The 185,155-nt window shown below is 27.2% G+C and carries 174 protein-coding genes, 7 tRNA genes, 1 rRNA gene and 2 riboswitches (1 of these 184 only partly in view); of the genes, 156 read left to right on the top strand and 26 right to left on the bottom strand.

The window, feature by feature from the left end; translation table 11 throughout:
• The 9 genes from AC4FQ1_RS07970 to AC4FQ1_RS07930 form a co-directional block, all read left to right on the top strand.
• Positions 1 to 81: ribosomal RNA gene (locus AC4FQ1_RS07970) — 23S ribosomal RNA — on the top strand; the annotation flags it as partial.
• A 52-nt stretch (positions 82 to 133) separates the two neighbouring features.
• Positions 134 to 208 (top strand) — tRNA-Asn (locus AC4FQ1_RS07965).
• A gap of 207 nt (positions 209 to 415) precedes the next feature.
• Positions 416 to 1,390, top strand: coding sequence for a polysaccharide deacetylase family protein (locus AC4FQ1_RS07960; RefSeq protein ID WP_491169414.1), 975 nt, complete (start codon positions 416 to 418; stop codon positions 1,388 to 1,390).
• A 128-nt stretch (positions 1,391 to 1,518) separates the two neighbouring features.
• Positions 1,519 to 2,202 carry a response regulator transcription factor gene (locus AC4FQ1_RS07955; protein WP_303129744.1) on the top strand — a complete coding sequence of 228 codons (684 nt, stop codon included), beginning with the start codon at positions 1,519 to 1,521 and terminating at the stop codon, positions 2,200 to 2,202.
• A gap of 3 nt (positions 2,203 to 2,205) precedes the next feature.
• Entirely contained in the window at positions 2,206 to 3,615 is a 1,410-nt protein-coding gene (locus AC4FQ1_RS07950) for a sensor histidine kinase (protein ID WP_303129747.1), read from the top strand.
• On the top strand, positions 3,605 to 5,104 hold the full coding sequence (locus AC4FQ1_RS07945) for a hypothetical protein (protein WP_303129750.1): 1,500 nt from the start codon (positions 3,605 to 3,607) through the stop codon (positions 5,102 to 5,104). The genes AC4FQ1_RS07950 and AC4FQ1_RS07945 overlap by 11 nt, the downstream gene beginning before the upstream one ends.
• Positions 5,105 to 5,150: 46 nt before the next feature.
• On the top strand, positions 5,151 to 6,536 hold the full coding sequence (locus AC4FQ1_RS07940; protein ID WP_491169413.1) for a TldD/PmbA family protein: 1,386 nt from the start codon (positions 5,151 to 5,153) through the stop codon (positions 6,534 to 6,536).
• Between the two features lie 12 nt (positions 6,537 to 6,548).
• Positions 6,549 to 7,892, top strand: coding sequence for a TldD/PmbA family protein (locus AC4FQ1_RS07935; protein ID WP_303129755.1), 1,344 nt, complete (start codon positions 6,549 to 6,551; stop codon positions 7,890 to 7,892).
• Between the two features lie 107 nt (positions 7,893 to 7,999).
• Complete coding sequence (locus tag AC4FQ1_RS07930; protein ID WP_491169412.1) at positions 8,000 to 8,596, top strand: DedA family protein; 597 nt, start codon at positions 8,000 to 8,002, stop codon at positions 8,594 to 8,596.
• 45 nt (positions 8,597 to 8,641) lie between these two features.
• Here AC4FQ1_RS07930 and AC4FQ1_RS07925 read toward each other — a convergent pair whose 3' ends face one another.
• Positions 8,642 to 10,498: an LTA synthase family protein gene (locus tag AC4FQ1_RS07925; RefSeq protein WP_303129761.1), complete on the bottom strand. Its 1,857-nt coding sequence runs from the start codon at positions 10,496 to 10,498 to the stop codon at positions 8,642 to 8,644.
• 165 nt (positions 10,499 to 10,663) lie between these two features.
• Between AC4FQ1_RS07925 and yedF the strand changes: the two genes are divergently transcribed.
• From yedF to AC4FQ1_RS07910, 3 genes are read left to right on the top strand one after another with little or no spacing between them, the layout of a single operon-like run.
• A complete protein-coding gene (yedF, locus tag AC4FQ1_RS07920; protein WP_491169411.1) occupies positions 10,664 to 11,233 on the top strand; it encodes a sulfurtransferase-like selenium metabolism protein YedF in 570 nt (189 codons plus the stop codon).
• A 25-nt stretch (positions 11,234 to 11,258) separates the two neighbouring features.
• Positions 11,259 to 12,146, top strand: coding sequence for a diacylglycerol/lipid kinase family protein (locus AC4FQ1_RS07915; RefSeq protein ID WP_303129765.1), 888 nt, complete (start codon positions 11,259 to 11,261; stop codon positions 12,144 to 12,146).
• A gap of 27 nt (positions 12,147 to 12,173) precedes the next feature.
• The gene (locus AC4FQ1_RS07910) at positions 12,174 to 13,133 is read left to right on the top strand and encodes an NAD(P)/FAD-dependent oxidoreductase (protein WP_491169410.1); all 960 of its coding nucleotides are present in this window, start codon (positions 12,174 to 12,176) and stop codon (positions 13,131 to 13,133) included.
• Here AC4FQ1_RS07910 and AC4FQ1_RS07905 read toward each other — a convergent pair.
• A complete protein-coding gene (locus AC4FQ1_RS07905) occupies positions 13,104 to 13,682 on the bottom strand; it encodes a GDSL-type esterase/lipase family protein (RefSeq protein ID WP_491148110.1) in 579 nt (192 codons plus the stop codon). The genes AC4FQ1_RS07910 and AC4FQ1_RS07905 overlap by 30 nt on opposite strands.
• Before the next feature lie 14 nt (positions 13,683 to 13,696).
• A complete protein-coding gene (locus AC4FQ1_RS07900) occupies positions 13,697 to 14,320 on the bottom strand; it encodes a RusA family crossover junction endodeoxyribonuclease (protein ID WP_491169409.1) in 624 nt (207 codons plus the stop codon).
• 195 nt (positions 14,321 to 14,515) lie between these two features.
• On the opposite strand from AC4FQ1_RS07900, the gene tsaD reads away from it, so the two are divergent.
• The 7 genes from tsaD (at position 14,516) to AC4FQ1_RS07865 (ending at position 22,547) form a co-directional block, all read left to right on the top strand.
• Positions 14,516 to 15,526 carry a tRNA (adenosine(37)-N6)-threonylcarbamoyltransferase complex transferase subunit TsaD gene (tsaD, locus tag AC4FQ1_RS07895; RefSeq protein ID WP_303129773.1) on the top strand — a complete coding sequence of 337 codons (1,011 nt, stop codon included), beginning with the start codon at positions 14,516 to 14,518 and terminating at the stop codon, positions 15,524 to 15,526.
• A gap of 27 nt (positions 15,527 to 15,553) precedes the next feature.
• On the top strand, positions 15,554 to 16,573 hold the full coding sequence (locus tag AC4FQ1_RS07890; protein WP_491169408.1) for an alpha/beta fold hydrolase: 1,020 nt from the start codon (positions 15,554 to 15,556) through the stop codon (positions 16,571 to 16,573).
• A gap of 162 nt (positions 16,574 to 16,735) precedes the next feature.
• Positions 16,736 to 17,851, top strand: a complete 1,116-nt coding sequence (locus tag AC4FQ1_RS07885; RefSeq protein ID WP_491148106.1) for a S1C family serine protease — start codon at positions 16,736 to 16,738, stop codon at positions 17,849 to 17,851.
• 199 nt (positions 17,852 to 18,050) lie between these two features.
• A complete protein-coding gene (locus tag AC4FQ1_RS07880; RefSeq protein ID WP_491148104.1) occupies positions 18,051 to 18,917 on the top strand; it encodes a DegV family protein in 867 nt (288 codons plus the stop codon).
• A gap of 19 nt (positions 18,918 to 18,936) precedes the next feature.
• Complete coding sequence (locus tag AC4FQ1_RS07875; protein WP_303129780.1) at positions 18,937 to 20,298, top strand: MATE family efflux transporter; 1,362 nt, start codon at positions 18,937 to 18,939, stop codon at positions 20,296 to 20,298.
• A 17-nt stretch (positions 20,299 to 20,315) separates the two neighbouring features.
• On the top strand, positions 20,316 to 21,392 hold the full coding sequence (eutH, locus tag AC4FQ1_RS07870) for an ethanolamine utilization protein EutH (RefSeq protein WP_491169407.1): 1,077 nt from the start codon (positions 20,316 to 20,318) through the stop codon (positions 21,390 to 21,392).
• A gap of 18 nt (positions 21,393 to 21,410) precedes the next feature.
• The gene (locus AC4FQ1_RS07865) at positions 21,411 to 22,547 is read left to right on the top strand and encodes an ABC transporter substrate-binding protein (protein WP_491169406.1); all 1,137 of its coding nucleotides are present in this window, start codon (positions 21,411 to 21,413) and stop codon (positions 22,545 to 22,547) included.
• On the opposite strand, the gene AC4FQ1_RS07860 is transcribed toward AC4FQ1_RS07865, so the two are convergent.
• A complete protein-coding gene (locus AC4FQ1_RS07860) occupies positions 22,539 to 23,666 on the bottom strand; it encodes a glycosyltransferase family 4 protein (RefSeq protein WP_491169405.1) in 1,128 nt (375 codons plus the stop codon). The genes AC4FQ1_RS07865 and AC4FQ1_RS07860 overlap by 9 nt on opposite strands.
• Positions 23,667 to 23,788: 122 nt before the next feature.
• Here AC4FQ1_RS07860 and AC4FQ1_RS07855 point away from each other — a divergent pair, with 122 nt between their 5' ends.
• Genes AC4FQ1_RS07855 through AC4FQ1_RS07845 form a run of 3 tightly spaced genes read left to right on the top strand, consistent with a single transcriptional unit; the run spans position 23,789 to position 26,535 of the window.
• The gene (locus AC4FQ1_RS07855; protein ID WP_303129791.1) at positions 23,789 to 24,784 is read left to right on the top strand and encodes a CotS family spore coat protein; all 996 of its coding nucleotides are present in this window, start codon (positions 23,789 to 23,791) and stop codon (positions 24,782 to 24,784) included.
• 12 nt (positions 24,785 to 24,796) lie between these two features.
• Positions 24,797 to 25,474 carry a hypothetical protein gene (locus AC4FQ1_RS07850; RefSeq protein ID WP_303129793.1) on the top strand — a complete coding sequence of 226 codons (678 nt, stop codon included), beginning with the start codon at positions 24,797 to 24,799 and terminating at the stop codon, positions 25,472 to 25,474.
• An 11-nt stretch (positions 25,475 to 25,485) separates the two neighbouring features.
• Positions 25,486 to 26,535, top strand: coding sequence for a CotS family spore coat protein (locus AC4FQ1_RS07845; RefSeq protein ID WP_491169404.1), 1,050 nt, complete (start codon positions 25,486 to 25,488; stop codon positions 26,533 to 26,535).
• A gap of 23 nt (positions 26,536 to 26,558) precedes the next feature.
• Here the strand turns inward: AC4FQ1_RS07845 and AC4FQ1_RS07840 are convergent, their stop codons facing one another.
• Entirely contained in the window at positions 26,559 to 27,680 is a 1,122-nt protein-coding gene (locus AC4FQ1_RS07840; RefSeq protein WP_303129796.1) for a glycosyltransferase family 4 protein, read from the bottom strand.
• 106 nt (positions 27,681 to 27,786) lie between these two features.
• Here AC4FQ1_RS07840 and AC4FQ1_RS07835 point away from each other — a divergent pair, with 106 nt between their 5' ends.
• The 4 genes from AC4FQ1_RS07835 (at position 27,787) to AC4FQ1_RS07820 (ending at position 32,097) form a co-directional block, all read left to right on the top strand.
• Positions 27,787 to 28,788, top strand: a complete 1,002-nt coding sequence (locus tag AC4FQ1_RS07835) for a CotS family spore coat protein (protein WP_303129797.1) — start codon at positions 27,787 to 27,789, stop codon at positions 28,786 to 28,788.
• Positions 28,789 to 28,884: 96 nt separating this feature from the next.
• Positions 28,885 to 29,766: a sporulation peptidase YabG gene (yabG, locus tag AC4FQ1_RS07830; protein WP_303129799.1), complete on the top strand. Its 882-nt coding sequence runs from the start codon at positions 28,885 to 28,887 to the stop codon at positions 29,764 to 29,766.
• Positions 29,767 to 29,966: 200 nt separating this feature from the next.
• Positions 29,967 to 30,203, top strand: a complete 237-nt coding sequence (locus AC4FQ1_RS07825) for a Veg family protein (RefSeq protein WP_303129802.1) — start codon at positions 29,967 to 29,969, stop codon at positions 30,201 to 30,203.
• 331 nt (positions 30,204 to 30,534) lie between these two features.
• Positions 30,535 to 32,097 (top strand): DUF3794 and LysM peptidoglycan-binding domain-containing protein, encoded by a 1,563-nt coding sequence (locus AC4FQ1_RS07820; protein ID WP_491169403.1) that lies wholly within the window; start codon positions 30,535 to 30,537, stop codon positions 32,095 to 32,097.
• Between the two features lie 58 nt (positions 32,098 to 32,155).
• Here the strand turns inward: AC4FQ1_RS07820 and AC4FQ1_RS07815 are convergent, their stop codons facing one another.
• The 5 genes from AC4FQ1_RS07815 to AC4FQ1_RS07795 all read right to left on the bottom strand — a co-directional run bounded on the left by AC4FQ1_RS07815 (position 32,156) and on the right by AC4FQ1_RS07795 (position 37,787).
• A complete protein-coding gene (locus tag AC4FQ1_RS07815) occupies positions 32,156 to 33,154 on the bottom strand; it encodes an ABC transporter ATP-binding protein (protein ID WP_491169402.1) in 999 nt (332 codons plus the stop codon).
• Positions 33,155 to 33,158: 4 nt separating this feature from the next.
• Positions 33,159 to 34,118, bottom strand: a complete 960-nt coding sequence (locus tag AC4FQ1_RS07810; protein ID WP_491169401.1) for an ABC transporter ATP-binding protein — start codon at positions 34,116 to 34,118, stop codon at positions 33,159 to 33,161.
• A 13-nt stretch (positions 34,119 to 34,131) separates the two neighbouring features.
• On the bottom strand, positions 34,132 to 35,019 hold the full coding sequence (gene opp4C, locus AC4FQ1_RS07805) for an oligopeptide ABC transporter permease (RefSeq protein ID WP_303130492.1): 888 nt from the start codon (positions 35,017 to 35,019) through the stop codon (positions 34,132 to 34,134).
• Between the two features lie 20 nt (positions 35,020 to 35,039).
• Entirely contained in the window at positions 35,040 to 36,005 is a 966-nt protein-coding gene (locus AC4FQ1_RS07800; protein WP_491148089.1) for an ABC transporter permease, read from the bottom strand.
• Between the two features lie 114 nt (positions 36,006 to 36,119).
• Positions 36,120 to 37,787, bottom strand: a complete 1,668-nt coding sequence (locus tag AC4FQ1_RS07795) for an ABC transporter substrate-binding protein (RefSeq protein WP_491169400.1) — start codon at positions 37,785 to 37,787, stop codon at positions 36,120 to 36,122.
• Positions 37,788 to 38,100: 313 nt separating this feature from the next.
• Between AC4FQ1_RS07795 and AC4FQ1_RS07790 the strand changes: the two genes are divergently transcribed.
• The 9 genes from AC4FQ1_RS07790 (at position 38,101) to rho (ending at position 48,755) form a co-directional block, all read left to right on the top strand.
• A complete protein-coding gene (locus AC4FQ1_RS07790; protein WP_491169399.1) occupies positions 38,101 to 38,946 on the top strand; it encodes a cyanophycinase in 846 nt (281 codons plus the stop codon).
• Positions 38,918 to 41,530 (top strand): cyanophycin synthetase, encoded by a 2,613-nt coding sequence (gene cphA / locus AC4FQ1_RS07785; protein ID WP_491169398.1) that lies wholly within the window; start codon positions 38,918 to 38,920, stop codon positions 41,528 to 41,530. The genes AC4FQ1_RS07790 and cphA overlap by 29 nt, the downstream gene beginning before the upstream one ends.
• Positions 41,531 to 41,664: 134 nt before the next feature.
• Positions 41,665 to 42,507, top strand: a complete 843-nt coding sequence (gene ispE / locus AC4FQ1_RS07780; RefSeq protein ID WP_491169397.1) for a 4-(cytidine 5'-diphospho)-2-C-methyl-D-erythritol kinase — start codon at positions 41,665 to 41,667, stop codon at positions 42,505 to 42,507.
• Positions 42,508 to 42,567: 60 nt separating this feature from the next.
• Positions 42,568 to 43,200, top strand: coding sequence for a stage II sporulation protein R (gene spoIIR / locus AC4FQ1_RS07775; protein WP_491169396.1), 633 nt, complete (start codon positions 42,568 to 42,570; stop codon positions 43,198 to 43,200).
• Between the two features lie 123 nt (positions 43,201 to 43,323).
• Positions 43,324 to 44,313 (top strand): tRNA 4-thiouridine(8) synthase ThiI, encoded by a 990-nt coding sequence (locus AC4FQ1_RS07770; RefSeq protein WP_303130482.1) that lies wholly within the window; start codon positions 43,324 to 43,326, stop codon positions 44,311 to 44,313.
• Between the two features lie 12 nt (positions 44,314 to 44,325).
• Positions 44,326 to 44,739, top strand: a complete 414-nt coding sequence (locus AC4FQ1_RS07765; protein WP_303130481.1) for a YwiB family protein — start codon at positions 44,326 to 44,328, stop codon at positions 44,737 to 44,739.
• Positions 44,740 to 44,840: 101 nt separating this feature from the next.
• Positions 44,841 to 45,134, top strand: coding sequence for a hypothetical protein (locus AC4FQ1_RS07760; RefSeq protein WP_491148080.1), 294 nt, complete (start codon positions 44,841 to 44,843; stop codon positions 45,132 to 45,134).
• A 187-nt stretch (positions 45,135 to 45,321) separates the two neighbouring features.
• Positions 45,322 to 46,932 carry a CTP synthase gene (pyrG, locus tag AC4FQ1_RS07755; protein ID WP_491169395.1) on the top strand — a complete coding sequence of 537 codons (1,611 nt, stop codon included), beginning with the start codon at positions 45,322 to 45,324 and terminating at the stop codon, positions 46,930 to 46,932.
• A gap of 422 nt (positions 46,933 to 47,354) precedes the next feature.
• Complete coding sequence (rho, locus tag AC4FQ1_RS07750) at positions 47,355 to 48,755, top strand: transcription termination factor Rho (protein ID WP_491169394.1); 1,401 nt, start codon at positions 47,355 to 47,357, stop codon at positions 48,753 to 48,755.
• Between the two features lie 20 nt (positions 48,756 to 48,775).
• Here rho and AC4FQ1_RS07745 read toward each other — a convergent pair whose 3' ends face one another.
• Together AC4FQ1_RS07745 and rpmE are read right to left on the bottom strand one after the other, a co-directional pair.
• Positions 48,776 to 49,891, bottom strand: coding sequence for an MGDG synthase family glycosyltransferase (locus tag AC4FQ1_RS07745; RefSeq protein ID WP_491169393.1), 1,116 nt, complete (start codon positions 49,889 to 49,891; stop codon positions 48,776 to 48,778).
• 129 nt (positions 49,892 to 50,020) lie between these two features.
• Positions 50,021 to 50,224: a 50S ribosomal protein L31 gene (gene rpmE, locus AC4FQ1_RS07740; RefSeq protein WP_303129960.1), complete on the bottom strand. Its 204-nt coding sequence runs from the start codon at positions 50,222 to 50,224 to the stop codon at positions 50,021 to 50,023.
• 173 nt (positions 50,225 to 50,397) lie between these two features.
• On the opposite strand from rpmE, the gene AC4FQ1_RS07735 reads away from it, so the two are divergent.
• The 8 genes from AC4FQ1_RS07735 to upp all read left to right on the top strand — a co-directional run bounded on the left by AC4FQ1_RS07735 (position 50,398) and on the right by upp (position 57,249).
• Positions 50,398 to 50,985 carry a thymidine kinase gene (locus tag AC4FQ1_RS07735; RefSeq protein ID WP_303129957.1) on the top strand — a complete coding sequence of 196 codons (588 nt, stop codon included), beginning with the start codon at positions 50,398 to 50,400 and terminating at the stop codon, positions 50,983 to 50,985.
• An 11-nt stretch (positions 50,986 to 50,996) separates the two neighbouring features.
• Entirely contained in the window at positions 50,997 to 52,769 is a 1,773-nt protein-coding gene (prmC, locus tag AC4FQ1_RS07730; RefSeq protein ID WP_303129955.1) for a peptide chain release factor N(5)-glutamine methyltransferase, read from the top strand.
• A gap of 52 nt (positions 52,770 to 52,821) precedes the next feature.
• Positions 52,822 to 53,904: a peptide chain release factor 1 gene (gene prfA, locus AC4FQ1_RS07725; protein ID WP_491169392.1), complete on the top strand. Its 1,083-nt coding sequence runs from the start codon at positions 52,822 to 52,824 to the stop codon at positions 53,902 to 53,904.
• 59 nt (positions 53,905 to 53,963) lie between these two features.
• Positions 53,964 to 54,551, top strand: coding sequence for a hypothetical protein (locus tag AC4FQ1_RS07720; RefSeq protein WP_491169391.1), 588 nt, complete (start codon positions 53,964 to 53,966; stop codon positions 54,549 to 54,551).
• Positions 54,552 to 54,568: 17 nt separating this feature from the next.
• The gene (locus tag AC4FQ1_RS07715) at positions 54,569 to 55,615 is read left to right on the top strand and encodes an L-threonylcarbamoyladenylate synthase (RefSeq protein WP_491169390.1); all 1,047 of its coding nucleotides are present in this window, start codon (positions 54,569 to 54,571) and stop codon (positions 55,613 to 55,615) included.
• Between the two features lie 18 nt (positions 55,616 to 55,633).
• Complete coding sequence (locus AC4FQ1_RS07710; RefSeq protein WP_303129947.1) at positions 55,634 to 56,086, top strand: low molecular weight protein arginine phosphatase; 453 nt, start codon at positions 55,634 to 55,636, stop codon at positions 56,084 to 56,086.
• A gap of 64 nt (positions 56,087 to 56,150) precedes the next feature.
• Positions 56,151 to 56,600, top strand: a complete 450-nt coding sequence (gene rpiB / locus AC4FQ1_RS07705; protein ID WP_303129945.1) for a ribose 5-phosphate isomerase B — start codon at positions 56,151 to 56,153, stop codon at positions 56,598 to 56,600.
• A gap of 19 nt (positions 56,601 to 56,619) precedes the next feature.
• On the top strand, positions 56,620 to 57,249 hold the full coding sequence (gene upp / locus AC4FQ1_RS07700) for a uracil phosphoribosyltransferase (RefSeq protein WP_303129943.1): 630 nt from the start codon (positions 56,620 to 56,622) through the stop codon (positions 57,247 to 57,249).
• A gap of 56 nt (positions 57,250 to 57,305) precedes the next feature.
• On the opposite strand, the gene AC4FQ1_RS07695 is transcribed toward upp, so the two are convergent.
• Positions 57,306 to 57,800 (bottom strand): deoxycytidylate deaminase, encoded by a 495-nt coding sequence (locus AC4FQ1_RS07695; RefSeq protein ID WP_303129942.1) that lies wholly within the window; start codon positions 57,798 to 57,800, stop codon positions 57,306 to 57,308.
• 259 nt (positions 57,801 to 58,059) lie between these two features.
• Between AC4FQ1_RS07695 and AC4FQ1_RS07690 the strand changes: the two genes are divergently transcribed.
• The 16 genes from AC4FQ1_RS07690 (at position 58,060) to mreB (ending at position 72,057) form a co-directional block, all read left to right on the top strand.
• Positions 58,060 to 59,238 (top strand): acetyl-CoA C-acetyltransferase, encoded by a 1,179-nt coding sequence (locus tag AC4FQ1_RS07690; RefSeq protein ID WP_303129941.1) that lies wholly within the window; start codon positions 58,060 to 58,062, stop codon positions 59,236 to 59,238.
• A 569-nt stretch (positions 59,239 to 59,807) separates the two neighbouring features.
• Positions 59,808 to 60,170 (top strand): ATP synthase subunit I, encoded by a 363-nt coding sequence (locus AC4FQ1_RS07685; protein WP_303129940.1) that lies wholly within the window; start codon positions 59,808 to 59,810, stop codon positions 60,168 to 60,170.
• Between the two features lie 4 nt (positions 60,171 to 60,174).
• Positions 60,175 to 60,825 (top strand): F0F1 ATP synthase subunit A, encoded by a 651-nt coding sequence (locus tag AC4FQ1_RS07680; RefSeq protein ID WP_303129939.1) that lies wholly within the window; start codon positions 60,175 to 60,177, stop codon positions 60,823 to 60,825.
• Positions 60,826 to 60,888: 63 nt separating this feature from the next.
• On the top strand, positions 60,889 to 61,134 hold the full coding sequence (gene atpE / locus AC4FQ1_RS07675) for an ATP synthase F0 subunit C (protein ID WP_303129937.1): 246 nt from the start codon (positions 60,889 to 60,891) through the stop codon (positions 61,132 to 61,134).
• A gap of 55 nt (positions 61,135 to 61,189) precedes the next feature.
• Positions 61,190 to 61,681, top strand: coding sequence for a F0F1 ATP synthase subunit B (locus AC4FQ1_RS07670; protein ID WP_303129935.1), 492 nt, complete (start codon positions 61,190 to 61,192; stop codon positions 61,679 to 61,681).
• Between the two features lie 2 nt (positions 61,682 to 61,683).
• A complete protein-coding gene (locus AC4FQ1_RS07665; protein WP_303129934.1) occupies positions 61,684 to 62,223 on the top strand; it encodes a F0F1 ATP synthase subunit delta in 540 nt (179 codons plus the stop codon).
• A gap of 10 nt (positions 62,224 to 62,233) precedes the next feature.
• A complete protein-coding gene (gene atpA, locus AC4FQ1_RS07660) occupies positions 62,234 to 63,742 on the top strand; it encodes a F0F1 ATP synthase subunit alpha (RefSeq protein ID WP_303129933.1) in 1,509 nt (502 codons plus the stop codon).
• Between the two features lie 45 nt (positions 63,743 to 63,787).
• Positions 63,788 to 64,642, top strand: coding sequence for an ATP synthase F1 subunit gamma (atpG, locus tag AC4FQ1_RS07655; RefSeq protein ID WP_303129931.1), 855 nt, complete (start codon positions 63,788 to 63,790; stop codon positions 64,640 to 64,642).
• Positions 64,643 to 64,659: 17 nt separating this feature from the next.
• Complete coding sequence (gene atpD / locus AC4FQ1_RS07650; RefSeq protein WP_303129929.1) at positions 64,660 to 66,057, top strand: F0F1 ATP synthase subunit beta; 1,398 nt, start codon at positions 64,660 to 64,662, stop codon at positions 66,055 to 66,057.
• A 14-nt stretch (positions 66,058 to 66,071) separates the two neighbouring features.
• Positions 66,072 to 66,470 carry an ATP synthase delta/epsilon chain alpha-helix domain-containing protein gene (locus AC4FQ1_RS07645; protein WP_491169389.1) on the top strand — a complete coding sequence of 133 codons (399 nt, stop codon included), beginning with the start codon at positions 66,072 to 66,074 and terminating at the stop codon, positions 66,468 to 66,470.
• 163 nt (positions 66,471 to 66,633) lie between these two features.
• Positions 66,634 to 67,254, top strand: a complete 621-nt coding sequence (locus AC4FQ1_RS07640) for a hypothetical protein (protein WP_491169388.1) — start codon at positions 66,634 to 66,636, stop codon at positions 67,252 to 67,254.
• Between the two features lie 21 nt (positions 67,255 to 67,275).
• The gene (murA, locus tag AC4FQ1_RS07635) at positions 67,276 to 68,535 is read left to right on the top strand and encodes a UDP-N-acetylglucosamine 1-carboxyvinyltransferase (RefSeq protein ID WP_491148060.1); all 1,260 of its coding nucleotides are present in this window, start codon (positions 67,276 to 67,278) and stop codon (positions 68,533 to 68,535) included.
• Positions 68,536 to 68,649: 114 nt separating this feature from the next.
• Positions 68,650 to 69,675: a stage II sporulation protein D gene (gene spoIID, locus AC4FQ1_RS07630; protein ID WP_491169387.1), complete on the top strand. Its 1,026-nt coding sequence runs from the start codon at positions 68,650 to 68,652 to the stop codon at positions 69,673 to 69,675.
• Positions 69,676 to 69,799: 124 nt separating this feature from the next.
• Entirely contained in the window at positions 69,800 to 70,576 is a 777-nt protein-coding gene (locus AC4FQ1_RS07625; protein ID WP_491169386.1) for a peptidoglycan DD-metalloendopeptidase family protein, read from the top strand.
• Positions 70,577 to 70,644: 68 nt separating this feature from the next.
• Positions 70,645 to 70,896 carry a sporulation transcriptional regulator SpoIIID gene (gene spoIIID, locus AC4FQ1_RS07620; protein ID WP_303129917.1) on the top strand — a complete coding sequence of 84 codons (252 nt, stop codon included), beginning with the start codon at positions 70,645 to 70,647 and terminating at the stop codon, positions 70,894 to 70,896.
• Between the two features lie 126 nt (positions 70,897 to 71,022).
• The gene (mreB, locus tag AC4FQ1_RS07615; RefSeq protein ID WP_491169385.1) at positions 71,023 to 72,057 is read left to right on the top strand and encodes a rod shape-determining protein MreB; all 1,035 of its coding nucleotides are present in this window, start codon (positions 71,023 to 71,025) and stop codon (positions 72,055 to 72,057) included.
• Positions 72,058 to 72,086: 29 nt separating this feature from the next.
• On the opposite strand, the gene yyaC is transcribed toward mreB, so the two are convergent.
• On the bottom strand, positions 72,087 to 72,626 hold the full coding sequence (yyaC, locus tag AC4FQ1_RS07610) for a spore protease YyaC (RefSeq protein WP_303129913.1): 540 nt from the start codon (positions 72,624 to 72,626) through the stop codon (positions 72,087 to 72,089).
• A 106-nt stretch (positions 72,627 to 72,732) separates the two neighbouring features.
• Here yyaC and AC4FQ1_RS07605 point away from each other — a divergent pair, with 106 nt between their 5' ends.
• The 8 genes from AC4FQ1_RS07605 (at position 72,733) to metK (ending at position 76,537) form a co-directional block, all read left to right on the top strand.
• On the top strand, positions 72,733 to 73,341 hold the full coding sequence (locus AC4FQ1_RS07605) for a hypothetical protein (RefSeq protein ID WP_491169384.1): 609 nt from the start codon (positions 72,733 to 72,735) through the stop codon (positions 73,339 to 73,341).
• 164 nt (positions 73,342 to 73,505) lie between these two features.
• Positions 73,506 to 73,591: transfer RNA gene (locus tag AC4FQ1_RS07600), tRNA-Tyr, on the top strand.
• Between the two features lie 9 nt (positions 73,592 to 73,600).
• A tRNA-Val gene (locus AC4FQ1_RS07595) sits at positions 73,601 to 73,676 on the top strand.
• A gap of 27 nt (positions 73,677 to 73,703) precedes the next feature.
• Positions 73,704 to 73,779 (top strand) — tRNA-Thr (locus tag AC4FQ1_RS07590).
• A gap of 5 nt (positions 73,780 to 73,784) precedes the next feature.
• Positions 73,785 to 73,870: transfer RNA gene (locus tag AC4FQ1_RS07585), tRNA-Tyr, on the top strand.
• Positions 73,871 to 73,990: 120 nt separating this feature from the next.
• On the top strand, positions 73,991 to 74,725 hold the full coding sequence (locus tag AC4FQ1_RS07580) for a hypothetical protein (RefSeq protein ID WP_491169383.1): 735 nt from the start codon (positions 73,991 to 73,993) through the stop codon (positions 74,723 to 74,725).
• Positions 74,726 to 75,049 (top strand): PadR family transcriptional regulator, encoded by a 324-nt coding sequence (locus AC4FQ1_RS07575; protein ID WP_491169382.1) that lies wholly within the window; start codon positions 74,726 to 74,728, stop codon positions 75,047 to 75,049. It begins immediately after the preceding gene.
• A gap of 126 nt (positions 75,050 to 75,175) precedes the next feature.
• Positions 75,176 to 75,285: riboswitch (SAM riboswitch) on the top strand.
• Positions 75,286 to 75,361: 76 nt separating this feature from the next.
• Positions 75,362 to 76,537 carry a methionine adenosyltransferase gene (gene metK / locus AC4FQ1_RS07570; RefSeq protein ID WP_303129732.1) on the top strand — a complete coding sequence of 392 codons (1,176 nt, stop codon included), beginning with the start codon at positions 75,362 to 75,364 and terminating at the stop codon, positions 76,535 to 76,537.
• A gap of 32 nt (positions 76,538 to 76,569) precedes the next feature.
• On the opposite strand, the gene AC4FQ1_RS07565 is transcribed toward metK, so the two are convergent.
• Positions 76,570 to 77,196 carry a hypothetical protein gene (locus tag AC4FQ1_RS07565; protein ID WP_491169381.1) on the bottom strand — a complete coding sequence of 209 codons (627 nt, stop codon included), beginning with the start codon at positions 77,194 to 77,196 and terminating at the stop codon, positions 76,570 to 76,572.
• Positions 77,197 to 77,415: 219 nt separating this feature from the next.
• On the opposite strand from AC4FQ1_RS07565, the gene AC4FQ1_RS07560 reads away from it, so the two are divergent.
• The 3 genes from AC4FQ1_RS07560 to AC4FQ1_RS07550 are packed head-to-tail and all read left to right on the top strand — an operon-like array spanning position 77,416 to position 80,970.
• Positions 77,416 to 78,162: a DeoR/GlpR family DNA-binding transcription regulator gene (locus AC4FQ1_RS07560; protein WP_491169380.1), complete on the top strand. Its 747-nt coding sequence runs from the start codon at positions 77,416 to 77,418 to the stop codon at positions 78,160 to 78,162.
• A gap of 2 nt (positions 78,163 to 78,164) precedes the next feature.
• On the top strand, positions 78,165 to 79,070 hold the full coding sequence (gene pfkB, locus AC4FQ1_RS07555; protein WP_491148043.1) for a 1-phosphofructokinase: 906 nt from the start codon (positions 78,165 to 78,167) through the stop codon (positions 79,068 to 79,070).
• Between the two features lie 16 nt (positions 79,071 to 79,086).
• Positions 79,087 to 80,970, top strand: coding sequence for a PTS fructose transporter subunit IIABC (locus AC4FQ1_RS07550; RefSeq protein ID WP_491169379.1), 1,884 nt, complete (start codon positions 79,087 to 79,089; stop codon positions 80,968 to 80,970).
• A gap of 85 nt (positions 80,971 to 81,055) precedes the next feature.
• On the opposite strand, the gene nagA is transcribed toward AC4FQ1_RS07550, so the two are convergent.
• Positions 81,056 to 82,192, bottom strand: coding sequence for an N-acetylglucosamine-6-phosphate deacetylase (nagA, locus tag AC4FQ1_RS07545; protein ID WP_491169378.1), 1,137 nt, complete (start codon positions 82,190 to 82,192; stop codon positions 81,056 to 81,058).
• Positions 82,193 to 82,315: 123 nt separating this feature from the next.
• Here nagA and recD2 point away from each other — a divergent pair, with 123 nt between their 5' ends.
• The 7 genes from recD2 (at position 82,316) to AC4FQ1_RS07510 (ending at position 91,388) form a co-directional block, all read left to right on the top strand.
• The gene (gene recD2 / locus AC4FQ1_RS07540) at positions 82,316 to 84,559 is read left to right on the top strand and encodes an SF1B family DNA helicase RecD2 (RefSeq protein WP_303129719.1); all 2,244 of its coding nucleotides are present in this window, start codon (positions 82,316 to 82,318) and stop codon (positions 84,557 to 84,559) included.
• 12 nt (positions 84,560 to 84,571) lie between these two features.
• Positions 84,572 to 85,552 carry a hypothetical protein gene (locus AC4FQ1_RS07535; protein WP_491148038.1) on the top strand — a complete coding sequence of 327 codons (981 nt, stop codon included), beginning with the start codon at positions 84,572 to 84,574 and terminating at the stop codon, positions 85,550 to 85,552.
• Complete coding sequence (locus AC4FQ1_RS07530; protein ID WP_491169377.1) at positions 85,525 to 86,160, top strand: ComF family protein; 636 nt, start codon at positions 85,525 to 85,527, stop codon at positions 86,158 to 86,160. The genes AC4FQ1_RS07535 and AC4FQ1_RS07530 overlap by 28 nt, the downstream gene beginning before the upstream one ends.
• Before the next feature lie 441 nt (positions 86,161 to 86,601).
• The gene (hpf, locus tag AC4FQ1_RS07525) at positions 86,602 to 87,129 is read left to right on the top strand and encodes a ribosome hibernation-promoting factor, HPF/YfiA family (protein WP_303129713.1); all 528 of its coding nucleotides are present in this window, start codon (positions 86,602 to 86,604) and stop codon (positions 87,127 to 87,129) included.
• 198 nt (positions 87,130 to 87,327) lie between these two features.
• Positions 87,328 to 89,853, top strand: coding sequence for a preprotein translocase subunit SecA (gene secA, locus AC4FQ1_RS07520; protein ID WP_303129711.1), 2,526 nt, complete (start codon positions 87,328 to 87,330; stop codon positions 89,851 to 89,853).
• A gap of 70 nt (positions 89,854 to 89,923) precedes the next feature.
• A protein-coding gene (prfB, locus tag AC4FQ1_RS07515; RefSeq protein ID WP_303129709.1) for a peptide chain release factor 2 occupies positions 89,924 to 91,028 on the top strand; the annotation gives its coding sequence in 2 pieces (ribosomal slippage) (positions 89,924 to 89,989 and positions 89,991 to 91,028; 1,104 coding nt in all).
• A gap of 96 nt (positions 91,029 to 91,124) precedes the next feature.
• Positions 91,125 to 91,388 (top strand): hypothetical protein, encoded by a 264-nt coding sequence (locus AC4FQ1_RS07510; protein WP_491148031.1) that lies wholly within the window; start codon positions 91,125 to 91,127, stop codon positions 91,386 to 91,388.
• Positions 91,389 to 91,442: 54 nt separating this feature from the next.
• On the opposite strand, the gene AC4FQ1_RS07505 is transcribed toward AC4FQ1_RS07510, so the two are convergent.
• The 3 genes from AC4FQ1_RS07505 to AC4FQ1_RS07495 form a co-directional block, all read right to left on the bottom strand.
• Positions 91,443 to 92,033 (bottom strand): metal-dependent hydrolase, encoded by a 591-nt coding sequence (locus AC4FQ1_RS07505; RefSeq protein ID WP_303129701.1) that lies wholly within the window; start codon positions 92,031 to 92,033, stop codon positions 91,443 to 91,445.
• 96 nt (positions 92,034 to 92,129) lie between these two features.
• Positions 92,130 to 93,488, bottom strand: coding sequence for a M28 family metallopeptidase (locus tag AC4FQ1_RS07500; protein ID WP_491169376.1), 1,359 nt, complete (start codon positions 93,486 to 93,488; stop codon positions 92,130 to 92,132).
• A gap of 80 nt (positions 93,489 to 93,568) precedes the next feature.
• Entirely contained in the window at positions 93,569 to 93,901 is a 333-nt protein-coding gene (locus AC4FQ1_RS07495; RefSeq protein ID WP_303129697.1) for a hypothetical protein, read from the bottom strand.
• Between the two features lie 152 nt (positions 93,902 to 94,053).
• Here AC4FQ1_RS07495 and AC4FQ1_RS07490 point away from each other — a divergent pair, with 152 nt between their 5' ends.
• The 11 genes from AC4FQ1_RS07490 (at position 94,054) to AC4FQ1_RS07440 (ending at position 104,939) form a co-directional block, all read left to right on the top strand.
• On the top strand, positions 94,054 to 96,213 hold the full coding sequence (locus AC4FQ1_RS07490) for a Tex family protein (RefSeq protein WP_303129694.1): 2,160 nt from the start codon (positions 94,054 to 94,056) through the stop codon (positions 96,211 to 96,213).
• 177 nt (positions 96,214 to 96,390) lie between these two features.
• On the top strand, positions 96,391 to 96,945 hold the full coding sequence (locus AC4FQ1_RS07485) for a hypothetical protein (RefSeq protein WP_491169375.1): 555 nt from the start codon (positions 96,391 to 96,393) through the stop codon (positions 96,943 to 96,945).
• A 126-nt stretch (positions 96,946 to 97,071) separates the two neighbouring features.
• The gene (agaB, locus tag AC4FQ1_RS07480) at positions 97,072 to 97,548 is read left to right on the top strand and encodes a PTS galactosamine transporter subunit IIB (protein ID WP_303129690.1); all 477 of its coding nucleotides are present in this window, start codon (positions 97,072 to 97,074) and stop codon (positions 97,546 to 97,548) included.
• Between the two features lie 65 nt (positions 97,549 to 97,613).
• Positions 97,614 to 98,381 (top strand): PTS N-acetylgalactosamine transporter subunit IIC, encoded by a 768-nt coding sequence (gene agaW, locus AC4FQ1_RS07475; protein WP_491169374.1) that lies wholly within the window; start codon positions 97,614 to 97,616, stop codon positions 98,379 to 98,381.
• Positions 98,371 to 99,222, top strand: coding sequence for a PTS system mannose/fructose/sorbose family transporter subunit IID (locus tag AC4FQ1_RS07470; RefSeq protein ID WP_303129686.1), 852 nt, complete (start codon positions 98,371 to 98,373; stop codon positions 99,220 to 99,222). The genes agaW and AC4FQ1_RS07470 overlap by 11 nt, the downstream gene beginning before the upstream one ends.
• A 164-nt stretch (positions 99,223 to 99,386) precedes the next feature.
• Positions 99,387 to 100,115: a GntR family transcriptional regulator gene (locus tag AC4FQ1_RS07465; RefSeq protein WP_491169373.1), complete on the top strand. Its 729-nt coding sequence runs from the start codon at positions 99,387 to 99,389 to the stop codon at positions 100,113 to 100,115.
• A gap of 69 nt (positions 100,116 to 100,184) precedes the next feature.
• The gene (locus AC4FQ1_RS07460; protein ID WP_491169372.1) at positions 100,185 to 101,348 is read left to right on the top strand and encodes an SIS domain-containing protein; all 1,164 of its coding nucleotides are present in this window, start codon (positions 100,185 to 100,187) and stop codon (positions 101,346 to 101,348) included.
• A 23-nt stretch (positions 101,349 to 101,371) separates the two neighbouring features.
• Entirely contained in the window at positions 101,372 to 101,806 is a 435-nt protein-coding gene (gene agaF, locus AC4FQ1_RS07455; protein WP_491169371.1) for a PTS galactosamine/N-acetylgalactosamine transporter subunit IIA, read from the top strand.
• Between the two features lie 48 nt (positions 101,807 to 101,854).
• Positions 101,855 to 102,712: a tagatose bisphosphate family class II aldolase gene (locus AC4FQ1_RS07450; RefSeq protein WP_491169370.1), complete on the top strand. Its 858-nt coding sequence runs from the start codon at positions 101,855 to 101,857 to the stop codon at positions 102,710 to 102,712.
• A gap of 20 nt (positions 102,713 to 102,732) precedes the next feature.
• Positions 102,733 to 104,043, top strand: coding sequence for a class II D-tagatose-bisphosphate aldolase, non-catalytic subunit (locus tag AC4FQ1_RS07445; RefSeq protein ID WP_491169369.1), 1,311 nt, complete (start codon positions 102,733 to 102,735; stop codon positions 104,041 to 104,043).
• 70 nt (positions 104,044 to 104,113) lie between these two features.
• Positions 104,114 to 104,232: riboswitch (FMN riboswitch) on the top strand.
• A 125-nt stretch (positions 104,233 to 104,357) separates the two neighbouring features.
• Positions 104,358 to 104,939: an ECF transporter S component gene (locus AC4FQ1_RS07440; protein ID WP_491169368.1), complete on the top strand. Its 582-nt coding sequence runs from the start codon at positions 104,358 to 104,360 to the stop codon at positions 104,937 to 104,939.
• 67 nt (positions 104,940 to 105,006) lie between these two features.
• Here the strand turns inward: AC4FQ1_RS07440 and rimI are convergent, their stop codons facing one another.
• The 3 genes from rimI to tsaE are packed head-to-tail and all read right to left on the bottom strand — an operon-like array spanning position 105,007 to position 106,611.
• Positions 105,007 to 105,453, bottom strand: a complete 447-nt coding sequence (gene rimI / locus AC4FQ1_RS07435; RefSeq protein ID WP_491169367.1) for a ribosomal protein S18-alanine N-acetyltransferase — start codon at positions 105,451 to 105,453, stop codon at positions 105,007 to 105,009.
• Positions 105,434 to 106,153 carry a tRNA (adenosine(37)-N6)-threonylcarbamoyltransferase complex dimerization subunit type 1 TsaB gene (gene tsaB, locus AC4FQ1_RS07430; RefSeq protein ID WP_491169366.1) on the bottom strand — a complete coding sequence of 240 codons (720 nt, stop codon included), beginning with the start codon at positions 106,151 to 106,153 and terminating at the stop codon, positions 105,434 to 105,436. The genes rimI and tsaB overlap by 20 nt, the downstream gene beginning before the upstream one ends.
• Positions 106,147 to 106,611 carry a tRNA (adenosine(37)-N6)-threonylcarbamoyltransferase complex ATPase subunit type 1 TsaE gene (tsaE, locus tag AC4FQ1_RS07425; RefSeq protein WP_491169365.1) on the bottom strand — a complete coding sequence of 155 codons (465 nt, stop codon included), beginning with the start codon at positions 106,609 to 106,611 and terminating at the stop codon, positions 106,147 to 106,149. Before tsaE ends, tsaB begins: the two co-directional genes overlap by 7 nt.
• Before the next feature lie 179 nt (positions 106,612 to 106,790).
• On the opposite strand from tsaE, the gene AC4FQ1_RS07420 reads away from it, so the two are divergent.
• From AC4FQ1_RS07420 to AC4FQ1_RS07400, 5 genes are all read left to right on the top strand, one after another.
• Positions 106,791 to 107,672 carry a metal ABC transporter substrate-binding protein gene (locus AC4FQ1_RS07420; protein ID WP_491169364.1) on the top strand — a complete coding sequence of 294 codons (882 nt, stop codon included), beginning with the start codon at positions 106,791 to 106,793 and terminating at the stop codon, positions 107,670 to 107,672.
• 48 nt (positions 107,673 to 107,720) lie between these two features.
• Positions 107,721 to 107,796: transfer RNA gene (locus AC4FQ1_RS07415), tRNA-Trp, on the top strand.
• A 185-nt stretch (positions 107,797 to 107,981) separates the two neighbouring features.
• A complete protein-coding gene (locus AC4FQ1_RS07410; protein ID WP_303130990.1) occupies positions 107,982 to 108,410 on the top strand; it encodes a universal stress protein in 429 nt (142 codons plus the stop codon).
• A 23-nt stretch (positions 108,411 to 108,433) separates the two neighbouring features.
• Positions 108,434 to 109,423, top strand: coding sequence for a Gfo/Idh/MocA family protein (locus AC4FQ1_RS07405; RefSeq protein ID WP_491169363.1), 990 nt, complete (start codon positions 108,434 to 108,436; stop codon positions 109,421 to 109,423).
• Between the two features lie 217 nt (positions 109,424 to 109,640).
• Positions 109,641 to 110,678, top strand: coding sequence for a M42 family metallopeptidase (locus AC4FQ1_RS07400; protein ID WP_491169362.1), 1,038 nt, complete (start codon positions 109,641 to 109,643; stop codon positions 110,676 to 110,678).
• A 48-nt stretch (positions 110,679 to 110,726) separates the two neighbouring features.
• On the opposite strand, the gene AC4FQ1_RS07395 is transcribed toward AC4FQ1_RS07400, so the two are convergent.
• Positions 110,727 to 111,794 carry an NAD(P)H-dependent flavin oxidoreductase gene (locus AC4FQ1_RS07395; protein ID WP_491169361.1) on the bottom strand — a complete coding sequence of 356 codons (1,068 nt, stop codon included), beginning with the start codon at positions 111,792 to 111,794 and terminating at the stop codon, positions 110,727 to 110,729.
• 152 nt (positions 111,795 to 111,946) lie between these two features.
• Here AC4FQ1_RS07395 and AC4FQ1_RS07390 point away from each other — a divergent pair.
• From AC4FQ1_RS07390 to AC4FQ1_RS07335, 12 genes are all read left to right on the top strand, one after another.
• Positions 111,947 to 112,022 (top strand) — tRNA-Trp (locus AC4FQ1_RS07390).
• 246 nt (positions 112,023 to 112,268) lie between these two features.
• Positions 112,269 to 112,874, top strand: coding sequence for a hypothetical protein (locus AC4FQ1_RS07385; RefSeq protein ID WP_491169360.1), 606 nt, complete (start codon positions 112,269 to 112,271; stop codon positions 112,872 to 112,874).
• 107 nt (positions 112,875 to 112,981) lie between these two features.
• Positions 112,982 to 113,167, top strand: coding sequence for an alpha/beta-type small acid-soluble spore protein (locus AC4FQ1_RS07380; RefSeq protein WP_303129458.1), 186 nt, complete (start codon positions 112,982 to 112,984; stop codon positions 113,165 to 113,167).
• A gap of 165 nt (positions 113,168 to 113,332) precedes the next feature.
• The gene (locus AC4FQ1_RS07375; RefSeq protein WP_491169359.1) at positions 113,333 to 114,463 is read left to right on the top strand and encodes a metallophosphoesterase family protein; all 1,131 of its coding nucleotides are present in this window, start codon (positions 113,333 to 113,335) and stop codon (positions 114,461 to 114,463) included.
• Positions 114,453 to 117,197: an AAA family ATPase gene (locus AC4FQ1_RS07370; protein ID WP_491169358.1), complete on the top strand. Its 2,745-nt coding sequence runs from the start codon at positions 114,453 to 114,455 to the stop codon at positions 117,195 to 117,197. Before AC4FQ1_RS07375 ends, AC4FQ1_RS07370 begins: the two co-directional genes overlap by 11 nt.
• Before the next feature lie 74 nt (positions 117,198 to 117,271).
• Positions 117,272 to 118,156 (top strand): metal ABC transporter solute-binding protein, Zn/Mn family, encoded by an 885-nt coding sequence (locus AC4FQ1_RS07365; RefSeq protein ID WP_303129455.1) that lies wholly within the window; start codon positions 117,272 to 117,274, stop codon positions 118,154 to 118,156.
• 110 nt (positions 118,157 to 118,266) lie between these two features.
• Positions 118,267 to 120,072, top strand: coding sequence for a MutS-related protein (locus AC4FQ1_RS07360; RefSeq protein ID WP_491169417.1), 1,806 nt, complete (start codon positions 118,267 to 118,269; stop codon positions 120,070 to 120,072).
• 24 nt (positions 120,073 to 120,096) lie between these two features.
• Positions 120,097 to 121,014: a 3'-5' exonuclease gene (locus AC4FQ1_RS07355; RefSeq protein ID WP_303129454.1), complete on the top strand. Its 918-nt coding sequence runs from the start codon at positions 120,097 to 120,099 to the stop codon at positions 121,012 to 121,014.
• A 71-nt stretch (positions 121,015 to 121,085) separates the two neighbouring features.
• Positions 121,086 to 121,499 carry a CBS domain-containing protein gene (locus AC4FQ1_RS07350; RefSeq protein WP_303129453.1) on the top strand — a complete coding sequence of 138 codons (414 nt, stop codon included), beginning with the start codon at positions 121,086 to 121,088 and terminating at the stop codon, positions 121,497 to 121,499.
• 139 nt (positions 121,500 to 121,638) lie between these two features.
• On the top strand, positions 121,639 to 121,908 hold the full coding sequence (locus tag AC4FQ1_RS07345) for a metal-sensing transcriptional repressor (protein ID WP_303129462.1): 270 nt from the start codon (positions 121,639 to 121,641) through the stop codon (positions 121,906 to 121,908).
• 27 nt (positions 121,909 to 121,935) lie between these two features.
• Positions 121,936 to 124,620, top strand: coding sequence for a heavy metal translocating P-type ATPase (locus tag AC4FQ1_RS07340; protein WP_491169357.1), 2,685 nt, complete (start codon positions 121,936 to 121,938; stop codon positions 124,618 to 124,620).
• A gap of 59 nt (positions 124,621 to 124,679) precedes the next feature.
• On the top strand, positions 124,680 to 124,886 hold the full coding sequence (locus AC4FQ1_RS07335) for a heavy-metal-associated domain-containing protein (RefSeq protein WP_303129451.1): 207 nt from the start codon (positions 124,680 to 124,682) through the stop codon (positions 124,884 to 124,886).
• Between the two features lie 42 nt (positions 124,887 to 124,928).
• Here the strand turns inward: AC4FQ1_RS07335 and AC4FQ1_RS07330 are convergent, their stop codons facing one another.
• Positions 124,929 to 125,453, bottom strand: a complete 525-nt coding sequence (locus AC4FQ1_RS07330) for a hypothetical protein (protein WP_491169356.1) — start codon at positions 125,451 to 125,453, stop codon at positions 124,929 to 124,931.
• Positions 125,454 to 125,606: 153 nt separating this feature from the next.
• Here AC4FQ1_RS07330 and rpsA point away from each other — a divergent pair, with 153 nt between their 5' ends.
• Positions 125,607 to 126,743, top strand: coding sequence for a 30S ribosomal protein S1 (gene rpsA, locus AC4FQ1_RS07325; protein ID WP_491169355.1), 1,137 nt, complete (start codon positions 125,607 to 125,609; stop codon positions 126,741 to 126,743).
• 132 nt (positions 126,744 to 126,875) lie between these two features.
• On the opposite strand, the gene pyk is transcribed toward rpsA, so the two are convergent.
• Positions 126,876 to 128,291, bottom strand: coding sequence for a pyruvate kinase (gene pyk / locus AC4FQ1_RS07320; protein ID WP_491169354.1), 1,416 nt, complete (start codon positions 128,289 to 128,291; stop codon positions 126,876 to 126,878).
• A 186-nt stretch (positions 128,292 to 128,477) separates the two neighbouring features.
• Between pyk and AC4FQ1_RS07315 the strand changes: the two genes are divergently transcribed.
• From AC4FQ1_RS07315 to AC4FQ1_RS07140, 36 genes are all read left to right on the top strand, one after another.
• The gene (locus tag AC4FQ1_RS07315; protein ID WP_303129461.1) at positions 128,478 to 129,929 is read left to right on the top strand and encodes an aminoacyl-histidine dipeptidase; all 1,452 of its coding nucleotides are present in this window, start codon (positions 128,478 to 128,480) and stop codon (positions 129,927 to 129,929) included.
• A 113-nt stretch (positions 129,930 to 130,042) separates the two neighbouring features.
• Positions 130,043 to 130,840: a hypothetical protein gene (locus AC4FQ1_RS07310; protein WP_491169353.1), complete on the top strand. Its 798-nt coding sequence runs from the start codon at positions 130,043 to 130,045 to the stop codon at positions 130,838 to 130,840.
• Between the two features lie 196 nt (positions 130,841 to 131,036).
• Entirely contained in the window at positions 131,037 to 131,603 is a 567-nt protein-coding gene (locus AC4FQ1_RS07305; protein WP_303129446.1) for a Maf-like protein, read from the top strand.
• A 43-nt stretch (positions 131,604 to 131,646) separates the two neighbouring features.
• Positions 131,647 to 132,336: a RadC family protein gene (gene radC, locus AC4FQ1_RS07300; RefSeq protein ID WP_491147983.1), complete on the top strand. Its 690-nt coding sequence runs from the start codon at positions 131,647 to 131,649 to the stop codon at positions 132,334 to 132,336.
• Positions 132,337 to 132,354: 18 nt separating this feature from the next.
• Positions 132,355 to 133,368 carry a rod shape-determining protein gene (locus AC4FQ1_RS07295; protein ID WP_303129444.1) on the top strand — a complete coding sequence of 338 codons (1,014 nt, stop codon included), beginning with the start codon at positions 132,355 to 132,357 and terminating at the stop codon, positions 133,366 to 133,368.
• Positions 133,369 to 133,372: 4 nt separating this feature from the next.
• Positions 133,373 to 134,218, top strand: a complete 846-nt coding sequence (mreC, locus tag AC4FQ1_RS07290; protein ID WP_303129443.1) for a rod shape-determining protein MreC — start codon at positions 133,373 to 133,375, stop codon at positions 134,216 to 134,218.
• 11 nt (positions 134,219 to 134,229) lie between these two features.
• A complete protein-coding gene (gene mreD, locus AC4FQ1_RS07285; protein ID WP_303129442.1) occupies positions 134,230 to 134,721 on the top strand; it encodes a rod shape-determining protein MreD in 492 nt (163 codons plus the stop codon).
• Positions 134,718 to 137,762 carry a penicillin-binding transpeptidase domain-containing protein gene (locus AC4FQ1_RS07280; protein ID WP_491169352.1) on the top strand — a complete coding sequence of 1,015 codons (3,045 nt, stop codon included), beginning with the start codon at positions 134,718 to 134,720 and terminating at the stop codon, positions 137,760 to 137,762. Before mreD ends, AC4FQ1_RS07280 begins: the two co-directional genes overlap by 4 nt.
• Before the next feature lie 180 nt (positions 137,763 to 137,942).
• Positions 137,943 to 138,587, top strand: coding sequence for a septum site-determining protein MinC (gene minC / locus AC4FQ1_RS07275; RefSeq protein WP_303129440.1), 645 nt, complete (start codon positions 137,943 to 137,945; stop codon positions 138,585 to 138,587).
• A 26-nt stretch (positions 138,588 to 138,613) separates the two neighbouring features.
• A complete protein-coding gene (gene minD / locus AC4FQ1_RS07270; RefSeq protein ID WP_491169351.1) occupies positions 138,614 to 139,411 on the top strand; it encodes a septum site-determining protein MinD in 798 nt (265 codons plus the stop codon).
• A gap of 13 nt (positions 139,412 to 139,424) precedes the next feature.
• Positions 139,425 to 139,697, top strand: coding sequence for a cell division topological specificity factor MinE (gene minE, locus AC4FQ1_RS07265; protein WP_303129438.1), 273 nt, complete (start codon positions 139,425 to 139,427; stop codon positions 139,695 to 139,697).
• Positions 139,698 to 139,914: 217 nt separating this feature from the next.
• Positions 139,915 to 141,084, top strand: coding sequence for a rod shape-determining protein RodA (gene rodA / locus AC4FQ1_RS07260; RefSeq protein ID WP_303129437.1), 1,170 nt, complete (start codon positions 139,915 to 139,917; stop codon positions 141,082 to 141,084).
• Positions 141,085 to 141,433: 349 nt separating this feature from the next.
• Complete coding sequence (locus AC4FQ1_RS07255) at positions 141,434 to 142,480, top strand: galactose ABC transporter substrate-binding protein (RefSeq protein ID WP_303129436.1); 1,047 nt, start codon at positions 141,434 to 141,436, stop codon at positions 142,478 to 142,480.
• 110 nt (positions 142,481 to 142,590) lie between these two features.
• Positions 142,591 to 144,090 carry a galactose/methyl galactoside ABC transporter ATP-binding protein MglA gene (gene mglA / locus AC4FQ1_RS07250; RefSeq protein WP_491169350.1) on the top strand — a complete coding sequence of 500 codons (1,500 nt, stop codon included), beginning with the start codon at positions 142,591 to 142,593 and terminating at the stop codon, positions 144,088 to 144,090.
• A 15-nt stretch (positions 144,091 to 144,105) separates the two neighbouring features.
• Complete coding sequence (gene mglC / locus AC4FQ1_RS07245) at positions 144,106 to 145,137, top strand: galactose/methyl galactoside ABC transporter permease MglC (protein ID WP_491147978.1); 1,032 nt, start codon at positions 144,106 to 144,108, stop codon at positions 145,135 to 145,137.
• A gap of 14 nt (positions 145,138 to 145,151) precedes the next feature.
• The gene (locus AC4FQ1_RS07240; protein ID WP_303130890.1) at positions 145,152 to 145,331 is read left to right on the top strand and encodes a hypothetical protein; all 180 of its coding nucleotides are present in this window, start codon (positions 145,152 to 145,154) and stop codon (positions 145,329 to 145,331) included.
• Positions 145,332 to 145,485: 154 nt separating this feature from the next.
• The gene (locus AC4FQ1_RS07235) at positions 145,486 to 147,087 is read left to right on the top strand and encodes a response regulator (RefSeq protein WP_491169349.1); all 1,602 of its coding nucleotides are present in this window, start codon (positions 145,486 to 145,488) and stop codon (positions 147,085 to 147,087) included.
• Between the two features lie 9 nt (positions 147,088 to 147,096).
• Positions 147,097 to 148,908 carry a sensor histidine kinase gene (locus AC4FQ1_RS07230; protein ID WP_491169348.1) on the top strand — a complete coding sequence of 604 codons (1,812 nt, stop codon included), beginning with the start codon at positions 147,097 to 147,099 and terminating at the stop codon, positions 148,906 to 148,908.
• Positions 148,895 to 149,884, top strand: a complete 990-nt coding sequence (locus AC4FQ1_RS07225) for a substrate-binding domain-containing protein (RefSeq protein ID WP_491169347.1) — start codon at positions 148,895 to 148,897, stop codon at positions 149,882 to 149,884. Before AC4FQ1_RS07230 ends, AC4FQ1_RS07225 begins: the two co-directional genes overlap by 14 nt.
• Before the next feature lie 22 nt (positions 149,885 to 149,906).
• Positions 149,907 to 150,941: a galactose ABC transporter substrate-binding protein gene (locus AC4FQ1_RS07220; protein ID WP_491169346.1), complete on the top strand. Its 1,035-nt coding sequence runs from the start codon at positions 149,907 to 149,909 to the stop codon at positions 150,939 to 150,941.
• 87 nt (positions 150,942 to 151,028) lie between these two features.
• On the top strand, positions 151,029 to 151,775 hold the full coding sequence (locus AC4FQ1_RS07215) for a peptidoglycan DD-metalloendopeptidase family protein (protein ID WP_491169345.1): 747 nt from the start codon (positions 151,029 to 151,031) through the stop codon (positions 151,773 to 151,775).
• 23 nt (positions 151,776 to 151,798) lie between these two features.
• Positions 151,799 to 152,653: a site-2 protease family protein gene (locus AC4FQ1_RS07210; RefSeq protein ID WP_491169344.1), complete on the top strand. Its 855-nt coding sequence runs from the start codon at positions 151,799 to 151,801 to the stop codon at positions 152,651 to 152,653.
• Positions 152,654 to 152,775: 122 nt separating this feature from the next.
• Positions 152,776 to 153,714 (top strand): MutS-related protein, encoded by a 939-nt coding sequence (locus AC4FQ1_RS07205; RefSeq protein ID WP_491169343.1) that lies wholly within the window; start codon positions 152,776 to 152,778, stop codon positions 153,712 to 153,714.
• Positions 153,715 to 153,945: 231 nt separating this feature from the next.
• The gene (locus AC4FQ1_RS07200) at positions 153,946 to 155,802 is read left to right on the top strand and encodes a sulfatase-like hydrolase/transferase (protein ID WP_491169342.1); all 1,857 of its coding nucleotides are present in this window, start codon (positions 153,946 to 153,948) and stop codon (positions 155,800 to 155,802) included.
• Positions 155,803 to 156,017: 215 nt separating this feature from the next.
• On the top strand, positions 156,018 to 157,883 hold the full coding sequence (locus AC4FQ1_RS07195; RefSeq protein ID WP_303131025.1) for a TIGR03960 family B12-binding radical SAM protein: 1,866 nt from the start codon (positions 156,018 to 156,020) through the stop codon (positions 157,881 to 157,883).
• Positions 157,858 to 158,559 (top strand): TIGR03936 family radical SAM-associated protein, encoded by a 702-nt coding sequence (locus tag AC4FQ1_RS07190; protein WP_491148167.1) that lies wholly within the window; start codon positions 157,858 to 157,860, stop codon positions 158,557 to 158,559. Before AC4FQ1_RS07195 ends, AC4FQ1_RS07190 begins: the two co-directional genes overlap by 26 nt.
• Before the next feature lie 12 nt (positions 158,560 to 158,571).
• Positions 158,572 to 160,020 (top strand): Rne/Rng family ribonuclease, encoded by a 1,449-nt coding sequence (locus tag AC4FQ1_RS07185; RefSeq protein ID WP_491169341.1) that lies wholly within the window; start codon positions 158,572 to 158,574, stop codon positions 160,018 to 160,020.
• 368 nt (positions 160,021 to 160,388) lie between these two features.
• A complete protein-coding gene (rplU, locus tag AC4FQ1_RS07180) occupies positions 160,389 to 160,700 on the top strand; it encodes a 50S ribosomal protein L21 (protein ID WP_024613332.1) in 312 nt (103 codons plus the stop codon).
• Positions 160,701 to 160,704: 4 nt separating this feature from the next.
• Positions 160,705 to 161,091 (top strand): ribosomal-processing cysteine protease Prp, encoded by a 387-nt coding sequence (locus AC4FQ1_RS07175; RefSeq protein WP_303129907.1) that lies wholly within the window; start codon positions 160,705 to 160,707, stop codon positions 161,089 to 161,091.
• 4 nt (positions 161,092 to 161,095) lie between these two features.
• Positions 161,096 to 161,395, top strand: a complete 300-nt coding sequence (gene rpmA, locus AC4FQ1_RS07170; protein WP_024613334.1) for a 50S ribosomal protein L27 — start codon at positions 161,096 to 161,098, stop codon at positions 161,393 to 161,395.
• Between the two features lie 247 nt (positions 161,396 to 161,642).
• Positions 161,643 to 162,929 carry a GTPase ObgE gene (gene obgE / locus AC4FQ1_RS07165; RefSeq protein ID WP_303129909.1) on the top strand — a complete coding sequence of 429 codons (1,287 nt, stop codon included), beginning with the start codon at positions 161,643 to 161,645 and terminating at the stop codon, positions 162,927 to 162,929.
• Positions 162,930 to 162,940: 11 nt separating this feature from the next.
• On the top strand, positions 162,941 to 163,252 hold the full coding sequence (locus AC4FQ1_RS07160; RefSeq protein ID WP_303129901.1) for a YhbY family RNA-binding protein: 312 nt from the start codon (positions 162,941 to 162,943) through the stop codon (positions 163,250 to 163,252).
• Complete coding sequence (nadD, locus tag AC4FQ1_RS07155; RefSeq protein ID WP_491169340.1) at positions 163,252 to 163,857, top strand: nicotinate-nucleotide adenylyltransferase; 606 nt, start codon at positions 163,252 to 163,254, stop codon at positions 163,855 to 163,857. The genes AC4FQ1_RS07160 and nadD overlap by 1 nt, the downstream gene beginning before the upstream one ends.
• A gap of 1 nt (position 163,858) precedes the next feature.
• Positions 163,859 to 164,425, top strand: a complete 567-nt coding sequence (gene yqeK, locus AC4FQ1_RS07150) for a bis(5'-nucleosyl)-tetraphosphatase (symmetrical) YqeK (protein ID WP_491169339.1) — start codon at positions 163,859 to 163,861, stop codon at positions 164,423 to 164,425.
• Positions 164,426 to 164,452: 27 nt separating this feature from the next.
• Entirely contained in the window at positions 164,453 to 165,892 is a 1,440-nt protein-coding gene (locus AC4FQ1_RS07145) for an LCP family protein (protein ID WP_491169338.1), read from the top strand.
• Positions 165,893 to 165,922: 30 nt separating this feature from the next.
• Entirely contained in the window at positions 165,923 to 166,831 is a 909-nt protein-coding gene (locus tag AC4FQ1_RS07140) for an RluA family pseudouridine synthase (RefSeq protein WP_491169337.1), read from the top strand.
• Positions 166,832 to 167,080: 249 nt separating this feature from the next.
• Here the strand turns inward: AC4FQ1_RS07140 and AC4FQ1_RS07135 are convergent, their stop codons facing one another.
• On the bottom strand, positions 167,081 to 168,376 hold the full coding sequence (locus AC4FQ1_RS07135) for a serine hydrolase (RefSeq protein ID WP_491169336.1): 1,296 nt from the start codon (positions 168,374 to 168,376) through the stop codon (positions 167,081 to 167,083).
• Positions 168,377 to 168,501: 125 nt separating this feature from the next.
• On the opposite strand from AC4FQ1_RS07135, the gene AC4FQ1_RS07130 reads away from it, so the two are divergent.
• The 14 genes from AC4FQ1_RS07130 to AC4FQ1_RS07065 all read left to right on the top strand — a co-directional run.
• On the top strand, positions 168,502 to 169,263 hold the full coding sequence (locus tag AC4FQ1_RS07130; protein ID WP_491169335.1) for a helix-hairpin-helix domain-containing protein: 762 nt from the start codon (positions 168,502 to 168,504) through the stop codon (positions 169,261 to 169,263).
• Between the two features lie 84 nt (positions 169,264 to 169,347).
• A complete protein-coding gene (selD, locus tag AC4FQ1_RS07125) occupies positions 169,348 to 170,373 on the top strand; it encodes a selenide, water dikinase SelD (RefSeq protein ID WP_491169334.1) in 1,026 nt (341 codons plus the stop codon).
• 28 nt (positions 170,374 to 170,401) lie between these two features.
• Positions 170,402 to 171,790: an L-seryl-tRNA(Sec) selenium transferase gene (gene selA, locus AC4FQ1_RS07120; protein WP_491169333.1), complete on the top strand. Its 1,389-nt coding sequence runs from the start codon at positions 170,402 to 170,404 to the stop codon at positions 171,788 to 171,790.
• Positions 171,787 to 173,661 carry a selenocysteine-specific translation elongation factor gene (gene selB / locus AC4FQ1_RS07115; RefSeq protein ID WP_491169332.1) on the top strand — a complete coding sequence of 625 codons (1,875 nt, stop codon included), beginning with the start codon at positions 171,787 to 171,789 and terminating at the stop codon, positions 173,659 to 173,661. The genes selA and selB overlap by 4 nt, the downstream gene beginning before the upstream one ends.
• A gap of 78 nt (positions 173,662 to 173,739) precedes the next feature.
• Positions 173,740 to 174,447, top strand: a complete 708-nt coding sequence (locus AC4FQ1_RS07110) for a hypothetical protein (protein ID WP_491147945.1) — start codon at positions 173,740 to 173,742, stop codon at positions 174,445 to 174,447.
• Positions 174,448 to 174,469: 22 nt separating this feature from the next.
• Positions 174,470 to 174,835, top strand: coding sequence for an RDD family protein (locus tag AC4FQ1_RS07105; protein WP_303129878.1), 366 nt, complete (start codon positions 174,470 to 174,472; stop codon positions 174,833 to 174,835).
• A 34-nt stretch (positions 174,836 to 174,869) separates the two neighbouring features.
• The gene (gene rlmD, locus AC4FQ1_RS07100; protein ID WP_491169331.1) at positions 174,870 to 176,240 is read left to right on the top strand and encodes a 23S rRNA (uracil(1939)-C(5))-methyltransferase RlmD; all 1,371 of its coding nucleotides are present in this window, start codon (positions 174,870 to 174,872) and stop codon (positions 176,238 to 176,240) included.
• Between the two features lie 854 nt (positions 176,241 to 177,094).
• On the top strand, positions 177,095 to 177,376 hold the full coding sequence (locus AC4FQ1_RS07095) for a hypothetical protein (protein WP_491169330.1): 282 nt from the start codon (positions 177,095 to 177,097) through the stop codon (positions 177,374 to 177,376).
• Positions 177,376 to 179,595, top strand: a complete 2,220-nt coding sequence (locus tag AC4FQ1_RS07090; RefSeq protein WP_491169329.1) for a bacteriocin-associated integral membrane family protein — start codon at positions 177,376 to 177,378, stop codon at positions 179,593 to 179,595. The genes AC4FQ1_RS07095 and AC4FQ1_RS07090 overlap by 1 nt, the downstream gene beginning before the upstream one ends.
• 4 nt (positions 179,596 to 179,599) lie before the next feature.
• Complete coding sequence (locus tag AC4FQ1_RS07085; protein ID WP_491169328.1) at positions 179,600 to 180,250, top strand: ABC transporter ATP-binding protein; 651 nt, start codon at positions 179,600 to 179,602, stop codon at positions 180,248 to 180,250.
• Between the two features lie 375 nt (positions 180,251 to 180,625).
• The gene (locus tag AC4FQ1_RS07080) at positions 180,626 to 180,904 is read left to right on the top strand and encodes a hypothetical protein (protein ID WP_491169327.1); all 279 of its coding nucleotides are present in this window, start codon (positions 180,626 to 180,628) and stop codon (positions 180,902 to 180,904) included.
• 501 nt (positions 180,905 to 181,405) lie between these two features.
• Entirely contained in the window at positions 181,406 to 181,627 is a 222-nt protein-coding gene (locus AC4FQ1_RS07075; protein ID WP_458249852.1) for a helix-turn-helix domain-containing protein, read from the top strand.
• A 267-nt stretch (positions 181,628 to 181,894) separates the two neighbouring features.
• On the top strand, positions 181,895 to 182,572 hold the full coding sequence (locus tag AC4FQ1_RS07070) for a restriction endonuclease subunit M (RefSeq protein ID WP_491169326.1): 678 nt from the start codon (positions 181,895 to 181,897) through the stop codon (positions 182,570 to 182,572).
• On the top strand, positions 182,565 to 185,155 hold the 5' portion of the coding sequence (locus AC4FQ1_RS07065) for an Eco57I restriction-modification methylase domain-containing protein (protein WP_491169325.1). 1,486 nt of this gene lie beyond the right edge of the window; only the first 2,591 of its 4,077 coding nucleotides appear in the window; its start codon is at positions 182,565 to 182,567; the stop codon falls past the right edge of the window. The genes AC4FQ1_RS07070 and AC4FQ1_RS07065 overlap by 8 nt, the downstream gene beginning before the upstream one ends.

The following is a 185,155-nucleotide window of genomic DNA, read 5'->3' as shown; positions in this document are numbered from 1 at the left end:
AACACAAGGTTGATAGGTCAGGGGTGTAAGCATGGTAACATGTTCAGCTGACTGATACTAATAGGTCGAGGGCTTGACCAATAAAAACAATCAACAAAAATCATGTGCAATTTTCAGAGAACAAAATTAATAATCCGCGATAGCTCAACGGTGGAGCACTCGGCTGTTAACCGATAGGTTGGAGGTTCGAATCCTCTTCGCGGAGCCAATTTAAATAAGCTTACGGGCTTATTTTTTTTTGCTTAAAAATAATATATTAAATATATAAATAATAACGTATAATCTAATATACAGTTTAATATATAATAAGACAAACTATTACAAAAATGTAATAGATATTAATTATTTTGTAATAGTAAACTACATTTTATGTTAGTATACTTATAATGTAAATAAACTAGGGGGAAATTTAGGTATGGCGATAAAGAGAAACTCAGATAAAAAAACAATTAAAATACAAATAAAACAAAGTCTATTAATATTAGGAATTACTATTTTATTAGTAATTGGTGCTATGGCTATTTATTCTGCAATTTCATCAAATAATAAAAATGAACAAGCTCTTGCTCAAGGTGGTGGGAAAGAAAAAGGTAATGGTGAAAAATCAAATTTATCTTCAGGAGTTGAGGAAAATGTAGATTTAGATAATTCAGGATATTTACTATTAGAACAAGATTCTAATGCAGATGATGCAAAGATTGTGGCAAATAGAACTCAAGGTATTATGAAGGGTGAGCTACATTACCCTGTTAGAGATGATGGGAAAAAAGTTGTATATTTAACATTCGATGATGGTCCATCAACTACTAATACTCCCAATGTTTTAAATATATTGGATAAATATAATATTAAAGGAACATTTTTTGTTATGGGTAAAAGTATTACTTCAAATCCAGAAGTAACAAAAAAGATTTTAAAGAGAATAGCATCAAATGGACATGCTATAGCTAATCATAGTTATAGTCATGATTATAGATATTTATATCCTAATAGAGTAATAAATACAAATAATTTTATGGGAGAATATAATAAAACAAATGATTTATTAAAAGAATATTTAGGAAAGGATTTTTCAACTAGAGTTGTAAGGTTTCCAGGTGGTTATTGGTCTTGGAATGGAAGAGAGAAGATAAGACCTATATTAGATAAAAAAGGTATAGAAATTGTAGATTGGAATGCATTAAATGGTGATGCTGCAAATGGTGGTCATAAAAGTAAGGCACAATTATTGGCTGAAACAAAAGATTCAGTAGAAAAGTTAGGTGATAAAGCTGATAGTATTGTATTTTTAATGCATGATACTTATCAAAAGGAAACAACAGTTGAAGCTCTTCCAGAAATAATAGAATATTTTAAAAGCAAAGGATATGAGTTTAGAACAATGAAATAATTTAATTTTATTTTAATAGGTGAAGTGAAATAATTGTATATTAAGAATAAAAAATATAGACTATAATATTAAAAGAAGCTTAAATTATTAAGCTTCTTTTTTGAAAATAGAAAGAGGTGTGGTTAATATTGGCTAAAATATTATTAGTAGAAGATGAAGTGAGTATAAGAGGTTTTTTAAAGATAAATTTAGCTAGGAATGGATTTGAAATAATTGAAGCTAGCAATGGAGAAGATGGAATAAAAAAAGCTATTGAGGAGAAACCTTCTGTAGCTGTTTTAGATGTTATGTTGCCAGGAATAGATGGATTTCAAGTATGCAGTAAATTAAGAGAGGAGTTCCCAGAAATGGGGATTATAATGTTAACTGCAAAAGGGCAAGATATGGATAAAATAATGGGACTAGAATATGGTGCTGATGATTATATAGTAAAGCCATTTAATCCATTAGAAGTTGTTCTTAGAATAAAAGCAATTTTAAGAAGAATAGAGAGCAAAGAAGGGAAAGTTGTAGAAGAATTGGTTAATGGACCATTTGTAATAAATCTATATTCTCAAAAGATAACAAAAGATGGTGTAGAGATAGAACTTACCCCAAAAGAATATTTAATAATGAAAACATTTATTGAGAATCCTAATAAGGCTTTTTCAAGAGATGAGTTATTAAATAGTGTATGGGGATATAATTATTTTGGAGATCCAAAAATAATTGATGTAAATATTAGAAGATTAAGAGCAAAAATTGAAAAGGATTCATCTAACCCACAGTTTATAGAGACTGTTTGGGGGATAGGATATAGATGGAAAGGATAATATATGAAAAGCATAAAGAATAAGATGATAAGAAACTTTATAATAGTTGTTTTCTCAACAATAGTTATATTGGATATATTATTAATGGTATTTGTTAGACAATATTATTATAAAAATATACAAACTATATTAACTAATCAAATAGATTTAGCTATTAATTTTTATGATAGATATTACTCTAATACATCACTAGAACTTAATGTATATGATAATGTTGATGCTTTCTGGAATCAAACCACTGCACAAGTTCAAATATTTGATAATAAAGGTCGTCTTATTATGGATTCTATAGGTAGTAATGAAATATCTGATGAAAGTAAACAACAGATAAGGAAAGCATTAAGTGGAGAAAGTAGCGACTGGGTTGGAAAGGTAAGATACTCTCCATATAATGTTATGGCAGTAACTAAGCCAATAGAGGTAAATGGAAAAGTAATAGGAGCTATAAGATATGTAACTTCTTTAAAAGAGGTTAATGAATCTATAGCATCTATAATGAGTTTTTTTATAGGTATATCAATTTTAGTATTAATTATAGGTGTAGTTATAAGTATAATTATGGCTAGAAATATAGTTAATCCTATATTAAAGTTAAAAAACATAGCAAAAAAAATGGCAAGTGGGGATTTAAAAGCTAGAAGCAATTTTGACTCAAAAGATGAAATTGGTCAGCTTGCAAATACTTTAGATTATATGGCAGAAGAACTTGACCAAAGAGAAAAAATGAAAAATGATTTTATATCATCTGTATCACATGAACTTAGGACACCACTTACAGCTATAAAAGGATGGGTAATAACTTTAAATAATGAAAACACTGATAGAGAAACTTTAAAATTGGGATTTGATATACTTGAAAAAGAAACAGATAGATTATCTGCAATGGTTGAAGAGTTATTAGATTTTTCAAGACTTATAAATAATAAAATATCTCTTAATAAAACTTTAGTTAATATTTCTCATTTTGCAAGTTATATTGAATTATATATGACTCCAAGAGCTGAAAAAGAAAATATAAATTTTCATGTATATAATTCGATAAAAACTCCTAATATTAATATTGATATTGATAGAATGAAGCAAGTTCTTATAAATATAATAGATAATTCATTTAAATTTACTCAAGAACAGGGATTGATAGAAGTTAAATTTTCAGAAGATGTTAAAAATATAATAATAGAAGTTACTGATAATGGATGTGGGATAAGTGAGAATGAGTTAGAAAGAGTTAAGGAGAAATTTTATAAAGGGAGTAATGCAAATTCTAACGCAGGTATAGGATTATCAATAGCTGATGAAATAGTAAAATTACATAATGGAACATTAATAATAAATAGTGAATTATATGTTGGAACACAAATAAAGATTGTTATTCCTAAAGAAAGTAATGAGGAGAAGTTATATGAGATTTAGATGGATTAAAGCTATATTTATAATAATATTAATGTTTTCTTTAACTGGATGTAATAGTATTGATATAAATAATATGATGGAATTAAAGGCTCCTCAAAATAAAGATTTAATTATATTAGGAAGATGGCAAGTAAAAGATTATAAGGTGTTAGATAAAAATATGTATTCATTAGGAGAAGTTGATGATATTGAAGATAAATATATTGATATTGGCGAACATAATATTAATATAGATACTAAAACTTATGATGGTGTAAGATATAAATTAAAAGTTGTAAAAGGAGATTATGTTATATCATATCAAAATAACTTTATTGTAAGGGATTTGGGTATTAATAACAGTGAATTAAATGTAATATCTGCATCAGATAAAAATAATAATATTTTTGAATTTTTTTATGTTAATAAGAATGAAAGTTTTATATACTATCAAGGGGTTTTATTAAATGTTAAATGGATAAGTAATGTTTCAGAAGATGCATTTAATGCAAAAAATATTCCAGATAAAAAAAGTGTTAATTACAATGATTATAATACAGATAAAGGTCTTTATATAACTTTTAAGGAACCAAGAAAATTAAAAGAAGATGGAACATATACAGATGAAAAATATAGAACCCTTTGGATAAGCGCAAAGAAAGATAAGATTCAACCAATTGAGTCTGTTAATGGTATAATATTTCCGAGAAAATCTGGAATATGGACTTTATCAAAAAATAGTATTGATACCAACGGTTATCATAAAGAATATTTTGTTGCAAATGCAATAGATAAAAAAAGTCAAATTACAATAGAAGATAAAGAAAAGAATTTTATTAATGAAAAGTCTAATGTTTATAGAGGCTTAAATTATATAGGTGATAATTATATATCAACAGAAATTTATACTGGTAATAATTTTGAAAATAAATATACTCAATATGAAATGATTCCATTAGATAACTTATTTTCAGATAAATCATTAGCATTTCAAGATATATTTTCAAAAAAATACAATTTAACTTATAATAAGGATTATACAAACGCATATCACAAGTTAACAAAGGATCAACAAGAAAAGGTAAAAAAATATATAGATTACAGTAATTTTGGTGTTGTTAGAGAAAATGGTAATTGGAGAATGGAAGGAAGAATATCACCATCTTCATTAGATGGTGATAAGTATGATTATAAAATATCAATTCAACCACCAGTTAATCTAGTAAGATATGATTCATTATTAATACCTTGGAAAATTTTAAAAAATGATATACCTTTAATAAAAGATGCGTATACTTCACCAGATGGAAAATTAGCAATTGTTATTTTAGATGATAAATTAATAGTTTTTAATACCTCAAATAATAAATTATCAACACCAGTTAAAGAATTCAAACTTAAAAAAGGTGAAAAAGTAATAATGGCACAATGGTGTGAAGGTGATTATGTAGATTATTGGGGAAATACATTTAATGAATATCAAAAACAAGTAAATAAAACAGGTAAATAAAATAGGTAAATAACATAGTTATTTTAAATAAGGAGGGAAAGAAAAAATGTTATCAAAAGAAACTATAGGTCTTGTGTTATCAAAGTGTATGATAACAGGGGGAGATTTTGCTGAAATATATGTAGAAGACAGTATAAGTAATTCTCTTAGTATTTTAGATAATAAAGTTGAAAGTGCCATAGGTGGAAGAAGCTATGGCGTTGGAATAAGAATATTTAAGGGGTTAAAAAGTGTTTATGCATATACAAATGATAATTCACTTAATAGTTTATTAGATACAGCTTATAAGGCAGCACTTGCTCTAGGAGATTTAAAAGAAGAAAAAGATATAATTGTAAATGATTCTATATGGGTTCCAAATAAACATATAATAAAATATTATCCACAAGAAATAGAATATGCTAAAAAAATTGGTGTGATGAAGCTTGCTTACAATAAAGCTAAAGATTATAGTAATGAAATAAGTAAAGTAAGCGTTAGTTATGCTGATAAAGATCAAAAGATTTTAATAGCAAATACAGATGGTATTTGTCTTGAAGATAGAAGAGTTAGAACAAGACTTGGTATAAGTGCAGTTGCATCAAAAAATGGAGAAAATCAAATGGGATTTGAAGGACCAGGAAGGTCTAGAGGTTTTGAGATGTTTAAAGATGAAATAGATCCTGAAATGTATGCATTAGAAGCAGCAAGAACTGCTGTTACAATGTTAAATGCAAAAGATTGTCCAGCTGGAAAGATGACAGTTGCAATCGATAATGGATTTGGTGGAGTTTTATTCCATGAGGCATGTGGACATTCATTAGAGGCTACTTCAGTTGCTAAGGGAAATTCAGAATTTGCAGGCAAGATGGGTGAACAAATAGCATCAGCTAAAGTAACAGCAATTGATGATGGTACTATAGAAAATGCATGGGGTTCTATTAATATTGATGATGAAGGTACAAAGTCAAGAAAAAATGTATTAATTGAGAATGGTATATTAAAGGGATATATGATTGATAAATTAAATGGAAGAAGAATGGGAATGGAATCAACAGGAAATGGAAGAAGACAAAGCTATAAATTTGCCCCAACTTCAAGAATGACTAATACTTATATAGCTGCTGGAAGTGATAAGCCAGAAGATATAATAAAATCAATAGATAATGGTCTTTATGCTAAAAAGCTTGGTGGAGGTTCTGTAAATCCTGTAACTGGAGAATTTAATTTCTCTGTATCAGAAGGTTATTTGGTGAAAAATGGTGTAATAGTAGAACCTGTTAGAGGGGCTAGCCTTATAGGCAAAGGTAGTGAAGTATTAATGAATATAGATATGGTTGGAAGTAACATATGTCAAGCACAAGGTATGTGTGGATCATCATCAGGTAGTATTCCTGTAAATGTTGGTCAACCAATGATTAGATTAAAAGAAATAACAGTAGGCGGAAGATAGGGAGGTGTAATTATGGAATTTAATGAGTTTAAGAATAAGTTATTTGATAAAGCAAGAAAAGAAGGATTAGATGAATTTGAAATATATTTTTCTAATAAAGAAAGTTTAAGTATAAATATATATAAAGAAGAGGTTGAAAAATATAATTTAAATAAATCATTTGGAGTTTCATTTAGAGCAAAACTAGGTGGAAAGATGGGATATTCTTATACTGAAATAATAGATGAAGATGCTATAAATATGCTAGTGAAAAATGCTAAAGATTCTGCATTATCAATAGAAGATGAAGATATTCAATTTATATATGAAGGTGATAAAAATTACGAAAAGGTAGAAAATTATCACAAGGATTTAGAAAATATTGATGCTAAGGAACTTATAGACTTAGGACTTTCAATGGAAAAGGAATGTAAGATTTATTCTGATAAAGTTGTTAATTTCTTAGGATGTGGAATAAGTTATGTAAATGTTGAGTATGGACTTATGAATTCAAAAGGACTAGAGCTTAAAGATAAATCAAACTTATTAACAGCTTATGTTGTACCAGTAGTTGATATAGATGAAAGAAAGTATGACGGGTTTGGTTATGCAATGGCTAAAAAGGTTTCAGATGTAAATCCTAAAAAGATAGCTAAACAAGCTGTAGATGAGGCTATGGAAAAAGTTGATGCAAAATCAATTAAATCCGGTAAATATAAAATAGTAATAAAAAATGAAGCAATGGTTTCTTTATTACAAGCCTTTTGGTCAGTGTTTGATGCTGACTCAGCACAAAAAGGAATATCTCTTTTAAAAGATAAAGAAGGAGAAATTATAGCATCAAATAAGGTCACTATAATTGATAATCCATTATTGAAAGATGGATTAGCATCAGTTGGATTTGATGATGAAGGTGTTAAGACAATTAAGAAAGAGTTAGTATCTAAGGGAGAGCTTAAAACATTACTTCATAATTTAAAAACTGCTTATAAAGCTTCAATAAAATCAACAGGAAATGGATTTAAAAATTCATATGCATCACCAGTAAGTGTTGGACCTACAAATTTCTATATAGAAAATGGTAATAAAAACTTTGATAAGCTTTTAAGTGAGTTAGGAGAAGGGCTTATAATAACAGAATTTTCAGGATTGCACGCAGGGGCTAATGCTATAACAGGAGAATTTTCATTAGCTGCTAAAGGATTTATGATAGAAGACGGAAAAAAATCATATCCAGTAGAGCAGATAACTGTGGCTGGTAATTTCTTTACTTTATTAAAAGATATAGAAGAAGTCTGTGATGATATAAAATTCCCAATGTCTAGCTTTGGTTCACCATCAGTGTTTGTAAAAGAATTATCAGTAGCAGGTGAATAATTAAAAAAGTTAAAGGACTATGCAAAATAAATTTGACATAGTCCTTTATTTTTTTGTTTATTATACGTTAATAAATAAATGATATATTAAAATAGGGAGGTGGGTAAATGAATTTTATATCTATTGTAGAACATTTGGCAGGTCATTTAGGTTACATAGGGGTATTTATAATGAGTATATTATTACCAACAGAAGTTCTATTACCCTTTATTGGATTATCAATATCAAAAGGAATTTATAATTTTCAGATGGCTTTACTATTTACATTTTTAGGAGAGCTATGTTCATCAGTATTTAGTTATGGTTTAGGTATTTGGCTTGGAGAAAGAATTGTAAATAAATTTAAAAATAAAAATAAAAGAAATAAAAATATTTCAGAAAAGGTTGAAAGAATATTTGCTGAATATGGGAAATATGCTATTTTAATAGCTAGATTAATTCCATTTGCCCGTACTTATGTATCAATATTAGCAGGGGCTAATAAAATGAAAAAAAGATTATTTATTAAATATACTATAGTTGGAATTTTATTAACTAACTCTGCATTGTTAGTATTTGGTTATTATATTGGAGCAAATGAAAATTCAATATGGAATTTTATACATAAGTATGCAATAAGCTTATTGGGTATTATTTGCTTTATAATTATAATGGCAAGATTAAATAAGAAAAGAAAATTAAAAAGAGTAAAAGATAATAGTTAATATAAAAAGTAGTAACTACTTAATATTAAGTAGTTACTACTTTTGTTATTTATTATTAAAATAATCTGCTCTAATCATTTTATCAGACATTTCTAGCGAACCTTCAATAAGTTCAATGTCTTTTTTTGAAAGGTTTTTAGTATCACCAATAAGTTTTCCGTTATTTAAAACTGCGTAATTTCTATTTGTATTTAATAAATTTCTACCAAGTGCAGTATTCTCATATTTTTCCCTAGGAATACCAAGAGTATATAATAAAGTTGGCATTATATCGATTTGACCTCCTATTGTATCAAAGGTTTTACCTACAGTTTTTTCTTTATTATATATAATAAGTGGTATTGTTGGAACCCCATTATTTGAATACCAATTTTCTTTGTGAGATAAGGTATCTATACTATGTTGATAATATTTATGAACTCCAGTATGATCACCTTCTATTGCAATAACAGTATTATCTAAAATTCCTGCTTTATCAAGTAAGCTTAAGAAGTAACCAATTTGCGTATCTGTATAGTGAACACTTTCAAAATATCCACCAAGTTCAGTCTTATCAAGTTCAGGGTCTAATTTGAACTTTCTCATACTTTCTGGCAAATCAAATGGTCCATGATTTGTAAGTGTTACAGTAAAAGCATAGAAAGGTTGCTTTAATTTTTCAAGCATAGGAACAACTTGTCTAAAATATGATTTATCACTTAATCCTAAACCAATAATTTCATCAGGATTAAATGAATAGAAATCAGTAAATTTATTAAATCCAATTCCAGTTAATCCATTTTTATAATTCCAGAAAGAACCTTTATCTGGATGTATAGCTTCGCTTGTATATCCTTCGTTTCCAAGTATTAAAGGCATTGAATTATAAACTCTATTAGGATATCTGAAGAATGTTGAACCTCTTCTAAGAGGTAACATTGATGTATTAACCATTAAATCTGAATCTGAACTTGTACCTTCATTAACTTGTTCACATATATTAGGAAAGTATATACCATCTTTTATTAATTTATCCATAACAGGAGTTATTTTTTTACCATTAATAGTTTGTCCTAAAACAAAACTTTCAAGAGATTCAACTTGTATAACTATTAAGTTTTTACCTTTATACATACCATAATATTTGTTATTAGGTAGATTTTCATTTTTAAATTTATAATAATTATTTATTTGATTTTTATCTTCTTCTGATAATTTGTATGGTTTTGAATCTTTGTAAACATTAATAGCATCCATTATATGATATCCAACAGATGAAAAATATTTAACTGTATTGGTTGGATCGTAATTATCAAAAAGATATGAGTTTTTAACATCTTTATTTCCTAGAACATAAAGATTAAAAGGAACATAAAGTATAAATATTATTGGAAGTATTAATGTTAGTAAAAATGATTTTATAGCTCTTTTTTGAACCCTCACATAAGATTTTCTTGTTAAGAATACATATATTCCAAGAACAACAAAATCAATTAAAAACAATAAATCATAACCACTAAACATTGAAAATATACTACCAGACATATTATCTAAATTTGCTGTTTGAGTTAATATAAGTACTGAAGGAACTGTTAAAAATCCTCTAAAATATGTAATATCAGTTAATATTAATACAGTTACTAATGCATCAATAATAAACAAATAAATAACTCTTCCTTTACCTTTAAATAATAATGAAAAACTTAAAAATATTAATGCAAAAGCGTAATAATAGTTTAAAAAGTTATTAGCATTTAAAAATCCTAAATGAAAATTTAAATAATAAGGATTTGTATTATTTATAAATCCTTGAAATAATATACCTTTTAGTACTATTGAAAATAGTGGTATTAAAAATAATATAAGTCTAAATACTGTATCTTTATTTAAAGAAATATTTAATTTCTGGAAAAATTTTTTCATTTATTCACCTCTCATGATATAGTCATATAAAATTATATTATAAGGCATATATTTAATCAATAAGTGTCGAATAGTGTTAAAATATAACAAGGGAAAAATAATATAAAAAATAGTGTATAATATTATTAAAAATATAATAATTAAAAAATAGAGAGGTGTTTGGTTATGAAAAATATTAATTGTATTGGACTTGCATGTCCTAAACCAGTAATTGAAACAAAAAAATATTTTGATTCAATAGAAAGTGGTGAAGCTATTGTAACAGTAGATAATGAGATTGCAAATAACAATGTAACAAGATTTGCAGAAAATGCAGGGTTTACTGTTAATAGCACTTTAGAAGGAGATCTTTTTAAAATCAAAATAACAAAGAAATCAGCTGAAGGAGCTTCAGAAAAAAAAGATACATTTTCAATAATAATAACAACTGATAAAATGGGTGATGGTGATGATAGATTAGGAGAAACTCTTATGAAGAGTTATATGTATGCTTTAACAGAAGCTACTGATATACCAGAAGAAATTGTGTTTTTAAATGCTGGAGTTAAATTAGTTACAGAAGGATCTGAAGTTATAGAAAGTGTAAGAGAACTAGAGAAAAAAGGTGTTAAAATAATAAGTTGTGGAACATGTTTAGATTTCTATGGATTAAAAGAGCAGTTATTAATTGGAGAAATTTCAAATATGTATACAATAGTTGAAATTATGAATAGTAAAAGAGTTATAAAAATATAAAAGATAAATGGAGTGCACATAATAGATGAAGCATATTTTTGTTATTAATCCCATAGCGGGTAAAGGAAAAGCTATATACTTTGAATATATGATAAGAGACTTATTTAAAAATATAGACGAGCCATATGAAATAATAATTACAGAAGAATCTGGCGAGGCTACTAAAAAGGTAAAAGATATAGTAAAAAAGGAAAAATGTAGAGTTTATTCCATTGGTGGTGATGGAACTTTAAATGAGGTTTTAAATGGTGTAGTTGGGTCTGAGAGTTCACTTGCTATAATTCCAGCTGGGTCAGGAAATGATTTTGCAAGAACTTTGTATGGAAATTTAGAAGTTGAGAAGATTTTAGAAAAACTAATACATGGAAAAGAGAAGTACATTGATGTTGCTAAAGTAAATGATAGATATTTTTTAAATATAGCATCTGTAGGCTTTGATGCGTGTGTAGTTAATAATGCTAGGCAATATAAAAAGCATAAGCTTATAACAGGTCCTATGGCTTATGGAATTTCTCTTATAAAGACCCTATTTACATTTGGTCATATGAATTTAGAGTTTGAAATAGATAATAAAATAATAAAAAATGATATGTATCTTATTGCTGTTGCCAATGGTAAATGCTATGGGGGAGGAATAAAAATAGCTCCAAATGCAATAATAGATGATGGATTGCTTGATATATATGCTATAAAAAAGCCAAGGCTACATAGACTTATAAGATTTTTACCTAAAGTTGTTACTGGGAAAGATGTTAGTGGCATTGAGGAAATAATTTATACAAAGGTTAAAAAAATGAGAGTAAAATCAAAAGATGATATTATAGTGAATATAGATGGTGAAATAGTGGCTTTAAATGAAATAAATTTTGAAATAGTTGATAAAGCTATAAAAGTTGTAGTTCCAAGAGATTAAGTAATAAATAAGGAGATGGAGTTAAATTTGAGAAAATATGATTTAGTAGTTGTTGGTGGTGGAATAGCAGGAATGACAGCAGCTCTTGCAGCCTTGGAAAATGGTATAAAAAAAGTATTACTTATAGAACGTGAAGAAGAACTTGGCGGTATACTAAAGCAGTGTATTCATAATGATTTTGCAAAAAAATATTTAGAGTGTTCTGTTACAGGACCTGAATTTATTGAATTTATTAAAATAAAATTATCTAAATTTGATTTTAATATTAAAAAAAAGACTACAGTAGTAAATATATCAGAAGATAATATAATAACTTATGTTAATGAAAGAGAAGGGATATGTGATGTGTTAGCTGATGCAGTTATTTTAGCTACAGGGTGTAGAGAAAGATATGCTGGAAATGTTCTAACACCTACTAATAAATTTACAGGTATATTTACAATAGGAAATGCTCATAGATTTATAAATTTTGAAGGATTACTTCCAGGAAAAAATCCAGTAATTATAGCTAAAAATAAGTGGGCTTTGATAGTAGCTAGGAGAGTAGAAATAGAAGGCGGAAAAGTAGCAGCACTTATAATTGATGAAGAAAGTGGATTTAAGATTACAGATGAAGATAGAGATATAATTGAAGGTTTTGATATAAATGTTATTGAAAGTGCAAAACTTATAGATATTGATGGAAATAAGAGAATAAATAAAGTTAAAATATTTAATAAAATAAAAGGGTGTATAGAAGAAATAGACTGTGATTCATTATTTTTATCAGTAGGATATTATCCTGAACTTGGATCTGTAAATAAGCTTAATCTTGAGATAAATAAAGAAATGAATACTCCTATGACAGATAATTATGAAACATCTAAAAGGGGATTATTCGCTTGTGGAAATATTATATATGGTGATAAATGCATCAATATGAAGGATATAGATGGATATGATGCTGGAGTTGCAGCATCAAAGTATATCCAAGAAGCATTTAAATAATAAAAGATTTCCTTTTATATTTAAATGAATACCATCTAAAAATATCTTTTCAGATAATGTATGATTTTTAGTTAGAGTATAAAAATCAACATATTTGAAAGGATATTTTTTTTGTAAATTTATAATATGACTTCTAAGAGATGATAAATTTTCATCACAATATTTATAATAATTAGAAGGCATAAATAAAGTTTCAGCCAAATCTTTTATTATAATTGGAGGAATTCCAATTATAATTTCAGAATTATTTTCCAAGCCTTCTTTAATCATTAGTTCTAAATTTTTAACTATATAGTCAACATTACGTCCGCATAATAAATCATTAGTACCACCCATAATAAATATTTTTTTAGGGTTTTTACTTAAAACATCTTTATAATATCTAGTTAACATAGAAGAAGTTGTATCTCCATTTATTCCTTTATTTAAGATAATTTTAGACGTAAATTTTTCTTGTAACTTATATACCCAAGAATCTTTTTTGGAAACTCCATAACCAAATGTTAGGCTATCACCAATTAAAATTAAATCAGGATTGTTTTGATTCATAAAATCACCTCCATTTAGAACAATTTATTAAAGCAATTCTTACATATTAATGTTTTGCCCTTATTTGCTTTTATACAGTCATTTAAAGAAAGCTTTTTATTACAAATTTCACAAACGTTATTTTGAGAAATAGTTGTATTTATAGTATTAATTTTTTCTTTCTTTTTAATAGGAGATTTTTTTAAAGAAGAATATGTTGTAGGTGTTATATCGTCTTTTCTTTCTTCAATTGAAAAGGATAAAGAAAATTTGCTTAATGGATAAAGTTCAAGTTCAAATCTTGGATCTTCTTTATCATAATATTCTTCAACTATTATTTTAACTATTTGAGCATCATTAACTATAAGACCACTTTTTTCAATACCATCAAATATACTTTTTGAGATATTTATAGTATCTGGATGTCTCTTTTCACTTTTATAATAAACTTTGAGTATTGCAATTAAACTTTCCGTAAAGACTACATTAGGATTTTGAACTCTTGCTACGTAAGCAATTTCTTGTTCATATAATGCATATCTATCGTGATATTTACCTGTATTATAAGGAAGTATAGCTCTTCCATCTTTATTATGAAGTTTAAAGTTTGATTTAGTTATAGGAGATCCTTTAACTACAACCTTTGCATATGATGTCATAAAATAACTCCTTTACGTTTTAATAAAATCTTAAGATGATTTTAGTATAAATTTAATTTATAGAATGTATAGTTTTAATATACATTAATAAATTTTGCTAAACAAGGGTAGCAGTTTCATTGATAATAATTTATTAATGAAGTATAATTACAAATAGTTGAATTTTATATGATTATACAAAAAGAGGGAGTTTCTATGGAAAATAAATTAATTTTAGCAATTGAATCAAGCTGTGATGAGACTTCAGCTGCTGTTGTACGTAATGGTAGAGAAGTTCTTTCAAATATCATAGCATCTCAGATAGATACACATAAAAAATTTGGTGGAGTTGTTCCAGAAGTTGCATCAAGAATGCATACAGAGGTTATAAATGGTGTTGTTAAAGAAGCTTTAGAAGAAGCAAATGTAACATTGGATGATATAGATGCCATAGGTGTTACATATGGACCAGGTCTTGTTGGGGCTTTATTGGTAGGGCTTCAGTATGCTAAAGGACTTGCTATGGCAACAAATAAGCCACTTATAGGAGTAAACCATATAGAAGGCCATATTTCAGCAAATTACATACAACATAAAGATTTAAAACCACCTTTTGTTTCATTAGTAGTTTCAGGAGGACATACTTTTATTGTTTATGTTAAAGATTATGGTAAATATGAAGTTATAGGGCAAACTAGAGATGATGCAGCTGGTGAAGCCTATGATAAGGTAGCAAGAGCAATAGGACTAGGATATCCAGGAGGACCTAAAATAGATAAGTTAGCTAAAGAAGGAAATAAAGATGCTATAAAATTTCCAAGAGCTAAATTTCATGATGATACATTAGATTTTTCTTTTAGTGGATTAAAATCAGCAGTACTTAATTACATAAATAAAGCTAAAATGAAAAATGAAGAAATAGTTCCAGCTGATATTGCAGCATCATTCCAAAATGCTGTAGTTGAGGTATTAAAAGATAATGTATTTGAAACTTGTAAAAAGAAACATTTAGATAAAATAGCTATAGCTGGTGGAGTTGCATCAAATTCAGCATTAAGAGAAGCACTAATAGAAGAAGGAAATAAAAAAGGAATAAAAATATTATTCCCAGCACCTATACTATGTACAGATAATGCTGCCATGATAGGAAGTGCTGCATACTTTAGATTTATAAATGGTGAGGAATCATCACTTGACTTAAATGCAAAGCCTAATCTTAAACTTTAGTGTTTAGTGGCTTATAGGAGGAAAGATATGAAATTATTATCTAATTCTAACAGCTTACATACTGTAAATATGAAAGAAAAAATTCCTAAATTTATGCTTTTCAAAAGAATAGTATTAGTGATATTACTTATTATAGTTACAGGGATGATAATTCAATGGGGCCATAATTTTTATACAAATGAAAAGTCAAGCTCAAGGATGTCGTATACTAGAGTGAATGGAAAAAAGATGGAGTATAAAGTAAGTGGATTTGGAGATTATACAGTTATTTTTGATGGAACTACTGGAGCAACAGCAGAAGAATGGAATAAAGTTGCTAAAGATGTTTCAAGTAGTTTGGGAGTAAAAACATTTGTATATAATAGAAGAGGTTATGGAGAAAATGATGGTGGTAAATTACAGACACCAAAAGAACAAGCAGAAGATTTGAAAATACTTCTTAGAAAAGCTGCAGTTAGCTCACCATTTATATTAGTTGGAGAAGGATATGGTAGTTTAGTTATGACTAATTTTGCAAGTCTTTATCCAGAAACTGTAGCAGGTGTAGTTTTGGTAAATCCTTATGATGAAGAAAAGTTAAAAGAAGAAAGTTTAGGTATTACAGGAATGGCTGATTTAGTAAGGAAAAAGATAGAGGCTATAGGATCTAATATTTCTTTAACTTTAATTATGGATAAATTAGGACTTGTAAGCAGTATACCTGATTTTTCTAATAATTTATCAGAATCTGAAAAAAAACAATTTGATTATAAAAAGAATCAAAATAATTATAGAGATGCTGTTTATAATGAAACTAAAAATATATATAATATATCAAATGATAGTCAAAAAAATGGTATGTTTAAAGATATTCCTTATTATATAATAAGCAATCAAGATAATAATTCATTGAAAAGACTTGGTGGTAATAATCTAACATTTGAATATAAAAGCAGTTATAGTGGCAATGTATATTCAATGATGGACTCAGATAGCGTTAAAAACTCAATAAAAAAAGTTGTTGAGATAGCTAGAAAAATTAAAAAGGTTAATGAAAAAACTAACTAAAATTATTAAATATTATTAATAAAAAATATATGGATATAATAATACTGGATGAATAAATTCATTCAGTATTTTTTATTAATTAAAAATTTTTTTATATGCCATATAGTTGACACAAAATTTTTTTATACTGATATTAAGAAATCACAGTGCAGGAGGTAATTAATGAATACAGATCAAAATATAAATAATGAATTTAATAGTCAAAAACCAAAGAGAAAAAAGGGTAATACTTTTATTATGGTTGTAGTTGTAATAGTTACTGCAATGCTTGCTGGAATATTTAGTAGTGGAATAACATATATGATTATGAAAAAGGATAGTCAAAAAATAAATACTCAAAATGAATCTCCTTCAAATTTTAAGGAGGTATCTCAACTTACTACAGAGCAAGCTTTTAATAAAGTTGCACCAGCAGTTGTAATAGTTTCAACAAAGGGGTTAAGTCGTCAAAATGGAATTATTCCACAACAGGTTGAAGGGATTGGAACAGGGTTTATTATAAATGATAAAGGAGATATATTAACTAATTATCATGTTATAAAAGGAGCTCAAGAGGTTACTGTAACATTAAGTACTGGAGAAGAGATAAAAGCTAAAGTTATTAATTATGATGAAAATCAAGATATAGCTATGATTAGAATGCAAGGAAAATTTAAAGTTCCTGCTATAGCAGAACTTGGTGATTCTTCAAAACTTAAACCAGGTGAGGAAGTTATAGCAATTGGAACACCTCTTTCAAAGGAATTTGCTCAAACAGTAACTAAAGGGGTTATAAGTGCAGTTGGAAGAACTGTTAATACTGAAACTGGAAAACAAGTGAATTTGATTCAAACAGATACAGCTATAAATCCAGGTAATAGTGGTGGTCCATTAGTAAATACAGAAGGGCAAGTTATAGGAATAAATACTATGAAGGTATCTGGTGGAGCAGAAGGTATAGGATTTGCAATTCCTATAAATGAAGTTAAACAAAAATTAGATGTTTTATCAAAGCCAATATTAACTTTAGGAGTAAAGGTTAGAGAAATAGATAAAGCATTATCAAAACAATATAATTTACCAGAAGGAATATACGTAGTTGAAGTAGAAGAATTTTCACCAGCTGAAAAAGCTGGAATTAGACCAGGTGATACTATCACTGAGTTTGGAGGAAAGAGAGTTAAAACCCTTCAAGAATTAAATGAAATAAAAAATAAGAAAAATGCTGGAGATACAGTAAAGGTTAAAGTTGAAAGAGACGGAAAAAATGAAACTTTAGACTTAACATTGGAAGCATAGTTTATTAATAAATACACACTAATTTAGTTAAAATATAAATTAGTGTGTATTATTTTTTTGTTATAAAAATAACTATATATTATAATTACAATTGAACTTATAATGGAAAAAAATAATATACTTTAATAATAATATCTAGTCTAAATATATGATTATGATATAATTTTATTTATATAATTTAAAATTTGTGGAGGTAGAAATGGGCGTAAGAGTGGTAACTGATAGTACTAGTTATATACCTAAAAATATTAGGGAAAGTTTAGGTATAGAAGTAGTTTCATTAAGTGTAATATTTAATGGACAAGGGTACAGGGAAATGGATTTAACAAATGATGAATTTTTTAAAATGATGAATGAAAGTGGAGAAATACCAACATCATCACAACCAAATATAGGGGAAGTGAAAGAAACTTTTCAAAATATTATAAATCAAGGTGATAAGATTGTAGGGATATTTATATCATCAGATATGAGTGGAACTTATCAATCAGCTAAAATGATTAAAGATATGATATTGGAAGAAAATGAAAATGCACAAATAGAAATTATAGATTCAAGAAGTAATTGTATGCAAATGGGGTATGCTGTAATTGAAGCTGCAAAGGCAGCTAAGTCAGGAGAGGATATATTAGAAGTTGCTAATAAAGCAAAAAGTGTTATAAGCAATAGTAGATTTTTGTTTATACCTGAAACACTAAAGTATTTAAAAAAAGGTGGAAGAATTGGAGGAGCAGCTGCTCTTTTAGGAAATATATTAAAAATTATTCCTATTCTTACGGTAACAGATGGAAAAACAACAGTTTTTCAAAAAGTTAGAACTAGAAAAAAAGCAATAAATACTATGATAAATCAAATGTTTGAAGATATACATGAAAAAGATTTTTGTCATATAACAGTTCATCATATAAACTGTGAAGATGATGGAATTATATTAAAAGAACAGATAGAAGAAAAGTTAAGAGTTAATGGATTAAAGGGAGATGTTATTGTACAACCTATAGGACCTATTATCGGCTTACATGTTGGACCAGGAAGTATAGGAATTGCATATTATACTAAAGGTTAAAGAAGTAAGAGGAGCTATTATGAATAAAATATTAAATATAGATAAAAGATTTTATAAAAAGGTTGCTATTATAGCTTTACCTATTGTTATACAAAATTTTATAACATCATCCTTAAATATAGTAGATACTATGATGATTGGGAAGCTTGGAGAAAATGAAATTGCTGCAGTTGGAATAGCAAATCAATACTTTTTCTTACTTAGTATATTAATGATGGGATTATTTAGTGGTATAGGAATTTTTGTATCTCAATACTTTGGAAAAAAAGATAATGAAAATATAAAAAAGTTAATTGGAATAGGAATTGTATGTGCAATTGTTATGGGAAGCATATTTACTATTACAGCTCAAATATTTCCAGAGGGCATAATTGGAATATTTAATAAAGATTTTGAAGTTATAAAACTTGGTGTTGAATACCTTATAATAGTATCGCTAAGTTATATTTTTACTACTATTACGTTTAATTATGGAATAGCGCTAAGATGTATAGAAAAAACAACTATACCTATGATAGGAAGCTCAATAGCTTTAATAATTAACACTGTACTTAATTATATACTTATATTTGGTTATTTTGGAATGCCAGAGCTTGGTGTTAAAGGTGCAGCAATAGCAACATTAATTGCAAGAATAATTGAATTTTTAATAATTATAGGTTACGTTTATTATAGCAATAATATTTTAGCTGGAAATTTAAAAGAGTTATTTTCTTTTGATTTATCTTTTGTAAAGAAAATATATATAACAGTTCTTCCAGTAGTTTTAAATGAAGCTTGTTGGGGATTTGGTTCTGTTATGTATAATATTATTTATGGAAGAATAGGAACGCAAGCTATAGCATCTGTCCAGATTGCAACAACTATAAATAATTTATTTATGGTAATTATTTTTGGTATAGGAAATGCTGCTTTAGTTATGGTCGGAGCACAAGTTGGTAGAGGAGACGAAGAAAAGGCTGATGAGTATGGAAAGAATTGTATTAAACTTGGATGTTTAATTGGACTAATTATAGCAATAGCATTATCTTTATGCGCAAGTTCAATAATATCTATATATGATGTTTCAGAGCAAGTTAAAATTTGGTCAAGGTATATAATATATGCAACATCAATTGTTATGGTTATAAGAGTTTATAATATAATAGCAATAGTAGGAGTAATGAGAGGTGGAGGAGATGTTAAAGCTTCATTTCTTATAGAGAGTATAACTATGTGGTGTATAGGAGTACCATTTGCATTATTAGGAGCATTTGTTTTTAAATTACCAGTTTATTTGGTTTATGCTCTTTGTACATTTGAGGAAATAAGTAAGGGGATTGCTTGCTTTAAAAGAATATCATCAAGGAATTGGATAAAAAATTTAGTATCTGAAGGATAAAGGTAAAAGAGGGGTTTATGGAAAAAATAATATTATATATAATTGCTGTTTTTTTTGTAATAGGAGCAGTTGATTATTTTTTAGGAAATAAATTAAAACTTGGAATGTGTTTTGAAGAAGGAATAAAAAATATGGGAGCATTAGCTATATCAATGGTTGGAATTATATCTTTAACTCCAGTTATAGCATCTTGGCTTCAAAGTGTATTGATGCCAATTTCAAATTATATAAATATAGATCCATCTATATTTGTATCAACTATAATTGCTATAGATATGGGAGCATTTAGTATAGCAAATGATATAGCATTAAATAGTAATATGATTTATTTCTCAGGAGTTTTAATGGCATCTATATTAGGGTGTACTTTAAGTTTCACCCTGCCATTAGCTCTTGGAATTATAAAGAAAGAAAGCTTGAAGGAATTTTTATTAGGAATAATATTTGGTATAGCAGTTCTGCCTTTAGGTTTATTTTTAGCAGGAATATTTCTAAAAATACCTATTAAGATTATATTATTAAATTTAATTCCTTTATTTATAATTTCTATACTTATGATTATTGGTATAGTTTATTTTAAAGACTTAACAATAAATATATTAATTAAACTTTCAAAAGGAATTTTGTTTCTAAGTATACTTGGATTTGTAATTGTAGGATTTCAACAAATATCAGGAGTTATAATATTTAAGGAATTAATGCCACTTAAAGATACTTTGTCTATAGTTGGTAATATTGCAATATTCTTAGGTGGAGCATATGTAATGTTAGAGGTTATAAATAAATTTTTAAATAAGTACTTGCAAAATATAGCTAATAAATTTAGTGTAAATAAATATTCTATAACAGCTTTTATTGGAAGTTTGGCATCAGCTATAATAATATTTACCTCATTTGAAAAATTAGATAAGAGGGGGAAAATATTATGTAGTGCTTTTTCTGTTAGTGGTGCATATGTACTTGGTGGACAACTTGGGTTTGTAGCAAGTGAGGCAAAAGAAGTTATAGGAATTTATATATTTACAAAATTATTTTGTGGAATATTAGCATTAGCTATAGCTATGATATACTTGAAAAAGAAAGTTAAGTCATAGTTTAGAAGGGTTGATTTTATGAATAACAGAATAAAAACTATAATAATAACTATAATTACAGTTATTGTTTCTATACTTATAATAAATTTTTTTACTAAAGATAGAGAAGGTGTTATAAGTGGTACTATAACTGTAGTTACTGATAAATATACTAATGAATATATATCTGAATTAGCAGAGAATTATATGAATGGGCATAGTAGAACTAAAATAAATATTGAGCTAATAGATAATATTAAAGATTTAGATAATAAATTTAAAGAAGGTAAAAAAGACAACCTTCCTAATATAGCTATTTTAAATAGTTATGAGTTAGATTATTTAAAGAATAAATATAAGTTAAACTTTGAAAATGAAGAAGATTTATTAAATATATATAAAAGAAATTTTACAAAAAGTAGTCTTCAACAAATAACTATTGACGGAAAAGAAATGGGTATTCCATTAACAACTAATCCTTTAGTTTTATATTTAAGAGAGGATATATTAAAACAATATGGATATAAAAGTTCTGATATAAATACATGGGATGACTTTATTAAAGTATCCAAAAATATTTATAAAAAAAGTAATGGTAAATATAAGGGGTTAAGTATAATAGATGATGATTATGAAAATCTTATAAAGGTACTTATTATGCAGAATATTGATTATTTTAATAATAAAGAAGAAGTTATAAAGGCAGTAAAAAAGGATTATAAAAACTTAGAAGACAATAAAATTTTAGCTAGAGAAGGTGATGACTTTTTTGCTATAATTTCATCAATAAATACTATGAAAATACTTAAAGATTTAAGAAAAAAGTGTGAGTGGACTGTAAATGATATTCCAGCCTATAAAATTGGGTCAAATAGATTTTTTGTAGCTGATGGATATAGTGCATTTGTAATTAATAATGATAAAAAAAATAGAGAACTTATAAATAGTTTTTCTGAATATATGATTACAAATACAGATATAGCATTAGAGTATGCGCTTAATGGAGATTTGTTTCCAACATATATTTATGCTTATAACAATAAAGAAATAGAGAAGAGTATGAATAATTTTATAGGAAAGAGCCCTCTTGTTGTAATGAGTAATATATCAAAGAAGGCTCCTAAAATAAAAAATTATAATTTATATAAAGAAGTTAAAAAAGAGCTATTAAAATAAGGAATTTAATATATTTTCGTAAGCGTTAAGTGTATTAAGTGCTGTTTGCCTCCAAGAAAATTGGAGGCTTCTTTTATATGCTTTATCTTCTAATTTTGTTCTTAAATCTTTATCTTCTAAAATTTTAAATATATTTTCAGATAAACTATCATTATTTAAAGGGTTAATAAGTATAGCACAATCACTTGTAACTTCTGGTATTGAGGTTGTGTTAGAGGTTATAACTGCAGTTTTACAACTCATTGCTTCAAGTGGTGGAAGACCAAAACCTTCATAATAGGAAGGATATACAAATAAATCAGCGCCACTATATAAAATTGGTAGATAGGAGTCTTCTACAAATCCTGTAAAAATTATATCATCAATAATATTTAAATCTTCAGCATATTTTTTTAAGTTAAGTCCCTCATCTTTTAATGATCCAACTAAGACTAATTTATATTTATTAGTTAAGTTTTTATTTGTTTTTTTAAAAGAATCAATTATTCCTTTTACATTTTTTCTAGCACTAAATCCACCTATATATAATAAATATGGAGTATCAAAGTTATATTTATTGTTGACTATTTTTCTTGATATATCTTTATCATGAGGATAAAACTCAGAATTTGTTGATAAGTGTGTAACGAATATTTTATCTTCTGGATAGCCTTTAAAAAATCTTAAAATATCTTTTTTTGAGTATTCTGAAACAGTAATTATTCCTTTTGCGTTTTCTATTATATCAGGCATAGTTTTTAAGAATTTTTTTAAATATGATTGGCCAACTGTTTCAGGCATTATATAGGGTATTAAATCATGAATTGTAACTACTGTATTTATATTTTCATCTAATGGTGATCCTATTCCATTTTGAGGTATGTGATATAATTCTAAGTTTCTTTCTTTAATAATGTTTGGAATATAATATTTATCAAAAAAATTAGAGCGTCTTCCAGAGCAATGTATTAGTTCAGTATTATTATTTAAAAAGATTGGATCAACTTTTCCAGTCCATATAAGTGTGAATAAAGAATTTTTATCTAAGTTTATCATTTCAGAAATTAAGTTTTTAGTATAGGTACCTATTCCTGTACCACCATGTAAATTAACACTTCTAGAATCTATACAAATTTTCATTAAAACACCTCGAATTAGCTATATATTATAAAATATTATGAATAACATATTTTGTGAATAAAATCACATTAAATTAAATGAACTCATATAATGAAAGATAAATAAGATGGGGAGTGTATTTTATGAATGAAAATAATGTGAAAGTACTCATAGAAAAAGAATATGGTATAGAAGTTAAAAGTATTATAAAGCATAAAAATACTTTTAAGATAAATGGAAATAGTGGATATTGCTTTAAGGTTTTAAATTATGAGTTTGGTCATTCATATTATATAATTTCAGCTATTAAACATTTAAATAATAAAGGTTTTAGTACTGTACTTAATATAATTAAGACAAGGAACGGGTTAGATTATGTTGAATTAAATGAAGGTGGATATGGGTATTTAACAGAATGGTTTGAATCTAGGGTAAGTAATTATAATGATTTAAGTGAACTAAAAAATGTATCAAGAGCATTATCTAAATTGCATATAGCAAGTAGAGATTTTAATATAACTCCTATGATGACACCAAGGATATATTGGTTTTCATGGATAAATATATTTAAAACTAGAAAAGAAGAAATATATGATTTTGCAAAAAGAATAAATCAAAAAGCTCATAAAAATAAATTTGATGAAGTATTTTTAAAAAATTTAGATGAGCAGATAGCAATTGCAGATAAAAGTATTAAGGGACTTATAAATAGTAATTATGTTGAGATAATGGAAAGGCATATGTTAAAAAGAGAGTTTTGCCATCATGATTATGCAAATCATAATATTTTAATAGGAAAAAACAATGAAATTAAAATAATAGATTTTGATTATTGTATACTAGACAGTCATATTCATGATTTAGCTTCATTACTTATAAGAGCTATGAAATATAATAGGTGGGATAAAAATAAGGCAAACGTAATATTAGATGCTTATTCAGAAAATATAGAAATAAGTAAAGATGAATTAAATGTTATAAAAGAATTTATAAGATTTCCACAGGACTTTTGGCAAAGGGGTCTTCAAATGTATTGGGAACAACAACCTTGGGGAGAGGAATTTATTTTAGGTAAGCTTAATAAATATTTAGAAGATAGAAAATATAGAGATGAGTTTATTGAAAATTTTTTTAGGTAAGGGGAAATGATAATGAATGAGGGAGCTTTAAAAAAGTATTTATTAGAGAAGGATATACATTTAATTGGAGATTATTTTAAAAGAGATAGTTCTAAAATCAATGTATCATCACAAATTGATTTAATTATTAAGTTGCAAGATGTTCTTATGGGATATCATTCAATAGAAAAAAATAGTATATTAAGTGAAATTGGTAAAAGAGTAGATAGATTAGTTGTTAGTAATAAGAAGTTAGAAAATATTATTTCAAGAGATAACTTTTATGGAAGGTTAATACTTGCTAGAGCAAAAATTGAACTTGATAAGTTGGATAATATATATCTTGAAGATATATATAAAAGAGCTATGAAAAAAGATGAAATATGCATAGATAAAGTTGATGAAACAAATTTAAGAGTGATGGAAAAAGTTGAGGTTGGTAAAATTAAGAAAATTTCATTTAATATAGTAGAAGATGATTTTATAAATTACCTTTTAAAAATTAAAAAAAAGTCTAGTAAAGATGACTTGAAAAATTATGCTGAAGAATATGTTGAGAAAAATAATTTAAGCAAAGATAGCCTAAATTATATAAATTGTATGGTTAATATACCACATGAAGGTATCAAATATTTATATAAAAATAGATTTAATTTAAATGAATGTAAAGATGATATTAAGAAGATAGTAGAAAAGGAACTTGAATTTTAAGGAGGACTATTATGGGAAAGGATAGATACTCAGAAAGGAAAAATCTCTGTAGATATGACCTTAGTAAAAAGTTTTTTGATGAAATAGGAATAAGTATTTTAGATGTTACACCACTTAGAAAATTATTTATGTTAACGACTGAAGATGGCAAGAAACTTTTGAAAAAAGTTGATTATAATGAAGATAAGATAAATTTCATTGGAAGATCTATTGAATATATTAATGATGATTTTAAAAATATAATGAATATGAATAAAATAAATAAAGATAAAGAATTTATAAATTGGAATGGAGAGAATTATATACTAATGGATTTAATAGAGGGAAGGGAAGCATCTATCAATAATCCATTAGAGGTTGAAATGTGTATTGATGCTGTTGCAAAATTTCATAAGGCATCTTATGGAATAATTAATTATTTAAATGCTAAAGATACTGTGTGCATATATGGAGAAGATTTGTTTAACTATTATAAAAATGCTGAAGAAGATATGTTAGATATAAAAAGATGGGTAAGTTTATATAGTTATAAAAATGATTTTGATAAGTTATTTATGGAAACTTGTGATGAGTATATATTTGAGTTATCAAAGGCTAAAGACATGCTTTGGATTAGTAATTATGATAAGCTTATAAATGACAATAAATTTATATCACTTTGTCATAATGATCTTGCAAATCATAACTTTATAATAAATGATTCAGGTGTAAATATAATAGACTTAGATTATTCAACAATTGATTTAAGAGCTTTAGATATTGCAGACTTTATATTAAAATGGATAAAAAATAGTACATTTAGTATTGAAAAATGCAAAAAGATTATAGATACTTATAATAAAGTGATACAACTTACAGAAGAAGAATATAAGCTGATATATATATTTATGAGTTTTCCAAGAGATATATATTCAATAATAAAATCATATTATCATAAAAACAAAGAATGGGATGAAGAAATATTTTTGCATAGATTTAAAACAAAATTAGAAAATGATATATTTAGAAGAAAGTTTTTAAGTGATTATAAAATGCTTTATAAAGAAGAGTTAGCTAAATAAATAAGGGTGCAGTATTTGCACCCTTATTTATTTATTATAGAATTATAAGCATTTATTGTATTTTGAGCTGTTCTTTCCCAAGAGAACTGTCTACTTCTAATAATAGACTTTTTAACCATAGCAAGTACAAGTAAACTATCACTTAAAACTCTTTCCATAGCATGACTTAATTCATGAGGGTCATTAGGATTTATAAGTAATGCAGAATCGTAACATACTTCTGGTAATGAAGTTACATTAGAAGTTATAACTGGTGTTCCACAAGCCATTGCCTCTATTGGAGGAAGACCAAATCCCTCATAAAAAGAAGGATATACTAACATTTCTGATGCATTATAAAAATAAGGTAAATATTCTAATGGGATAAAACCAGTAAATATAACATCATTAAGTACATTAAGTTCTCTAGCTCTATTTAAATAGAGATTGTATGATATTCCCTTTTTACCTGTTATAACTAACTTTGTATTTTTTCTGTAAGGTAAAGGAAGTAGAGAATATGCTTCTATAAGTCCTAATATATTTTTTCTAGGACTAAATCCACCAACATATAATATAAAATCAGATTTTATATTATATTTATTTTCTAATATTTTTTTACATTGATGCTTTCCAAGTGGTTTATAAATTTTTTCGGCAGCTAAATGAGTAACAAATATTTTTTCCATTGGAAAATTAAATTCTTTGTGTATATCTCTTTTAGAAAATTCTGAAACTGTTATAATTCCATCACATTGTTTTAGAATATTTGGCATATCATTATTAAAAATTTTTAAATATCTTTTACTAACTGTTTCAGGCATTTTTAGAGGAATTATATCATGCAATGTAATTACTTTTTTACAGTTTACATTATCAGATAATCCAACACCATTTTGGGGAACGTGATACAAATCAATATTACTATTTGATAAAATATTTGGAACTCTAACTTCATCCCAAAAATTTTCACTAAGCAGTTCATTAACCTTTTCAATTTTAAAGTTTCTATTTAAATTTTTAAACTCAGGGTTTTCAGGTGTGAAAATTAAATAATCATTATTAAAATCTATATAATTTAAGCTTTTTATTAACTGATGAGTATAAGTACCAATGCCTGTTCCTCTATACCATTTTGCAGCTCTTCCATCAATTCCAACTCTCATTATTTAATCCTTTCAAATTATTGTTAATTTTATTATATTTTTATAAGTTAGAAAGTGTTAATAAAATAAATATAATGTACATATAAATATTAAGGGGGTGGTTAAAATGATGAGAGAGTTTGAAATAGAAAGACAATTCGATATAGAAATAGAAACTCTGAAAGCGAGTAAAGGCGTATATTATTTAAAAACAAATAAAGGGGAGAGATGTTTAAAGAAAATAAATTATGGACCACAAAAATTATTATTTGTATGTGGTGCTAAAGAGCATTTAATAAAAAATGGATTTGATAAAATAGATAGATATTTTTTAAATACTGATGGAGAGCCGTATGCATTAGTAAATGAAGATTTATATACTTTATCTAATTGGATTGAAGGAAGAGAATGTGATTTTCATGAAATAGAAGATGTTAAAATTGCAGCTGAAACATTAGCTAAGTTACATGAGGCATCAAAAGGATATGATCCACCTGAAAATTCAAAATTAAAAAGTGATTTAGGCAGATGGGTAAATCTTATGCAAAAGAGAGTTAAATCACTAGATAAAATGAGAGATATGGTTAGAAAGAAGCATCATAAGAGCGATTTTGATTTAATATATATTAAGTCAATGGAATTTTATAAAGAAATGGGAAAAGAAGCATTTAATACATTAGAAAGTTCAAATTATCTTGAACTTTGTGAAATTGCTGAAAAGGATAAAAGTTTATGTCATCATGATTTTACTTATCATAATATAATAATTGATAAGAATAATGATGTTAATGTTATAGATTTTGATTATTGTAAAAGAGAAATAAGAGTATTTGATATATCAAATTTTATTACTAAAGTTTTAAAAAGAGTTGAGTGGAATTTTGAATATGCAAAATCAATAATAGAATCATATAACAACATATCTCCATTAAGAGAAGATGAATACAAGGTTTTATATGCTTACTTACAATTTCCACAAAGATATTGGAGATTAGCTAATAGATACTATTATAATGAAGTAAATTGGGGACAAAATACTTTTGCTAAGAAGCTTCAAAATATAATAGATGAAAAAGAAAATTATTTAAATTTCTTAAGTCAATTTAAAGAAGAATATAATATTAAATAAAAAAGGGCTGTTTTTTAAGCAGCCCTATTATTTTTTAAATCATAAATCTATATTAATACATATAATGAAATAATAAATAATATTTTAGAGGGTTTTATGGTTGTAGGAGATATAGTTGTAAGAAAATCATATGATAAAGATGTAACATTTAAAGTTATAGACATAAAAGAAGAAAATGGAGAAGTACGTTATATTTTAAAGGGAATTAATATAAGAATAATAGCAGATGCTAGTGTTGATGATTTAGAAAAAGTAGAAGATGATTATTCAGCTGAAAAGGATAAAATATTAAATAGCAGAGTAAGTGCTGCATTGAAGTCTGCTATATCATCAAGAGGTGAGCTTGCTAAGCATGGTGTATTAAGAGCAAGCAAAACTATAAAAAAAGGTAAGGGAAATGATGAATTGGTTTTTGGAAGACCTGGAAAAATACTTCATGTAGATGGAGATAAGGAATATATGGATACTTGTTTAAAAGTATATAAGCAATTATCTTTAGATGCAGTAGGAGTATCAATACCAGAATGTGAACAACCTAAAAAAATTGTTGATTTAGTTAAAAGAATAAAACCAGATATAGTAGTATTAACAGGTCATGATGGTGTCTTAAGAGGAACAAGAGATTATTTAGATTTAAATAACTATAGAAATTCGATTTTTTATAGAGATGCAGTTAAGGCACTTAGAGATTATAACTCTAGTTATGATGAACTAATAATTTTTGCAGGTGCTTGTCAAAGTTGCTATGAATGTATGTTAGATGCAGGAGCAAATTTTGCATCATCCCCAAGTAGAGTGCTAATTCATTGTTTAGATCCAGTATTTGTTTGCGAGAAGTTAGCATACACTAAAATAACTGATGTAGTTTCAATAAAGGATGTTATAGAAAATACAATAACAGGAATAAAAGGTGTTGGAGGTTTACAAACAAGAGGTAAGTACAGAGAGGGGTATCCTAAATCCGAGTATATAATATAAAAAGGAACTTTTAATAGTTCCTTTTTATATTTTAATTCCAATAAACATGTATAAAATTTAGTCTATATACAGATAATAAAAATGTAAATTAAATATCTAAAAAATATTGACATTATAAATGTAAAGTGTTAAAATAAAAATTTTGCTTGAAATCAATTCAAAAAAATGGTATAATAATTAAAAGAAAGAGGGTGTTTTTTATGGAAAGTATTAAAACAATTGCTTCAATTAAAAAAAGTATTGAGGGACACCTTGGAGAAAAAGTTACCTTAAAAGCCAATGGAGGAAGAAAAAAAATCCTTGTTAATGATGGTGTTTTAGAAAGTATTTATCCAAGTATATTTGTAATAAGATTAGATGACGACACCCAAAGAACTGTGACATATAGTTATTCAGATGTGTTAACTCAAACGGTACAATTGCATTTTCCAGGTTAGAAAAAGACTTCGATTTATTTCGAAGTTTTTTTATGCAAAAAAAAAAGAAAGATGGTGGGTTTCCATCTTTCAACTATGGTATAAAAGGGTATTGAGAATTTATGAGAGGTTATATGGTCAATAACCACTTACTATACTACGACAAGAAACTACTTTTGTCAACAAAAAAATTAAAAAATTTTTTATAGAAATTTATAACAAAAACAATTTACCTTAAAATGGATAAAATATTTGATATTTATAAAAATAAATAAAATAATCATCACAATAGTAATACATTTTGAATATTTTTATATACATAGTAGTAGGAAGTTTATAAGGAGGAATGAAAATGTCCAAAATAGATGTTATAAAAGAGAATGTTCAGTTTGAACAGTTATTAAAGGAAAGTAATACTACAACTATGTTAAATGATGAATATTTAATACCAGATACTCATCCAGATGTAGAGAGAGTACTTATGGTAGAAGCTAATCCTTATATATTATCTAAAGAAACATTAGGAGATAAAGTAAATATAGAAGGAAAAGTTGATTATACAGTTATTTATTTAGCTAAAGAAGAAGAAATGGTAGTTTCATCAGTAAACTATTCTCAAAAGTTTAGTAATAGTTTAGATTTAGGTGAAGCTGAACATAAATTAGTATTTGAAGTAGAATGTAAGGTAGAACATATTGAAGCTCAAATAATAAATGAGAGAAAAGTTTCTATTGATGGAGTACTTAATTTTAATTGGGAAATATATAAAGGAAGGGAATTGGAATTAATAAAGGACATTGAAGGTGATGAAAGAATTGAAATACTTAAGAAAAATGAAATTATAAATAGTACTAGTGCAAATGAAAATGTTGATATAACAGGAAAGTCCATTATAAGAGTTAGTATGGATAAGCCTCAAATTGCAAAAGTATTAAAATCTAATATGGAACTTTATAAAAAGGAAATAAAAGTAGGGGAAGATAAAATATATTGTGGATGTTATTGTAAGATTTTTATGGCTTATTTAAGCAATGAAAGTAGAGAAATATATTGCTTAGAAGATAGTATATATTTATCAAAAGAATTAGAAGTTCCAGGTGTTACTCCTGATATGCAAGTTTTAGCAGATTATAATATAAAAAATAAGGACATAAATGTTCAAGAAGATGATTTAGGAGAATCAAGAATTGTTAATACAGAAGTTTTAGTTAATTGCAGTATAAAAGCTTTTTCTAAGAAAAATATTGACGTAATAACAGATGCTTATTCACCTAAGTTTCCTGTAAATATAATTAAAGATGAATATGAAATGGGTATGCTTCAAGGTATTTATAATAATGAAACAATAGTAAAGGACAATATATATATTAATGAAGGAGATATGACACCTGAAAAAATAATAACATATTCAGGTAACATTATAGTAACAGAAAAATCAGTTGTAAAAGATAAAGTTTTAGTTGGTGGTTATATAAAGGTTAGTGTAATATATAAAACTAGTGATGAAGAAAATTATTTAGATAAAGTTTCAGGGGAGATACCTTTTAATATAGCTATAGAAACAGACGGAACTAATGAAAATATGAAAGCTATGGTTAAGTGTTGTATAGAAAATATGGAGGCTTCAATAGAAGCTAATACTATAGCTATAAAAGCAACTGTTATAACAACAGCAAAAGTTTTATTTGAAATTAAAAAAGAATTTATAAATGATGTAGTTGAAGGTGAGGGAGAAGAGCTTAAAAAGAAAGCAAGTATAACAATATATGTTGTAGGTGCTGGAGATACGCTTTGGAAACTTGCTAAAAAGTATAATACAACTATGGAAGAAATAATAAAATTAAATGAATTAGAAGATGTAGATAATTTACAAATTGGTGATAAATTATTAATTCCAGGTAGGTTAGTAGTTTAAAATGATGTGGAGAAGATATTTTTAAATATCTTCTCTTTTTATAATTAAAGTTAAATTGTTAGAATAAATGGCATGCTATTAAATGATTAGGTGATATTTCTTTATAACAAGGAGATTTTATTTTGCAAATATCCATACAATTTGGACATCTTGTATGAAAGCGACAACCATTTGGGATATTTATTCCATTTGGAATAGATCCTTTTAATAAAATTCTTTGTTTTTTTTCTAGAGGGTGGCTTACTGGCATTGATGAAATTAATACTTTAGTGTAAGGATGAAGTGGATTTCTTTTCAATTCATCTGTTGGTGCACTTTCTACTATTTTTCCTAAGTACATTACAGATATATCATCACAAAAATTCATAACAACACTTAAGTTATGAGATATGAAAAGATATGTAAGTGAAAGTTCTTCTTTTAAATCCAACATTAAATTTAAAATTTGAGATTGTATTGATACATCTAAAGCAGCTGTAGGTTCATCACACACTATAAATTGAGGATTAAGTGATAAAGCTCTTGCAATACAAATTCTTTGTCTTTGTCCACCACTAAATTCATGAGGATACTTATTTAAATAACTTTTATCCATTCCACATAAGTTTAATAATTCTATACATCTATTTTCAATTTCTGATGAAGGTATTATTTTGTGTTTTTTTATTCCTTCTGATATTATATTTTTAATTGTCATTTTAGGATCTAAACTTCCGTAAGGGTCTTGGAATATTATTTGCATATCTTTTCTAATGGAGTTTAGATGTGCTTTTTGAAGTTTAATATTTTTCTCAACATCAAAAATTAGTTTATTATTGAATTTTACAGTTCCTCCTGTAGGTTGTATTAAATTTAATATAGTTTTTCCTACTGTTGATTTTCCACAACCAGATTCACCAACTAATCCTAAAATCTTACCTTTTTTTATAGAAAAAGATATATCATCAATTGCTTTATTATACAATTTACTTCTAGAAAAAAATTTATTTTTAACGGGAAAATATTTTTTTAAATTTTTTACTTCTATTAAAGTATCAATATCACTTGAATTTGTCATAAAATCACTCCTTATTAAGCCAACAACATACTGTATGATTAAAATTTATTTTTTTTATTGGAGGAGCTTTAATAAAGCATATGTCTATACATTTATCACATCTAGTATTATAAGGACAACCTTTTATATGTTCATAAGGGCTAGGAATTGAACCTTTTATAGAAAAAAATCTTTTATTGAATTTTTGTGGCATAGATTTTATAAGTGCTTTTGAATATGGATGTAATGGATTATTGAAAAATTCTAATACATCACATTCTTCAACTATTTTTCCTTTATACATTACAATTACTCTATTAGCAAGTTCTGCTATTATACCAAGGTCATGAGTGATAAATAACACTGAACAATTATTATGTGTAGTTATATTTTTTAATAAATCTAATATTTCTGCTTGAGTTGTAACATCTAGTGCTGTAGTAGGTTCATCTGCTATAATAATCTCTGGATTACACGCCATAGCAATAGCAATCATAATTCTTTGACACATACCACCACTTAATTCAAAAGGATATTTTTTTATTATTTCCTCTGGGTTAGGAATTTTTAAGTTATTTAATATTTGTAAAACTTTTTGTTTATTTTCAGTTTTTGATCCTTTTTTATGTATTTTTAAAACTTCAAGTATTTGATTACCGACTGTAAAGACTGGATTTAATGAAATCATAGGCTCTTGAAATATCATTGAAATTTTATTTCCTCTTATATTACACATTTCAGAATCAGATAACCTTAATAAATCATTATTATGAAATAATATTGAACCTTTTTCTATACATCCATTTGGCTTAGGAACTAAATTCATTATTGAGAGAGAAGTAATACTTTTTCCACTACCAGATTCACCAATTATTCCAAGAACTTCCCCTTTTTTTAAGGAAAAAGATATATCATCAACAGCGATTATTTTACCGCAATCTGTATTAAAAGTTGTTGTAAGGTTTTTTATTTGTAGTAAATTCATTATTGTAATCTCCTTAAATTTTTATTTTAGGATCTAATGCATTTCTTAAACCATCACCTAAGAAATTTATTGATAAAACCGTTAATATTACCATAATTCCAGATGGTACCCATAGCCACCATTCATTTTGAAGAGTTTGTATATTTTGAGCAGCTGATAACATACTTCCCCAACTTGGATTTGGAGGTCTAACACCCATACCTAAGAAACTAAGTGATGCTTCAGTAAGTATTCCATCTGCAACACAAAGTGTTGAAGCAACTAAAATAGGGGATATTACACTTGGAATTAGATGTTTTATTATTATTTCCATAGAACTTAAGCCTAAAGCTTTAGCAGAGAGTATAAAATCACTTTCCTTTAAGGAAAGTATTTCAGCTCTTACTATTTTAGCTATACCTGGCCACATTAATATTCCAATTATTAATATTAAATTAAAGATATTTGGACCAACTATTGATGCAATTGTAATAGCTATAACGAAAAATGGAAAGCACATTATTATATCAATTAATCGCATTATAATAGAATCGACTAAACCACCATAATAACCTGCAATAGAGCCTATTGTAACGCCAATAATTAATTGAATAAACATAGATGCTATTCCAACAGATAGAGATATTCTGCCACTATATAAAAGTCTTGAAAATACATCTCTACCTACCTCATCAGTTCCTAATATGTGAATAGCGTTTGGTGGTGATTTTATATTATATAGGTCAGTAGTACTAGGATTATAATTTGTGATAAATGGGGCAAGTATGGAAAAAAGTGATAATAAAATAATTATTATTAATCCTAATACAGCCAATTTATTTTTGGTGAATTTTTTAATAGACATATATTTTAAAGGTGATAAATTATTTAATTTTTTTGATCTAATCTTAAGTATGTTCATAAAATTTACCTCCGTACGAATCATCTATCAAGTCTTATTCGAGGATCTGCAATTGCATATAAAATATCAGCTAATAAATTTGAAAAAACTATTAAAATAGCTAACATCATAGTTATACCCATAATCAATGGATAATCTCTATTTATAACAGCTTCATAATTTAATCTACCTATACCAGGCCAAAGAAATATAGTTTCTGTTATTAATGCACCTGAAAATAATGAGGGAATCTGCATACAAAGTATTGTTATTATTGATATAAGTGAGTTTTTAAAACCATGCTTCCAGATTGTAGCTTTTAAGCTTAACCCTTTAGCTCTAGCAGTTTGAATATAATTATTTTTAAGTACATCTATCATTGAAGATCTGCTATATCTTATAAGAGAAGCTATTTGGGTTAAAGATAAAACTATAACTGGTAAAATCATATGTTTACCAATATCAAATATTTTAGTTATTCCGCTATGGCTTGCACCTAAAGTGCTCATACCAGATGAAGGTAGAAAATTTGTATTAAAACAAAATATTTTTATAAGAATTAATCCAAAAAAGAATGTAGGAATTGATAAACCTATAAATGATAGTATAGTAGTAATATAATCAAAAATAGAGTTAGGTTTATATGATGATATTACTCCAACTAGTATTGCAATGATAGTTCCAATAGTAAAAGAAAAAATTGATAACAAAAATGTATTCCAAATTCTTGATGATATAACTGTTATAACTGGTAATTTATAATGTATAGAGTATCCAAGGTCGCCTGTAATTGCTCTAGTTAACCATTTAATATATTTCAATGGAAAAGGATCGTAATAACCTATTTTTAATAACATTTTTTCAACTGTTTCTGGTGGTATAGTTGGATCTATCATAGTTGAATAAGGATTTCCAGGTTGAAACTGAACTAATGTAAATACGATAAGGGATATACCTATTAGTATTATAATTGATGTTCCAATTCTTTTGATTATATAATTTATCATATTTTATAGACATTTATTATAAAATGAAATGTCGTAATACCTCCTTTATAATTTTGTGTGTATTTGAAATATATTAAAATAAAAAGAAGGGACTAAAAATCCCTTCTTTAATTATTATTCTTCTATATACCAATTTTTTATATTATTAAATTCATCGAAAGTAGAAGGTTTGAATTCTTTAAGTTTTGAGTTATACATTATTTCATTGTTTTGTACATATAAAAATGCTTCTGGAACATCTTCGTTTAATATTTTACCAAATTCAGCATAAACTTCTTTACGTTCATCTTGATTTATAGTTTCAAGGCCTTTATCTAATAAAGCATCAACTTTAGAATTTTTATATGAAACTATATTCCAACCTTGTTCACCTTTTTTATCAGAAGCTGCTTTAGAACTCCAAAATGGTTTTGGATTTGGATCAAGTGATAAAGTATTACCCATTAAATATAAATCAAATTCATGATTTGCAACTACTTGTTCCATTAGTGTTGAAAATTCCATAGAAGATAGTTTTACATTAACGCCTACTTTCTTTAAACTTTCTTGAATTATTAGAGCGGTTTGTTCTCTAGATTTTAATCCAGTAGGATATTTTAATTCAACTGTAAATTTTTCACCTTTAGAATTTTCAAGTATACCATCATTATCTTTATAAGTCCAACCAGCTTCTTTTAATAGAGATTTAGCTTTTTCTACATTGTAATTATATTCATTTAATTTAATATCTTTTGGATAAGCCCAACTAGTAGGTAATAAAGGTGTATTTATAACTTCACCATTACCTTCTAACAATTTATCTACTAATAGTTTTCTATCTATTGCATACATAAATGCTTGTCTAACTTTTTTATCTTGGAATTTTTTTTCTCTTAAGTTAAAGCCCATATATTGGAACATATAATCAGGATAAGTTATTGTATCAAAACCATCCTTTTTTAATGCTTCTACTTCAGATTTACTCATATCATTTACATTAGCTATATCTACATTTCCATTTTTGAATTCAGCTTGTAATGTATCAGGATTAGTTACCTTTAGTATAAATTTATTGGTTTTAGCTTTTCCATTAAAATAATTATCAAATGCTTCTAATTCAACATATTGTCCTGATTCAAATTTAGATAGTTTATAAGCTCCAGAACCAACAGGGTTATTTAATAATTTAGTTTCTTTATCCCAATTTTGTACTGGTGCTTTTGACCAAATATGTTTTGGGATTGGTTTTAAGTTTAATATAGCATTTAATGATGGTGAGTAAATTTTTTCAAAATGGATAGTTATAGTATTATTATCTACCACCTTTATTCCTTCAATAGATTTTGACTTTCCTTCAGTAAAAGCTCTTGCACCTTTTATATTACCTAATTCACCAGCAGAACCACCTGTATAGTTTGGATTTAACATTGAATATATAGTAAAAGCAACATCTTCAGCAGTTATAGGTTTATCATCATGCCATTTTGCTTTAGGATTTAATTTCAATGTTAAATCTTTTTTATTATCTGAGATTTTATAGCTTTCAGCTATACATGGTTGAATAGAACCATCTTCATTAACAATTAATAGAGGATCATATATGATATCGTTTACCTTAACGTCATATCTAGTATCACATATTAGTGGATTAAATACACCAGTTGGAGAAGTATTTAATGCATATACTATTTTATCCTTTATTTTTCCAGTTTTTTCATCTGATTTATTGCTACAACCAGTTATTGATAATCCAACTAATAAATTAGTAGCAATTAACATAGATATTAATCTTTTGCCTCTCAAAAAAATTCCCCCTTTAGTAATCTTACAAAATAATTATATATCTATATATGTAATTATTCTAATTTAATTAATTTAATTAATTTAAAGAAAACGTTTATGTTCTTGAAAAAACTAGAAAATACTTTGTTATGCATATAAAAATTAAAATTTACTATTTATTAATGAAATTGTTATTTAGTTAATAATTAGAGTATAAAGAATTTAATATATATTTTTAATATTACACACTATTTTATAGAGGTTATAGAAATCTTTTGAATAAATAGTAATTTTGTTGGAAATAATAAAAAATGCATGATTTGAGGTGATTATTATGAAATCTAGGTTAAATTATAAGCTTATTATAATAGGTGGTGCAGAAGATAAAAAAGGTAGAAAAAAAATATTAAATGAAGTATGTGAATTAATAAATAAAGATAAAGATACATTACTTGTTGCAACTATTGCATCAGAAGTTCAAGATGAAATGAAAGATATTTATAATAAAGTATTCAATGAAATAGGAGTAAAAAACATAGAGTTTTTAAATATAGATGATAGAAAAGAAGCTTATCTAGAAGAAAATATAGAAAAAATTACTTTATCTAAACTTATATTTTTTACTGGAGGGGATCAGCTAAGAATAACCAGTCTTATAGGTGGAACGCCTATTAATGATGCTCTTTTAGACAGTTTACATAATGGAAAAATTATTGTTGGAACTTCTGCAGGAGCTTCAGTTATGAGTTCAACTATGATTTTAGAGGGGGATGATGAAGAAGCCCCTAAAAAGCATAGTATTAATATGTCACCTGGATTAGGTTTTTTAGAAAATATTATAATTGATCAACATTTTATACAAAGAGGAAGAATAGGAAGGCTTCTTACTGGTGTTGCAGAAAATCCAGAATATTTAGGGGTAGGTATTGATGAAGATACAGCTGTAATTATTGATGAGAGAAAGTTATTAAGAGTTATTGGAAATGGTGCAGTTTATATAATAGATGGAAGTAAAATAGATCATACTAATATATCAGAGCAATACAGAAATAAGCCATTAAGTATATTCAATGTAAAATTACATGTATTAATAGAAGGAAATAGATTTGATTTATTAAAAAAGATACCTTTTGAGGAGGAAGTAATAAGAGATGAGGATAACAAGGATAAGAATATTTAATGGAAGGAATATTTACTCTCATAGAAAGTGCGTGAGAATGGATGTCGATTTAGAAGGATATTCTGAAATACCAAGTAAAAAAATTAATAATTTTAATGAAATATTATTAAGAACATTACCAATTCTTAAGGAACATAGATGTGGAATAGATGTAGAAGGTGGTTTTGTAATAAGATTAAATGAAGGAACTTATCTATCACATATATGTGAACATATAATAATTGCAATTCAAAATATGATAGGATTAGATGTATCTTATGGTAAAGCTAGAGAATGTGAAGGAGAACATTATTATATTATTTATGAATATGTATATGAAGATACTGCTATTGAAGTTGGAAAGTTAGCAGTAGATTTTATTAATTCTTTAATAGAAGAAAAGGGAATCAATTTCAATGAAAGATTAGATTTAATTATTGAAAATATGAGATATGAATCCATTGGACCTAGCACAGAAGCAATAAAAAAAGCAGCTGAGGATGTTGGAATGCCGGTCTTTCAGCTTTATAACTCAGGGTATTATCAAATTGGATATGGAAAACAAGGCAGAATGATAGAAGCTACTATAGGTAATTCTACAAAATGTATAGGTGTAGATATAGCTTGTGATAAGTTATTAACTAAAAAACTTTTATGTAGTCAAAGTATACCAGTTGTTAGAGGAGAAAAAGTTTATAACATAATAAATTTATTAAAAGCAGCTGAGGATATAGGTTATCCAGTGGTTTTAAAGCCTAAATGTGGGAATCAAGGCAAGGATGTATATTTAAATATAAAAGATGAAAAAGAACTTATGCAAGTTTATAATAAGCTTAGTTTAGATAAAAAGGAAATAATTATAGAAAAATATATATCAGGAAATGATTATAGAGTTTGTGTTGTAGGTAATGAAGTTGTAGCAGTTTCACTAAGAATACCGCCTAAAGTTTATGGAGATGGTAAAAGAAGTATTAGAAGTTTGGTTGAAGAATTAAATTCTGATCCTTTAAGAGGAGAAGATCATGAAAAACCTTTAACAAAAGTTAAAATTAATGAAGAAATGGATTTAATTTTAAACAAGCAAGGTTTTACTATAGATAGTGTTCCAAATGAAGGTGAGGAAATAACTTTAAGAATAAATGCCAATCTTTCAACTGGTGGAGTAGCGGTAGATTGTACTGATTTAATATGTAAAGAAAATAAAGAGTTTTGTATAAGGGCTGCTAAAGCTATTGGACTAGATATATGTGGTGTAGATATAATAGCAAAAGACATAAGTAAGCCAATAAATGAAGATGGGGCTATAATAGAAGTTAATGCAGCTCCAGGAATAAGAATGCATCATTATCCAACAAAAGGAAAAAGTAGGGATGTTGGAAAATGTATATTAAATCATATTTATGGTGGAAATCCTAGAAATATACCTTTAGTATCAATAACAGGGACTAATGGAAAAACAACTACTACAAGAATTATAGCTTATGTGTTGAAATTAATGGGTAATACTGTAGGTATGACATCAACTGATGGAATATGTATAGGTGATGAGTGTATAGATATAGGAGATGATACTGGATATGAAAGTGCAAGAGCAGTTTTATTAAATAAAGATGTAGATGTAGCTGTACTTGAAACTGCAAGAGGTGGAATGATAAGAAATGGTTTAGCATATGATTTAGCTGATGTTGGTATTATAACAAATATCACTGATGATCATTTAGGAATTGATAATATAAATACTCTTGAGGATTTAAGTTTTGTTAAATCTTTAGTTATTGAAGCTGTAAAGCCAAATGGATATTCAGTTTTAAATGCAGATGATGAGTGGAGTAAGAAACTAATAAATAGGGCTAAAGGAGAAATAATATTTTTTGCAAAATCTAAGTATAATCCATTGATACAAAAAAATATCAATGAAGGTAAAAAAGCAATATTCATAGAAGATAATATGTTATGTGTGATAAACAATAAAAGAAAATATAATGTTATAAACATAAATGATATACCAATAACTTTAAATGGAACTTTAACATTTAATATAGAAAATGTTCTTGGTGCTTGTTCAGTATTAGTTGGATTAGGTATAGATTATTGTATGATTGCTAGGGGATTAAGTAAATTTAAGTTAGATAGTAATCATAATTCAGGTAGATTTAATATGTATTATGTAGATGGTAAAAAAGTAGTATTAGATTACGGACATAATATTGAAGGATATAAAGTTATTTTTAAATCCTTAAAAAATATGAATTATAAAAAGTTAATTGGAGTAATAGGAATTCCGGGTGATAGAAGTAATAAGATGGCAAAAGAAATAGGAAAAATAAGTGGAGAGAATTTAGATTATGTAATAATAAAAGAAGATGCTGATAGAAGAGGTAGAGAACCTGGGGAAATTGCCAATTTAATAGAAGAAGGATTACAGGAAAGTGTTAATAGAAAAATAATATTAAATGAAGTTGAAGCTTTTAAAGAAGCTTTGAGAGTTAGTGGTGAAGGAGATATTGTTATAGTATTTTTTGAACAGCTAAATCCACTAAGAGAAGTTATTGAATTAATTAATAATAAAATAAAAGAAGATAAAGAGGATTTGGTGAATTTATAATAGTTTGAGCATATAAATTTCTTGAATGATTTCAATGAATTTTATATGCTTATTATTTTATATTACAAAAATAGACATAAAAAATCAGCTATGATAAAATATGAAATAACATTATCAGAGGGAAGGTATACATTATGAAAACTAAAGCGTATGCTAAAGTTAATATAGCATTAGATATAATTGGTAAAAGAGAAGATGGGTATCATTTATTAAGAATGATAATGCAAGCTATAGATTTATATGATGAGATAACAGTAGATAAAATAAAAAAAGGAATAAAAATAAGCTGTAATAAACCTTATGTTCCAACAGATGAAAGGAATTTAGCTTATAAAGCAGCTAAGTTATTTATAGAAGAATTTAATATAGACTGTGGAGTAAACATAAATATAAAGAAAAATATACCTGTATCGGCTGGTTTGGCTGGAGGAAGCACAGATTGTGCAGCTGTATTAAAATTAATGAATGAATTATTTAACACTAAACTTACTGAAAAACAACTTATGGATTTAGGGGTAAGACTTGGTGCTGATGTTCCCTATTGTATAGTAGGTGGTACAGCTTTATGTGAAGGGATAGGAGAAAAATTAACTAAGTTAAAATCTTTCAAAGATAAAATATTAGTTTTAGTAAAACCACCATTTGGTGTTTCAACTAAAGGTGTATATCAAGAATTTGACCTTTCAAAAGTTGTATTTCATCCAAAGGTAGAAAATCTTATAGAGGCAATGGGGAATGATAATTTAGAATTTGTATCACAAAATATGAAAAACTTACTTGAGAATGTAACACTTTCTAAATATAAAGAGATTGTATCAATAAAACAAAGTATGATGGAAAATGGGGCTATAGGTAGTATGATGAGCGGTAGCGGTCCAACTGTTTTTGCATTTTTTGATGATATGCTTAAAGCTCAATTATGTTTTGAAAATATGAAGAAAAAATATAAAGATGTATTTATAACAAGAACTATATAAAATAAATGTATAAAACTCTCTTTAATGGTAATAATGATTACTAGATAAGGGGGTTTTATTATGAAGAAAGTTATATTTGGTATTATGTTTGGGGTTATATTTGTTTTAAATTTTAGTACAAGCTATTTTGAAAGTAGTGCAAAGGTAAAAGATAACTTAAATAATGAAGTAATATATGATTATGATAAAATTAAAGATGAGATTATAAGATTTCATGTTATAGCGAATAGTGATAGTGAAAAGGATCAAAAATTAAAACTTGAAATTAGAGATGAAGTTATAAAATATTTAGAACCAAAGTTAGCTCAATCAAAAAGTATAAATCAATCAAGGAAAATAATAAAAGAAAATGATAAGAAGGTTAAAGAAATAGCTAAAAATGTGGTTAAAGATAAAGGATATAATTATAAGATAGATAGTCAATTATCAAAAGAAAATTTTCCAGAAAAGGTTTATGGTAACATAACATTACCACAAGGTGAATATGAAGCTTATAGGATACTTATAGGAGATTCGGTTGGACAGAATTGGTGGTGTGTAATGTTTCCACCATTATGTTTTGTTGATGTAACTAAAGGAGAAGTTGCGTATAATGAAACTGAAAAGAGAATGGATGAAATAGTACAAAAAGAAGAAAAAGAAAATTATAATTTGAAATTTAAGTTTATAGAAGTATTAAAAGATGTGTTTTAATATTAGGCTATATTAAAATTTAACTTGATAAAACTAAAGAAGAATCATAAACTATAATTTGTAACAATTTATGAATTTAAAATATGTAGTTTTGAATTATGTGAAATATAGGAGGAAAATTTAATGACTAGAGCATTAGCAATGATTTCAGGTGGATTAGATAGTATATTAGCTGCAAAATTAATAAAAGATCAAGGAATAGATGTTATAGGAATTTGTTTTAGATCATACTTTTTTAATGAGGAAAATGCCTTAAGAATGACTAAACAAATAGATATACCTTTAGAAGTTGTAGATTTTTCAAAGGAACATTTTGAAATGGTTAAGGACCCTAAAAATGGTTGGGGAAAAAATATGAATCCTTGCATAGATTGTCATGCTATGATGATGAGATATTCAGGAGAATTATTAAAGAAGTTTAATGCTGATTTTATAATAACTGGTGAAGTTTTAAACCAAAGACCAATGTCTCAAAATAGACAAGCTTTAAATAAGGTAAGAAAAGAATCAGGCTTTGATGATAAAATACTTAGACCTTTATGTGCTAAAAATCTTGACGAAACTGATATGGAGAAGAATGGATTAGTAGATAGAGAAAAGCTTCTTAATATATCAGGAAGAAGTAGAAAGATTCAAATGGAGCTTGCTGATAAGTGGGGAATAAAAGATTATCCATCACCAGCTGGTGGATGTAGATTAACAGAACCAAATTATTCATTAAGATTAAAAGAAACACTTCAAAGAAATGGTGATGCAACACCAACCGAAATAGAATTATTAAGATATGGAAGACATTTTGTTAGTGATAATGGATGTACTATAATTGCAACAAGAACTAAAGTAGAAGGTGATGAGATAAAATCATTTTTAACAAAAGAAGATTTAGTATTTTATCCAACTAGTCATAATGGTGCAATGGTAATTATTCATGGCAAATGTAATGAAGATGATAAAATTTTAGCAGCTAAAATAGCGGGAAGATATTGCAAAGGAAAAGATTTAGATGAAGTTGAAATATCTTATGGTAAATTTGGATGTAAGTTTGAAGGTGTATTGAAGGTTAAACCTGCAAGTGAAGAAGAAATACTTAAATACATAATACAAATAAAATAAGGGGGCATAGATTTGGAGAAAAAAGCAGTTATAAAAATAGTAAGTAATGCTACTATGCAAAATGATGAACTTATAGAAGTTATTACACCTGGAATTTTAAGTTTAGAAAATAATGAATTTATTGCATCATATAAAGAAACAGAAATATCAGGAATGCAAGGAACTGATACTAAGCTTAGAATAGGTGAAAATTATGTTGTGCTTGAAAGAGAAGGAAGTACAAGCACTAAAATGCATTTTGAGAAAAATAAACCTACCGTATCTCTTTATAATACACCATATGGGATGCTTGAATTATCTATTGATACTAAAAATTTAGAAATAGATGTTAAAGAAGATGGTGGTAAAGTAACTATAGAATATGAAATGCAAGTTGCAGGACAACCTGCTATAAAAACAAAGTTAAAATTAGATATAAATGCATAAAAAAGATGGTAGATAGAATCTACCATCTTTTTATATATTTTTTTATTATACATATTAAAAATACAAAAAATGGTAATAATTAAATTAGGAGGTAATTATATATGATAATGAAAACAAGATATGTTGAAATTATAGAGGAAATAAGTCAGATGAAAAATTTATCTAATGAGGAACTTATTCATATACTAAAAGAAAAAGAAATGAGATATTTAATACTTTTATTTTTAAAAAAATATGATTGTTTTAATGAAGAGAATATAAAAGAAATTTTAAATGTAAAAACAAAGAAAGGTATAAATTATAATTACCAAAAAGCAGAAGAAAAATTGCTTATAAATAAGAGGTTTAGGGATAAATATTTTGAATTAGAAAGAAAACTTGAAGCAAGAATATAAATGTAAATAAAATTTAAATAAAAAATGACTAGATATTAATAATTAATTATGGTAGTATATTATCTATGTTATTAAAAGAAATTAATACAGCACACATACCCCATAAATAAAATTTATGGGGTAATATCTATTATAATTGTAAAAATGCTGTATGTCAATAAATATTTCTCATAGGGAGGAAATTAAAATGAATAAACAAACTAAATATGTATTTGTAACAGGTGGAGTAGTATCAGCATTAGGAAAAGGAATAACAGCTGCATCACTTGGAAGATTATTAAAAAACAGAGGTTTAAATGTATCAATACAAAAGTTTGATCCATATTTAAATGTTGATCCAGGAACAATGAGCCCATATCAACACGGAGAAGTTTTCGTAACTGATGATGGAGCTGAAACAGATTTAGATTTAGGACATTATGAAAGATTTATAGATGAAAATTTAACTCAAAATAGTAATATAACAACTGGTAGAATATATTGGTCAGTTATTTCAAAAGAAAGAAGAGGAGAATACTTAGGAGGAACAGTTCAAGTAATACCTCATATTACAAATGCAATAAAAGATAAAGTTTATAGAGCAGGAAAAGAAAGAGATGTAGATGTTGTAATAACAGAAATTGGTGGAACAGTTGGAGATATAGAATCACAACCTTTCTTAGAAGCAATAAGACAAGTAAGAAGTGAAGTTGGAGCTGAAAATGTATGCTTTATACACGTTACTTTAGTTCCATACCTTGGAAAAGCTGGAGAGTTAAAAACTAAACCAACTCAACATTCAGTTAAAGAGTTAAGAACAATAGGAATTCAACCAGATATAATAGTTTGTAGATCAGAAAAAGAATTATCAGATGACATAAAAAATAAAATAGGATTATTCTGTAATGTAGATGGAAGATCAGTTATTCAAAACTTAGATGCAGAACACTTATATGAAGTACCATTAATGTTACATTCAGAAGGATTAGATAATTTAGTATGTGAAAAATTACATTTAGGATGTAAAGACATAGATAATTCACAGTGGATTGATATGGTACATAGAATAAAGAATTTAGAAAAAGAAGTTACAATAGCTTTAGTTGGTAAATATGTTGAATTACATGATGCGTATATATCAGTTGTAGAAGCATTAAGTCATGGTGGACTTACAAACAATGCTAATGTAAATATAAAATGGATTAATGCTGAAGAATTAGAAAAGCAAGATGTAAATGAAGTTTTATCAGGAGTAGATGGAGTATTAGTTCCAGGTGGTTTTGGAGATAGAGGAGTAGAAGGTAAAATAGAAGCTATAAGATGGGCTAGAGAAAATAAAGTACCTTTCCTTGGAATATGTCTTGGAATGCAGTGTGCTGTAATTGAATTTGCGAGAAATGTTGTAGGATTAGAAGGGGCTCATAGCTCAGAATTAAGTAGTGATACAAAATATCCAGTTATAGATATAATGCCAGAGCAAAAAGATATTGAAGACTTAGGTGGAACAATGAGACTTGGATTATATCCTTGTAAGTTAGATAAAGAAACAAAAGCTTATGATTCATATAAAGATGAAGTTATTTATGAAAGACATAGACATAGATATGAATTTAACAATGAATATAGATCACAAATAACTGAAATGGGAATGAAGATTTCAGGAACAAGCCCAGATGGAAGATTAGTTGAGATAGTTGAAATAGAAGAACATCCATGGTTTGTAGCAGCTCAATTCCATCCAGAACTAAAATCAAGACCAAATAGACCACATCCATTATTTGAAGGTTTTATAGAAGCTTCATTAAATCATAAAAAATAATATATTATAAAAAGGATATTCTAATAAAGAATATCCTTTTATTTTTGTGATATTAATATTAATTTCTTTAACAAAATTTTGTAAATTTAAATTATAAGTAGTATTATATAATTAAAGTAAAAAATAAATATATTAGTTTTGTCTATAATAATGAATGATTGTACATAATAATTAATAGTTTTAATTATTACATATATCTTGAAATTGTTATAGGATTAAAAGATAATTAATGTTATAAATCTTATCTAGAAATCTTATCTAAATAATTCCACTAAAATTAGTTTATATAAAGTTAATTTATTGTGTAGATAATATTTATTAGTCTATACAAACTTTTGCTAAATTATTTAAATAGCGATGTTTTAAAATAAAATATATATTAATTTGGGCTTAGGATAAATTAAAAATATGGAGGTGCCATTTTGACAAAAGAAGTTTATGAAGGCATGACTTTAGCAAAACTTAAAGAAGTTGCTAAAGAATTAGGAATAAAAAATATATCAAAATATAAAAAAGGCGAATTGATAGAGGAAATATTAAAACACAGTGTAAATTCAATAGAAAAAGACGGTGTTATATTAAAGGAAAAAATAGCTCCAAAGGTTAAAGAGAATTATAGTAATAATAACAATAGAAATTATTATAATAATAACAACAATAATAATAGTAATAATAACTTAAATGGAGATAGAAGCTTTAATCAAGCACGAGTAGTTTCAGGAATATTAGAAATACAAGAAAATAATAGCTTTGGATTTTTAAGAGGAAAAAATTGTTTAAGTAGCAGTGAAGATGTTTATGTATCTCCAGCTCAAATAAGAAGATTTAACTTATCTACTGGTGATAAGCTTGAAGGAAAAGTTAGAGAGCCAAAAGAAGGAGAAAAATTTAAAGCTTTAATATATTTAGACAAGGTTAATGATGAAAGTCCTGAAAAAGCTATAGGAAGAACACCTTTTGAAAAATTAACACCTATATATCCGAAAGAAAGAATTAGACTTGAAAGACCGGAGGAAAATGATCTTTCAACAAGACTTATGGATATAATATGTCCATTAGGAAAAGGTCAAAGGGGGATGATTGTTGCACCACCAAAAGCGGGTAAAACAACTCTTTTAAAGAAATTAGCTCAAAATATTTCAAAGAATTGTCCAGAAGTTAAGCTTATAGTACTTCTTATAGATGAAAGACCAGAAGAAGTTACAGATATGCAAAGATCAATTAATGGAGAAGTTGTCTATTCAACATTTGATGAAGAACCACAAAATCATGAAAAAGTATCTCAAATGGTTTTAGAACATGGTAAGAGAAGAGTTGAACAAGGTCAAGATGTAGTTATACTTTTAGATAGTTTAACAAGGCTTTCAAGAGCTTATAACTTAACAATAACTCCAACTGGAAGAACTTTAACTGGAGGGCTTGATCCTGGTGCATTAATTATGCCTAAAAAGTTTTTTGGTGCTGCTAGAAATATAGAAGAAGGTGGAAGTTTAACTATATTAGCTACTGCATTAGTTGATACAGGATCAAGAATGGATGATATGATATTTGAAGAATTTAAGGGAACTGGAAATATGGAAGTTCATTTAGATAGAAGACTTCAGGAAAGAAGAATTTTCCCTGCAATAGATATATATAAGTCAGGAACTAGAAAAGAAGATTTATTATTAACAAGCGAAGAAAAAGATGTTGCATATACAATAAGAAAAGTAATGTATAATGAAGGAAATATAGATAGTGTAACAGAAAAACTTATAAAGACATTATCAAAAACTAAAAATAATGAAGAATTTATAAGGAATTTTGAAAAGAATAATATTTAAAAAAAGAACTAATATAAAGGCTATTCCTTTATATTAGTTCTTTTTATTAAATCATTTGCTAATTTTACAATTGAATTTAAAGAATAAGTATTGGATAATTTCGAAATTTTAGATTTCATTTTAGTTAAGTTATTAGGATTATCAATAAGAGAATCTATAATTTTATTTATATCTTCTATCTTTTTTACTTCTATTGCATAACCTTCAGAAGTTAAAAATTCTGTATTTTCTTGTTCTTGACCAGGTATTGCGAAAGGAATTACTAATGGTAAATCTTTAACTATAGATTCGGTAACTGTAAGTCCGCCTGGCTTTGAAATTAATACATCTGAATATTCCATAAAAGATGCTATATCATTTGAAAATCCAAGAATGTGTAATTTTTTATCAGGATATGCTTTAGAGCAGTTTTTTATTAAGTCTTCTTTTAATTTTTTATTATTACCACAAACAACGGTTATTCTAAGTTTATGTTTATTCTTAAGAAGTTCGGTTAGGACATAAGAAATATTTTTTAGTCCCATACTTCCACTCATTAATAAAATATTGAAAAAATCGTTACTTTTTATATTTGGTATGTTTTCGTCATTTTCAAAAAATGATTCCCTAATTGGTATTCCTAAAGGATAAATTTTTTCTTTTTCAATTTTTTTATCTATTAAAGAATTTTTGGTGAATTCGCTTCCAGTAATGTAGGCGTCCACATTTTTTCCTATGTAACTATAATGAGCTTTAAAATCTGTAACTACTGATATAAATGGAATATTTAATCCGTCTTCCTTTAATTTATCCATTATACATATACTTAAAGGATGCGTCGATATTATAATATCTGGTTTTTCTATATTTATTAAGCTTAAAAGTCTTTTTTTTACTAAAAAGAATGGTATACGTGTTAATGCATTTATATATTTGTTATTAGTTAGTTTGTAGACAAATCCATAAATGTTTGGAAAATTCATGGCAGAAATTTCATACCCACCAACAATAGCTTCTATTAAAAATCTACTGCTATTACTTAAAAAGTCATAACTTACGCATTTAAAATCATTTTTTTTAAATAATTCGCTAAGTGATTTTGCAGCTTGATTATGACCCTGTCCAGTTGAAGTGGTTAATATAAGAACCTTTTTCATGTACTTCACTCGCTTCATCTAAAATTTATTATAATTTCAATCATATATAGTCTATCATTATTTTTGATTAATTAAAATAAAATTTATAAAAAGAAAATGGGAAAGACAAAAAGTCTTTCCCTAAATTTCTTATTTAATGTTGAATTTCTTCTTGAACTTATCAACTCTTCCACCAACGTCAACAATTTTTTGTTTACCAGTGTAGAATGGATGGCACTCTGAGCATATTTCTACTTTAAGTTCTTCTTTAACTGAACCAGTTGTAAAAGTATTTCCACATGCACACTTAACCACTGCGTCGTGATGGTATTCTGGATGTATGCCTTTTTTCATATTTTTCACCTCTTTTGAGAAAATTTCATTGTGATTAACACAACAAATAACCACTAAAGTATATCATATTGGTGTATAGCAGTCAATAAAAGACAAAATTAAAAAAAACTTTTTATAAATAGATAGAAATGCTATAATCGTAATAACTGTTATGTAAAAGGAGAGGAAAAAATTTGAGTAAATTATATTTTAGGTATGGTGCTATGAACTCAGGAAAATCAACGCATTTAATGCAAGTTGCATATAATTACGAAGAAAGAGGAATGAGAGTTATATTAATGAAACCTTCAACTGATAAGAAGGGTGGAAATAAACTTGTTTCAAGATTGGGAGTAGTTAGAGAAGTTGATATATTAGTTAAAAAAGAGGAAAATATTTTAAATTTAGTAAAAAATAATGTAAAAGAATATGGGAAATTAGATTGTATATTAGTAGATGAAGTTCAATTTTTAAAGAAGGAACAGATAGATCAATTATTTGAAATTGCTGTAACTTTAAATATACCAATAATATGTTATGGATTAAGAACAGATTTTAAAATGGAAGGCTTTGAAGGCAGTGAAAGATTATTACTTTTAGCACATAGTATTGAAGAAATGAAGACTATTTGTAAATGTGGTAACAAGGCACTTTTAAATGCTAGAAAAATAAATGATAGATTTGTATTTGAAGGAGAACAAGTTGCAATAGATAACATGGATAATGTAACTTATGAATCTTTATGTGGGGAATGTTATTTTAAATATAAAAACAAGCAATAGGAGGGGATATATTGAAAAAATGTGATGTTGGTGGTCAAGCCGTTATTGAAGGGGTTATGATGAGAGGTAGCAAAGGAATGGCTACCGCAATTAGAAAAGATAACGGAGAAATAGATGTAAAGTTTGAAAAAGTAGTTCCTATAACTAAGAAATATAAAATATTGAATATACCGATTATAAGAGGTGCATTTGTTCTTATTGATTCAATGGTTCAGGGAATAAAACTAATAAATTATTCAGCATCATTTTTTGAAGAAGATAGTGAACCATCTAAATTTGAAAAATGGCTTAAAAGCAAATTTGGAGAGAGATTTGATGATATAATAATGGCTGGAGTAATGATATTTGCAATAATAATGTCAATATTGTTATTTGTGGCATTACCAACTGGGATAGCATCAATATTTAAATGGTTTAATGTTCCAAGTATAGGTCTTAATATAATTGAAGCAACAATAAGAATAATAATTCTTTTAGGATATATGACTTTAGTAAGCAAGATGGAAGATATGTATAGATTATTTCAATATCATGGAGCAGAACATAAAACTATTTTTTGTTATGAAGCAGGAGAACCTTTAAAGGTTGAAAATGTAAGGAAATATTCAAGGTTTCATCCAAGATGTGGAACCAATTTTTTATTTTTAATAATGTTTGTAAGTATAATAATATTTGCATTTACTGGTTGGGGAACTTTTTTAGAAAGATTAGTGCTTAGAATAATATTAATTCCAGTTGTTTCAGGAGTAACTTATGAATTAATAAAATGGCTTGGAAAATCAAATAATAAATTTGCAAAAATTATTGCAGCACCAGGCTTAAAGCTTCAAAAAATAACTACAAAAGAGCCAGATGATGATCAAATAGAAGTTGCAATAAAATCACTTCAAGTGGCGGAAGGATTACCGGAGGAAAAAATGACAATATTAGAACTTTTAGATGAAGGAACAAAAACTTTATCAAGTGTGGATATAGATACTGCAAGATTAGATGCTACTCTTTTACTAGGACATATAATAGGTAGAGATAGATTATATTTATTAACTCATAGTGATGAAAAGATAACTAATGATAACAAGAAAAATTACTTTGAATTAATAGAAAAAAGAAAAGAAAAAATGCCTATAAAATATATTTTAGGTACTTGTGAGTTTATGGGATTAGAGCTTTTTGTTGAGGAAGGCGTATTAATTCCTAGAGGTGATACAGAAATACTAGTAGAAGAAGTACTTAAGAATATAGATGATAATGAAAGTTTAGAAATATGTGATTTATGTTCAGGGAGTGGAGCAATTGGAATAGCAATTGCAAATTATAGAAATAATGTAAAAGTAGATTCAATAGATTATTTTGAAAAACCTGAGAAAGTAACCAAAAAAAATATAGAAAAACTTAAATTAAAAGATAGAATGACCTTTATAAAGAGTGATTTATTAACTGAAGTGATAAATCAAGGAAAAAAATATGATATTATAGTTTCAAATCCTCCATATATTAAGGAAGAAGAAATTAGTAATTTAATGGAAGATGTAAAAGGATATGAGCCTCATACTGCTTTAAGTGGAGGATTAGATGGATTAGTTTTTTATAGAAAAATAATTGATGATAGTGTTTTGGTTTTAAAGGGAAAAGGTATATTAGCTTTTGAAATTGGCTATGATCAAGGAGAAGATGTAAAAAAACTTATGATTGAAAAAGGATTTAAAAATGTTAATGTTTTAAAAGACTTAGCAGGACTTGATAGGGTAGTAATTGGCTATTTACCTATATTGAAAAAAGATTAGTATATATGCTATAATAGTTAAATATGAAAATAGATATTACGGAGTGATAAGAATGTTATTAGATAAATTAGCATTTATAGAGAACAAGTATGATGAATTATCAGTAAAAATTAGTGATCCATCAATAATGGCAAACCAAAATGAATGGAGAAAACTATGCAAAGAACATGCTGAATTAGAAATCATAGTTGGAGCATATAAAGAATATAAACAAGTAATCGAAGATTTACAAGATAGCAAGGATATGCTTGAAATGGAATCTGATAAAGAAATGAAAGAAATGCTTAATGAAGAAATAAATGAGCTTAAATCAAGAGAAGAAGAATTAGAAAATAGAATTCAAATTCTTTTATTACCAAAAGATCCTAATGATGATAAAAACGTATTTGTTGAAATTAGAGCTGGTGCTGGTGGTGATGAGGCCGCGCTATTTGCAGCAAATCTTTTTAGAATGTATACAAGATATGCTGAAAATAACAGATGGACTGTTGAACTTATGAGTGTAAATGAAACAGGAATAGGCGGAATGAAAGAAGTAGTATTTATGATTAAAGGTAATGGTGCTTATTCAAAGCTTAAATACGAAAGTGGAGTTCATAGAGTACAAAGAGTTCCAGATACAGAATCAAGCGGTAGGATTCATACATCAACAGCTACTGTTGCAGTACTTCCAGAAGTTGATGATGTAGAAGTTGAAATAAACGAAAAAGATATAAAATTTGATGTATTTAGAGCATCAGGTAATGGTGGTCAGTGCGTTAATACAACAGATTCAGCGGTAAGACTTACTCACTTACCAACAGGAATAGTAATTTCATGTCAAGATGAAAAATCACAGCTTAAAAACAAAGAAAAGGCTATGAAAGTATTAAGAGCTAGATTATATGAAATGGCAGAAGCTGAAAGAGCAGCTGGAATCGCTGAAGATAGAAAGTCACAAGTTGGTACTGGAGATAGAAGTGAAAGAATAAGAACTTATAACTATCCACAAGGAAGAATAACAGATCATAGAATAGGATTAACTTTATACAAGTTAGAAACATTCCTAAATGGTGATATTGATGAAGTTATAAATGCACTTATAACTGCAGATCAAGCTGAAAAAATGAAACAAATGGGAAATACAGAAATGTAATTTTCCTAAAAGCCTTACATTAATATGTGAGGCTTTTAGAATATAGAAGGAGTATGGCGATGGATATATATTTAGCATTGAAAAAGGAAAAAAAATCTTCAAGAAATTTTTATATATGCATGTCTGTATTAGCTATATTTTTGCCTATGACCTTATGGTTAACTGGAATAATAACTAAATTTTATATAATTTATGTAATAATTTTAGAGTTACTTATATTATTAGCTATTTTAAAGAAAATTGATAATAATAAATTAGAGTTTTCTTATAAAAATAATAAACTTAGATTTAAAGTAGGATTATTTAATCAAAGTAATACTATATTATGTGATAAAATAGCAGTAGTTCATACAGATGGAATTGAAGATTACATGAAAATTATAATTATTACGGATACTAAATTAAGAAATAGAAGAATGAAGCCTGTAACAGAAGGTTTATTAAATAGATATAAAGATGTTGCAGATGAATATAAAAAAGTAAGAATAATAAATCCAGATAAAAAATATTATTTTCAAATAATAAAAAAAGGAGGGCTTAAAAAGTATCCATTTTTAGATGAGATATTTAAATATTCTCCTAAAGCACATTTCACAAAAGATTGTATTCAAAATGTAAAAATTGCTCGTGGGCAAACTTTAGATTAAGAAAGAAGGAATTAACTTTGGAAACAAAGATTGCTACTATAAAAAAAGTAAGCGATGATAAGAAATATATAGAAGACGCCGCATTAGTTATAAAAAATGGTGGAACAGTTGCATTTCCAACTGAAACAGTTTATGGGTTAGGAGCAAATGCATTAGATGAAGAGAGTGTTAAGAAAATATTTATTGCAAAAGGAAGACCGCAAGATAATCCTTTAATAATTCATGTTGCATCTAAAAATATAGATGAATATGTTAAAAATGTACCAGAGGTTGCTAAAAAATTAATGGAAAAATTTTGGCCAGGTCCAATGACATTAATATTAGAAAAAAAGGATATAATACCTATGACAACAAGTGCTAATTTAGATACAATAGGTGTTAGAATGCCATCTAATGAAATTGCATTAGAGTTAATCAAGAAATCAGGAGTTCCTATTGCTGCACCATCAGCTAATATAAGTGGGAAACCAAGTCCAACAGATTTAGAAAGATGCGTGGAAGATTTAACAGGGAGAGTAGACTATATAATAGGTGGAGAAAAAAGTAAGGTAGGTGTAGAATCAACAATAGTGGATTGTACAGTTAATCCTCCACTTGTATTAAGACCAGGTGGAATAACTTTAGAGATGCTTAAAGAAGTTGATAAAAATATAGAAATAGATAAAGGGCTTCTTAGTAATTCAAAAGATTTTAAGCCAAAAGCACCAGGAATGAAGTATAGACATTACGCTCCAAATGCAAAATTAAAAATTATAAAAGGAAATAGAAAAAAAACTATTGAAAAAATTAATGAAATGGTACAAAATTATATAGATGCAGGAAAAAGAGTTGGAATACTTACAACAAAAGAAAATAGTAATAGCTATGTAAATGGTGAAAAAGTAATTTTAGGTGAATCAAATAACCTAGAAGAGATTGCATCAAATCTTTTTGAATCATTAAGGGCTTTCAATGATTTAAATGTTGATATAATATTAGCGGAAGCTTTTGATGAAGAAGGATTAGGAGTTGCTATTATGAATAGATTAAATAAAGCAGCTGGATATGATGTTATAAACGTATAAGATTTTGGAGGTTTTTTTATGAAGGTACTCTTCGTGTGTACAGCAAACACTTGTAGAAGCCCAATGGCTGAGGAAATATTTAATAAATTAATAAATAGTTCTGATATAGTAGCTCAATCAGCAGGAATTACTATTGTACCGGGTAGTTTTGTTACTGAAAAATCAGCTGAACTTATAAAAGAAGAGTTGAATGTTGATGTAAAAGATAAGCAAGCTATTCAATTAAATGATAGTATGATTAAGAATTCAGATATTATATTAACTATGACTAATTATGGTAGAGACTTTATAAAAGAAAACTATCCAAATTATAAAGATAAAGTATTTTCAATTTGTGAATATGCTGGCGTTAAGGGGGAAGTGACTGACCCTTACGGTAGCACCATTTCTGTTTATCAAAAAATATATAAAGAGTTAGAAGGCGTAATGCCTTTATTAATAGATAAATTAAAGAAAGTTAGAAGTGTGTAATGTTTTATTACATGCCTTACTTTCTTTTTTTATAAATTTAAATAAATATTTGGAGGTGTTTTTCATGAAAATAGCATTAGGATCAGATCATGGTGGATATAATTTAAAGAATGAAATAATATCATATTTAAAAGAAAATGGATATGAAACAAAAGATTTTGGAACATATAGTACAGAATCATGTGATTATCCAGATTATGCATTAAAGGTTGCTGAAGCAGTAGCTAATAATGAATTTGAGTTTGGAATATTAGTATGTGGAACAGGTATTGGAATTAGTATATCAGCTAATAAAGTACCAGGAATAAGAGCAGCTTTATGTTCAGATACATTTAGTGCTCATGCAACAAGAGAACATAATAATGCTAATATATTAGCATTAGGCGAAAGAGTTGTAGGAACAGGTCTTGCAATTGATATCGTGAAAACTTTCTTAAATTCAAAATTTGAGGGAGATAGACATCAAAGAAGAATAGACAAAATATCTAAAATAGAAGAAAAATATAATAAATAAAATTTGGAGGCGTTAAATAATGAGTAAAGTTACAGAAATCAATCACCCATTAATACTACATAAGTTAGCATTTATAAGAAGTAAGGATACTGGATCAAAAGATTTTAGAGAATTAGTATCAGAAGTTTCAATGTTAATGGCATATGAAGTTACAAGAAACTTACCAACAGAAAATGTTGAAATAGAAACACCAATATGTAAAACAAAATGTAGAATGCTTGCAGGTAAGAAACTAGCAATAGTTCCAATACTAAGAGCCGGTCTTGGAATGGTAGATGGTGTTTTAAAGCTTATACCAGCAGCTAAAGTTGGACATATAGGATTATATAGAGATGAAGAAACATTACAACCAGTTGAATATTTCTGTAAATTACCTCAAGACATAGCTGAAAGAGAAATAATAGTTGTAGACCCAATGCTTGCAACTGGTGGATCAGCTATAGATGCTTTAACAATGCTTAAAAATAAAGGAGCTAAATTCTTAAAGCTTATGTGTTTAATTTCATCACCAGAAGGAATAAAGGCTATAAAGGAAGCTCATCCAGATGTTGATATATTCGTAGCTGAAATAGATGAAAAGTTAAATGAGCAAGGATATATAGTACCTGGTCTTGGAGATGCAGGGGATAGATTATTTGGTACTAAATAATTATTATAAGGTTTAAAAATAAATCCTTCTATTTATAAATAGAAGGATTTATTTTTTTAAATATCATCTACATTAAATGAAAGTTCTATTTTTTCTACTGAAGGTTTCAATTGAGTTAATTTAACTCCAGCTGCATTAAACATTTTTTTAGAAGCTTTAACAACATCTGTATTAGAATATTTATCGCTTAAAAAAATCACTTCTTTTATTCCACTTTGTATTATAGCCTTTGCACATTCATTACAAGGGAATAGAGCTACATATAATTTTGCATTTTCAAAAGATACACCTCTATTATTTAATATGGCATTAAGTTCTGCATGAACAACATAAGGATATTTTGTTTCAAGAAATTCTCCTTCTCTATTCCAAGAAAAATCATCATCAGAACAACCAAAGGCAAATCCATTATAACCAACAGATAATACTCTATTGGTAGGACTAACTATACATGCTCCAACTTGTGTACTTGGATCTTTACTTCTTTTTGCTGATAAAAGAGCAAGTCCCATAAAATATTCATCCCAAGATATGTAATCTGTTCTTTTCATAAATAAAAGCTCCTTTTATAAAAATTATGTAATTTTACTATTTATATATATTAATAACATTATTAAATTAATAAACTAATATTAATTTAATTAATATTATAATACAATCACAAAAAAAGTAAAAATATTATAAAAAGTATTTGTTTAAAATTTAACAAAAACTATTGATTATTAGGAATGAAATGGTTATAATAAAAGTATGTTAAGAGTTTAACAAAGATTATGGTTTAAAGTAATCATATATTAGGAGGTTTTGTTAATGAGAGAAGTAGTAATAGTAAGTGCTGTTAGAACAGCGTTAGGATCATTTGGAGGATCTTTAAAAGATGTTCCAGCAGTAGATTTAGGAGCAACAGTAATTCAAGATGCAATAAAAAGAGCAGGAATTAAACCAGAAATGGTAGAAGAAGTATTAATGGGAAATGTTATTCAAGCAGGTCTTGGTCAAAATACAGCTAGACAAGCAGCTATAAAGGCAGGACTTCCAAATGAAGTACCAGCAATGACTTTAAATAAAGTTTGTGGATCAGGATTAAGAGCAGTTAGCTTAGCAGCTCAAATGATAAAAGCTGGAGATGCTGATATAGTAGTAGCTGGTGGTATGGAAAGTATGTCAAGAGCTCCATTTGCTTTAGATACAGCAAGATGGGGACAAAGAATGGGTAATGGAAAAATGATAGATACAATGATAACTGATGGATTATGGGATGCATTCAACAATTATCATATGGGAGTAACAGCTGAAAATATAGCTAAACAATGGAACTTAACTAGAGAAGAACAAGATGCTTTTGCTGCAGCTTCACAACAAAAAGCGGAAAAAGCTATAAAAGAAGGAAGATTCAAAGATGAAATAGTTCCAGTTGTAATTCCTCAAAGAAAAGGAGAACCAAAAATATTTGATACTGATGAATTCCCAAGATTTGGAACAACTGAAGAAACTTTAGCAAAATTAAGACCAGCATTTATTAAAGAAGGAACAGTTACAGCTGGTAATGCATCAGGAATAAATGATGGAGCTGCTGCATTAGTTGTAATGAGCGCTGAAAAAGCTGAAAGTTTAGGAATTAAGCCAATGGCTAAAATTCTTTCATATGGATCAAGAGGAGTAGATCCAGCAATTATGGGATATGGACCATTTGGTGCAACAAAGAAAGCATTAGAAGGAACTGGCTTAGAAGTTAAAGACTTAGATCTTATAGAAGCAAATGAAGCCTTCGCAGCTCAAAGTTTAGCAGTAGCTAAAGATTTAGGATTCGATATGAGTAAAGTTAATGTAAATGGTGGAGCTATAGCTTTAGGACATCCAGTTGGAGCTTCAGGAGCTAGAATATTAGTTACATTACTTCATGAAATGGAAAAAAGAGATTCTAAAAAAGGTTTAGCTACACTTTGCATAGGTGGCGGAATGGGAACTGCTATAATTGTTGAAAGATAATTATAATATATAATTAAAAGTATACCTTAAGAAATTTTCTTAAGGTATATTTTTTTTGAATATTTTTAATGATTTATAAGATAATAATGTTTATAATAAAAATATAAAGAATAAATGATTATTATAAATAAAAATATGTAGAAATATAAATTAATATATGCATAAACATGAATAAATTAATAAAAATATTAATAATTAAAGAACACAATGAATAAAAAATAAAAGGTTTATTCAAACTACATATGAAGTTAAACATTATAAGCTTTTAAGAAAATGTATACATAGTAGCAAAATTTAAAAAATATTATAAAACTTATGAAAAATATAGTAAAAGTTAAAATGAGGAATGCATTAGAAATCTGAATATTCAGAAAAAAGAAATTAAACAACCTATTTCTTTCTCCATAACTGAAAAATATACTAAATCAAAGGAAATAACAGTAATCAGTAAATAAAATATAATAAACTGAAATAAATTAAGAAAATACAGGTATTTGCTTTAAAATTAAGTTTTAGAGAAAAAAACATATAAACTATAATAGTTAGTATGATTGCCGAGGAGGGAAGTTATGGTTGGAGATTTAAGTGGGATACTAAAACAAACTTTTAAGAGTAGTTTAGTTATCTTGACTGCAGGGCTAATAATTTTATATTTCATAAATATTAATTACCAGATTCCCTTTGTCATTGGATCTATAGTTAGTATTTTTAATTTTTTAATAAGTGGTGCAGTTATGACAAAGACTGTAGAAAGTGATATAGGCTTTAAGGGCTTAATGTTAATGGTTAGTTTTGTAATAAGAATAATTATTATTGCAATAGTTGGGTTGTTATTATTGCAAAACCAATATAATGTTATAGCTTATGTAATAGGTTATATGTCCAACTTTATTTCTTTGTTTATGGCAATTAAATATGAAGAAAGGAAGTGATTGAGTGGAAACATTGTTTAAAGAGATTGGGTCTACAGTATTACAACAATGGGGAATAATAATAATAATAGCTATTGTACTTATATTAATGACAAGAAATCTTTCAGTTATTCCAAAAGGAAAAAGTCAAACAATAATTGAAATTTTCGTTGAAGGAATTAGCAATTGGGTTAAGAACACAATGGGCGATAAATATGCAGGATTTGCAGCTTATATTGGTGCATTAGTATTATTTTTATTCTTTATGAATGTTACAGATCTTATAGGATTACATCCACCAACAGCAGACTATAGTGTTGCTTTAGTGTTATCACTTACAACATTCTTAATTATTCATATAAATTCAATTATAAAGAATGGTGGAATAGGATACTTAAAAGGATATGCCCATCCAAGTCCAGCTTTAATACCAATCAATATACTAGAAAGAATAATGTTACCTATAACATTAAGTTTCAGACTTTTTGGTAATATTACAGTTGCTACAGTAATTATTGAATTGTTATTACAAGCACTAAGTAAAGTGACTTGGTTTGCTCAATTAGCTATCCCAGTGCCATTTATGGCATACTTCGATTTGTTTGATGGTTTCTTACAAACATTTATCTTTACAATATTAACAATGATTTATATAAAGATGACAGCAGAAGAATAATTCAAGCAATAAAAACTAATATTAAAATGAAATCTATTTGTCAATTTTAAGGAGGAATCATTTATGACTGGAGCAGAATTTATAATAGGAATGCGTGCAATTGGTGCAGGACTTGCAGTTATTGCAGCAATAGGTGCAGGAGTTGGTATTGGTAACGCAACAGCTAGTCTTCTAAAGAGCATAGCAAGACAACCTGAAGCAAGCGGTAAACTTATGTCTACATATTTCATCGGTTGTGCATTAGCAGAAACAACTGCAATATACGGATTACTAGTTTCATTAATTTTATTATTCGTTGGTATTCACTAATTAATAATATAATACAGAATAGGGTTTTAATAAGCCTGGAAGGGAGGCTTTAGATTTGGAAATTAATATGAATATTAACATACCAGAAATGATAGTAACTGTAGTTAACCTACTAATATTATTTTGGGTTGTTAAACATTTCGCTTTTGATAAAGTAAACAAGATTTTAAAAGAAAGAAAAAGTCGTATAGAAGATACAATAAATAAAGCTGATGAGGATTTAGAAAAAGCTAGAGTTATAAAACTTCAAAATGAAAAAGAAATCGGAACAGCTAGAAAAGAAGGAAAAGAGATTGTTAGTCAATATAAGGCTAAAGCAGATAACATCTATAAAGAAATAATAGATGATGCAAAAAGGGAAGCTAGCTCTATTGTAGAAAAATCTAAAGTAGAAATTAACAGAGAGCGTACAAAAGCTCAATCAGAAATTAAAACTCAAGCAGTTGAATTAGCTGTATTTCTTTCTGAGAAGGCCCTTGGTGAAGCTATAGACGAGAAAAAACATAGAGAACTTATCGATGACTATATAAATAAGGTAGGTATTTAATTATGTACGAATATTTAGATCGTAGATATGCTTTAGCATTATATAAAGTAGCAGAAGAAAAGGGAAAAGTTGAAGAATATCTAAAAGATTTAAGAGAAATCTGCGATATTATTGATAACAATCAAGAGTTTTACGAAATTATTAAATACCCTCAAATAAGTACTAAAAAGAAGAAAAAAATATTTATAGACGTATTTAAGGGAAAAGTTGATGAGGAGCTATTATCTTTTTTACTAATATTAGTTGAAAAAGGAAGAATTCTTTATTTAAGAGAAAAACTTAACCAAATGGAACAAATCTATTTGGAAAAAAGAAATACAGTAATAGCTAAAGTCAAGAGTGTTATTGATCTTACAGAAGATCAAGAAAAAAGACTAAAAGAAAAGCTAGAAAATAAATATAATAAAAAAGTAATTATAGAACATGAAATTGATAAAAGCATAATAGGTGGATTATATGTAAGAGTTGGAAATGACGTTATTGATGGATCAATAAAGGCAAAACTTGAAGATATGAGAGCCCTAATGCTTAAGATGGAATAGAGGTGAACCCATGAATATCAAACCAGAAGAGATTACTTCTATAATTAAGAGAGAAATCGAAAAATATGATAAAGAAATAAAAACAGTTGATTCAGGTACAATCATTCAAATTGGTGATGGAATTGCTAGAGTATATGGTTTAGATGATTGTATGGAAGGTGAATTATTAGAATTCCCTAATGATGTTTATGGTATGGCATTAAACCTTGAGCAAGATAATGTAGGATGCGTTTTACTTGGTTCAGAAGAAGGAATCAAGGAAGGAGACGTTGTTAAGAGAACTGGAAAAATTGTTGAAGTTGGAGTTGGATCAGACTTAATAGGAAGAGTTTTAAATGGACTTGGAAATCCTATTGATGCTAAAGGTCCAGTTAAACCAGAAGCATATAGACCAATTGAAATACATGCTCCTAGTATCTTAGATAGAAGCTCAGTTAACGAGCCATTACAAACAGGAATAAAAGCAATTGACTCAATGATTCCAATAGGTAAGGGACAAAGAGAACTTATAATTGGAGATAGACAAATTGGTAAAACTGCAATTACAATAGATACAATTATAAATCAAAAAGATAAAGATGTTATTTGTATTTATGTTGCAATAGGTCAAAAACAATCAACAGTAGCAAATATAGTTAATACATTAACAGAGTTTGGTGCTATGGATTACACAATAGTTGTAGCAGCTACAGCTTCAGAATCAGCACCACTTCAATACTTAGCACCTTATGTTGGATGTTCAATTGGTGAACATTTCATGCATCAAGGAAAAGATGTATTAGTTGTATATGATGACTTATCAAAGCACGCTGTTGCTTATAGAACAATGTCATTATTACTTAAGAGACCACCAGGAAGAGAAGCTTATCCTGGAGATGTTTTCTATATTCACTCAAGATTACTTGAAAGAGCAGCTAAACTTTCAGAGAAGAATGGTGGAGGTTCATTAACTGCACTTCCAATTATAGAAACATTAGCAGGAGACGTAACAGCTTATATCCCAACAAATGTTATATCAATAACAGATGGTCAAATATTCTTAGAATCAGATCTTTTCTATTCAGGACAAAGACCAGCTGTTAATGCAGGTATATCTGTATCTAGAGTTGGTGGTAATGCACAAATTAAAGCTATGAAACAAGTTTCAGGTACATTAAGACTAGAACTTGCACAATATAGAGAATTAGCATCATTTGCTCAATTTGGATCAGATTTAGACCCAGATACTGCAAGAAGACTTGAAAAAGGTAAGAGAATGGTTGAAGTTTTAAAACAAAAACAATATTCTCCTATGGCAGTTGAAAAACAAATAATGATTCTTTACGCTGCAGTAAATGATTATTTATCAGATATAAAAGTTGAAGATGTAAGAAAATTTGAAGAAGATTTCTTAGAATATATGGATACTCAACATAGAGAATTAGGAAAAGAAATTTTAGCTAAGAAAGTCTTAAATGATGAAATTAAGAAAGAGCTAGAAGAAGCAATTACTGAATTCAAGAAAATATTCTTAAAATAAAGCATAGCTTATTATAAGCTATGCCATCTTTTAGGAGGTGGAGGTATGGCAGGAGCTGGACTTATTGAAATAAAGCGTAGAATTAAGTCAGTAGAAAATACAAAAAAGATAACAAAAGCCATGGGACTTGTTGCCACTTCTAAGTTAAGAAGAGTCAGAATGGAATTAAACAAAAATAACAAATATTTTGAAGCTACTAAAAATATAGCACAAGAAGCTTTTTCATCAGTTGATATTGAAAAAGAAGGTATATATTTTAAAGGTGGACAGTCAAAAAGAAAGTTATATATTGTTGTAACATCAGATTCAGGATTATGTGGAGGATATAATGTTAGTGTTGCATTAGGACTTAAGAATCACGTTGGAGATGAAAAATCAGATAGCTTAGTTATGTGTTTAGGAAAAAAAGGTGTATCTTATATGAAGAGATATGGTTTCCAAACTGTAGCAGAATATGTTGATATAAAAGAAACAAGTGATATGAAAGAAGTTTCAATGATTTATAAACATGCATTAAGATTATATAATTCAAATGAAGTTGGAGAAATTAATGTTGTATATACAGAATTTACATCTCCAGTTTCTCAAGTTGTAAAGGTAGAAAAATTATTACCTATAGAATTTGATGAAATTGAAGAAGATAGAGGTTTCATGGTAGAGCCTCATAGTGAATCTTCAATAGAGGCAACTTTTGATTTTTATTTAAAATCTAAATTAGTTAATTGTATTTTAAATGCAAAAACTAGTGAACAATCTGCAAGAATGACAGCTATGGATGGCGCTACAAAGAATGCAGATGACTTATTAGATTCATTACATACAAAATACAATAGAATAAGACAAAGTGCTATAACCCAAGAAATAGCAGAAATAGTAGGTGGGGCAGAAGCACAAAAATAGTGAGGAGGTATAATCATATGCCTAATAATATAGGAGAAGTAGTTCAAGTTATTGGACCAGTAGTTGATATAAAATTTAATACTGAGTCACTTCCAAACATATATAATGCTATTGAAATAGAAATGGATGGAAACATATTAGTAACAGAAGTTGAGCAACACGTTGGTGATGATATAGTAAGAACAATAGCTATGGAAGCGACAGAAGGATTAAGAAGAGGAATGAAGGCTGTAGATACAGGAAAGCCAATTTCTGTTCCAGTAGGTGAAGTTGTTTTAGGTAGAATATTTAATGTTTTAGGAAATCCAGTTGATTTAGACTTAGCTGGAAAAATTGAAGCAAAAGAGTTCTATCCAATACATAGACCAGCACCATCATTTGCAGAGCAATCAGTTAAACCAGAAATGTTTGAAACAGGTATTAAGGTTGTTGACCTTATAGCTCCTTATCAAAAGGGTGGTAAAATAGGTCTATTCGGAGGTGCTGGAGTTGGTAAAACAGTACTTATCCAAGAACTTATAAATAATATAGCTAAAGAACACGGTGGATTATCAGTATTTACAGGTGTTGGAGAAAGATCAAGAGAAGGTAATGACCTTTACTATGAAATGAAAGATTCAGGAGTTTTAGCAAATACAGCATTAGTATTTGGACAAATGAATGAGCCACCTGGAGCTAGAATGAGAGTTGCTCTTACAGGACTTACAATGGCAGAATATTTTAGAGATCAAGGTCAAGATGTGTTATTATTCATAGATAATATATTTAGATTCTCACAAGCTGGTTCAGAAGTTTCAGCTTTATTAGGTAGAATACCTTCAGCAGTTGGTTACCAACCAACACTAGCTACTGAAATGGGTTCTCTTCAAGAAAGAATCACATCAACAACTCATGGATCAATCACATCAGTTCAAGCAGTATATGTTCCTGCTGATGACTTAACAGACCCAGCACCAGCAACAACATTTACACACTTAGATGCAACAACAGTTTTATCAAGAAGTGTAGCTGAACGTGGAATATATCCAGCAGTTGACCCACTAGATTCAACTTCAAGAATATTAGATCCAAGAGTAGTTGGAGAAGAACATTATGAAGTTGCATCAAAAGTTAAGCATATATTAGAAAGATATAAAGAACTTCAAGATATTATAGCTATACTAGGTGTTGACGAGTTATCAGATGAAGATAAAGTTACTGTAAGTAGAGCAAGAAAAGTTCAAAACTTCTTATCTCAACCATTTACAGTTGCAGAACAATTTACTGGAATGCAAGGTAGATATGTTACAATTCAAGATACAATAAAAGGTTTCAAAGAAATTATTGAAGGTAAGCATGATGAATTACCAGAATCAGCGTTCCTATTTGTTGGAACTATAGAAGAAGCTATAGAAAAAGCAAAAACTTTAGCGTAAGGGGATGATGCGATATGGCAAATACCTTTAAACTGAAGATAATGACACCAGACAAAATTAAGTTTGAAGAAGATGTTATAAGTGTTTTAACAAAGACTGAAAATGGCAAAGTTGAAATACTTGCAAACCATGCAGCTATAGTAATCAATACAATACCATGTATTACAGAGATAACTAGATCTAATGGTGAAAAAATAGAACTATTTACTTCAACTGGTGTAATTGGATTTAAAAAGAATGTTTTAGATTTTTGTTGCGAAGCTTCTGAAACTAGAGAAGAAATAGATTCAGGAAGAGCACAAGAGGCAAAACAAAGAGCTGAAAAGCATATGAAAGAAGAAAACTTTGATAAAGAAAGAGCTGAATTAGCATTAGCTAGAGCTTTAACAAGATTAGAGTTAAAGAAAAGATAAAAAAAGACTTAGGTAATATTACCTAAGTCTTTTTTCATTTATAGCTATTTTATGACAATGTATCACAAAAAATAATAAAAATTATATATTATAGTATAAGATAAATTATATGAATAATAAAATATAAAAATGATAATAATTATGATGTAAGGAGTTGGAGATAATGGGGATAAAAAACTTTTTCATCTATATTATTATTTTTTCTATTAATTTATCAGGAGTTTCAATTAATAATTTAGAAAATATATCTTTTTATCAATTAGAAAATTTTTTGATTAATAAAACTGAATTTAATGAAAATGGAGTTAAGTTACAATATAATATTGAATCAAATAAAGCTTATGAATTAAATAGAATATTAGGATTGATGAGTGATAAATATAAAATTGAAAATATAAATAATAAATATCATTTTTATTTAAAAAGTAATAATATTATTGAAATAAAAATTTGGGAAGAAGATAATATTACATTTGTTGAAAGCTTCATAATAAATAAAAATAAATGTATGTCAACTGAAGATTTAAAAAGAGAATTAGATAATATTTTATCAAGTAAAGTTAGAAATAAAAGATACTTTAAATATTATAAGGGAGAAATATCCAATACAGATAATTTTGATATAGATAATATAGAATTAAAAAAAGAATTATTAAAAATTGAAAATGGATATGTAGGAAAAGAAACATTAAAGAATGGAGAAAAGCTAAGTTATGGAATTATGAAATATAACACAGGAGTATATCTTGTTATAGGTACACCAGTTATATTTACAACATACTAGAAATTTATTATGGAGGAAAATATGGAAAAGATTATAGTGAGAGGTGTAAAAGAACTATCAGGGGAAGTTAATATAAATTCAGCTAAAAATTCAGTACTACCAATAATAGTTTCAACAATATTATCTCCAAACAATATAATAATAAAAAAGACGCCAATGTTAGAAGATGTTCAAGTTATATTAAATTTACTTAAAGAGTTAGGTGCATGCATTAGTTATTCAAAAATAGATAATTCTTTAAAAATAAATACAAGCAGTATAAAGGTTTTTGATTCAACAAATGAATTAGTAAGAAAAATGAGAGCATCGTTTTTGATAATGGGACCTATGCTTTCAAGGTTTGGATATTGTAAGATTGCCATGCCTGGAGGATGTAATATAGGAAGTAGACCTATAGATTTGCATTTAAAGGGATTCGCTGCTTTAGGTGCAGAAATAATAAAAGGACATGGTTATATAGAAGCAAAAGCAAAGAGATTAATAGGAAATAGAATATATTTAGACTTTCCATCAGTTGGAGCTACAGAAAATATAATAATGGCTGCTGTTTTAGCAAGTGGAACTACAATTATAGAAAATGCTGCTGAAGAACCAGAAATATGGGATTTAGCTAACTTTTTAAACTCAATGGGAGCCAAAATAAAAGGTGCTGGACTTGGAAAGATTACAATAGAAGGTGTAGATTCACTAAAAGGATTAGAATATAAACCTATTTATGATAGGATAGAGGCTGGAACATTTATGGTTGCAGCAGCAATGACTAATAGCGTTATAAAAATAAATGATATAAATGAAGAACATTTAAGACCTTTAATAGAAAAGTTAAAAGAATGTGGAATTATATTTAATGAAGAAGAGGATGGAATAATAGTAGATGGTAGGTTTGATAAAAAGCCTGTTGATATAAAGACGTTACCATATCCAGGATTTCCAACAGATATGCAACCTCAGATGATGGCTTTATTATCAATTTTAAATGGGTCTAGTTTAGTTACAGAAACAGTATTTGAAAATAGATTTATGCATGTTCCTGAATTAGTAAGAATGGGAGCTAATATCAAAATTGATGGTAGAGTTGCAGTTGTTGAAGGTGTAAGAGGATTAACTGGATGTGAAGTTAAAGCCACAGATTTAAGAGCTGGTGCTGCTATGATATTAGCAGGTTTAGTTGCTGATGGAGTAACAGAAATATCTGATATATATCATATTGATAGAGGGTATTTAGATATAGAAGAAAAATTTAGAAATCTTGGTGCAGAAGTTTATAGAATAAAAAAATAGAAGGTATAATACCTTCTATTTTTTTATGTGCTTTACATAAATATAGCTTTAAATGTACTATTTTTATTTAAAAATCATATAAATAAATGTATACATAAAGAGGAGGGAATGGGAATGAGGGAGAAAGATATAATAGAAAATATTAAAGATATATGTATAACAACATTATTTATTATGGTATTTATTCTTATTATTCCATATATACTTATGGGAAGTGGTATAGAAAATTTTACTTCAAATGAAAATTTAAATAATAGTTCTATTATTAATATAAATATAAAGGGTGAGGAGAATGTTAAAGTATTTAGGCATAGTACTAATAAAATTGAAACTATTCCTGTAGAAGAATATTTGTTAGGTGTTGTTTCAAGCGAGATGCCAGCGAGTTTTGAGTTGGAAGCATTAAAGGCTCAGGCTATAGCTGCTAGGACATTTTATTATAGTAAAAGGCTTAATAATTGTAAGGAAGCAAAAGGTGGGGAAATATGTGATGCTGTCCATTGTCAGGCATATATGAGTAAAGAAGAAAGGTTAGAAAAGTGGAGTGATAAGGAACGTAAGAATAATTATGAAAAAATAAAAAAAGCAATAAATGAAACAAAGGATATGGTATTAATATATAAAGGAAAACTTGTTTTATATCCACAATTTTTTTCAACAAGTTCTGGAAAAACAGAAAATGCTGAAGATGTATTTTCATCTGAGGTACCTTATTTGAAATCTGTTTTTAGTAAGGGGGAAGAAGTTTCTAATTCTTATGAATCAGAAAAAATAATAAATAACAATGATTTTATAAATATAATAAATACAAGTTATGCTAAAGCCGGTCTTACAGAAAAAAATATAAGAAGTAAAGTAAAAATAAAATCAAGAACTGAGGGGGGATCTGTAAAAGAAATTAAGATAGGAAATATAACTATTAAAGGAACAGATTTTAGAAAGATGTTTGATTTAAAATCTGCAAACTTTACTTTGGAGTTTTCAAAAGATAATGTTAATATATCTTGTAAAGGTAGCGGGCATGGAGTTGGAATGAGTCAATGGGGAGCGAATATAATGGCCAAAAATAATAAAAAATATGATGATATATTAAAGCATTATTATACTGATATTGAAATTGGTAAGGTAAAATTCAAATAAATTTATAGATATTTAAAGAGTGATATTTGATTAAAAATCAAATATCACTCTTTTTATTATAATTTTTATTAAAAATGTATTATTTTTCATATTATGGACACAATACGAAAAGGAGGTGTTTATTATGAACAAAAAATCAAATGGATTAAATGAAAAATTTAAAGGTGTAAAAAACTTCTTTAAGAAAGAAGGTTTTTATGTAGCGTTATTTGTTGGATTATGTGTAATCACTATAGGTGGAGCTATAGCAATAAAAAGTGCAACAAATAATAAAGAAGATCAATCACAAACTCAATCACAACAAGAGATAACACTTAATGTTGAGGAAAATAAAGAAGGAAAAGTTGATAGTGTTATGGAGAATTCCGAAAGAGTTGATAGTACACAAAACAACAAGAAAGAAGAAAATAAACAAACAAGTCAGGCTGTAGGAAATACTAATAAAATGAATTTTACTAAACCTGTAGATGGAATATTACTACAAAGTCATAACGAACCATACCTATTTAAGGATGGAAAGGTTGTAAAAGATGGAGAAAAAGGAGATTCAAGTTATAGCTATGGTGGAATATCTGTTAAAGCAAAACTTGGAACCCCTGTAAAAGTAGCTGAAGCTGGAGTTGTTGATGAAATTGTTGAAAATGATGTTACTTATGGCGTTACTGTTGTAGTTAAACATGCAAATGGAATGAAAACATCTTATGCAAATTTAGATAAAGCATTAAAAGTTAAAAAAGGTGATAAAGTTACTAAAGGTCAAGAAATTGGAAAAATTGGTAATACATCAAGCACTTTAAAGATGTGTGTTAAAGAAGACTTTTTACATTTAAAAGTTTTATTAAATAAGAACAACAAATACACAGAAGTAGATCCATTAAAATACTTTAATTATAAAAAATAATTAGGTGAAAAATATTAATCAGCCATTTTAATATGGCTGGTTAATATAAATTTAAGGAGGTAGTACTCTTGAAAGATTATATTCAAGAAAGAGTTTTAGAAGTAGCACAATATATAATAGATTCGAAATCAACAATAAGAAAGACTGCTAAAGTTTTTGGAGTAAGTAAGAGCACTATTCATAAAGATATGACCGAAAGATTACCTAAAATAAACCCTATAATTGCTGAAAAGACTCATAATATTTTAGAACTTAATAAAGCAGAGCGTCATATAAGAGGTGGAAAAGCTACTAAAATGAAATATAAATCAGCTGAATAGACTATTATTAAGAAGCTTAAAGTTAAATAAGTAAGTTGAATTAAATCCACATTCAATATATAATTTACTTTATATTAAAAGTGTAAAATTTTCTAATATATAAATAAATTAGGAGTGGATTTTAAAATGTGGTTTTGGAAAACAGGAAGTGAATTAGGGATAGATTTGGGAACAGCAACTGTATTAGTTTATGTAAAAGGAAAAGGTATAGTATTAAAGGAGCCTTCAGTTGTTGCAATTAATAGAAATAATGGAAAGGTTTTAGCAGTTGGAGAAGAAGCAAGAAAAATGATTGGAAGAACACCAGGAAATATTGTTGCGGTTAGACCTTTAAAAGATGGAGTTATATCAGATTATGATATGACTGAAAAAATGTTAAAAGAATTAATAAGAAAAGCTTGTGGAAGCAAAAAGATAATGGCGCCAAAGGTTATGATATGTATACCATCACAAGCATCAGAAGTTGAAAAGAGAGCTGTTATGGACGCAGCAAGAAATACTGGTGCAAAAAATGTTCATCTTATAGAAGAACCCCTTGCAGCTGCAATAGGCGCAGGCCTTGATATAACTAAGCCAGATGGATATATGATAGTTGATATAGGTGGAGGAACTTGTGATGTTGCAGTAATATCATTAGGCGGAGTAGTAGTTAGAAAATCAATAAAAGTCGCAGGAGACAAGTTTGATGAAGCTATTATAAAGTATGTAAGGAATAAATATAAAATAATGATTGGTGAAAAAACAGCAGAACAAATTAAAATTGAAATAGGATCAGCTTTTGATAATTCTGCAGAAGAGAAAATCTCAGTTAAAGGTAGAAATTTAAGAACAGGGTTGCCAGATGAGATTATGTTAAATTCAACAGAAATAAGAGAATCTCTAATAGATACAGTTAATTTGATAGTAGATTCCGTTAAGTTAGTACTTGAGAAGACACCACCTGAAATATCAGCAGATATAATTGAAAAAGGAATCTTAATGACTGGTGGAGGTTCATTACTTAAAGGATTAGATAAACTCATAGAGGTAGAAACAGGCGTTTCAGTTAAAGTTGCAGAGAATTCAATTGAAGCTGTTGCAGAAGGTACAGGTTCTGTTTTAGGATATATTGATAAATTAGATAAAATTGTAAATCGCGAAGAAGTAGTTTTAATAGAGTAACATTATAAATACCCCTTTTATAGGGGTATTTATAATGTTTTTTTTTCTTGATAATTGTATTCATAATAAGCATGTAAAATACCTTTTGAAATAACTTTTGCAATATCAAATACAAATGATAGTCTTATTGAGCGTTTATAAAATAAATCTGCATGTTCATTTGAATCTATAATACCAACTATGGATTTTTGACCTACATCAGGTAATGATTTTCCTACACCTTTTCCAGGCCTAATAGGAAAATCTCGAATGTGAACTTCACCTATAGAAGATTCTTCACCTAAACAAGCATCTATACCTATAATGTATGAGTTAGGATGGTCAGATAATATAGACTTTAATTTTTTATCTATATTTAATGCATGAATTGGAGAGTCAATTGAACCATAAACAGGAATTGGTAGCATACTTTCTTTTAATAATGTTCCGACTAAAGGCCCAAGGCAATCACCTATACATTTGTCAGTACCTATACAAACAATAACTAAATTTTCAGAGAAGCATTCTAGTATAGATTGAGCAATTGTATAGTAAGCAAAAGGGTCATTGTAATGAACCTTTTTTTCCATATATACACCTCCTTGAAATATATATATGAAATTAAAATATAGAATAGAAGATATGAATAAGAAAAAGTAAAATGGACAATATCTAATATAGGAGGTGTACATAAATATGAAAAAATTAGTAATAACAATTTTACTAGCAATGGCAACATCCTTGACTATTTATTTTATTAGCTTTTGGACTCCTAGCAATAATATTATTGATATAGAAAAATCAAGAGTTAATAATGTAGGGGAAGGTAGTAATGAGAAAAATATAGAAGACAATAAAAAGAATGATGTTGTTAGTAAGGATAATATTAAAGATAAAGGGGATAAATCAAAATTAAGTGATGAATCTATTAAAAATAAAAAAGAAAATTTACTAAATGAGAAAGATAATAAATTAAACTATAATGAAGAAATAAAAAAAGATATTAATCATAACAATGAAGGTAAATCAAGCGAAGCGAGCGTAAAAATATTTAATGTAAATAAAAATGAGATATTTGAAAGTCTAAGTTTAAAAGATAAAACTAAGTTATTGTCTGTTGCAAAAAAGATATCAACAGTTGATGGAGAAAAAATAAAAAATAGTATTAAAAATGAAGATGAATTTAGAGGAGTTAGTGAAGCTTTTAAAATAATTAAGCTTAGGCTTACAAAAAAGGATTACAATGAAGTAAAAGAGATACTTTCACCATATATAAATATAGAATTATTAGAACAATTGGTATAATGTAAGTTTTATAGTAAAATGGTGAAAAAGATAGAATTTTAAAGTTAAATAAAAATAATTCTGTTAAATGGCATAGTTTTTAATTTGAAATAAATATGAGTTAACTATATACTAACTATTGTCGGTTGAGCGAGTAAGCCAAACGACTTAAAACTTTAAAAGATGGTGGAGTTCCCGAGTGGCCAAAGGGGGCAGACTGTAAATCTGTTGTCAGTTGACTTCGAAGGTTCGAATCCTTCCTCCACCACCATTTATTTGTGGGCGCATAGCTCAGCTGGGAGAGCACCTGCCTTACAAGCAGGGGGTCACAGGTTCGAACCCTGTTGTGCCCACCACAAACTTTAAAAGTTAAAAATAAATGCGCTGATGTGGCTCAATTGGCAGAGCAGCTGACTTGTAATCAGCAGGTTATCGGTTCAAGTCCGATCATCAGCTCCAAATTAGGTGGAGTTCCCGAGTGGCCAAAGGGGGCAGACTGTAAATCTGTTGTCAGTTGACTTCGAAGGTTCGAATCCTTCCTCCACCACCAAGCACTAAGAGTATTCTTAGTGCTTTTTTATTTTTCTTAGTACCTTGTTTGACAAAGTATATACCTTGTAATACAATGTATATATAATTATAAATAGATTTTATAAGGGAAGTGAATAAGATGAGTATAAAGGGTGTATATTTAAAAGAAATAAATAAGTTAAGTCGATTAATGAGAGAGAAAGATAAAAGAATATATGAAGAAATTATAATATATATGAGATTATCAGGTTTAAAGGATATAGATATAGAAGAAACTTTAATAGAAATAGGGGATATGATTATACAGGCAGAGAATGATAATAAAGATATAAATTATTTGATAGGAGATAATTATATACAATTTTGTGATAATATAATTAATGAAATAAAATCTAAGTATAGTAGATTTGATAAAATAATAAATAATTTTAAAGTTCAAGTATTTTTAATATCCATGGCTGTTTTATTTACTATAAATTATTTAATTACTCAAGGAATAACTTTATTCAAAGATAAAAGGTTTACTTTAAATTATAATCTTACAATTAATCAATTAATTTCAAATTTAATAATAAGTATAATTTGCTATTTAGTATTTTCAGAGATAAAAAAAGATTCTATAAAGAATTATAAAATCAAATCTGATGTAAATTTTAAAAAAATAGATAACAAATTAATAAAATTCATTATTTTATTTTCTATGATTTCATTTGCTATAATAATAACTGTTAAGACAATAGTTCCGCAAATAAATTTAATTGATACAAAAATATATTTTTTAGTATTACCATTTGGGATTTTATATGAATTAAATGAATATATTAATGAGAAAGAATATAAAAAAAGAAGAGGGATAAAGAAAGAGTTGATATAAATGAATAAAAAAACACAAATGCTTAAGGGAACATTAGAAGGGTGCATATTAGCTATAATATATAAGAAAGAAACTTATGGATATGAAATAATATCAACTTTAAAAGAATATGGGTTCGATAATGCTTCAGAGGGAACTATGTACCCTTTACTTTTAAGATTGGAAAAGTCCGGATTTTTAACTGCAACTATTAAGGATTCTGGTGTTGGTGCAAAAAGAAAATACTATAGTCTAACTGAAGAGGGAATAAATAAATTAAATAATTTTATAAAAAATTGGAATGAATTAAAAATGAATATAGATAATATAATCAGCTCAGTATAAATCGATTAAATTTAAATATAATTTAATGGATTTATATATTTAATTAAAATAATACAATATAAAAATATTGACTATTAAAAATCTATGTGTTAAAATTGCGATTAGTAAAATAATTAAATAAAGAAGCTCTTATCAAGAGAGGTGGAGGGAGACGGCCCTATGAAGCCCAGCAACCTACAAATATTTAAATATTATGTGTGGTGCTAATTCCAGTAGTTTATACTACAAGATAAGAAAGATTAGAATACAATCTCTTCTTATCGAAGAGTTTTTTTTATTGTAAAAATATTAGAAAATTCGGAGGAAAAAGGAATGAGAAGATTATTTACATCAGAATCAGTTACAGAAGGACATCCAGATAAAATCTGTGACCAAATTTCAGATTCAGTATTAGATGCTATATTAGCAAAGGATCCACATGCTAGAGTTGCTTGTGAAACATGTACAACTACTGGTATGGTAATGGTTATGGGAGAAATATCAACTAACTGTTATGTTGATATTCCTAAAGTTGTTAGAGAAACAATTAGAGAAATTGGATATGATAGAGCTAAATATGGATTTGACTGTGATACATGCTCAGTAATGACAACTATAGATGAACAATCAGGAGATATCGCTATGGGTGTTGATGAAGCACTTGAGTCAAGACAAGGAGAAAAAGATGAAGTTGAAGCAGTAGGTGCTGGAGACCAAGGTATGATGTTTGGATATGCTACAAATGAAACAGAAGAATTTATGCCTACTCCAATTGCTATGGCTCATAGACTTTCAAGAAGACTTACAGAAGTAAGGAAAAATGGAACATTATCATACTTAAGACCAGACGGAAAAACTCAAGTTACAGTTGAGTATGAAAATGATAAGCCAAAGAGAATAGATACTATAGTAATTTCAACTCAACATGATGAGTGTGCTACTTTAGAACAAATTCAATCAGATTTAAAAGAACATGTTATAAATGCTGTAATTCCAGCAGAATTATTAGATGAAAATACAAGATATTTCATAAACCCAACTGGAAGATTTGTTGTTGGTGGACCACAAGGAGATAGTGGATTAACAGGAAGAAAGATAATAGTTGATACATACGGTGGAATGGGAAGACACGGTGGTGGAGCATTCTCAGGAAAAGATGCAACTAAAGTTGATAGATCAGCAGCATATGCAGCAAGATGGGTTGCTAAAAACTTAGTAGCAGCTGGAGTAGCTGATAAATTAGAAATACAATTAGCTTATGCTATTGGAGTTGCAAAACCAGTATCAATTCAAGTAGATACATTTGGAACTGGAAAAATAGATGAAGCTACTATAGTTAATATAGTAGAAAAAGTATTTGATTTAAGACCAGGAGCTATAATAAGAGATTTAGATTTAAGAAGACCAATATATAAGCAAACAGCAGCTTATGGACACTTTGGAAGAACTGATGTTAAACTTCCATGGGAAGAGTTAAATAAGGTAGAAGAAATAAAGAAATTATTATAATTTAAAAAAGATGCCAGATTTCTGGCATCTTTTTAATCTTCTGAATTAAAATTTTTTAATTTTGGAAACTCACATTTATAGCATTCTATATTTCTTAAAAAGTCTAAACATTCTTTAAGGTTATTCTTTAATGTTAATCCATTTTCTTCTAATACTTCTATTAAATTTTGATTTTCAAATTCATAATATCTATAATATTCTCTAGCTGAATCCTCATAAGCTTTTAGTAAATTTTTATCTTTAAGGTTATTTTTAATTTCCTTACATAAAAAGAAATTGCAAACTGGAGTTCTAAATTGAGGTGGGATAGAGCATCCTTTACCATCTTCAACAAAAGGACATGCTTTAAAATGTATTGATAAATCTGTTCCTTTAAATAAATCACTTCTAGTATGGTTTTTAAATTTTTCATAGTTAATTTTATCAAAATATCCAATTGCTTGGATGTAATAATTAAAAATCTTTATGTTTTTGTTATTTAATATTCTTTTTATGACTAATTGTCCTTCTTTAGATTTAGTCATTCTTTGTAAATCAAATAAATTGAACTTAGGGATAATAAAAGCAACATCCTCTATGTTTAAATTTGCATAAACTTTCTGCAATATCACTATGACAATCATAGCATTTATCACAAAAATATCTGGGAATTTTTTCATTAGATTTTACACATAAAACCATAATAATATAACACCTTCTTTAATTATTTTATAGAATAATTTATTTTAAAAAGTATAAGTTAAGTATAAGATAAATATTTGTATTTTCCATAAAATAACTATGTATACAAAGTAAAAAAAGTCTTTGAATTATTTTGAATGAAAATGATTGACTTTGATTGAAAATGATTGTATTATATAGACAAAGAGGTGATGTAAATGTTATCTGAAGAAAGATTTGAAAGAATCTTAAAGCTTTTAGAAGAAAAAAATACAATTACAGTCACAGAATTAGTTAAAGAATTAGATACTTCTGAATCTACAATAAGAAGAGATTTGAATCATTTAGATAAAATGAGAAAACTTAAAAAAGTTCATGGTGGAGCAAAGTCAATAACTAGAACTTATGAAACTAGAGATGATGAAGTGATTGTAAGACAAGGTCTAAACGTAGATGATAAAATTAAAATAGCTAGATATGCAGCAAGTCTTATAAATGAAAGTGATTTTGTTTATATTGATGCTGGAACTACAACTGAACTTATGACAGATTATATAACTGAAAATAAAGCTATATATATAACAAATGGAATAGCACATGCTAAGAAATTAATTCAAAAAAAGTGTAAGGTATATATAATTGGTGGAGAATTAAAATTATCTACAGAAGCTATAATTGGAGTTGAGGCTATAGATAGTTTAAAGAAATATAATTTTACTAAAGGTTTTTTTGGAACAAATGGAATTGATAAAGACTCAGGATTTACAACTCCTGATATTCAAGAAGCATTAGTAAAAAGAGAAGCTGTAAATAGAAGTAATAAAGCCTTTATACTTGCAGATGATTCAAAGTTTGAACACATATCAGCAGTTACATTCGCAGAAATAGATAGAGCAACAATAATTACAACAAATCTTAAACATCAAGAGTTTAAGAAATATGCAGAAATATTGGAGGATAATTAAAAATGATATATACTATGACATTCAATCCATCATTAGATTATATAATGAAGGTTAAAGATTTTAATTTAGGAGTTGTTAATAGAACTTATGAAGAATCAATATTTCCTGGTGGAAAAGGAATAAATGTTTCAATAGTTCTTGGAAATTTAGGAATAGAAAATAAGGCGTTCGGATTTATAGCTGGATTTACTGGAGAAGAAATAGAAAAGAAAGTTAAAAATTCAGGATGTATAGCAGAATTTATAAAATTAAAAGAAGGTAATTCAAGAATAAATGTTAAGCTTAAGAGCAAAGAAGAAAGTGAAATAAATGCTCAAGGACCTAAAATTGATAAATATGCAATAGAAAGTTTATATAAAAAGTTAGATGAAATAAAAAATGGAGATATTTTAGTTTTGGCAGGTAGTATACCAAATACTTTACCATCAGATATGTATGAAAATATAATGAAGCACTTAAATGATAAGGATATAAAGGTTATAGTAGATGCAACAAAAGATTTATTATTAAATGTACTTAAATATAAACCATTCTTAATAAAACCAAATAAACATGAACTTGAAGAAATGTTTAACGTTTCAATAAATTCAGAAGAAGAAATAATTAAGTATGCGAAAAAACTTCAAGATATGGGAGCGATTAATGTACTAATATCAATGGCTGGAGATGGTGCAATACTTATAAATGAAAATGGAGAAGTTTTAAAACATAAAGCTCCTAAGGGAGAAGTTAAAAATTCAGTTGGAGCAGGAGATTCAATGGTTGCTGGATTTACAGCTGGATATATTATGAAACAAAATTATAAAGATGCATTGAAATATGGAATTGCAACAGGAAGTGCAAGTGCATTCTCAGAAGATTTAGCAACTAAAGAGAAAGTAAAAGAAATACTTGAAATGATAAGTTAAACAAGGAGGAAACGTTATGCGTATAATAGACCTTTTAAAAATTGAAGGAATTGAGTTAGATTCAAAAGTAACTTCAAAAAAAGAAGCATTAGATAAGTTAGTTGACCTTATGGATAAGGAAGGAAACTTATTAGATAAAGAAGTTTACAAGGAAGCAGTGCTTAAGAGAGAAGAATTAAGTACAACTGGTATTGGTGAAGGAATAGCAATACCTCATGGTAAATCAAAAGGAGTAAAAAATGCAGGACTTAGTTCAATAGTTGTAAAGAATGGTGTTGATTTTGATTCATTAGATGGGCAACCAGCTAAATTATTCTTTATGATAGCAGCACCAGAAGAGGCTAATAACTTACACCTTGATGTGCTTGCAAGATTATCAACTATATTAATGGATGAAGATTTTAGAAATGAACTTATAAATGCAAAAAGTAAAGAAGAATATTTAAAGCTTATAGATAACAAAGAAAAAGAAAAGTTTGAAACAGAGCAAAAGGAAGAAAATAGAGAAGAAGGATACAGAGTATTAGCAGTTACTGCATGTCCAACTGGTATAGCACATACTTATATGGCTGCAGAAAGCTTAGAAGAAAAAGCTAAGCAAATGGGAGTTTCAATAAAGGTTGAAACAAATGGTTCAGGAGGAGCTAAAAATGTTTTAACAAAAGAAGAAATTGAAAATGCAGAATGTATTATAGTAGCAGCAGATAAAAATGTTGATATGGCAAGATTTGATGGAAAAAGATTAATAAAAACTAAAGTTGCAAATGGAATTCATAAAGCTACAGAGCTTATTGAAGAAGCAACAAGTGGTAAGGCTCCAATATATCATGCTGATAAAAAATCAGAAGGTGGAGATGAGAGTATAGAAAAAGAAGGTGTTGGACACAGAGTATATAAGCACCTAATGAATGGTGTATCACATATGTTACCATTTGTTATAGGTGGTGGTATACTTATAGCATTAGCATTCTTATTTGATGATTATAGTATAAATCCAGCAAACTTTGGTATGAATACACCATTTGCAGCATTCTTAAAAACTGTTGGTGGTATTGCATTTGGATTTATGTTACCAGTATTAGCTGGATACATTGCAATGAGTATAGGAGATAGACCAGCATTAGCAGTAGGTTTTGTTGGTGGTATGCTTGCAAATGAAGGTGGATCAGGTTTCTTAGGTGCTTTACTTGCTGGATTTATTGCAGGATATTTAGTGTTATTCTTAAAGAAAGTATTCAGTAAATTACCAGAAGACTTAGAAGGTTTAAAACCAGTTTTACTATATCCATTCTTCGGAATACTTTTAATTGGTGCTATTATAATGTTCTTAATAAACCCACCAGTATCAGCTATAAATACAGGATTAACTAATACTTTAAATTCTATGGGAGAAAGCAGTAAAGTAGTACTTGGAATAATCCTTGGAGGAATGATGGCAATTGATATGGGAGGTCCTATAAATAAAGCTGCTTATGTATTTGGTACAGCAGGACTTGCTAGTGGACAATTTGATATAATGGCAGCAGTAATGGTTGGAGGTATGGTTCCACCACTTGCAATAGCGTTATGTACTACATTCTTCAAAAATAGATTTACAAAAAGAGAAAGACAATCAGGTATTACTAACTATGTAATGGGATTATCATTTATAACAGAAGGTGCAATACCATTTGCAGCTTCAGATCCATTAAGAGTTATACCAGCTTGTGTTGTTGGGTCAGCAGTTGCAGGAGGACTTTCAATGATGTTTGGTTGTTCACTTAGAGCACCACATGGTGGAATATTCGTAGTGCCTGTTATAGGAAATCCATTAGGATACTTAATAGCACTAGTTGTAGGTTCAATAGTAGGAATGATTTTATTAGCTATATTAAAAAGACCTATTAAAGAAAATGCTTAAAAGTTAAATAAAAAAAGATACTAAATTAATTTAGTATCTTTTTTTTATAATTTAATTTTAATAATTAAATTGTTATTTTATATAATTAAGCCTCATGTACAACTTTTCCATTTACTATAACTTTTTTAATATTTATTTTATCATCAAAAAGAATTAAGTCAGCATCATATCCTTCTTTAATAATTCCTTTTCTATCTTCAACATGGCAATGTTTAGCACCATTATAAGTTGCCATTTTAACAATTTCATATAATGGATAATTTGAATTTTCATAAACATTTCTTACAGCCTTATCAAGAGTTAATATAGATCCTGCAAGTGACCCTGATAATATTCTAGCAGCACCATCTGAAACTTTAACTTCTTGACCACCTAATGAATAAGTTCCATCTGGCATACCACAAGCCATCATAGCATCAGTTATTAAAAGAACTTTATCAGTTCCTTTTTGCTTATATGCAACTCTAAGAGCAGGGTATGATATATGAATACCATCAGATATAGTTTCAGTTGTAATATCAGTATCAAATATTGCCCCAACAACTCCAGGAGCTCTATGAGTAAATGGAGTCATAGCATTGAAAAGGTGAGTAGAATGGGAACATCCACATTTAATACCTTCAACAGCCTCTTCATAAGTAGCTTTTGTATGACCTATTGAGCAGACAACACCTTTATCACTTAAATATTTAATAAGTTCTTTTGCACCAGAAACTTCAGGCGCAATTGTTATAGAAACTACTGCATCTTCACAATCTCCAACCATTTTGTTATATGTTTCAATAGAAGGGATTTGCAAGAAGTTTGGGTTTTGAGCTCCAATGGCATTTGGGCTTATAAATGGACCTTCAAGATGTGCACCTAATACATTTGCACCATCTGTACCCTTAAGCTTAGCTTCTTTAATAGCTGACATTGATTTTCTTATATCTTCTATAGCAACAGTCATAGTTGTTGGGGTAAAAGATGTTGTACCAAATTTACAAATAGTTTTTGAAATTTTATTTATAGCTTCATATGTTCCATCCATAGTATCATATCCTCCAGCACCATGAATGTGAACGTCTATAAATCCAGGAGAAAGATACATTCCATTAGCATCAATAATTTCCGTATCTTGTACATTTTGAGGATTTATTTCTTTAATTTTACCATTCTCTATTAAAACTGATCCCATCTCTATTTTATCTAAGAAAATTATATTACAATTTCTTATTAACATATTAATACCTCCACATTTCTCAATTTTTATTCCATAGAATATATGTTAAATTTTCTATGATATAATTATATATTATACAGGAAAAAATAAAAATAACTTATATTGAAGATTTGGAGAAAAGGTATGGAAAAGATTGTTGGATTTGTTGAAGCAATTGTTTTTAGAGGAGAAGATACTGGTTATACAGTTGCAAAAGTAAATATGAATAAAGATACTATAACAGCTGTTGGTACGGTACCATTTATGAAAGAAGGTCAGAATGTAAAATTAAAGGGTGACTGGATAGTTCATAAACAATTTGGGAAACAATTTAAAATAGAGGAATTTGAAGAGATACTTCCAACATCAGTAGAAGCTATAGAAAAATATTTAAGTGCAGGAATAATATATGGAATAGGACCTGTAACTGCTAAAAAGATAGTTAATCATTTTGGTGAAGAAACCTTTGATGTTTTAGAAAATAATATAGAAAGACTTATGGAGATAGAAGGTATAGGACAAAAGAAATTTAGAATTATATACGAATCATATATAGAACAAAAAGATTTAAAAGATATAATAATGTTTTTTCAAGCGCATGGAGTAACAAATAATCAATGTATAAAAATATACAAGAAGTTTGGTATAGATGCTAAAAAAATAGTTTCAGATAATCCGTACATATTATGTAAAGAAATATCAGGAATAGGTTTTAAAACAGCAGATAAAATCGCTATGAACTTAGGTGTAGAAGCTGAATCTCCATTTAGAGTTAAAAGTGGAATAGAATATGTAATAAATAAATTTTGTGCTGCTGGTAACACTTATATGCCAAAAGATAAGTTGATAAAAGATGCTTGTGATACATTAGTAGTTAAAGAAGATATAGTAGAAGAAAATATATATAATTCTGTTCTTGAAAATAGAATTATAGCAGAAAAGATAAATGAAGAAGAGGCAGTATTTACATTGCCTTATTATTATTGTGAACTTGGAATAACTAATAAAATAGTTACGCTTGGTATAGAAAATTTTAGAACTATAAATACTGATGTTGAGCATGAAATAGAACTTTTTGAGAAAAAATATAATATTGAACTTGCTAAATCTCAAAAGGAAGCTATAATTGCAGCATTTTCAGAAGGAATAGAAATTATAACTGGTGGTCCAGGTACAGGTAAAACGACAATTATAAAATGTATATTGGATATATATGAAAAAAATGGAATGAAAGTTCTTCTTGGAGCACCAACAGGAAGAGCGGCTAAGAGAATGAGTGAATCTACTGGAAGAGAAGCTAAAACGATACATAGACTGCTTGATATGGGAGTTCAGGATGAAAGAGAAGAAGAAAAGTCTGTATTTGTAAAAGGAGAGTCAGATCCTCTTCAAGCTGATGTAATAATTATAGATGAAGCATCTATGATTGATGTAATGTTAATGTATAATTTATTAAAAGCGATAAAACTTGGAACTAGAATAATAATTGTTGGAGATGTTGATCAACTACCATCAGTAGGACCTGGAAATGTATTAAGAGATTTAATAAATAGTGAGCTTATAAAAGTTGTTAGATTAAAAGAAATATTTAGACAAGGTTCTGAAAGTCTAATTACAGTAAATGCACATAGAATTAATAATGGGGAGATGCCTTATCTTAATAAAAAGGGAAATGATTTTTACTTTATAAGGGAAGAAAGTGCAGAAGCTATATTAAATACAATAATTGATTTAATAAATAGAAGATTACCTAAGTTTAACGATAAATGGGATAAATTAAAGGATATACAAGTACTTACACCTATGAGAAAGGGAACTCTTGGAGTAAATAATTTAAATGAAAAGATACAATCAATATTAAATCCTGAGGCAGATTATAAGAAAGAAAAGAAAGTTAAGGAAATGATATTCAGAGAAGGGGATAAAGTTATGCAAATTAAGAATAATTATTCCTTAAAATGGACTAGAATATCAGGAGAAGGAGAACCAGAAGGTGTTGGAGTATTTAATGGTGATATGGGCTTTATTCAGTCAATAGATGAAGAAGAAAAAGTAATAACTGTAGTATTTGATGATGAGAGAAGAGTTAAATACGATTATGTGTATTTAGATGAATTAGAACTAGCTTATGCTATAACAATTCATAAAAGTCAGGGAAGTGAGTTTAAAGTAGTAATATTACCTTCATTTATGGGTTCACCTGTTCTTATGAATAGAAATCTTTTATATACTGGAATAACAAGGGCAAAAGAACTTGTAGTTGTGGTTGGTATGCCAAAAGGACTTAAATTTATGGTAAGCAATACAAAAAGTATGGAGAGATATTCAGCTCTTAATCATAGAATAAAAGACATAATAGCTAATGATATTATAGAAAATGATAATTAGAAGGTGGTTAATGTGGCTAAGGTAGCTAAGGGAGAGATTAGTTTCAATAAAAAAAATATAATAAGTTTTTTAAATAATGATAATGAATTATTAACCTTAATAAATAAGCCACTACATGGAAATAAAGTTTTATATGATGTAATAAGAGAAGCTATATTAAAAAAAAATAAAGTATTATATTTATTTGGAGGAGATAGAGTAGATAAGGACTTATTATCATATATAAATAAAAAAGAACATTATTATACATTTACAAGAGATGATTTAGAAAATAAAAATTTAGTATTTATGAATTTGAAATTTTTATATAATCTAAACAAAAAATATGATCTTATAATAATAGATGATATAAGTAATTATTTAAATATAACAAAAAATAATTTTGATACTTTATATGAAAGGTTAAAAAAACATTCAAAAAAAATAATATTATATTCTAGTATAAATTATAATAATTCCGATTTTATGTATATAAATGATGAAGAAATATTAAGAGAACCTAGAGTTATATCAACAAGAATAGATTTAAGATATGATATACCATATATTTTATATGAATATATACTTTGGTTTAAAAATAATAATAAAAATGTTGCCATATATGTTCCATACAAGGAAGAATTAGATATGGTTTATGAATATTATACAAAAAAGGTAACCTTAAAAGGAGCCAGAATATTAAAAGGTTCCGATAAAAAATTAAAAAGTAATGTATTAAATTTAAGAGATAAGTCAACATTTCTAATAACAAACAATATTGAAGAAATATTAGATTCATCAAATATAAATGCAATAATAGTTATTTGTGCTGATGATAAAAATATAGATTACAAAAAAATATTATTTATGTGTGGCAAGGTTTCTTTAAAGAAAGATAAATTCTCAGAAGTTATATTAGTTTGTAGAGAAGAAAGTGAAGAAATTGAAATGTCTAGAAAAATAACTAGGGAGTTTAACAAAAAATTATGGGAAGAAGAATATTTAAGTTATTAGATTATTTAAAAGAAAGTATACTAGATATAATATTTGAAAGTCCTTATAAATGTATTGTATGTAATGAAATAGAAGCAGATGGAATATGTAATGAATGTGTAAAGACAATACATTGTTGCACAGAAGATGAGTATTATGGATACTATAAAGGAGCTCTTAAAGATTTAATACACTTGTTTAAGTTCAAGAAAGATTTTTTAGCGGGAGATATATTAGTTGATATGTTAGAGTCTAAAATAAAAAACATAGATAAAGATTATATATTAACTTATATACCTATTGGAAAAGAATCTATGAAAAAAAGAGGATTTAATCAATGTGAATATATAGCTAAGAAATTATCTAAAAGATTAGATTTAGAACACAAAGAAACAATAATAAAGTGTAAAGATACAAAAATTCAAAAAGAATTGAGTAAAAATGAGAGAAAAGAAAATATAAAAAATTCCTTTAAAGTAAAAGATAAAAAGTATGTAGAAGGAAAGAAATTTGTTTTAATAGATGATGTAATTACAACTGGAGCAACTATACAAGAGGGAATGAAGGTTTTAAAAGAAAGTGGAGCTAGTGAAATAAAAATATTGACTATTGCTAAAAGTCGTATATAATAATAATGTAAAGTTAGGTCTGTGGTTGAAAGTCGATGCCAGTCGCAGGCAAAACGATCCACATAAGCTAGACAAAGTTCTAGTGAGCATGGTGCGGTATAGAAGTAAGTCCTACCAAGTTTTAACTTGAGAGGGTTAGTAGTGAGAGGTTAATTCCGGGTAGCGAAATCTCCAGTAGGCGAGTGTGGGGGCAAAAACCAGGTCAGCTAACTTTACTAAAAAATAATCCATATTAAAGTGATAATTTGTATCATTTTAATATGGATTATTTTTTTATTTAAAATTTGGTAATTATGATAAAATATAAATAAAAATAATTTTCAGTAAATTCAGAAAACTAACTTGTCTTTACATAAGAAAAGTAGTAAAATAAATATATAAAATAAATAAATATTTTAAGTCTTCTAATTGAACTTAAATGTATTGAGAGGAGCTGGACGTATGAAAGTAACAGTTGTAACAAAAAACATTGAATTGACTCCTGCTTTAAAAGATATGGTAGAAAAGAAGGTTTCAAAGCTTGATAAGTATTTTGAAAGTGATGTAAATGCTAAGGCTACATTATCAGTTCAAAAGAACAGACATAGAATAGAAGTAGCTATTCCTTTCAACGGAATATTACTTAGGGCTGAAGAAATGACAGAAGATATGTATAAATCAATAGATAAGGTAGAAGAGAAGTTAGAAAGACAAATAAGAAAGCAAAGAACTAAACTTGCAAGAAAGCATAATAATTCATTAAAATTCTCAGAGCTTGCAGCAGATGCTCAAGAAGATGAACATCAAGGTAAAGTTGTAAAAACAAAGAAATTTGCTGTTAAGCCAATGGATGTTGAAGAAGCTATTTTGCAAATGGAGCTTATAGGACATAATTTCTTCGTTTATAAAGATGCTGAAACTAATGAAATAAGCGTATTATATAAGAGAAAAGATGGAGATTATGGATTATTAGAACCAGATTATAAGTAAAATACAAAATTTAATAAGCTAAATATGGACTCTATAAAGAAGGTTATACTTCTTTATAGAGCTTTTTAATTTTAAAATATCAATAATTGTTAGAAAGTTGAAATACATTAAGTAAAAATGGTATAATTTATAAATGTATACTAATATGTAAATAGAAAAATACTAATAATTATTTATAGTGTTTGAAAGGATGAATATATGGGAATATTTAAAGCCTTATTTGGCTCATATAGTGAAAGAGAAGTAAAGAGAATAAAACCATTAGTTGATAAGATAGAAAGTTTAGATTCAGCGATGGGAGCATTAAGCGATGAAGAACTTAGAGGAAAAACAGAAGAATTCAAGGAAAGATATAAAAATGGTGAATCACTAGATGATTTACTTCCAGAAGCATTTGCTGTAGTTAGAGAAGCTTCATGGAGAGTGTTAAATATGAAGCATTACAGAGAGCAATTAATTGGAGGTATAGTCCTTCATCAAGGTAGAATTGCAGAGATGAAAACTGGTGAAGGTAAAACATTAGTTGCTACACTTCCTGCATATTTAAATGCAATATCAGGAGATGGTGTTCATGTAATTACAGTTAATGATTACTTAGCAGCCAGAGATAGAGAGTGGATGGGTCAAGTTTATGAATTTTTAGGATTAACAACAGGAGTTATAGTCCATGATTTAAATAATAATCAAAGAAGAGATGCATATAATGCAGATATAACATATGGAACTAATAATGAATTTGGATTTGATTATTTAAGAGATAACATGGTTGTTTATAAAGAAGAAAGAGTTCAAAGAGGACTTAACTTTGTAATTGTAGATGAGGTTGATTCAATTCTTATAGATGAGGCTAGAACACCACTTATAATTTCAGGTGCTGGAGAAAAGTCAACAGAGTTTTATAAAGTTGCAGATTATTTTGTAAAAACTTTAGTTGAAGAAAAAGATTATACTATAGATGAAAAAGCAAATGCTGCTATGCTTACAGAAGAAGGTATAGAAAAAGCAGAAAAAGCATTTAAAGTTGAAAACTATGCAGATGCTGAAAATATGCAATTACAACATTATGTAACTCAAGCATTAAAGGCCAACTATGTAATGAAACGTGATAAGGATTATATGGTTAAGGATGGAGAAGTTATAATTGTTGATGAATTTACAGGAAGACTTATGGAAGGTAGAAGATATTCAGATGGTCTTCACCAAGCTATTGAAGCAAAAGAAGGAGTTAAAATAGCAAGAGAGTCAAAAACTTTAGCAACAATAACATTCCAAAATTATTTCAGAATGTATAATAAATTATCAGGTATGACAGGTACTGCTTTAACAGAGGAAAATGAATTTAGAGAAATTTATGGATTAGATGTTATAGTAGTTCCAACACACAGGCCGGTTCAAAGAGTTGATAATGATGATATAGTATATAAAACAGCTAGAGGAAAATATAATGCTATAGTTGAAGAAATTGAAAAGGCTCATGAAAAAGGTCAACCAGTGCTTGTTGGTACATCAAGTATAGAAAAATCAGAAATAATATCATCTCTTTTAAAGAAAAAGGGAATTAAGCATAAAGTTTTAAATGCTAAATATCATGAACAAGAAGCAGAAATTATAGCTGATGCTGGAGAAGTTGGATCAGTAACTATAGCAACAAATATGGCTGGTAGAGGTACAGATATTAAGTTAGGTGAAGGTGCATTAGAAGTTGGTGGACTTAAGATAATTGGTACTGAAAGACATGAATCAAGAAGAATAGATAATCAGCTTAGAGGACGTTCAGGTAGACAGGGAGATATAGGGGAATCAACATTCTTTGTTTCATTAGAAGATGATTTAATGAGAATATTCATGTCAGAGAAAACTCATGCTATGGTTGATAAGCTTGGCTTAGAAGAAGATGATGCAATTGAAAGTAAAATAATAACAAGATCAATAGAAAGTGCTCAAAAGAAAGTTGAAGGACATAACTTTGATATAAGAAAGAATCTTTTAGGCTATGATGATGTTATGAATATGCAAAGGGAAGTTATATACAAGCAAAGAAGTCAAGTTCTTGAAGGAGAAAACTTAAAAGAACAAATTGAAGAAATGATAAAAGAAGTAATAAGTGATGCAGTTGATGCGCATATTACAGGAGTAGAGGATAACTATGAAAAAGAATTTAAAAATTTAATTCTTTATCTAGATGACATATGTCTTCCTGCAAATAGAGTAACTATTGATGATTTATTAAATCTTTCAAATGATGAAATAAAAGAAAAACTTATTAATATTGCATTAGAAATATATAAAGGTAAAGAAGCTGAGTTTGGAGAAGAAAAGCTTAGAGAGATAGAGAGAGTTGTACTTCTTAAAAATGTTGATATAAAATGGATGGATCATATAGATAATATGGATCACTTAAAGCAAGGAATTGGACTTAGAGCATTCAAGCAACAAGACCCAGTTCAAGCCTATCAAGTAGAAGGTAGTGCTATGTTTGATGAAATGATTGAAGCTATAAAAGTAGATACAGTTAAATATTTATTCCACGTTCAAATGGAAAAAGCACCAGAAGAAAGAGAAAGAGTTGCTAAGGAAACACAAGCAGTTCATGTTGGTGGTGGAGATGGAGAAAGTCCTAAAAAGAAAGCACCAGTAAGAAAAGAAGTAACAGTTGGAAGAAATGAACCTTGTCCATGCGGAAGTGGAAAGAAATTTAAAAATTGTTGTGGCAGAGAAGTATAGGGCTTAAATATTGGGCATCGTTATTTAACATAACGATGCTCTTTAAGATTAAAGATAGAGGTGATTTTGTATGAGAATAGAGCTTGAAAAAGCATTAGGAAAAATGCCAAGTTTAAAGTCAAAAATAGATGAAATGAGGGCTTCACTTTGACAAGGAAGCTTTAGAAAAACAAATTGAAGAATTAAATCTTAAAATGCAAGAGGTAGGATTTTGGGATGATATAAAACAAGCTGAAGAAGTAACAAAAGAAAGTAAATTCTTAAAATCAAGATTAGAAAGATTTAATTTATTAGAAAGAAAAATAGAAGATATAGAAGTTTTAAATGAAATTATGGAAGAAGATGATGATGAATCAATAAATGAAATAATTTCAGAAATAAAGGAATTAGATAAATTAGTTGAAGAATATAGAATAGAAATAATGCTTTCAGGTGAATATGATAAAAATGATGTGATATTAACACTTCATGTTGGTGTAGGTGGTACTGATGCTAATGATTGGACAGAAATGCTACTAAGAATGTATACAAGATGGTGTGAGAAAAAAGGATTTACTGTTGAAACTTTAGATTTAATACAAGGTGATGAAGCAGGAATAAAAAGTGTTACATTAAAAGTAAAAGGTGATTTTGCATATGGGTATTTAAAAGCAGAAAAGGGAATTCATAGATTAGTTAGAATATCACCTTACAATGCTAATGGTAAAAGACAAACTTCTTTTGCATCAGTTGAAGTTTTACCTGAGCTTACAAAAGATCAAGACATAGATATAAGACCTGATGATTTAAAAATTGATACATTTAGAGCAAGTGGAGCTGGTGGACAGCATGTTAATAAAACTGAATCAGCAATTAGAATAACTCATATACCAACTGGTATAGTAGTTCAGTGTCAAAATGAAAGAAGTCAATTCGCTAACAAAGATACTGCTATGAATATGTTAAAGTCAAAGCTTATTGAATTAAAAGATAGAGCACATAAAGAAAAAATAGAAGATTTAACAGGAGAACTTAAAGATATGGGATGGGGAAGTCAAATAAGATCATATGTATTCCATCCATATAATATGGTTAAAGACCATAGAACTGGAGAAGAAACATCAAATGTTCAAGCTGTCATGGATGGTGAAATTGATTCATTTATAAATGCGTATCTTTCAAGTGAACTAAATTAATAAATAAAGCAGGGATTAATATATTAATTAAAGAATATAAAATATAGTATAATTAAGAAGTAAAAATTTAAATTAACTATAGAAGAAGGTATAAAAATGTATAAAGAACAATTAGAGAAAATTTATCTTAATAAAGAAATTACTTTAAAAGAATTTTGGGAAGCTTTTTTTAGTGAATTATCATTTAAGGAATTTATTAAAGAGAATAAGATAAGTGAAAAAGAAGAAATTGGCGATGAGAATATTGTAAATATAAGTTATAAAGGTGAGAAATATAAAATAAAACTTTATGTTGAAGATCTTAGACTTGAAGATTTAAAGGACTGTATTTGTAAAGTAGAATATATAAAAAGTATATAATAAAAATTTAAGGTGAAATTAAAGTTTATAATTTTAATTTCACCTTTTATAATTTTAAATTATAGGTTTAATTTTTAATAAATCTAAAATATCAATGTTAAAAACATTTTTACTTATAACATAAAAGCTATATATTAAAGTTAATGCTGTCAAAAATTTTAGAGTTCTATTAAAATATTTCTCTCCATTAGAATTAGTTTTTATAAAGAAAATACTTATATTAGCCTTAATAGGATAAAAAAGTTCTATTCCTTCCTTTGTTAATAAATCAAGAAAAAGGTGAGATATATATCCTAATAAAAAGCCATAGCACATACTTAAAACTATAATGTTATTATTGCTCGTTTTTATAAAAACTTGAAATGCAAAAAATATAATAAAAACACATACTAGGCTATGAGTAAAACCTCTATGTCTAAATCTTCTTCCAAATAATCTTGATATAAAAGGGTGTCTTTTACTAATAAAAGAACTTTTCATATCTATATCAGGGAAAAGTGAACCAACATGAGAAGTATAGAAAAATATTAATATAGATAATAATGCATAACCTAAATTATAATTTATTAAATATTTTGTAATAAAAGTGTTTAATGTAATAAGAGCAATAAAGAATCCTCCTGATGAATGTGTTTCTCTAGTCATATCTTATAGCACCTTTTAAAATAATTATTTAATCATAGTATACACATTATATAGTTATATGCCAAGTATTACAAATCTTATTTATAAATATTGAAATTATGAATGAGAATTTTTATGATTTTCAATTTTTTTTAAAATTGGATAACTTATTAATACTAAAAAGCAAACAAAGGAAATTGCATGTAATGTAGGATTAAAAATAAATAATTTACTTTTCGGATAAAGTTCATTAACTAAATAATTATCAACAACCTTGAAAACATTATCAACAGAATCTGTAGATATATTTTCAACTTTATCAGATGGAGTGTGGATTTTACTAACATCTGAATGACATATAGTTAAAGCATCAAAATTATTATTTATAAAACTTGCATGATCGCTTGAATCTTCGTATTTTATATTATAGTCTTGATTTTTTGTTAAACATATATTTTCAAAATCTTTAAGTAAAGGTGAAGGCATATCTATAGATTTACTACCTCTAATAAATGTAATAGGATAATTTTTTGCTCCTATCATATCAAAATTAATAACTTTTGCATCTTTTAAAATATCTTTATATTTTGATGAGAATTTTTGAGAACCCAAAAGTCCAAATTCTTCTCCATTTAAGGCTACAAATATAATATCTCTATTTGGTTTTGGAAGAGATGATAAGTAAGAAGCTAGTTCTAATAAAAATGATGTTCCAGATGCATTATCTAATGCTCCACAATATAAGTTATTCAAGCAATCAATACCCATATGGTCAAAGTGAGCAGTTAGAATTAATGGCGGATTATCATTATTTCTACCTTCTATTTTTCCAACTACATTAAATGTTTCTGTATTGACTAATTTATAAGGCAATGTTACTGAAATTTTCAAATCTTTTTTTAAGCTTTTTATAATATAATCATAGGTTTCTTTTGATATAGCAATTGCAAATGATATTGGTGATTCATATACAAAAGAACTTCTAAAATTAAAATTATTTTCTTTGCTAACATAAAATAAAAAAATATCTTTACCTTTTCTAAAGGATATTGAAGATGGAGATATATTTATACTATCATCAGAAGATAATGTTACATCTGAAATTTTAAAATTAAGCATATCTTCTTTAAAGTCTTCTCCATATTTAAAGTCTTTAATAACTTTTTCTGAATTAGTTATTTGTAATTTAGCACTTGTATTATTTTTAATTGGGGTTACTACTTGAAAACTTTCTTTATAATCAGAATCTAAAGGTTTTAAACCTAAAGATTTAAAAGTTTCAGATATGTAGTTTGAAACATTATCATTTTCCTTTGTTCCGCAAAGTCTTCCTGCAAATTTCTCTGATGAAAGAAATTCAATATTATTTTTCACATCTTTTGAATCAAATGTATCAATAGAGCATCTTAAAATTAAAAATGAAATAAAAATAATTGCAGAAATAGCAGTTAATATTTTATAAGTTTTTGACTTCATTAAATTCTCCTAAAAAATTGTTTTAATAAAGTTTATTAACCTTCTGCAATTATTATGATAAAAACAATATTAAGTTTAAGTTAAGCCTTTTTATATAGCATATCAACGATTGCATAAACTATAGTAAATAACAAACATATGCATATTAAGAAATTAACTTTAGATTGATAAATTAAAAGCAATCCACCAAAAAGAGTGGTTGTGAGAATAACATAATTTATAAATTTATGCATACCAGCTTTTTTACCTGTTATAACAGAAACTGATGATATTAATATTAAAGATAAGGTTAAAAAAGAAAGAGATTCTCTTAAAATACTAGAAAACTCTATTATTTTAAAGTAATCAAAGGTTAATAATGTTATAAAAATTATTAATAGCAAAGAAATAACTTTTTGAATTTGAGAATTCATAAAAACACCTCTAATCTGGAAAATATTTACAATTAAAATTATACTAGAACTTAACATAATTACAATATGTAATATTAAGTAAATATTATAAAACAAAATTTTATTATAGGGTATAATAGAAAGATAAGGAAATTTAAGTGTGGAGGTATAAAATGAATATTAATGATAGATTATCAAAAGAATTAGGTCTTAAATTAAATATAATTAATAATGTTATTGAGTTATTAGATGGAGGGAATACAGTTCCTTTCATAGCTAGATATAGAAAAGAAATGACAGGCGGTCTTTCTGATGAAGTTTTAAGAAACTTAGAAGAAAGATTAGTTTATTTGAGAAATTTACAAGAAAGAAAAGAAACTGTAAGAAAATTAATTGAAGAGCAAGGAAATCTTACTGAAGAAATAGAGAATAACTTAAAAAAAGCAGATACTTTAACAGAAGTAGAAGATATATATAGACCATTTAAGCCTAAAAAGAGAACTAGAGCTATAATTGCATTAGAAAAAGGTTTAAAGCCTTTAGGTGAACTTATTTTAAGTGGAGAATTTAAGGGCAATATAGAAGATGAGGCAGAGAAGTTTATAAATGAAGAAAAGGATGTAAATAGTAAGGAAGACGCAATTAAAGGTGCGCTTGATATAGTTGCAGAAATAATATCAGATGAAGCAAAATATAGAAAGTGGATTAGAACATTTGTATTTAATGAAGGTTTAATTGAAACTAAAGGTGGAAGTGAAGAACAAACTCCATATGAAATGTATTATGATTATAGTGAAGAAGTTAAGAAAATACCTTCACATAGAATACTTGCTATAAATAGAGGAGAAAAGGAAAAAATTCTTTCTGTAAAGATAGTTTCAAATGAAGATAAAATAATAAGCTACTTAGAATCAAATTTATTAAAAGGAAATAAGGAAACTGATATATTATTAAGTGAAGCAATAAAAGATTCACTAAAGAGACTTATATATCCTTCAATAGAGAGAGAAATAAGAAGTGAACTTACAGATAAAGGTGAAGAAGGTGCTATAAATGTATTTAAAGAGAATTTAAAAGCATTATTACTTCAAGCTCCTATAAAAGGAAAAGTAGTTATGGGATACGACCCAGGATTTAGAACTGGATGTAAAATAGCAGTTTTAGATAGTACAGGTAAATTTTTAGAAAATACAGCAGTATATCCAACTGCACCCAAAAATGATGTTGAAGGAACAAAAAATACATTAAAAAATCTTATTAAAAAATATAGTGTTGATGTTATATCACTTGGTAATGGAACAGCTTCAAGAGAATCAGAAGAAGTTATAAGTGAGATGATAAAAGAAATAAAAGATGAAACAGGAAAAGAAGTAGCTTATGTTATTGTTTCAGAGGCAGGAGCATCAGTTTATTCAGCATCAAAACTTGCAAGTAAAGAATATCCAGACTTAGATGTTACAGTTAGAGGAGCTATATCAATAGGAAGAAGACTTCAAGACCCACTTGCTGAACTTGTAAAAATAGATCCAAAGGCAATTGGAGTAGGACAATATCAACATGATGTAACTCAAAAAAGATTAGAGGAATCTTTAAATGGTGTAGTAGAAGATTCAGTAAATAAGGTTGGAGTAGATTTAAATACAGCAACACCAAGCCTTTTAACACATATATCAGGAATAAATTCAAGTATTGCTGATAATATAGTAGCTTATAGAGACGAAGTTGGTTTATTTAAATCAAGAAAAGAATTGCTTAAAGTTAAGAGATTAGGTCAAAAAGCATTTGAACAATGTGCAGGTTTTTTAAGAGTTATGGAAAGTAAAAATCCATTAGATAATACTTCAGTTCATCCTGAATCATATGATGCAGCTAAAAAGCTTATAGAAATTTTAGGATATACTATAGATGATTTAAAAAATAAAAAGCTAACTGACATAGAAGAAAGAGTTAACAAAAAAGGATTAAATAATCTATCAAAAGAAATTAAAGTTGGAGAACTTACTCTTAAGGATATAATTAAAGAATTACAAAAACCTGGTAGAGATCCAAGAGAAGATATGCCAAAACCAATATTAAAAACAGGAGTTATAGAATTAAAAGATCTAAAGTCTGGTATGATACTTATGGGAACAGTTAGAAATGTTTCAGACTTTGGAGCTTTTGTAGATATTGGAGTACATCAAGATGGGCTAGTTCATAAAAGTCAAATGGCTAATAAATTTGTTAAACATCCACTTGATATAGTTAAGGTTGGAGACGTAATAAAAGTTAAAGTATTAGATGTTGATGAAAAAAGAAAAAGAATAGCACTTTCTATGAAAGAGGTTGAATAGTAAAAAATAATATTTTTATTATATAAAGTTTGAAGACTATATAATACATGTAAAAAAATGTCTATCTTAATTAATTAGATAGGCATTTTTTTATGAAATTAATCGGAATTTTTAGAGAACGTTTTCTTGTTCATGGTAAAAAATGGATGGTATAATATTATTAGAAAGGAGGAAAATATGAAATATATATTATCAATTTTAATAGTGATGGTTCTCACTTTTATATCAATGTTTATGTTTACTATTAATATGAATAAGGATAAAAGTATAAAGTTAAATGCAAAATTATCATCTGTAATGATTATAGTTGCATTACCTATAATCTCTTTGGTTGGTGGGACATTATTTTTAGCCTTTAAGTTAATAGAAACAATATTAAATTTAAATATAAAAACCTATGATATATTTTTAATTTCAATAATAGGAGTATTTATAATATTTATTTGTGATTTAATAAGTAAAAAAATAATAGGAGAAGTAGTACCATCTATTTTTGCAAAAAAATATAAAGAACAAGAGTTAAGTGAAGAAAAAATGTTAGAAATAATAAATAACTCAAGAAAAAACTTTAATATATGTACTTTAGTAATAATGTATCTTTTAAGTCTACTGTTTTATCTTATAGTAATGAAAATCATATCAGTAGAAGTCTCTTTATTATTCTTAATCTTAATATCTTTTATAAATTTAGTCAGCTATAAGATATTTTTTAGAACATCAATAAAAGAATAAAAAATATGTAATAAAAATAAAAAAATATAAATATTAATAACAGAGAGAAGAAATTATATAAAAGCTTATAAAAAATTATGTTTTAAATAAAGTGGTACTTACCACTTGGAGTTGGGAGGAGTTAAAATGCCAAATATTTTATTAACAAGAGTGGATAATCGTCTTATACATGGACAAGTTGGAGTAACTTGGGTAAATCATTTAGGTGCTAATTTAATATTAGTTGCAAATGATAAAGTTGCAGCAGATCCTGTTCAACAAAGCTTAATGGAAATGGTTTTACCAGACGCAATACAAACAAGATTTTTTACAATAGATAAAACAATAAATATAATTCATAAAGCTTCAGATAGACAAAAAATATTTTTAGTTTGTAGAACACCACAAGATGCATTAAGACTCATAGAAGGTGGGGTACCAATAAAAGAATTAAATATAGGAAATATGCATTTTAGTGAAGGAAAAGAACAAATATCATCAACAGTATCACTAGATGAAGATGATAAAAAGACAATAAGAAAAATTATTGACTTAGGTATTAAAGTTGAAATTAGAAGAGTTCCTGACGAAAGAGTTGAAGTTGACATAGAAAAGTACGTTTAATTCTAAGTTGCTTTCATTTTAATTATTTAATATATTTTAAAATTTAATAAAGGGGGAACTTTTAAATGTTAGTAGAAGCATTGTTAATTGCTATCTGGGCTGGTATAGCTGGTATCGATATGTTCGATGGATTAACACATATACACAGGCCAATAGTAACAGGACCAATTGTAGGACTTATACTTGGAGATATGACTACTGGACTTATTGTAGGAGCTTCTTTAGAAGTTGTATTTATGGGAATGGTACCACTAGCTGGTGCACAACCACCAAATGTTGTTATCGGAGGTATTATAGGTACAAGTATTGCCATTCTAGGAAAACTTGATCCTCAAGCAGCAATTGGAGTTGCTATTCCATTTGCTGTAGCTGCACAAGCTGGAATTACATTATTATTTACTATTTTCTCACCAGTAATGCATAAAGCTGATAAATATGCGGAAGAAGCAAATACCAAAGGAATTGATAAAATTAACTATATGGGAATGGTAGTTTTATTTATATCATATTTCATATGTGGATTTTTACCAATATTCTTTGGAGCAGAACAAGCTGCTGCAATAGTTAATAAAATTCCTACTGTTATAATTGAAGGATTATCAGTAGCAGGTGGAATGATGCCAGCTATAGGATTTGCTATGTTACTTAAAATTATGCTTAAGAAAGAATATGTTGCTTTCTTAATTGGTGGATTTTTATTAGTAACTTACTTCAATATTCCAATATTAGCCCTTGCTTTAGTTGGATTATGCATAGCTTTATATGATTATTATGCAAAATCTAATGAACCTGAAAAAGTTGTTGTAAAGGAGGAGTATGAAGATGGCATCTAAAGTAGAATATAAACAAGCATCTGAATCAGTTAGCTTAGGATATAAAGATGCTAGAACTGATAAGGTAATAACTAATAAAGATTTAAATAAAATGGTATGGAGATCTTTATTCCTTCAAGCATCTTTTAATTATGAAAGAATGCAGGCTTGTGGATGGTTATATGGATTATTACCAGGTCTTAAGAAAATTCATACAAACAAAAAAGACCTTTCAGATTCAATGAAAGATCATATGGAATTTTTTAATACACATCCATTCTTAGTTACATTTATAATGGGACTTGTAATTGCCATGGAAGAAAATAAAGAAGATAGAAATACAATAAGAGCTATAAAGGTTGCTACAATGGGACCTTTAGGCGGAATTGGAGATGCTTTATTTTGGCTTACAGCACTTCCAATTTGCGTTGGTGTAGGAGCATCACTTGCAAGTCAAGGAAATATTGCAGGACCTATAGTATTTTTATTATTATTTAATGCATTACATTTCTTCCTAAGATTTTTCTTAATGAAGTATGGTTACAACACAGGTGTTAAAGCTATTTCAAATTTAAAAGAGCAAACTAAAAAGATTTCACATGCAGCTTCAATTGTTGGATTAACAGTTGTTGGTGGACTTATAGCATCAATGGTTAACTTAAAGACTACATTTGTTGCAACAGTTGGTCAAGCTGAAGTAAAGATTCAAGAAGGAGTTTTAGATGCTGTAATGCCAAATCTTTTACCTTTACTTTATACATTTTTAATGTATAAGCTTCTTAAGAAAGGTATGTCACCTATTATGTTAATAGGAGCTACTGTAGTAATTGGTATTTTAGGAAAGGCAATTGGTATATTATAAATTAAAAATATTAAACTTTGGGGGATTACTTAATTAAGTCCCCCTATTTTATTGAAAAATATAAATAGGTAGTTACCAGTTTGAAAATTTAAAGTTTATATTGAAAAATTAGTTTGTAATTGATTATAATTAAATTATAATTATAAACAAGGTGGTAATTAATAGTGAAAGTAATAGATAAAAGTTCTAAGATACCTCTATACTTACAGCTTATGGATATACTGATAGATAAAATTAATAAAGGTTTAAAAGAAAATGATAGATTATTATCAGAAAGAGAAATATGTGATATATATGATGTAAGTAGAACTACGGTAAGACAAGCTTTAGATGAATTGGAAAGAGATGGTTATATATATAAGTTACATGGAAAAGGTACGTTTGTAGCGCCAAAAAGGGTTAATCAAGATTTAGTATCATTTTATTCTTTTACAGATGAAATGAAAAAAATTGGCAAAGAGCCATCTTCTCAAATAATTAATTTTGAGATAGTAGAAGCTGGAGAAAAGATTTCAAATAAATTCAATATTAAAGCTGAAGAGTTACTTTATAAATTAGTAAGAGTTAGGAAAGCTGATAATGTACCTATGATGTATGAAGTTACATATTTACCATTTGAAAGATTTTATGAATTATCTAAAGAGAAATTAGAAGGCAAAGCCATGTATGATGTACTTAAAGAAGAGTATAATGCAAACTTAACATTTGCAGAAGAATATTTTGAGCCTATATTAACTAATAAGCTAGAAAGTATTTATTTAGAAATACATGAAGGAGCGCCTAGTTTAAAGATCGAAAGATATACTTATGAAAGTAAAAGATTAATAGAATATACAGTAAGTATAGTAAGAGGAGATAAATTTAAATATAGAGTTCAGTTAAACAATAATTAAATTAAATAAAAATAAAAATTTTTAAAACAAGTGGTAATGACAACATTATCAGTTAAGGAGGGTAATAAAATGATTTTTGAATTAACAGAGGAATTTTGGGGAGAGGTTAATGGTATATTTACTGCTAAAGAGATAAGGCAACAACCTGAGCTTTGGAAACAAACTTATGAAATCATAGAAAATAATAAAGAAAATATCAAAAATTTTTTAAATAAAAACTTAACTGAAAAAACTAGAATAATTTTAACTGGTGCAGGTACATCAGATTATGTAGGAGATACTATTTATTTATATTTAGCTAAAAAGTTAAATTTAAGAGTTGAAGCAATTGCAACAACTGATTTGGTATCAAACCCATATGAATTTATAGAAGAAGACACAAAAACAATATTAGTATCATTTGCAAGATCAGGAAATAGTCCAGAAAGTATTGGTGCTTATGAATTATTTCAAAATAATGTTAAAGATATAGCACAAATGGTTATTACATGTAATAAAAATGGTGAATTAGCTAAGAAATCAGAAGAATATGAAAACACACTATGTTTATTAATGCCAGAAAGGTCAAATGATCAAAGTTTTGCAATGACAAGTTCTTTTAGTTGTATGGTGCTTGCAACATTATTAGCTTTTGATATAGATAATTTAAAGGAAAATAAAAAATATGTTGATATAGTTGTAAAGCAAGGAGAAAAAATATTAGAAAATAAATTTAAAGATGTTAAAGAGCTTGTAGATTTAGGATGTAATAGAGTTGTTTATTTAGGTTCAGGAGCATTAAAGGGATTATGTCAAGAAATGGCTCTTAAAAATTTAGAGTTAACTAGTGGAAAGATAGTTACTGTTTGTGAATCAGTTTTAGGATTTAGGCATGGTCCAAAGTCTATTATAGATGATAATACATTAGTTATTTTTATGAATTCAATAAATAGTTATACAAATCTTTATGATTTGGATTTAATAAAAGAAATACATGGAGACAATGGAGGGCATAAATTAGCTGTAATTAGCTATAACAAAAACAATGAACTTAATTCATTATGTGATAAATATATAGAAATAGATGGGAAGGATATTCCAGAAATATATACAGTATTTAATTACATGCTTTTTGGACAAATGTTTGGATTATTTAGTTCACTTAAGTTAGGAATATCTCCAGATAATCCAAGACCTGATGGAACAGTAAATAGAGTAGTCAAGGGTGTAATAATACATGAATATAAGAAATAGTCTATAAGTAGGGGGGATTTTAAATGGTAGGAATAATATTAACAGGTCATGGAAATTTTGCAACAGGTATATTAAGTTCATTAAAGCTTATTGCAGGAGAGCAAGAAAATTTAAGATGTGTAGATTTTATTGAAGGGGATAGTACAGAAGCTTTAGAAAAAAAATTAAAATGTGCAATTTCAGAATTAAACACTGATGAAATTTTAGTTCTTTCAGATTTAGCAGGTGGATCTCCTTTTAAAATTTCAGTTATATTAAGTCAAAAATTACAAAATAAAAATATGAGAGTATTAGCAGGGACAAATCTTGGAATGCTTCTTGAAGTTTCATTATGTAGAGATGGAATGAATGTTAATGAGTTAATAGATTTTGCTATTAATTCAGGAAATAATTCAATAAAGGCTTTTGAATTAAAGAAAGAAAATAATGAAGAAGTAGATTTTGTAGATGGAATTTAATATGAACTTAGGTACAGTTATAAGAGTTTAAGAAAGAGGGTAAAGAGAATGGGGAAAATATTATCAACTAGAGAAATGCTTAAAAAAGCTCAAAGAGAGGGATATGCGGTACCAGCATTTAATATACACAACTTAGAAACTTTACAAGTTGTTGTTGAAACTGCAGCAGAACTAAAGTCACCAGTTATATTAGCTGGAACACCATCAACTATTAAATATGCTGGCGCTGATTATATTGTTTCAATGGCTGAGGTTGCTGCAAAGAAATATAAAATTCCTATAGCTATACATTTAGATCATTTTGAGGATATAAGTGATATAAAAGATTATATAGACAAAGGTTTTAAGTCAGCAATGATTGATGCATCTTATGAAAAGTATGAAAATAATATAAAAATAGTTAAAGAAGTTGTTGAATATGCTCATAAATTTGATGCTACAGTTGAGGCAGAGCTTGGAAGACTTGGTGGGCAGGAAGATGATTTGGTTGTTGATGAAAAAGATACAATGTATACAAATCCTGACCAAGCTAAAGATTTTGTTGATAAAACTGGTATAGATTCATTAGCAGTTGCAATTGGTACTGCTCATGGACTATATAAAGGAAAAGCAAAGCTTGATTTTGAAAGATTAAAAGAAATAAGAGAAAAAGTTTCTATTCCTTTAGTTTTACATGGTGCATCAGATGTGCCTGATGAATTAGTTAAAGAAGCTATAAGGTGTGGAATATGTAAAGTTAATGTAGCTACAGATTTAAAAATACCTTTTTCAGATGCTGTAAAGAAATATTTTGTGAATCATCCAGAAGCTAATGATCCAAGAAAATATATGACACCTGGTAAAGAAGCAATGAGAGATATAGTTAAACACAAGATAATTATATGTGGAAGTAATAATAAAGCTTAAAAAAGAGGTGAATAATATAAATGCATCCTATTAAAGAAATAGTTAATAAATATAAGAGGGGAGAAACAGTAGGAATATTTTCTGTTTGTTGTTCAAATCAATATGTAATTGAGGCTGCGATGGAAAGATTAAGAGATACTAATATTAATCTTTTAATTGAATCAACAGCAAATCAAGTAGATCAATTTGGTGGATATACTGGAATGAAACCAAAAGAATATATAGATTATATTTATAACTTAGCTTATAAAAATAATTTTCCAAAGGAAAGAATAATCCTTGGTGGAGATCATTTAGGACCTTTAACATGGACAAACTTAGATTCTAAAATAGCTATGGAAAATGCAAAAGTATTAGTTAGAGAATATGTTCTTGCAGGATTTACAAAAATTCATTTAGATACAAGTATGCCGCTTAAAGGCGATATTGAATCAGGAAAATTTGGAGATGAGATAATAGCTAAAAGAGCAGCTATTCTTTGTGAGGTATGTGAAAATGCATATAAAGAATTGTTAAATATAAATAAAAATGCAATTCATCCAGTTTATATAATTGGTAGTGAAGTTCCAATACCTGGAGGAGCGCAAGTAGAGAATGATGAAGAAGAAGGAATAAAGGTTACAAGAAAAGAAGATTTTGAAACAACTGTAAATACATTTAAAGAAGCTTTTTACAATAGAGGATTACGAGAAGCTTTTGATTATGTTGTAGGAGTAGTTGTGCAACCAGGAGTTGAATTTAGTAGTGATAATGTTTGGGAATATAATAGAGATTCAGCAAAAGAATTAAGTGATGCTATAAAGAAATATGATAATTTAGTATTTGAAGCTCACTCAACTGATTATCAAACGCCTAAAGCTTTGAGAGAAATGGTTGAGGATGGATATATAATTTTAAAAGTTGGACCAGCTTTAACATTTGGCTTTAGAGAAGGTGCCTTTGCATTAAATGCAATGGAAAATGAATTATTAAAATATAATCCAGATTTAGAATTATCAAGGTTTATGGATGTATTAGATTTTAATATGGTTAAAGATCCAAAGGATTGGATTAAACATTACTCAGGTACAAGTGAAAAAATAAAATTTGATAGAAGATATAGTTTATCAGATAGATGTAGATATTATATGCCAAGAGAAGATGTAAATTTTGCATTGGAAAAGATGATGGATAATTTAGAAAAAGTTGAAATTCCAATAACTTTAGTAAGTCAATTTATGCATAGTCAATTTAAAAAAATTAGAGAAGGCAAGTTAAATATTTCGGCGAAAGAGTTATTAAAGGATAGAATTGGTGAATATATAGATGATTATATTTTTGCGATAAAATAATACAAAAAATATAATGTTATTTTATTGACAATGATAAGTTAAGGTGATAGGATTAAATTGTAAATTAAATAAATATCTTCAGGGCGGGGCGTAATTCCCCACCGGCGGTAAAGCCCGCGAGCTAATGGTTTAGCATGATTCGGTTAGATTCCGAAGCCGACAGTATAGTCTGGATGAAAGAAGGTAAAATATTAATAACTTTAGGTTTGAAACTTAACGCCCTGATATAATTAAATATCAGGGTTTTTTATTTAAAAAATTAGTTATTAATAGTTACCCACCAAAAGAAGATAATTTGGGGGAGGAATTATAAAATGACATCAAATTTAAACAAAACCGTAAAAATTTCATTGTTAGCAGGTATGGCTTTCATATTAATGTATATTGAAATACCTTTAATACCAATTTTTCCATGGCTTAAAATGGATTTAAGTGATGTTCCAGCAATTATGGGAGCATTTGCTTTTGGACCAATTGCAGGTGTAATTATAGAATTAATAAAAGTTTTCATGCACTTTCTATTAGCAGGAAGTGGAACTGGTGGAGTTGGCGAAGTTGCAAACTTTATTATAGGAGTATCATTTGTTTTACCAGCTGCATTTATTTATTCTAGAAATAAGTCAAAAAAGACTGCAATATTAGGTATGGTAGTTAGTATAATATTAATGGAGTTAGTTGGAATAATTGCTAATGTATATTTTTTATTACCAGCTTACGGAATGCATATGGATTCAACACAACTAATGCAATATGTAACAGTAGGATTGTTACCTTTTAATGCTATAAAAGGAGTAATAGTATCTGTTGTAACTTATGCATTATATAAAAAGGTGTCAGTATCAGTATTTAAATGTGATCCAAACTTTGGAGAAAAACGTAAAGAAAAAATAGCATAACAAAATTGTATTTTAATTAAAATAAAGGAGTTATTTAAAAATAACTCCTTTTGTTTTGCTTTAAATTTTATATATTATAAAGCCACATTATTATTGCATCTTCTTTGTTATCTTCGTAAAAATTTTTTCTTATACCTTCTTCTTTAAAACCTAAGGATTTGTAAAGATTTTGAGCAATAATATTTGATTTTCTAACTTCTAATGTAATATCGGTACATCCTTTATTTTTTAAAACAAAGATTAGTTTTTCCATTAAATATTTTCCTATTCCTTTGCCCCTAGAATTAGGGTGAACAGCTACATTAGTAATTTGTCCTTCAGATGCTATAAGCCATGAGCCTGCAAAGCCTAAAACCTTAGAATCTTCTAAGCATACAATATATGTTGCCAATTTATTATTTAGTTCTTTTTCTATTGAATTTAAACTCCATGTTTCCTTAAGACTTAGAGAGCTAACCTCATATACTCCTTCTAAATCGGAGAAGTCCATTTCTTTAAGAATTAGATTCGCCATTTGTCATTTGTAGCCTTTTTTCTAATTCTCTAACTGCTTGAGGTTTTTTTAAGTAAAGTGGTGATGAATTTTCATCATCTTTTATTTCTTTTTTTAATAGTTTTAAACCAACTTCACCTATTTGAGAAGCTCTTACTGTATTTAGGTGAATAGGAGCAAAGTAAGAATTTTTTATATTTTGAGATAAATATTCTTTATGTTTTATTGCACCGTCACCAGTTAGAAGTACTTTTTCATTTAACTTATTAAGTTCTTCTTTTAGTTCAGGTAAATCCATAGATGTACAATCTATCAATGTTTCAATAGTACCATTTTTACATTTATATATTGCAGTAAAAACATTTTCTCTTACTGCATCCATAATAGGACATATTATTCCATCAAAGTATGTAAGAGATGAAGCTAAACCTTCTAATGTTGATACACTTACATAAGGTTTATTACTTCCAAAGCTAAGCCCTTTTATTGTAGCCATTCCTATACGAAGACCAGTAAAAGAACCAGGTCCCTTTGATACAACAAAACCGTCAACATCATTTATAGAAAGATTAGAATCTTTTAATACCTTGTCTATCATTCCCATAAGAAGAACAGAATGTTCTCTTTTATTATTTAATGTATATTCAGCAATAACCATATCTTCATTAAGAAGTGCTACAGTAGCACATTTTGAAGAAGAGTCAACACTTAAAACTAACATAAAGTCAGCTCCTTTACGTAATTATATTTTTCACCATATGGAGTAATAGAAATTTTTCTATAATTTTCTCCTTTTGATAAATCTTTTTGTATATATATATGAAGATAATCTTTAGGTAAAATTTCTTCTATATAATTTGCCCATTCTATAATAGAAACACCTTCACCAAATATGTAATCATCAAATCCAATTGCATAAATCTCATCAGGATCACTTACTCTATACACATCAAAATGGTATAATTTTAATCTTCCAGATTCGTATTCATTAACAATTGTAAATGTAGGGCTTGTTATATTTTCAGTTATTGAAAGTCCTTCAGCAATGCCTTTTGTTATATGAGTTTTACCTGTTCCTAAATCACCAGTTAAACAAACAATATCACCAGGGTTTAAAATTTTACCTAATTGTCTACCGATATTTGTAGTTTCCGCAATACTATTAACTTCAAAATCCATATTAAAAAGCTCCTTTCTATAATTATTAACTTATCCTTATATTCTATCCAAATTTTAAAAAAAAGAAAAGTAAAAGTAATATAATTGTAATTGCATAACTAAAATAAAAAGTGTAGAATATATTAATATAAGTATTTACAAAAAATAACTATAGATTATGGTTTTGAAGAGGTGAAATCATGAAAAAGTTAACAGCTGCAATGCTAATTATAACAGCAGCGTTTTTTTTAGGCATTGGTGTAGTATCTAAACCACTTATGGCAGATACTTCTGAAAATGATAAGAATAATAGAGATGTATATTTAAATATAATGACAATAAATAAACCACAATATGAAATGATTAAAAAATTATGTGGTGATAAACATAATGTACAATATATGTTTAATAATTTTAATGATATAAAGAATTATAAGTATGATAAAAGTATAGTAGATAATATTTCAAATATGGATTTATTCTTTTATTCAGCAGTTACATATAGTGGCTTAGAAATAAACAATATGATTTCAGAACTTGATAAAAGTAAACTTGGAGTAATAAATTTATCAAGAGGGATAAGAGAAATTTCAATTGAATTAAATAAGAAAACTGTAACTAATCCATATTATTTTTTAGGAATTCCTGAATATAAAATAATGATTTATAACGCAAAATCAGCATTACAAGAAAAGGATCCTGCAAATAGAAATTTTTATGAACAGAATTATAATAGTTTAGTTAAGAAATTAGATGAAATTCAAAAAGGTTTTGAAAAAAATATTTCTGATTATAAAAAGTTCAAATTTATATTACAAGATAATAGCTTAGAATATTTCTTTAGAGGTATAGGATTAAATTTTGAAACTCTTCCTAAAGAAAAATCCTTAGATGATTATATTAAGAATAATAATTTAAAATCAGAGGATGTAGTTTTTGTACAAAACTCAGCTGATAAAGAAGTTAAGTCTAATAATAATATTAAGAATATAAAGTTAGAAGTTTTTGATGATAATAAAGAATTTATAGATATTATTAAAGGCAATATTGAAAAAATGCAATCTTTAATAAAAAATAAATAATATTATTGCTTTTTTGATAAATATATATTATAATCATTATTGTCCTAAAGGGGTATGGCTCAATTGGTAGAGTAGTGGTCTCCAAAACCATTGGTTGTGGGTTCGAGTCCTACTGCCCCTGCCATAGTGATAAAGACTAAAAACAATTGTTTTTAGTCTTTTTTTTATAAAAATTTATTTTTATTAAATTATAAAAAATATAATAATGGTAAATTTAAATAATGTATTAATTTGCATTTTTAAATAAAGATAAAAAATTGTATAAGATGTATAATTATATAAAATAAACTTATACGAGAGGTGTTAAAAATGGAAAAGAAAAAAATATTAATACCAGTAGATGGAAGTGAAAGAAGTTTAATAGCATTACAATATTTAAATAATAATTTTAAACCAGAAGATGTTGAAGTAGTACTTCTTAATGTAAGAGAGATAGTATTTATAAATGGTATGGCAGTATCAGAAGAAGTAAAAGATTCTGAGATTATAGGAAAAAGAATATTAAAAGATGCAGAAGAACAGTTGAATAAATTAAATAAAGAATTTGATTATAAAAAAGAATTTTCTTTTGGGTATGCAGGTGATGAAATTTTAAGATATGCAGAAGATAATAATATTGATACAATATTAATGGCGAAGAATACTAAGAAGAAGTTTACTGCGCTAGTTGGATCAGTAACAGCTCATGTTGTAAAGAAGGCAAAATGTGTTGTAATAATGATACCAGAGGTATATTAATAAGAAAGTTAGGGGAATGAGAAATGAATAAAGTTAGATTTGGGGTTATAGGAACAAGTGCAATATGTGAAAGATTTTTAAATGCTGCAAGTACACATAAAAATTTTGAACTTATAGCTGTTTATTCAAGAAAGCTAGAAACGGCAAAAGAATTTGGAGAAAAACATGGTGCTAAATTATTTTTTGATAATATAGAAAGCTTTGCAAAGTGTAAAGAGATAGATGCTGTATATATAGCATCACCAAATGCTTTTCATGCTGAGCAAGCTATTGTATGTTTAAATAATAAAAAGCATGTTCTTTGTGAAAAACCAATGGCTTCTAATTTAAAAGAAGTAGAGAATATGATAAAAGTTGCTGAAAAAAATAAGGTTTTATTAATGGAGGCTATGAGACTTACTGTATTACCTAATTTTTTAAGTGTTAAAGAAAATATTCATAAGATTGGAAAAATAAGAAGATACTTTGCATCATATTGTCAATATTCTTCAAGGTATGATAAGTACAAAGAAGGTATAATACTTAATGCATTTAAGAAGGAACTTTCAAATGGAGCACTTATGGACATTGGGGTATATTGTATACATCCAATGGTTTCACTTTTTGGAAAACCAAATGATGTTATTAGTAATGGAATATTTTTAGATACTGGAGTAGATGGTCAAGGAACAGCAATATTTACTTATGATGATTTTAGTTCTGTAATAATGTATTCAAAAATAAGTGATTCAAAGTTACCTATTGAAATTCAAGGTGAAGAAGGAACTATAATATCAGATGGAATACATTTTGATAATGTAAAAATAGTATATAGAGATGGTAGAGAAGAAAATATATCTATATGTCAGAGAAAAGATGATATGTATTATGAACTTGATGAATTTATAAAATTAATAAACAATAATGAAATAGATTCAAATAAAAATTCTCATTTAAATTCTCTTATTGCTATAGAGCTTATGGATAAAATAAGAAAAGAGATAGGATTAGAGTTTCCTGCTGATTTAAGATAGAAAAAATAAGGAGTATTACACTCCTTATTTTTATTGTTTGAATTAATTTAATAGTGAATATTTAATTGTTCGTATAATATATTTAAATGTTATAATAAAAAGAGAATATTTTTGAATATTTTACTAAAAAAGACTTTGAATAAAAAAGCATTTTTAAAATTAAAAAAATATAGATTAGAATCTATGTTATATATAGAGTTTATAGGAGGGGAAGATTATGAATTTAAATTTAAACAAAGAATATTTATTAAATACTGCTAAACAATTATTAGAGTTTAATAGTCCAAGTGGTTTTTGTTTTGAAATAATAAATATGGTAAAGGAAAAGGTAGAAAAACTAGGTTATAAATGTTATGAAACAAATAAAGGATGTTTAGTAATAGATATAAAAGGTAAATCCAATGAAAAGGTTATTGGTCTTTCAGCTCATGTAGATACGTTAGGGGCTATGGTAAGATCTATTACAAATAAAGGTACACTTAAGTTTACTTTAATTGGAGGGCCAATTGTACCAACATTAGATGGTGAATATTGTACTATAAGAACTAGAGAGGGAAAAGAATATTCAGGTACATTTTTAAGTAGCAGTGCAGCTGTTCATGTGTATGAAGATGCATCATCTAGAAAAAGAGATCCAGAAAATATGGAAATTAGAATAGATGAAGTTGTAAAAAATAAAGAGGATGTATTAAATTTAGGAATATGTTCAGGAGATTTTGTATTTATAGATCCAAAAACAACTATAACTGAAAGTGGATTTGTAAAATCAAGATTTATAGATGATAAAGGTAGCGTAGCTTGTTTAATATCACTTTTAGAATTATTAAGTAGAGAAAAAATTGTTCCAAATTTTGATACTAAAATTTTGATATCAACATATGAAGAAGTAGGTCATGGAGCTTCATATATACCAGAAGAGATAACAGAAATGATATCCGTTGATATGGGATGTATTGGTGATGATTTAAACTGCACAGAATATGATGTTTCTATATGCGCAAAGGATTCAGGTGGGCCTTATGATTATAATATGGTAACAGAATTAGTTAATCTTTCAAAAGGAAATAATTTAAATTATGTAATTGATATATACCCAAGATATGGTTCAGATGTAGGGGTAGCGCTTAGAGGTGGAAATAATATAAGAGGAGCACTTATAGGACCAGGAGTACATGCATCACATGGAATGGAAAGAACACATTATAGTGCTTTAGAAAATACTATAAAATTACTATATTTATATCTAACAAAATAAATATAGTATTAAGTAATTAGAAAAGGGAAGAATTTATTCTTCCCTTTTTTAAATTGCTTTAATTTCGTTTTCTAATTCTGTCATTAATTTTTTTACTGTAGTTATATTTTTAATTTTACTTACATTTTCACCACAGAAGATAAGACCATTCTCTAAGTCTCCATTAACTGAATTTATAAGAGCTTTACTTATGCAATAAGGGGTTGTAGAAGGATTACAAGGGGTTAAGCAATTATAACATTTTGTAACTTTGATATTTTCATTTAAAGTTTTATTTACAAAAGAATTTAGTATAGCTCTACCTGGCATCCCAACTGGGCTTTTAACAATTCCGATATTTTCATTTGTAGCATTTATATATGATTCTTTAAATTCTTTTGATGCATCACATTCTTCTGTTGCTACAAATCTAGTAGCCATTTGTACACCGGAAGCACCAAGATTTAAATATTTAACTATATCGTTACCATTGAATATGCCACCAGCTGCAATTATAGGAATAGATTTATTATATTTAATTTCATAATCTTTAACATGTAATACTATATCTTTTATAGTATCATCAAAAGTTTCATTTGAAATTTCAATATCTTCTTTTTTAAAACCTAAATGTCCTCCGGCTTTTGGTCCTTCAACTACAATCATATCCGGTGCTATATTATCGTGTTTATCCCATAATTTAAGAATTACTTTTGCTGCTTTTAGTGAAGAGACTATTGGAGCCAATTTTACATTATATCCTTTGGTGAGTTTTGGAAGAGTTGTGGGCATGCCAGCTCCAGAGATAATAAGGTCTATTCCAGATTCTATAGCAGTTCTTACATATCTTGCATATTCATTTGTTGCAACCATAATATTAACTCCTATTATTCCGTTATTACATTTTTCTTTAGCTAATTTTATATGTTTTTTTAATGCTCTAAGGTTTGCTTCTAAAGGATTATTTTCAAAATCTCTTTCTTTAAATCCAATTTGAGCTGAAGAAATAATTCCTATGCCACCTGCGTTTGTAACAGCAGAAGCTAGATTAGAAAGAGATACACCAACACCCATTCCACCTTGAATTATAGGTAACCTAGATACTAATTCTCCTATTTTTAAGGGTTTTATATTCATTTAAACACCTCACTTAATTTGAAATTAAAATATTTTGATAATCAAAATATTTTAGTATATTATAATCTAAAATATAAAAATTAACAATATGTTGTTACAAAAAAATAATATTGACATAGCATAATATTTTATGATAAAATAAATAGCGTCTTAGGGGTATGGCTCAATTGGTAGAGTAGTGGTCTCCAAAACCATTGGTTGTGGGTTCAAGTCCTACTGCCCCTGCCAAAAGCACTTAGTTTAGTGAAACTAAGTGCTTTTTTTGTTGTTATAAATAATATTTTAAGTAAAATATTATTTATATTTAAAAAAACTCCTATAATTTTAGAAAATATAGAAAAAAATATTAAAATGTAATTAATTTGTCAAAAAAGAAAACAAAAAAGAGAAAATATTAATATAATTGAAAAAAAATTAATATTTAATTAAAAAATATGGTATAATTTAATTATGAAGCAATGTAGGAGGGGAAATATGAGTAAAAATAAGAAGAAATTTGTAATGGGCATTTTAATTCTTGTAGTTACTTTAGTTAGTATAATTTTTATAGATAGAATAATACATACTCAAACTAGAGTTATTCTTTCAGAAAAACATGAAGTTATAAGTGTGGATAAGGAACAAAAAATAAATGATGTTGTTGACACTATTGTAGATACTGAATATAAATCAATAAAAAAATTAAAAGATAAGGATGTATCTAGTGTGTATGTAATAGTAGAATCCGAAGATGCAAATATAAACAAGAACGTACCTGAAATTATTGATTTTGCAAATTCATTAAAAATTAAACTAACATTTTTAGAAAATGAACAAATTGACGATGAAAATAAACAGTATTATGGTTTAATGCAAAAAAATGGTCATACAATTATACCAAAATACTTAGATATTAAAAATATATTAGATAAAAATAATGTTCAAATTATAGATGAAAGAATTGATTTAATTGATTTAAATAATCAAGATATAGCTTTTTATATAGATTTAAATAAAATTAATGAAGAAGAATATAATAAATTAGAAAATAAAATAAATGACTTAAATAAAATGGGCTATAAGTTTAAAGCATTAATGTAATTGGAAAAAGTTACTTAGGATTAAATTTTATCCTCAGGATAAACTATGATTGTAAGATAAATTAAAATTTATTTTACAATTACCGTAAGCCTGAGGAGGGATCAATTATGTCAAATAGAGTGATAGTTCCAGAAGCTAAAAAGGGTCTAGCAGCATTTAAAAATGAAGTAGCTAGAGAATTAGGAGTTCCATTTAGTGATTACAACGGAGATTTAAGCTCAAGACAATGTGGATCCGTAGGTGGCGAAATGGTTAAGAGAATGGTAGAGGAATACGAAAGTTCTCTAAAGTAAACACCTACTGAAAGGGTTTTAAGTAACTCTTTGTAATTACACCATTTAAGGAATACGTATTTCAATGCCAAGAGGATGATTTTAGTAAATCATCCTCTTTCTTTTTGCGTAAAATGTATGATAAAATGAGAACAAAAGTTCGTTAAATAGAAAGGTGGATTTATTATGGAAAAAGTAAAAATACTTCATTGTGCAGATATACATTTTGATACACCATTTAAAGAATTTAGAAATAAATTAGCAGATAAAAGTAAAGAGGAAATAAAAGAAGTTTTTAGTAATATAATTAAAATATGTAATGAAGAAAATGTAGATATAATACTATTAGCAGGAGATATATTTGATAATTATACGTTAGATAAAAGTACATTAATTTTTATACAGGAAGAATTAAAGAGATTAAAAAGAACAAAAGTTTTTATAAGTCCAGGAAATCATGATCCTTATAACTTTAAATCGTTTTATAAGCTAGTTGATTGGCCAGAAAATGTACATGTTTTTAAAAGTTCTTTAGAAAAGGTTTTTATAAAAGAGTTAAAAACTAATATTTATGGAGCAGCTTTTGAAGATAATTATGTTGGACAATCCATGTTAAAAAATATAGAAATAGATAAAAATTTTATAAATATAGCTGTTATTCATGGGGAATTATCAAATCAAGGAACTACAAATGAATATAATCCTATAACAATAAAGGATATAGAAGAATCGAAATTAGATTATATAGCTCTTGGACATAGGCATAAATTTAATGGAGTGCAAAAGGTTGGAACAACAAGTTATGCTTATAGTGGATGTCCTCAAGGAAGAGGTTTTGATGAATTAGGTGCAAAGGGAATTTTAATCGGATATGTAGGAAAAGGTTATGTTGATTTGAATTTTAAAAAAACATGTAAAAGAGAGTATATAGAGAAGGATGTAAATATAGAAAGTGCATTTGGGTATAGAGAAATAAAAAGAAAAATCTTAGAAGAACTTAAAGATTTTGATTTGAAAATTAATATATTTAAAGTAAATTTAGTTGGTGAAATTGATGCAAGTTTTAAAATAAATGAAAAAATATTAAAGGAAAAATTAGATAGTGAATTTTACTTTGTAAAGATTAAAGATAAGACAAAAATAAAAATTAAAATAGATGATATAGAAAATGAACATTCAACAAAAGGAATATTTGTAAAAAAAATTAGTAATAAAATATCTGAGGCAAGTGGAGAAGAATTAGAAATATTAGAACTTGCTTTAAAAATAGGACTGCAAAGCTTGACAGAAGATGAGGTGAATTTGGATGATTATTAAAAAGATTAGAATTAAATCCTTTGGAGGGATTAAGGACAGAGAAATAGATTTAAATAATGGAATAAATTTATTATATGGTGAAAATGAAAAAGGGAAAAGTACAATTCAGAATTTTATAAGAATTTGGTTATATGGATTTGGGAGTTCTAGAGGTGGAAAGAATAATTTAAGAAAAAAGTATATGCCATTTTCAGGAGAAAAAATGCAAGGTGAGCTTATAGTCTCACATGAAGATAAAGATTATATCATTAAAAGAAGTTTTGGTTTAACTAAAAAAGATGATGTATCTATTATATATGATGAATTAACTGGAGAAGAAGTAAAAGATATAAATAAAGATGAGCCAGGCTCATATTTTTTAGGGGTAAACTCAAATACGTTTTTAAAGACATTATTTATACCTCAACTTGGAGTTGTTGTATCAAGGGATAAAGATGAACAAATAATACAAAAAATAATTGATATATTTGGCTGTGGTGAAGGAGAGGTTTCAGCATATTCTGCTATTGAAAAGCTTAAGGCTACTAGAAAAGAATTAACTACAACAAGAAAAAATGGTGAACTTGATATATTAAAAGAAAGATATAATAATGTCATAGAAGAAAGATATGAAGCTTATAAAATTTCAGAATCTAACTTAATTAATGAGAATGAATTAATAAATAAAAAAGAAGAGAGAAAAAAGTTAAGAGAAGAAATAGAGAAATTAGAATTATTTAAAAAATACTTAAAGAAAATTAATCTTCAAAAAGAATATGGAGAAATAATAAATTACTTAAAAAAGAGTGAAGATTTAAAAAGAAGAGAAAAGGAAATTGAAACAGAACTAAGAAGAAATAATGGGATAATAGATGAAAAATATATAAATGAACTTAGTGAAGAAAATAAAAAGTATTTAACTTTTTTAGACATAAAAAATGAGAATGAGTATGAATTAAAAGAAGTAGAAAATAGAATAAAGGATGAAAGTGAGAAAATAAAGAGATATGAAGTATTTTCTTCAATGGAGGATGGATTAAAAGAAAAGTTAATAAGGTTAACTGCAGAACAAGAAGGTCTTAGAGAAAGAGCTTTATTAAACAAGAAGTTAAAGTTATCTATTGAAGAAGAAGAGGAGAAGATAAATAAAAAGAAAAAGTTTTTAGGAGATTCATTAAAGCTAATATCACATATAGATAAAGTAAAAAATTTATTTAAAGAATATGAAGAAAAGCTTTATAAAGTAAAAAATTTAGTTGAGGATTCAGATAATTATGATGATAAAGTTTTAATAGAAAAATCTAAATTGGAAAGCAAGAGGAAACTAGGATTTATATTATCAGCAATAAGTGGAGTATTAATTGGTATCAATATAGCATCAATAAATAATATATTTTTATACGTAATATTTGCGATATTTATAGTATTAGGAATAGTAATTATTTTAATTAGTAATAATTCATTAAATAATGTAAATAGTGGTTTAGAAAGTAAAAAAGTTGTTGATAATTTGAATAGTGAAATCAAAAATATTGAAGAGCAATTAAATGAATATGTAAAATTAATAAAATGTAATAATTACAAAAATCTGTTAATGGCTATAAATACATTAGAAAGTTTTTATGTTGCAGAAAGCCAATCAAAATTAAGAATTGAAGAGAGAAAAAAACAACTAGATAATTTATCTTTTGAAAAAGATGAAGATAGATACAAACAAAATGAAAAAATACTTTCATCAATAATGAAACTTTGTAATTGTGATAATTTAGAAGAAATTTACTTAGAGCTTGATGAATATAATAAAATAAAAAACAATTTAAATTTATTGAATATAGAATATAATTCCAAGAAAGAAAATTTAGATAGAATAATATCAGAGTTAAAAGAAAAAGAAAGAGAAATAAAAGAAAAATTAACTGTTATGGATTTAGAGCATATTCAATTAGTAGACTTAGAAATGTATTTAAAAGAATTTAGAGATAAAATTTTAAAGAAGAAAGAATTAGAAAGTTCATTAAAAAGCGTTGATGAAACATATAAAGTATTATTAAAAGACAGAAATATTGAAGAGATAAAAGAAGAAATAAAAGATGTATTAAATGGCAATATAAATTATAAATACAATTCAGAAGAAGAAATAGAAAGGGAAGTAAAAGAGAAATCAAATCTTTTAATAGAAGTAGAAAAGAAAATAAAAGATTTAGAAAATATAATAAAAACTAGTTTTTTAGGTAAAAGAAATATAGTAGATATAGAAGAAGATTTAGAAAACATAGTAGAAGAAATTAATATTTTAGATAAAAAATTAAAAGCTATAGACGTTGCAATAGAAATTTTAGAGGCTTCAGGAAGAGAAGTAAGAGAAAGCTTTGGGCCAGCGCTTAATAAAAAAATATTAGAGATATTTAAAAAATTAACTTTAGATAAATATTCAGAAGTTAAGCTTGGAGAAGACTATAATATGACAGTAAGAGACAAAATAAACATATTTCCCGGAGAATATTTAAGTAATGGGGCGAATGATCAGTTATATTTAGCTCTTAGGATAGCTTTTATACAATTAATATTTAAAAATAAAAAAGTTCCTATAATATTTGATGATTCGTTTGTTCAATATGATGACATAAGAAGGGAAAGAGCAATAGATGTTATAAATGATATGAATTTTGCTCAAACAATAATATTTTCATGTCAATCAATTGATAAAAATATTATTAAAAATAAAGAAATTAAAGCAAACTTTATAAATATTTAGAATTGACATTACTGGGAAATTATATTAATATGATTTTATGCAAATGCAAATCATATGCAAATGAGGTGTAAAATTTGAAAAAAATTATAGGTATAATTTCCGTACTGCTTTTGACTATAGGATTGATTGGATGTTCTGGTGAGAAATCTAATGAAATTAAAAAAGATGGAAAGTTAAGTGTTGTAGTTTCAATTTATCCGTTAGAGCAATTTACAAGAATGATTGGTGGAGATAAGGTTAATATATTAACTTTAGTTGGTCCAGGTCAAGAACCACATGATTTTGAATTAAAACCAACTGATTTAAAAACTCTTACAGAAAGTGATGTTTTTGTATATAATGGTTTAGGTTTAGAGCATTGGTTAGATCAAGTTAAGGGTCAATTAAAAGATAGCAAAACACTTATGGTGGATTCAAGTAAAGATGTTAAGGTAATAAAAGATGGGGATAAGATAGATCCGCATGTTTGGCTTAGTTTAAAAGAGGCACAGGTTCAAGCTAATAACATAAAAAATGCATTAATAGAAAAAGATCCAAATAATAAAGATTTTTATCAAAAGAATTATGAAGATTTAAAGGTAAAATTCAATAAATTGTATAATGAATATAAACCAAAATTTGAAAAACTTAAAAATAAAGATTTTGTAACTGGTCATGCTGCTTTTGGATATCTTTGTAGAGATTTTGGATTAAAACAAAAATCTATAAGTGATTTATATGCTGATGGAGAAGCTACTCCAAAGACATTAGAGAATCTTGCTAAGTATTGCAAAGAAAATAACATAAAAACAGTATTTTCAGAAAGTTTAGCATCACCAAAAGAGTCTGAAACATTAGCAAGAGAAGCTGGAGCTAAAGTTGAAAAAATATACACTTTAGAATCAAAAGAAGATGATAAAACATATTTAGAAGGTATGGAATATGACCTTGATGTTATATATAAAAGTTTACTAGAATAAAACTGATTCAATAAAGGTTTGATTTTACTAATAAATAGTGAATCAAACCTTTTTTTAAAGTAATGTGATATAATTATATATGTGAAATTTTGTAAAAGGAGGCGTTCTTTATAAAAGCTTTAGATTATTATAAAAGTAATATTGAAAAAAGTAACATTAAAATAAGAGAATTAAATAAAAATATAGCTTTATTTGGGTGGAGTAGACTTTTAATAGTATTGTTAATTATAGGCAGTGGATATTTTTTTTATAAAGAAAATAAGACTAACTTACTTATACTATCAGAAGTTATATTGGTTATTTTAGGAATAATTATTGTTGTGTATCACAATAAACTTATAAATAAATTTGAAACTTTAAAAATGTTTTTAGAAATAAACGAAAAAGGATTAAAGAGAGTAACTGGAAAGTTTAAAGAAATAGAGGATAATGGAGCAGAATATATTGAAGATAAGCATCCTTTTGTATCAGATATTGATATATTTGGGAAAAGTTCTTTATTTCAATTAATAAATGATACTATAACAAAAGGTGGAAGAGATAAGCTTGTTAAGTATTTAAAGCTTAATAAATTACCAAATAAAATTGATATAGAAAATAGACAAGAGGCAATAAAAGAATTAGGCAGTGATATTAAGTGGAGACAGAACCTAATAGTAAAAGGGAAGCGTAATTTTAAATTAAAGAAAAAAGAAATAAATGAGTTGGAAATATTCTTAAATTGGATCAAGGAAAAGTCAAATAAAGGCATAAGTAAAAAAATTATAGCTTATTTATTTATAATTTTAACTTTTTCTAGTATTGTTTTTTCAATAATAGGATATATAAGACCAACTTATATATTATTAGTTTTAATGATTAACTTTATTGTTATTAAGTTGCTAACAAGAGAAAATAAAGAAGATTTAGTAGTATTTAATGAAATTAAATATACAATAAAATCTTATGCTGAAATATTAAATATGATTGAAAAAAAGGAATTTAAGTCATCATATTTACTTAATATTAAATCAAATCTTAAAAATAACAAAGGTAGCTCTTGTGGAGAAGAGATGAAAAAATTATCTAATTTATTAGATTGGATTGGAGATAGTGTTGGTAATGCATACTATTTAATAATAAATTTATTTATATTTTCAGATGTTTTTATAATAAATAATGTAAATGAATGGAGAGAAGAAAATAGAGAATATTTAGAAGGTTGGCTTGAAGTTATTAGCGAGATAGATGCTTTAAGTAGTATATCAAATTTATATTTTGATTTTGAAAATTGGAATTTTCCTAAGATATTAGAGGAAAAAGAAGTTAAAGGTAAGATGATTGGTCATCCGTTGTTAGGAGAAAAGGCTGTTAGAAATAACTATTCTCTTTCAAATAATAAAAAGGTAACTTTAATAACTGGATCTAATATGTCTGGTAAAAGTACTTTTTTAAGAACTATAGGTTTAAATTTAATTCTTTCATATATAGGAGCACCAACATTTAGTGAAGAATTTGAATGTGGAATATTTAATGTTTATACATGTATGAGAACTAAAGATAATTTAGAAGAAAATATTTCATCATTTTATGCTGAGATTCTTAGAATAAAAATACTTATAGAAGCCAGCAAAAGAGGTGAGAAAGTATTCTTTTTATTAGATGAAATATTTAAGGGAACAAATTCAGTAGATAGACATATAGGTGCTACTGAGCTTATAAAGCAACTTATAAATAGCGGAGCTATTGGATTAGTTTCAACTCATGATTTAGAACTTTGTGATTTGGAAAAAATAGATAATCGAATAGAAAATTATAATTTTAGAGAGTATTATGAGGATAATAAAATAAAGTTTGATTATAAGCTTAGAAAAGGCAAAAGTGAAACTCAAAATGCAATACATTTAATGAAACTTGCTGGTATAGAATTTAATTAATATTTATAAGAGAGGGTATTTTATATGGGGTACGTAATAATAGACTTAGAATTTAATAATTTAAATAATATAAAAAAGTACTATCCAAATATATTTTATGATTATTCTGAGTTAAATAAAATTAGTGTGAAAAATGAGATAATAGAAATTGGTGCAATTAAAGTAGACAAATATATGAAGGTTATTGGAAGGTTTAAGGCGTATATTAAGCCTTCCATAATACCAATATTAAATCCTGAAATAAAAAATATAACAAATATTACAGAGAAAGATTTGGAAAATGGATTAAGCTTTAGTGATGCTATGAGTAAGCTTAAAGACTTTATAGGTGATGATATAGTTTGTTCTTGGGCAAAAGATGATATTGCACAAATAATAATAAATGCACATTACCATAATTTTAAAGATTTAAAGTGGATTAGAAAATATTTAGATATACAAGAATATGCTAGTAAAGTATTGGGTGCAAAAAAATCTTTAAGTTTAAAAAATGCCTTAAAAAGATTAAACATAAAAATTGATAGCAGACTTTTACATGATGCTTTAAATGATGCTAACTTTACTGTTCTTGTTTTTAAAAATTTATATAATTATAGAATAGTTAAAAATTATATAATTGATGATATATATGATATGCCAGCTATTACTATTAATAATGTTGAAGAATTAATTTTAGAGAATGAAAAAATTAATTCTTTATGTCCAAAGTGCAATAAGAAAATACAACTAGACTTTGATTATATGCCTAATAAATGGAGATTTATTTCTGTTGGAAAGTGCTCAAAATGCAATAATGCAATTGTAAATGAAGTAATAGTGAAAAAAACATTACATGGAGAATATGTATATTCTGAGATTAGTAGTATGATAAGTGAAAAAGAATATTTAGATTATTCATATAAATTAGATAAATATTTTCTTAAGAAAGAAAGAGCTCTATAACAAAGCTTATAAATTATGTTAAAATAAACTTAGACATTTAAATTAAAATATTAAAAAGGAAAGGGATAACTATGAATATAGCATTTTTTCTTACTCCTAAGAATGAAGTAGTTTATGAAAATCAAGAATCAACAATGAGACAAGTTATGGAGAGAATGGAGCACCATGGTTATACAGCAATCCCGTTACTGGACAAGCATGGAAGATATGTTTCAACATTAACTGAAGGAGATTTACTATGGAAATTAAAAAATACTCCTGATCTTAATTTTAAAAATACAGAAAGTGTAAAGGTTAAGGATATAAAGACTAGAAGAGCACATAAAAGTGTTTCGATAAATTCAGATATTCAAAGTCTTATATCTCTTGCAGTTAATCAAAATTTTGTTCCAGTTGTTGATGATGAAGGAATATTTATTGGTATAATAAAAAGAAGTGATATAATAAATTATTGTTATAATGAATTAGAAATTAAAGAAGATTAAATTTTTAGAGCTGTTTTTTTAAAACAGCTCTATTTTTATAAATAATATGAATAAAAAAGATAAATTGACATTAAATAAATGAAAGAGTATTATAAAAATATAATACACCCCTATTGGGAGGGGGTAAGGAGTGATTGTTTTGAATGATGATAAGAAGAAAGCATTACAAGTATTAAAAACTTGTAGGGGACAAATAGATGGAATTATAAAAATGATAGAAGATGAGAGATATTGCGTTGATATTTCAAATCAAATAATAGCAGCACAAGGTCTTCTTAAAAAAGCTAATAAGCATATATTAACACAGCATATGCATCATTGTGTTAAAGAAGCTTTAGTTAGTGAAGAAGAAAAGGACATTAAAATAGAAGAAATAATAAAAATACTTACAAAATTAATTGATAAATAATTATTGAAATTTGTAAGGAGGTATAAAGTGAAAAAGGAATTTAAAATAAGTGGAATGACATGTGCATCATGTTCAGCGAGGGTTGAAAAAGTTGTAAACAAGATGGATGGTGTAGATAATGCTGTTGTAAATTTAGCAACAGAAAAAATGATAGTAAATTTTGATGAAGATAAAGTTACTTCTAATGATATAGAGGAAAAGGTTAAGAAAGCTGGATATGAAGCTAAAGAATTAGAAAACAAAAATATTATTAATGAAAATTATAAAATAAGTGGAATGACATGTGCATCATGTTCATCAAGAGTGGAAAAAATTTTAAATAAGATGAATGGAATAGAAGAAGCTACTGTTAATTTAGCAACTGAAAAAGCAAATATAAAATATGATAAAAGTGTAATTTCACCAGAAGATATTGTAAAAAAGATTGAAAAGGCTGGATATGGTGCAGAAAAGATAAATGATAAAAATAAAAGAGAAAGTAAATTTAAGGTTAATGGAATGACATGTGCATCTTGTGTAGCACGTGTTGAAAGACTTGTTAGAAAGATAGATGGAGTTTATGATGTAGTAGTGAATTTAGCTACATCTAATATGAATGTTAAATATGATAATAAAAAGCTTTCATCAAAAGAAATTGAAGATGCTGTTAAAAAAGCTGGTTACGAAGCAGTAGAATTAAATGATAATGAAAATAAAAATTTAAAAAATGATAGTGATCAAAAAATAAAATCTGCAAGAAATAGATTAATATGGTCAGCTATATTTGCAATACCATTAGTAATAATATCAATGGGACCTATGATGGGATTACCTGTACCTAATATTATAAATCCAAACAATAATCCATTTAATTATGCATTTATTCAACTTATATTAGCATCAGTAGTAATTATTGTAGGAAGAGATTTTTTTATACATGGATTTAAAAATTTAATTCATTTAAGTCCTAATATGGATACACTTATAGCATTAGGAAGTTCTGCATCAGTTTTATATGGTGTGTATGCTTTAATTAAAATTGGATACGGGGAACATCATTTTGCTCATCATTTGTATTTTGAATCAGCAGGCATGATTATAGCCTTTATAAGTCTTGGTAAATATTTAGAAGCACTTACAAAAGGTAAAACTTCAGATGCTATAAATAAACTTATGGGACTTGCACCAAAGACTGCAACAATATTAGTTGATGGAAAAGAAAGAGTAGTTAACATAGATGATGTTTCAGTTGGAGATATTATTTTAGTTAAACCAGGAGAAAAGTTACCAGTTGATGGAATAGTTATAGAAGGAACTACAACTATAGATGAAGCAATGCTTACAGGTGAAAGTATTCCAGTAGAAAAATCTGTTGGTGATGAGGTTTTTGGTGCTAGTATAAATAAACATGGAATGTTTAAATATAAAGCAACAAAAGTAGGGAATGATACGGTATTATCACAAATTATAAGTTTAGTTGAAGAAGCTCAAGGAACGAAAGCACCAATTGCAAAGCTTGCTGATATAATATCAGGATATTTTGTTCCTACAGTAATTGCTATATCAGTAGTATCTTTTTTAGTTTGGTATTTTATTGGAAATAAAGATTTAGAATTTTCTCTTAATATATTAATTTCTGTTCTTGTAATAGCTTGTCCATGTGCTCTTGGATTAGCAACACCAACAGCGATAATGGTAAGTACAGGTAAAGGTGCAGAAAATGGAGTTTTAATAAAAAGCGGTATAGCACTTGAAGAAGCACATAAAATAAACACAATAGTATTTGATAAAACAGGCACTATTACAGAAGGTAAACCAAAGGTTACAGATATAATTAAAATTACAGAAGATTTTGATGAAAATGAAATTCTTAAATTTGCAGCTGCTGCTGAAAAAGGTTCAGAGCATCCTTTAGGAGATGCAATAGTTAAAGAAGCAGAATATAAAAAAATAGAATTACCTTCTATACAAGAATTTAATTCAATACCAGGTGAAGGTATAAATGCAACTATTAATAATAAATGTGTTTCAATTGGAAATAGAAAAATTATGAATAGAAACAATATAAGCATTAATTCTATAGAGGAAAAAGCAAATAACTTAGCAAGTAGTGGAAAGACACCAATGTTTATAGCTATAGATGGAATTTTAATTGGAATTATAGCTGTAGCAGATACTGTGAAAGAAAATAGTGAGAAAGCTATTAAAGCACTCCATAATATGGGAATTGAAGTTGTAATGTTAACAGGGGATAATGAGAAAACTGCAAAAGCTATTGCTAAACAAGTTGGAATAGATAGAGTAGTTTCAGATGTATTACCTGAAGGTAAAGCAAATGTAGTTAAAGAGTTACAATTAGAGGATAAAAAAGTTGCTATGGTTGGTGATGGAATAAATGATGCACCGGCACTTGTAACTGCAGAAATTGGTATAGCTATAGGTTCAGGTACTGATGTTGCCATAGAATCAGCAGATATTGTACTTATGAGAAGTGATATTTTAGATGTAGTTACAGCAATACAGTTAAGTAGAGCAACAATAAAGAATATAAAAGAAAATTTATTTTGGGCATTTGGGTATAACGTATTAGGTATACCATTTGCAATGGGAGTAATATATGCTTTTGGAGGTCCTCTTTTAAATCCAATGGTTGCATCCTTTGCAATGAGTTTAAGTTCAGTTTCTGTTTTATTAAATGCATTAAGACTTAAAAAATTTAAACCAAAGTTTTAATGAGTTAACAATTAAAAGTTAAAATATTATAAAGGGATAAAATTTAAGGAGTGATTATTATGGCAAAGTTTGAAATTAAAATTGATGGAATGGGATGCGAAAAATGTGTTAAAAATGTTGAGGAAGCATTTGCAGGAGATCCAAGAGTAAAAGGTTATGAAGTAAAGGTTGGAGAAGCTATAGTATATGGTGATTTAACTAAAGAATCAATTAATGAAATAATTGATGATGCTGGATATGATTTAATAGAAGCTAAAGAAATTTAATTATACTAAAAGAAGGCTACTTAAAAATTGTAGCCTTTTTTATTAAATATACTTTTTAAGTTCTGTATCTAAGTTAAATTCAGTAGGTATAAATTCAGGAACATCATTTATTTTTTTGAATTCTTCTGACAAATTAGATTCAATTTTTGAAAATTTTTTAATACAGGAAGAAAGTTCTTTTGAATTATTATTTTCATAATTAAATACTATATTAGAATATTCAACTTCAAATTTTTCTAATAAAGTGTGTATTTTATATTTACAATAATAAATGTGACTTACTAAATTTTTAAGCTCTAGAAAGTCGTTATAAGCCATCAACTTTTTTTGAAGGGCCTTTTTTGCAAGTTTAATATTATCTTTTTTTATTGCTAATGTAACTTTAGTTTCATATTCAACATATATGTCTTCAAGAAATTCAAGGTCAAGCTCAAGGTCTGAAAGTCTATCTAATAGATTAGCAAAATCTTTTGAATAATCATCTAAAATATTTTTCATTTCAATTAATTCTTCATATTTTTTTAATGAGGAATTTTTTAAAAGATTAAATTTTTTTAATAATTTCATATAGTCCCCCACAATAAGTAATACTATATATTATATGAATTTGTGTATTTAATGTTTAAATAATATCTTATAATTTAGCTATTTTTCTTGTATTAGAATTATCATTGGATTAAAATTAGATTATATGTGGGGAAATAGAAGGAGTGATTTTATATGACAAATGAAAACAATATGAGTCAATTATTAGAATCTTATGATGTTAAAAGAATTAATAAAGGTGATATATTAAATGGTAAGGTAATCGATGTTAACGATAAACAAGTTACAGTTGATATAAAATATGCCTTTGATGGAGTAATAACTAGAGAAGAACTTACAAATAATGATGAAAATCCAATGGAGGTTGTAAAGCCTGGAGATGAAATAAATGTAGTTGTTCTTTCACCAAATGATGGGGAAGGCTTTGTAAGTCTTTCAAGAAAAAGAGCATTATTAAAAGAAGAAAGAGAAGCGATAAAAAATGCTTTTAAAAATGACGAAATATTAACTGTAAAAGTTAAAGAAGAAGTAAAGGGTGGATTAGTTTCATACTTTGGTTCAGTAAGAGTATTTATACCAGCATCACAAGCTTCAAGAGAAAGAATAGAATTAAAATCTTTAATAGGAAAAGATTTAGATGTTAAAATAATAGAATTAGATTTTAATAATAATAGAATAGTTGCTTCAAGAAGAGTTATTGAAGAAGAAGAACATAAGAAAAAAGAAGATGCTTTATGGAAAGAATTAAAAAGTGGTGAAAAAAGAAAAGGTATAGTTAAAAAAACTGTTAAATATGGGGCTTTCGTTGATATAGGAGGCATACAAGGTTTAGTTCATATAAATGATTTAGCTTGGGAAAGAGTTAAGAGAGTTGAAGATGTAGTAAAAGTAAATGATGAAGTTGAAGTTTACATTGGAAACGTAGATTTAGAAAATAAAAAGTTATCATTAGTATTAAAAGATGTAGCTAAAGAACCATGGACTTTACATGGAGATGAACTAAAAATCGGTGATACTTTAGAAGGTAAGGTAGTAAGACTTACAAGCTTTGGAGCTTTTGTTGAAGTGTTTAAAGGAATAGAAGGATTAGTTCATATAACAGAAATAACTGATGAACACATAGCGAAACCTGAAGAAGTATTAAAGGTTGGTCAAAAAGTCAAAGTTAAAGTTTTAAATGTTGATAAAAATGAAAAGAAATTAGCTTTAAGCATAAAAGATGCAACTGAAAAGAGCAAAGAATATCTTCAATATGTTGATGACAATGATGAAGGAGTAACACTTGGAGATTTATTTAAAGATTTATTTTAAATGATTATAAATAATAAAATTAAGTATAATTTTTAATTAAAAAATATATTAATTTAAGTATTAAATTATATTTGTAAATAAAAGATAGCTGAAAAATTATATATTCAGCTATCTTTTTATATATTAGTTTAATTAAATTTTTTCTATTTTTAACATATTAGTACCGCCTGTATGAGTTGTTGGCATACCAGCTGCTACTATTATTTCTGAATTTTCTTTTACAAAATCAAAAGTTTTAGCAACTTTCTTAGCTTCAACTAATATTTCATCTGTAGTATTAAACATTTCACATTTAACAGGGAATACACCAAAATCTAAAGCTAGACCTCTCATTACATAATCAAAAGGAGTTATAGCAATAATTGGAGCTTTAGGTCTATATTTTGCAATTAACTTTGCAGTAGCGCCACTTTGAGTTGCAGCAACTATAGCTTCTGCACCTACAGCATTTGAAGTTCTACAAGCTGAATAGCTTATGGCATCAGCAAATGAAAGGTCAGATGGCTCAACTTTGGAATTTATAAAATCATATTCTAAGTTTTCTTCTGTTTCCTTAGCTATTTTTGCCATTGTTCTTGCTGCTTCTAAAGGAAAGTTACCAGAAGCACTTTCACCGCTTAACATAATTGCATCAGTTCCATCAAATATAGCATTACATATATCGCAAGCCTCAGCTCTAGTTGGAAGTGAATTTCTAATCATTGAATCTAACATTTGAGTTGCTGTAATAACTATTTTCCCAGCTTTATTACATTTTTTAATTATTTGCTTTTGAATTATTGGAACTTTTTCTATTGGTATCTCAACACCCATATCACCACGAGCAACCATTATTCCATCAGCTACTTCAATTATTGAGTCAATATTATTAACTCCCTCTTGACTTTCAATTTTACCAATTACTTTTATGTGTTCTCCACCATGTTCTTTTAAGATATTTTTAACATCTAAAATATCTGAAGCCTTTCTAATAAAAGATGCGGCTATAAAATCAACTCCAGTTTGACAACCAAATATTATGTCTTCTTTATCTTTTTCGGTTACAGAAGGTAAGTTTATACTAACATTTGGAACATTTACACCTTTATGATTTTTTATAGTTCCTGAAACTTCAACTATACAGTTAATAGTTTTTCCTTTAATTTCCTTGATTTTAAAGGAAAGTAGCCCATCATCAACAAGTATAGTACCGCCTGGTTTTACATCTTTATAAAGTTCGTCATAAGTAATTGAACATTTATTTTCATTACCTAAAATTTCTTCACCACATATAAATGAAAAATTATCACCTTCTTTTAAATCAACACCATCATTTTTGAAGTTATGAGTTCTTATTTTAGGACCCTTAATATCAAGAACTATAGCTGTTGGGGTTTTTAATTCTTCTCTTAAGTTTTTAATTAAATCAATTTTTTCTTTATGAGATTCATGAGTTCCGTGAGAAAAGTTAAGTCTTGCAGCACTCATGCCTATTTTCATAAATTCACTTAAAACTTCTCTTGAATCACTTGCAGGACCAATAGTAAAAATCATTTTAGTTTTTTGCATAAAAATCACCTCGCAAATATGTTATTAATAAATATTAAAGTATACTAATTTATTATGTGAATATTTATAATAACTAATTTAAAAAAGTTATTATTTAGTTTAAAATTTAAATAATATACTGTGATATACTAAAATTATATTCACAATATAATTTTATCATAAAAAATATGGAAAGGATGATAAATGATGTCAGTTTTAGAAAACTTAGAACCAAAGTTAGTGTTTAAGTATTTTGAGGAAATATCACAAATTCCAAGAGGTTCAGGAAATGAAAAGCAAATAAGTGATTATTTAGTTTCATTTGCTAAAAATCTTGGATTAGAAGTAATACAAGATGAAGCTTTAAATATAGTAATTAAAAAACCTGCCACAAAAGGATATGAAAACGCTCCAGGAGTAATAATTCAAGGACATATGGATATGGTTTGTGAAAAAAATAAAGATACAGAACATGATTTCACAAAAGATCCAATAAAGTTAAGAATTGATGGAGATAATATATATGCAACTGGTACAACACTAGGAGCTGATAATGGTATAGCAGTAGCTTATGGAATGGCAATACTTGCAGATGATACTATAGAACATCCAAGCCTAGAATTACTATTAACTACAGATGAAGAAACAGGTATGACAGGTGCAATGAATATATCACCTGAACATATTGATGGAAAAATATTATTAAATCTTGATTCAGAAGAAGAAGGAGAAATATTAGTAAGTTGTGCGGGTGGAGTTAGAACTAACGCATCAATGACTATAAATTGGGAAGAAGTATTAGAAAATCATGTAGGATTAGAAATTAAAATAAGAGGTCTAAAAGGTGGACATTCAGGTCAAGAAATAACTAAAGGCCGTGGAAATTCAAATAAACTTATGGCGAGATTATTAAAAAATCTTAGTGAAAAATTTGACATAAGACTTGTACAAATTGAAGGTGGTTCAAAAGATAATGCAATTCCAAGAGAAGCTGATGCTATATTAACAGTAAATAAAACTGAATTAGAAGAAGTTAAAAATACTATTAAAGAATTTGAAGAAATGTTTAGACATGAATTAAGAATTCAAGATCCTGGAATTACTATAGAAGCTATTGATTATGAAGGAGTTAATAAAACTTTTGATAAAAAATGCACAGAGAATATTATAAATCTTTTATATATTTATCCAAATGGAATAAATACAATGAGCAAAGAAATACACGGATTACCTGAAAGTTCAACTAATATTGGAGTAGTAATGACAGAAGGAGATAAAGTTATATTTAAGAGTGCTGTTAGAAGTTCAGTTGCTACATTAAAAGATGAAATAGTTTTAAGAAGCAAAGCTATGACAGAAATGTTAGGTGGAGGCTTTGAAACAGTAGCTCCATATCCAGCTTGGGAATATAACAGTGAATCAAAAATAAGAGAAATTTGTATTGATGTTTATAAGAAAATGTATAATGAGGAACCAAAAATAATTGCAATTCATGCAGGGGTAGAATGTGGATTATTTAAAGAAAGATTAGGAGATATAGATATGATAAGCTTTGGTCCAAATCTTTATGATGTTCATACTCCAGATGAGCATATGAGTATAAAATCAGTTCAACATGTTTGGGATTATTTATTAAACATTTTAAAAGCAATAAAATAATAAAATTATAAAAAAATCTTCACTTTTAAATAAGTGAAGATTTTTTTACATAATGAATATTATAAGAAACCTCTTAATATATTTTAATAAAGTAATATTTTAGGAGGGATAAGATGGGATACACAAGATATAATTATAAACCGAAAAAAAGAAATAAAAGAAATAATAATAGCAATTTTTTAATAATGTCACTTGTTGTTATACTAATTGCAGTAGTTGTTGGTTTATTCCTAGGACCTATTATATTTAAAGGAGATGGAAGTGGAGGAAATGCTGAGGTAAACGCTAAAGTAGACAGTGAAGATAAAAGCAATGAAAAAGAAAATGATAGTAAAAATAAGGTTGAAAATACTGAAGGAACTTCAGAAGATAAAACAAATAATGAATCTGAAGCTAAAGTTGAAAACATAAAAGGTAAGGAAATATTCATGATACAATGTGGATATTATGGAAAAAAGGAAAATGCACAAAGTGCTCTAAAGGAAATACCATCAAGTTATAATAAATTTATAATAGAAGAAAATAAAAAATTTAGAGTTATAGCAGGAATATATTTAGAACCTGAAGCAAATAAAATAAGTGATGAATTAACTAAAAAGGGAATAGCCAATGTAAAGATTAAATGCAATTACAATAATAATGATAAAAATGATTTAGTTAGTTATGAAATTCTTACAGGATTTATGAAGATAATAAATAATTTAGAAAATAAGGATGTTAAAAGTATAAAAACAATAGAATTTAAAGAATGGACTAAAAAACTATTCGAAAGTAAAAAGATTGATAAAGAAAATAATGAACTAAAATTGTTAAGAGAATATATAGAAAAATTACCAAATGAATTAGATAGAAAAGGTGCTGAGAAGTCCTTAGAGTTTATATATAAAATCCTTATAAAACATAGAGTATAAGCAAATCTTAAAAAAAAATTAATTCTATTTTAATAATAGTTTTTTACTTGTTTATGATGTTATAAAATGATAAACTATATTAGGTGTAGTGATGTATTACTACACCTAATATTGTGTTTGGAAAAAATTACAGTAATTACATATTTAGGTTTATAACTGTATAATATACCAAAAGGTAGTTTAAAAGAGGGATATTATGAAAGTTATTTTAGCATCAGCGTCTCTTAGGAGACAGGAACTATTAAAAAGAATAATTAAAGATTTTGAAATTAAAATTAGTGATTTTGATGAGAAGTCTATTAATTTTAATGGAGATGTTAATAACTATGTTAAAGAATTAGCACTTGGAAAAGGTAAGGCTATTTCAAAACAAGTTTCAAAAGAAAATATAATAATATCTGCTGATACAGTTGTTTTCTTTAATGGTAGCATCTTAGGAAAACCAAAAGATAAAGAGGATGCCTTTAAAATGCTAAGTAACCTTAGTGGTAATACTCATGAAGTTTATTCAGGTGTTTGTATAATAAATAATGAAACTGGAGAAATACTTTGTGAAAGTTTTAAAACAGAGGTAACTTTTTCTGAGGTTGAAAGTGACATAATAACAGAATACATAAATAGCGGAAGTCCATTAGATAAGGCAGGTGCTTATGGGATCCAAGATAAGGGTGGACTTTTTGTAGAAAAAATAAATGGATGTTACTATAACGTAGTTGGGTTACCCCTTAATGGGACATATAAAATGCTTAAAAAATTAATGTAATTTTATGGGGATGGGTATTCTAATAAAGCAAGGAGTGTAAAACTTGAATAATTACCTTAAAATATTAGATATGCCTGAAAATGAAAGACCTAAAGAAAAACTATTAAGATATGGTGCAGAATCTTTGAGTAATCCAGAGTTACTAGCAATAATACTTAGAACTGGAACAAAAGGGGAAAATGTATTGTCTTTAAGTCAAAGAATAATTTCAGAATTTAATGGCTTAAATGGTATTTTAAATGCATCAATAAAGGAAATGACAGAAATAAAAGGCGTAAAAGAGTCAAAAGCTTCCCAAATGATTGCAATTGCGGAACTTTTTAAAAGATTTAACACTTACAAATCTTTTAATGAATTTAAGAGAGTTACCTCTCCAAATGATGTAGCAAGTATGTTGTATGGAGAGATGGGGACATTTAATCAAGAAGTGTTAAAACTTATAATACTTAACACAAAAAATGAAATAATAAAGATTAAAGATGTTTTTAAGGGAAGTTTAAATTCTTCACTTATACATCCAAGAGAAATTTTTAATGAAGCTATAAGAAATAGTGCGGCTTCAATAATAATATGTCATAATCACCCGTCAGGAGACCCAACTCCAAGTGATGAAGATATTAAGGTTACTATTAGACTTAAAGAGTGTGGTGAAATTATAGGTATAAAACTTATAGACCACATAATAATTGGTAGAAATATTTATGTAAGCTTAAAAGAAAAAGGAATTTTATAATCGAAAGGGGAATGAAAAATGGGATTTTTCGGAACTAGTAAAGACATGGGTATAGATTTAGGAACTGCCAATACTCTTGTATTTGTTAAGGGGAAAGGTGTAGTACTTAGAGAACCTTCAGTTGTTGCTATAAATAGCACTACAAGAAAGCCACTTGCAGTTGGTACAGAAGCAAAAATGATGATTGGTAGAACACCAGGAAATATAGTTGCAATAAGACCGCTTAGAGATGGAGTTATTGCAGACTTTGATGTTGCACATACAATGATTAAATCATTAATAGAAAAGGCAGCAAGCAAGAGCGCATTTAAGGCTCCAAGAATAATAGTATGTTATCCATCAGGAGTAACAGAAGTTGAGAAAAGAGCAATCGAAGAAGCTACTAAACTTGCAGGAGCAAGAGAAGTTATACTTATGGAAGAACCAATGGCAGCAGCAATTGGAGCAGGACTTCCAGTAAGTGAACCAACAGGAAGCATGATTGTTGATATCGGAGGCGGTACTACTGAAGTTGCTATTATTTCACTTGGTGGAATAGTTACAAGTAAATCATTAAGAGTTGCTGGAGATGAGTTAGATCAATCAATAATTGCTTATGTTAAAAAAGAATTTAATTTAATGATAGGTGAAAGAACAGCTGAACAAGTTAAGATGGAAATCGGATCAGCTTACAAGATTGATGATGAAGAAAAAGTTATGGAAATTAAGGGTAGAGACTTAATTACAGGACTACCAAAGGTTATAGAAATAACAGAAGCACAAGTTAGAGAAGCTTTAAAAGAGCCTGTATATGCAATAATAGAATCAATAAAGACAACTCTTGAAAAAACACCACCTGAGCTTGCAGCAGATATAATGGAAAAAGGAATAATGTTAGCAGGTGGAGGCGCTATGCTTAAGGGATTAGATATTTTAATAACTAAAGAAACTAATATGCCTGTACATATAGCTGAAACACCATTAGATTGTGTTGTTCTAGGAGCTGGAAAGGCTTTAGAAGATTTCGACAAAATAAGCAAGGAAGACAGATAAGAACATGAAGCGTCTTAACAACAAACTGACAGTTACTATAATAGTACTGTCAGTTACATTTTTAGGGTTAATTATTTTTACGTTTAATGAACCTAATAAAGGTATAGTAGAAAGTGGTGCAGGAGCGGCTTTAAATCCAATACAAAAAATTGCGTATACAGTTAATACAAAGGTAAAAGACTTTGTAGATTTATGTTTAAATTTTTCCACAGTAAAAGAAGAAAATAAGAGACTTACTCAAGAAAATGCTAATCTAAAAAAAGAAATATTATCATATTCAGGATTAAAATCAGAAAATGATGAGCTTAGAAAAGTTTTAAATTTTAAAGATTCTAGAAATGACTATGATTATATTGCTACAAATATAATAGGATATAGCGGTGGAAATATATTAGATGGTTATATTGTAGATAAAGGAAAAAATGATGGAATAGAAAAAGGTATGATAGTTATAGCTGCTGATGGATTAGTAGGTCAAGTAACTTCAGTTGGCAGTAATTGGTCAATAATAAAGACAATTTTAAATGAAGATGTTGCTGTTAGTGTTAAGGTTAGTAGAACAAAAGAAAATACAGGTATACTTAGAAGTTATAGAGAATCAGTTGATAAATCAATAGTTAAAGTTGAAAATTTACCTATGAATTCAGATGTAAAGGCAGGGGATAAAATAGTTACATCAGGACTTGGACAAATATATCCAAAAGATATAGTAGTTGGTACTGTTAAGTCAGTTGAAGAAGACAAGGTAAATGTAATGAAAAATGCTGTCATAGAACCGGAAGTTAATTTTAATAAGCTTGAAGAATTATTTATTGTAGTTCCAAAAGATAAACGTGATATTAAATATTAAGAGGTGATGATATGAAAAAATTAATTTTAGTTTTAATATCTCTACTCTTACTTATACTTGATAATTCATTAATGCCTTTTTTAAGTATATGGGGGGCATTTCCAAGCTTATTATTTATATTTGCAGTTATATATTCACTTATAAATGGATATGGTGAGGCTTTATTTATCGGTGTTGTAAGTGGAATACTGCAAGATATATTTTTTTCAAATGGAATTGGGGTAAATGCTTTAGTTAACATGGTTATATGTTTAATAGTTGCTTATATAGGAAATGGAATTTTTAAAAGTAAAAAAATTGTTCCAGTTGCAATAGTATTTGCTGCAACTATAGTGAAGCACTTAGTTATATTTGTAATAATGCATTTACTTAAAATTAGTGCTCCAATTAATAATATTCTTATAGTAGCATTATATAATTCTGTAATAGCATTTATAGCATATAAGTATGTTTTAAAACTTTCAAATACTGAAGATGTGAATGATAAATGGAGGTTTAGATGATAGTTAATAAGCCAAAACAAAAAAAGAAAAAACTTTCCAGATATGCAGTTCTTACTATAATAATGATTGTAATATTTTCAGCTATATGTGTTAGATTAGCATACTTACAAGTGTATAAGCATGATGATTATGAAGATAGAGCAAATCAAAATGCTGTTAGGTTTATTGCTGAAAAAGCACCTAGAGGTGAAATATTAGATAAGAATGGGAATGTACTTGCAACAAATAGGCAAACTTATACATTAACATATACAACAACTGATAATGCACAAAAGAACTTTTATAAAACAATGGATACAATATTTGATATTCTTAAAGAAAATGGAGAATCTGTTCAAGATGATTTATTACTTAAGATAGATGATAAAGGTAATTTTTACTTTGCTTATAAGAGTTCATCACCAGATGCACAACAATATGAAAAACTTAGATTCCTAAAAGATAGAGGAATGAATGAAGAAATTCAAAAAGAATTAAAAATTAATAGTGATGATTTAACTGATGATCAAATTGCAAAAATTGATAAAGAGTTAATTAATGTAACTCCAGAACAAGCTTTTTATTATTTAGTAAAAAGTTATGATATGATAAGTCTTATTAATCCCGAGCCATCAAAGGAGCAAAAAGAACAATATCAAAATATGAATGGAAAGCAATTAACAGATTTAATTTTAAAATCTTATTCATTAGATGATATAAGAAATTATATGGTTGTGAAAGATGCGATTAAAATGCAAAGTTTTAAAGGATATAAATCTGTAACTATTGCAAGTAATATAAAGAAAGATACAGCTTTTATAATTTATCAAAAACTTAATGATTTGCCAGGGATAGGAGTTGAACTTCAACCAGTTAGAGAATATCCTTATGGAAAGTTAGGTTCAGCTGTACTTGGATATGTTGGTCAAATTGATAGTTCATTAGAAGAAGACTATAAATTAAAAGGTTATGACCCTTCAACAGATCTTATAGGTAAGGCGGGTATTGAATCTGCTTTTGAAGATGAATTAAAAGGTGTTAAAGGTGGTAAAACTGTTAAAGTTAACTCAGAAGGTAGAATTACAGAAGAGCTATTTAAATTATCATCTTACCCAGGTAACACTGTAAATTTAACAATTGATAAAAATGTTCAATATGCAATGCAACAAGCTTTAAAAGATACTATAGATAAGGTAAGAACAGGAACTTCAGATTCAAGTGGAAATGTATTCCCAAATGCAACTAGAGGAGCAGCGTTAGCTGTAGATGTTAAAACTGGAAAGATACTTGCGCTTACAAGCTATCCAGACTTTGATCCAAATCTTTTTGCAATTCCTGGACAGCTTACAAAGCAACAAACAGAAGAATATTTCTCACCTAATCTTGAAAAGTTTGGGAAAGAACTTATAAAGAAAACAGGTGTACATAAATCAGTAAATGATTTATTCCCTAAAGATAAAAATGGATATAGAACAGATCCATATGATTTATATCCAAAACCATTTTATAATTATGCTACACTTGGTACATTACCACCAGGATCAATATTTAAGCCATTAACTGCATTGGTTGGACTTCAAGAGGGAGTAATAAAACCAGATACAGTTGTAAATGCTACTGGTAAATTTAATGTACATCCAGAAACATTTGGTAAGAGCTTTGCTCCTGTATGTTGGATATATCCAGGAAGTCATGGTCCTACAAATGTTGAAAAGGCATTAGAGGTTTCATGTAACTTCTTCTTCTATGAAACAGCATATAGACTTTATATGAAAGCTGGAGGAGATGCTAACAGACCAGAATCATTAAATGCTATTGCAAAATATGCTTGGAAATTTGGTCTTGGAGTAGATCCAAATGGTAAATCAAATCCTTCAACTGGAATAGAAATAGAAGAAAATACAAGTGGTCAAACATATAACTTTAAATCATTTAAAGAGAGTATAATTGGTTTATCAAATTTTGAACTTGCTGGATACTTAGAGGATGAAACACCAAGTGGATCAGCACTTGCAAATTATAGAGGAATGTCTTCCTTTATACCATTTGATTTTACATTTAGTGATGATGATAGTGATAAGGTAAAAGAATTAAAAACTGATTTAAAATCTAAAATTAAAGATAGATTTGAGGAAGTATTTGTTAATAAAGATGCTATGAAACAAGATCAATTTGCCTTAAGTATATTGCCAGATGTAAAAGGTATAATGCAAAATTCAAATAAGTATAAAGCAAATGTAAAAAAATACGAAGATAAATATAATAAAAAAGCTAATTTAGATGAGCAAGCATCATTAGTATCAAATGCAATTGCAAGATTTGTTGTTGTTGATAAATCAGCAGAAATGACATCACCAGGTCAGCTTATTTATTCAGCTATAGGTCAAGGTATCAATCATTATACACCAATTCAACTTGCATCATATATTTCAACTCTTGCAAATGGTGGAACAAGATATGCACTTCATTTAGTAGATAGTGTTACAGATCCAAATGGTAAAGTAGTTGAAAAATTTGAGCCAAAAGTATTAGATCATATTGATATAAATAAATCAGCTTTAGCAGCAGTTAAAGAAGGTATGAGAAGAGCAAATGATGCAGATGAAGGTACAGCATCTTCAGTATTTAACTCATTCCCAATACCAACAGCAGGTAAGACTGGTACTGCGGATTATTCAAATGATCAAAGAACTTATGGAAGATCTCCATATGCAACTTATGTCAGCTTTGCTCCAATTGATGATCCACAGATTGCTTTTGTAGGTGTTATATATGATGGTGGTCACGGATCATTTACAGCTCCAGTTGCAAAAGCTACTTATGAAGCATATTTTAAAGATGAGATACTTAAAAAGCATCCAGATTATGCAAAGAGCTCAAGTTCATTTAAAAAGTATGTAACTGATGCTCCAAAAGATAATAGTGAAGAAGCAATAAAAGAAGCTGAGAAAAAGGAAGAGGAAAAACAAGAAGCTGAAAAGAAGAAAGCAGCTGAAAAGAAAAAAGAAGATACTAAAAACAAAGATGCAACAAAGAAAGATATAAATTCTAACAATAATTAAAGTAATATTAATTAATGAACTTAAATAACACTTATGACATTATACATAAGTGTTATTTTTTCCTTAATAAACAAAGTAAAACTACAAATACTTACATTTTAATGATATAATATAAAAAGGACTTTTATTCTAAATTGTAGAATAATGCTTATAGTGACAAAGATTGGTGGAGGGAAGCCAATGATGGATGATAGAATAATTATAAAAGGCAATAAAGATGGATTAAGTGCCGTTATAAATATGAATAAATTTAGTGGTTTTGGAGAAATGTTAGAGTTACTTATAGAGAAGTTATCAAAAGGAAAGCGTTTTTATAAAAATTCTACTCTTACGATAAGCACTAATTTGAACTTAATAAATGAGAAGGAACTATTGCATTTAAAAAATGCTCTATTTGAAGAAATAGAAATAAAAGATATTATACTACAAGAAGAACTTATTAAGGACAAAGAAAAAGATAAAAGAACCTTTTCAGGGGTTTATGAGGGAAAAACAAAATTTATAAGAAAAACAGTAAGAAGTGGTCAATGTATAAAATATAATGGTAATATTGTTATAGTTGGAGATATAAATAGTGGAGCAGAAGTTATAGTTACTGGAAATATAATTGTTTTAGGTAGTATAAAAGGAAATGTTAGTGCTGGTTCTACTGGTAATAAAAAAGCTATAATTGCAGCATTTAGTCTTCAACCTGAAATATTAAAGATTGCAGATCTTGTAACTTTATCACCAGATTCTCAAAAGCCTGAGTATCCTGAAGTTGCGAAGATAAAGGATGGGGCTATAATTGTAGAACCGTATTTACCAAACAAATATATATATTAAAAGAAAAATCATGGAGGGATTGTTTAATGGGAGTATCTATTGTAATTACATCAGGAAAAGGTGGAGTAGGTAAAACTACAACAACAGCTAATATTGGTACTGCATTAGCTGCGCTTGGAAAAAAAGTTGTTGTTGTTGATGGAGATACAGGACTTAGAAATTTAGATGTATTAATGGGATTAGAAAATAGAATTGTATATACTATAATAGATGTTATTGAAGGAAGATGTAGATTAAAGCAAGCTTTAATTAAAGATAAAAGATTTCCTAATCTTTGCTTACTTCCAACAGCTCAAACAAAAGATAAAGATGATATAAGTCCACAACAAATGCTTAAAATAATAAAAGAATTAAAAGAAGATTTTGATTATGTAATAATAGATTCACCAGCTGGTATTGAGCAAGGATTTGAAAATTCAGTAATAGGTGCAGATAAAGCTGTAGTAGTAGTAAACCCAGAAATAACATCAGTTAGAGATGCTGATAGAGTAATTGGAAAGCTAGATGCTAAGGGGTTAGAAGATCACTCTGTTATAGTTAATAGATTAAATTTTGCTATGACTCAAAGAGGAGATATGCTTGATGTTAGTGACATAATTGAAACTCTTTCAATTGAGCTTTTAGGTGTTGTACCAGATGATAAGGAGATAACTGTTTCAACAAATAAAGGTGAACCTATTGTTTTAGAAGAATCATCAAGAGCTGGTCAAGCTTTTAGAAATATAGCTAAAAGAATAACTGGAGAAACTGTTCAATTTATGAATTTAAATGAAGAGCCACAGGGATTCTTTGGATCTTTAATGAAGTTATTTAAGCGTAAATAGGGGGTATTTTAATATGGGGTTCTTTAGTAGTTTAACAAATAGTAGACCTAAACCAAAAGATATAGCTAAAGATAGATTAAAGCTTATACTTATTCATGATAGAGGAAATATTCCAACAGAAACATTAGAAAAGATAAGATTAGAAATATTAGAAGTGCTTTCAAAATATATAGAAATATCAGCTGAAGATGTTGAAATATCAGTTAGTAAAAGTGATATTGAAGAAGGTGAAGCAAGTTCAGCTTTAGTAGCTAATATACCAATTAAAAATATAAGAGGACAATAATAATTTTAGTTATTTTCTTATGGTATTTTAGAAAAAATTAAACATAATAATATAAGAGTAAAAAAACTGTATACTAATTTTGTGTACAGTTTTTTATGTTAAGAATAATTTTATATATTAAGATTTTATTATTTTTTTATTTAGAGAATGAATTAATATAGAGAATAAATTAATAATGAGATATAATTAAAATACATGTTTTTAGGAGGTGAAGACCTTGTTGAGAGGAGATTTGCTGTTTGATAGGAGAGAAAGTTCATATAGTAGATATAAGCTTGATTTCAAAAAAATTAGAGATATAGATAAATTATTACTTTTATCTATGGTTCTACTAGTTTTATTTGGTATATTAAACATATATTTAGCAACTAAAGGAAAAACGGGTGGAACACTATATCCTATGAAGCAAACAATATGGTTTATTGTTTCACTTTTAGTTCTTTACATATTTATGGCAGTAGATTATAGAGTATTATATAATTATGTACCTATATTTTATTGGGGATCTGTAATATTACTTATAGCAACAATGTTTTTAGGTTCAGTAGTTAATGGAGCAAGAGGGTGGATTAAGTTAGGTCCGGTTTCTATTCAAGCCTCTGAGATAGCCAAGTTTGGTATGATACTTATGCTTGCAAGAAAATTAGAAGAAATGGATATGCAAATAAATAATTTGAAAAATTTCTTTACACTTGTTTTTTATGCTGCAGTACCAGTATTATTTATAGTAATACAGCCTGATATGGGAATGACTATGGTTTCATTCTTTATAGTTTTAGGTATATTTTATGTTGCAGGACTTGATAATAAAATAATTGGTGGTGGACTTTTAGCATTAGTTTTAGGTATTCTTATAGTTTGGAATTCGGGAATCATACAAGATTACCAAAAAACAAGAATTACATCTTTCATGAATCCAGAAGCTAATATGTCTGGTTCTGGATACCATTTAAGTCAATCACTTATAGCAATAGGATCAGGTGGAGTTTTAGGTAGTAGGCCATCATTAACAAATGATGGAACATCAGGGTATGCAGCTCAACATGTTCCGGAGGTTCAGACTGACTTTATATTTTCAGCAATAGCAGAGCATTGGGGATTTTTAGGAGTTATGTTCTTGCTAACCTTATATGGAATATTAATATTTAGAATGATATCAATAGCAAGAACCTCAAAGGATATTTTTGGTTCTATAATATGTGTTGGTATAATATCATATTTTTTATTTGCTATATTACAAAATATAGGAATGACAATCGGACTTTTACCTATAACAGGTATTACATTACCTCTTATAAGTTATGGAGGTAGTTCGCTTTTAACTACAATTATGTCAATTGGTTTAGTACTTAATGTAGGAATGAGAAGAAAAAAAATAAGATTTTAAATTTAAATATTAAGATGATTTTTGAATATAATTCAAAAGTCATCTTTTTTTATTTATAAAAAATTATATAAGGTAAATTATAAAAATATTTAAATAATATACAAGACTAAAAATATTATATTTTTAAACTATACATATACCCCTAAAGAATATTTAAATAAAATAAAAGATTAAAAAATAGAATTATATAAATTTTAAATATATATTTTTATATAAAAATTTTTATATAAAGATAGTAGAATTTCGATATAATTGTTAAGAATTTTATATGGATAAAAAAGGAATATGAAAATATAATGGAAACGTAAACAAAGTTTGAATAATTTGAATTTTATATGGAGGGGTTAATATGGTAAAAGTTAAGAAGTTAGTCGCTATGGCAATGGCAACAATGATGATTGGAGGAGTACTTGCAGGTTGTGGTGGAGAAAAGGCAACTGGGGGAGCAGCTGGAGGAGAAGGTGATCCAGTAAAAGTTGGAGTTTGTTTATATAAATTTGATGATACTTATATTTCAACAGTTCGTCAAAGTTTAGAAAAGATTCAATCAGAAAATGCAGGAAAAGTTGAATTCGAATTTGTTGATGGTAAAGGTGACCAAGCTACTCAAAATGATAGTATTGATACATTATTACAAAAAGATGTTGATTTATTAATGGTTAACTTAGTTGATACAGGAGCTGCACAAGCAGTTATAGATAAAATTAAGGGTGAAGAAGTTCCAGTTGTTTTATTTAACAGAGAACCAGAAGCTAAAGCTATAAAATCATATGATAAGGCTATGTTTGTTGGAACAAATGCAAAAGAAGCCGGAGTTTTACAAGGAAAAATATTAGAAAAAGAATGGAAAGCAAATAAAGCTTTAGATAAAAATGGTGATGGAGTAATGCAATATGTAATGTTACAAGGTGAACCAGATAATCCAGAAGCTATAGCTAGAACTGAATATTCAGTATCAACAATTAAAGATGCTGGAATAAAAGTTAAACAAGTGGCTCACCAAGTTTGTAACTGGGATCAAGCACAAGCTCAAAATGCTATGGAAGCATGGCTTTCAAGATATAATGATGAAATTGAAGTTGTAATTGCAAATAATGATGGTATGGCTCAAGGTGCTATAGCAGCTCTTCAAGCTCAAGGATATAACAATGGAGATGAGAAGAAAACAATTCCTGTAGTTGGAGTTGATGCTACAGCAGCAGCTCAAGATTTAATATCAAAAGGTTTCATGACAGGTTCAGTTCTTCAAGATGCACCAGCTATGGCTAAAGCTCTTTATGAATGTGGAATGAACTTAGCAGAAGGTAAGAGTGGAATTGAAGGAACTGAGTATAAATTTGATGATTCAGGTATAGCAGTTCGTATTCCATACCAAGAATATACTAACAAAAAGTAATTATACAAAAAGTTTGAAATATAGTAAGTAAAATTAAAGTTGCACTGCATTATAAAAAATAATGTAGTGCAACTTATAAATAAGCAAAAAAGTAGGTGAAAGCAAGGGTTATGGAAAAAGCAAAGTATATATTAGAGATGACAAACATATGCAAAAGCTTTCCAGGAGTAAAGGCTTTAGATAATGTACAACTTAAAGTAAGGCCAGGAACTGTACATGCTCTAATGGGGGAAAATGGAGCAGGAAAATCAACCTTAATGAAGTGTTTATTCGGTGTTTATATAGAGGATGAAGGTAAAATATTAATAGATGGAAAAGAATGTAAGTTTTCAAATCCAAAACAAGCTATGGAGAATGGTGTATCAATGGTTCACCAAGAGTTGAATCAAGTTCTTCAAAGAGATGTAATGGATAATATTTGGCTTGGAAGATATCCTGGAAAAGGTGGTTTTGTAAGTCAAAAAATAATGTATGAAGAAACTAAGAAAATATTTGATGATTTAGGAATAGATGTGGATCCAAGAATAAAAATGGCGAAACTTTCAGTATCACAAAGACAAATGGTTGAAATTGCAAAGGCAGCTTCTTATAATGCAAAAATATTAGTTCTTGATGAGCCAACATCATCATTAACTCAAGAAGAAGTTGATCATCTTTTTGAAATTATAAATAAATTAAGAAAAAAAGGATGCGGAATTATTTATATATCTCATAAAATGGAGGAAATACTTCAAATATCCGATGATGTAACTATAATGAGAGATGGAAAGTGGATAGATACTATACCAGCTAAAAATTTGACAACAGATAAAATAATAAAACTTATGGTTGGTCGTGATTTAACAAATCGTTTTCCACCAAAGACTAACGAGCCAAGTGAGGTTATATTAGAAGTTAAAAATCTAACTGGTACTTATCAACCTTCTATAATAGATGCTTCTTTTGAGCTTAAGAAGGGTGAAATTTTAGGTGTAGCAGGACTTGTAGGTTCTAAGAGAACAGAACTTCTTGAGACAATATTTGGAATAGCTCATCATAATGAAGGGGAAATTATTTTAAATGGAAAGAAAGTTAACAACAAGGATTCTAGAACAGCTATAAAAAATGGTTTTGCATTATTAACTGAAGAACGTAGAGCAAATGGAATCTTTGGGGGACTTGATATAAAGTTTAATGCTACTATTGCTAACATAGATAATTATAGTAAAAGTGGTGTCCTTAATAATAAGCAAATGACAGATGATACTAAATGGGTTATTGATAGTATGAGAGTTAAAACTCCTAATCAAAAAACTCAAATTAGAACTTTATCTGGTGGTAACCAACAAAAGGTAATTATAGGAAGATGGCTATTAACTAATCCTGAAATACTTTTATTAGATGAACCTACTAGAGGTATAGATGTTGGTGCCAAATATGAAATATATCAGCTAATTATAGACTTAGCTAATAAAGGAAAAGGAATAATAGTTGTTTCTTCTGAAATGCCAGAACTTCTTGGTATTTGCGATAGAATACTTGTTATGTCAAACGGAAGAATCGCAGGAATAGAAGATACAGAAAAACTTAATCAAGAAAAGATTATGGAACTTGCAGCTAAGTATATTTAAAGTGGGGTGGAATTTATGGAGAATGTTAAAAATAATAATTTTAATAAAGAAAAATTTAAAACCTTTATGGTTAATTATGCTTTATATATAGTACTTGCAATGATGATTATATTCTTTGTAATAAAAGAACCATCATTCTTATCATTTAAAAATCTTACTAACATATTAAGTCAAGCATCAACTCGTGGTATATTAGCACTTGGAGTTGCAGGTCTTATAGTATTACAAGGAACTGACCTTTCAGCAGGACGTATTTTAGGATTTACTGCAATAATCTCAGCTTCTTTACTACAGTCTGCAACATATACATCAAGAATGTATCCTGATTTACCAGTACTACCATTAGTAGTTCCACTTATTCTTGCAATAATAATTGGAGGTATATTTGGAGCAATAAATGGTTTTGGTGTGGCCAAGCTTAAAGTTCATGCATTTATAATAACTCTTGGAACTCAACTTATTGCATATGGTGCTTCTTGTTTATATATAGATAGACCACCACTAGGGGCTCAACCAGTAGCTAACTTAGATCAAAGATATGTAAATATAGTAACTGGTTCATTAAAACTTGGACCGATAGAAATACCTTATTTAATATTTTATTTAGCAATAATTGCTTTAATAATGTGGTTTATTTGGAATAAAACAAAGCTTGGTAAAAACATGTTTGCTATAGGTGGAAATCCAGAGGCAGCTGCTGTATCAGGAGTTAACTTAGCTAAAAATATAATGATTATATTTATAATATCAGGTATGCTTTATGGTATCGCAGGATTTTTAGAAGCTGCAAGAGCAGGTTCAACAACTACAAGTACAGGTTTTAACTATGAACTTGATGCAATATCAGCATGTGTTGTTGGAGGAGTTTCATTTACAGGTGGAGTTGGAACAATTCCTGGAGTTTTAATAGGAACAGTTTTACTTCAAGTTATAAATTATGGATTAAACTTTATAGGAGTTAATGCGTATTGGCAATTTATAATTAGAGGATTAATTATAATAGTTGCAGTATCCCTTGATGTAAGAAAATACTTATCTAAAAAATAATTGAGGTGTATTATATGGAAAATGGAAAAGCTATAGATGAAAATTTAGAAAATAAAGTTGAAGAAAAACCTAAACAAAATCTTAGAGACTCAATATATAAAAACATTGATATACCTTTAAAAACTATGGATAAGTTTATAACTATATTATTAGTATTACTTGCCATTGCGTTATTTTTTGGAATAGCAACTTAAAATAAGAAATTTAAGCTATATTACAATTTTATTTGTGATATGGCTTTTTTCTTTATAAATATTGAATATTGATGTATTTATGATATAATGAAATAATCTAAATTAGGAATAATTTGTATTTTAAAACAATTTATACAAAAATATGGGGTGGGGTATGAATTTATATAAGGTACTAATAGTTGATGATGAAGAAGAAATTCGTCAAGGAATTATAAAGAAAATTGATTGGGAAACTTATGGATTTAAAATTGTTGGAGATGCTGAAAATGGAGAAGATGCATTGGAAAAAGCAGAAAAACTACAACCTGATATTGTAATGACAGATATTAAAATGCCATTTATGAATGGTTTAGAACTTGGGGAAAAGTTAAAGGACTTAATGCCTTCTACTAAGATAATAATTTTTTCAGGGTCAGATGATTTTGAATATGCTAAAAAAGCAATAAAAATTAATGCTTTAGGTTATGTATTAAAGCCTATAAATTCAATGGAATTAATTGAGGTTTTAAAAAAGCTTAAAAAACAAATAGATGAAGAATATGATGAGAAGAAAAATATAGAAAATTTAAAGAAATATTATGAGGAAAGTTTACCGTTATTTAAAGAGAAGTTTTTAGTTGGAGCAATAGAAGGAAGAGTAAAGTTTAAAACTTGGAAGGAAGAAGCAAAAAAGATAGGGTTGGAATTTGACTTTCCCTTTAATGTTATAGGTGTTATTCATTGTGATAACTATATTGGTAATGAGAAAGATAATATATTTGAAGAAGAATTTAAATACATATCAATTAAAAATATATGTGATGATATTATAAAAGATTATTGTGAATATGAAAGTTTTATTTATTCAGGTTTAGTTGTAGTAATTGGAAAACTTAGTTCTAAAGAAGATGTTTATAAGTTTATTAAAGGTATAAATGAAGTGTGTAGTAGGTCTGAACGTATTATGGATATGAAGGTATCAGCAGGTATTGGAAATGTATGTAATGACTTTGAGCAAATTAGATTTTCTTATAAAGAAGCGAAAAATGCACTTCATTATAGAATAATACTTGGAACGGGAAAAGGAATATATATAGAAGATGTTGAACCAGATAATGGGGTTAATATTCAATTTGATGAAAATGATGAAAGAACTTTAATAAATACAATAAAGATAAAATCTTCTAAAGATATAGAGTTTATAGTAAATAATTTATTTAAGAAACTAGAAGAATTGCTATTGCCATTTAATCATTACAATATTTATTTAATAGAAATAACAACGGGATTATTAAAACTTGTTAAAGCATATAACTTAAATATAGATGAAGTATTTGGAGAAAATTTTAATTGTTATAGTCATTTAAAAAAGTTTGAATCAATAGAAAGTGTAAAGAAGTGGTTTATAGAAAAATCTATAACTATAAATAATCTTATAAAAAGAGAAAGAGTTGATTCATCTAAATTGCTTATAGAAAAAGCAAAGCAATATATACATGATAATTATAGCGATAGTGAAATATCAGTCGAAAATCTTTGTAAACATTTGCATGTAAGTCCTACGTACTTTTCAACTATATTTAAAAAAGAAACAAAAACTAGCTTTGTAAATTATTTAACATCAGTACGTTTAGAACAAGCTGTAAATCTTTTAAATACAACGGATTATAAGTCATATATTATAGCTGAAAAGGTTGGATATCCTGAAGCAAATTATTTTAGTTATGTATTTAAAAAACAATATGGAGTACCTCCATCTAAATATAGAAATAGGTAGGTATAAAATATGAAGTTTAAACATTTAAGCTTAAAAAACTTTTTTAGAAATAAAAGTTTAAAATATATAATATCTATTTCTTTTACTATAATAATGATTTTAGCAATAATTACATTAGGACAAGTATTATATATTAAATTTGTAAAAATAAATGAAGAGATTATATCTAAAAACAATAAGGCAATTGTAAATCAAGTTAATTTAAATTTAGATAGTTACTTAAGAAATATAATGAGAATATCTGATGGAATGTATTATAACATAATAAAAAAATCAGATTTAAATGTAGATAATATAGATAAAGAAATGAATTTAATATATGAAACAAATAAAGATTTTCTTGTAAGTATAACGCTTTTTTCAAAGTATGGAGAAGTAATAAACGGATATCCTTTAAAGGAAGTAAAAAATACAGTAGATACAAGACAAGAAGATTGGTTTATAAATGCTATAAACAAAAAAGAAAATTTACATTTTTCAACTCCACATGTTCAAAATATATTTATTGATTCAAGTAATAAATATAGATGGGTTGTATCTTTAAGTAGGGCAGTAGAATTAAATTTTGATGGTGAAATAAGTCAGGGAGTTCTTCTTGTTGATATGAACTTTAGTGGTATTGAACAAATATTTAAAAATATTGATATTAGTAAATCTGGATATGTTTATCTTATGAATGGAAAAGGAGAGATTATATATCATCCTAGGCAACAACTTATATATTCAGATTTAATAAATGAAAATAATAATATAGCAAAAAAATATGAAGATGGAACTATAAAAGAAAAGTTTAATGGTGAAAATAGATTAGTTACTGTAAAAACTGTTGGATATACTGGATGGAAGATAGTTGCAGTTACTCCTGTTACTGATATTATAGATAGTTATAGTCATATGAAGATATTTACTATATTTATACTTTTCTTTGGAATATTAGTTTTAACTATTATAAATATAGTAGTATCATCACGTATTACTAATCCTATAATAAGACTTGAAAGAAAAGTTAAAAAGTTTGAAGAAGGAGTTAGAAATATTGACTTTTCAACTGAAATAGGTTCTTATGAGGTAAAGCATCTTGGAAAAGCTATAAATTCTATGGTTGAACAGATGGATTTACTTATGAAAAATATTGTAAAGGAACAAGAAATTAAAAGGAAAACAGAACTGGATGCACTTCAAGCTCAAATAAACCCTCATTTTTTATATAATACTTTAGATTCTATAGTTTGGATGATAGAAAGTGAAAGATATGATGGTGCAACTACTATGGTTACAGCCTTAGCAAGATTTTTTAGAATAAGTTTAAGTAAAGGAAGAAATATTATAACTTTAAGAGATGAACTTTTACATGTTGAAAATTATTTAACGATACAAAATATACGTTATAAGAATAAATTTAATTATAGAATTGAAGTAGATGAGGAGATATTAGATTGTGCAAGTATAAAGCTTATAGTACAACCCTTAGTTGAAAATGCAATATATCATGGTATGGAGTTTATGGATGGAGATGGTGAAATTTTAGTTAAGGCTTATAAAAATAATGGAAATATAAGCATAGATGTAATAGATAATGGACTTGGAATGCCAGAGAAAATAGTTAAGACATTACTTAAAGGAGATAAAAAAAGAAAAGGAAAAGGGTCAGGCGTTGGATTAAGAAATGTAAATGAAAGATTAAAGCTATATTTTGGTAAGGAATATGGTTTAGAGGTATTTAGTGAACCTGATGAAGGAACAACTATAAGAATAAATATTCCAATGGTAGATTATAAATATTATGAAATAAGAGAGGAAAGTAAAGATGATGAAAATTAATAAAAAAAGTTTAATTATATTTTTATTATTAATATTATTTATTATCTTCTCTATATTAATTTTAAATTATTTAATTGGAATGAACGATAATGATAAAATTTTAAAAATATCATATATAAGTATGGAAGATAAGAGTGAAAATTTAAAATTTATAACTCAGGGAATTGAGCAAGCTGAAAAAGATATGAAAGCTAAAGTTAACGTATGCGTTTTAACTGATGACAATAAAATAGAAAATCAAAGAAATTTATTAAGAAAAGAAATAAAAAATGGTGCAGATTTTATAATAATATCACCTATAGATTATAAAGAACTTTCGAAGGATATAGAAGAAGCAAATAAAATTGTCCCTATTATATTGATGGATTCTAAGGTTGAATCTAATAAAAAAATGTCTAATATTTCAGTGGATAATTATAGTATTGGTAAAGCTTTAGCAGAGGAAATAATTAAAAATGGAAATACTAGAAGCATTATAGGGATTGTTGAAAAAGATATTAATTGTAGTAGTTTATATGAAATTAAGTCTGGATTTATGGATGAAATTAAATATAGCAAAAACAAATGTATAGATTTAAGAATTAATGGTAGTAAGGAAAGTTATTATAAACAAATAGGAAGTCAAATAAAAGATAATAATGTAGATGTATTAGTATCTTTTAGTTCAGATATTTTAGAGATAATATCGAAAATTAAAGAGGATAAGTATTATATTAAAAATAAGAATAAAGATGTTGAAATATACGGAGTTGGAAGAAGTGATAAAATATTAAGCTATGTTGAAAATGAAATAATAGATGCAGCCATAATAAAAAATGATTTTAATGCAGGATATTTAGCAGTGGAGATTGCAACAGATAAAGTTAGAAATACACGCAAAAATAGAAAAGAAGCAAAGATAGATTTCTTAGTAATAAATAAGAGGAATATGTATTCGGAAAAGAATCAGAAATTGATTTTTCCTTTTATTGGTTAAATAAGTTTTTGTGGAGGTTGGTATGAAAAAAGGGTTAAAAAGTTTATTGTTAATAGTTTCATCAATTGCTTTTTCTAGTGCTTTAATAGGATGCAATGAAAAGTCTTCAATTTCAAATAATAAGTTAAATGAAATAAAGTTTGGAGTAAGTATATATGAAAAGTCAGATATATTTATATCAAAAATAATTGAGAGTTTAGAAGATGGGTTAAGTAAAAAAGAAGATATAAAAAATTTTAAATTTGATTTAACGGTAGTTGATGCGGGGAGAAATCAATATAACCAAAATGAGCAAGTAGATGAATTTATAGCAGAAGGAGTAGATGTTCTTTGTATAAATTTAGTTGATAGAAGATCCGCTTCATCTATAATAAATAAAGCAAAAACAGCTAATATTCCTGTAATATTTTTTAATAGAGAACCTGTAGAAGAAGATATGAATATGTGGGATAAAATTTATTATGTTGGTGCAAAGGCAGAACAATCAGGAATAATGCAAGCTGATATAGTTCTTGATATTTATAAGAAAAATTGTAGGAAAGTAGATAAAAATGGTGATGGGAAAATACAATATTTAATGCTTGAAGGAGAAGCGGGACATCAAGATAGTACAATAAGAACGGAATATTGCATAAATAGATTAAAAGATAAAGGTGTTAAAGTAGAGAAATTAGATAGTGATGTAGCTAATTGGAGTAGAGAACTTGGAATGAAGAAAATGGGAGAATGGATAGATAAATATAAAAATATAGAAGTAGTTTTTTGCAATAATGATGAAATGGCATTAGGTGCAATTGATGCAATGAAGAAATCTAATTTTAAAAGATTTCCTATAGTTGTAGGTGTTGATGGAATAGATGATGCTTTGCAAGAAATTAAGAAAGGTAATATGACAGGAACTGTATTAAGTGATGCGAAAAAGCAAGGGGAAGGTATATTAAATATAGCTTTAGAATTAGTTTTAAATAGAGATTCAAAAATACTAAATAGGAAATATACAAGAGAGGGTCATATGAAAGTAACGAAAGAAAATTTAAGTGAATTTATAAAAGAATAGTTTATAATTTGATGAAATTATAGAAGTTTCATAAATTTTATATCTCATAAATATAATTAAATATATAGCAATATAGGAGATATAAAAATGGGAGATTACAGAGAATTATATAGAAGATATTATAATGGGATTGAGAATGAAGATATAGGAAATGATTATAGTTATGATGTGGAAAGTATAAGGTCAAAAGGCAGAAATAGAAGTAACTATAGCTATTCAGGAAGAAATTATAATTATAAAAAAAATAAAGGTGGTACATTAAAGGTTATAGCAATTCAAAGTGTTGGAGCAATTTCATTAGTATGTTTAATTTCGGCATTTAAATATTTACCAAATACTGAAATTAATAAAATATACTCAAAGGCTAAAGCGGTTATTTCTTATAATCAAAATTTTAAAGAATTAGAAACTGTTGAAGTTTTTAATAAAATAAAAGATAAGTTAGAAGATGTAGTTGTTTATAATGAAGATAATAAAAAAGTAAGTTTTATACCTCCTTTAATAGGTAATATAGAAAGCTATAAAGACGGTATAATAATAAAAAACAATACAAAGAAAGATGTATTTGCAGCCTTAGATGGAGAAGTTAAAAAGGTTGAATTAAGTGGAGAAAAAGCAAATATAATTATAGATCATAAAAATGGATATGAAACATATTATGAAAATATAACTAAGCCTTTAGTTAAAGAAAAAGATAAAATAGAAGTTGGAGAATGTATAGGAAGCAACACTAAAGTTTCAAATAAAAATTATGAAATAAAATTTAAGGTAAGTTATATGGGAAAATTGAAAAATGCACAAGACTATATTAAATTTATAGAGGATAATGCGTAAGTTTAGGTATGATTAAAGATAATATGAAAAGATCATATACTTTAATGATTATAGAAGTTATAGTTTTATTACTTGCCATTAGTTTTGAAAGTAAAACTTTAGTTGCAGTTGTTTCAATTTTAATACATGAATTTACACATATATTAGTAGGAAATAAATTAGGATGCAAACTTTATAATATTAAATTTAGTTTAACAGGTGCAAATGCACAATTATCAGATTTAGATGATTTGATAGATAAAGATAAAGTATTACTTTATTTAAGTGGACCAATGTCAAATTTAATTATTTCTATAATGATGTATATATTATATAAGCTTACAAATATACAAATATTTGAAGTTGTATCTGGAATTAATATGTGGCTTTGTATATTTAATTTAATACCAGCTTATCCTTTAGATGGTGCAAGAATATTAGAAATTATAATATCAAATAAAAGTTCTTATTTAAAGGGAAAGAAAATAACTTCAATAATAAGTTATATAGTATCATTTATTTTGCTAGGGTTATTTTTAACTTTAATATTTATAAATAAAATAAACATAAGCATACTTTTCATATTATTATTAATAATTTATTCTACTGTATTAGAAAAAAAGTGGACAATGTATATTGTTATGGGAGATATTATAAAAAAAAGAAGAAGGCTTGAAAAGTATGATTTTATGGAGAATAAATCTGTATCTGTTTTTTATAAAAATGGATTGTTAGATTTAATGAGATTAGTAGATAGGAATAAGTTTAATACTTTTTATATATTAGATGAAGAACTTAAGCTTATTTCAATACTTCATGAAGATGAGCTTTTGGAGGCTCTTAAAACATATGGAAATATAACTTTAGAAGAATATAATGAAATGAAAAGCTCCTTATAAAAAGGGGCTTTTTTTATTTTAATTTAATAAAATGTTATTTTTTATTAAATTAACTAAATTATGTTGCAATATTTATAAAAAATATATTTTGTATAAAATTAAGTTTTAAAATGAGGTATAATATGCAGTTTATAGTAGCAAGTATAATTACAATTTTAATATTTTGTTTATTTTTTGCTACAAGTGATGCCTTGGCATTTAATGAAGTACTTAGTCTTTTCTTTTTACGTGAAGTTAGAACTTTTGAGAGAATAAATAAAACTTTATATAAAAATATTAATGAATTGAAAAAGCTATATGATTATGTAGGAGAGATAGATAGCTTAATAGCTTTAGCATCTTTTAGAATAGCTATTAATGAGTATTGTACTCCTAGTTTTAACTTAAATGGAAATAAAGAAATAAATTTTAAAGATATTTATCACCCATTAGTTAATGAACCTGTAAAAAATAGTTTAGATGTAAATAAATCTTTATTAATTACTGGATCTAATGCATCAGGTAAATCTACATTTTTAAGAACTTTGGCAATTAATGTTTTATTTGCTCAAACTATATACACAGTTTTTGCCAAGAAGTATATTAGTTCTTTTATGAAGTTATATACTTCTATGGCTTTAAAAGACAATATTATAAACAATGAAAGTTACTATATGGTTGAGATAAAATCTTTAAAAAGAATATTAGATAATATTAATGAAAATATACAAGTTTTGTGTTTTGTTGATGAGATATTAAGGGGAACTAATACCATTGAAAGAATTTCAGCATCATCAGAAATATTAAATCATTTAAGTCAAGAGAACTGCCTATGTGTAGCAGCTACTCATGATATAGAACTTACATATATATTGAAAAACAGCTTTTTAAATTGTCATTTTCAAGAAAAGGTTAAAGATAATAATATAATCTTTGACTATAAATTATATAAAGGAAGATCAAGCACTAGAAATGCAATTAAAATACTATCTATTATAGGATATGATGAAGGGATTATTGAAAAAGCAGAAAAACGTGCAAATTTTTTTGAGGTTAATAATTATTGGCAAGAGATTAAGTAATTTAACTTGAAAGGCTGGAAAAACGAACATATAAAATAATTTTATAAAAATATAAAATATATAGTATATTACATATTTTATTTAATTAATAATATAAATATTTATATTAAAATTCATTTAATATTATAAAAAAATGTGGTAATATGATGACATGTGAAAATTTTTAAATATATTTGAATTATTTAGAAATTTTTGCTAAATAAAATAAGTTGAATTTTTAGGGGGAAATATATGCAAATACTAAGTTATGTAATTGCTGGAGTTTTACTAGCTCTAACAGATTATTTTTTATTTGAAAAAAATAAAAATATTATGTCTGTTATAAAGAAATTATTATCTTACATTATATTATTTAATATAGTTTCTTTAAGTATTTTAAAGTTTGTTTTTAATAAACCTAATGTTCTTAAAGGTTCTTTATATGGAGGAGCTTTTTTTCTTAAATATGTTATTTTTACATTAGTTTTAGGAATAATATATTTATTTATAAAAGGAATATTAAATTCAAATGTTGATTTTGAGTTATCAAAAGACAAAAGCAATTGGAAGATTAGAACAATAAAAATATTATCAGTTATATTCTTAGGAATAGGAGCATTTTTTGTATTCTTTTCTAAGTGGTTTATTGATTATTTTGGTAACATTACACCAGAGCAGTTCTTATTTAATTTAAATTCACCACTTAAAGGTACAAGTACTGATATGTATAGAGAAATATTCATGACACCGGTATTCTCAGTTGTATCAACTATAGTAATATTTTCAATTATAATAAACTTTCATTATGACATATGGATAAAAGTGAAAAATAATAACATAAAATTATTAAGCCAAAAAGCTTTAAGAATAATAACTTTTATAGTTTCTATAATTTGTCTTGTTGGTGGAGTAACATATGGAGCAAAGAAATTAAGTTTAGATAAAGTTTATAAAGCTTATGTTTCAGATACTCCTTATATTAAAGATAATTACGTTGATCCACGTAATGTAAAAATGTCTTTCCCAGCAAAAAAGAGAAATTTAATTCACATTTATTTAGAATCAGTTGAAAACTCATATTTATCTAAAGAATTAGGTGGAAATATGAAAGTTAACTTAATGCCAGAACTTACTCAGTTATCAAAAGAAGGTATTAGTTTTTCACATTCTGATAAATTTGGAGGCCCTTATCAAACATATGGTTCAAGTTGGTCTGTAGCATCTATGATTAATATGAGTATGGGACTTCCATTAAAAATACCTATGGGTGGAAATTCATACGGAAAATCAGGTAGTTTCTTACCAGGTGCTATTAGTATAGGGGATATATTAGAAGCGCAAGGATATGAGCAAACAATAATGTTTGGTGCAGATGCTGACTTTGGAGGTTTAACTACTTTCTTTACTACACATGGTAATTTCAATATTTTTGACCATAAGGCAGCAATTGAAAAGAAATTAATCCCAAAAGACTATAATGTTTGGTGGGGATATGAAGATGATAAATTATATGAGTATGCAAAAAATGAGATAACACGTTTATCTAAAACTGGAAAGCCATTTAACTTTACAATGGAAACAGCAGATACTCACTTCCCAGATGGATATCTATCTAAAAAAGCAAGTAAAAAGTATGATTCACAATATGCAAATGTTATTGCTTATTCAACAAAAGAAGCTGTTAATTTTATAAAATGGATTCAAAAACAACCATTCTATAAAGATACAACTATAGTAGTAACAGGGGATCACTTAAGTATGGATAAAAAGTTCTTTAAAGATTTTGATAAATCATATCATAGAACAATATTTAACTTAATACTTAATCCAGCAACAACTACTAAGAATACTAAAAATAGACAATTCTCACCAGTTGATATGTATCCAACTATTTTAGCTAGTATGGGTGTGCAAGTTGAAGGAGATAGATTAGGATTAGGAACAAACCTTTTCTCAAATAAACCAACTTTAATTGAAAGAGATGGATTAAAAGTTGTAGGAGAAGGTTTTGAAGGTAAAAGTAATTTCTTTAACAATACATTTGTTTCAGAAAAGATGAATAGTAATTTTGAAAACACATTAGTAACTCAAAGAAAGAGTGATAAATAATTTTAAGAGCATCGTTTTATTCGATGCTCTTTTAAATTTATTTAGAAAAATTTTTTGGAATTAATTTAATACTTATAAGAGATTTATCCATTAATTTATTAGTAGAACTAAATTTTAATTTATGCTAGAATATAGGGATGTATACAGAAAGATAAGTGGAAAACAACTTAATTAATAATCTGTATATAGAGTAATTTTTAGGAGGATGTAATTAAATGAATAGAATTTCAGATAACATCTTATGTAGAGTTGAAAAACCAACTAGATATGTTGGTGGAGAACTTAATCAAGTTATTAAAAATCCAGAAGAAGTAGATATTAGATTTGCTTTTTGTTTTCCAGATGTTTATGAAGTAGGAATGTCTCACTTAGGTACAAGAATACTTTATCATACTATAAATGAAAGAAAAGATACATATTGCGAAAGAGTATTTGCGCCATGGCCAGACATGGAAGAAGAAATGAGAAAAAATAATGTTTCTCTATACGCTTTAGAAACTAAAGATTCTTTAGATAAATTTGATATATTAGGTTTTACATTACAATACGAAATGAGTTATACAAATATACTAAATATGCTTGATATGTCAGGAATAACTTTAAGAGCATCAGAAAGAGGAGAAGATGAGCCAATAGTTATGGCTGGAGGTCCTTGTGCTTATAATCCAGAGCCATTATATGACATAGTTGATTTCTTTGAACTTGGTGAAGGCGAAGAAATGATGAATGATGTACTTGATGTATATAAAAAATATAAAGGCAAGGGTAAGAAAAAAGAATTTTTAAGAGAAATATCAAAAATAAGAGGAATATATGTACCTTCATTATATAATGTAACTTACAATGAAGATGGAACTATAAAAGAATTTAAGCCTAAATATGATGATGTTCCACAAGTTGTTAAAAAGAGAATAATAACTAACTTTGATAAGGTTGATTTCCCAATAGAGGATATGATTGTTCCTTATACAGAAGTTGTTCACGATAGAATAGTTTTAGAGACTGCAAGAGGATGTACAAACGGATGTAGATTCTGTCAAGCAGGTATGATTTATAGACCTGTTAGAGAAAAAACTAGAGAAACTTTATTAGAACAAGCAAGACAATTGGTTAAAACAACTGGTTATCAAGAAATATCACTTGCTTCATTAAGTATATGTGACCATTCAGATATTGAAGGTCTTATACACGGATTAATGGAAGAACATAGTGAAAATAAAGTTGGGATATCACTTCCTTCAATAAGAGTTGATGCATTCTCTGTTGATCTTATAAAGGAAATTCAAAAGGTAAGAAAAACGGGATTAACTTTTGCACCAGAAGCAGGTTCTCAAAGAATGAGAGATGTAATAAATAAAGGATTAACAGAAGAGAGAATACTTGAAGCTACAAAAAGTGCTTTTGAAAATGGATGGAGTACAATTAAACTTTATTTCATTATAGGACTTCCATATGAAAAAATAGAAGACTGTGAGGCAATTGGTGAGCTTGCAGAAAAAATGGTAGAGAAATATTATGAAATTCCAAAGAACGTTAGAAAGAAAGGGCTTAGAATTACAGTAAGTACTTCAATACTTGTACCAAAGCCATTTACACCATTCCAATGGGCACCTATGGAAAGAATGGAAGAAGTAACAGAAAAAATAAAGGCTGTTAAAGGATCAATAAAATCAAGAGCTATAACATATAACTATCATGCGCAAAAGACTTCATATATGGAAGCTGTATTTGCAAGAGGAGATAGAAAACTATGTGATGTTTTAATTAAGGCTTTTGAAAAAGGATGTAGATTTGATGGATGGTCAGAATACTTTAACTTTGATGCTTGGCTTGAAGCATTAGCAGAGTGTAATGTTGATGGAGACTTCTATGCTTATAGAGAAAGAAGTTATGATGAAATATTACCTTGGGACTTCATTGATATTGGTGTTAATAGATCATACTTAGTTAATGAAAATGAAAAAGCTAAGAGAGTTGAACTTACACAAAACTGTAGAAAAGGATGTACAGGATGTGGAATTAACGTTAACTTTAAAGAAGGGAAGTGTTTTGAAGGTGCGATATCTAATAAAGTTCACTAAAGAAGCAGATATAAAATTTGTGGCTCATTTAGATTTAATGAGAACAATACAAAGAATAATAAGAAGATCAGGTCTTCCAATAGAATATTCAAAGGGATTTAATCCTCATATGACTCTTTCAATAGCACAACCACTTTCAGTTGGAGTATATTCAGAAGGGGAGTATATGGATATAGTTCTAAAAGAAGAACTTGATACAGAAGAAGTTTTAAATAAATTAAATGAAAGAACAGCAAGTGGAATTAAATTTTTAAAAGCTATAAAAATTCCATTAATACCAAATGAAAAAAAAGTTCCTCAATCAATGGCACTTGTTGATGGGGCTAGATATACAGTTAAAATAGAATATAGTGATACATCAAAATTTGAAGAAGAAATGAAAAATCTTCTAGAGAAAAAAGATTGGGTAATGACAAAAAGAACTAAGAAAGGTCAAAGTGAAGTTGATATAAAACCGTTAGTTCATGAATTAAAATATTGGGTTAAAGATAATGAAGTAGTACTAAACATATTAATAAGCTCAGGAAGTAGAGTTCATTTATCACCAGATCTTTTAGTTAAACTTATAAAAGAAAATACAAGTAATTGTAATGATGAAGCTTTCGTTCAAATAAAGAGAGAAGAAATGTACTTGCTTAAAGATGACGTTTTAGTACCTCTTTATAAATGTATATAGGAAGTGGAAGTTATGAGAGAAATTTTTGTTGAAAGAAGAGAGAATTCTTTAAGGGTTGCTGTAAAAGATAATAAACAATTGGAAGAATGTTTTATAGAAGAAAAAAGTAAAGAGCCTTCTTTTGGTGAAATATACAAAGGAAGAGTTAAAAATATAGTTCCTGCTATAAATTCAATATTTGTTGATTTAGGATTTGAAAGAGAAGGATATATGTATTTTAGTGAGGAACTTAAAAAACAAGGAATAAAAAAAGGTGATGAACTTTTAGTAGAAGTACTAAAAGAGCCTTTAAATGAAAAAGGTGCTAAGGTAACAAATAAATTTAGTATACCAGGTAAATATTTAGTATTTAATTATGGTGAAAGTGGTATATCATTCTCAAAAAGATTTAATGATGAAGTTAAGAAAACCCTTATAATTGCAGAAATTGAAGAAGTTCCAGGAGTTAATATAGTTATTAGAACTGAAGGCGCTAATGTACCTATAGAAATACTTAAGAAAGAAAGGGATAAGCTTAAAGATATATTAGATAATATAAATAGAAAGCTTAACTTTAGTACAGAAATTTCAAAGGTATATGGGGAAGATGCATTATTAAATAAAGTTCTAAGAGACAATATAACAAAAGGTAATATAAAAATATATGTTGATAACAAAGAAGATGAAACTTTAGCTAATAACTTTATTGATGGAGAAAAAGATGTAGAAGTTATATTATATAAAGGTTTTAGAGGACTATTTGATTATTATAATATAGAGAAAGAAATACTAAAGCTTAGACATAATAAAGTTAAGTTAAATTGTGGTGGAAATATAGTTATTGAAAAAACAGAAGCTATGTATGTTATTGATGTAAATAGTGGAAAGAATATAAAAGAGAGAAATTTAAATAAAACAATACTTCAAACTAATTTAGAAGCAGCAAAGGAAATTGGAAAGCAAATACTTCTTAGAAATTTAAGTGGGATAATAGTTATTGATTTTATAGATATGAGAGACCCAAAACAAAGAATTCAAGTTATGAGAGCTATTAAAGATGCTTTGAAAGCTGATAAAGGTAATAGTAAAATTTATCCTTTTACAGAGCTTGATTTAGTTCAAATAACAAGAAAACGTAGAGGAAAAAGTATTTATGATTCAATAGAAGAAGCATGTCCAAGATGTAAAGGTAGTGGAAATATATTAAAGTTATCTTATATAGAAGACTTAATAAGAAATGATATATTAAAAGCAGTAGAAGAAAATACTATAGAAAGTTTCTTTATAGAAATTGATAGTAATTATAAAGAGGCAGTAAGTGGAGATATGGTAAGTTTCCTTAAAAATATAGATGGATTAGATAAAGAAATATTCTTAAAGTTTTCAGAAGGAATAGAAGGCTACAAAATAGAGCCTATAATATTTCAAAGTCAAAAGAATACTTTAGAAGATTATAAAATAAAAGGAATAGAAAGATATTAATAAGATTGATATATTTAAATAAAAATATTTTAAGATTGTAATTTATATTTCTAACTTTTTATTTGTAATTATATTTATTTGGTATAAACTTTAAATTATTTAAATTTTTAAAGCTTAATTTAAAATTTAAAGCCTATTAATATAGTTATATAATTTTTTTATGAAAATGAATAATATCTAAAAATATATTTATAAATTAAAGTAGTAGTAATTTATTACTATTTACAATAAATTATAAATTAATATTGACAATGACAAATAGGTATGTTAACTTTAATTAGTAAACCGCTCACGATAGGGTTTTTTGTCAAACAAAGAATTATATCTTTGTACCCGTAGTGGCGAGACCGTTATGAGGAGGTGTTTTAATGTACGCAGTAGTATTAACTGGAGGAAAACAATACAGAGTTCAAGAGGGAGACGTATTATTCGTTGAAAAATTAAACGCTGAAGTTGACTCACAAGTTGAATTAACAGAAGTATTAGCTGTTTCTAATGGAGAAACTTTAACAGTTGGAAAGCCAATGGTTGAAGGAGCTAAAGTTGTTGCTAAAGTTGTAGCACAAGGAAAAGCTAAGAAAATTACAGTATTCAAGTATAAGGCTAAAAAGGACTACAGAAGAAAGAATGGTCACAGACAACCTTACACTAAATTAGTTATCGAAAAGATCGAAGCATAGTCAAATGATTAGTGCAAAGATTTTAAGAAAAAAAGATAATATAATAGGTTTCATTATAGATAGTCATGCAATGCCAGAAGACAGAGATTTTAATAATGATGTTTTATTGGTAGGAGAAGCTTTTGATATGGTTTGTAACTCAGTTTCAGTCTTATCACAAAGTGTTCTTATAGGTATAGATGAAGTTTTAAAGCTTAACTGTACATATGAAATGGCTGATGGATACCTTAAATTAGACTTAACTGATTTTTCGGAAGAAGAATTAAAGCAGTCTCAGGTTTTACTTAAAACTTTCGAGAAGAGTCTAGAAAGTGTAATTTTTAGCTTGGATGAAATGTTTGGAATTAATAAACGTAGAGAATATATAAATTTATTAAAAGAGGAGGTGTAGTGACATGATGATAATGAACCTTCAATTATTTGCCCACAAAAAAGGGGTAGGTAGCTCAAAGAACGGTAGAGATTCTGAGTCAAAAAGACTTGGTGTTAAATCAGCAGACGGAGAATTCGTTTTAGCTGGAAACATCATTGTTAGACAAAGAGGAACTAAAATCCACCCAGGAAACAACGTTGGAAAGGGTAAGGATGATACTCTATTCGCTAAAATCGATGGAGTTGTTAGATTCGAAAGAATGGGAAGAGACAAGAAGAAAGCTTCTGTTTACCCAATGAACGTAGAAGTAATAGCTGAATAATAGTTATTAATATAAAGCACCCATGAATTTGGGTGCTTTTTAAATATAAAAAAAGATTTTTAAAATGTATTTCTAATCTTTTTTGTTTATATATAACGGTATTATGATATAATTAAGAAAATATTTTATTTGAATATATTTAATTTATTATCTATGGAAATAATACTAAGAGGAATATAAATTTTTTGCAGATATATTTTAAATTTAAAAAATAAATTTTCACAAAAGGAGAGGTGAAATTATGAGCATGTTTATAGATAAAGCCAAGGTCTTTATTAAATCTGGTAAAGGTGGAGACGGTAATGTTTCATTTAGAAGAGAAAAATACGTTCCACTTGGTGGTCCAGATGGTGGAGATGGTGGTAGAGGCGGAAGTATTATCTTTAAGGTTGATACAGGAATCACTACATTAATGGATTTTAAATATAAGAGAAAATTCGTAGCAGAGCCAGGAGAAAATGGTGGCGGATCAAAATGTTACGGAAAAGATGGAAATGATCTTTATATAAGAGTACCTTTAGGTACAATTATAAGAGAAGCTGAAAGTAATAAGATTATATGTGATCTTTCAGAAAAAGACGATGAATATGTTGTATTAAGAGGTGGAAAGGGTGGTAAAGGAAACTGTAAGTTCTGTACACCTACAAGACAGGCACCAACATTTGCTGAGCCTGGAATGCCTGGAGAAGAAATGAACATAATCTTAGAGCTTAAATTACTTGCAGATGTTGGTCTTTTAGGATTCCCTAATGTAGGAAAGTCAACATTCTTATCAATGACAACAAAAGCAAAACCAAAGATAGCAAATTATCACTTTACAACATTAAAGCCAAATCTTGGGGTTGTTGCAGCTGAAGGTGTAGAACCATTTGTTATGGCTGATATTCCAGGAATTATTGAAGGAGCAAGTGAAGGTGTTGGTCTTGGTCTTGAATTTTTAAGACATATAGAAAGAACAAGATTATTAGTTCATGTTGTGGATCTTTCAGGAATTGAAGGAAGAGATCCTTTTGAAGATTTCTTAAAGATAAACGAAGAACTTAAAAAATATTCTGTTAAACTTTGGGATAGACCTCAAATAGTAGTTGCAAATAAAATTGACCTTGTATTTGAAGAAGGTGTATTTGAGGAATTTGAAAGAAAAGTTAAAGAATTAGGATTTGATAAAGTATACAAAATGTCAGCAGCAACTAGAGAAGGTGTTGATGAAGTAATTAAAGAATGTGCAAGAATGCTTAAAGAAATTCCTATAACAGGACTTGAAATTTCAGAAGATGAAAGATATGTACCAGATGAAAAGAGATTTACTTATGATGTTAGAGTCGAAGAAGGTGACGAATTCGATACTTACTATGTATTTGGAAGTTTCGTAGATAGACTTTTAAGTGCAGTTAATGTAAATGATGCTGATTCATTAAGATACTTCCATAAAGTATTAAAGAATAAGGGAGTATTAGATAAGTTAAGAGAAATGGGAATCAAAGATGGTGACATGGTAAATCTTAACGACTTTGAATTTGAATATATACTATAGGAGGATTTTAGATGTTAATAGGAAAACAAAGAGCTTACTTAAGAGGGTTAGCTAATGATATGCAACCTATATTTCAAATTGGTAAAAATGGAATAGAGGAAACTTTTTTAAATCAAGTAAGAGATGCTTTAGAAAAAAGAGAACTTATTAAAATAAAAGTTTTAGAAAATAGTGGGCTTGAAGCTAGAGAAGCTTCAGATTATATATGTGAAAAGTTAAAATGTGAAGGTGTTCAAGCGATTGGAAGTAAGATAGTTTTATATAAAAGATCATCAAAAAATCCAAAAATAGAAATACCAAGAAAAGCTAAAAATAGAAAGTAATGAAGAAGTATGGGATTATAGGAGGAACCTTTGATCCTATCCATAACGCTCATCTTTACATAGCTTATGAGGCTAAGAAGAGATTAAACTTAGATAAAATAATATTTATACCAAATGGAAGTCCCCCACACAAGCTAAATAAGAAGGTAACGGGGGCTTCTTTGAGGTATGAAATGGTAAAGGAAGCTATAAAAGATTTTGAGGATTTTGAGGTTTCAGATTATGAAATAGAAAAAGAAGAATTAAGTTATACTTATAAAACTTTAGAGTATTTTAATAAGGATAATGTTGAGTTATACTTTATAACGGGAGCAGATTGTCTTGTAAGCTTACATAAGTGGAAAAATGTAACTGAAATATTTTCTTTATGTAATTTTGTTGTATTTACAAGACCAGGATTTAAAGAATCAGATTTAAAAAAGGAAAAAGAATTAGCAGAGAAGAAATATAATGGAGAAATTATATTTTTAAATGTACTTGATTTAGAAATATCTTCAACAGAAATAAGAAAAAGAATAGAAAATGGGGATAGAGTAGACTTTTTTGTACCAGAAAGGGTAATGAAAGTTATTGAAAGAGAAAAGCTTTATTGTAAGGAGAAGTAATATGGATTTTAGTTATATTTATGATTACTTAAAGGAAAATTTAAAACCTAAAAGATATATGCACACTTTAGGTGTTGTATCTACAGCTAAAAAATTAGCTGAGTTAAATGGTGTAGATGAGTATAAAGCAGAAGAAGCTGCGCTTTTTCATGATATTGGAAAGAATTTATCAAAAGAAGAATTATTAAAAATTATTGAAGATAATAATATAGAATTAACGTTAACAGAGAAAAAAACACCAGAGCTTTGGCATGGAATAGTGTCTAGAATAATTGCCAAAGAAAAGTTTAATATAGATGATGAAGAAGTACTTGAAGCTATGAGATGGCATACTACAGGTAAAGAAAATATGAGTAAACTTGAAAAGATTATTTATATTGCAGATATGATTGAACCTTCAAGAACTTATGATGGAGTAGATAAAATCAGAAGTGAAGTTTTAAAGGATTTAGATAGTGGAGTTCTTATGGGGATGGAACACACTATAAAATATTTACTAAGTAATGGCCAACTTATAGATATAAATACTATTAAAGCAAGAAATTATTTAGTTATGAATAAACTTTAACTTAAAATTATATTGGGGGGAACTAAAGTGGCAGATGATAGGAAAAATGTAGATCCTAGAAGAAGAAAAAGGATGGCAGAAAGAGAAGAAGTTATTAGGAGAAGACGTTCTAACAGAGAACAGGAGTTAAGAAGAGGGAGATCAATTCCTGCAAATGATGCAAGAAGAAGAGTTGATGATGGAGTAATTTCAAGAAAAAAACCTCAAAAGAATCAAAGGCTAAAGGATAAGCCTTCTAAGAAACCTAAAAGAAAGAAAAAAATTACTTTTAAAAAAATAATAGGAATAATAATTGCTGCTATACTTCTAATTACATTAGTCACTGGCGTTAGGATTGCAATGCTTTTAGATAAAGTAAGCACAGATAATATAATAAAACCTAATCCAGTTCCAATGAATCAAACTGTAAATATTTTAGTTCTTGGATTAGATGTTGGAGATGTTAATAATCCAAATGATGAATCAATAAAAAGAACAGATACTATGATGCTTATAAATTTTAATCCACAAACAAAAAAAGTAAATATAGTATCTATACCTAGAGATACTATGATTTATATAAATGGACGTAGGTGGAAGATAAATGCAGCTTACCCTATAGGGGGAGATGAAAGAGTAATTAAAGAAGTACAAGATATTTTATCCGTTAATGTAAATTATTTAGTTAAGGTTAATTATGCAGCATTTAGAGATTTTATTGATGCAATAGGTGGAGTTGATATGAAAATAAAATATGATATGGACTACACTGATAAATCTCAAAATTTACGTATAAAATTTAAAAAAGGAACTGAAGAACATTTAGATGGTAAAAGGGCTGAAGAGTTCTTTAGATGGAGAAAAAATAATGATGGAACAGGGCTTCCAAATGGAGATATAGATAGAATAAAAAATCAACATGAATTTTTAGCTCAAGTTGTTAAGAAGTGTGCAACTCCGGCTATAATATTTAAAATGCCTAAAATACTTAAGGTAATGGAAGCAAATATTGAAACAAATATGCCAGGAACTACTATATTCAAATATGCATTGAAGCTTATGACATTAAAAGCAGGAAATATAAATATGACTACAATAAAGGGAACTCCACAAATGATTTCAGGTCAGTCATACTTTGTATTTAATAAACAAGCTAATCAGCAACTTATAAATTCTTTAAATTCAAATGGCGATAGTGGTCCAATATCACCTCAAGATGTAAGGATTAAAGTATTAAATGGTACAAAAATAAGTGGATTAGCTGCAACTTATAAAGTTCAACTTAACCAATTAGGATATACTAATGTTGATACTGGAAATACTAATCTTGTAAAGCAAAGTGTTGTTATGGTTAATAATGATAATATAAAATCTGAGCTTCAAAAGAAGTTTACAGCTATAAATAAAATTGAATCTATAGATTCAAGATATGAAGAACCAGGATATGATGTAATAATTGTACTTGGAGACGATGCTAAAAATTATTAAAGGTTAAGCCTAGGAGGATTTTAGGGATAGATGAATACCTTAGAGAAATGTGTAACATCAAAAGATAATGGTGTGAATATAAGAGAGTTTTTAAAAGATGAACTTGGATTATCTTCAAGACTTATAAGAAGATCAGCAAGAGAAAAAAGAATTTTTGTAAATGATGAAGCTGTAAAGATGAGTTTTAATCTTTCTGAAGGTGATAAAGTTAAAATAAATTTGGATAGAGAAGAAAGTCAAGATATAATACCAGAAAAAATGGATTTAGATATTGTTTATGAAGATCAAGATATCTTAGTAATAAATAAAAGACCTTTTATGGTAGTTCATCCAACTAAGACATATCAATCTGGAACATTAGCAAATGGAGTAATTAATTACTTTAAAGAAACAGGTCAAGGATGTATTGTAAGACTTGTAAGCAGACTTGATATGAATACATCAGGGCTTATTGTAATAGGTAAAAATCAATATGCACATATGGCTTTATCAAAGGATATGAAAGAAAATAAAATGCAAAAGCGATATCTTGCTATAGTTCATGGAAATCTTAAAGAAAAGGAAGGTACTATAGACCTTCCTATATATAGACCAGAAAAAGAAGATGGCTTTAGCAGTATAAAGAGAGTTGTTGATGAAAGAGGTCAAAGAAGCATAACTCACTATAAAGTATTAGAAAGTTTTAATGGTGGAGATTTAGTTGAATGTCTTTTAGAAACAGGAAGAACTCATCAAATTAGAGTTCATTTATCAAGTTTAGGTCATCCTATATATGGAGATTTTCTTTATGGAGATGGAGATAATGAGTTAGATCTTATAAATAGGCAAGCACTTCATGCATATGGGTTAGACTTTGAATCTCCAAGAAATAAGAAACCTTTAAGTCTTAGAGCTGAAATGCCAGATGATTTTAAAGAACTTATAGAAAAGATAAAATAATATTATTTTAAGTTAATCTGTATTTAGTATAAATCTAAAAGGTTGCTTACTTAAAATAATTTCAATTAAAATTATTTTATCTTAATTTATAATAATAAAGATCTGAATTTTAAATATTTAATAATAGAAGAATATATGATTAAATAAAAATAACACCTAATAAGAGTAGTCAATCTTATTAGGTGTTATTTATCTATATAATTATTTATTATATAAAAATTAAGGTATTTAAATTTTTGTTTTATAAAGTTATCTTTTTCTATTTCTTATATGTTTCCACTTTTTTTCAAAAGCTAATTTTTTTCTTTTCTTTTTAACATATATAATTCTTAAAATTAGTAAAACTAATATTGTTAAAGTAATAGATAAAGGAATTATTATAATTTTATTTCTATTAAAAAGCTCAGTAATTGCTATTTTAAAATTATATTCTCTATCTATTCCACTTAATAAATTAACTTTAGTTAATAAATGACCATCAACAAGTATATCAGCAGTTGTTATTGTTTCACCTAATTTTAATGGTTTTCTTTTTATATTTTTAGGTAATTCGTATTGTAAAGTAGTATTTACCTTATTAATTTCTGAATTTGGAGCAGAGATTAATATATCTCTATCTATGTATATAGGCAAATTCATATTATTATTTAGTTTTATATTTTCTATATTTTGATTTTTTTTGTATAAGCTAATTTCTGTAAAGTTATTAAAACCATAATTTAAAAGGCTTGCCATGTCTTCAAAGTTTTTATTTTTATCTTCAGCCTTTAAGAAAGTTGCGATTAAAGTTCTATTATCTTTTTGTGCTGATATTACAAATGTATGTCTTGCTACATCTGTATAACCACTTTTACCAGCAAGGGCATATTTATAATAATATTTTGAGTTTTTATTTATTAAGTGATTATGATTATTTGCCCATCTCTTTTCTTTATCTAAGTTACTTGGTGGAAGTTCTACTGATATTTTTCTAGATATATTAATGTAATCAGGATTTTTAATTGCTTCTTTTAATATTAGAGCTAAATCATAAGCTGTTGATACATGTTTATCATTTGGTAGACCACTTGGATTCTCAAAATTTGAATCATTACAACCAAGAGCTTTTGCTTTTTCATTCATCATTTTTACAAAATTACTAGTTGTTCCTCCAACATATTCAGCTAAAGCTTCTGCGCAATCATTTCCTGATTCTAATAGAAGTCCTGTTAAAAGAGTTTCTACAGTAAATTTTTCACCTTCTTTTAATCCAATTGAGCTTCCATCAGCAAATGGTGGGTTTTTACCAACTGTAACTACATCCGTTAACTTAGCATTATCCAAAACAACCAAAGCTGTTAAAACCTTTGTTGTTGATGCAGGAAATTGCTTTTTATTAGCTTCTTTTGAATATAATACTTGCCCTGTCTTAGCATCCATAAGAAGTGCTGATTCTGCATTTAAATTTGGAGGTTTTTCTTCAGCAAATGCATTAATAGTAAAAACATTAAGTGAAATCAATGCTAAAAATAAAAATCTACATATAATTTTAAATGTGTTTTTCATAATTTCTCCTTGTCTTTAAATTTATGAGAATATTGTAACAAAAAAAATATTCTTAATCCACAATTTTGGAATAATTTGTTTCTAGAATGTGAATAATTAGAAAAAAATGTTATTAAGGTGATTATATGAAATTAGATAAGAGAACTTTAGGTTTAATAAGTTTAGCAATTATAATAGGTGGATTTTCTTTGTTTTCATATATAAATGGAGGTAGAGAAGATTTAAATGGTAACAAAGGTCATGAAGAAATGTTTGTAGATGAAGAAGCAAAGGATGTAAGTAAAAGTGATAATAAAAGTGAAACTTCTGAAGTTTTTAAAGATAATGAGAAAGCAAAAGATAATAATGTAGATAATGAGGAAATTTCATTAAAAGATAGAAGCATTGCTGTAGATATAAAAGGAGAAGTTATAAACCAAGGAGTTTATTATCTAGATGAAGGAAGTATTGTTGAGGATTTAATAAAAAAGGCAGGTGGAGTAACAAAAAATGCTTCATTAGAATTTGTAAATAGAGCAGAAAAGCTTGAAAATAATAAGTGTGTAGTAATTCCAAGTAAAGAGGAAGTAAAGAAAATGAAAGAAGGTAATAATGATAATAGTGAGTCAGGGAAAGCTACTTTAGATAATAATATAATAAGTGGAAATAACAGTTCTACGGTTAATTCAGGTAAGGAAAGTAATTCAAAGGAAAATAGTAAGATAAATATAAATACTGCAAGTTTAGATGAACTTGATAATATAAATGGAATTGGACCTTCAAAGGCAAAAGCTATAATTGAATATAGGGAAGAAAATGGTGGATTTAAGTCTATAGAAGATATAAAAAATGTAAGTGGAATTGGTGAAGGAACATTTTTAAAAATAAAAGAATCTATAACGGTTTAGTATAAATATAGCTTTAAATTTTGAAATTCTTAAAGGATGATGTAAAATAGTTATATATAACCTTTAAGAAAGGGTGGTAAAGTTATGATTAAATTAACAAATTATGCAAAGACTGCAGGCTGAGCAGCTAAAATAGAGCCGGGTGCTCTTTCAAATATTTTAAAAAGTATACCAAAAATGGTAGACGAAAACTTACTAGTAGGAATTGATACATCAGATGATGGAGCTGTATATAAGTTAAGTGATGATATAGCACTTATTCAAACATTAGATTTCTTTACTCCAGTTGTTGATGATCCTTATACATTTGGACAAATTGCAGCGGCAAATTCTTTAAGTGATGTTTATGCAATGGGGGGCGAACCTAAAGTTGCATTAAATATAGTATGTTTCCCAAATTGTTTAGATAGAGAAATAATTGGTGAAATACTTAAAGGGGGAGCTGATAAAGTATTAGAGGCAGGAGCTGTTGTAATTGGTGGGCATTCTGTTCAGGATGATGAACCAAAATATGGGCTTTCTGTTTCAGGAGTTGTACATCCAGATAAAATACTTAAGAACTGTGGCTCAAAAGAGGGAGATATATTAATACTTACAAAACCATTAGGAATAGGTCTTATAAACACAGCTGCTAAGGGAGAAATGGCATCAAAAGAAAGCTTAGATGAAGCTATAAAGTGGATGTCACTTTTAAACAAATATGCAGGGGAAGTTATAAGAAAATATGATATATCAGCTTGCACTGATATAACAGGTTTTGGTCTTATAGGTCATGCTTATGAAATGGCTGAAGGTTCTGATATGACATTTTGTATTAATAAAGATAATATACCTTACATAAAAGAAGCTAAAGAATATGCAGATTTTGGACTTGTACCACAAGGGACATATCAAAATAAGTATTATATACAAGATAAGTATAAGCTAGAAAATGTGGAAAGATGGCTTGAAGATATTTTATTTGATCCACAAACATCAGGTGGACTTCTTATATCATGTAGTATAGAAGAAGGTAATAAAATATTAAAAGAATTTAGAGAAAAAAATATAAAGTCTTGGATTATTGGAGAAGTAAAAGAAAAAGAAGAATACAGCATAATAGTAAGATAAAAGTTTATAAATAAAATGGAGGGCTTTTATGAATCTATTAAGAAATTTACCAAAGGTAGATGTACTTTTAAAGGAAGATGAAGTTAAAAAATATATAGAAAAACTACCTAGGAAATTAGTAGTAGAAAATCTTAGAAACTCCATAAATATTGTAAGAGAAAATATTTTAAAAATGGGGGATTATTCCCCCGTTTTTTCTTTGAAAGAACAATGTTTAATGGAGTTTAGAAAAAGCATAAAACAAATAGAAGATTTTAAATTAAAAAGAGTTATAAATTGTACAGGAACTGTAATACATACAAACCTTGGTAGATCGATTTTATCAAAACGAAGTATTGAAGCTTTAAATGAAGTTGCAAATAATTATTCAAATTTAGAATATAATCTTTCAGAGGGAAAACGTGGAAGTAGATATGATAATGTTTTAGATTATATAAAGTATTTAACTGGAGCTGAAGATGCTTTAATTGTAAATAATAATGCTGCTGCAGTTCTTATAACTTTAAATACTGTATGTAATGGAAAAGAAGGAATTATTTCAAGAGGGGAATTAGTTGAAATAGGTGGTTCTTTTAGAATTCCTGAAATAATGAAATTAAGTGGTGGAATACTTAAAGAAGTTGGAACAACAAATAGAACACACATAAATGATTATCAAGAGGCAATAAGTGAAGAAACTGGTGCAATAATAAAAGTACATACATCAAATTATAAAATATTAGGTTTTACAAAAGAAGTAGAGGTAAAAGAGCTTATTAGTATTAAAGAAAAAAATAAAATACCAGTTATTTTGGATTTAGGTAGCGGATTAATTAAAAGAATAAATTTAAATGGAATAGAAGATGAAAAAACAGTTAAAGAATATGTTAATGAAGGTGTTGATATCATTACTTTTAGTGGGGATAAATTACTTGGTGGACCCCAGTGTGGAATAATTGTTGGTAAGTCTTTTTGGATAGAAAAGATAAAGAAAAATCAACTAAATAGGGCATTGAGAGTAGATAAGTTTACATTAGCAGCTTTAGAAGGAACTTTAAAAGATTATATTTTAGAAGATTATTTAAGCATTCCAACACTTAAACTTTTAACATTAAATTTAGATGCTATTGAAGATAATATAGATAAATTAAAAGACAAACTTAAATTTTTACAGAATAAATTTAATATAACAAAGGCAAAAGAAAAATCATTAGTAGGTGGAGGAGCTTTACCTACCTCAGAATTTGACACTTTTGTACTTAAGATAGATAGTAATTTAATAAAAGAAAATAAAATTGAAGAAAAACTTAGAAATAATAGTATACCTATAATTACTAGAATAAATGGGGGGAAGGTAATTATTGATGGAAGGTGCTTAATTAATGATGATATAGAAGTTATAACAGAAGCTTTTAAAGGAATTGGTGAAAGTATATGAAGACGATAATAGTTGGAACTTGTGGACATATAGATCATGGAAAAACATCACTTATAAAAGCGTTAACTGGAATTAATACAGATAGACTTAAAGAAGAAAAGATAAGAGGAATTACAATTGATTTAGGCTTTACTAATTATAAATTACCATCAGGAAATAAAATCGATTTTGTTGATGTTCCAGGTCACGAAAAATTTATAAGAAATATGATTGCTGGTATTACTGGTGTATCAGCAGTTTTATTTGTAATTGCAGCTGATGAAGGTGTTAGAGAGCAAACAATAGAACATCTTCAAATAATAGAAGGACTTGGAATAAAAAAAGGAATAATAGCACTAACTAAATGTGACAATTGTGATGAAGAAATACAAGAATTATCAATTGAGTATATAAGAGAAGCTTTTAAAAATACAAATCTTTGTAATGTACCTATAGTTAAAGTATCAAGTAAAACAAAGTTTGGAATTGAGAATCTTATAAGAGAGCTTGAAAATCTTTTTTTAAATATTGATGATGAAGAATATGAAGAAGAATTTAGAATGGCTGTGGATAGGGTATTTACAGTTAAAGGTTCAGGGACAGTTGTTACAGGAACAATAATAGAAGGAAAGGTTAAAGAAGGAGATATACTTAAACTTTATCCATCATTAAAGGAAATTAGAGTTCGTGAAGTTCAAAGTCATGGAAAAAGAATATTTGAATGTATTAAATGTAATAGATGTGCTTTAAATATTACTAATGTTTCAAAGGATAATATAAAAAGAGGTGAGGTTTTAAGTAGTAATTTAAATTTAGAAACATCTTCTATAATAGATTGTTCTTTTTATAAGATAAAAGAGAAGCAAATTAAAAAAGGCCAGAGAGTTAGAGTATATAGTGGAACAAAAGAAGTTATAGGAAGATTATATCCTTTAGATTTAGAAAATAAATATATACAATTAAGATTAGAAAATGAAATATTAGTTAAAAAAAATGATAGCTATTATATAAGAAATTATTCACCTGTTTATAATTTAGGTGGAGGGAAAATAATAGAGGCAAAAGGTAAAAAGTTTAGAAAAGATATAGAAAAGTATAAAGATAATGTTATATTAAAGGAAAAAGGAACATTAGAAGAGAGAATATTAGATTTATTAAAGAAAGAAAAATTAATGTATTTAAAAGATTTACTTAATAATATAAATTGTAATTTAGATGAAATAGATAATGAAATAAATAAATTAACAGAAAAAAAATATGTTAAAGTATTAAATTGTAATGAAAAAATTATAATCTATGGTAAACAATTAGATATAATATTAAAAGACCTTAAAATTATTCTTTCAAATTATCATAAGAAAAATCCATTAGAAAATGGAATGTCTAAAGAAGAATTAAGAAAAAAATTATTAGTAAAAGAACTTAAGATAAATGAATTTAATGAGCTTTTAAATGCTATAAAATCTGAAGATATAATAAATATTCAAAAAGGTATAGTTTCTCTAAAAGGTTTTAATAAAAGATTAGGATTAAATGAAAAAAAGTTTAAAGATGCTTTGATTACTGAATTAAATCAAGGTTTTGTTTCTGTGGATATAAAATTACTTAAAGAGAAGTATAAAATAAACGATTCATTATATTTTAAGATATTAAAGTTTTTAGAAGAAGAAAAAGACATAGTTATTTTAAATGATGGAGTTATATTAAGTTATAAATCATTTAATATTGGGAAAATAAAAATAAAAGAACACTTAAAAGAAAAAGGTGAAATAACCCTTGCTACGTGCAGAGATATTTTAAATACTAATAGAAAAATTGCACTAGCTTTCCTAGAAGAATTAGATAAGCTTCAAATCACTAAACGACTAGAAAATAAGCGTGTAATGCTTTAAGTATTAGAGTTAGAGTGATATAATTAAGAAAATTGAAGATTTTAGGGGAATTTAGGGTTAAAAGAGGAGGTAGTAATAATGTCAAAAAAAATTATAGGATTAATAATATCATCTACTTTATTATTTTCATTAGCTGGTTGTGGAAATAAAACAAATGAAATAAATGAATCAACTAATAATGCTACAAAACAAGCACAAGTTACAGAACAGCAACAAAAGAAGTTTGATGGTTTAAAAGGTTCTTGGATAATGGATTTTACTCATGATGAGTTTGTAAAAGAAGGGGACACTTTAATGACTAAAGTTGAAGACTTAACTAAGGAGCTTGAACTTGAGTATAAAAAAGAAGATGAAGTAGATAAAGTAAATGGAGTAACTGCTAATATAAAATCAATATATTTAGATAATAAAAATCCAGAAGCAAATAAATTAGAGAGTATGCAATTTGAAGAGCAACTTATTGGAGATGCTCAAGATTCAGGAAGATTTCAAATGAAGCTTTCACTTAAGTTTGATGGAGAAGGGGCTATTAAAGATGGTAAATTTAATATAGGCGATACTTCTTTAGCAAAATATTCAGCTATAATGACTGGTGAAGCTAATAGAAATTATGATGAAATAAATAAGAAAATAATGGATATAATTAAAAGTGATAAGACAGAAGGAATAATAGATAACACAATAAATGGATTAGTTGAAGAGTATGCAGTTAGTAAAGATTACATAGTTTATACAATATCAACTAAAATATATAAGTTTACTAATAAGTCAGAGGGACTTAAATAATTAACTTTGGGAGGCTTTTTAATTGAGTAATAATAAAGATAATAATTTAGAAGTTAATGAAAAGGTTGAAGTTATAAAAGAAGATAACATTAAAGAAAAAAATGAAATTAAAGAAAATAAGTCTAAAATAATTGATAATGAAATTGATGAAAATCCATCATTTATAAAAACTTTATTTGCAACTATATTAGACGAGGCTATAATATTAGGTGTATCAGCTATAGGTTTAGTAATATTTGATATTTTAATAGGATTTATGGGATATATGGTTAGTGATATATCAGGAGTTCTATTGATTATATTTATAATATTTAATATACTATATAAATCTATATTTGAAATAAAGAAAAAGAGAACTATAGGAAAAAGAATATTAGCTATAGGATAAAATAAAAATTAAATGATAGGAGAGATATAAGTTAGTGAGCAGAAGAGGAAGAGGTAGAGGAAGAGAAATTACAGTTAAAATAGATAAAACTGAGTTTCCATCAGTTGGTGTTGGAATTTTAGATGACACTAAAGTATTAGTAAAAGGAGCTTTCCCTGGAGAAACAGTAAAGGCAAGAGTTAAGAAAAATAGAGAAGCTTATACTGAAGCTAAGCTTTTAGAAGTTATAGAAAAAGCACCTTATGAAATAGAACCAAAGTGTCCTTATTTTGGAATATGTGGTGGATGTTCATCACAAAATCTTTCTTATGAAAAGCAATTAGAGCTTTTAGGAGAAGAAGTTAAAGATTTATTTGTAAAAGCTAATGTTACTACTGGAGAATACGAGGGAGTAACAGGAAGCGAAGATCAATTTGAATATAGAAATAAAATGGAATTTACTTTTGGTGATGAATTTAAAGGTGGAGAACTTTGCCTTGGAATGCATATGAAAAATGCAAGTTTTGGAATAATAACTGTTGATGAGTGTAAACTTGTTGACGAAGATTTTAGAAAAGTTATAAAGGCAACAGTTGAATATTTTAGAGAAACTAATCTTCCATATTATAGAGTTATGAAGAGAGAAGGCTACTTAAGACATTTAGTTATAAGAAAAGCTAAAAATACAGGAGAGCTTTTAGTTAACTTAGTTACAACAACTCAAGTTGATTTTGATTTAACAAATTGGGCTGAGATTATTAAAGGATTAGACTTTGACGGAGAGCTTGTATCACTTCTTCATACAGAAAATAATTCATTCTCAGATGCTGTTATACCAGAAAAGGTTAATCTTCTTTATGGAAAAGATTATATAATGGAAGAACTTTTAGGATTAAAGTTTAAAATATCACCATTTTCATTTTTTCAAACTAATACTAAAGGGGCAGCAAGCCTTTATAGTATAGTTAGAGAATTTATGGGTGATTCAGATAACAAAGTTGTCTTTGACCTATATTGTGGAACAGGAACAATAGGTCAAATTGTAGCACCAAAGGCTAAGAAAGTTGTTGGACTTGAGCTTATTGAGGAAGCAGTTGAAGCTGCTAAGGAAAATGCTAAGCTTAATGGTCTTGATAATTGTACATTTATAGCTGGTGATGTTGCAGAAACTATTAAACAAGTTACTGATAAACCAGATATTATAATTTTAGATCCACCAAGAAGTGGAGTTAGTCCTAAGGCACTTGATTATGTTATAAGATTTGATGCTAAGGAAATAGTTTATGTTTCATGTAATCCTAAGACTTTAGTTAATGATCTTCAAGGTCTTGTTAATGCAGGATATGTAATTGAGAGAACAAGAGTCAAGGATATGTTCCCAAACACTCCTCATGTGGAGACTATAGTGTCACTACGTCGAAAGTAAGAATTGAAATACTGTATTTTAAACACTTTAATAGACATATGGTGTTTGAAAATAATATAGAAAACTTTAAGAATAAAAAGGTAAAACAGTATTTTAATATATCTGTAGTTATAGATATAGAGTACGGAGATACAAAGTAATAAATTTTTTAATCATAGAAATAGACATTAAATTTATATATTTGATGTCTATTTTTTATATAAAAATATATTAAAAGGAGGCGAGTTAGTGAAGAAAAAAGTAAATTATATAGAAAAAAATTAAGTTTTAATATACTTTTATAACGATAATAACTACTTTATTTATGTTAGGAATAGGGATAACTGAAAATACAGGATATTATCATAAAGGTAGTAGTTCAATTGCAGGAATAGAAATTAATCATAATATTAAAATAATTTAAAAAAATTTCTTCTTTACAAAAATAGTTGACAAAAAAATATACTTTATTCAGGTATAATATAAATATAGATAAAATTTTTGCATTAACAAATTTGTTAGGATAATTATTTGGAGATAAGATGATGAATAATTTATTAGTGAGTTAGAAGAATTAAAAAATTATTGGAATTATCATAACATAGATTAGGGAAAAAGTTTGGGAATAAAGAATAACAATAAATCAAATAGAAAACTATTTAAATTTTAAAATTAACAAATTATATATATGAAGTGTTTTATTTAAAAGATTATAAGGACTAGTTATAGTTCTTTAAATATAGATGGTAAGGAGGGAGAGTATAATTATTTTAGACAGAAAGAGTATTGCTTAAAGTATGTAATAAAAATAGTGACTAAATATTTTAAAAGCAAAATAAGATTAATATTTTTCTATTTAGAAAGGAGAAATACTTATGAAAAAAAAGACTTTTACAGGATTATTAGTATTGGCACTATGTTCTATGACTGCTATTCCAGCAATGGCTGAAACTGTTTACTATAATGGGAATGCTGTAAATTGGGAGCATGGAAGAAAGTGGGGTGTTTACAGTTTTTCAAAGGTTCAAACTAGCTTATATGAACACTCAGCTACAGCTAACTCAACATTTTCAGGTTGGAAAGATCCGGGAGATGTTGCATATGCACAGGAATTTGTTGGAGCAGATACAGCTGTGGCTTATTGGAACTGCAGATAATGAGAAAAGTTTATATTATTGGGAAGATTAGGTATATTGGGGTTATATTAATAGTAATGCAGGGCATTTTACTTGCTCTGCTTACTACTTTTATGATGAATAGCAGTTATCATAAACAATGGAATAATTACTTGGAAAAAGAAAATGCACTTAATGTATATATTAAAAACATACCTGAAAAATATAAAAATAATATTGTAAGGTTTTTATGTGATGAGGCAGAACAAAAAAATCTTTTTATAGTTAGAAAAGATGAATCATCAAATAGTAAAGGTATATTTTCTGGTTATGCTTTTGGTGTGTATGGTAATGTAAAAGATAAAAATGTTTTATTTGAATTCTTAAATGAAAAAATTATTGATAAAGATAATATTAACAAACTTATTTCATCAAAAACAAATGAAAGTACTCTTGGTATAGATAAGGGAAGTATTTATAGTATAGGTGAAATTCCTTCATTTAGATTTGGTGAAAGAACAATATTTAAAAAACTAAATCAGTTAATAGAAGATAGCGGCACTATAAATGGAGACTATATTGTACTTGGGTTAAATAATAGAGATAAAGAATCTTTTTTAGAAGGATTATCTTTAAAATGTAATGTATCTACTTATGATTTGACCAAAAAAATGCAAGGTTCTCATATTGATGATAGTTTCCCAAAATTAATATTATGTGTATTTATTGTTTTTCAAATGATTTTAAATATAGTGTATTTTTTAATTATAACCATAAAAAATATAAATAAAGGTGGCAAGCTTTCGCTTCTAGGTTGGTCAAGAGAAGCATACTGTAGAGGAACTTTAGGTATATTTATTTGGTATTCAATTATAAATATTCCAATTCAAATTTTCATAGGAATTTTAATTTCTGGTTGGAGTAAAATAAGTGGGTTATTTATTAGTTATTTCGCATTAGTTGCGGTTATAAATGTTATATTGGTGTTAATAGAACTTTTAATTCCTACTATAATTCAAATGTCAATTTCTCCAATCAATGCAATTAGAGGAAGAATACCTAAAAATATGTTATATATGTTTGGGATATTAGCTTATATAGGCATAAGTATTGGAATTATGTTTTGTGGAACATATGTAGATGCTCCTCTAAAACATGTATCTGAGAATATAAGGCTTTCGAAAATATGGAATAATGTATCAGATTTTCAAGTTTTAAAAAGTGTTTCAGTTGGAAATGATAATAGTTCATTTACAGGAAACTCAAAAGAACTTGATAATAGTTTTTATAATTGGTACAAGGATATATATGAGGATGAGGGAGTTTTTTTAATAAATACTAAGCATTATAATACTAAGCAATTTCATTTGTGGAAAGAAAATAAAATATATAAAGATGTTCCTAAAAAGCCATTTTGGTATTTTGCATGTTCTGAAATTTATATAAAACATATGAATTTAAATATTGATAAGGATGTTTTAAATGAAGCTAAATCTGGAACTAGAGTTTATTTGATACCAAAATCATATACACAAAATGAAAAAGTTAGTTTAGAAAATTGGCTTAAAGAAGCATCAATTAGGAGATCAAGTGAAGGAGATATAAATACGGCATTTAATAAAGAAAAAAAAGTAAAGTTTATAGAATATAGTACCAAAGATAAATTATTTACATGGAATATAGACCCATCATGTGAAAATATAATAAATGATCCAGTTATTTATATATGCACACCTGAAAATATGACTTATTTTGAATCAGAAAGTCTTAGAGCATCTGGATTTGATGGATATATAAAATTTAAAAATAAAAGTATAGCTGAAAAATATTTAAATAAGAATATACTTGAAAAATATAAATTGAACGATAATAATATTGAATTTGTAAGTGTGCAAAAATATATTGATGGATTGCAAAAAGAATTAATGACTACAATTGCATGGTTTGGAACTGTATTTTTAATATTAAATTTTATTCTTATAGGTATATTAATTTCTCTTGCAACAGTTTTTAGAATTGCAAATCAAGAAAAAATTAATGTTAAGAAATTTTTAGGATATGGATTTATTGATTTATATAGAATACCAATTATTATGCTTGTTTCTGTTATATGTATAGAATTAATTATTATGCTTATTATAGGTTCTAAATTTGGATTTATGGTAATGCTTGTATTGGCAGTTATTCAGATAATTATTTTTTCAAAATATATGACTAACTGTGAAATTAAAAATATACGTATGGCGTTTAAAGGAGAGTAAGATTATGTCAAAAGCAATAGAAGTATTAAATATTACAAAAAGGTTTGGAAAAAGGTATATATTTAAGAATCTAAATTTATCCGTTGAAGATGGAGAGTTTATTGCAATTGTTGGACAAAGTGGTTGTGGTAAATCTACTCTCCTAAATATGATAGGCCTTTTAGAAGAAAGCGATGCAGGTAAGATTAAGATAAAAGGAAAAGATATTCCGAAAATAGAAAGTAGAGCAGCCACAATTTTAAGACGAAATACAATTAATTATTTATTTCAATCATTTGCTTTAATTAATGATATGACAATATATCAGAATCTTTTTTTAGCAATGAAATTTTTAAATATTACTGATAATGAAAAGGATAAAAAAATAAAGGAAATATTAAAAACGGTGAAGTTAGAAGAATTAATAAATGAAAAGGTTAATACATTATCTGGCGGAGAGCAACAGAGAGTAGCATTAGCAAGAACAATACTTAAGCCAGGAGATATTATTCTTGCAGATGAGCCAACTGGATCTTTAGATTATATATCTTCTGAAATAGTATTTAATTTAATTAAGGATTTAAGTAAAGAGTATAAGAAGACAGTAATAATGGTTACTCATAGTAGAGATTTAGCAAATCGAGCTGATAGAATAGTTAATATTTTTGAGTGTTAGTATGATAAGAGTATTTTTTTAGATGATACAAATTGTTTAAAGTATATATAACAGTATTTATAGTTATAAGTTCAATTGAATTAATATTAATTATTTTTCTATGGATATATTTAAATAAAGATAAATTATTGTTATTTATGAAAATATGTTGAAGTTAGGACTAAATAGTAGTAAATTATTGATAATAAAAATGAATGGAATTAAGCGATTACGGAGATTGAGTAGTTGCTGGCGTGCGGAGCGTAAGCCAGCAAATTAACGAAATATCCGTAAAGAGCCCCCCCTATCTAACAGGGGGGCACAAATCGACTAAAACCATCTAAGTAAAATTTATAAAAGTAAAGTAAAAACAAGGTTATACGAAATTAAAGGTATGTGAAAAAATTTGATGTTATTTCACATACCTTTTTTAATAGTATGATGGACTTAAGTAATGAGATTACAAAGCTAAATTCAACCGACTTTGAAAAAGGAATCAATGGTAAAGGAAATCTCAATAAGATATATGAAGAGTATATTGATAATGATAGGATGAGCTTACTCAACAATGAATTTGAATATATGATTGATGAAATTCGAGTAAGTGAGAGATTAAGTAAATATATAATATTCAAAAAGAAAATGATGGCTTGGTCAACATTGTTGGTAATATAGTAGGAGAATTTAAAATCATAGAGCTAGAAACCAAGAATGGAGAAACCTTTAAGGTGGTTAATTTCTTTGTTATAGCAAAAGATGATGAGGAAAATAAAATCTATATAAATTGTTCTGCCTATGGAGAAAAAGGATATATCAAAAGATTTTAAGTAAGATGATTTTGTAAATTTATTTGGAGAGGTAATAATATCTGTTGATGATAATAGCAAGAAGAGAATAGCAACGTAAGAATTTTATCTTCTAAGCTACTTAAAGCAAAGGAACAGATGAAAGGACTAGAAGAAAATAAAAAATCGGTTTTGGGAGCAATTAAGAAACATCAAGCTGAAGATAAAGAAAAGCCAAAGGATAAAAAGAAACTATGAAAGAAATAGAGAGAGAAATGTATGGTCGGTGTAGTCTTAGTGATGCACTGATTTTTTACTGTGTAGAAAAGAATCAGAAATTATGGTACTATATTTATAAATAAACTTCATAAACTTATAAGTAAGAGGTGAGATGATGAAAGTTAGTTATAATGGATTATGGAAACTGTTAATAGATAAAAATATGAATAAAAAGGAGCTTTCTGAAATGGTTTCTCTTTCTCCTGCAACAATTTCAAAAATGGGACGAGGAGAATTTGTGAGCATGGAAGTTATGTATCGCATTGGGATAAAACTTGGTGCAAATTTTGGAGATATGATTTCTATCGTTGATCCAAGAAGCGAGGGTGAATAAATGGCTTTTACGATTGATGTAGACGAAGGAAAATGGAGCGAAAAAGTATTAAAAACATTACTCTTAGACATGACGACAAAAAGAAATATTATTTGGGGAACTGATGATTATGAACATCTTGGCTCAGAATATAATTCTCATTCGACTATAGAAATTCATTTAATAACACAATCAAACTCAAAAGTCATTCAGCCTAGAATATTGAAAACTAAAGAAAATCAGGGGAATAGAACAAAAGAAAAGGCAGAAGTATTTACGCCTAGTTGGTTGTGTAATGAACAAAATAATCTAATTGATAATGCTTGGTTTGATAGAGAATCTGTTTTTAATGTATGCAAAAATAAAAGTTGGGTGGCTATAGAAGAAAAAATCGAGTTTTCAGATACTCCTGAAAAAACATGGAAAAATTATGTTGACGATAGACGACTAGAAATAACTTGTGGAGAAGCACCTTATCTAGTAAGTAGGTATGATGCTGTTTCAGGGGAACCGATTGAATTAAAGCAAAGAATAGGGTTACTAGATAGAAAGATGAGAATAGTATCGGAAAACACAGAGAATGAAGCTGAATGGATTAAATGGGCAGAAAGAGCTTTTCAGAGTATATATGGATTTGAATTTCAAGGGGATAGTCTTTTGATTGCTAGAGAAAATTTATTGGTATCTTATTGCGATTACATGGAAGATAAATTAAAAAGGCAACCAACCGAAAAAGAGCTTTTAAAAATTGCAAAAATTATTTCTTGGAATTTATGGCAGATGGATGGATTGACATATACGATTCCTTATCAAAAAGTAAAAGAACCAAATCTTCAATTGACTCTTTTTGATAATAAAAAAGAAAAAGAAAATGAAGATGTTATGTGTTTAATTAAGAACTGGAGAGCAAATAAAATTATTACTTTTAATAGTATGTTGGATAGAGGTGAAAAAACAAATGGATAGTTCTAAAATTGAAGCTATTGATATATTAGATAGAATTATTATAGGTAGAGTTGAACCACATATTTATGCTTTTACAACGAATACTGTACCTAATTATTTAAAAATTGGTGATACTTATAGACCTGTGTCAGTACGTCTTAATGAATGGAGAGAGAGTTTTCCCGAACTTAAAAAACAGTATGAACAGAAAGCGACTATAAATGATGAAGTATATTTTAGGGATTATTCTGTACATAAATTTTTAGAGAATGATTTAGAAAAACATAGATTAACACCTGAGGATATTGAGAAAGGAGCATGTTATAGCAAAGAATTTTTCAAAGATACCTTGATTGAGGATATTGATAAAGCAATAGAAGATATACGAAGTAATCACAATTTAAATACTGGGAAATACGAATATTATAGTGCTAACAATAGATTGCCTCAGACCTATCATTATGAAAGAGGAAGAAAATGGGAACTTAGACCAAACCAAAAAGAAGCAGTAAAAAACTTTCTAAATGCTATAAAGAATGGAAGAAATAACCTTTTGATGTATGCTGTTATGCGTTTTGGAAAGTCGTTTACTTCTTTATGCTGTGCATTAGAAATGGGAGCGAAGTTAGTTCTTGTTGTGTCAGCAAAAGCTGATGTGAAAGAGGAATGGAAAAAAACAGTAGAGAGTGCTGGAAACTTTGACGGCTTTGTATTTCTTGAAGCAAATGATTTAGCTTCTAATGAAAGAGTAATCCATGAACAACAAAGTGAAAATAAAAAGGTAGTAGTATTTTTAACATTGCAGGATTTACAAGGAGAAGCTATTAAAGATAAACATAAAGAAATTTTTGGAGAAGAAATAGATTTATTGATTGTAGATGAAACACATTTTGGAGCGAGGGCTGCTTCTTTTGGAGCAATTTTAAAAGATGCTGGCTATGATAAAAGTGATGAGAAAAATATAAATAAACTAAATGATGAAAATATTGATTTAGCGGATGCTGGTAAACAGATTAAAAAGATAAATGCAAAGATAAGATTGCATTTATCTGGAACACCTTATCGTATTTTAATGGGTAGTGAATTTGAAAAAGAAGATATTATTTCATTCGTGCAATTTTCCGATATTGTAAAAGAACAGGAAGAATGGGATAAAGAAAATTTAAATAATGATGATATAAACGAGTGGGATAATCCCTATTATGGATTTCCACAAATGATAAGATTTGCTTTTAATCCAAGTAAATCAGCAAGAGAGAAAATGGAATCTATGAAAAAGAATGGTGTTAGTTTCGCGTTTTCTAAGCTTTTTGAACCTTGTTCTATAAAAAAAGATACAGTATATCAGAAACATAAACAGTTTCAAAATGAAAAAGAAATTCTTGAATTAATTCAAGTTATAGATGGTAGTAAGGAAGATGATAATCTACTTGGTTTTTTAGATTATGACAAGATAAAAGAAGGAAAGATGTGTAGACATATGGTAATGGTATTGCCATACTGTGCTTCTTGCGATGCGATGCAAGAACTTTTGAAAAATAGAAAAGATACATTTAAGAATTTAAGTGAATACGAAATTATCAATATATCAGGAGTAGAAGGTGCAAATAATTTCAAAGCGACAAACGATGTAAAAAATAAAATTAGAGAATGTGAAAACAACGGACAAAAGACTTTGACATTAACAGTAAATCGTATGTTGACAGGAAGCACTGTTGAACAGTGGGATACAATGCTTTATTTCAAAGATACAGCTTCACCACAAGAGTATGACCAGTCTGTGTTTAGATTACAAAATCAGTATGTTCGTACATTATCTAGTGATAAAGGTATTATAAAGGAAAATTTAAAACCTCAGACACTATTAGTTGATTTTGATCCAGATCGATTGTTTAGAATGCAGGAGCAAAAATCTTTAATTTATAATGTGAATACTGATGAAAATGGAAATAGTAAATTAAAGGAAAGAATAACAGAAGAACTCAGAATTTCTCCTGTTATTATGATCGATCATAATAAAATTAAGCAGGTAGAAGCAACAAATATTCTGGAAGCTATTAGTAAGTATAATAATCAGAGAAGTGTATCTGATGAAGTTGCTGATTTACCAATTGATTTTTCTATTCTAGAAGATGCAGATATTAGAAAGGCAATTGAAGAGCAAGCTGAATTTAATTCTAAACAAGGTATGACCATTATTCCTAATGATGGAGAAGAAGATGATTTCGATATAGAATATACTGATGATAATACAGAAAGTAAGGACTCTATAAAAAGCAACTCAGAAGAAATAAAAGATAAAGATATAAATAAAGATATAGATGAAGATGAGTTTAAGAAACTAGAAAAGAAAATAAAAACATATTATCAGAGAATTTTATTCTTTTCATTTTTAACGAAAGATAGAGTGGATTCTATTGATGATATTCTAAAAGTAATATCGGATGAAGAAAATCAAAGACTTGCAAAAAATTTATATTTAGATGAGTACGTTATTAGTAAATTATCTGAATGTATGGATCCGTTTAAAAGAAGTAGTTTAGATTATAAAATTCAAAATATATCCAAACTTGCAAGCGATGAAACTGTTGAGCCACTGGAAAG

Source organism: Clostridium sp. TJA020, from assembly GCF_058310295.1.
The sequence above is the reverse complement of the archived record's forward strand: the minus strand, read 5'-3'. Positions and strand labels throughout refer to the sequence as shown.

Excerpts from the sequence above, each read along its gene's own strand:
- AC4FQ1_RS07960 (WP_491169414.1), top strand. The coding sequence starts at position 416 with ATGGCGATAAAGAGAAACTCAGATAAAAAAACAATTAAAATACAAATA.
- AC4FQ1_RS07950 (WP_303129747.1), top strand. The coding sequence starts at position 2,206 with ATGAAAAGCATAAAGAATAAGATGATAAGAAACTTTATAATAGTTGTT.
- AC4FQ1_RS07945 (WP_303129750.1), top strand. The coding sequence starts at position 3,605 with ATGAGATTTAGATGGATTAAAGCTATATTTATAATAATATTAATGTTT.
- AC4FQ1_RS07940 (WP_491169413.1), top strand. The coding sequence starts at position 5,151 with ATGTTATCAAAAGAAACTATAGGTCTTGTGTTATCAAAGTGTATGATA.
- AC4FQ1_RS07935 (WP_303129755.1), top strand. The coding sequence starts at position 6,549 with ATGGAATTTAATGAGTTTAAGAATAAGTTATTTGATAAAGCAAGAAAA.
- AC4FQ1_RS07930 (WP_491169412.1), top strand. The coding sequence starts at position 8,000 with ATGAATTTTATATCTATTGTAGAACATTTGGCAGGTCATTTAGGTTAC.
- AC4FQ1_RS07925 (WP_303129761.1), bottom strand. The coding sequence starts at position 10,498 with ATGAAAAAATTTTTCCAGAAATTAAATATTTCTTTAAATAAAGATACA.
- yedF (WP_491169411.1), top strand. The coding sequence starts at position 10,664 with ATGAAAAATATTAATTGTATTGGACTTGCATGTCCTAAACCAGTAATT.
- AC4FQ1_RS07915 (WP_303129765.1), top strand. The coding sequence starts at position 11,259 with ATGAAGCATATTTTTGTTATTAATCCCATAGCGGGTAAAGGAAAAGCT.
- AC4FQ1_RS07905 (WP_491148110.1), bottom strand. The coding sequence starts at position 13,682 with ATGAATCAAAACAATCCTGATTTAATTTTAATTGGTGATAGCCTAACA.
- AC4FQ1_RS07900 (WP_491169409.1), bottom strand. The coding sequence starts at position 14,320 with ATGACATCATATGCAAAGGTTGTAGTTAAAGGATCTCCTATAACTAAA.
- tsaD (WP_303129773.1), top strand. The coding sequence starts at position 14,516 with ATGGAAAATAAATTAATTTTAGCAATTGAATCAAGCTGTGATGAGACT.
- AC4FQ1_RS07890 (WP_491169408.1), top strand. The coding sequence starts at position 15,554 with ATGAAATTATTATCTAATTCTAACAGCTTACATACTGTAAATATGAAA.
- AC4FQ1_RS07885 (WP_491148106.1), top strand. The coding sequence starts at position 16,736 with ATGAATACAGATCAAAATATAAATAATGAATTTAATAGTCAAAAACCA.
- AC4FQ1_RS07880 (WP_491148104.1), top strand. The coding sequence starts at position 18,051 with ATGGGCGTAAGAGTGGTAACTGATAGTACTAGTTATATACCTAAAAAT.
- AC4FQ1_RS07875 (WP_303129780.1), top strand. The coding sequence starts at position 18,937 with ATGAATAAAATATTAAATATAGATAAAAGATTTTATAAAAAGGTTGCT.
- eutH (WP_491169407.1), top strand. The coding sequence starts at position 20,316 with ATGGAAAAAATAATATTATATATAATTGCTGTTTTTTTTGTAATAGGA.
- AC4FQ1_RS07865 (WP_491169406.1), top strand. The coding sequence starts at position 21,411 with ATGAATAACAGAATAAAAACTATAATAATAACTATAATTACAGTTATT.
- AC4FQ1_RS07860 (WP_491169405.1), bottom strand. The coding sequence starts at position 23,666 with ATGAAAATTTGTATAGATTCTAGAAGTGTTAATTTACATGGTGGTACA.
- AC4FQ1_RS07855 (WP_303129791.1), top strand. The coding sequence starts at position 23,789 with ATGAATGAAAATAATGTGAAAGTACTCATAGAAAAAGAATATGGTATA.
- AC4FQ1_RS07850 (WP_303129793.1), top strand. The coding sequence starts at position 24,797 with ATGAATGAGGGAGCTTTAAAAAAGTATTTATTAGAGAAGGATATACAT.
- AC4FQ1_RS07845 (WP_491169404.1), top strand. The coding sequence starts at position 25,486 with ATGGGAAAGGATAGATACTCAGAAAGGAAAAATCTCTGTAGATATGAC.
- AC4FQ1_RS07840 (WP_303129796.1), bottom strand. The coding sequence starts at position 27,680 with ATGAGAGTTGGAATTGATGGAAGAGCTGCAAAATGGTATAGAGGAACA.
- AC4FQ1_RS07835 (WP_303129797.1), top strand. The coding sequence starts at position 27,787 with ATGATGAGAGAGTTTGAAATAGAAAGACAATTCGATATAGAAATAGAA.
- yabG (WP_303129799.1), top strand. The coding sequence starts at position 28,885 with ATGGTTGTAGGAGATATAGTTGTAAGAAAATCATATGATAAAGATGTA.
- AC4FQ1_RS07825 (WP_303129802.1), top strand. The coding sequence starts at position 29,967 with ATGGAAAGTATTAAAACAATTGCTTCAATTAAAAAAAGTATTGAGGGA.
- AC4FQ1_RS07820 (WP_491169403.1), top strand. The coding sequence starts at position 30,535 with ATGTCCAAAATAGATGTTATAAAAGAGAATGTTCAGTTTGAACAGTTA.
- AC4FQ1_RS07815 (WP_491169402.1), bottom strand. The coding sequence starts at position 33,154 with ATGACAAATTCAAGTGATATTGATACTTTAATAGAAGTAAAAAATTTA.
- AC4FQ1_RS07810 (WP_491169401.1), bottom strand. The coding sequence starts at position 34,118 with ATGAATTTACTACAAATAAAAAACCTTACAACAACTTTTAATACAGAT.
- opp4C (WP_303130492.1), bottom strand. The coding sequence starts at position 35,019 with ATGAACATACTTAAGATTAGATCAAAAAAATTAAATAATTTATCACCT.
- AC4FQ1_RS07800 (WP_491148089.1), bottom strand. The coding sequence starts at position 36,005 with ATGATAAATTATATAATCAAAAGAATTGGAACATCAATTATAATACTA.
- AC4FQ1_RS07790 (WP_491169399.1), top strand. The coding sequence starts at position 38,101 with ATGAAATCTAGGTTAAATTATAAGCTTATTATAATAGGTGGTGCAGAA.
- cphA (WP_491169398.1), top strand. The coding sequence starts at position 38,918 with ATGAGGATAACAAGGATAAGAATATTTAATGGAAGGAATATTTACTCT.
- ispE (WP_491169397.1), top strand. The coding sequence starts at position 41,665 with ATGAAAACTAAAGCGTATGCTAAAGTTAATATAGCATTAGATATAATT.
- spoIIR (WP_491169396.1), top strand. The coding sequence starts at position 42,568 with ATGAAGAAAGTTATATTTGGTATTATGTTTGGGGTTATATTTGTTTTA.
- AC4FQ1_RS07770 (WP_303130482.1), top strand. The coding sequence starts at position 43,324 with ATGACTAGAGCATTAGCAATGATTTCAGGTGGATTAGATAGTATATTA.
- AC4FQ1_RS07760 (WP_491148080.1), top strand. The coding sequence starts at position 44,841 with ATGATAATGAAAACAAGATATGTTGAAATTATAGAGGAAATAAGTCAG.
- pyrG (WP_491169395.1), top strand. The coding sequence starts at position 45,322 with ATGAATAAACAAACTAAATATGTATTTGTAACAGGTGGAGTAGTATCA.
- AC4FQ1_RS07745 (WP_491169393.1), bottom strand. The coding sequence starts at position 49,891 with ATGAAAAAGGTTCTTATATTAACCACTTCAACTGGACAGGGTCATAAT.
- rpmE (WP_303129960.1), bottom strand. The coding sequence starts at position 50,224 with ATGAAAAAAGGCATACATCCAGAATACCATCACGACGCAGTGGTTAAG.
- prfA (WP_491169392.1), top strand. The coding sequence starts at position 52,822 with ATGTTATTAGATAAATTAGCATTTATAGAGAACAAGTATGATGAATTA.
- AC4FQ1_RS07720 (WP_491169391.1), top strand. The coding sequence starts at position 53,964 with ATGGATATATATTTAGCATTGAAAAAGGAAAAAAAATCTTCAAGAAAT.
- AC4FQ1_RS07710 (WP_303129947.1), top strand. The coding sequence starts at position 55,634 with ATGAAGGTACTCTTCGTGTGTACAGCAAACACTTGTAGAAGCCCAATG.
- rpiB (WP_303129945.1), top strand. The coding sequence starts at position 56,151 with ATGAAAATAGCATTAGGATCAGATCATGGTGGATATAATTTAAAGAAT.
- upp (WP_303129943.1), top strand. The coding sequence starts at position 56,620 with ATGAGTAAAGTTACAGAAATCAATCACCCATTAATACTACATAAGTTA.
- AC4FQ1_RS07695 (WP_303129942.1), bottom strand. The coding sequence starts at position 57,800 with ATGAAAAGAACAGATTACATATCTTGGGATGAATATTTTATGGGACTT.
- AC4FQ1_RS07690 (WP_303129941.1), top strand. The coding sequence starts at position 58,060 with ATGAGAGAAGTAGTAATAGTAAGTGCTGTTAGAACAGCGTTAGGATCA.
- AC4FQ1_RS07685 (WP_303129940.1), top strand. The coding sequence starts at position 59,808 with ATGGTTGGAGATTTAAGTGGGATACTAAAACAAACTTTTAAGAGTAGT.
- atpE (WP_303129937.1), top strand. The coding sequence starts at position 60,889 with ATGACTGGAGCAGAATTTATAATAGGAATGCGTGCAATTGGTGCAGGA.
- AC4FQ1_RS07665 (WP_303129934.1), top strand. The coding sequence starts at position 61,684 with ATGTACGAATATTTAGATCGTAGATATGCTTTAGCATTATATAAAGTA.
- atpA (WP_303129933.1), top strand. The coding sequence starts at position 62,234 with ATGAATATCAAACCAGAAGAGATTACTTCTATAATTAAGAGAGAAATC.
- atpG (WP_303129931.1), top strand. The coding sequence starts at position 63,788 with ATGGCAGGAGCTGGACTTATTGAAATAAAGCGTAGAATTAAGTCAGTA.
- atpD (WP_303129929.1), top strand. The coding sequence starts at position 64,660 with ATGCCTAATAATATAGGAGAAGTAGTTCAAGTTATTGGACCAGTAGTT.
- AC4FQ1_RS07645 (WP_491169389.1), top strand. The coding sequence starts at position 66,072 with ATGGCAAATACCTTTAAACTGAAGATAATGACACCAGACAAAATTAAG.
- AC4FQ1_RS07640 (WP_491169388.1), top strand. The coding sequence starts at position 66,634 with ATGGGGATAAAAAACTTTTTCATCTATATTATTATTTTTTCTATTAAT.
- murA (WP_491148060.1), top strand. The coding sequence starts at position 67,276 with ATGGAAAAGATTATAGTGAGAGGTGTAAAAGAACTATCAGGGGAAGTT.
- spoIID (WP_491169387.1), top strand. The coding sequence starts at position 68,650 with ATGAGGGAGAAAGATATAATAGAAAATATTAAAGATATATGTATAACA.
- AC4FQ1_RS07625 (WP_491169386.1), top strand. The coding sequence starts at position 69,800 with ATGAACAAAAAATCAAATGGATTAAATGAAAAATTTAAAGGTGTAAAA.
- mreB (WP_491169385.1), top strand. The coding sequence starts at position 71,023 with ATGTGGTTTTGGAAAACAGGAAGTGAATTAGGGATAGATTTGGGAACA.
- yyaC (WP_303129913.1), bottom strand. The coding sequence starts at position 72,626 with ATGGAAAAAAAGGTTCATTACAATGACCCTTTTGCTTACTATACAATT.
- AC4FQ1_RS07605 (WP_491169384.1), top strand. The coding sequence starts at position 72,733 with ATGAAAAAATTAGTAATAACAATTTTACTAGCAATGGCAACATCCTTG.
- AC4FQ1_RS07580 (WP_491169383.1), top strand. The coding sequence starts at position 73,991 with ATGAGTATAAAGGGTGTATATTTAAAAGAAATAAATAAGTTAAGTCGA.
- AC4FQ1_RS07575 (WP_491169382.1), top strand. The coding sequence starts at position 74,726 with ATGAATAAAAAAACACAAATGCTTAAGGGAACATTAGAAGGGTGCATA.
- metK (WP_303129732.1), top strand. The coding sequence starts at position 75,362 with ATGAGAAGATTATTTACATCAGAATCAGTTACAGAAGGACATCCAGAT.
- AC4FQ1_RS07565 (WP_491169381.1), bottom strand. The coding sequence starts at position 77,196 with ATGAAAAAATTCCCAGATATTTTTGTGATAAATGCTATGATTGTCATA.
- AC4FQ1_RS07560 (WP_491169380.1), top strand. The coding sequence starts at position 77,416 with ATGTTATCTGAAGAAAGATTTGAAAGAATCTTAAAGCTTTTAGAAGAA.
- pfkB (WP_491148043.1), top strand. The coding sequence starts at position 78,165 with ATGATATATACTATGACATTCAATCCATCATTAGATTATATAATGAAG.
- AC4FQ1_RS07550 (WP_491169379.1), top strand. The coding sequence starts at position 79,087 with ATGCGTATAATAGACCTTTTAAAAATTGAAGGAATTGAGTTAGATTCA.
- nagA (WP_491169378.1), bottom strand. The coding sequence starts at position 82,192 with ATGTTAATAAGAAATTGTAATATAATTTTCTTAGATAAAATAGAGATG.
- recD2 (WP_303129719.1), top strand. The coding sequence starts at position 82,316 with ATGGAAAAGATTGTTGGATTTGTTGAAGCAATTGTTTTTAGAGGAGAA.
- AC4FQ1_RS07530 (WP_491169377.1), top strand. The coding sequence starts at position 85,525 with ATGGGAAGAAGAATATTTAAGTTATTAGATTATTTAAAAGAAAGTATA.
- hpf (WP_303129713.1), top strand. The coding sequence starts at position 86,602 with ATGAAAGTAACAGTTGTAACAAAAAACATTGAATTGACTCCTGCTTTA.
- secA (WP_303129711.1), top strand. The coding sequence starts at position 87,328 with ATGGGAATATTTAAAGCCTTATTTGGCTCATATAGTGAAAGAGAAGTA.
- AC4FQ1_RS07510 (WP_491148031.1), top strand. The coding sequence starts at position 91,125 with ATGTATAAAGAACAATTAGAGAAAATTTATCTTAATAAAGAAATTACT.
- AC4FQ1_RS07505 (WP_303129701.1), bottom strand. The coding sequence starts at position 92,033 with ATGACTAGAGAAACACATTCATCAGGAGGATTCTTTATTGCTCTTATT.
- AC4FQ1_RS07500 (WP_491169376.1), bottom strand. The coding sequence starts at position 93,488 with ATGAAGTCAAAAACTTATAAAATATTAACTGCTATTTCTGCAATTATT.
- AC4FQ1_RS07495 (WP_303129697.1), bottom strand. The coding sequence starts at position 93,901 with ATGAATTCTCAAATTCAAAAAGTTATTTCTTTGCTATTAATAATTTTT.
- AC4FQ1_RS07490 (WP_303129694.1), top strand. The coding sequence starts at position 94,054 with ATGAATATTAATGATAGATTATCAAAAGAATTAGGTCTTAAATTAAAT.
- AC4FQ1_RS07485 (WP_491169375.1), top strand. The coding sequence starts at position 96,391 with ATGAAATATATATTATCAATTTTAATAGTGATGGTTCTCACTTTTATA.
- agaB (WP_303129690.1), top strand. The coding sequence starts at position 97,072 with ATGCCAAATATTTTATTAACAAGAGTGGATAATCGTCTTATACATGGA.
- agaW (WP_491169374.1), top strand. The coding sequence starts at position 97,614 with ATGTTAGTAGAAGCATTGTTAATTGCTATCTGGGCTGGTATAGCTGGT.
- AC4FQ1_RS07470 (WP_303129686.1), top strand. The coding sequence starts at position 98,371 with ATGGCATCTAAAGTAGAATATAAACAAGCATCTGAATCAGTTAGCTTA.
- AC4FQ1_RS07460 (WP_491169372.1), top strand. The coding sequence starts at position 100,185 with ATGATTTTTGAATTAACAGAGGAATTTTGGGGAGAGGTTAATGGTATA.
- agaF (WP_491169371.1), top strand. The coding sequence starts at position 101,372 with ATGGTAGGAATAATATTAACAGGTCATGGAAATTTTGCAACAGGTATA.
- AC4FQ1_RS07450 (WP_491169370.1), top strand. The coding sequence starts at position 101,855 with ATGGGGAAAATATTATCAACTAGAGAAATGCTTAAAAAAGCTCAAAGA.
- AC4FQ1_RS07445 (WP_491169369.1), top strand. The coding sequence starts at position 102,733 with ATGCATCCTATTAAAGAAATAGTTAATAAATATAAGAGGGGAGAAACA.
- AC4FQ1_RS07440 (WP_491169368.1), top strand. The coding sequence starts at position 104,358 with ATGACATCAAATTTAAACAAAACCGTAAAAATTTCATTGTTAGCAGGT.
- rimI (WP_491169367.1), bottom strand. The coding sequence starts at position 105,453 with ATGGCGAATCTAATTCTTAAAGAAATGGACTTCTCCGATTTAGAAGGA.
- tsaB (WP_491169366.1), bottom strand. The coding sequence starts at position 106,153 with ATGTTAGTTTTAAGTGTTGACTCTTCTTCAAAATGTGCTACTGTAGCA.
- tsaE (WP_491169365.1), bottom strand. The coding sequence starts at position 106,611 with ATGGATTTTGAAGTTAATAGTATTGCGGAAACTACAAATATCGGTAGA.
- AC4FQ1_RS07420 (WP_491169364.1), top strand. The coding sequence starts at position 106,791 with ATGAAAAAGTTAACAGCTGCAATGCTAATTATAACAGCAGCGTTTTTT.
- AC4FQ1_RS07410 (WP_303130990.1), top strand. The coding sequence starts at position 107,982 with ATGGAAAAGAAAAAAATATTAATACCAGTAGATGGAAGTGAAAGAAGT.
- AC4FQ1_RS07405 (WP_491169363.1), top strand. The coding sequence starts at position 108,434 with ATGAATAAAGTTAGATTTGGGGTTATAGGAACAAGTGCAATATGTGAA.
- AC4FQ1_RS07400 (WP_491169362.1), top strand. The coding sequence starts at position 109,641 with ATGAATTTAAATTTAAACAAAGAATATTTATTAAATACTGCTAAACAA.
- AC4FQ1_RS07395 (WP_491169361.1), bottom strand. The coding sequence starts at position 111,794 with ATGAATATAAAACCCTTAAAAATAGGAGAATTAGTATCTAGGTTACCT.
- AC4FQ1_RS07385 (WP_491169360.1), top strand. The coding sequence starts at position 112,269 with ATGAGTAAAAATAAGAAGAAATTTGTAATGGGCATTTTAATTCTTGTA.
- AC4FQ1_RS07380 (WP_303129458.1), top strand. The coding sequence starts at position 112,982 with ATGTCAAATAGAGTGATAGTTCCAGAAGCTAAAAAGGGTCTAGCAGCA.
- AC4FQ1_RS07375 (WP_491169359.1), top strand. The coding sequence starts at position 113,333 with ATGGAAAAAGTAAAAATACTTCATTGTGCAGATATACATTTTGATACA.
- AC4FQ1_RS07370 (WP_491169358.1), top strand. The coding sequence starts at position 114,453 with ATGATTATTAAAAAGATTAGAATTAAATCCTTTGGAGGGATTAAGGAC.
- AC4FQ1_RS07355 (WP_303129454.1), top strand. The coding sequence starts at position 120,097 with ATGGGGTACGTAATAATAGACTTAGAATTTAATAATTTAAATAATATA.
- AC4FQ1_RS07350 (WP_303129453.1), top strand. The coding sequence starts at position 121,086 with ATGAATATAGCATTTTTTCTTACTCCTAAGAATGAAGTAGTTTATGAA.
- AC4FQ1_RS07335 (WP_303129451.1), top strand. The coding sequence starts at position 124,680 with ATGGCAAAGTTTGAAATTAAAATTGATGGAATGGGATGCGAAAAATGT.
- AC4FQ1_RS07330 (WP_491169356.1), bottom strand. The coding sequence starts at position 125,453 with ATGAAATTATTAAAAAAATTTAATCTTTTAAAAAATTCCTCATTAAAA.
- rpsA (WP_491169355.1), top strand. The coding sequence starts at position 125,607 with ATGACAAATGAAAACAATATGAGTCAATTATTAGAATCTTATGATGTT.
- pyk (WP_491169354.1), bottom strand. The coding sequence starts at position 128,291 with ATGCAAAAAACTAAAATGATTTTTACTATTGGTCCTGCAAGTGATTCA.
- AC4FQ1_RS07315 (WP_303129461.1), top strand. The coding sequence starts at position 128,478 with ATGTCAGTTTTAGAAAACTTAGAACCAAAGTTAGTGTTTAAGTATTTT.
- AC4FQ1_RS07310 (WP_491169353.1), top strand. The coding sequence starts at position 130,043 with ATGGGATACACAAGATATAATTATAAACCGAAAAAAAGAAATAAAAGA.
- AC4FQ1_RS07305 (WP_303129446.1), top strand. The coding sequence starts at position 131,037 with ATGAAAGTTATTTTAGCATCAGCGTCTCTTAGGAGACAGGAACTATTA.
- AC4FQ1_RS07295 (WP_303129444.1), top strand. The coding sequence starts at position 132,355 with ATGGGATTTTTCGGAACTAGTAAAGACATGGGTATAGATTTAGGAACT.
- mreC (WP_303129443.1), top strand. The coding sequence starts at position 133,373 with ATGAAGCGTCTTAACAACAAACTGACAGTTACTATAATAGTACTGTCA.
- mreD (WP_303129442.1), top strand. The coding sequence starts at position 134,230 with ATGAAAAAATTAATTTTAGTTTTAATATCTCTACTCTTACTTATACTT.
- AC4FQ1_RS07280 (WP_491169352.1), top strand. The coding sequence starts at position 134,718 with ATGATAGTTAATAAGCCAAAACAAAAAAAGAAAAAACTTTCCAGATAT.
- minC (WP_303129440.1), top strand. The coding sequence starts at position 137,943 with ATGATGGATGATAGAATAATTATAAAAGGCAATAAAGATGGATTAAGT.
- minD (WP_491169351.1), top strand. The coding sequence starts at position 138,614 with ATGGGAGTATCTATTGTAATTACATCAGGAAAAGGTGGAGTAGGTAAA.
- minE (WP_303129438.1), top strand. The coding sequence starts at position 139,425 with ATGGGGTTCTTTAGTAGTTTAACAAATAGTAGACCTAAACCAAAAGAT.
- AC4FQ1_RS07255 (WP_303129436.1), top strand. The coding sequence starts at position 141,434 with ATGGTAAAAGTTAAGAAGTTAGTCGCTATGGCAATGGCAACAATGATG.
- mglA (WP_491169350.1), top strand. The coding sequence starts at position 142,591 with ATGGAAAAAGCAAAGTATATATTAGAGATGACAAACATATGCAAAAGC.
- mglC (WP_491147978.1), top strand. The coding sequence starts at position 144,106 with ATGGAGAATGTTAAAAATAATAATTTTAATAAAGAAAAATTTAAAACC.
- AC4FQ1_RS07240 (WP_303130890.1), top strand. The coding sequence starts at position 145,152 with ATGGAAAATGGAAAAGCTATAGATGAAAATTTAGAAAATAAAGTTGAA.
- AC4FQ1_RS07235 (WP_491169349.1), top strand. The coding sequence starts at position 145,486 with ATGAATTTATATAAGGTACTAATAGTTGATGATGAAGAAGAAATTCGT.
- AC4FQ1_RS07230 (WP_491169348.1), top strand. The coding sequence starts at position 147,097 with ATGAAGTTTAAACATTTAAGCTTAAAAAACTTTTTTAGAAATAAAAGT.
- AC4FQ1_RS07225 (WP_491169347.1), top strand. The coding sequence starts at position 148,895 with ATGATGAAAATTAATAAAAAAAGTTTAATTATATTTTTATTATTAATA.
- AC4FQ1_RS07220 (WP_491169346.1), top strand. The coding sequence starts at position 149,907 with ATGAAAAAAGGGTTAAAAAGTTTATTGTTAATAGTTTCATCAATTGCT.
- AC4FQ1_RS07215 (WP_491169345.1), top strand. The coding sequence starts at position 151,029 with ATGGGAGATTACAGAGAATTATATAGAAGATATTATAATGGGATTGAG.
- AC4FQ1_RS07210 (WP_491169344.1), top strand. The coding sequence starts at position 151,799 with ATGAAAAGATCATATACTTTAATGATTATAGAAGTTATAGTTTTATTA.
- AC4FQ1_RS07205 (WP_491169343.1), top strand. The coding sequence starts at position 152,776 with ATGCAGTTTATAGTAGCAAGTATAATTACAATTTTAATATTTTGTTTA.
- AC4FQ1_RS07200 (WP_491169342.1), top strand. The coding sequence starts at position 153,946 with ATGCAAATACTAAGTTATGTAATTGCTGGAGTTTTACTAGCTCTAACA.
- AC4FQ1_RS07195 (WP_303131025.1), top strand. The coding sequence starts at position 156,018 with ATGAATAGAATTTCAGATAACATCTTATGTAGAGTTGAAAAACCAACT.
- AC4FQ1_RS07185 (WP_491169341.1), top strand. The coding sequence starts at position 158,572 with ATGAGAGAAATTTTTGTTGAAAGAAGAGAGAATTCTTTAAGGGTTGCT.
- rplU (WP_024613332.1), top strand. The coding sequence starts at position 160,389 with ATGTACGCAGTAGTATTAACTGGAGGAAAACAATACAGAGTTCAAGAG.
- AC4FQ1_RS07175 (WP_303129907.1), top strand. The coding sequence starts at position 160,705 with ATGATTAGTGCAAAGATTTTAAGAAAAAAAGATAATATAATAGGTTTC.
- rpmA (WP_024613334.1), top strand. The coding sequence starts at position 161,096 with ATGATGATAATGAACCTTCAATTATTTGCCCACAAAAAAGGGGTAGGT.
- obgE (WP_303129909.1), top strand. The coding sequence starts at position 161,643 with ATGTTTATAGATAAAGCCAAGGTCTTTATTAAATCTGGTAAAGGTGGA.
- AC4FQ1_RS07160 (WP_303129901.1), top strand. The coding sequence starts at position 162,941 with ATGTTAATAGGAAAACAAAGAGCTTACTTAAGAGGGTTAGCTAATGAT.
- nadD (WP_491169340.1), top strand. The coding sequence starts at position 163,252 with ATGAAGAAGTATGGGATTATAGGAGGAACCTTTGATCCTATCCATAAC.
- yqeK (WP_491169339.1), top strand. The coding sequence starts at position 163,859 with ATGGATTTTAGTTATATTTATGATTACTTAAAGGAAAATTTAAAACCT.
- AC4FQ1_RS07140 (WP_491169337.1), top strand. The coding sequence starts at position 165,923 with ATGAATACCTTAGAGAAATGTGTAACATCAAAAGATAATGGTGTGAAT.
- AC4FQ1_RS07135 (WP_491169336.1), bottom strand. The coding sequence starts at position 168,376 with ATGAAAAACACATTTAAAATTATATGTAGATTTTTATTTTTAGCATTG.
- AC4FQ1_RS07130 (WP_491169335.1), top strand. The coding sequence starts at position 168,502 with ATGAAATTAGATAAGAGAACTTTAGGTTTAATAAGTTTAGCAATTATA.
- selA (WP_491169333.1), top strand. The coding sequence starts at position 170,402 with ATGAATCTATTAAGAAATTTACCAAAGGTAGATGTACTTTTAAAGGAA.
- selB (WP_491169332.1), top strand. The coding sequence starts at position 171,787 with ATGAAGACGATAATAGTTGGAACTTGTGGACATATAGATCATGGAAAA.
- AC4FQ1_RS07110 (WP_491147945.1), top strand. The coding sequence starts at position 173,740 with ATGTCAAAAAAAATTATAGGATTAATAATATCATCTACTTTATTATTT.
- AC4FQ1_RS07095 (WP_491169330.1), top strand. The coding sequence starts at position 177,095 with ATGAAAAAAAAGACTTTTACAGGATTATTAGTATTGGCACTATGTTCT.
- AC4FQ1_RS07090 (WP_491169329.1), top strand. The coding sequence starts at position 177,376 with ATGAGAAAAGTTTATATTATTGGGAAGATTAGGTATATTGGGGTTATA.
- AC4FQ1_RS07085 (WP_491169328.1), top strand. The coding sequence starts at position 179,600 with ATGTCAAAAGCAATAGAAGTATTAAATATTACAAAAAGGTTTGGAAAA.
- AC4FQ1_RS07075 (WP_458249852.1), top strand. The coding sequence starts at position 181,406 with ATGATGAAAGTTAGTTATAATGGATTATGGAAACTGTTAATAGATAAA.